The 226,875-nt window shown below is 62.8% G+C and carries 203 protein-coding genes, 3 tRNA genes, 1 rRNA gene and 5 pseudogenes (1 of these 212 only partly in view); 99 read left to right on the top strand and 113 right to left on the bottom strand.

Features of this window, described 5'->3' with window-relative positions; translation table 11 throughout:
- Positions 1-455, top strand: the 3' portion of a protein-coding gene (gene gabP, locus BN1188_RS04485; RefSeq protein ID WP_040260166.1) for a GABA permease. Its footprint begins 940 nt before the window's first position; the window shows 455 of its 1,395 coding nt (coding positions 941-1,395); the start codon falls outside the window, past its left edge; it ends in the stop codon at positions 453-455.
- A gap of 75 nt (positions 456-530) precedes the next feature.
- On the opposite strand, the gene BN1188_RS04480 is transcribed toward gabP, so the two are convergent.
- The 6 genes from BN1188_RS04480 to BN1188_RS04455 all read right to left on the bottom strand — a co-directional run bounded on the left by BN1188_RS04480 (position 531) and on the right by BN1188_RS04455 (position 5,212).
- The gene (locus tag BN1188_RS04480; protein ID WP_040260165.1) at positions 531-851 is read right to left on the bottom strand and encodes a hypothetical protein; all 321 of its coding nucleotides are present in this window, start codon (positions 849-851) and stop codon (positions 531-533) included.
- 103 nt (positions 852-954) lie between these two features.
- On the bottom strand, positions 955-1,398 hold the full coding sequence (locus tag BN1188_RS04475; RefSeq protein WP_040260164.1) for a hypothetical protein: 444 nt from the start codon (positions 1,396-1,398) through the stop codon (positions 955-957).
- A 96-nt stretch (positions 1,399-1,494) separates the two neighbouring features.
- Positions 1,495-1,570: transfer RNA gene (locus tag BN1188_RS04470), tRNA-Phe, on the bottom strand.
- A gap of 89 nt (positions 1,571-1,659) precedes the next feature.
- Positions 1,660-1,932 carry an oxidative damage protection protein gene (locus tag BN1188_RS04465; RefSeq protein ID WP_040260162.1) on the bottom strand — a complete coding sequence of 91 codons (273 nt, stop codon included), beginning with the start codon at positions 1,930-1,932 and terminating at the stop codon, positions 1,660-1,662.
- Entirely contained in the window at positions 1,929-2,996 is a 1,068-nt protein-coding gene (gene mutY, locus BN1188_RS04460; RefSeq protein ID WP_040260161.1) for an A/G-specific adenine glycosylase, read from the bottom strand. Before mutY ends, BN1188_RS04465 begins: the two co-directional genes overlap by 4 nt.
- A complete protein-coding gene (locus BN1188_RS04455) occupies positions 2,993-5,212 on the bottom strand; it encodes an AsmA family protein (protein ID WP_040260160.1) in 2,220 nt (739 codons plus the stop codon). Before BN1188_RS04455 ends, mutY begins: the two co-directional genes overlap by 4 nt.
- Before the next feature lie 354 nt (positions 5,213-5,566).
- On the opposite strand from BN1188_RS04455, the gene BN1188_RS04450 reads away from it, so the two are divergent.
- The 5 genes from BN1188_RS04450 (at position 5,567) to hisF (ending at position 10,333) form a co-directional block, all read left to right on the top strand.
- Positions 5,567-7,225 (top strand): OFA family MFS transporter, encoded by a 1,659-nt coding sequence (locus tag BN1188_RS04450; RefSeq protein WP_040260158.1) that lies wholly within the window; start codon positions 5,567-5,569, stop codon positions 7,223-7,225.
- A 150-nt stretch (positions 7,226-7,375) separates the two neighbouring features.
- Positions 7,376-7,969: an imidazoleglycerol-phosphate dehydratase HisB gene (gene hisB, locus BN1188_RS04445; protein ID WP_040260157.1), complete on the top strand. Its 594-nt coding sequence runs from the start codon at positions 7,376-7,378 to the stop codon at positions 7,967-7,969.
- Complete coding sequence (gene hisH, locus BN1188_RS04440; RefSeq protein WP_040260154.1) at positions 7,969-8,607, top strand: imidazole glycerol phosphate synthase subunit HisH; 639 nt, start codon at positions 7,969-7,971, stop codon at positions 8,605-8,607. Before hisB ends, hisH begins: the two co-directional genes overlap by 1 nt.
- A gap of 123 nt (positions 8,608-8,730) precedes the next feature.
- On the top strand, positions 8,731-9,468 hold the full coding sequence (gene hisA / locus BN1188_RS04435; RefSeq protein WP_040260153.1) for a 1-(5-phosphoribosyl)-5-[(5-phosphoribosylamino)methylideneamino]imidazole-4-carboxamide isomerase: 738 nt from the start codon (positions 8,731-8,733) through the stop codon (positions 9,466-9,468).
- A gap of 94 nt (positions 9,469-9,562) precedes the next feature.
- The gene (hisF, locus tag BN1188_RS04430) at positions 9,563-10,333 is read left to right on the top strand and encodes an imidazole glycerol phosphate synthase subunit HisF (protein WP_040260152.1); all 771 of its coding nucleotides are present in this window, start codon (positions 9,563-9,565) and stop codon (positions 10,331-10,333) included.
- A 139-nt stretch (positions 10,334-10,472) separates the two neighbouring features.
- On the opposite strand, the gene BN1188_RS04425 is transcribed toward hisF, so the two are convergent.
- From BN1188_RS04425 to gpmI, 4 genes are all read right to left on the bottom strand, one after another.
- Positions 10,473-11,240 carry a divergent polysaccharide deacetylase family protein gene (locus tag BN1188_RS04425; protein ID WP_040260151.1) on the bottom strand — a complete coding sequence of 256 codons (768 nt, stop codon included), beginning with the start codon at positions 11,238-11,240 and terminating at the stop codon, positions 10,473-10,475.
- A 1-nt stretch (position 11,241) separates the two neighbouring features.
- Positions 11,242-12,564, bottom strand: coding sequence for a S41 family peptidase (locus BN1188_RS04420; protein WP_040260149.1), 1,323 nt, complete (start codon positions 12,562-12,564; stop codon positions 11,242-11,244).
- A gap of 38 nt (positions 12,565-12,602) precedes the next feature.
- On the bottom strand, positions 12,603-13,871 hold the full coding sequence (locus BN1188_RS04415) for a murein hydrolase activator EnvC family protein (RefSeq protein WP_040260148.1): 1,269 nt from the start codon (positions 13,869-13,871) through the stop codon (positions 12,603-12,605).
- An 87-nt stretch (positions 13,872-13,958) separates the two neighbouring features.
- A complete protein-coding gene (gene gpmI, locus BN1188_RS04410; protein ID WP_040260147.1) occupies positions 13,959-15,494 on the bottom strand; it encodes a 2,3-bisphosphoglycerate-independent phosphoglycerate mutase in 1,536 nt (511 codons plus the stop codon).
- 192 nt (positions 15,495-15,686) lie between these two features.
- Here gpmI and BN1188_RS04405 point away from each other — a divergent pair, with 192 nt between their 5' ends.
- Genes BN1188_RS04405 through secB form a run of 3 tightly spaced genes read left to right on the top strand, consistent with a single transcriptional unit; the run spans position 15,687 to position 16,877 of the window.
- Positions 15,687-16,100, top strand: coding sequence for a rhodanese-like domain-containing protein (locus BN1188_RS04405; RefSeq protein ID WP_040260145.1), 414 nt, complete (start codon positions 15,687-15,689; stop codon positions 16,098-16,100).
- A 2-nt stretch (positions 16,101-16,102) separates the two neighbouring features.
- Positions 16,103-16,354: a glutaredoxin 3 gene (grxC, locus tag BN1188_RS04400; protein WP_040260144.1), complete on the top strand. Its 252-nt coding sequence runs from the start codon at positions 16,103-16,105 to the stop codon at positions 16,352-16,354.
- A 37-nt stretch (positions 16,355-16,391) separates the two neighbouring features.
- Entirely contained in the window at positions 16,392-16,877 is a 486-nt protein-coding gene (secB, locus tag BN1188_RS04395; protein ID WP_040260143.1) for a protein-export chaperone SecB, read from the top strand.
- Positions 16,878-16,954: 77 nt separating this feature from the next.
- Here the strand turns inward: secB and BN1188_RS04390 are convergent, their stop codons facing one another.
- The 3 genes and pseudogenes from BN1188_RS04390 to trmL all read right to left on the bottom strand — a co-directional run bounded on the left by BN1188_RS04390 (position 16,955) and on the right by trmL (position 18,150).
- Complete coding sequence (locus BN1188_RS04390; protein ID WP_040260142.1) at positions 16,955-17,269, bottom strand: helix-turn-helix domain-containing protein; 315 nt, start codon at positions 17,267-17,269, stop codon at positions 16,955-16,957.
- Positions 17,270-17,632: pseudogene (locus tag BN1188_RS04385) on the bottom strand (toxin). It lies immediately after the preceding gene.
- Positions 17,633-17,694: 62 nt separating this feature from the next.
- Positions 17,695-18,150: a tRNA (uridine(34)/cytosine(34)/5-carboxymethylaminomethyluridine(34)-2'-O)-methyltransferase TrmL gene (gene trmL / locus BN1188_RS04380; RefSeq protein WP_040260140.1), complete on the bottom strand. Its 456-nt coding sequence runs from the start codon at positions 18,148-18,150 to the stop codon at positions 17,695-17,697.
- On the opposite strand from trmL, the gene BN1188_RS04375 reads away from it, so the two are divergent.
- The gene (locus BN1188_RS04375; RefSeq protein WP_040260138.1) at positions 18,149-18,595 is read left to right on the top strand and encodes a hypothetical protein; all 447 of its coding nucleotides are present in this window, start codon (positions 18,149-18,151) and stop codon (positions 18,593-18,595) included. The two genes, trmL and BN1188_RS04375, sit on opposite strands and share 2 nt — an antisense overlap.
- 560 nt (positions 18,596-19,155) lie before the next feature.
- Here BN1188_RS04375 and ntrC read toward each other — a convergent pair.
- The 6 genes from ntrC to glnA form a co-directional block, all read right to left on the bottom strand.
- On the bottom strand, positions 19,156-20,592 hold the full coding sequence (gene ntrC, locus BN1188_RS04370; protein WP_040260137.1) for a nitrogen regulation protein NR(I): 1,437 nt from the start codon (positions 20,590-20,592) through the stop codon (positions 19,156-19,158).
- Positions 20,589-21,674: a nitrogen regulation protein NR(II) gene (gene glnL / locus BN1188_RS04365; protein ID WP_040260135.1), complete on the bottom strand. Its 1,086-nt coding sequence runs from the start codon at positions 21,672-21,674 to the stop codon at positions 20,589-20,591. The genes ntrC and glnL overlap by 4 nt, the downstream gene beginning before the upstream one ends.
- Positions 21,675-21,933: 259 nt before the next feature.
- Positions 21,934-22,560, bottom strand: coding sequence for a DUF4124 domain-containing protein (locus BN1188_RS04360; protein ID WP_187375310.1), 627 nt, complete (start codon positions 22,558-22,560; stop codon positions 21,934-21,936).
- Complete coding sequence (locus BN1188_RS04355; RefSeq protein WP_040260134.1) at positions 22,557-23,081, bottom strand: DUF4124 domain-containing protein; 525 nt, start codon at positions 23,079-23,081, stop codon at positions 22,557-22,559. The genes BN1188_RS04360 and BN1188_RS04355 overlap by 4 nt, the downstream gene beginning before the upstream one ends.
- 77 nt (positions 23,082-23,158) lie before the next feature.
- The gene (locus BN1188_RS04350) at positions 23,159-23,722 is read right to left on the bottom strand and encodes a chorismate mutase (protein ID WP_040260133.1); all 564 of its coding nucleotides are present in this window, start codon (positions 23,720-23,722) and stop codon (positions 23,159-23,161) included.
- A gap of 178 nt (positions 23,723-23,900) precedes the next feature.
- On the bottom strand, positions 23,901-25,307 hold the full coding sequence (gene glnA, locus BN1188_RS04345) for a glutamate--ammonia ligase (RefSeq protein WP_040260132.1): 1,407 nt from the start codon (positions 25,305-25,307) through the stop codon (positions 23,901-23,903).
- Positions 25,308-25,628: 321 nt separating this feature from the next.
- Here glnA and thiI point away from each other — a divergent pair, with 321 nt between their 5' ends.
- Together thiI and typA are read left to right on the top strand one after the other, a co-directional pair.
- Positions 25,629-27,083, top strand: a complete 1,455-nt coding sequence (gene thiI, locus BN1188_RS04340; protein ID WP_040260130.1) for a tRNA uracil 4-sulfurtransferase ThiI — start codon at positions 25,629-25,631, stop codon at positions 27,081-27,083.
- Positions 27,084-27,206: 123 nt separating this feature from the next.
- Positions 27,207-29,015, top strand: a complete 1,809-nt coding sequence (gene typA, locus BN1188_RS04335; protein WP_040260129.1) for a translational GTPase TypA — start codon at positions 27,207-27,209, stop codon at positions 29,013-29,015.
- Between the two features lie 57 nt (positions 29,016-29,072).
- On the opposite strand, the gene BN1188_RS04330 is transcribed toward typA, so the two are convergent.
- The 3 genes from BN1188_RS04330 to BN1188_RS04320 form a co-directional block, all read right to left on the bottom strand.
- Positions 29,073-29,933 carry an SPFH domain-containing protein gene (locus tag BN1188_RS04330; protein ID WP_040260127.1) on the bottom strand — a complete coding sequence of 287 codons (861 nt, stop codon included), beginning with the start codon at positions 29,931-29,933 and terminating at the stop codon, positions 29,073-29,075.
- A 27-nt stretch (positions 29,934-29,960) separates the two neighbouring features.
- Positions 29,961-30,410, bottom strand: coding sequence for an NfeD family protein (locus BN1188_RS04325; RefSeq protein ID WP_040260126.1), 450 nt, complete (start codon positions 30,408-30,410; stop codon positions 29,961-29,963).
- A gap of 87 nt (positions 30,411-30,497) precedes the next feature.
- Positions 30,498-30,902 carry a YkgJ family cysteine cluster protein gene (locus BN1188_RS04320; protein ID WP_040260532.1) on the bottom strand — a complete coding sequence of 135 codons (405 nt, stop codon included), beginning with the start codon at positions 30,900-30,902 and terminating at the stop codon, positions 30,498-30,500.
- A 170-nt stretch (positions 30,903-31,072) separates the two neighbouring features.
- Between BN1188_RS04320 and BN1188_RS04315 the strand changes: the two genes are divergently transcribed.
- Complete coding sequence (locus tag BN1188_RS04315) at positions 31,073-33,526, top strand: glycogen/starch/alpha-glucan phosphorylase (RefSeq protein WP_040260125.1); 2,454 nt, start codon at positions 31,073-31,075, stop codon at positions 33,524-33,526.
- A gap of 298 nt (positions 33,527-33,824) precedes the next feature.
- Positions 33,825-34,832 (top strand): class 1 fructose-bisphosphatase, encoded by a 1,008-nt coding sequence (locus BN1188_RS04310; protein ID WP_040260124.1) that lies wholly within the window; start codon positions 33,825-33,827, stop codon positions 34,830-34,832.
- 48 nt (positions 34,833-34,880) lie between these two features.
- Here BN1188_RS04310 and BN1188_RS04305 read toward each other — a convergent pair.
- Positions 34,881-35,114, bottom strand: a pseudogene (locus BN1188_RS04305) (phage tail tube assembly chaperone); the annotation flags it as partial.
- 243 nt (positions 35,115-35,357) lie between these two features.
- Here BN1188_RS04305 and BN1188_RS04300 point away from each other — a divergent pair.
- The gene (locus BN1188_RS04300) at positions 35,358-35,576 is read left to right on the top strand and encodes a hypothetical protein (protein WP_040260122.1); all 219 of its coding nucleotides are present in this window, start codon (positions 35,358-35,360) and stop codon (positions 35,574-35,576) included.
- Positions 35,577-35,638: 62 nt separating this feature from the next.
- On the top strand, positions 35,639-36,217 hold the full coding sequence (locus tag BN1188_RS04295) for a lipocalin family protein (RefSeq protein WP_052469151.1): 579 nt from the start codon (positions 35,639-35,641) through the stop codon (positions 36,215-36,217).
- Here BN1188_RS04295 and BN1188_RS04290 read toward each other — a convergent pair.
- The gene (locus BN1188_RS04290) at positions 36,214-37,575 is read right to left on the bottom strand and encodes a formimidoylglutamate deiminase (RefSeq protein ID WP_040260120.1); all 1,362 of its coding nucleotides are present in this window, start codon (positions 37,573-37,575) and stop codon (positions 36,214-36,216) included. The genes BN1188_RS04295 and BN1188_RS04290 overlap by 4 nt on opposite strands.
- Positions 37,576-37,677: 102 nt before the next feature.
- On the opposite strand from BN1188_RS04290, the gene hutC reads away from it, so the two are divergent.
- The 12 genes from hutC (at position 37,678) to mdoH (ending at position 52,228) form a co-directional block, all read left to right on the top strand.
- On the top strand, positions 37,678-38,427 hold the full coding sequence (gene hutC / locus BN1188_RS04285; protein ID WP_040260118.1) for a histidine utilization repressor: 750 nt from the start codon (positions 37,678-37,680) through the stop codon (positions 38,425-38,427).
- On the top strand, positions 38,424-38,978 hold the full coding sequence (locus BN1188_RS04280) for a HutD/Ves family protein (RefSeq protein WP_040260117.1): 555 nt from the start codon (positions 38,424-38,426) through the stop codon (positions 38,976-38,978). The genes hutC and BN1188_RS04280 overlap by 4 nt, the downstream gene beginning before the upstream one ends.
- A 202-nt stretch (positions 38,979-39,180) precedes the next feature.
- Positions 39,181-40,842 carry a urocanate hydratase gene (gene hutU / locus BN1188_RS04275; RefSeq protein WP_040260115.1) on the top strand — a complete coding sequence of 554 codons (1,662 nt, stop codon included), beginning with the start codon at positions 39,181-39,183 and terminating at the stop codon, positions 40,840-40,842.
- A gap of 52 nt (positions 40,843-40,894) precedes the next feature.
- Complete coding sequence (locus tag BN1188_RS04270; RefSeq protein WP_040260114.1) at positions 40,895-42,355, top strand: purine-cytosine permease family protein; 1,461 nt, start codon at positions 40,895-40,897, stop codon at positions 42,353-42,355.
- 58 nt (positions 42,356-42,413) lie between these two features.
- Positions 42,414-43,265 (top strand): ABC transporter permease, encoded by an 852-nt coding sequence (locus BN1188_RS04265; RefSeq protein ID WP_040260112.1) that lies wholly within the window; start codon positions 42,414-42,416, stop codon positions 43,263-43,265.
- Positions 43,262-44,074 carry a quaternary amine ABC transporter ATP-binding protein gene (locus BN1188_RS04260; RefSeq protein WP_052469150.1) on the top strand — a complete coding sequence of 271 codons (813 nt, stop codon included), beginning with the start codon at positions 43,262-43,264 and terminating at the stop codon, positions 44,072-44,074. Before BN1188_RS04265 ends, BN1188_RS04260 begins: the two co-directional genes overlap by 4 nt.
- An 18-nt stretch (positions 44,075-44,092) precedes the next feature.
- Positions 44,093-45,313, top strand: a complete 1,221-nt coding sequence (gene hutI / locus BN1188_RS04255) for an imidazolonepropionase (RefSeq protein ID WP_040260111.1) — start codon at positions 44,093-44,095, stop codon at positions 45,311-45,313.
- Positions 45,310-46,104: an N-formylglutamate deformylase gene (hutG, locus tag BN1188_RS04250; protein WP_040260110.1), complete on the top strand. Its 795-nt coding sequence runs from the start codon at positions 45,310-45,312 to the stop codon at positions 46,102-46,104. Before hutI ends, hutG begins: the two co-directional genes overlap by 4 nt.
- 143 nt (positions 46,105-46,247) lie before the next feature.
- Entirely contained in the window at positions 46,248-47,219 is a 972-nt protein-coding gene (gene pip / locus BN1188_RS04245) for a prolyl aminopeptidase (RefSeq protein ID WP_040260108.1), read from the top strand.
- Positions 47,216-47,653: a D-aminoacyl-tRNA deacylase gene (gene dtd / locus BN1188_RS04240; RefSeq protein ID WP_040260107.1), complete on the top strand. Its 438-nt coding sequence runs from the start codon at positions 47,216-47,218 to the stop codon at positions 47,651-47,653. Before pip ends, dtd begins: the two co-directional genes overlap by 4 nt.
- Positions 47,654-47,928: 275 nt before the next feature.
- Positions 47,929-49,668: a glucan biosynthesis protein G gene (locus BN1188_RS04235; protein WP_040260106.1), complete on the top strand. Its 1,740-nt coding sequence runs from the start codon at positions 47,929-47,931 to the stop codon at positions 49,666-49,668.
- Entirely contained in the window at positions 49,661-52,228 is a 2,568-nt protein-coding gene (gene mdoH, locus BN1188_RS04230) for a glucans biosynthesis glucosyltransferase MdoH (protein WP_040260105.1), read from the top strand. Before BN1188_RS04235 ends, mdoH begins: the two co-directional genes overlap by 8 nt.
- Positions 52,229-52,480: 252 nt before the next feature.
- On the opposite strand, the gene BN1188_RS04225 is transcribed toward mdoH, so the two are convergent.
- The 10 genes from BN1188_RS04225 to ubiE form a co-directional block, all read right to left on the bottom strand.
- Complete coding sequence (locus tag BN1188_RS04225) at positions 52,481-53,428, bottom strand: IS110 family transposase (protein WP_040260103.1); 948 nt, start codon at positions 53,426-53,428, stop codon at positions 52,481-52,483.
- A 264-nt stretch (positions 53,429-53,692) separates the two neighbouring features.
- Positions 53,693-54,400, bottom strand: coding sequence for a 16S rRNA (uracil(1498)-N(3))-methyltransferase (locus BN1188_RS04220; RefSeq protein ID WP_040260102.1), 708 nt, complete (start codon positions 54,398-54,400; stop codon positions 53,693-53,695).
- Entirely contained in the window at positions 54,397-55,185 is a 789-nt protein-coding gene (gene tatC / locus BN1188_RS04215) for a twin-arginine translocase subunit TatC (RefSeq protein WP_040260101.1), read from the bottom strand. The genes BN1188_RS04220 and tatC overlap by 4 nt, the downstream gene beginning before the upstream one ends.
- Entirely contained in the window at positions 55,182-55,628 is a 447-nt protein-coding gene (gene tatB / locus BN1188_RS04210) for a Sec-independent protein translocase protein TatB (protein ID WP_040260100.1), read from the bottom strand. The genes tatC and tatB overlap by 4 nt, the downstream gene beginning before the upstream one ends.
- Positions 55,629-55,631: 3 nt before the next feature.
- The gene (locus BN1188_RS04205; RefSeq protein ID WP_040260097.1) at positions 55,632-55,898 is read right to left on the bottom strand and encodes a twin-arginine translocase TatA/TatE family subunit; all 267 of its coding nucleotides are present in this window, start codon (positions 55,896-55,898) and stop codon (positions 55,632-55,634) included.
- Positions 55,899-55,917: 19 nt separating this feature from the next.
- The gene (locus tag BN1188_RS04200) at positions 55,918-56,253 is read right to left on the bottom strand and encodes a phosphoribosyl-ATP diphosphatase (protein WP_040260092.1); all 336 of its coding nucleotides are present in this window, start codon (positions 56,251-56,253) and stop codon (positions 55,918-55,920) included.
- Positions 56,246-56,644 (bottom strand): phosphoribosyl-AMP cyclohydrolase, encoded by a 399-nt coding sequence (hisI, locus tag BN1188_RS04195; RefSeq protein WP_040260091.1) that lies wholly within the window; start codon positions 56,642-56,644, stop codon positions 56,246-56,248. Before hisI ends, BN1188_RS04200 begins: the two co-directional genes overlap by 8 nt.
- Positions 56,645-56,694: 50 nt before the next feature.
- Entirely contained in the window at positions 56,695-58,305 is a 1,611-nt protein-coding gene (gene ubiB, locus BN1188_RS04190; RefSeq protein ID WP_040260089.1) for a ubiquinone biosynthesis regulatory protein kinase UbiB, read from the bottom strand.
- Positions 58,302-58,925, bottom strand: a complete 624-nt coding sequence (locus BN1188_RS04185; protein WP_040260088.1) for a ubiquinone biosynthesis accessory factor UbiJ — start codon at positions 58,923-58,925, stop codon at positions 58,302-58,304. Before BN1188_RS04185 ends, ubiB begins: the two co-directional genes overlap by 4 nt.
- Positions 58,925-59,695: a bifunctional demethylmenaquinone methyltransferase/2-methoxy-6-polyprenyl-1,4-benzoquinol methylase UbiE gene (gene ubiE, locus BN1188_RS04180; RefSeq protein ID WP_040260087.1), complete on the bottom strand. Its 771-nt coding sequence runs from the start codon at positions 59,693-59,695 to the stop codon at positions 58,925-58,927. The genes BN1188_RS04185 and ubiE overlap by 1 nt, the downstream gene beginning before the upstream one ends.
- Before the next feature lie 122 nt (positions 59,696-59,817).
- Here ubiE and BN1188_RS04175 point away from each other — a divergent pair, with 122 nt between their 5' ends.
- Together BN1188_RS04175 and BN1188_RS04170 are read left to right on the top strand one after the other, a co-directional pair.
- Positions 59,818-60,093: a polyhydroxyalkanoic acid system family protein gene (locus BN1188_RS04175; protein WP_040260086.1), complete on the top strand. Its 276-nt coding sequence runs from the start codon at positions 59,818-59,820 to the stop codon at positions 60,091-60,093.
- A 163-nt stretch (positions 60,094-60,256) separates the two neighbouring features.
- Complete coding sequence (locus BN1188_RS04170) at positions 60,257-60,886, top strand: phasin family protein (RefSeq protein ID WP_052469148.1); 630 nt, start codon at positions 60,257-60,259, stop codon at positions 60,884-60,886.
- Between the two features lie 115 nt (positions 60,887-61,001).
- Here BN1188_RS04170 and BN1188_RS04165 read toward each other — a convergent pair whose 3' ends face one another.
- The 6 genes from BN1188_RS04165 to BN1188_RS04140 all read right to left on the bottom strand — a co-directional run bounded on the left by BN1188_RS04165 (position 61,002) and on the right by BN1188_RS04140 (position 68,229).
- Positions 61,002-61,379 (bottom strand): gamma-butyrobetaine hydroxylase family protein, encoded by a 378-nt coding sequence (locus BN1188_RS04165; RefSeq protein WP_040260085.1) that lies wholly within the window; start codon positions 61,377-61,379, stop codon positions 61,002-61,004.
- A 69-nt stretch (positions 61,380-61,448) separates the two neighbouring features.
- The gene (gene hslU / locus BN1188_RS04160) at positions 61,449-62,786 is read right to left on the bottom strand and encodes an ATP-dependent protease ATPase subunit HslU (protein WP_040260527.1); all 1,338 of its coding nucleotides are present in this window, start codon (positions 62,784-62,786) and stop codon (positions 61,449-61,451) included.
- 22 nt (positions 62,787-62,808) lie between these two features.
- Positions 62,809-63,339 carry an ATP-dependent protease subunit HslV gene (gene hslV / locus BN1188_RS04155; protein ID WP_040260526.1) on the bottom strand — a complete coding sequence of 177 codons (531 nt, stop codon included), beginning with the start codon at positions 63,337-63,339 and terminating at the stop codon, positions 62,809-62,811.
- A gap of 152 nt (positions 63,340-63,491) precedes the next feature.
- Positions 63,492-64,172, bottom strand: coding sequence for an SPOR domain-containing protein (locus BN1188_RS04150; protein ID WP_040260084.1), 681 nt, complete (start codon positions 64,170-64,172; stop codon positions 63,492-63,494).
- A gap of 1 nt (position 64,173) precedes the next feature.
- Positions 64,174-65,910: an arginine--tRNA ligase gene (gene argS / locus BN1188_RS04145; protein WP_040260082.1), complete on the bottom strand. Its 1,737-nt coding sequence runs from the start codon at positions 65,908-65,910 to the stop codon at positions 64,174-64,176.
- Between the two features lie 99 nt (positions 65,911-66,009).
- Entirely contained in the window at positions 66,010-68,229 is a 2,220-nt protein-coding gene (locus BN1188_RS04140; protein ID WP_040260080.1) for a primosomal protein N', read from the bottom strand.
- A 173-nt stretch (positions 68,230-68,402) separates the two neighbouring features.
- Here BN1188_RS04140 and rpmE point away from each other — a divergent pair, with 173 nt between their 5' ends.
- The 3 genes from rpmE to BN1188_RS04125 all read left to right on the top strand — a co-directional run bounded on the left by rpmE (position 68,403) and on the right by BN1188_RS04125 (position 70,836).
- A complete protein-coding gene (gene rpmE / locus BN1188_RS04135; RefSeq protein ID WP_040260078.1) occupies positions 68,403-68,624 on the top strand; it encodes a 50S ribosomal protein L31 in 222 nt (73 codons plus the stop codon).
- A 59-nt stretch (positions 68,625-68,683) separates the two neighbouring features.
- Positions 68,684-69,478, top strand: coding sequence for a thermonuclease family protein (locus tag BN1188_RS04130; protein WP_232430895.1), 795 nt, complete (start codon positions 68,684-68,686; stop codon positions 69,476-69,478).
- Positions 69,479-69,567: 89 nt separating this feature from the next.
- The gene (locus tag BN1188_RS04125) at positions 69,568-70,836 is read left to right on the top strand and encodes a malic enzyme-like NAD(P)-binding protein (RefSeq protein ID WP_040260077.1); all 1,269 of its coding nucleotides are present in this window, start codon (positions 69,568-69,570) and stop codon (positions 70,834-70,836) included.
- A gap of 112 nt (positions 70,837-70,948) precedes the next feature.
- Here the strand turns inward: BN1188_RS04125 and BN1188_RS04120 are convergent, their stop codons facing one another.
- The gene (locus BN1188_RS04120) at positions 70,949-73,381 is read right to left on the bottom strand and encodes a penicillin-binding protein 1A (protein WP_408633577.1); all 2,433 of its coding nucleotides are present in this window, start codon (positions 73,379-73,381) and stop codon (positions 70,949-70,951) included.
- 182 nt (positions 73,382-73,563) lie between these two features.
- Between BN1188_RS04120 and BN1188_RS04115 the strand changes: the two genes are divergently transcribed.
- From BN1188_RS04115 to BN1188_RS04060, 12 genes are all read left to right on the top strand, one after another.
- A complete protein-coding gene (locus tag BN1188_RS04115; protein ID WP_040260074.1) occupies positions 73,564-74,628 on the top strand; it encodes a pilus assembly protein PilM in 1,065 nt (354 codons plus the stop codon).
- Positions 74,628-75,224: a PilN domain-containing protein gene (locus tag BN1188_RS04110; protein ID WP_040260073.1), complete on the top strand. Its 597-nt coding sequence runs from the start codon at positions 74,628-74,630 to the stop codon at positions 75,222-75,224. The genes BN1188_RS04115 and BN1188_RS04110 overlap by 1 nt, the downstream gene beginning before the upstream one ends.
- The gene (gene pilO / locus BN1188_RS04105) at positions 75,221-75,844 is read left to right on the top strand and encodes a type 4a pilus biogenesis protein PilO (protein WP_040260071.1); all 624 of its coding nucleotides are present in this window, start codon (positions 75,221-75,223) and stop codon (positions 75,842-75,844) included. Before BN1188_RS04110 ends, pilO begins: the two co-directional genes overlap by 4 nt.
- A complete protein-coding gene (locus BN1188_RS04100; RefSeq protein WP_040260069.1) occupies positions 75,841-76,368 on the top strand; it encodes a pilus assembly protein PilP in 528 nt (175 codons plus the stop codon). Before pilO ends, BN1188_RS04100 begins: the two co-directional genes overlap by 4 nt.
- 34 nt (positions 76,369-76,402) lie before the next feature.
- The gene (locus BN1188_RS04095; RefSeq protein WP_040260068.1) at positions 76,403-78,511 is read left to right on the top strand and encodes a type IV pilus secretin PilQ; all 2,109 of its coding nucleotides are present in this window, start codon (positions 76,403-76,405) and stop codon (positions 78,509-78,511) included.
- A 4-nt stretch (positions 78,512-78,515) separates the two neighbouring features.
- Positions 78,516-79,034 (top strand): shikimate kinase AroK, encoded by a 519-nt coding sequence (gene aroK / locus BN1188_RS04090; RefSeq protein WP_040260067.1) that lies wholly within the window; start codon positions 78,516-78,518, stop codon positions 79,032-79,034.
- A 49-nt stretch (positions 79,035-79,083) separates the two neighbouring features.
- Entirely contained in the window at positions 79,084-80,181 is a 1,098-nt protein-coding gene (gene aroB / locus BN1188_RS04085; RefSeq protein ID WP_040260065.1) for a 3-dehydroquinate synthase, read from the top strand.
- Between the two features lie 16 nt (positions 80,182-80,197).
- Positions 80,198-81,835 carry an AAA family ATPase gene (locus BN1188_RS04080; RefSeq protein WP_040260063.1) on the top strand — a complete coding sequence of 546 codons (1,638 nt, stop codon included), beginning with the start codon at positions 80,198-80,200 and terminating at the stop codon, positions 81,833-81,835.
- A gap of 361 nt (positions 81,836-82,196) precedes the next feature.
- Positions 82,197-86,645 carry a glutamate synthase large subunit gene (gene gltB / locus BN1188_RS04075; RefSeq protein ID WP_040260062.1) on the top strand — a complete coding sequence of 1,483 codons (4,449 nt, stop codon included), beginning with the start codon at positions 82,197-82,199 and terminating at the stop codon, positions 86,643-86,645.
- Between the two features lie 104 nt (positions 86,646-86,749).
- Positions 86,750-88,171 (top strand): FAD-dependent oxidoreductase, encoded by a 1,422-nt coding sequence (locus BN1188_RS04070; protein ID WP_040260061.1) that lies wholly within the window; start codon positions 86,750-86,752, stop codon positions 88,169-88,171.
- A gap of 97 nt (positions 88,172-88,268) precedes the next feature.
- Complete coding sequence (gene hemE, locus BN1188_RS04065) at positions 88,269-89,342, top strand: uroporphyrinogen decarboxylase (RefSeq protein ID WP_040260060.1); 1,074 nt, start codon at positions 88,269-88,271, stop codon at positions 89,340-89,342.
- Positions 89,343-89,412: 70 nt separating this feature from the next.
- Positions 89,413-89,802: a NirD/YgiW/YdeI family stress tolerance protein gene (locus BN1188_RS04060; RefSeq protein WP_040260059.1), complete on the top strand. Its 390-nt coding sequence runs from the start codon at positions 89,413-89,415 to the stop codon at positions 89,800-89,802.
- Between the two features lie 90 nt (positions 89,803-89,892).
- On the opposite strand, the gene BN1188_RS04055 is transcribed toward BN1188_RS04060, so the two are convergent.
- Complete coding sequence (locus BN1188_RS04055) at positions 89,893-91,107, bottom strand: MFS transporter (protein WP_408633568.1); 1,215 nt, start codon at positions 91,105-91,107, stop codon at positions 89,893-89,895.
- Between the two features lie 348 nt (positions 91,108-91,455).
- Here BN1188_RS04055 and BN1188_RS04050 point away from each other — a divergent pair, with 348 nt between their 5' ends.
- Positions 91,456-92,226: a ParA family protein gene (locus tag BN1188_RS04050; protein WP_040260057.1), complete on the top strand. Its 771-nt coding sequence runs from the start codon at positions 91,456-91,458 to the stop codon at positions 92,224-92,226.
- Positions 92,227-92,315: 89 nt separating this feature from the next.
- Here BN1188_RS04050 and BN1188_RS04045 read toward each other — a convergent pair whose 3' ends face one another.
- The 8 genes from BN1188_RS04045 to BN1188_RS04010 form a co-directional block, all read right to left on the bottom strand.
- A complete protein-coding gene (locus BN1188_RS04045; protein WP_267904425.1) occupies positions 92,316-93,491 on the bottom strand; it encodes a BaiN/RdsA family NAD(P)/FAD-dependent oxidoreductase in 1,176 nt (391 codons plus the stop codon).
- Entirely contained in the window at positions 93,488-94,825 is a 1,338-nt protein-coding gene (gene dbpA / locus BN1188_RS04040) for an ATP-dependent RNA helicase DbpA (protein WP_052469169.1), read from the bottom strand. Before dbpA ends, BN1188_RS04045 begins: the two co-directional genes overlap by 4 nt.
- Positions 94,826-94,923: 98 nt before the next feature.
- On the bottom strand, positions 94,924-96,351 hold the full coding sequence (gene mdtD / locus BN1188_RS04035; protein WP_040260054.1) for a multidrug transporter subunit MdtD: 1,428 nt from the start codon (positions 96,349-96,351) through the stop codon (positions 94,924-94,926).
- A 131-nt stretch (positions 96,352-96,482) separates the two neighbouring features.
- Positions 96,483-97,178, bottom strand: a complete 696-nt coding sequence (locus tag BN1188_RS04030) for an RraA family protein (protein ID WP_040260053.1) — start codon at positions 97,176-97,178, stop codon at positions 96,483-96,485.
- Positions 97,179-97,374: 196 nt separating this feature from the next.
- Positions 97,375-99,123: a molecular chaperone gene (locus BN1188_RS04025; protein WP_040260052.1), complete on the bottom strand. Its 1,749-nt coding sequence runs from the start codon at positions 99,121-99,123 to the stop codon at positions 97,375-97,377.
- 118 nt (positions 99,124-99,241) lie between these two features.
- Positions 99,242-100,108, bottom strand: a complete 867-nt coding sequence (gene asd / locus BN1188_RS04020) for an archaetidylserine decarboxylase (protein WP_040260051.1) — start codon at positions 100,106-100,108, stop codon at positions 99,242-99,244.
- A gap of 9 nt (positions 100,109-100,117) precedes the next feature.
- Complete coding sequence (locus BN1188_RS04015; protein ID WP_040260050.1) at positions 100,118-100,933, bottom strand: rhodanese-like domain-containing protein; 816 nt, start codon at positions 100,931-100,933, stop codon at positions 100,118-100,120.
- Positions 100,934-100,980: 47 nt separating this feature from the next.
- Positions 100,981-102,501 carry an HDOD domain-containing protein gene (locus tag BN1188_RS04010; RefSeq protein ID WP_040260049.1) on the bottom strand — a complete coding sequence of 507 codons (1,521 nt, stop codon included), beginning with the start codon at positions 102,499-102,501 and terminating at the stop codon, positions 100,981-100,983.
- Positions 102,502-102,774: 273 nt separating this feature from the next.
- Here BN1188_RS04010 and motA point away from each other — a divergent pair, with 273 nt between their 5' ends.
- Positions 102,775-103,626 (top strand): flagellar motor stator protein MotA, encoded by an 852-nt coding sequence (motA, locus tag BN1188_RS04005; protein WP_040260047.1) that lies wholly within the window; start codon positions 102,775-102,777, stop codon positions 103,624-103,626.
- 3 nt (positions 103,627-103,629) lie between these two features.
- Positions 103,630-104,694, top strand: a complete 1,065-nt coding sequence (gene motB / locus BN1188_RS04000; RefSeq protein WP_040260046.1) for a flagellar motor protein MotB — start codon at positions 103,630-103,632, stop codon at positions 104,692-104,694.
- Between the two features lie 57 nt (positions 104,695-104,751).
- Here the strand turns inward: motB and rsgA are convergent, their stop codons facing one another.
- Positions 104,752-105,783: a small ribosomal subunit biogenesis GTPase RsgA gene (rsgA, locus tag BN1188_RS03995; RefSeq protein WP_040260045.1), complete on the bottom strand. Its 1,032-nt coding sequence runs from the start codon at positions 105,781-105,783 to the stop codon at positions 104,752-104,754.
- 104 nt (positions 105,784-105,887) lie between these two features.
- Between rsgA and orn the strand changes: the two genes are divergently transcribed.
- The gene (gene orn, locus BN1188_RS03990) at positions 105,888-106,430 is read left to right on the top strand and encodes an oligoribonuclease (RefSeq protein WP_040260044.1); all 543 of its coding nucleotides are present in this window, start codon (positions 105,888-105,890) and stop codon (positions 106,428-106,430) included.
- Here orn and queG read toward each other — a convergent pair.
- Positions 106,427-107,500, bottom strand: coding sequence for a tRNA epoxyqueuosine(34) reductase QueG (queG, locus tag BN1188_RS03985; protein ID WP_040260043.1), 1,074 nt, complete (start codon positions 107,498-107,500; stop codon positions 106,427-106,429). The two genes, orn and queG, sit on opposite strands and share 4 nt — an antisense overlap.
- Before the next feature lie 64 nt (positions 107,501-107,564).
- Between queG and BN1188_RS03980 the strand changes: the two genes are divergently transcribed.
- The 13 genes and pseudogenes from BN1188_RS03980 to BN1188_RS22220 all read left to right on the top strand — a co-directional run bounded on the left by BN1188_RS03980 (position 107,565) and on the right by BN1188_RS22220 (position 122,473).
- A complete protein-coding gene (locus BN1188_RS03980; protein WP_040260523.1) occupies positions 107,565-109,064 on the top strand; it encodes a bifunctional ADP-dependent NAD(P)H-hydrate dehydratase/NAD(P)H-hydrate epimerase in 1,500 nt (499 codons plus the stop codon).
- Positions 109,052-109,522 (top strand): tRNA (adenosine(37)-N6)-threonylcarbamoyltransferase complex ATPase subunit type 1 TsaE, encoded by a 471-nt coding sequence (gene tsaE / locus BN1188_RS03975; RefSeq protein ID WP_040260042.1) that lies wholly within the window; start codon positions 109,052-109,054, stop codon positions 109,520-109,522. Before BN1188_RS03980 ends, tsaE begins: the two co-directional genes overlap by 13 nt.
- A gap of 15 nt (positions 109,523-109,537) precedes the next feature.
- Positions 109,538-110,950, top strand: a complete 1,413-nt coding sequence (locus BN1188_RS03970) for an N-acetylmuramoyl-L-alanine amidase (RefSeq protein ID WP_040260040.1) — start codon at positions 109,538-109,540, stop codon at positions 110,948-110,950.
- Complete coding sequence (gene mutL, locus BN1188_RS03965; RefSeq protein ID WP_040260039.1) at positions 110,947-112,860, top strand: DNA mismatch repair endonuclease MutL; 1,914 nt, start codon at positions 110,947-110,949, stop codon at positions 112,858-112,860. Before BN1188_RS03970 ends, mutL begins: the two co-directional genes overlap by 4 nt.
- A 1-nt stretch (position 112,861) precedes the next feature.
- Positions 112,862-113,833, top strand: coding sequence for a tRNA (adenosine(37)-N6)-dimethylallyltransferase MiaA (gene miaA / locus BN1188_RS03960; protein ID WP_040260037.1), 972 nt, complete (start codon positions 112,862-112,864; stop codon positions 113,831-113,833).
- Positions 113,834-113,921: 88 nt separating this feature from the next.
- Positions 113,922-114,182 carry an RNA chaperone Hfq gene (gene hfq, locus BN1188_RS03955; RefSeq protein WP_040260036.1) on the top strand — a complete coding sequence of 87 codons (261 nt, stop codon included), beginning with the start codon at positions 113,922-113,924 and terminating at the stop codon, positions 114,180-114,182.
- 12 nt (positions 114,183-114,194) lie between these two features.
- Complete coding sequence (gene hflX, locus BN1188_RS03950) at positions 114,195-115,496, top strand: ribosome rescue GTPase HflX (RefSeq protein ID WP_040260035.1); 1,302 nt, start codon at positions 114,195-114,197, stop codon at positions 115,494-115,496.
- Positions 115,497-115,592: 96 nt separating this feature from the next.
- Positions 115,593-116,750, top strand: a complete 1,158-nt coding sequence (gene hflK / locus BN1188_RS03945; RefSeq protein WP_040260034.1) for an FtsH protease activity modulator HflK — start codon at positions 115,593-115,595, stop codon at positions 116,748-116,750.
- Positions 116,750-117,619 (top strand): protease modulator HflC, encoded by an 870-nt coding sequence (gene hflC / locus BN1188_RS03940; RefSeq protein WP_040260033.1) that lies wholly within the window; start codon positions 116,750-116,752, stop codon positions 117,617-117,619. Before hflK ends, hflC begins: the two co-directional genes overlap by 1 nt.
- 250 nt (positions 117,620-117,869) lie before the next feature.
- Entirely contained in the window at positions 117,870-119,057 is a 1,188-nt protein-coding gene (locus tag BN1188_RS03935) for an ATP phosphoribosyltransferase regulatory subunit (protein WP_040260031.1), read from the top strand.
- Between the two features lie 52 nt (positions 119,058-119,109).
- Positions 119,110-120,402, top strand: coding sequence for an adenylosuccinate synthase (locus BN1188_RS03930; protein ID WP_040260030.1), 1,293 nt, complete (start codon positions 119,110-119,112; stop codon positions 120,400-120,402).
- Between the two features lie 472 nt (positions 120,403-120,874).
- Positions 120,875-121,615: pseudogene (locus BN1188_RS22225) on the top strand (HAMP domain-containing protein); the annotation flags it as partial.
- Positions 121,589-122,473, top strand: coding sequence for a methyl-accepting chemotaxis protein (locus BN1188_RS22220; RefSeq protein ID WP_408633576.1), 885 nt, complete (start codon positions 121,589-121,591; stop codon positions 122,471-122,473). The pseudogene BN1188_RS22225 and the gene BN1188_RS22220, both read left to right, overlap by 27 nt.
- 2 nt (positions 122,474-122,475) lie before the next feature.
- Here the strand turns inward: BN1188_RS22220 and BN1188_RS03920 are convergent, their stop codons facing one another.
- From BN1188_RS03920 to BN1188_RS03905, 4 genes are all read right to left on the bottom strand, one after another.
- Positions 122,476-124,050, bottom strand: coding sequence for an ABC transporter permease (locus BN1188_RS03920; RefSeq protein ID WP_040260028.1), 1,575 nt, complete (start codon positions 124,048-124,050; stop codon positions 122,476-122,478).
- Positions 124,050-125,060 carry an iron ABC transporter substrate-binding protein gene (locus tag BN1188_RS03915; protein ID WP_040260026.1) on the bottom strand — a complete coding sequence of 337 codons (1,011 nt, stop codon included), beginning with the start codon at positions 125,058-125,060 and terminating at the stop codon, positions 124,050-124,052. Before BN1188_RS03915 ends, BN1188_RS03920 begins: the two co-directional genes overlap by 1 nt.
- A 147-nt stretch (positions 125,061-125,207) precedes the next feature.
- A tRNA-Leu gene (locus BN1188_RS03910) sits at positions 125,208-125,294 on the bottom strand.
- A gap of 167 nt (positions 125,295-125,461) precedes the next feature.
- Positions 125,462-125,548 (bottom strand) — tRNA-Leu (locus BN1188_RS03905).
- Positions 125,549-125,726: 178 nt separating this feature from the next.
- Here BN1188_RS03905 and rnr point away from each other — a divergent pair.
- From rnr to BN1188_RS03865, 8 genes are all read left to right on the top strand, one after another.
- On the top strand, positions 125,727-128,303 hold the full coding sequence (rnr, locus tag BN1188_RS03900; protein WP_040260025.1) for a ribonuclease R: 2,577 nt from the start codon (positions 125,727-125,729) through the stop codon (positions 128,301-128,303).
- Positions 128,300-129,040 (top strand): 23S rRNA (guanosine(2251)-2'-O)-methyltransferase RlmB, encoded by a 741-nt coding sequence (rlmB, locus tag BN1188_RS03895; protein WP_040260024.1) that lies wholly within the window; start codon positions 128,300-128,302, stop codon positions 129,038-129,040. The genes rnr and rlmB overlap by 4 nt, the downstream gene beginning before the upstream one ends.
- A gap of 228 nt (positions 129,041-129,268) precedes the next feature.
- Positions 129,269-129,694, top strand: a complete 426-nt coding sequence (gene rpsF, locus BN1188_RS03890; protein WP_040260022.1) for a 30S ribosomal protein S6 — start codon at positions 129,269-129,271, stop codon at positions 129,692-129,694.
- A 28-nt stretch (positions 129,695-129,722) separates the two neighbouring features.
- Entirely contained in the window at positions 129,723-129,953 is a 231-nt protein-coding gene (rpsR, locus tag BN1188_RS03885) for a 30S ribosomal protein S18 (protein WP_040260021.1), read from the top strand.
- A 38-nt stretch (positions 129,954-129,991) separates the two neighbouring features.
- Positions 129,992-130,891 (top strand): hypothetical protein, encoded by a 900-nt coding sequence (locus BN1188_RS03880; protein ID WP_040260019.1) that lies wholly within the window; start codon positions 129,992-129,994, stop codon positions 130,889-130,891.
- 20 nt (positions 130,892-130,911) lie between these two features.
- Positions 130,912-131,358, top strand: a complete 447-nt coding sequence (gene rplI, locus BN1188_RS03875; protein WP_040260018.1) for a 50S ribosomal protein L9 — start codon at positions 130,912-130,914, stop codon at positions 131,356-131,358.
- Between the two features lie 108 nt (positions 131,359-131,466).
- Positions 131,467-132,861 (top strand): replicative DNA helicase, encoded by a 1,395-nt coding sequence (gene dnaB, locus BN1188_RS03870; RefSeq protein WP_040260017.1) that lies wholly within the window; start codon positions 131,467-131,469, stop codon positions 132,859-132,861.
- A 210-nt stretch (positions 132,862-133,071) separates the two neighbouring features.
- Positions 133,072-135,366, top strand: coding sequence for a YgiQ family radical SAM protein (locus tag BN1188_RS03865; protein WP_040260015.1), 2,295 nt, complete (start codon positions 133,072-133,074; stop codon positions 135,364-135,366).
- Here the strand turns inward: BN1188_RS03865 and BN1188_RS03860 are convergent.
- Entirely contained in the window at positions 135,363-139,517 is a 4,155-nt protein-coding gene (locus tag BN1188_RS03860) for a deaminase domain-containing protein (RefSeq protein ID WP_040260014.1), read from the bottom strand. The genes BN1188_RS03865 and BN1188_RS03860 overlap by 4 nt on opposite strands.
- Before the next feature lie 313 nt (positions 139,518-139,830).
- On the opposite strand from BN1188_RS03860, the gene azu reads away from it, so the two are divergent.
- Complete coding sequence (gene azu / locus BN1188_RS03855; protein ID WP_040260013.1) at positions 139,831-140,280, top strand: azurin; 450 nt, start codon at positions 139,831-139,833, stop codon at positions 140,278-140,280.
- A gap of 112 nt (positions 140,281-140,392) precedes the next feature.
- Here the strand turns inward: azu and pncB are convergent, their stop codons facing one another.
- A complete protein-coding gene (gene pncB / locus BN1188_RS03850; RefSeq protein ID WP_040260012.1) occupies positions 140,393-141,598 on the bottom strand; it encodes a nicotinate phosphoribosyltransferase in 1,206 nt (401 codons plus the stop codon).
- Between the two features lie 477 nt (positions 141,599-142,075).
- On the opposite strand from pncB, the gene BN1188_RS03845 reads away from it, so the two are divergent.
- From BN1188_RS03845 to BN1188_RS03820, 6 genes are all read left to right on the top strand, one after another.
- The gene (locus BN1188_RS03845; RefSeq protein ID WP_040260011.1) at positions 142,076-143,212 is read left to right on the top strand and encodes a branched-chain amino acid ABC transporter substrate-binding protein; all 1,137 of its coding nucleotides are present in this window, start codon (positions 142,076-142,078) and stop codon (positions 143,210-143,212) included.
- 140 nt (positions 143,213-143,352) lie between these two features.
- Positions 143,353-144,267 carry an ABC transporter permease subunit gene (locus tag BN1188_RS03840; RefSeq protein ID WP_040260522.1) on the top strand — a complete coding sequence of 305 codons (915 nt, stop codon included), beginning with the start codon at positions 143,353-143,355 and terminating at the stop codon, positions 144,265-144,267.
- A 2-nt stretch (positions 144,268-144,269) separates the two neighbouring features.
- Positions 144,270-145,553 carry a high-affinity branched-chain amino acid ABC transporter permease LivM gene (gene livM, locus BN1188_RS03835; RefSeq protein WP_040260009.1) on the top strand — a complete coding sequence of 428 codons (1,284 nt, stop codon included), beginning with the start codon at positions 144,270-144,272 and terminating at the stop codon, positions 145,551-145,553.
- The gene (locus tag BN1188_RS03830) at positions 145,550-146,425 is read left to right on the top strand and encodes an ATP-binding cassette domain-containing protein (RefSeq protein WP_040260008.1); all 876 of its coding nucleotides are present in this window, start codon (positions 145,550-145,552) and stop codon (positions 146,423-146,425) included. Before livM ends, BN1188_RS03830 begins: the two co-directional genes overlap by 4 nt.
- Positions 146,422-147,138 carry an ABC transporter ATP-binding protein gene (locus tag BN1188_RS03825; RefSeq protein WP_040260007.1) on the top strand — a complete coding sequence of 239 codons (717 nt, stop codon included), beginning with the start codon at positions 146,422-146,424 and terminating at the stop codon, positions 147,136-147,138. The genes BN1188_RS03830 and BN1188_RS03825 overlap by 4 nt, the downstream gene beginning before the upstream one ends.
- Positions 147,139-147,607: 469 nt before the next feature.
- Complete coding sequence (locus BN1188_RS03820; protein ID WP_040260006.1) at positions 147,608-148,369, top strand: SDR family oxidoreductase; 762 nt, start codon at positions 147,608-147,610, stop codon at positions 148,367-148,369.
- On the opposite strand, the gene BN1188_RS03815 is transcribed toward BN1188_RS03820, so the two are convergent.
- From BN1188_RS03815 to BN1188_RS03790, 6 genes are all read right to left on the bottom strand, one after another.
- Positions 148,366-149,469, bottom strand: a complete 1,104-nt coding sequence (locus BN1188_RS03815; RefSeq protein WP_040260005.1) for an AGE family epimerase/isomerase — start codon at positions 149,467-149,469, stop codon at positions 148,366-148,368. The two genes, BN1188_RS03820 and BN1188_RS03815, sit on opposite strands and share 4 nt — an antisense overlap.
- 90 nt (positions 149,470-149,559) lie before the next feature.
- On the bottom strand, positions 149,560-150,129 hold the full coding sequence (locus BN1188_RS03810) for a HupE/UreJ family protein (protein ID WP_040260004.1): 570 nt from the start codon (positions 150,127-150,129) through the stop codon (positions 149,560-149,562).
- A 16-nt stretch (positions 150,130-150,145) separates the two neighbouring features.
- The gene (gene ureG / locus BN1188_RS03805; RefSeq protein WP_040260003.1) at positions 150,146-150,760 is read right to left on the bottom strand and encodes an urease accessory protein UreG; all 615 of its coding nucleotides are present in this window, start codon (positions 150,758-150,760) and stop codon (positions 150,146-150,148) included.
- An 8-nt stretch (positions 150,761-150,768) separates the two neighbouring features.
- Positions 150,769-151,443, bottom strand: coding sequence for an urease accessory protein UreF (locus BN1188_RS03800; protein WP_040260002.1), 675 nt, complete (start codon positions 151,441-151,443; stop codon positions 150,769-150,771).
- Positions 151,440-151,940 (bottom strand): urease accessory protein UreE, encoded by a 501-nt coding sequence (gene ureE / locus BN1188_RS03795; RefSeq protein WP_040260001.1) that lies wholly within the window; start codon positions 151,938-151,940, stop codon positions 151,440-151,442. The genes BN1188_RS03800 and ureE overlap by 4 nt, the downstream gene beginning before the upstream one ends.
- Before the next feature lie 204 nt (positions 151,941-152,144).
- Entirely contained in the window at positions 152,145-152,537 is a 393-nt protein-coding gene (locus BN1188_RS03790; RefSeq protein ID WP_040260000.1) for a hypothetical protein, read from the bottom strand.
- 280 nt (positions 152,538-152,817) lie between these two features.
- On the opposite strand from BN1188_RS03790, the gene BN1188_RS03785 reads away from it, so the two are divergent.
- Positions 152,818-154,887, top strand: coding sequence for an AsmA family protein (locus tag BN1188_RS03785; protein ID WP_040259999.1), 2,070 nt, complete (start codon positions 152,818-152,820; stop codon positions 154,885-154,887).
- A 173-nt stretch (positions 154,888-155,060) separates the two neighbouring features.
- Here BN1188_RS03785 and BN1188_RS03780 read toward each other — a convergent pair whose 3' ends face one another.
- A complete protein-coding gene (locus BN1188_RS03780; protein WP_040259997.1) occupies positions 155,061-155,594 on the bottom strand; it encodes a ferritin-like domain-containing protein in 534 nt (177 codons plus the stop codon).
- A gap of 134 nt (positions 155,595-155,728) precedes the next feature.
- Positions 155,729-156,070 (bottom strand): osmotically-inducible lipoprotein OsmE, encoded by a 342-nt coding sequence (osmE, locus tag BN1188_RS03775; RefSeq protein WP_040259996.1) that lies wholly within the window; start codon positions 156,068-156,070, stop codon positions 155,729-155,731.
- Between the two features lie 175 nt (positions 156,071-156,245).
- Between osmE and BN1188_RS03770 the strand changes: the two genes are divergently transcribed.
- Positions 156,246-157,256: an AI-2E family transporter gene (locus tag BN1188_RS03770; protein WP_040260521.1), complete on the top strand. Its 1,011-nt coding sequence runs from the start codon at positions 156,246-156,248 to the stop codon at positions 157,254-157,256.
- 13 nt (positions 157,257-157,269) lie between these two features.
- Here the strand turns inward: BN1188_RS03770 and BN1188_RS03765 are convergent, their stop codons facing one another.
- A complete protein-coding gene (locus BN1188_RS03765; protein ID WP_040259995.1) occupies positions 157,270-158,535 on the bottom strand; it encodes an Hsp70 family protein in 1,266 nt (421 codons plus the stop codon).
- A gap of 223 nt (positions 158,536-158,758) precedes the next feature.
- Here BN1188_RS03765 and BN1188_RS03760 point away from each other — a divergent pair, with 223 nt between their 5' ends.
- Entirely contained in the window at positions 158,759-159,700 is a 942-nt protein-coding gene (locus tag BN1188_RS03760; protein WP_040259994.1) for a DnaJ C-terminal domain-containing protein, read from the top strand.
- Between the two features lie 94 nt (positions 159,701-159,794).
- Here BN1188_RS03760 and ureC read toward each other — a convergent pair whose 3' ends face one another.
- The 17 genes and pseudogenes from ureC to BN1188_RS03675 form a co-directional block, all read right to left on the bottom strand.
- Positions 159,795-161,495 carry an urease subunit alpha gene (gene ureC / locus BN1188_RS03755; protein WP_040259992.1) on the bottom strand — a complete coding sequence of 567 codons (1,701 nt, stop codon included), beginning with the start codon at positions 161,493-161,495 and terminating at the stop codon, positions 159,795-159,797.
- Positions 161,496-161,582: 87 nt separating this feature from the next.
- The gene (locus BN1188_RS03750; protein ID WP_040259991.1) at positions 161,583-161,888 is read right to left on the bottom strand and encodes an urease subunit beta; all 306 of its coding nucleotides are present in this window, start codon (positions 161,886-161,888) and stop codon (positions 161,583-161,585) included.
- Positions 161,885-162,421 carry a GNAT family N-acetyltransferase gene (locus BN1188_RS03745; RefSeq protein WP_040259989.1) on the bottom strand — a complete coding sequence of 179 codons (537 nt, stop codon included), beginning with the start codon at positions 162,419-162,421 and terminating at the stop codon, positions 161,885-161,887. Before BN1188_RS03745 ends, BN1188_RS03750 begins: the two co-directional genes overlap by 4 nt.
- Positions 162,422-162,424: 3 nt before the next feature.
- Positions 162,425-162,946 (bottom strand): GNAT family N-acetyltransferase, encoded by a 522-nt coding sequence (locus BN1188_RS03740; protein ID WP_040259988.1) that lies wholly within the window; start codon positions 162,944-162,946, stop codon positions 162,425-162,427.
- Positions 162,947-162,955: 9 nt separating this feature from the next.
- Positions 162,956-163,258 (bottom strand): urease subunit gamma, encoded by a 303-nt coding sequence (gene ureA / locus BN1188_RS03735; RefSeq protein WP_040259987.1) that lies wholly within the window; start codon positions 163,256-163,258, stop codon positions 162,956-162,958.
- 14 nt (positions 163,259-163,272) lie between these two features.
- Positions 163,273-164,112 carry an urease accessory protein UreD gene (locus tag BN1188_RS03730; RefSeq protein ID WP_040259985.1) on the bottom strand — a complete coding sequence of 280 codons (840 nt, stop codon included), beginning with the start codon at positions 164,110-164,112 and terminating at the stop codon, positions 163,273-163,275.
- Positions 164,113-164,122: 10 nt separating this feature from the next.
- Complete coding sequence (gene urtE / locus BN1188_RS03725; protein ID WP_040259984.1) at positions 164,123-164,821, bottom strand: urea ABC transporter ATP-binding subunit UrtE; 699 nt, start codon at positions 164,819-164,821, stop codon at positions 164,123-164,125.
- A 40-nt stretch (positions 164,822-164,861) separates the two neighbouring features.
- On the bottom strand, positions 164,862-165,728 hold the full coding sequence (gene urtD, locus BN1188_RS03720) for an urea ABC transporter ATP-binding protein UrtD (protein WP_040259983.1): 867 nt from the start codon (positions 165,726-165,728) through the stop codon (positions 164,862-164,864).
- Complete coding sequence (gene urtC, locus BN1188_RS03715) at positions 165,725-166,804, bottom strand: urea ABC transporter permease subunit UrtC (protein ID WP_040259981.1); 1,080 nt, start codon at positions 166,802-166,804, stop codon at positions 165,725-165,727. The genes urtD and urtC overlap by 4 nt, the downstream gene beginning before the upstream one ends.
- Positions 166,804-168,338, bottom strand: a pseudogene (gene urtB / locus BN1188_RS03710) (urea ABC transporter permease subunit UrtB). The gene urtC and the pseudogene urtB overlap by 1 nt, the downstream one beginning before the upstream one ends.
- A gap of 63 nt (positions 168,339-168,401) precedes the next feature.
- Positions 168,402-169,667: an urea ABC transporter substrate-binding protein gene (gene urtA / locus BN1188_RS03705; RefSeq protein ID WP_040259979.1), complete on the bottom strand. Its 1,266-nt coding sequence runs from the start codon at positions 169,665-169,667 to the stop codon at positions 168,402-168,404.
- Between the two features lie 288 nt (positions 169,668-169,955).
- Positions 169,956-171,320 (bottom strand): PepSY-associated TM helix domain-containing protein, encoded by a 1,365-nt coding sequence (locus tag BN1188_RS03700; RefSeq protein ID WP_040259977.1) that lies wholly within the window; start codon positions 171,318-171,320, stop codon positions 169,956-169,958.
- 114 nt (positions 171,321-171,434) lie between these two features.
- Complete coding sequence (locus tag BN1188_RS03695) at positions 171,435-171,845, bottom strand: DUF2946 domain-containing protein (RefSeq protein ID WP_040259974.1); 411 nt, start codon at positions 171,843-171,845, stop codon at positions 171,435-171,437.
- Complete coding sequence (locus tag BN1188_RS03690) at positions 171,846-172,328, bottom strand: copper chaperone PCu(A)C (protein WP_040259973.1); 483 nt, start codon at positions 172,326-172,328, stop codon at positions 171,846-171,848. It abuts the gene before it with no gap.
- A 72-nt stretch (positions 172,329-172,400) separates the two neighbouring features.
- Entirely contained in the window at positions 172,401-173,138 is a 738-nt protein-coding gene (locus BN1188_RS03685; RefSeq protein WP_040259972.1) for a cobalt-precorrin-6A reductase, read from the bottom strand.
- Positions 173,135-174,235 (bottom strand): cobalt-precorrin-5B (C(1))-methyltransferase, encoded by a 1,101-nt coding sequence (locus tag BN1188_RS03680; protein WP_040259971.1) that lies wholly within the window; start codon positions 174,233-174,235, stop codon positions 173,135-173,137. The genes BN1188_RS03685 and BN1188_RS03680 overlap by 4 nt, the downstream gene beginning before the upstream one ends.
- Positions 174,228-175,439: a bifunctional cobalt-precorrin-7 (C(5))-methyltransferase/cobalt-precorrin-6B (C(15))-methyltransferase gene (locus BN1188_RS03675; RefSeq protein ID WP_040259969.1), complete on the bottom strand. Its 1,212-nt coding sequence runs from the start codon at positions 175,437-175,439 to the stop codon at positions 174,228-174,230. The genes BN1188_RS03680 and BN1188_RS03675 overlap by 8 nt, the downstream gene beginning before the upstream one ends.
- A 113-nt stretch (positions 175,440-175,552) precedes the next feature.
- On the opposite strand from BN1188_RS03675, the gene cobG reads away from it, so the two are divergent.
- The 6 genes from cobG to BN1188_RS03645 all read left to right on the top strand — a co-directional run bounded on the left by cobG (position 175,553) and on the right by BN1188_RS03645 (position 181,428).
- Complete coding sequence (gene cobG / locus BN1188_RS03670; RefSeq protein ID WP_040259967.1) at positions 175,553-176,878, top strand: precorrin-3B synthase; 1,326 nt, start codon at positions 175,553-175,555, stop codon at positions 176,876-176,878.
- Positions 176,871-177,497 (top strand): precorrin-8X methylmutase, encoded by a 627-nt coding sequence (locus tag BN1188_RS03665; RefSeq protein WP_040259966.1) that lies wholly within the window; start codon positions 176,871-176,873, stop codon positions 177,495-177,497. The genes cobG and BN1188_RS03665 overlap by 8 nt, the downstream gene beginning before the upstream one ends.
- Positions 177,494-178,225: a precorrin-2 C(20)-methyltransferase gene (locus BN1188_RS03660; RefSeq protein ID WP_040259965.1), complete on the top strand. Its 732-nt coding sequence runs from the start codon at positions 177,494-177,496 to the stop codon at positions 178,223-178,225. Before BN1188_RS03665 ends, BN1188_RS03660 begins: the two co-directional genes overlap by 4 nt.
- Positions 178,222-179,931: a precorrin-3B C(17)-methyltransferase gene (gene cobJ, locus BN1188_RS03655; protein WP_040259964.1), complete on the top strand. Its 1,710-nt coding sequence runs from the start codon at positions 178,222-178,224 to the stop codon at positions 179,929-179,931. The genes BN1188_RS03660 and cobJ overlap by 4 nt, the downstream gene beginning before the upstream one ends.
- A 78-nt stretch (positions 179,932-180,009) precedes the next feature.
- Complete coding sequence (locus tag BN1188_RS03650) at positions 180,010-180,714, top strand: hypothetical protein (RefSeq protein WP_040259962.1); 705 nt, start codon at positions 180,010-180,012, stop codon at positions 180,712-180,714.
- 54 nt (positions 180,715-180,768) lie between these two features.
- The gene (locus BN1188_RS03645; protein ID WP_040259961.1) at positions 180,769-181,428 is read left to right on the top strand and encodes a hypothetical protein; all 660 of its coding nucleotides are present in this window, start codon (positions 180,769-180,771) and stop codon (positions 181,426-181,428) included.
- 5 nt (positions 181,429-181,433) lie between these two features.
- Here the strand turns inward: BN1188_RS03645 and BN1188_RS21560 are convergent.
- The 12 genes and pseudogenes from BN1188_RS21560 to BN1188_RS03590 form a co-directional block, all read right to left on the bottom strand.
- Positions 181,434-181,499, bottom strand: a pseudogene (locus tag BN1188_RS21560) (MarC family protein); the annotation flags it as partial.
- A gap of 63 nt (positions 181,500-181,562) precedes the next feature.
- Positions 181,563-184,343: a hybrid sensor histidine kinase/response regulator gene (locus BN1188_RS03640; RefSeq protein WP_040259960.1), complete on the bottom strand. Its 2,781-nt coding sequence runs from the start codon at positions 184,341-184,343 to the stop codon at positions 181,563-181,565.
- Between the two features lie 123 nt (positions 184,344-184,466).
- Entirely contained in the window at positions 184,467-185,756 is a 1,290-nt protein-coding gene (purD, locus tag BN1188_RS03635) for a phosphoribosylamine--glycine ligase (protein ID WP_040259959.1), read from the bottom strand.
- Positions 185,757-185,952: 196 nt separating this feature from the next.
- Positions 185,953-187,560 carry a bifunctional phosphoribosylaminoimidazolecarboxamide formyltransferase/IMP cyclohydrolase gene (gene purH / locus BN1188_RS03630; RefSeq protein WP_040259957.1) on the bottom strand — a complete coding sequence of 536 codons (1,608 nt, stop codon included), beginning with the start codon at positions 187,558-187,560 and terminating at the stop codon, positions 185,953-185,955.
- Positions 187,561-187,633: 73 nt separating this feature from the next.
- Positions 187,634-187,954 (bottom strand): DNA-binding transcriptional regulator Fis, encoded by a 321-nt coding sequence (fis, locus tag BN1188_RS03625; RefSeq protein ID WP_040259956.1) that lies wholly within the window; start codon positions 187,952-187,954, stop codon positions 187,634-187,636.
- Complete coding sequence (dusB, locus tag BN1188_RS03620; RefSeq protein ID WP_040259955.1) at positions 187,951-188,964, bottom strand: tRNA dihydrouridine synthase DusB; 1,014 nt, start codon at positions 188,962-188,964, stop codon at positions 187,951-187,953. The genes fis and dusB overlap by 4 nt, the downstream gene beginning before the upstream one ends.
- A gap of 153 nt (positions 188,965-189,117) precedes the next feature.
- Entirely contained in the window at positions 189,118-190,302 is a 1,185-nt protein-coding gene (locus BN1188_RS03615) for a DUF3426 domain-containing protein (RefSeq protein ID WP_040259953.1), read from the bottom strand.
- 50 nt (positions 190,303-190,352) lie between these two features.
- Positions 190,353-191,234 carry a 50S ribosomal protein L11 methyltransferase gene (prmA, locus tag BN1188_RS03610; RefSeq protein ID WP_040259952.1) on the bottom strand — a complete coding sequence of 294 codons (882 nt, stop codon included), beginning with the start codon at positions 191,232-191,234 and terminating at the stop codon, positions 190,353-190,355.
- A gap of 303 nt (positions 191,235-191,537) precedes the next feature.
- Positions 191,538-192,890 carry an acetyl-CoA carboxylase biotin carboxylase subunit gene (accC, locus tag BN1188_RS03605; RefSeq protein WP_040259951.1) on the bottom strand — a complete coding sequence of 451 codons (1,353 nt, stop codon included), beginning with the start codon at positions 192,888-192,890 and terminating at the stop codon, positions 191,538-191,540.
- Positions 192,891-192,907: 17 nt separating this feature from the next.
- Positions 192,908-193,366, bottom strand: coding sequence for an acetyl-CoA carboxylase biotin carboxyl carrier protein (accB, locus tag BN1188_RS03600; protein ID WP_040259949.1), 459 nt, complete (start codon positions 193,364-193,366; stop codon positions 192,908-192,910).
- A gap of 425 nt (positions 193,367-193,791) precedes the next feature.
- Positions 193,792-195,549 (bottom strand): protein-disulfide reductase DsbD, encoded by a 1,758-nt coding sequence (gene dsbD, locus BN1188_RS03595; protein ID WP_040259947.1) that lies wholly within the window; start codon positions 195,547-195,549, stop codon positions 193,792-193,794.
- A 77-nt stretch (positions 195,550-195,626) separates the two neighbouring features.
- Positions 195,627-197,258, bottom strand: a complete 1,632-nt coding sequence (locus BN1188_RS03590) for a diguanylate cyclase (protein ID WP_040259945.1) — start codon at positions 197,256-197,258, stop codon at positions 195,627-195,629.
- A gap of 269 nt (positions 197,259-197,527) precedes the next feature.
- On the opposite strand from BN1188_RS03590, the gene BN1188_RS03585 reads away from it, so the two are divergent.
- The 4 genes from BN1188_RS03585 to speA all read left to right on the top strand — a co-directional run bounded on the left by BN1188_RS03585 (position 197,528) and on the right by speA (position 201,698).
- Positions 197,528-198,607 (top strand): DUF2333 family protein, encoded by a 1,080-nt coding sequence (locus tag BN1188_RS03585; RefSeq protein WP_040259943.1) that lies wholly within the window; start codon positions 197,528-197,530, stop codon positions 198,605-198,607.
- Positions 198,604-199,152 carry an NUDIX hydrolase gene (locus BN1188_RS03580; protein WP_040259942.1) on the top strand — a complete coding sequence of 183 codons (549 nt, stop codon included), beginning with the start codon at positions 198,604-198,606 and terminating at the stop codon, positions 199,150-199,152. Before BN1188_RS03585 ends, BN1188_RS03580 begins: the two co-directional genes overlap by 4 nt.
- 141 nt (positions 199,153-199,293) lie before the next feature.
- On the top strand, positions 199,294-199,665 hold the full coding sequence (locus BN1188_RS03575; protein ID WP_040259940.1) for a translation initiation factor Sui1: 372 nt from the start codon (positions 199,294-199,296) through the stop codon (positions 199,663-199,665).
- A gap of 119 nt (positions 199,666-199,784) precedes the next feature.
- Positions 199,785-201,698: an arginine decarboxylase gene (gene speA, locus BN1188_RS03570; RefSeq protein ID WP_040259939.1), complete on the top strand. Its 1,914-nt coding sequence runs from the start codon at positions 199,785-199,787 to the stop codon at positions 201,696-201,698.
- On the opposite strand, the gene BN1188_RS03565 is transcribed toward speA, so the two are convergent.
- From BN1188_RS03565 to BN1188_RS03520, 10 genes are all read right to left on the bottom strand, one after another.
- Positions 201,683-203,032, bottom strand: coding sequence for an MATE family efflux transporter (locus BN1188_RS03565; RefSeq protein ID WP_040259938.1), 1,350 nt, complete (start codon positions 203,030-203,032; stop codon positions 201,683-201,685). The genes speA and BN1188_RS03565 overlap by 16 nt on opposite strands.
- 86 nt (positions 203,033-203,118) lie before the next feature.
- The gene (locus BN1188_RS03560) at positions 203,119-203,412 is read right to left on the bottom strand and encodes a hypothetical protein (RefSeq protein WP_040259936.1); all 294 of its coding nucleotides are present in this window, start codon (positions 203,410-203,412) and stop codon (positions 203,119-203,121) included.
- 105 nt (positions 203,413-203,517) lie between these two features.
- Positions 203,518-204,021, bottom strand: a complete 504-nt coding sequence (locus BN1188_RS03555) for a prepilin peptidase (protein ID WP_232430894.1) — start codon at positions 204,019-204,021, stop codon at positions 203,518-203,520.
- A gap of 105 nt (positions 204,022-204,126) precedes the next feature.
- The gene (locus BN1188_RS03550; RefSeq protein WP_040259933.1) at positions 204,127-204,684 is read right to left on the bottom strand and encodes a DUF4136 domain-containing protein; all 558 of its coding nucleotides are present in this window, start codon (positions 204,682-204,684) and stop codon (positions 204,127-204,129) included.
- 13 nt (positions 204,685-204,697) lie between these two features.
- Positions 204,698-205,300: a DUF4136 domain-containing protein gene (locus tag BN1188_RS03545; RefSeq protein ID WP_040259932.1), complete on the bottom strand. Its 603-nt coding sequence runs from the start codon at positions 205,298-205,300 to the stop codon at positions 204,698-204,700.
- Between the two features lie 18 nt (positions 205,301-205,318).
- Positions 205,319-206,068: a methyltransferase domain-containing protein gene (locus tag BN1188_RS03540; RefSeq protein ID WP_040259930.1), complete on the bottom strand. Its 750-nt coding sequence runs from the start codon at positions 206,066-206,068 to the stop codon at positions 205,319-205,321.
- Positions 206,065-206,370 carry a MazG-like family protein gene (locus tag BN1188_RS03535; RefSeq protein ID WP_040259929.1) on the bottom strand — a complete coding sequence of 102 codons (306 nt, stop codon included), beginning with the start codon at positions 206,368-206,370 and terminating at the stop codon, positions 206,065-206,067. The genes BN1188_RS03540 and BN1188_RS03535 overlap by 4 nt, the downstream gene beginning before the upstream one ends.
- Positions 206,371-206,416: 46 nt before the next feature.
- Entirely contained in the window at positions 206,417-207,001 is a 585-nt protein-coding gene (locus tag BN1188_RS03530) for a LysE family translocator (protein ID WP_040260520.1), read from the bottom strand.
- A 38-nt stretch (positions 207,002-207,039) separates the two neighbouring features.
- A complete protein-coding gene (locus BN1188_RS03525; protein ID WP_052469168.1) occupies positions 207,040-207,915 on the bottom strand; it encodes an AraC family transcriptional regulator in 876 nt (291 codons plus the stop codon).
- A 147-nt stretch (positions 207,916-208,062) separates the two neighbouring features.
- Entirely contained in the window at positions 208,063-209,088 is a 1,026-nt protein-coding gene (locus tag BN1188_RS03520) for a bile acid:sodium symporter family protein (RefSeq protein ID WP_040259928.1), read from the bottom strand.
- A gap of 80 nt (positions 209,089-209,168) precedes the next feature.
- Here BN1188_RS03520 and BN1188_RS03515 point away from each other — a divergent pair, with 80 nt between their 5' ends.
- The gene (locus BN1188_RS03515; protein WP_040259927.1) at positions 209,169-209,963 is read left to right on the top strand and encodes an AraC family transcriptional regulator; all 795 of its coding nucleotides are present in this window, start codon (positions 209,169-209,171) and stop codon (positions 209,961-209,963) included.
- 128 nt (positions 209,964-210,091) lie between these two features.
- Positions 210,092-210,985, top strand: coding sequence for a PA4780 family RIO1-like protein kinase (locus BN1188_RS03510; RefSeq protein ID WP_040259925.1), 894 nt, complete (start codon positions 210,092-210,094; stop codon positions 210,983-210,985).
- A 29-nt stretch (positions 210,986-211,014) separates the two neighbouring features.
- On the opposite strand, the gene cueR is transcribed toward BN1188_RS03510, so the two are convergent.
- Genes cueR through BN1188_RS03495 form a run of 3 tightly spaced genes read right to left on the bottom strand, consistent with a single transcriptional unit; the run spans position 211,015 to position 214,070 of the window.
- On the bottom strand, positions 211,015-211,410 hold the full coding sequence (gene cueR / locus BN1188_RS03505; protein WP_040260517.1) for a Cu(I)-responsive transcriptional regulator: 396 nt from the start codon (positions 211,408-211,410) through the stop codon (positions 211,015-211,017).
- Positions 211,411-211,428: 18 nt separating this feature from the next.
- Positions 211,429-213,624 carry a heavy metal translocating P-type ATPase gene (locus BN1188_RS03500; protein WP_040259924.1) on the bottom strand — a complete coding sequence of 732 codons (2,196 nt, stop codon included), beginning with the start codon at positions 213,622-213,624 and terminating at the stop codon, positions 211,429-211,431.
- 53 nt (positions 213,625-213,677) lie between these two features.
- Entirely contained in the window at positions 213,678-214,070 is a 393-nt protein-coding gene (locus BN1188_RS03495) for a hypothetical protein (RefSeq protein ID WP_052469145.1), read from the bottom strand.
- A 144-nt stretch (positions 214,071-214,214) separates the two neighbouring features.
- Here BN1188_RS03495 and BN1188_RS03490 point away from each other — a divergent pair, with 144 nt between their 5' ends.
- From BN1188_RS03490 to BN1188_RS03480, 3 genes are all read left to right on the top strand, one after another.
- On the top strand, positions 214,215-214,433 hold the full coding sequence (locus BN1188_RS03490; RefSeq protein WP_040259922.1) for a heavy-metal-associated domain-containing protein: 219 nt from the start codon (positions 214,215-214,217) through the stop codon (positions 214,431-214,433).
- A 75-nt stretch (positions 214,434-214,508) separates the two neighbouring features.
- Positions 214,509-215,684, top strand: coding sequence for a multidrug effflux MFS transporter (locus tag BN1188_RS03485; protein WP_040259921.1), 1,176 nt, complete (start codon positions 214,509-214,511; stop codon positions 215,682-215,684).
- Between the two features lie 293 nt (positions 215,685-215,977).
- Positions 215,978-216,718, top strand: coding sequence for an ArsR/SmtB family transcription factor (locus tag BN1188_RS03480; protein WP_040259920.1), 741 nt, complete (start codon positions 215,978-215,980; stop codon positions 216,716-216,718).
- 19 nt (positions 216,719-216,737) lie between these two features.
- Here BN1188_RS03480 and BN1188_RS03475 read toward each other — a convergent pair whose 3' ends face one another.
- The gene (locus BN1188_RS03475) at positions 216,738-217,688 is read right to left on the bottom strand and encodes an adenosine deaminase (protein WP_040259918.1); all 951 of its coding nucleotides are present in this window, start codon (positions 217,686-217,688) and stop codon (positions 216,738-216,740) included.
- A 135-nt stretch (positions 217,689-217,823) separates the two neighbouring features.
- On the opposite strand from BN1188_RS03475, the gene BN1188_RS03470 reads away from it, so the two are divergent.
- On the top strand, positions 217,824-218,915 hold the full coding sequence (locus BN1188_RS03470) for a calcium:cation antiporter (RefSeq protein ID WP_040259917.1): 1,092 nt from the start codon (positions 217,824-217,826) through the stop codon (positions 218,913-218,915).
- Between the two features lie 2 nt (positions 218,916-218,917).
- On the opposite strand, the gene BN1188_RS03465 is transcribed toward BN1188_RS03470, so the two are convergent.
- The 3 genes from BN1188_RS03465 to BN1188_RS03455 all read right to left on the bottom strand — a co-directional run bounded on the left by BN1188_RS03465 (position 218,918) and on the right by BN1188_RS03455 (position 221,788).
- Complete coding sequence (locus BN1188_RS03465; RefSeq protein WP_040259916.1) at positions 218,918-219,595, bottom strand: SDR family oxidoreductase; 678 nt, start codon at positions 219,593-219,595, stop codon at positions 218,918-218,920.
- 317 nt (positions 219,596-219,912) lie between these two features.
- Positions 219,913-220,500, bottom strand: coding sequence for an IMPACT family protein (locus BN1188_RS03460; protein WP_052469144.1), 588 nt, complete (start codon positions 220,498-220,500; stop codon positions 219,913-219,915).
- A gap of 373 nt (positions 220,501-220,873) precedes the next feature.
- Positions 220,874-221,788: a LysR family transcriptional regulator gene (locus tag BN1188_RS03455; RefSeq protein ID WP_040259915.1), complete on the bottom strand. Its 915-nt coding sequence runs from the start codon at positions 221,786-221,788 to the stop codon at positions 220,874-220,876.
- A 112-nt stretch (positions 221,789-221,900) separates the two neighbouring features.
- Here BN1188_RS03455 and BN1188_RS21470 point away from each other — a divergent pair, with 112 nt between their 5' ends.
- The 3 genes from BN1188_RS21470 (at position 221,901) to BN1188_RS03445 (ending at position 226,828) form a co-directional block, all read left to right on the top strand.
- A complete protein-coding gene (locus BN1188_RS21470) occupies positions 221,901-223,247 on the top strand; it encodes an omega-aminotransferase AptA (protein ID WP_040259914.1) in 1,347 nt (448 codons plus the stop codon).
- A 15-nt stretch (positions 223,248-223,262) separates the two neighbouring features.
- The gene (locus BN1188_RS21465; RefSeq protein ID WP_040259913.1) at positions 223,263-224,756 is read left to right on the top strand and encodes a CoA-acylating methylmalonate-semialdehyde dehydrogenase; all 1,494 of its coding nucleotides are present in this window, start codon (positions 223,263-223,265) and stop codon (positions 224,754-224,756) included.
- Between the two features lie 535 nt (positions 224,757-225,291).
- Positions 225,292-226,828: ribosomal RNA gene (locus BN1188_RS03445) — 16S ribosomal RNA — on the top strand.
- The last annotated feature ends 47 nt before the right edge of the window (positions 226,829-226,875 follow it).

Here is a 226,875-nt window from a genome sequence, read left to right as displayed (position 1 = left end):
CCTTGAGCAAGCGCGGCGATGCCCCCCAGGCCGCGCAGCGCACCTCCCGGGCCGGCACGCCCTACATGGCAGTGATCCTGTCCACCGCGGCCGCTTTCCTGGCGACCTTCGCCAATTACGTCGCCCCGGCTGCCGTGTTCGACTTCCTGTTGGCCAGCTCGGGTGCCATCGCCCTGTTGGTGTACCTGGTCATAGCCTTCTCGCAACTGCGCATGCGTCGCCAGGCTGAAGCCCGTGGCGAGCCGCTGACCTTCAAGATGTGGGCCTTCCCTGGGCTTACCTACCTGGTGATCCTGTTCATCATCGCCGTGCTGACCGTGATGTTCTTCCGTGAAGATCACCGCATGGAAATCTTTGCCACCGGCCTGTTGGCGATTGGTGTCGTGGCTGCTGGTTTGATCGTGGATCGTCGCCGCAAGGCCGCCGGCCATGGCAGGACCGTCCTGGGGAGCTAACCGCTCCGGCTACAAAGAAAAAGGCCGCTACCTGGACAGGTAGCGGCCTTTTTCTTTACTCACACAACGACCGCTTTACCAGCGAGGAGGGCCATCGAAGCGCCGGCCTTCCCCGTGGCGATCCCAGGGGCGATGCGGTGGCGGAGGCGCCGGCTGGTAATACACCGGTTGGGGAGCTGGTACATACATCACCGGTTGCGGCCGCGGTGCATAACGCGGCTCATGAGGGTGGTGGTGCCCATTGTTATCCCAATTGGTGGCGATGAGAGCGCCTACCGCAGCACCGGCGATCACCGGAACGACCAAGTCACGTTCGTCGGCGCTGGCGCTGCCAGCCGCTCCAGCGGCTACCAGGCAGGCGCTAAGCAGTGCGGCTTTGGTCAACTTCGCAAACATGGGTATCTCCTTCCAGCGCCGGTCAGGTGGCGCCATGGACGTATGAAACACCCTGGGCGTGTAAAGTGCTGTCTAGAGAAGGTAAAGGTTCGGTAAGCCGGTTTCAGGGCTGGTTGGCCACGTCGTCCGCCGCAGCCTGGTAGGCCTGCATGAACTCTGGACTCTCGATGCGGATCATGGCCTGGTCTTCATTCAGCCCATGGTGCTTTTCGTAGTAGGCCACCCAGAGCGAAACGACCAGGTCGGTAACGTCTTCCTCTGAATAGTTCTCCACCACAAGCGGCAGGGGCGACTCTTTGAAGAACGCGCGCGCGACGGCCTCGAGCCCCTCGGGTTCAGCTGCGGCCATGTCGTCGAAAAGGTCGTCGAAGGCGCCCAGTTCAAGCCCGTCCACGAAGAATTCTTCCATGCTGATGAATTCAGGGGAGAGCGCGTCCGGGTTGGTTTCGGTGGAGGCCGCGGCCTGGTTGTTGCGCAGGATGCGGTTCTGCCGAGCCTTGGCCGAGGCGCGCTTGTGTTTCTTCTGCTGCTTGCGAGGGGAGGACATGGGCGGGCTCCTGGCGAGGGTCGAACGAAGCGTTATGAGCGTAGCGCAGCCAATAAAAAACCCCTGAATCTTTCGATTCAGGGGTTTTGGTATTAGTGGTGCCCAGGGACGGAATCGAACCGCCGACACGGGGATTTTCAATCCCCTGCTCTACCAACTGAGCTACCTGGGCAACGGGGCGCATTAAACGGGTTTTTCAGGTTGGCGTCAAGCGCCGATTCAAAAAAATTTTAATCATTACCGTCGCTTACGCCAAAACCCTCATTCCGAGGGCGGCACGTAGCCTTCGGCCTGGGCGTAGTCCTCGCCGGAAAGGTACTTGTCCATCTCCGCCTGAAGGAACTTGCGGTCTTCGGCGTTCATCATGTTCAGGCGGCGTTCGTTGATCAGCAGCGTCTGGTGCTTCTGCCAGTCGGCCCAGGCCTTCTGCGAGACGTGCAGGTATATGTCCTCGCCCTTGGCGCCAGGGTAGGGCGGGCGCTCCAGGCCGGGAAGTTCCTCTTTGTATTTGCGGCACATCACGGTGCGGGTCATGGGGTGTCTCCTGCGTGCATGGCATCGGCCGCGCGCTCGAGCAGCGTTTTCACCGGGGCGGCAAGGCCCAGGCGCGGCGGGGTGGCGAGGTTATACCAGAGCCAGTCGGCCTCGGCCACGTGGCTGCCCTGGCTGCTGACGCGCACCAGCCAGGGCGCGATGCTCAGTTGGAAGTGACTGAAGGTATGGGTAATCCCGGCCAACGCCTGGCTGTCGAGCAGGCGCAGATCATGCTGGGCAACCAGGTGCTCGATATCGGCGAAGCTGTCCAGCTCCGGCAGGCTCCATAGCCCACCCCAAAGGCCTACGGACGGACGCCGGTAGAGCAGGATGTCGCCGGCCTCGTTGACCAGCAAGGGCATGAGGGTTTGCCGCTGTGGCAGCGCCTTGCGCGGCTTGGGGGCCGGGTAGCGGGTTTCCTCGCCCAAGAGATGGGCGCGGCAGTCGGCGCGCAGGGGGCATAGCAGGCAACTGGGGCGGCTGCGGGTGCACAAGGTGGCGCCCAGGTCCATCATCGCCTGGGTGTAGTGGTTCACTCGTACCTGAGGGGTATAGCGTTCGGCGGCTGCCCAGAGGGCATTGGCCACCTTGGGCTCGCCAGGATAGCCGGCCTGGGCGGTGTAGCGCGCCAGGACCCGCTTGACGTTGCCGTCCAGGATAGGCGCGCGCAGGCCCATGCTGATGCTGGCGATGGCGCCTGCGGTGGAACGGCCGATGCCCGGCAGGCTTTCCAGCAGGTCCGGGTCTTGGGGAAACTCACCGTCGTAGTCCGTCACGACGATTTTCGCCGCTTTTTGCAGATTGCGAGCACGGGTGTAATACCCTAGCCCGGTCCACAGGTGCAGCACCTCGTCCTCGGTGGCCTCGGCCAGATGTCGAACCGTCGGCAATGCGGCCATGAAACGGTCGAAGTAGTTCAGCACGGTGCTGACCTGGGTCTGTTGCAGCATGATCTCCGACACCCACACCCGATACGGGTTGATGTCTTGCTGCCAAGGCAGGTCATGGCGCCCGTGACGGTCGAACCAGGTCAGGACGGCATCGGAAAATTGCTCAGGGGTCATCGCTTGAGCAAGCCCTTGAGCGCATCTTTGAGCTCAGGGCTTACCTTGTCTCCCAATTTGTCTTCGATCTTTTCTTCGACCCGGTTGCGTACCGCCTGGACGGCGACCTGGCCGAGGCCGTCGCGGTCTACCCGGCAAGCCCGGGCACCCAGCTCGAGCGGGCCGCGGCAGCGTATCGGCAGTTCCAGGTTGGCGAAACGATCATTCACTTGGCAGGCCGGATCGGCCATGTTGCCGCTTTCACCTTCCACCACCACACCCACGCGATAGTCCATGCCAAGCACGCGCAGGTCGATATCACCATTGCCGCTCACCCGCAGGCCGGGAATGCTGGCCTTGAGGTCGGGGTTGCTGGCCAGGCCCTTGTGAATGCTCAGGGTGCCGTCCAACCGCTGGAAGGGCGTATCGCGGCCGCGTGGCTCGCTGGTGAGGGTCTTGCGGTTGAGCAAGGCGATGCCCTGGCACAATTGCTGCTCGAGGTTGGCATTGACCAGCACACCGTTGTCCAGGGCGAAGCGGCCATTGCCGTCCAGGCTTTCGACCAGGGCCTTCTGGCTGTTGCCGCTGCCGTTCAGGGTAGTGTTCAAGGTCAGCAAGCCGCGCACTGGCGGCTGGGCTGTATGTGCCGCGAGCACGGTTTCCACGGGTACCTGGTCAAGCTGGGCGGTCAGGTTGGCCCGGGGGGAATCAGCGCGCACGTCCAGGCTGCCATTGGCCTTGAAGCTGCCTTGCCCCACCTGACCACTGAGGTCGTCCAGCTTCAGCAGGCCGCCCTGGCCGCTCGCCGTCAGACGGGCATTGTCGATTGGCAGCTTTTGCAGAACGAGTTGGCCAAGGCTCAGTTCCGCTTGCAAGTCGATGCCGCGAAGTCGCTCGACCGGGAACAGCCGGTCGTCGCTCCAGGCCTGCCGGCCAGGCGCCTCTGGCAGGGGAGAATCGGCTTTGCCCATGGCCGCCGCCTCAGTGCCCTGGACCTCGGCCTGGCGGGCCGCGGTGGCGCCTCGCGCTTGCTCGCTCTCTCCCGGCAGGTAACGATCCAGGTCCAGTCGGTCTCCGCCAAGCTTGATCCGCACCGCCTGGGCGGCGATGTCTTCCAGGGCGATGCGGCCATTCAGGGTGCTGCCATCGAGCTTGATGGTCAGATCCTCCAGCGCCAGGGCGTTTCGATTGCCCTGCAGGCGGCTGACCACTTCAACCTGGGTCAGTGCGGTGGCATCGGCGGTAGCCGGTACCGGCTGGCCAATACCGGCCAGGAAGGCTCGCACGTCCAGCTGGGCGACCGACAGGGCACCGCTGAGCTGAGGCGTTGAATCCAGGTCTCGCAGATGGAGTTCACCCAGGGCGCGGAACTGGTTGGCGGAAAGCTTCAGGTTGTTCCAGTCGATGACCTGCGCCGCCAGGTCCGCCAGTAGCTGGCCCTGGGCCGAGAACGTCAGGGTTTGCCCTTGCAGGGGCGCGCCAGAAAGGTCGCCGCCCAGGCGCATGTCCTCGAATTGATAACGCTGCACCGATGGGTCGAAACGCAAGGTGCCCTTGAGTTCGGTACGTGCTCGCAGCTCGGGTTGATTGGTGCCCAGGAAGGCAGTCAGGGTAACGGGGACATCTGTACCGGTATGCACGGCGCCGGTGCTGAGCTGGATGCTTTCGGCAGTGAAACTGCGGCCGCTTTGCTCGTCTGTGTAGGTTACCCGCCCGTTGTTCAGGGTCAGGCTGTCGATATCCAGTTTCAGCTGGCGGCGAGGTTGCGAGGGAGCAGGCGCTTGCTCAGAGGCGCTTCCATTGTCAGCCGTGACAGGCGTGCCTTGGGCGGGCAGCGGTTTGCCGATGTCTTCCCAGTTGCCATGGCCTTGGGCGTCGCGGTCAAGGCTCAGTTCCAGGCCTTCGACCCGCACATCGCTCATCTGCACTTCACGACGCAACAAAGGCAAGACCCGTACCGACAGGCCCAGCAACTGGAGATTGGCGAAAGGCGCTTGCGGTTGCGCCAGCGTCGCCACGCTGGCGTCATGAAGTTCCAGGCCCAGCCAGGGGAACAGGCTCCAGCCGATATCACCGTTAAGGGTCAGTTCTATATGGGCCTTGTCGCGGACCAGGGCGCGGATCTGGTCTTTGTAGTCGTTGGGATCGAAAAAATGGGTCAGGGCGAAGCCTAGAGCCACGAGGATCAGCAACAACCCGAGAAGGCCCAGCCCCAGGATTTTGCCGAACGTTTTCATGGGCGGGTCCTTTAGTCCAAGTCGTAGTGGCGCGAGTATACCGGTTTGCCATCTCTGGCGCGGCTCCGACGAGGCGGCATGTAACCATTCCCTTACAGTCCGGCTCCCGGTTCTCCAGCAGGGCTGTGAACCAGGCCACGGGCCGACAAAACGGGGTGTCAGTTTGCTTCCACTGACATAAACAAGTGGTAATCTTCGCCCGTTTCAACTTTGTGCGGCAGTTTGTCGCGTTTTCCAGAGCGTTGCCGATAAGACGACCAGCGGCCATTGGAGCGCGAAGGTCGGGTAGCGATCCGGGCACCAGGTATGCACTGGTGTAACGGCCGCGTGCCAATCACAACTTAGGGGTAGTACATGACTCAACATTCGACTGGGGGGAACGCGGCCGAGCGGCCGGGCTTCCTGTCCAAGGAACGCATCATCGCCAAGCCAGGGTTCAACCGCTGGCTGGTACCACCGGCCGCGCTGGCCATCCACCTGTGCATCGGCATGGCCTACGGCTTCTCGGTGTTCTGGTTGCCGTTGTCCAAGGCCGTGGGCATCACTGCCGCGGCCGCCTGCCCAGCGGACATGGGCTTTTTCAGCCAGATCTTCGCCTCCGATTGCGACTGGCCGATCTCCATGCTTGGCTGGATCTACACGCTGTTCTTCATCTTCCTGGGCTGCTCCGCGGCCGTCTGGGGTGGCTGGCTCGAACACGCCGGCCCGCGCAAGGCTGGCGTGGTATCCGCGCTCTGCTGGTGTGGCGGCCTGGTGATCTCGGCTCTGGGTGTCTACACCCACCAGATCTGGCTGATGTGGATAGGTTCGGGTGTCATCGGTGGCATCGGCCTGGGCCTGGGTTATATCTCGCCCGTTTCGACGCTCATCAAGTGGTTCCCGGACAAGCGCGGCATGGCGACCGGCATGGCGATCATGGGCTTCGGTGGTGGCGCCATGGTGGGCGCGCCCCTAGCCACCGCGCTGATGTCGCATTTCGCCACGCCTACCAGCGTGGGCGTATGGCAGAGCTTCCTGGTGATGGCGGCCATCTACTTCGTGTTCATGATCGGTGGTGCCTTGAGCTACCGCGTGCCACCGACCGGCTGGAAACCTGAGGGCTGGACCGCGCCGGCGAAGAAAGCCGGTAACGGCATGATCACCGACCGCCATGTGCATGTGAGTGTGGCCTGGAAAACCCCGCAGTTCGCTCTGGTATGGCTGGTACTGTGCCTGAACGTATCGGCCGGTATCGGCATCCTCGGCATGGCCTCGCCGCTGCTGCAGGAAGTGTTCGCCGGCAAGCTGCTGGGCACCAACCAGTCCTTCAGTGAGCTCAATGCCGCGCAGCTGGCGCAGATCGCCGCCATCGCCGCTGGTTTCACCGGCCTGCTGAGCCTGTTCAACATTGGCGGCCGCTTCTTCTGGGCCTCGTTCTCCGACTACATTGGCCGCAAGTACACCTACTTCGTGTTCTTCACCCTGGGCGTGGCGCTCTATGCGCTGGTCCCGAACCTCGGCCACCTGGGTAACGTGGCGCTGTTCGTGGCCGCGTTCTGCGTGGTGCTGTCCATGTACGGCGGCGGCTTCGCCACTGTGCCCGCCTATCTGGCGGACCTGTTCGGCACGCAGATGGTGGGCGCCATCCATGGCCGCCTGCTGACCGCCTGGGCCGCGGCGGGCGTGCTCGGCCCGGTGCTAGTGAACTACCTGCGCGAATACCAGCTGAGCATCGGCGTGGAACGCGCTGCGGTGTATGACATCACCCTGTACATCCTGGCCGGCCTGCTGGTGCTGGGCTTCATCTGCAACGCGCTGATCCGCCCGGTAGCCGACAAGTACTTCATGACGCCGGAGCAGCTGGCCGCCGAGCGTGCCCTCAGCCACGACAAGACCGCCAACGGTTCCACCGTGCTGGAGTGGCGTGCCGCGCCCGGCAGCCTGCCGATGGTCATCGCTGCCTGGCTGGCCGTGGGCATTCCGCTGGCGTGGGGCGTGTTGATCACCCTGCAGAAGACCGCCGTGCTGTTCTGACAGGTTCGCCTGAGTCGAACACCAACCCCGCCCTGGGCCTGGCCCCGGGCGGGGTTTTTCGTTTCTTCGTCGCGCTCGGCTTCATGCGGTCGCCGGGATGGGCCTATAATGTCCGCCTTTTTCGCTGAATGATTGTTTGCGGAGCTGGTGATGATCGAACGTAAGGCGTTCGTCGAGCGCAACACCCTGGAAACCCAGATCAAAGCCTCGATCAACCTGGATGGCACTGGCAAGGCCCGATTCGATATCGGCGTGCCTTTCCTTGAGCACATGCTCGACCAGATCGCCCGTCACGGGCTGATCGACCTGGATATCGAATGCAAGGGCGACCTGGCCATCGACGACCACCATACCGTTGAGGATGTCGGCATTACCCTGGGCCAGGCGTTCGCTCGCGCCGTGGGCGACAAGAAAGGCATCCGTCGCTACGGCCACGCCTATGTACCTCTGGACGAAGCCCTGTCGCGCGTGGTGATCGACTTCTCCGGCCGGCCCGGCCTGCAGATGCACGTGCCCTATACCCGCGCCGTGGTCGGCCGCTTCGACGTGGACCTGTTCCAGGAGTTCTTCCAGGGCTTCGTCAACCACGCCCAGGTCACCCTACACATCGACAACCTGCGTGGGCACAACACTCATCATCAGATCGAAACCGTGTTCAAGGCCTTCGGCCGCGCGCTGCGCATGGCCGTGGAGGTCGACGAGCGCATGGCCGGGCAGATGCCTTCCACCAAGGGTGTACTCTGATGCAGACAGTAGCGGTGATCGACTACGGCATGGGCAACCTGCACTCGGTGGCCAAGGCCCTGGAACACGTCGGGGCGGGCAAGGTGCTGGTCACCAGCGACGCGGCGGTGATCCGCGAGGCGGACCGCGTGGTCTTCCCAGGCGTGGGCGCCATCCGTGACTGCATGGCGGAGATCCGCCGGCTCGGCTTCGACAGCCTGGTCAAGGAAGTCAGCAAGGATCGCCCCTTCCTGGGCATCTGCGTGGGCATGCAGGCGCTCATGGAGCGCAGCGAAGAGAACGACGGGGTGGACTGCATCGGCCTGTTCCCGGGCCAGGTACGCTTCTTCGGCAAGGACCTGCACGAGGCCGGCGAGCACCTGAAAGTGCCGCACATGGGCTGGAACGAGATCGAACTGCCGGTTGATCATCCTTTGTGGCACGACATTCCCAACCGCGCCCGCTTCTACTTCGTGCACAGCTATTACATCGAGGCTGGCAAGCCTTCCCAGGTCGTTGGCCGCGGCCACTATGGCAAGGACTTCGCCGCCGCCCTGGCCGAGGGCTCGCGCTTCGCGGTCCAGTTCCACCCTGAGAAAAGCCATACCCATGGCCTGCAGTTGCTGCAGAACTTCGTTGCCTGGGACGGGCGCTGGTAGAACCACAATCACAAGCTGTAAGCGGCAAGCCCTGTAAGCGCAGGGCTTGCCTGCGCTCGGGCTTCAAGGCGCACGCAAGCGTGGCGCCCACGGCTCAGTGTCAATTCCGAAGGATTCCAGAAAATGCTGATTATCCCTGCTATCGACTTGAAAGACGGCGCCTGCGTGCGCTTGCGCCAGGGGCGGATGGAAGATTCCACGGTGTTCTCCGACGACCCGGTGAGCATGGCCGCCAAGTGGGTGGACGGTGGTTGCCGCCGGCTGCACCTGGTGGACCTCAACGGCGCCTTCGAAGGCCAGCCGGTCAACGGTGAGGTAGTCACCGCCATCGCCAAGCGCTACCCCCAGCTGCCGATCCAGATCGGCGGCGGCATCCGCTCGCTGGAAACCATCGAGCACTACGTCAAGGCCGGCGTCAGCTATGTGATCATCGGTACCAAGGCGGTGAAGCAGCCTGAGTTCGTGACCGAGGCCTGCAAGGCCTTCCCAGGCAAGGTCATCGTCGGCCTGGATGCCAAGGACGGCTTCGTCGCCACCGACGGCTGGGCTGAAGTGAGCAGCGTGCAGGTCATCGACCTGGCCAGGCGCTTCGAAGCCGACGGCGTAGCCGCCATCGTCTACACCGATATCGCCAAGGACGGCATGATGCAAGGCTGCAACGTGCCTTTCACCAAGGCATTGGCCGAAGCGACGCGTATTCCGGTCATCGCATCGGGTGGCATCCACAACCTGGGGGATATCCAGGCGCTGCTGGACGCCAAGGCCCCCGGTATCGTCGGTGCCATCACCGGCCGCGCGATCTACGAAGGCACCCTGGATGTGGCCGAGGCTCAGGCGTTCTGCGATAACTACCAAGGCTAAGCGTCACTTACTCCTGTAGGCGCGGCGCTTGCGCTCGCTGTCAGGCCTGGCGCGGGCAAGCCTTGCGCCTACAGCTGAGACAAAGGAGGCCCCCATGGCCCTAGCAAAACGCATCATCCCTTGCCTGGACGTGGATAACGGTCGAGTGGTCAAGGGCGTCAAGTTCGAGAACATCCGCGACGCGGGCGACCCAGTGGAAATCGCCCGTCGCTACGATGAACAGGGCGCGGACGAAATCACCTTTCTGGACATCACCGCCAGCGTCGATGGCCGCGATACCACCCTGCACACAGTGGAGCGCATGGCCAGCCAGGTGTTCATCCCCCTGACCGTAGGCGGCGGCGTGCGTACCGTTCAGGATATCCGCAACCTGCTCAACGCCGGGGCGGACAAGGTCTCGATCAACACTGCGGCTGTCTTCAACCCCGAGTTCGTCGGCGAAGCCGCGGCACGTTTCGGATCTCAATGCATCGTAGTGGCGATCGATGCCAAGAAGGTCTCCGGGCCGGGCGAAACGCCCCGCTGGGAAATCTTCACGCACGGCGGGCGCAAGCCTACCGGCCTGGACGCGGTGGAATGGGCCATGAAGATGGAAGGCCTGGGCGCGGGGGAGATCCTGCTGACCAGCATGGACCAGGATGGCATGAAAAACGGCTTCGACCTGGGCGTTACCCGGGCCATCAGTGACGCCTTGGGCATCCCGGTCATTGCCAGTGGCGGTGTGGGCAACCTGCAGCACCTGGCCGACGGCATTACCGAGGGCCATGCCAGCGCCGTATTGGCCGCGAGCATCTTCCACTTCGGCGAATACACCGTGCCCGAGGCCAAGGCCTTCATGGCTGCCCAGGGAATCTGCGTTCGCTGACGTTCACGAGCTGCGCCCGTCTCCTGCATGTATTCTCGTGTAGGAGGGGGGGGGCGAAGCTCCCCGAATACTCGGCTTCGAAGGACTGTTCCCCAGCTGGCGCTGGGTCCCACGGGAGTTCCTGCAATCGTCCAGGGGGCTACAGGTCCTTGGAATAGACCCCGTCCTTGCCGTGGCCCGACATGGCGCGGTTGCTGCGTTCGCCGATCATCTGGCGAATGCTGATCATCTCGATACCGCGTGCCTTGAGGGTGGGCAAGGCATGCTCCAGCACATCCAGCGTCTGCGGGTAGGGGTGGCCGATCACCACCGCCGAGCCTTGCTTGTCAGCCAGCGCGACGGCGTGCTCCAGTTGCTGCGCGATCGCTTCCGGTGTGCGCACGTCATCCAGGAAGACATCCCGAGACACGCTGGCCAGGCCGATGGCCTGGGCCTGGGCAGCCGCCTGGGTCGCCGCGCTGGTACGGCTGTCCACCAGGAACAACCCACGCTGCTGGAGCTCCTTGGCCAGAAGCGCCATGGCGTCCGCCTGGGCGGTCATCCGGCTGCCTTCGTGGTTGTTCAGCCCGGCGGCGAAGGGTACTGCCTTGAAGGCCGCCGCCAGGCGTTCACGTAGCTGGTCCGCCGAGAGACCCGGTTGCCAGGCAAATGGGCCGCCTGCCGGGTCCATGGGCATGTGCACGATCACCGTCTTGCCGGCTTTGTGGGCCTGTCGCGCGAATTCGGCCGCATGGGGCGTATCAGGCATCACCGCCAGGGTGACGGGGCCAGGCAGGGCAAGCGCGCGGCTATCGCGAGAAGGCGTCTGCCCCAGGTCATCGATGATCAGGCTCAGATAGGCCGGGTTCGCCGTGGCCTGCCCTGTCCAGGGCAGGACAAGCAGGCAGGCCAGAAGCCAAGGCTTCATGTCAGTTGCCGCGGGTAACCTTCAGGCCCTTGAGCAGGTTCAGGGCCTGGCTGAGCTGGAAGTCATCGTCCTGAGGGCGCGCTTTCCTGTCCGCGGGGCTGCTCGGGGTCGGGCGATCGGCACCGCCGTTGCCATTGCCCAGATGACCTTGCAGGTCGGCTTCCTTGAAGCTTTCCGAATCCTGCTCGCGGGTGATCTTGGCGCGGCGCACTTCTACATCCGGCACGATACCCTGGGCCTGGATCGACCGCCCATTAGGCGTGAAGTAGAGCGCCGTGGTGAGTTTCAAGGCACGATCGTTGTTCAGGGGCAGCACGGTTTGCACCGAGCCCTTGCCAAAGCTGTCGGTGCCCATGAGCACGCCACGCTTCTGGTCCTGCAAGGCGCCAGCGACGATTTCCGAAGCCGAGGCACTGCCGCCGTTGATCAGTACCACCAGGGGCACGCCCTCGCTGGCATCGGCCGGGTCAGCGTTGAAGCGCAGCTCGGAATTGGCGATACGGCCCTTGGTATAGACGATCAGACCATGGGTAAGGAAATGATCCGCTACCTCCACGGCCGATTGCAGCACGCCGCCGGGGTTGTTGCGCAGGTCAAGGATCAGGCCGTTGAGCTTCTTGCCGTTGTCCTTGCGCAGCTTGGCCAGTGCCTTGCCCACCTCTTCGCCAGTCTTGACCTGGAACTGGGTGATCCGAATATAGCCGTAGCCGTCTTCGAGCAACTGCGCTTTCACGCTCTTGACCTGGATGATGGCGCGGGCAAGGGTAACGTCGAAGGGGTTGCCGCCATCACGCACCAGGGTCAGGGTGATCTTTTCCCCGACCTTGCCGCGCATCCTGTCCACCGCCTCGTTCATGCTCTGGCCGCGAGTGGGCTGGCCATTGATCTTGACGATCAGGTCACCAGCCTCGATGCCGGCCCGGCTGGCCGGGGTGTCGTCGATGGGCGAAACCACCTTGATGAAGTTGTCCTCGACGCCTACTTCGATCCCCAGACCGCCGAATTCGCCGCTGGTACTTTCCTGCAGCTCGGCGAAGTCTTCAGGGCCCAGGTAGGCCGAGTGCGGGTCGAGGTTGCTGAGCATGCCCTTGATGGCATTCTCCAGCAGGGTCTTGTCATCCACCGGCTCAACGTAGGCTGCCTTGATGCGGTCCATGACTTCGGCGAAGGTCCGCAGTTCGTCCAGCGGCAATGGCGCTTTCGCCGCGGGCACGGTAGCCGGGCTCGCGGCTGGCGTGCTGGCGGCCGGCTCGGCGGCGTTCGCCAGGGGCGCAGCCATTACCAGGGCAAAGGCCAGCATGGAAAGGCGGAAGGATTGCAGCATCTCGAACGAACTCCTGATCCTGTTTGAGCAGCGCCGCATCAACCGCGGCACCATTGTGCAGGGTCGGTGGCCCGACCTTGCTGGCGAATGGCGAAATAGAGCGCGGGCGTATCCTGGCCCCCGCTGGTGCCCACCGTGGAAATGGCTTCTCCAGCCTTGACCACGTCCCCGGCACTCTTGAGCAGCGTCTGGTTATGTCCGTACAGGCTCAGGTAGCCGTTCCCATGGTCGAGAATCACCAGCAGGCCAGCGCCACGCAGCCAGTCCGCGAATACCACACGACCGCCATGTACGGCATGCACCGCGCTTCCGGCGGCTGCCCCGATCATCACGCCGTCCCAGCGGGTGCGTTCATCATCGCGGGTTTCACCGAAGCGCGCCAACAATCGACCATCGACAGGCCATGGAAGTTTTCCACGAGCGGCGGCGAAAGCGCCGCCGAAGGTCTCGCCAGTGCGTACGCTGAGCTGCGGCTGGGCCTTGCGTGGCGGTGGTGGGGTATTGCTTGCCTGGGCGGCCTCACGCTGCTTGCGCTCTTCTTCCTGTTGCGCCAACAGTGCCTTGCGCCGGGCTTCCTCGGCCTCACGGGCCTGGCGGGCAAGGGTTTCCTCAATGGTGGCAAGTACCTTTTGCAGGTCTGCCTGATCTTGCTGGCGCTGCTGCAGCTTCTGGTCGCGGGCCTTGTAGTCATCGTTGAGCTTGGCCAGGGCCGCCTGACGGTCCTTGCGCACGCTGTCGAGCTGGGCCCGCTGCTCATCGAGGTTGCCTTGTTGCACCAGCAACTGGGCCTGTTGCAACTGGATGTTCTTCTCCACCTCGGCCAGCTGACGCAGGGTTTCGTTGAACGCCTTGAGCTGATCGAGCCGAGCCTTGCTCAAGTAGTCGTAATAGGTAAGCGTGCGCGTGAATTGCTCAGGGTTCTGCTGGTTGAGCAGCAGCTTGAGGTATTCCTGGCGGCCGCTTTGATAAGCGGCGCGTGCCTGGATGCCAATCAGCTTTTGCTGTTCAAGGCGCGAACTCTGGAGTTTTTTTTTCTGGGTTTCCAGCCGCTGGAGCTCGCTCTCGGTGTCCTTGAGCTGCTGCTGAAGCTGGTCTACCTGTTTCTGCAGCTTGCCCATCTCCACTTCAGTGCCGCGCAGGTCCTTCTGCACGTCGGCGCGCGCCTGCTGAAGCTGGGTCAGCACCTTTTTCAACTCGGCAATGTCTTGGCGGGTCGCTTCGATCTGCTGCTGCGTTTGGCTGCGGTCGTCGGCGTAGGCGGGAAGCGTCAGGGCGGCGAGGGCAAGAAAGGCAAGGGTGCGGAGCATTGGTGGAGGGTCACCGAAGAAAGAGGGGCCTAGTATGCCCGGCGAGGCTGGCAAGCAAAAGGGCGCGCCATGCGCGCCCTCGAATGATCAGGCCTCGACCAGGATGGAGGTGCCGGTCATTTCCTCGGGCTTTTCCAGGCCCAGCAGCTCGAGCATGGTAGGCGCCACGTCTGCCAGCACACCGCCCTCGCGCACCTTCAGCGGGCGTTTGCCCACATAAATGAAGGGTACTGGCTCGGTGGTGTGGGCCGTATGGGCCTGGCCGGTGGATTCGTCCTCCATCTGTTCCACGTTGCCGTGGTCAGCGGTGATCAACGCTTCGCCGCCGACTTTTTCCAGCGCCTGGGCGATACGGCCCACGCAGGTATCCAGGCATTCCACCGCCTTTACCGCCGCTTCGAAGATGCCGCTATGGCCGACCATGTCGCCGTTGGCGTAGTTGACCACGATCACGTCATAGCGCTGGTGCTCGATAGCGTCGACGATCCTGTCGGTCACTTCCGGCGCGCTCATTTCCGGCTGCAGGTCGTAGGTGGCGACCTTGGGCGAAGGAATGAGAATGCGCTCTTCGCCCTCGAAGGGTTCTTCACGGCCGCCGGAGAAGAAGAAGGTCACGTGGGCGTATTTTTCGGTTTCGGCGATCCGTAGCTGTGTCTTGCCATTCTTGGCCAGGTATTCGCCTAGCACGTTGTTCAGGCTGCTGGCGCCGAAGGCCGCGGGGGCGGGGATCTTGGCCGAATACTGAGTCAGCCCCACATATCCGGCCAGCTTGGGCTGGCGCTTGCGCTCGAAGTCGGCGAAATCGTTTTCCACGAAAACGCGGGACAGCTCGCGGGCGCGGTCGGCACGGAAGTTCATGAACACCACCGCGTCGCCATCTTCCACCCGCACAGGCTCGCCCACGGTGGTGGCCTTGACGAATTCGTCGCTCTCGCCGCGCTCGTAGGCGGCCAACAGGCCTTCCTGAGCCGTGGCGGCGTGATATTCGGCGGTGCCGTCGACGATCAGGTTGTAGGCAGCGCTGACCCGATCCCAGCGGTTGTCCCGGTCCATGGCGAAATAACGGCCGATCAGGCTGGCGAAGCGGCCCTTGCCCAAACGCTGGAAGGTGCTTTCCATCAGGGCAAGGGAGCTTTCAGCGCTCTTGGGCGGGGTGTCGCGGCCATCGAGGAAGGCGTGCAGGTAGATGCGCTCGGCGCCCTGGCGCGCCGCCAGCTCGACCATGGCCACGATATGGTCCTGGTGGCTATGCACACCGCCGTCGGAGAGCAGGCCCATGACGTGCACGGCCTTGCCCGCGGCGACGGCCTTGTCGACCGCCGCGCAGATGGTGGGGTTGTGGAAGAACTCGCCGTCCCGAATGGCCTTGGTGACCCGGGTGAAGTCTTGATACACCACACGACCGGCACCGAGGTTCATGTGGCCCACCTCGGAATTGCCCATCTGGCCGTCCGGCAGGCCCACGTCCATGCCGGAGCCGGAAATCAGCCCATGGGCATGGGTTTGCAACAGCCGGTCCAGATTGGGCTTTCTGGCGGAGAAGACGGCGTTGTATTCATGGCTATCGCTATGCCCGAATCCGTCCAGGATGATCAGGACCAGAGGTTTCGGCGTGGCTGTCATGGTTCCCACTCGCGGCTGTCAGAGGATAAAGGAAGTATCTTAGGTCAATTCGCCCCGCCTTGAATATCGAAGCGCGCTGCTGCAGACCTCGCAACCCTTGCCCGGTTCCATGAAACAGGCGCCCGGTGGGCTTTGGCCGCGCCCGACCGCTGTGTATACTGGCCGCCATTTTTCACGCTCTGGAAGCTGTCGATGGTCGCTCACTTGCTGGAATTCGCCACCAATCACTACCTGCTCGTTGGTCTTTTCATCATTCTGCTGGTACTGCTGCTGGTGCTTGAAAGCAGCCGGGGCGGGCGCAGCCTTAGCCCGCGTGAGCTCACCGCGCTGGTCAACGCCGACAAGGCCGTGGTCATCGACATCCGCGCCAAGAAGGATTTTGCCGGTGGTCACATCGTGGACGCCGTCAACATTCCCCAGGACAAGCTCCAGGCCCGCGCCGCGGAGCTGGACAAGCACAAGGGCAAGACCCTCATCATCGTAGACGCCATGGGCCAGCATGCCGGTGCGGTGTGCCGTGACCTGCTCAAGAGCGGCCACACCGCCGCCAGGTTGGCTGGCGGTGTGTCCAGCTGGCGCGCCGACAACCTCCCCTTGGTGAAGTGACCATGCCCCGGATCGTCGTTTATTCCAGTGACTGGTGCCCCTATTGCACCCGAGCCAAGGCCTTGCTGGCCAGCAAAGGTGTGGACTTCGAGGAAGTCCGCGTCGATGGCCAGCCCCAGCTGCGCGCCGAAATGACCAGGAAGGCGGGGCGTACCTCAGTGCCGCAGATCTGGATCGATGACCTGCACGTGGGCGGCTGCGACGATCTCTATGCGTTGGAGCGGGCAGGCAAGCTGGACCCGCTGCTGCGCTGAAAACCTACCCTACCGAATGCTACAGGAAGGACCTGCCATGACCGATCAAGCTACCAACAGCGCAGCCAACGAAGAAGCCGAAGGGCCTCAATTCTCTTTGCAGCGCATCTATGTTCGCGACCTGTCCTTCGAGGCGCCGAAAAGCCCCGCCATTTTCCGCCAGCAGTGGGAGCCCAGCGTTTCCCTGGACCTGAATACCCGGCAAAAGGCCCTGGACAGCGACTTCCATGAAGTGGTCCTGACCCTTTCGGTTACCGTGAAGAATGGCGAGGAAGTAGCCTTCATCGCTGAAGTGCAGCAGGCCGGCATCTTCATGATCAAGGGCCTCGACGCCGCTGCCATGAGCCATACCCTTGGCGCGTTCTGCCCCAACATCCTGTTCCCCTATGCCCGGGAAACCCTGGACAGCCTGGTAACCCGTGGCTCCTTCCCGGCTCTGATGCTGGCACCGGTCAACTTCGATGCCCTGTACGCCCAAGAGCTGCAGCGGATGCAGGAAGCTGGCGAAGCGCCTCAGGCTTGAGGACCAGCGAAACGCCCTTCGGGGCGTTTCCAGGGTATCAGTGGTTTATCACGAACAATCTGAAGACTACAAACAGGTTAAATAGCCTCCAAGCGCTGCAACATATCTGGATATTTCTCAACAAGTTTCAGAAGCATAGCAGCATGGGCGTTAGGCTTTGCCTTGTCTTGCTCCCAGTTTCTCAGGGTCGCCGGCTTCGTCCGGATATGTCTGGCGAATACTTCCTGTGACATGTGATGGCTTTCACGTATGGCTACGATCTCGGTCGAGCTGAGCTTGGGCGCATCGGCCATGATGACGTGGTGCTGGCGTAAAGTTATCTTGCCCTCACGATGTGCCCGCATCTCGCCAATCCCGTCCATCATTTCAGAAAAAAGATTACGTTCTTTCATCTACTTATCCTCACTGGCTAAGCCTTGATGCCTACATGAGACTTCTTGAGAAATGGCTTGCTTAAGCATTTTTTCCTGAGTTGGTGTTAGGTTTTCCAGCTCGTCTTTATCGTAAATAGCAAACATCCAGATCTGCATATCGGACTCGAGCCAATAGTAGATGACTCGAAGGCCACCACGTTTTCCTTTGCCACGGCGATCATCAGCCCAGCGGAGCTTCCTGAAGCCGCCGGTTCGAGGCATCAGGTCACCAGCCTTCGGATGGCGCTACATATACTGTTGAAGCTGCCGATATTCATCTTCGCGCAGGTAATGCATGACCGTTGCGGTGAAAGTAGACGTCTCGAAAAATATGGCTTCCATTGCCTGAACTATACGCAACCTGCTCACGCTTTTGAAGCCTGTGGGATGTGCTCTTGGGCGCGTTAAGCGAACCCCTGTTGCCGCCAGGCCTCGTATACCGCAATGGCGACGGTATTGGAAAGGTTGAGGCTACGGCTGTTGGGGCGCATGGGCAGGCGCAGTCGGTATTCGCTGGCAAAGCTGTCCAGTACATCCTGGGGCAGGCCGCGGCTTTCCGGGCCGAACAGAAAGGCGTCTCCAGGCTCGAAGCGTATGCCGTGGAAAGGCTGCGAGCCTTTGGTGGTGAAGGCGAACACCCGCGGCTGGCCGAGGCTGGCCAGGCAGCTGGCAAGGTCCGCATGGCGCTGTAGAGGCGCATACTCATGGTAATCCAGGCCGGCACGGCGCAGGCGCTTGTCGTCCAGTTCGAACCCCAGGGGCTCGATCAGGTGCAACTGGCAGCCACTATTGGCGCAGAGCCTGATAACGTTGCCCGTATTGGGTGGAATTTCCGGTTGAAACAGGATGACGTGAAACATGCGCGGCTCCGATACAAACGACGGGCAGCATTCTAACGCCGAAGCGCTGCCGCCACGATCCACCTTCTGGCCGCGCTTTCTCGGCGCACTGGCCCTGCTTGGCCTGCTGGTGGGCATGATGATCGGTAAGCTGGTAGACCCGGGGCGTAGCGTCTTCGATCGGGTGGAGCTGCTTGCCGGCGGTGAAATGAACCTCTGGTTCGACCACGCTCCTCAGGTACACGGGGAGATGGTGGACGGGACGGTGGCTATTCTTTTCGATGCCAGCGGGCCACAGTTGCAGGGCCAGCTGGAGCTGCAAGGCCGTCAGGCCAAGTGGACGTTGCGCCACACCGAGCAAGGGCTGCTACTGAGTATCATCGCGGCGCGCCAACTGAGGGCCAAGTGGGAAGGTGCCGAGGTGGACGGCCGCTGGAGGCTGCACGTCAGCCTCCAGGACGAATAAAAGAGGGAAGCCCCGGCCTGCCTGTACCAAGGTCCCCGAAAGGGGCGGGCTTCGGCATGGCGCCTGGCCCGGTGTAAAGAAGGAGCAGCAGCCTGCCTGTACCGCTGCCCCTGAAAAAAAGGCCCGTCTGCAACGGCGCCCTGGTGTAAAGAGGGGAACCCCGGCCTGCCTGTACCAAAGCCCCCGAAACCGTTGTAAGTGTCATTGCAGAGGGCGTGCCAGTTTTGTGATGAAAGCCCAGTCAGCCTGCTCCGGGCTTATAACTACATGATTTTAATGATTTATTTTCAATGGCGCGGGTTTGCGTCAAGCCTGGCGTCCGTTGCGGACGCTAGCGTGTCGCTCAGGAGGCGCGCCTTGCCGCGGTGCAAGAGGGCCGGACGTGCACAAATGAGAGGCTTGGGTAGCCAGTATCGAAGGTGCCGGATCGTGCAAGCGCGGCTTCTTCGGGTACGAGCTTCCCCATGGCATTACGATCAGGCAACTCGTTGTCGGCGATCGGGCTTGCACCAGGACAATGAAAAAGCCCCGCCGGAGCGGGGCTATCAATACGGGCCCGGTCAGGCCTCGTCGCTGTCGTCTTCCTCGCCTCCGTCGACCTTCATGCCCAGCTCCTTGATCTTGCGGGTGAGGGTATTACGCCCCCAGCCCAGCAATACCGCAGCGTCCCGACGGCGACCGGCGGTGTGCTTGAGCGCGGTTTCGATCATGATGCGTTCGAAGCTGGGCACCGCGCTGTCCAGTAGGCTGGATTGGCCGCGGGCCAGCGCCTGGTCTGCCCATTGGCGCAGGGCTTGTTCCCAGTTGGTCACAGGCGCGGCGTCCTGAGGCAGGCTCAGCAACTCAGGTGGCAGGTCCGAGATATGCACCTCACGGCCGGAGGCCATGACCGTGATCCAGCGGCAGGTGTTCTCCAGCTGGCGCACGTTGCCCGGCCAGGGCAGGTTCTTCAGGTACTCCTCCGTCTCGGCCTTGAGCAGCTTGGGCTCCACCGCCAGCTCTTGGGCGGCTCGGCTGAGGAAGTGGCGGGCCAGGGTAGGAATGTCTTCACGACGGTCCGACAGGCGCGGGATGTGAATGCGAATGACGTTGAGCCGGTGGAACAGGTCTTCCCGGAACTTGCCAGCGTGGACGAGGTTTTCCAGGTTCTGGTGGGTAGCGGCGATGATACGTACATCCACCTTCACTGGAATGTGCCCACCAACGCGGTAGAACTCGCCGTCGGCCAATACCCTGAGCAGCCGGGTCTGGGTGTCGGCGGGCATGTCGCCGATTTCGTCCAGGAAGAGGGTGCCTCCGTCGGCCTGCTCGAAGCGGCCGCGGCGTAGGTTGGCCGCGCCCGTGAAGGCGCCTTTCTCGTGCCCGAACAGCTCCGACTCCATCAGGTCTTTCGGAATCGCCGCCATGTTCAAGGCAATGAAAGGTGAAGCCGCCCGCGGGCTGTGGCGGTGCAGGGCATGGGCCACCAGCTCCTTGCCCGTGCCGGACTCGCCATTGATCAGCACGGTGATGTTGGAGTGGCTCAAACGCCCGATGGCCCTGAACACTTCCTGCATGGCGGGCGCTTCGCCAATGATCTCTGGCGTGCGGGTGAGGGTCGGGACGGCCTCCATGCCTTGCTGTTCCTGAGCATGCTGGTTGGCGCGCTTGACCAGCGACACCGCCTCGTCCACGTCGAATGGCTTGGGCAGGTACTCGAAGGCGCCGCCCTGATAGGACGCCACGGCGCTGTCCAGGTCCGAATGCGCGGTCATGATGATGACCGGCAGCCGGGGGTGCTGCTCGCGAATGCGGGCCAGCAAGTCCAGCCCGCTAGCGCCAGGCATGCGGATGTCCGAGATGATCACGTCCGGCTGCTGGCGAGCCAGGCGGTTCATGACCCCGTCGGCGCTATCGAAGCTCTGGGTCGTCATGCCCTCTTGCTGTAGCGCCTTTTCCAATACCCAGCGGATGGAACGGTCGTCATCGACGATCCATACAGTTTCACTACGGCTCATGACGAAGCGGCTCCTTGTTCCAGCGGCAGGAAGATCGAGAAGATGGTTTGGCCAGGGTGGCTATCGCATTCGATCAGCCCCTGGTGCTGGCTGATGATGTTCTGGGTAATGGCCAGGCCAAGGCCGGTTCCGTCCGGGCGGCCACTGACCATGGGATAGAAGATGGTTTCCTGAAGTTCGGGGGGGATACCTGGTCCGTTGTCGATGATTTCGATCTTGGCAACGAGTCTGTGACGGGTGTGGCCTATGGTGAATTGACGCATGGCACGGGTGCGTAGGGTAATGCGGCCGAGTCGCAGCTCCTTGTCTTCACTGATGGCCTGCATGGCGTTGCGTACGATATTGAGCACCGCCTGGATCATCTGTTCACGGTCGATGAGTACATCCGGGATGCTGGGGTCGTAGTCTCGCAACAGGGCGATGCCACCCTGGCTTTCCGCGTCCACCAGGCTGCTGACGCGTTCCAATACTTCATGGATGTTGGTCATGGCCAATGAAGGCAGCTTGTTGGAGCCGAGCATGCGGTCTACCAGGTTGCGCAGGCGATCGGCTTCTTCGATGATCACGTTGGTGTAATCGCGAAGGCTTTCTTCCGGCAGTTCCCTGGCCAGCAACTGCGCGGCGCCCCGGATGCCACCCAGGGGGTTCTTGATTTCATGGGCCAAGCCGCGCACCAGCATCTTGGTGGTTTCCTGCTTGGAGAGCTGGGCTTCTTCCTTGGTGATCCGCAGCAGGCGGTCACGGGGGTGGACTTCCAGCAACAGCAGGGTCTGGCCCTGGCTCAGGATAGGCGTCACCGCATAGTCGACGGTCAAGGTTTGCCCTGTCAGGGCAGTGAGCATGGCTTCGCGCTTGGTGAACGGGTGTGCATGCTCGACCGCCTGCCGCAGGGAATTGAGGGCTTCGGCGGACTCCGTGAACAATTCGCTGATGAACTGGCCGTGGCTGCGCTGGCCGCTGATTGCCAGCAGCATTTCAGCCGCGGGGTTCATGTATTCCAGGCGCAGTTCAGCGTTGAGAAGAATGGTGGCGGTTGTCAGGTTATCCAGTAACAGCCGGTGCAGCGCATCACTGATGGTCATGCGTATCCTTGACCTCTCTTGGCACGTCGCGACCCAAGGGCGCGGTCTAGGTGCGGGGCGGGCACGGCCTGCGCTCCACTGATGCAAGGAAAATGCAAAATTCAAACCAGGCGCCGAAAAGAAGCGCGGTGCCTGCGAAAAGCAGGCAGGCCTTCGCCAATTCAGCTGATTAATCTGCCGGGCTGCGCCACCTTGGTACATAAAAGGTAGCAAGGTGCATGGAGAGCACTATAAAGGTGCGCGTCTTGGAATGCCTGGTTCAGCTGCCTTCGCCATCGTCCGCTGGTTTGTCACTGAGTGGGCATTCTGGACGAACACCGTAGTCAGCTTCCTTGCAGGGCCTTACCCGACGTTTCTGTGCGAGAGACGCTCGCTTCATGTACACAGGTTGCGCCGGGGTGCGCTCGACCACCGTTCCTTGGGCGTCGAGAATTTCCGCTGACAGCTGGTGAGCGCCGCGATCTACGTTCCGCAATGGGACGACTGGGCTTGTACCGGGCTGCGAGGCGGGTTCGCCGTCCAGAATAACGCGGTAGGCATGCCCTTCGGCCAGTCCTGGGTCGCTGGTGAGCGTGACGATCATTTCTCCGCTGGCATGTACCACTGATGCCTCGGGCAACGGCACCAGGATGCGGAACATTTCATAGTGGACCATTCGGGCTGGTCGTATCGACCTGGCAGCACCCGGCGGGGCTGCGGTTGCGGAAGCGGCGGCCTTGGCAGGCGGTGGGCTTATGCGGTTGCCCTCCGGGACCTTTACCGGAGTCGCGCCCTTGCGGGGTTGGTCGGTATAGACCCGGTTTCCCTGGGCGTCCACATAGGTATATACCTGGCCCCAGGCCAGCCCGCTGAAGAAGATCAATGAAACCAAGGCCAGCGTTCTCACGGGGCGCTGACCCGCAGAACATGGATCGTTCGGGGGATGCTCGATTGCAACACCTCGGCCCCAGCGAGTACCTGGACGGCCAGGCTGTGCTGGCCTCGATCCACATTCACGAGTTGCAGGCGAGGAACATTGCCCGGGGTACCGTAGGCAACGCCGTCCAGTACGAGTTGCAGAAGGTGGCCAGCCGCCAGGCGCGGCTGGATGCTCACGCCAACGTCAAAAGTACCGTTGTTGGCGCGGATAGCGCCGTCGGCCGGGACGTCGGTCAGCTCCAGAACCGAATAGGCGGCGGGCGGCGCCGGATCGATGGCTGGCGCCTGAGTTGCGGGCGCTGGGGGAGGCGCGCCCTTGGGCATTGGCACGCTATTGAGCGGCGGCAGGTTGAGCGGCTGTGACGCCCGACCTGGAGGGGGCGGTTGCTCCGAATACACCGTATTGCCATTGGCATCGGTGTACTTGTAGATCTGCCCATGGGCCGAGGCGCAGGCGAGGGGCAAGCACAACAGTAAGGCGCGGCGCATGGCGACTACTCGGATTGACAGGATGACAGGCCCGGCGGCCCTGACAGCATAGCTTAGGCCGCCTCGTCCGAAAGGGGCTAGTGGACTGGCAGGCACAGCTCGCCGGTGGCGCGAATCAGGGCAAGACGGTGCAGGTCGTCACGCGCGCCCTGGTTGATCGCCTGGGCAATCCATTGCGGGCAGTCCGCGGTCGAGCGGTATGGGGCGAATGCGGCGAGCTGTTCCATCAGGGTGGTTTGAAGCTTGTCCAGCTGCGGGCGAATCTGCCCGACCAGATCAGGCCGTGGGCTGTGCGGAGCCTGTCCAGCTACGCGCCAGTCATTGAGCAGCCCATATTGCACCAGCTTGTTGGCTTCGATCTGGGCGGCGAAGAATTGCTCCACGAACGCAGGCTCGAGCTTGTATTGCGTAGCCTTGATGACAGCGCCGGCAATCACGTCCCGTTCCCGGGCACGGTCTTCCACGGCCTTGTGACTATCCCATTTGCTCAGGGCAACCTGATCGGCAATGTTCAATCGCTGCTCGATGCTGCCGAGCAAGGCTGGCAGTTCGGCAGGTGCTGAAGAGGCCGGAGCGGCCATTGCGCCGCTCAGATAAAGGCTGGTGCCCAAGGCGAGGCAGAAAGCGGAAAACTTTTGCATTGGCGGAACGCTCCCTTGTTGTTCGGAGCCTCGTTATGCCAGCAAAGCGGCCTTGGGGCCAGTGCGGGCCTCGTACCCCTGCGTTTTTTCGGAAAAACGATGGGTTGGCGTCGGGCGGCTGGATTCCTGGCCATGAAAAAGGCCTCCCGAAGGAGGCCTCTTGTGCGCGGCGCTTGGATCAGACGCTGTAGTACAGGTCGTATTCCAGTGGGTGCACGAAGGTACGGACCTTGATTTCTTCTTCGGACTTGAGCTCGATGTAGGCATCGATGAAGTCGTCGGAGAATACGCCGCCCTTGGTCAGGAAGGCACGACCCTTGTCCAGCTCTTCCAGGGCCTCCTTCAGGCTGCCGCAGACCTGCGGGATCTGCTTGGCTTCTTCCGGCGGCAGGTCATACAGGTTCTTGTCGGCGGCGTCGCCAGGATGGATCTTGTTCTGGATGCCGTCCAGGCCGGCCATCAGCAGCGCGGCGAAGGCCAGGTAAGGGTTGGCGGCCGGGTCCGGGAAGCGTGCTTCGATACGACGAGCCTTGGGGCTGGACACGTATGGAATGCGGATCGACGCAGAGCGGTTGCGAGCCGAGTAGGCCAGCATTACTGGTGCTTCGAAGCCGGGCACCAGCCGCTTGTAGGAGTTGGTCGACGGGTTGGTGAAGCCGTTCAGGGCCTTGCCATGCTTGATGATGCCCCCGATGAAGTACAGCGCGGTATCGGACAGGCCGGCATAGCCTTCACCCGCGAAGGTGTTCTTGCCTTCCTTGGAGATGGACATGTGCACGTGCATGCCCGAGCCGTTGTCGCCGTACAGGGGCTTGGGCATGAAGGTCGCGGTGCGGCCGTAGGCATCGGCCACGTTGTGAACGACGTACTTCAGGGTCTGGGTTTCGTCAGCCTTCTTCACCAGAGTGTTGAACTTGACGCCGATTTCGTTCTGGCCAGCGGTCGCCACTTCATGGTGGTGAACCTCGACGGTCAGGCCCATTTCCTCCAGCGCGTTGCACATGGCGGTACGGATTTCGTGGTCATGGTCGACCGGTGGAACCGGGAAGTAGCCGCCCTTGACGCCCGGACGGTGGCCTTTGTTGCCGCCTTCCACGTCCTGGTCGGTCATCCAGGAGGCCTGCTCCGAGAAGATCTTGAACATCGAGCCGGAGATGTCCGACTTGAACTTCACTTCATCGAAGATGAAGAACTCGGGCTCCGGGCCTACGAATACAGTGTCACCGATGCCGGTGGACTTGAGGTATTCCTCGGCGCGGTGGGCGATGGCGCGTGGGTCGCGATCGTAGCCCTGCATGGTCGACGGCTCGATGATGTCGCAGACCAGGATCAGGGTGGGCTCTTCGGTAAAGGGGTCCAGCACAGCGGTATCGTCATCGGGCAGCAGGATCATGTCCGACGCTTCGATGCCTTTCCAACCGGCGATGGAGGAGCCATCGAACATTTTGCCGTGTTCGAAGAAATCCTCGTCCAGGGCGTCGCGAGCCGGCATGGTGACGTGCTGCTGCTTGCCTTTGGTGTCAGTGAAGCGCAGATCAATCCACTTAACGTCATGATCTTTGATGAGTTGAACCGACTTCGACATGTTGTCCTCCGGGTGGATAGGAACGTGCTTTGCGCCCCTGGATACAGTGTTGCCGCCGCATACTCGGCCAAGGCAACCTGCCTCACAAGGGAGCAATTTGCATGCCAGTGCCCCGAGATGGGCACGGTGGCAAAAATCCTTGGGTTGGCGGCACTTACGGTAGCCTCTCAAGATTTCGATGCCCCTTAATGGGGCGAAGTGCCGGAAAAGTGTTCCAAATCAGTGCTTGTCTGGCTTTCGACAGATAGTTGGTCAAAGGTTGAGCAGTTTCCGCTATAATGCCGCCCCTTTTTTCCAGCTGGGCCATGGCGCGCGCTGTTCATGAAACTCATCGTCAAAGTCTTTCCCGAGATCACCATAAAAAGCCGGCCAGTGCGCAAGCAGTTCATTCGCCAGCTGGCCAAGAACATCCGTGTGGTGGTCCGGGATCTGGACCCGAATATCGCCGTGGCCGGGGTGTGGGATAACCTTGAGGTTCAGACGCAGATCACCGACGGCAAGGTCCTCAAGGAAATCATCGAGCGGCTGACCTGCACCCCGGGTATCGCGCATTTCCTGCAGGTGGATGAATACTCCCTTGGTGATTTCGACGACATCGTCGCCAAGTGCAAGACGCATTTCGGCCACCTGCTACCTGGCAAGCGCTTCGCCGTGCGCTGCAAGCGCGCCGGCAAGCATGTCTTCAGCTCCATGGATGTGGACCGCTACGTGGGCAGCCAACTGCGCCAGCAATGCGGCGCGGCCGGCATCGACCTCAAGCACCCCGAGGTAGAGGTGCGGATGGAAATCCGGGACCAGCGCCTGTTCGTCATCCACGGCCAGCACACAGGCCTTGGCGGCTACCCCCTGGGCGCGCTGGAGCAAACCCTGGTACTGATGTCCGGAGGATTCGATTCCACGGTCGCCGCCTACCAGATGATGCGCCGTGGCCTGATGACCCATTTCTGCTTCTTCAACCTCGGCGGGCGTGCCCATGAGCTCGGGGTGATGGAAGTTGCGCATTACTTGTGGAAGAAATACGGCAGCTCCCACCGCGTGCTGTTCATCAGTGTTCCCTTCGAAGAGGTGGTGGGAGAAATCCTGGCCAAGGTGGACAACAGCCAGATGGGCGTGATCCTCAAGCGCATGATGCTACGGGCGGCCAGCCAGATGGCCGAGCGCCTGGAGATCAACGCCTTGGTGACCGGCGAAGCCATTTCCCAGGTGTCCAGCCAGACCCTCACCAACCTCGCGGTGATCGATTCGGTCACCCCCACCCTGGTGTTGCGGCCATTGCTGGCTACCCACAAGCAGGACATCATCGACACGGCCACCGCCATCGGTACCGCGGATTTCGCCAAGCACATGCCTGAGTACTGTGGCGTGATTTCGGTAAACCCCACCACCAGCGCCCGCGGTTACCGCATCGAGCGCGAAGAACAGCGCTTCGATATGGCGGTACTGGAAAACGCCCTGGCCCGCGCGCGTCTGGTCTCTATCGACCATGTGATCGAAGAGCTGGGGCAGGCGGTTGAAGTAGAAGAGGTGAGCGAGGCCCTGGCCAGCCATGTGGTACTGGACATCCGCCACCCGGATGCGCAGGAAGACGAACCCCTTGCCGTCGAAGGGGTAGAGGTACGGGCCGTGCCCTTCTATGCACTGAACAGCCGGTTCAAGGACCTGGATCCTGCCCGGCAATACCTGTTGTATTGCGACAAAGGTGTCATGAGCAGGCTGCATGCTCATCACCTGCTAAGCGAGGGGCACGCCAATGTGCGCGTTTATCGTCCGGCATAAAGTCCCGGGGCTCAATGGCGGGAGCATCCGCCATCGCCCCCCCGACCGGCCAGTGTAATCGCGTCGTTTGACCGGCCGTCGCGTTTAGCCGGCCCCACCGAATTCATCATCGAGATATGCCCTGTGAGAGACAATCTTCGTAACATCGCCATCATCGCCCACGTTGACCATGGTAAAACCACCCTGGTCGACAAGCTCCTGAAGCTGTCCGGCACCCTGGACCGCAAAGAGCTGAACGACGAGCGCGTGATGGACAGCAACGACCAGGAAAAGGAACGCGGCATTACCATCCTGGCCAAGAACACTGCCATCAAGTGGAACGGCTACGACATCAACATCGTGGACACCCCCGGCCACGCCGACTTCGGCGGCGAGGTAGAGCGCGTGATGTCCATGGTGGACTCGGTGCTGCTGCTGGTCGACGCCCAGGACGGCCCAATGCCGCAAACCCGTTTCGTGACCCAGAAAGCCTTCAAGGCCGGCCTGCGTCCGATCGTGGTCATCAACAAGGTCGACCGCCCAGGCGCCGACCCGGACAAAGTGCTGGGCCTGGTCTTCGACCTGTTCGACAACCTGGGCGCCACTGAAGACCAGCTGGACTTCCCGGTCATCTACGCCAGCGCATTGAACGGTATCGCGGGTAACGACCCGTCCGAAATGGCCGACAACATGGACCCGCTGTTCCAGGCCATCCTGGATCACGTACCGGCTCCGAAGGTCGACGCCGAAGGCCCCTTCCAGATGCAGATCTCGGCACTGGACTACAACAGCTTCCTGGGCGTGATCGGCATTGGCCGTATCACCCGTGGCCGTATCAAGGCCAACAGCCCTGTGGTCGCCATCGACGCCGAAGGCAAGAAGCGCAACGGCCGCATCCTCAAGCTGATGGGTCACCACGGTCTGCAGCGCGTCGAGGTTCCAGAAGCCGAAGCGGGCGACATCGTCTGCATCAGCGGCATGGACCAGTTGTTCATTTCCGATACCCTCTGCGATCCGCAGAACGTGGAAGCCTTGCCTGCGCTGAGCGTGGACGAGCCGACCGTCAGCATGACCTTCCAGGTCAATGACTCGCCGTTCTGCGGCAAGGAAGGCAAGTTCGTCACCAGCCGTAACATCAAGGAGCGTCTGGAAAAGGAACTGCTGCACAACGTTGCCCTGCGCGTCGAGGAAACCGACAGCGCCGACAAGTTCAAGGTCTCCGGCCGTGGCGAGCTGCACCTCTCGGTACTGATCGAAACCATGCGTCGCGAAGGCTTCGAACTGGCCATCTCACGCCCTGAAGTGGTCATCAAGGAAGTGGACGGCGAGAAGCAGGAGCCCTACGAAGCCGTTACCATCGACATCGAAGAACAGCACCAGGGTGCGGTGATGGAGCAGATGGGCCTGCGCAAGGGCGACCTGAGCAACATGGTCCCGGATGGCAAGGGGCGTATTCGCCTGGAATACACCATTCCGGCACGCGGCCTGATCGGCTTCCGTAACGCCTTCCTGACCATGACCTCCGGCAGCGGCATCCTCACCGGCACCTTCAGCCACTATGGCCCGATCAAGGCAGGTGAAGTGAGCCACCGCCAGAACGGTGTACTGGTGTCCATGGCTACCGGCAAGGCACTGACCTACTCGCTGGAAACCCTGCAGGACCGCGGCAAGCTGTTCCTCGAGCCAGGGCAGGAAATCTACGAAGGCCAGCTGTGCGGTATCAACAGCCGTGACAATGACCTGGTGATCAACCCCACCAAGGGCAAGAAGCTCGACAACATGCGTGCTTCGGGCAAGGACGAAACCATCGCCCTGGTTCCGCCGATCAAGTTCACCCTTGAACAGGCCCTGGAGTTCATCGATGACGACGAGCTGGTAGAAGTGACTCCGAAGTCGATTCGCCTGCGCAAGAAAGTGCTGAACGAGAACGAGCGTAAGCGCGCTTCCAAGTAAGCCCTGCGGTTGAAAAACCTGCCCCCGCAAGGTGGCAGGTTTTTTTATGCCCGCGAATCAGGCCCGCTTCGCGCGCCCCATCAGCCCGCCGATGGTGTCCTGGATATCCGCTGGCAGCACGATGGTCTTCGCATTGGCGCTGGTGGCCAGCTTTTCCATGGCGCCGATGTACTTTTCGCCCAGCAGATACACCATGGGGCCGGTGTCGGTGCCGATGGCTGCTTTCACCCGTTCAATGGCCTGGGCTGACGCGTTGGCCAGGGTCACTTGTGCGTCCCCGTCACGCTTGGCCGATTCCAACCTGGCCTCGGCTTCGAGGATGGCCGCGGTTTTCGCGCCCTCGGCACGGGTGACCGTGGCTTTGCGCTCCCGCTCGGCGGCGGCTTGCAGCTCCATGGCACGCTGCATGGATTCCGAAGGTTTGATGTCCTGGATTTCCACGGAGCGGATGGTGATGCCCCAGTCGATGGTCTGCTCGGCCATGGCTTCGCGCAACAGCGCCTTGATCTTGTCCCGGGAGGACAGCGCTTCGTCCAGGTCCATGCCGCCGATGATGGAGCGCAGGCTGGTCATGGTCAGGCTGCGTACCGCCTGGTCGTAGTCCTCGATGCCATAGGCGGCCTTGGTGGGGTCGGTGATCTTGGCGAAGCACAGGGCGTTGGCCAGGAGAACGGCGTTGTCTCGAGTGATGACTTCCTGCTGCTGCACGTCGAGGATCAGATCCTTGGTGCTCATCTTGTAGCCAACCGTATCCATGTAGGGAATGAGGAAGTTCAGGCCCGGCTTGAGGGTGACGCGATAGCGCCCCAGCCGCTCCACGATCCATTCCTGTCCTTGGGGCACCAGCCGCACGCCCTTGGCGATGGTGACCACGATGAAGATCAAGACTATGAGGGGGATGACGAGGGTGGCGCTCATGGGAACTCCTTGCTCCGTAGACGAATATCAACTTGAAGAGGCGGGGCCGACGCGTACCAGGTTGCCTTCCACCGCCGTTACCCGCACCCGGTCACCGGCCTCGATGCGGGTATCGGCGACACATGGCCATTCCTCGGCGCCCAGCAGGGGTTTCTGGAAGCGGACCTTGCCGCGCTGGAATGGGGTGACCTCGCTGGTCAGCAGGCCTACCTCGCCCAGGGCGTCGGCAGCGGACCATTGCGGGCCGCCCTGGACGTTGGCGCGCAGGACCTTGAACCACAGCAGGGTGAGCAGCACCGATGCCGCCCCCCAGGCCAGCAACTGCGGACCAAGGCCGAGGCCAGGCAGCGTCCAGACCAGCGCGGCCACGAGGAGCGCGGCGATCCCGAACCACAGGATGAAAAACGAAGCGACCAGCAGCTCGAGCAGAACCAGCACCGTCCCGCCTACTGCCCAATACCACCACTGAATGTCCATGCCAGTGCTCACAACCCAAAGAGAGCCTCATAGTGAAGCCTTCCCATCGTTTTGGGTAGGGTTGACGGATTTCAGGGTATTAGCGGATCAGCGGCCAAGAGGTTTGGGCTTGTAGGCACAGTAGCCTGGGCGCGGGCCGATCCGGGGATGGTTGCGACAGGTGTCCGGGCGCTTGTCGTAGATGGTGCACAGGCGGCTCTTGCGATCCAGGTACAGGCAGTCGTCATTGCTCATGCGCGCCAGGGTGAAGATCCCGCTCTTCTGGTTGAAGCGCTCGACGATGCCCTCCTTCTGCAAGCGCTTGGCGACGTTCTTCGCGGGCTCGTCCTTTTCGAACTCGTCCACTACACCGATGCGAATCAGGTCCTTGATGCGCACCTCCACCGGCAGGGTGCAGCAACTGGAATTGCAGCCGCCGCACATGTGGCTGGCGTACTTCTGCCAGGTTTCCAGGCGGTCGAGCTCGGCGGCGGCGATCAGGGTCGGTTTCATGGTGGTGTATCTGGAGTCGGGCGCGCGATCATACCCGTCCCCGGCACCGAAGCAATGGCCGTTCATGCCTTTTCTCGCTGTTCTTTCTCGAACCAGCCCTACCACCCTCTGTCGAACCGTCTAGGCTCATAGCACTTGTGCAGAAATCTTTACGCCATTGAGGGCTGCAAATGTCTCAGGAACCGCTCACCCGAAAAGTCAAAGTCGATGTGGACGAATTTCGTGCCGCTGTACTCGCTAAACTGACCTACGCGGTTGGCAAAGACCCAGAGCATGCGTTCGACCATGACTGGTTCGAAGCCATCGCGCTGGCTGCCCGGGATCACATGGTCGATCACTGGATGGGCCACACCCGGCAGATCTACCGAAGCCAGCAGAAACGGGTCTATTACCTTTCTCTCGAATTTCTGATCGGCCGCCTGCTGGTCGACAGCCTGAGCAACATGGGCATCCTTGACGTCGCTCGGGAAGCCCTGGACGGCCTTGGCGTTGACCTGGAAAAGATCCGCTTGCTCGAGCCGGATGCTGCCCTGGGTAACGGAGGCCTGGGCCGGCTGGCGGCCTGCTTCATGGAAAGCATGTCTACCCTGGGTGTCGCTGCGCATGGCTACGGCATTCGCTATGAGCACGGGCTTTTCCGCCAAGCCATCATCGACGGCTGGCAGCAGGAGCAAACCGAGAACTGGCTGGATTTCGGCAACCCTTGGGAATTCGAACGCCCGGAAGTCATTTATCCGATCAGCTTTGGCGGTCACGTCGAAGCTACCGTGGAAAGCGATGGCAGCGCGCGCCAGGTGTGGCGACCCGCTGAAACCGTGCGGGCGGTGGCCTACGATACCCCGGTGGTAGGCTGGCGTGGGGCGAGCGTGAACACCCTGCGACTGTGGCGCGCCCGGGCCATGGAAGACCTGCATCTGGAGCGTTTCAACGCCGGTGACCACTTGGGCGCAGTAGCGGACGTGGCCCGCGCGGAGAGCATCTCCCGTGTGCTGTACCCGGCCGACAGCACCGAGGCCGGGCAGGAACTGCGGCTGCGTCAGGAATACTTCTTCGTTTCCGCCTCGCTGCAAGACTTGCTGCGCCGGCATATCAACATGCACGAGCAGGTCAGCACCCTGGGCCAGCATGCCTCGATCCAGATGAACGACACCCATCCGTCCATCGCCGTGGCCGAGCTGATGCGCCTGCTGGTGGACATTCACCAGCTTCCCTGGGACGAAGCCTGGAAAGTCACTGTCGAAACCCTGTCCTACACCAACCACACGCTCTTGCCGGAGGCCCTGGAAACCTGGCCCGTGGGCCTGATGGAGCGGATGCTGCCACGGCACATGCAGATCATCTACCTGATCAACGCCCAGCACATCGATGGGCTGCGCGAGAAAGGCCTGCATGATATCGACCTGTTGCGGACGATTTCCCTGATCGAAGAAGGCCATGGTCGGCGGGTGCGCATGGGCAACCTGGCCTTCCTGGGCTCGCACAGCGTCAATGGCGTATCCGCGTTGCACACCGATCTCATGCGCAGCACCGTGTTCTCGGACCTGAACAAGCTTTACCCGGACCGTATCAACAACAAGACCAACGGCATTACCTTCCGCCGCTGGTTGTTCCAGTCCAACCCCAAGCTCACGTCCATGCTGGTGGACAAGCTGGGGGCAGAAGTGCTCGATAAGCCTGAAACCATGCTCAAGGGCCTGGAGGCCTTCGCCGACGATGCAGCCTTCCAGCGTCGCTTTGCAGAGCAGCGCCTCCATAGCAAGGAAGCCCTGGCACGTATCATCCAGGACCGTTTGGGCGTTTCAGTGGACCCTAAAGCCCTGTTCGACATTCAGGTCAAGCGCATCCACGAGTACAAGCGTCAGCTGCTCAACCTGCTACATACCGTGGCGCTGTACCAGGCCATCCGCGCGACGCCTGAAAAGCCCTGGGTGCCGCGGGTGAAGATCTTCGCGGGCAAGGCGGCGGCCAGTTATCACCAGGCCAAGCTGATCATCAAGCTGGCCAACGATATCGCGCGCACCGTCAACAATGACCCGACCGTGCGCGGCTTGCTCAAGGTCGCGTTCCTGCCCAACTACAATGTGAGCCTGGCCGAGAGCATCATTCCGGCGGCTGACCTTTCCGAGCAGATTTCCACCGCCGGCTACGAGGCTTCGGGCACCAGCAACATGAAGTTCGGCCTCAATGGCGCCCTGACCATCGGTACGCTCGATGGCGCGAACGTGGAAATGCGCGATCATGTGGGCGAGGAGCACATGTTTATCTTCGGCCTCAAGGCCGACGAGGTGGAAGCTCGCAAGCACGGCGGGGACTACAGCGCGTACCCTGAAGTAGCCAGTTCGCATCGTCTGAACGATGTGCTGCAAGCCATTCGCGGTGGGGTGTTCTCGCCCGACGACCCGTCTCGCTATACCGGCCTGATAGACGGGCTGCAGAGCTATGACCATTTCCTGGTGTGCGCAGACTTCGAGTCCTACTGGGCCGCGCAGATGAAGGTCGAAGAAATGTGGCGCCATCCTAAACAATGGTGGCGCTCGGCGATCCTCAACACCGCCCGCATGGGCTGGTTCTCCTCGGACCGTACTATCCGGGAATACGCCACGGAGATCTGGAAAGCATTGTAGGGGCAGGGGGGCTATCGCCTCCTTTCCATGCCTGCACCTGTAGGAAGCAGCGAAGCTGCCGAATGTTCTTACATCCGAATATTCGGCAGCTTCGCTGCTTCCTACAGGCATTCTTGCCATCACGTCATACCTGCTTCGGGAACTGAACTCGCTGTCACGCCTGGGGTCTGAGGGCAGTCGCGCCGGTGGCGAGCGGGGCCGATACGGACGTAGTTATATTCCGTACATAGCTCTGGTTTGCATTCGCCCTGTAAACTGCGCGGGTTTTGACCCCCCTCCCTGGACCCGGAGCTTTTCCATGTCGCCCGTTACCCTGAGTCGCTACCTGATCGAGCAGACGCGCAGCAACAACACCCCTGCCGACCTGCGCTTCCTTATCGAGGTTGTCGCCCGTGCGTGCAAGGCCATTGCTCACCAGGTGCAGAAAGGCGCCCTTGGTGGCGTTCTGGGCAGCATGGGAACCGAAAACGTACAAGGCGAAGTTCAGAAGAAGCTGGACGTGCTTTCCAACGAAATCCTGCTGGAAGCCAACGAGTGGGGCGGCCACCTGGCCGGCATGGCTTCCGAGGAAATGGACAACGCCTACCAGATTCCGGGCAAGTACCCCAAGGGCGCTTACCTGTTGGTCTTCGACCCACTGGATGGCTCCTCCAACATCGACGTCAACGTCTCCGTAGGCACCATCTTCTCGGTGCTGCGCTGTCCTGACCAATACCTCAGCCAGAACGACTCCCTCAGTGAGCAGGCCTTCCTGCAGCCAGGCACCAAGCAGGTTGCGGCCGGCTATGCGATCTATGGTCCGCAGACCATGCTGGTGCTCACCCTGGGCAACGGGGTGATCGGCTTCACCCTGGACCGCGAGCTGGGCAGCTTCGTGCTTACCCACGAGAACATCCAGGTGCCCCAGAGCACGGCCGAGTTCGCCATCAACATGTCCAACCAGCGCCACTGGGAGGCCCCGGTCAAGCGCTACGTGGACGAACTGCTGGCCGGCAAGGAAGGCCCCCTGGGCAAGAACTACAACATGCGCTGGATCGCCTCCATGGTGGCCGATGTGCATCGCATCCTGACCCGTGGCGGTATCTTCATGTACCCACGCGATGCCCGTGAGCCGTCCAAGCCGGGCAAGCTGCGCCTGATGTACGAAGCCAACCCCATGTCCTTCCTGATCGAGCAGGCCGGCGGCGCGTCCACCGATGGCCAGCAGCGCATCCTGGACATCCAGCCCGAAGGCTTGCACCAGCGGGTGGCGGTGTTCCTGGGCTCGAAGGAAGAAGTCGAGCGCGTGACCGGTTACCACCAGTAACCCACCCAGGCCGGGCGCCCCGCCTTTGGATGCAGGGCGCCTCGCTTGTCAGATACGGAAACTCCCCACCAATTGCTTGAGCCGGCTCACCTGACTCTCCAGCTCCGAGCACGCTCGTAGCGTCGATTGCAGGTTGTCCACGCCTTCCTGGTTCAGCGTGTTGATTTCGCTGATGTCCTGGTTGATCGCCTCGACCACGGCCGTCTGCTCCTCGGTAGCGGTGGCTACGGACTGGTTCATGCCATCGATTTCACCAATCCGCTGGGTCACGCTGTTCAGGCGATCCCCCACCTGGTGCGGCTGGCCTGCTGGTCGGAATTGACCATGGAGGCGTTGGAGGTTCTGCACCACCCGTTCGGTGACCTTTGAGCATGCTTTGCGCCGCGCCGCCGAAAACTTCAGCGGCAAGATGGCGGATATCCGAAACTGCCGTCTTGTCGATATCCACAAGCGGCATGCGTCGAGGAACCAGTCACCTTGCAACGCCGTCCAACCGCGATCCGCTGGCCAACGACAGGATGCTTCATGACTGAACAGGATTTGCCCGAGAAGATCGGGCGCGCCATCGACCGCCGCCTGGCGGCCATTACCCGGGCGAACAAAGGGCCCGAAACCGTGCTGATGACGGGCATGGCGCTGGGCTACATGGCAGCGCTTTCCGATACGGGCGTCATCGACCCGGACTTGCGCCTGGCTCTGGAGCGCAAGGTGCAGGCATTGGAGCCCTCGGAAGAACTGGAGTAAGCATGGCGTGGTCAGGCGCCCGGGCGTTGTGACCGTGCACAGACCCAAGGGAGTAGCAGAGCATGGCGATATTCAGGAAAAACACCCGGCGGCTGGCGATCGCCGTGGCCGTGGGCGCGGTATGCGCAGGCCTGCTGGCGGCCTGCAGCAACGCGGGTACCGGGGAAGTGGCACCCAAGACAGTAGGAAAGGTTGACCTCAAGCGTTACCAGGGCACCTGGTATGAGCTGGCACGGCTGCCCATGTTCTTCCAACGTAATTGCACGCAGTCCGAAGCTCATTACGCCCTCAAGCCGGACGGCAGCGTAGCGGTGCTCAATCGATGCAAGACCGCCGATGGCGAATGGGAAGAAGCCAGCGGCACCGCTACCCAGCAAGTGCCTGGGCAATCCGACAAGCTCTGGGTGGTCTTCGATAACTGGTTTTCCCGCCTGGCCCCCGGCTTGGCCAAGGGCAACTACTGGATCATCGACCTGGACAGCGACTACAAGCAGGTCGTGGTCGGCGCGCCGGACCGCAAATACCTCTGGCTGCTGTCGCGTACCCCCACCGTCAGCGAGGAGGTGAAGCAGCGAATGCTGGCCAGGGCACGTCAGCAGGGCTTCGACACCTCGCGCCTGATCTGGCGCGCGCCGGACTAACCCAGCAAGGTCCGCAGCGTCTGGGCGAAGGCCGCGGCGCTGCTGGCCTCATCCGGGTGATGCCCGTCGCGGATCACCCAGCGGCCGCTTACCATGACGTCACGCACCTGACGATCCCCGCCAGCGAACAACCAGCGTCCCAGTAGGGCGTCATCGCTGGCAGTCGCCAAGTAGGGATCGTTCGCGTCCAGCCGCAGCCAGTCAGCGCGCGCGCCCACTTCGAGCCGGCCCACTGCCTGGCCCAACGCCTGAGCACCGCCTCTCAGAGCACCTTGGTAGAGCGTATCGGCTATTTGCGGGCGCGGGCCATGCAGGCGGTTGCGTCGTTGGTAGCGCAGGCGCTGGCCGTATTCCAGCCAGCGCAACTCTTCCACCACACTAAGGGATACGTGACTGTCCGAGCCGATACCCCAATGGCCTCGGGCCGCGAAATAGTCCACGGCTGGGAAAATCCCATCACCCAGGTTCGCCTCTGTCGTCAGGCACAAGCCGGCCACGGCGCCGCTGCTGGCCATGCGACCTAGTTCGCTGGGGTCGGCATGGGTGGCGTGGACCAGGCACCAGCGCTTATCCACAGGTACGTGGTCGAACAGCCACTGCAACGGGCGGGCGCCACTCCAGGCCAGGCAATCGTCCACTTCCTTTTGCTGCTCGGCGATATGGATATGGACAGGCGCAGTCGCGTCGCTCTCGGCCAGCACGGTGTCGATCTGCTCGGGTGTCACCGCGCGCAGGGAGTGGAAGCACAGGCCAAGGCGCTGCAGGGGCTGCCCCTGCAGCTGGGTGGCCAGACGCTGCTGCAGCTCAAGGTAGCTGTCGGTGCTGTGAATGAACCGTTTCTGGCCAGGCGCGGTGGCCTGGCCGCCAAAGCCACCATGGCTGTAGAGCACTGGAAGCAGGGTAAGGCCTATCCCCGCGCTGGCGGCGGCGCGGCTGATACCCATGGCCAGTGTGCTGGAGTCGGCGTAGGGCGAGCCATCCGGGGCATGATGCAGGTAATGGAATTCTGCCACCGAGGTATAGCCTGCCTTGAGCATTTCGATATACAGCTGGCGGGCGATGGTTTCCAACTGCTCCGGCGTGATCTTGCCGACCAGCCGGTACATCAGTTCCCGCCAGGTCCAGAAGCTGTCGTTGGGATTGCCGGCCACTTCCGCCAGTCCAGCCATGGCGCGCTGGAAGGCATGGGAATGCAGATTAGGCATGCCCGGGAGCACGGCCCCCTCCAGCACTTGCGCGCCTTCGCCGGTGGCATCTGGCTGTACCTGAACAAGGTTGCCCAGTGAATCGACTTCAAGACGTACCTGCTTTGCCCAACCGTCGGGCAGCAGGGCGCGTTCCGCTAGATAAGCCGGCATGAGGAATCTTCCAGAATCAAAGTTGTATATACATATACAGCTGTTTGCGTGCTGGGTAAACTCCGGCAAGCTATACCTCACCCTTTCATGCAGGAAACTTCCGTGCCGACGCCGCCCGTTGCTTCTTCCCTGGCCGACCAACTGGGCGAAAGCCCCGCGCCGCTCTATGCGCGGGTCAAGCAGATGATTGCCCTGCAAATCCAGAATGGCAGCTGGCCGCCCCATTATCGAGTGCCTTCGGAAAGCGAACTGGTCAACGAACTGGGGTTCAGTCGCATGACGATCAATCGCGCCCTGCGCGAGTTGACCGCCGAAGGTTTGCTGGTGCGCATGCAGGGCGTAGGCACCTTCGTGGCTGAGCCCAAGACGCAGTCCGCACTGTTCGAAGTACATAACATTGCCGATGAAATCGCCGCGCGGGGGCACCGGCACCGCTGCCAGGTGATCAAGCTGGAGGAAGAAACCGCTGGCGCCACCCGCGCCGTGGCATTGGATGTGCGCGAAGGCCAGCGCATTTTCCATTCGATCATTGTGCATTACGAGGACGATGTTCCTGTGCAGATCGAGGATCGCTACGTCAATGCCCAGGTCGCGCCGGACTATTTCAAGCAAGATTTTTCCAAGGAAACGCCCTATGCCTACCTCGACCGCGTCGCGCCCTTGACCGAGGGCGAGCACGTGGTGGAAGCCATTCTCGCCGACAAACAGGCCTGCCAGTGGTTGCAGATCGACCCCAGCGAGCCGTGCCTGCTGATTCGCCGACGCACCTGGTCGGGTCGGGAGGCCGTCACCGCGGCGCGCTTGATCCATCCGGGGTCGCGGCATCGGCTGGAAGGGCGCTTTAGCAAATGAGGCATCTAAAGGCCGCTGATTACCTACGCACTCCCTGGAAGAACGGCGGTGGCAGCACGTTGGAGGTATGTCGAGACCAAGGCACCGGCCTGGATGGCTTCGGCTGGCGCCTTTCCATCGCGGACATCGCCGAGGGCGGGCCTTTCTCCACCTTCGCAGGTTATGAGCGAGTGATCACTGTCCTCGAAGGGGCGGGTATGGTGCTGGAAGTGGATACGGTGTCCAGCGGGCCTTTACGCGCCTATCAGCCATTCGCGTTCTCTGGTGCCAGCCAGGTGACCTGCAGCCTGATCGATGGGCCTGTCCGGGATTTCAACCTGATCTACGCGCCTGAACGCTACCAGGCCCAGCTTCGCTGGCTCAATCCAGCGGCTTTTGAAAACCTGGCCGAGTCCGCAAGCACCCGCGTGCTTTTCGCGGCCGAGGCCGACGTGCAGGTTGAAACCAACGGTAACACGCTGATCCTGGCTCGCCATGACTGCCTGCTCCTCGATCATGCACAGGTTCGATTCAGCGGACATTGCGCCCTGATTGAGCTACTCCCACGCTGAACCCTCCTTTCTTTGATGTGCGCCGTTCAAGGGCGCGATCCTTATCGATTGCGCCCTGGTGGCGCGTTTTTCCTGGTTGACTACCAGTGCTCTGCCCTGAATACAGGAAAACGAACTCTGGCCCCTCGATTGCATATGCTTGTACATACAAGTAAATATGTGTGCGGACGAAACAGCCCGCCATCCTTGAGGACCTCTGCCCATGACCCTGTTCCGTGACGTACAGATTCGCGCTCCCCGTGGCACACAACTGACCGCCAAGAGCTGGCTCACCGAAGCGCCGCTGCGCATGCTGATGAACAACCTGGACCCCGAGGTTGCGGAAAACCCCAACGAACTGGTGGTGTATGGCGGTATCGGCCGAGCCGCGCGCAACTGGGAATGCTACGACCGCATCGTTGAAAGCCTGACCAGGCTGGAAGCCGATGAAACCCTGTTGGTGCAATCGGGCAAGCCGGTGGGCGTGTTCAAGACTCACGCGAATGCGCCCCGGGTATTGATCGCCAACTCCAACCTGGTGCCCCACTGGGCGAACTGGGAGCACTTCAACGAGCTGGATGCCAAGGGCCTGGCCATGTACGGCCAGATGACGGCTGGCAGCTGGATCTACATTGGCAGCCAGGGCATTGTTCAGGGGACCTATGAAACCTTCGTCGAAGCCGGGCGCCAGCACTACAACGGCAACCTGACCGGCAAATGGGTGCTTACCGCTGGCCTGGGCGGCATGGGGGGGGCCCAACCCTTGGCCGCAACCCTTGCGGGTGCCTGTTCACTGAACGTCGAATGCCAGCAAAGCCGCATCGACTTCCGGCTCAAGACCCGCTACGTCGATGAGCAGGCCGATGACCTGGACGATGCCTTGGCGCGCATCGAGCGCTATACGGGCGAAGGCAAGGCGGTGTCCGTAGCCCTCTGTGGAAACGCCGCGGAGATTTTGCCGGAGCTGGTTCGCCGCGGCGTGCGGCCAGATATGGTCACCGACCAGACCAGCGCCCACGACCCCCTCAACGGCTACTTGCCCAAGGGTTGGAGCTGGGAAGAATACCGCCGCCGCGCCCAGCAGGAGCCGGCAGTGGTGGTCAAGGCTGCCCGCCAGTCCATGGCCGAACATGTCCAGGCCATGCTGGCCTTCCAGCAGATGGGCGTGCCGACCTTCGACTATGGCAACAACATTCGCCAGATGGCCAAGGAAGAGGGGGTTGCGAACGCCTTCGACTTCCCCGGCTTCGTCCCGGCCTATATCCGTCCGCTGTTCTGCCGTGGGGTAGGGCCGTTCCGCTGGGCCGCGCTCTCGGGCGACCCGGAGGACATCTACAAGACCGATGCCAAGGTCAAGGCGCTGATTCCCGACGACGCCCACCTGCACAATTGGCTAGACATGGCGCGTGAGCGCATCAGTTTCCAAGGGCTGCCCGCGCGGATTTGCTGGGTTGGCCTGGGCCAGCGGGCCAAGCTAGGCCTGGCCTTCAATGAAATGGTACGCAGCGGTGAACTGTCCGCGCCCGTGGTCATCGGCCGGGACCATCTGGATTCCGGCTCCGTGGCCAGCCCCAACCGGGAAACCGAAGCCATGCGCGACGGTTCGGACGCTGTGTCCGATTGGCCCTTGCTCAATGCGCTGTTGAACACGGCCAGCGGTGCCACCTGGGTTTCGTTGCACCATGGCGGCGGCGTGGGCATGGGCTTCTCCCAGCATTCGGGCATGGTGATCGTATGCGACGGCACCGACGAAGCCGCCGAGCGCATCGCGCGCGTGCTGCACAACGACCCGGCCACTGGCGTCATGCGCCATGCCGACGCTGGCTACCCGATCGCCATCGAGTGCGCCCGCGAGCAGGGACTGAACCTGCCGATGATCGACTGACCCCCCAAGCCCCTGGCAAAGGGCTGGGGGCCTCTTGCACCGGAGACTTGGCATGGCGGTAGACGCGCGTGAGGCTATAGGCAAACCGTTGATCGAACGACGCTCCATCGACTACATCCCGGACCGAGAGCGACACGGCCGCCTGGGCAGCCAGTTCACGCTCTGGCTCAGCGCCAACTTGCAGATCACCGCCATTGTTACCGGTGCGCTGGCGGTCGTGCTGGGCGGCGATGTCGTCTGGTCATTGGTCGGGTTGCTCTTGGGGCAACTGCTCGGGGGTGCGGTGATGGCTCTTCATGCCGCCCAGGGTCCTCGCCTCGGCCTGCCGCAGATGATCTCCAGTCGGGTGCAGTTCGGCGTCTATGGGGCGGTGATCCCGTTGGTGCTGGTATGCCTGATGTACATTGGCTTTTCCGCCAGCGGCTCGGTGCTGGCCGGGCAAGCGGTGGCGCAATTGGCGGGCGTCGCGGATTGGCAAGGCATCTGCCTCTTCGCCGCGGTCATCGTTTGCTTAACCCTGTTCGGCTACCGGATGATTCACCTGGTAGGGCGCGTGGCCAGTGTGCTCGGCGTGCTGGCATTCGCCTATATGTTCCAGGCGCTTCTGGCGGGCAATGACATCAGCGCGTTGTTGGCCAACCAGCACTTTTCACTGAGCAGTTTCCTCTTGGCCGTATCGCTGTCCGCTTCCTGGCAGATCGCCTTCGGGCCTTATGTGGCCGACTACTCACGCTACCTGCCACGCAGTACACCGGCCGCGGGGACCTTCTGGGCGGTAGGCTTGGGGTCGGTGATCGGGGCCCAGGCGGCCATGGTCTTCGGCGTCTTCGCGGCGGCCTTGGCGGGCAAGGGCTTCGCTCATCATGAAGTGGCCTTCATCGTGGGACTGGGCGGCACGGGCGCCGTGGCCGCAGCGCTTTATTTCAGCATCGCCTTCGGCAAGCTCACCATCACCGTTCTCAACGCCTACGGCAGCTTCATGTCCCTGGCCACCATCGTCTCCGGGCTGGGCGGCCAACGCCGCATCGGCAGCGGCACACGGTTAGCGTGCATCCTGGGCATGGTGGCGGTATCCACTACGCTGGCACTGCTGGGCAAGGATGCTTTCCTCAAGGATTTCTCGGCCTTCATTCTGTTCCTGCTGGCGTTCTTTACCCCCTGGAGTGCCATCAACCTGGTGGACTATTACTGCATCAGCAAGGAGCGCTACGACCTGCCCGCCCTGAACGACCCCAACGGGCGTTACGGTGCCTGGAATGGCGTAGGCATCGCGACCTATGTACTGGGCGTGCTGGCGCAGATGCCTTTCATCTCTACGCACTTTTATACCGGCCCCCTGGTAGAGCCTTTGGGCGACACGGACATCTCCTGGATCATCGGCCTGATACTGCCCGCGTTGGTGTACTACTGGGCCGCGCGCCGGTGGCCCCGGCCAGTGCCGGCGCAATTGATCCTGCCGGTGGAGGAAGTGCTCGAAGCCGGCACTTCATTTGGCCAGGCAAGGGCGGTATGAGCCGCTGCGTTCCAAAGGTTGTCCTAGGCTGTGGATAATCTTCTGACGAGCACCGCCCATGTTCCCCGAGAGCCTTACCTTTTCCATCGCAGAGGTGGTCAACGCCTGGGTCGACCAACTGGTTGGTCGATATGGCACAGCCTTGCGACACCTTTCGGACAGCTTGCTGACGTTGCTCGTCGGCTTGGAGAACCTGCTACGGGCCACGCCCTGGTGGTTGCTGCTGATCATAGTGGCGGCCCTGGCCTGGCATGCCAGCCGCCGTTGGTATGTAGCGCTGTTGATGGCAGGCCTGCTCTTTCTGGTCGGCGCCGTGGGACTGTGGGACAAACTTCTGCAGACCCTGGCCCTGGTGCTGGTGGCCACTTCGCTGGCCGTGCTCATGGGCGTGCCCTTGGGCATGCTCGCGGCGCGCTGCCCGCGCCTGCGCGCGGTGCTGTTGCCGGTGCTGGACGTGATGCAGACCTTACCCAGCTTCGTTTACCTGATCCCGGTGCTGATGCTGTTCGGCCTGGGCAAGGTACCGGCGATCTTCGCCACTGTGGTATATGCCATCGCGCCGGTGATCCGCCTGACCGACCTGGGTATCCGGCAGGTGGAGCGGGAGGTGATGGAAGCCGTGCAAGCCTTCGGCGCCAGCCCCTGGCAGCAGTTGGTCGGCGTGCAGCTGCCCCTGGCGTTGCCCAGCATCATGGCGGGCGTCAACCAGACCATCATGATGGCGTTGTCCATGGTGGTGATCGCTTCGATGATCGGCGCCCGGGGGCTGGGCGAGAACGTACTTGCCGGAATCCAGACCCTCAACGTGGGCAAGGGCCTGGAGGCTGGGCTGGCCATCGTTGCCTTGGCGATCGTCATCGATCGGATCACCCAGGCCTATGGCCGACCGCGCCGCAAGGGGGCCAAATGAGCGCCATTGAATTACGCGGAGTCACCAAGGTGTTCGGGCGCCGTAGCGCGCAGGCATTGGCCTTGCTGGACCAGGGCGCGGACAAGGCGCGCATCCTCGCCGAAACCGATTGCGTGCTAGGCGTGGCGAACGTCTCGCTCACCATCGAGGCTGGCGAAGTGTTCGTGATCATGGGGTTGTCCGGATCGGGCAAGTCAACCCTGGTGCGGCACTTCAATCGGCTCGTCGACCCCAGCCGCGGCGAAATTTTCGTCGGCGGTCAGGACATCCTGGCCTTCGGGCGCGGCCGCCTGCGTGATTTTCGCCGGCATGAGGTCAGCATGGTGTTTCAGGGGTTCGGCTTGCTGCCCCACAAGACAGTGCTGGATAACGTCGCCTATGGGCTACGCCTGCGTGGGGAGGGCAGCAGGGCGAGCCGCGAGCGGGCCAGCCACTGGGTGACCCAGGTGGGCCTGGACGGCTATGCGGAGCATTTTCCCGAGCAGTTGTCTGGCGGCATGCGCCAGCGGGTAGGCCTGGCCCGGGCGCTCGCCTGCGATACCCCCATCGTGCTGCTGGACGAAGCCTTCAGTGCCCTTGATCCGCTGATTCGCGCCGACCTTCAGGATCAGCTGCGCCAGCTCCAGGCGCGCCTGCGCAAGACCATCGTGTTCATCACTCATGACCTGGACGAAGCGCTGCGCCTGGGCGACCGGATCGCCATCCTGCGGGACGGCCGGCTGGTACAGGTGGGCACGCCCCAACACATTCTTCAACACCCGGCCGACGACTATGTGAAGCGATTCGTCCAGCGCCGGGCCGGAACTTGAATAGCGGAGCTTTCAATCATGCCAACGCTCTGGCACAACTGCCACTTGGCCACCATGGCTCAAGGAGGCTATTCCCTCATCGAGGACGGCGCCCTGCTGACTGAGGACGGGCTGATCCTGTGGGTAGGGCCCCGCGCAGAGGCGCCAGCCCAACCGGGCCTGCATCAGGTGGATTTGCAAGGCCGCTGGGTCACCCCTGGCCTGATCGACTGTCATACTCATCTTGTCTACGGCGGCAACCGCAGCGCGGAATTCGAGCAACGCCTGGAGGGCGTGAGCTATGCCCAGATCGCAGCCGCGGGCGGAGGCATCGCCAATACCGTGAACGCCACCCGCGCCGCCAGTGAAGATGAATTGTTCAGCAGCGCTCGGCGGCGCCTGGCCTGCCTGCTGCGCGAAGGGGTGACCACGGTCGAGATCAAGTCCGGCTACGGACTGGACCTGCCCAGCGAGCGCAAGATGCTGCGGGTCATTCGGCGCTTGGGTGCCGAACTGCCGGTGACCGTGAAAGCTACCTGCCTGGCCGCTCATGCGGTGCCGGTGGAATACAAGAACGATGCGCAAGGCTACATCGATTTTGTTTGCGATCGGCTGCTGCCCGCCCTGGCCCAGGAAGGTCTGGTAGACGCCGTCGATGCCTTCTGCGAGTACCTGGCGTTTTCCCCCGCGCAAGTGGAACAAGTATTCCGCGTCGCCGCTGGCCTCGGCCTGCCAGTGAAGCTGCATGCCGAGCAGTTGTCCTCGCTGGGTGGCGCCAGCCTGGCGGCGCGCTACCGGGCACTGTCAGCCGATCATCTGGAGTTCATGACCGAGGCGGACGTGGCGGCCATGGCCGCGGCAGGAACCGTGGCGGTGCTGCTGCCGGGCGCTTTCTATTTCCTGCGGGAAACCCGCCTGCCGCCTATGCAGGCCCTGTTCGACCAAGGCGTAGCCATCGCCATCTCCAGCGACAGTAATCCGGGCACCTCACCGGCATTGTCCCTGCGCTTGATGATGAACATGGCCTGTACGCTGTTCCGGCTTACCCCGGAACAAGCCCTGGCCGGGGTGACCCTCAATGCGGCCAAGGCGCTGGGGCTAGGGGCCAGCCATGGCTCGCTCGAGGCTGGAAAGGTGGCCGACTTCGTGGCCTGGGCCATCGATCGCCCCGCCGACTTGGCCTATTGGCTAGGCGCAGACCTGGATAAACGCATCATCCGCCAAGGCGCGGAGTCGACCTTCAGTCAGGAGCGCATATGAACGACAGTTACACCTTCGAAGCGGGCAGCGTGCCACTGCTGATCAGCGTGCCTCACGCTGGCTTGCGCCTGACCCCGGCGGTGGAGGAGGGCCTGGTCGAGGCGGCCCGTAGCCTGCCGGATACGGACTGGCACATCCCGCGTCTTTACGATTTCGCTCAAAGCCTTGGGGCAAGCCTGCTGGTAGGGCAGTACTCGCGTTTCGTCATCGACCTCAACCGCCCCGACGATGACCAGCCTTTATATGCCGGTGCCACCACGGGCCTCTATCCAGATACGCTCTTCGATGGCACGCCGCTCTACCAGACGGGCCGGACACCCTCGATCCAAGAGCGTGCGCGTTACCTGGAGCAGGTCTGGCGCCCCTATCATGCCTGTATCGCCCGGGAGTTGGCGCGGCTGCGCCAGGTCCATGGCTATGCATTGCTGTGGGACGCCCATTCCATCTGTTCGCGAGTGCCGCGCCTGTTCGAGGGCAAGCTGCCTGACTTCAACCTGGGCACCTTCGACAATGCCAGCTGCTCACCCGAGCTGTCGGTGCGCCTGGGCCAGGTCTGCGCCCAGGCCGAGGGCTACAGCCATGTGCTCAACGGTCGGTTCAAGGGCGGCCATATCACTCGCCATTACGGCAATCCGGCGCAGCATGTGCATGCTGTGCAGCTTGAGCTGGCGCAGGCGACCTACATGAATGAGCAGCCGCCGTTCCAATACCGTCCGGACCTGGCCGAGCGTACCCAGGTCGTGCTGCGCCAGCTCCTTGAAACGGCTTTGGCATGGGGTGAGAAGGCTTGACGGCTTGGTCCGACCCTATAGGAGCCAGCGCCAGCCAGCGAAAGGTTTCCGTGGCTTCACCACCGCAGCGTTTAAACCAGCACATGGCGACGATTCGGGTTTATGATGACTCACGGCTGAACCAACCCTAGACGGAGCGCCTGATGCTGACCCTGTATCCGCAGATCAAACCCTATGCACGGCACGATCTGGCCGTGGATGAGCCGCATGTGCTGTACGTGGACGAAAGTGGTTCGCCTGAAGGTCTGCCAGTGCTGTTCATTCATGGCGGGCCTGGCGCCGGATGCGATGCAGCCAGCCGTTGCTACTTCGACCCCACGCTGTATCGCATCGTCACTTTCGATCAGCGCGGTTGCGGTCGCTCGACGCCGCACGCGAGCCTGGAAAACAACACTACCTGGGACCTGGTGCGCGACATCGAGCGCATTCGCGAACACCTGGGCATCGACAAATGGGTACTGTTCGGTGGCTCCTGGGGCTCGACCCTGGCGCTGGCCTATGCGCAATCCCATCCCGAGCGCGTGCACGGGCTGATCCTGCGGGGCATCTTCCTGTGCCGGCCACAGGAATTCCAGTGGTTCTACCAGAGCGGCGCCAATCGCCTCTTCCCTGATTACTGGCAGGATTACCTCGCGCCCATTCCCCATGAAGAGCGCGACGACCTGCTCAAGGCTTTCCACAAGCGGCTCACCGGGTCTGACCAGATCGCCCAGATGCACGCCGCCAAGGCCTGGTCCATCTGGGAGGGGCGTACGGCTACCCTGCGGCCCAATCCACTGGTGGTCGACCGTTTCTCCGAACCCCAGCGGGCATTGTCCATCGCGCGTATCGAAACCCATTATTTCATCAACAACGCGTTCCTCGAACCCGACCAGTTGATCCGTGACGTGCACAAGATCGCCCATCTGCCAGCCGTGATCATCCATGGTCGCTACGACGTCATCTGCCCGCTGGACAATGCCTGGGAACTGCACCAGGCCTGGCCGAACAGCGAGCTGAAGGTGATCCGTGACGCGGGTCATGCCGGCTCCGAGCCGGGAATCATCGATGCGTTGGTACGGGCCGCGGACCAAATGGCCCGTCGGCTACTCGACCTGCCTCTCGAAGAAGCATGAAGGGGCTGTTGCAGCGCGCCGCCGAGGCGCGCGTGGTAATCGCCGGCGAGACCGTGGGTGCCATCGGCCCGGGATTGCTGGTGCTGGTGGGCGTCGAGCCGATGGACACCCAGGCCCAGGCCGACAAGCTGTTGCACAAGCTCCTCAACTACAGGGTGTTCGCCGACAGCGAAGGGCGCATGAATCGCTCACTCAAGGATACCGGCGGCGGCCTGTTGCTGGTGTCCCAGTTCACCCTGGCGGCTGACACCCGCAGCGGCATGCGCCCGAGCTTTTCCAGCGCGGCGCCACCGGACCTTGCCCGGGCCCTGTTCGACTACCTCCTCGAGCGCGCGCGCGCGGAGCATGGCCAGGTGCAGAGCGGACGTTTCGGCGCGGACATGCAGGTACACCTGGTCAATGATGGGCCTGTAACCTTCCAGTTGCAGGTCTGAAACAGGGCCTGGCCAAGCGAAACGTTGAAAAAGCCATGGAAAATCCGATTTTGTAGTAGAAAATCTTTCCTTGGCCTGATGCGTTGTGTCGCGGCCTGCTAGATAATCGCGCGCCGAGGGGGCCTGTGTCCTGACCCCGGTTTTGTTCTAAGTTGAGCGCTGGTCGACTGCGCTCAGGGAATCATCAAGCCCTTTTGCAGTCGGAACAGTGCTCGCCAACCCGGCAAACGCAGCTGGCCGTTGGTTCAATGATCTGTTTTCGGCGAGGATAGCTCGTGATTGTTAGTCCGTGTAACAAACCAAGAACAACCGGCAAACGCTTGCGCCAGGCACTGGCTGCGGGTTCCGCGCTGTTCTGCCTGCTTGGCGCAGGGCAGCTGTGGGCCTTCAGCCTGGACGACGTAGCCGCCAGGGCCAAGGATCTTGCCGGACAGAAATACGAAGCTCCGAAAAGCAACCTGCCCCCCCTGTTCCGCGACATGAAGTTCGCGGACTATCAGAAGATCCATTTCCGCACCGACAAGGCCCAGTGGGCCGACGAAAAGACGCCCTTCAAGCTGTCGTTCTATCACCAGGGCATGCATTTCGACACGCCTGTGAAGATCAACGAAGTCACGTCCACCACCGTGGAAGAGATCAAGTACGACCCCAGCCGTTTCGATTACGGTGACGTGCAGTTCGATCCCAAGGCGACGGAAAACCTTGGCTGGGCCGGCTTCCGCGTGCTCTACCCGATCAACAAGGCTGACAAGCAGGACGAAGTCATGACCCTGCTGGGCGCCAGCTACTTCCGCGTGATCGGAAAGGCGCAGACCTACGGCCTTTCCGCCCGTGGCCTGGCCATCGACACCGCATTGCCTTCCGGCGAGGAGTTTCCGCGTTTCACCGAGTTCTGGGTAGAGAAGCCGAATCCGGAAGACAAGCAACTGATCATCTATGCGCTGCTCGACTCCCCTCGGGCCACCGGTGCCTACCGCATGGTACTGCGGCCCGGTAGTGACAGCGTGGTGGACGTCCAATCGCGGGTCTATATGCGCGACCATGTGAGCCGCCTGGGCATCGCCCCGCTCACCAGCATGTACCTTTTTGGCGCCAACCAGCCCTCCCGTGTGCTGAACTATCGCCACGAGCTGCATGACTCCAATGGCCTTTCGATCCATGCCGGCAATGGCGAGTGGATCTGGCGTCCGCTGAACAACCCCAAGCGCCTGGCCGTCAGCAGCTTCACCGTAGAGAACCCGCAGGGCTTCGGCTTGCTGCAGCGTGGCCGTGAATTCAGCCGTTTCGAAGACCTGGACGACCGTTACGATCGTCGCCCGAGCGCCTGGATCGAACCGCGCGGTGACTGGGGCAAGGGCACCATCGACCTGGTGGAGATCCCCACCGCCGATGAAACCAATGACAACATCGTTGCGTTCTGGAATCCGGAAAAGCTGCCGGAGGCAGGCCAGCCCTTGGAGCACAACTACCGCATTCACTGGACCACCGACGAGGCCGAGCTCCATTCCTCCGACATCGCCTGGGTCAAGCAGACCTTGCGCTCCACCGGTGATGTGAAGCAGTCCAACCTGGTGCGCCAGCCGGATGGCACCGTGGCCTTCCTGATCGACTTCGAAGGGCCGAAGCTCAAGTCCCTGCTGGACGACGCCGGCGTGCGTAGCCAGGTAAGCGTGGGCGACAACGCGGATCTGGTCGAGAACAGCGTTCGCTACAACCCTGAAATCCAGGGCTGGCGCCTGACGCTGCGCCTCAAGGTCAAGGATGGCAGCAGGCCTGTCGAAATGCGCGCGGCCCTGGTTCAGGACGTGCTGCCGATTGACCCGCCCAAGCCGGCCGCGGAGCCGAAAGCCGAGGAAGCCAGTCACGGCCACAAGAAAGGCGCCAAGCATGACAAGGCCGCCGAAAAGCCTGCCACGCCCGCCGAGGCTCCGGCCGAAACGCCGCCTTCCGAACCGGTCAAGACTGAAGAAGTATTGACTGAAACCTGGAGCTACCAGTTGCCCGCCGATGAGTAAGCCAGCCGAACGGCCAGAGACCCTCAACGAGTATCTGGCACACCTGCCCCTGAGCGAGGCGCAGCGCGCCGAGCTCTCGCAGTGCACGTCCTTCACCGAGCTGCACCAGCGCCTTTCCCGGTCCGAAGCGACCGGGGAAGATCCTCAGGTGTCGGTGGGGCCTCGCCTGACACTCGACTCCGCCGCTGAATTCGAGGCCCATGAGATGCTCAGCCTCGACGGCGCCGGTCGTGTGCGCTTGAAGGCTACGCCTGTGATCCACCGTACCCGGATGGTGCCCGAGCCGTGGCGCACCAATGTGATCGCGCGGGGCTGGCGCCGCCTGCTGGGCAAGAGCCCGAAGCCGGAGCCGACCAGCGACAAACGCGACCTGCCCAAGGCTCGCTGGCGCACCGTGGGGTCCATCCGCCGCTACATCCTGTTGCTGTTGATGCTGGGCCAGACGATCGTGGCCGGCTATTACATGAAAGGTATCCTGCCCTACCAGGGCTGGGCGCTTGTGGACTTGCAGGAGGTGGCTCACCAGCCCTTGCTGCAAACGGCCCAGCAGGTACTGCCTTATGCCTTGCAAACCACCATCCTGATCCTGTTCGGCATCCTGTTCTGCTGGGTTTCGGCGGGGTTCTGGACCGCCCTGATGGGCTTCCTGGAACTGCTGACCGGGCGCGACAAGTACCGCATTTCCGGGGCCAGCGCCGGTAACGAGCCGATCGAGCCCGGCGCGCGCACCGCGTTGGTAATGCCGATCTGCAATGAAGACGTTCCCCGGGTGTTCGCCGGGTTGCGGGCAACCTTCGAGTCCGTAGCCGCTACCGGTGACCTGGACCGCTTCGACTTCTTCATCCTCAGCGATACCTATGACACCGACATCGCCGTGGCCGAGCAACAGGCCTGGCTGGACGTCTGCCGTGAAACCAAGGGTTTCGGGAAGATCTTCTATCGACGCCGTCGTCGGCGGGTCAAGCGCAAGAGTGGCAACCTGGACGATTTCTGCCGTCGCTGGGGCAGTGACTACCGCTACATGGTGGTACTGGACGCCGACAGCGTCATGAGCGGTGAATGCCTCACGTCCCTGGTGCGCCTGATGGAAGCCACCCCGGATGCCGGTATCATCCAGACTGCGCCCAAGGCGTCGGGCATGGACACGCTCTATGCGCGCCTGCAGCAGTTCGCTACCCGGGTGTATGGCCCGCTGTTCACGGCAGGCCTGCATTTCTGGCAGCTCGGCGAATCCCACTATTGGGGACATAACGCGATCATCCGCATGAAGCCCTTCATCGAGCACTGCGCCCTGGCGCCGCTGCCGGGCAAGGGCGCGTTCGCCGGCGCGATTCTGTCTCACGACTTCGTCGAGGCCGCGCTCATGCGTCGCGCGGGCTGGGGGGTCTGGATTGCCTATGACCTGCCGGGCAGTTATGAAGAGTTGCCGCCGAACCTGCTCGATGAGCTCAAGCGTGACCGCCGCTGGTGCCACGGCAACCTGATGAACTTCCGGCTGTTCCTGGTCAAGGGCATGCATCCGGTGCATCGCGCGGTATTCCTGACCGGGGTGATGTCCTACCTGTCGGCACCGCTGTGGTTCTTCTTCCTGGTCCTGTCCACGGCCTTGCTGGCGGTCAACACCCTGATGGAGCCGACGTACTTCCTCGAGCCTCGCCAGTTGTATCCGCTCTGGCCGCAGTGGCATCCGGAGAAGGCCATCGCATTGTTCTCCACTACCATCGTGCTGCTGTTCCTGCCCAAGCTCCTGAGCATCATCCTGATCTGGGCGAAGGGCGCGAAGGAATACGGCGGGCGCATTCGTGTCACCCTTTCCATGCTCATCGAGATGTTGTTCTCCATGTTGCTGGCGCCGGTGCGCATGATTTTCCACACGCGTTTCGTGCTGGCCGCCTTCCTGGGCTGGGCCGCGACCTGGAACTCACCGCAGCGCGACGACGACTCGACCCCATGGAGCGAGGCCGTACGTCGCCATGGGCCGCAGACCTTGCTGGGCCTGCTCTGGGCATTGCTGGTGGCGGCGCTCAACCCGAGCTTCCTCTGGTGGCTGGCGCCGATCGTGGTGTCGCTAATGCTGTCGATTCCGGTATCGGTAATCTCCAGTCGCACCAACCTGGGCCTGCGCGCCAAGCAGGACAAGCTGTTCCTGATCCCGGAAGAGTACGATCCGCCCCAGGAGCTGGTGTCGACCGACGCCTATACGGAGAACAACCGCGAGCACGCCATGCTCGATGGCTTCGTTCGCGCGGTGGTGGACCCCCGCCAGAACGCATTGGCTTGCGCGCTGGCCACCGCCCGTCATGGCCAGGCCCGGCCTATCGAGGACATGCGTGAAGCCATGGTCGACAAGGCGCTGCTCGGCGGTCCACAGGCGCTGCAAGGCAACGCGCGGCTCTACCTGCTAAGCGACCCCGAGGCCTTGGGCCGCTTGCATAAGCAGATATGGGATTCACAGAATGAAGCCTGGCTATCGGCCTGGCGTGCCTCCCAGGCCGCGGACCCCCATGCCCCGGCGCTGCCGTTGCAGCCCGCCGTGGTAGGGAACCTGGCCAGCGTTTAGCAACGAGTAGCCGGTAGAAGCCGGCTTCGCCTACCGCTGTAGGCAGGCGAAGCTCCCGAATGCGGTGTAATGCCTGTTCGCGAGCTTCGCCTGCGGCTCGCCCGGCTCCTACAGGAGGTTGCTACCTGTGTAGGAAGCAACTGTCTTGAACTGTTTTTTCGAGGCGCCCCTAGCAGGGGATTTTCAGGCATGGCTACACAGCAGTGATCCTCATAGGCTCACTGCTGCCGTTCCTTTAGTAGCACCGCAGCGTTAGCCCATGGTCGCTACGGGTAGCCCACGGTTGATCATTGGCGTGCGGTCACGCACCATCGCATTCAACCTTACGATCAATACGCGCATGCAGGCCACAATGGCGACTTTGGGTGCCTTACCACGCGCAATCAGACCTTCATAGCGCGCCTTGAAATCAGGATTGAACCTGACCAGGCACCAGCTAGACATGTACACCAGACGCCGGACCTGTTGCCGCCCGCCCCAGATCTGTCTGCGGCCACTCTTCGTGCCACTGTCGTTGTTGTAGGGAGCCAGGCCCACCAGTGCCGTGATCTGGCGCCGGTTCAAGGTACCCAGCTCAGGTAGATAGGCCATCAGCCCGGCAGTCGTGATCAGTCCTACACCCTTGACCATCCTCATCAATGCTACCGTTCGGCTGTCCAAAGTCTTCAACGCCTGCTCGATGCATTGCTCGAGTGCCTTGATACGCGTGTTGAGGTAGGCAATATGGTCGGTGTAGTTGGCACGCACTACGTCATGCGAGGCCATTTTCAACCGACGCTTGTCATCGTCGCGCTGCTGCACGAATCGGTCGCGCTGTTTGACCAGAGCGGCCAGTTCATCGCGTTGATTACTGGGTTTGACTGCTGGATACGTGTCCAGCTTCTGGGCGAACTGGGCCAGCATAAGGACGTCAATCTTATCCGTTTTGGCCTTGCGGCCCATGGCCAGGGCGAATTGCCGGGCACGTCGAGGGTTGATGCAGCTGGCCTGAAAGCCTGCCCTTGCAAGAAGCGAAACGGCGCGCTTTTCATAACCGCCGGTGGCTTCGAGCAAAACCCGACCTACCCCTAGGCCGCGCAGGCGATCGATGGCAATCGCAATACCTTCAGGCGTATTGTCCACTTGGAAGGTCGAGTCTTGGGGCCAAAGGCCGATATCAAGGGTGGCCTTGGAAACGTCGATACCTGCGCAGGAAATCATGGCGAACTCCTCTTACACTCAGGGTTGAGAGCGCTTTGACGGAGCCCACGCTTGTATGGTGCGAACAGGGGTTCTTACAACTGTTCGGGCGTAAGTCAAAGCGGAGAGGTGGTGGCGGCACTTGCTTCCTAACGTGCGTAGAGGCACCGGGGACGAACGGCCGGCCACCACCGCTCTCACCTCAAAGTCTAAGAGGTTTTAAAGACACAAGGGGGCGAAGCTCCCGAATGCGGTGTAACGGCCGTTCGCGAGCTTCGCTGGCGCCTACAGGAGCCGTGATAGCAGCGCGGTCACAGCGGTTTCCACCCTGAGAATCCGCTCACCCATCTGAACCGGTGCCAGGCCGGCCAGCTTGAGCAATTCCACCTCATAGGGTATCCATCCGCCCTCAGGCCCGATGGCCAGAGTAATCGGGCCGTCGATGGCGCGTGGGCAATCGGGAAAGGGACCAGGATGAGCGACCAGGCCCAGGGTGCCAGCGGCAATGGCACCGAGGCGGTCCTCCACGAAAGGCTTGAAGCGTTTCTCGATCACCACTTCGGGCAGGCGGGTATCCCGCGCCTGCTCCAGCCCAAGCACCAGTTGTTCGCGAATGGCTTCTGGCTGCAGGAACGGCGTTTGCCAGAAGCTCTTTTCCACACGGTAACTGTTTACCAGGATCAGCCGAGGTACGCCCAAGGTGGCTATGGTCTGAAAGACACGGCGCAGCATCTTCGGCCTGGGAAGGGCCAGCACCAGGGTGAGGGGAAGCTTGGCTGGCGGTGGCCTGTCGAAGCTGACCCGCAATTGGGCGTGCCGGCTATCCAGGATCTCGATGCGACCTTCGCCCATCAGGCCATCCACACGGCCGACCCGCAGGGTGTCACCAACCTCGGCCCGATGCACTTCGCGCATATGGGTCAGGCGACGACCGCTCAGTTGAACGAGGCTTTCGCCAACGAAGTCGGCGGGCTCGAGCAGTAGCAGGTTCATGGGCGTGTAGCAGGCGGCTGGTCGTTCCCTCGCTCGGTTTCGCTCGCCTGTTCGCTGCGCTTGCGTATGAGGCCCCCGAACAGTACACCGACCTCGAACAGCAGCCACATGGGCACCGCCAACAGGGTTTGCGAGAAGATATCGGGGGGCGTCAGGACCATCCCGACCACGAAGCAGCCGATGATCACGTACGGCCGGGCTTTCTTCAGCGCCTTGATGTCGACCACGCCGATCCACACCAGCAGCACCACGGCCACAGGGATCTCGAATGCGACGCCAAAGGCGAAGAACAGCGTCATGACGAAGTCCAGGTAGCTGGTGATGTCCGTCATCATGGCCACGCCGTCGGGCGTGGCCGCGGCGAAGAACTTGAACATCAGCGGGAAGACAACGAAATAGGCGAAGGCCATGCCCGCATAGAACAGCAGGATGCTTGAGACCAGCAGGGGAATGGCGATGCGTTTTTCATGACGATACAGGCCCGGCGCGACGAACCCCCAGACCTGGTGCAGGATCAGCGGTATCGCCAGGAAAAGCGATACCGTCATGGTCAGCTTGAAGGGCGTCAGGAAGGGCGAAGCCACATCCGTGGCGATCATGGTCGCCCCGGGCGGCAGGTACGCCCGCAATGGAGCCGAAACCAGGGTGTAGATCTGCTGAGCGAAGGAGAAAAGCCCAGCGAACACCACAAAGACCACGGCCACGCAGCGCAGCAATCGGGTACGCAGTTCGGTCAGGTGTGACACCAGCGGCATCGGCTGGTCGTCTTCGGGTATTTCGCTCATGGGGCTGGGGTCGAATCCTGGGGCGTTCGCGGCGCGGCGGCCGGCTCGGTCACGGGGTTGGGCGAAGCGGCCGGGGTTGCCGCAGGCGCGCGCTCCACGCTGGTCACGGGAGCAATCGCAGGCGTGCCTGGGTTATCGCCGACGGGCGGGGCCGTCGGCGGGGCTGGATGAATGGTCGGTGCCGCCTGGTTGCCGCCAGCCGGGTCCATCAGCCTGCGAGCCTCCTGTTCAAGCGAAAGGATATGCTCGTTGTGCAACTGGCGACGGATCTCATCCGCGCCCAGCTCCCGCTCGATCTCGGTCTTGATGCTATTGAAGCTGCGCTTGAGCCGGCCTATCCACAGGCCAGCGGTGCGCGCGGCCCCAGGCAGGCGCTCGGGGCCCAAGACCAGGAGTGCTACCAGGCCCACCAGCAGCAGCTCGCTGAAGCTGATCCCGAACATGGCTCAGTCCCGAGCGGCGTCTTTGCGCACCGGCTCTTCCACGCGGGTGTGTTGCCCGTCGATGGGCGGAGGCGGGGTGATCGGCGAGGTGGCTTGCGGGTGCACCGGCTGCTGGGGTTCGCTGGGCTTGTCGTCGTCGTTCATGGCCTTGCGAAAGCCCTTGATGGATTCACCCACATCGGTGCCGAGGTTCTTCAGCTTCTTGGTGCCAAAGACCAGCACGACCACGATGAGAATGACGATCCAGTGTTTCCAGTCAAAGATACCCATGGCAGCTCCGTAGAGATTGTCAGGCTTGCGGCTGGCGAGCCGCTTTTTCCGCGTGGCCGGACAGGCCGAAGCGGCGTTCGAGTTCATCCAGTACCGCCTGGGGGTGCTGGCCGAGCGCGGCGAGCATTACCAGGCTATGGAACCACAGATCCGCTGTCTCGTAGATGACATCACTGCAATCGCCGCTGCGCTCGGCATCCTTGGCGGCCAGTATGGTTTCCACGGATTCTTCCCCGACCTTCTCGAGGATCTTGTTCAGCCCTTTGTGATAAAGGCTGGCTACGTAGGAGCTGTCGGCCGAAGCGCCCTTGCGCTCCTCCAGCACCTCAGCCACGCGGGCGAGGGTGTCATTCATGCTTATGCCCTTGATAGATGGCGTGTGGATCTTTCAATACCGGCTCTACGGTAACCCAGGCGCCGTTCTCGAATACCCGGTAGAAGCAGCTTTCCCGGCCGGTATGACAGGCGATGCCGCCCAGTTGCTCTACCGCCATGACGATGACATCGGCGTCGCAGTCCAGGCGCAGCTGATGCACCTTCTGTACATGGCCGGACTCCTCGCCCTTGCGCCACAGACGGTTGCGTGAGCGCGACCAATAGATGGCACGCTGTTCGCTGGCGGTGAGCGCCAAGGCCTCGCGGTTCATCCAGGCCATCATTAGCACTCTTCCACTTTTGTGATCCTGGGCAATGGCCGGTACCAGGCCATCGCTGTTCCAGTTGATCTCGTCCAGCCAGTCTTTCATTGTTCGCTCCACTGCTATCGCCCTAGTGTGCCAGCCCCCGCTGCCAGTGGCTATCCGCGCGCCACCAGATACACACCCGACACCAGCATCACCCAGGCAGGCCAGCCTTCCATGCTGTTCAAGGCGCTGGCGGTAGTGGCCAGCACTGCCCCAGCGGCCAGCAGTATGCCGCCGACCACCCGCAAGGCTACCCGCTCGCTGGTGCGGCGCCAGGGTGGCGGTGGATCGCGCCGATGGGGTTGCGACATGCGTTCGAGGAGGTCCCGGGTCATGTTGGCCAGATGCGGCAGTTGTTCCAATTGGGCATGGGCGTTGCGCAGGACGGTACGCGGGCTCATGCGCTCGCGCATCCAGCGCTCGAGGAATGGCTGGGCTGTGGTCCAGAGGTCCAGGTCCGGGTACAACTGGCGGCCCAGGCCCTCGATGTTCAACAGTGTTTTCTGCAAAAGCACCAGTTGCGGCTGGACTTCCATGTTGAAACGGCGGGCCGTCTGGAACAGGCGCATCAGAACCTGGCCGAAGGAAATATCTTTCAGGGGTTTCTCGAAGATCGGCTCGCATACCGTACGAATGGCCGCTTCGAATTCATTGAGCTTGGTCTCGGCCGGCACCCAGCCCGAGTCGATGTGAAGCTGGGCCACCCGGCGGTAATCCCGCTTGAAGAAGGCGAACAGGTTGCGCGCCAGGTAGTCCTGGTCTTCGGGGGTCAGGCTGCCCACGATCCCGCAATCGATGGCGATGTAGCGAGGGTCCCACGGAGTTACCGTACTGACGAAGATGTTGCCCGGATGCATGTCGGCATGAAAGAAGCTGTCCCGGAAAACCTGGGTGAAAAAGATTTCAACGCCGCGCTCGGCCAGCAGCTTCATGTCGGTGCGCTGGTCCGCCAGGGTATCCAGGTCGTTCACCTGGATGCCGTAGATGCGCTCCATCACCAGCACCTTGGGCCGGCACCAGTCCCAGTAGATCTGAGGCACATAGAGTAGCGTCGAATCCTCGAAGTTGCGTCGTAGCTGGCTGGCGTTGGCTGCCTCGCGCAAAAGATCCAGCTCGTCGTAGATGGTCTTCTCGTAGTCCGCGACCACATCCACCGGGTGCAGCAGTCGCGCGTCGGCCGAAACCCGCTCGGCGGCGCGAGCCAGGATGAACAGCCAGGCAATATCCTGGCTGATGATCGGGCGCAATCCAGGACGGACCACCTTGACCACCACTTCCTCGCCGGTCTTGAGCCGGGCCGCGTGTACCTGCGCCACCGACGCGGAAGCCAGGGGTTCGACGTCGAAGCGGCTGAATATCGTACTGATCCTGGCGCCCAACTGGGACTCGATCAGTTGCATGGACTTCTGCGGATCGAACGGTGGCACGCGGTCTTGCAGCAGCATCAGTTCGTCGGCGATGTCTTCGGGCAACAGGTCGCGACGGGTAGAAAGAATCTGGCCGAACTTGATGAAGATCGGGCCCAGGTCCTGGAGGGCCAGGCGCAGGCAGGCTCCTCGGCTGAGCTGGCGATTGCTGCGGGGGAACCAGCGCCAGGGCATGCCGAAGCGCAGGATGCGCAGCCACCAGGGCAGGGGCAGTGCAAGGATGAGGTCATCGAGGCGGAAACGAATGGCAACGCGCAGGATGCGGAACAAACGACGTACGGCGGCGAGCAGCTTCATGCGTTTTCGCTGGCTTCAAGGGTTCGGAGCAGGCGGTCGAAGCGCGCCTGCAGGCGGTCGGTGTCGAGCTTGAGCTGGTCCAGCTCGCGCAGGCGCGCCTCGGCTTCACGCTTTCCGACCAGGGTTCGGGTTTCTTCGTTCAAGTAATCGCTAAGAGTGGCCAGCAACCGCTCGCCGCCTTCGCCAGCCCAGCGGGCCCGCAGGCGCAGGTGTCCGGCGAGCAATGCGGTGGGAACAGGCCCGAGCCAGCGGGAAAGTTCGTATTCCCAGTCCAGGTCCAGGTCCTGGAGCACCGCGGCCAGAGCCATCAGGGGCGCGCTATCGCCGTCGAGGGTGACGTCGGGCCTGTGGAGTACCCGGGTCTTGTCCTTGCGCACGGCCAGTTGCAGCAAGATGCCGAGCGGGGCGCGCAGGGTGCAGGCAGCCGGCGCTTCCCAATGACGGGCCAGGGTCAGGCCGGCGGGTCCGGGAATGATGAATACGCGCTGGGCAGGCTGCCGGCAGTCCACCAGGACCACCTGGCCGGACAGCCTGGCCAGGCGGGGTAAAGCGGTACTGTCCAGGCGCAGGGTGGCATTGAGCCCAGCCTCGACCCCGGCCAGCAAGGCATCGCTGAGCATCAGGGCTTGATGCCCCGGTGCAGAGCCACTATCCCCGAGGTCATGTTGTGGTAGGTGACCCGGTCGAAGCCGGCGTCGATCATCATGGCCTTGAGGGTTTCCTGGTCCGGGTGCATGCGGATCGATTCGGCCAGGTAGCGGTAGCTTTCGGCGTCGTTGGCGATCAGCTTGCCCATCAGCGGCATGAAGGCAAAGGAATAGGCGTCGTAGGCCTTGGACATGACCTTGTTGGTGGGCTTGGAAAACTCCAGCACCAACAGCCGCCCACCGGGCTTGAGCACGCGCAGCATGGAACGCAGGGCGTCTTCCTTGTGGGTGACGTTGCGCAGGCCGAAGGCGATGGTCACGCAGTCGAAATGGTTGTCCGGGAAGGGGAGCTTTTCAGCATCGGCCTGCACGAACTGCACGTTGCCGGCCACGCCCAGGTCCAGCAGGCGATCGCGCCCGACCTTGAGCATGGAAGCGTTGATATCGGCCAGCACCACTTCGCCAGTAGGCCCGACCAGCTGCGAGAACTTGCGCGTCAGGTCGCCGGTACCGCCGGCGATGTCCAGCACACGATTGCCCATGCGCACGCCGGACAACTCTATGGTGAAGCGCTTCCACAGCCGATGCATGCCGCCGGAGAGCAGGTCGTTCATTACGTCGTACTTGGCCGCGACCGAATGGAACACCTGCGCGACCTTCTCTGCCTTCTGGCTTTCGGGCACGTTCTGGTAGCCGAAGTGCGTGGTAGGTTCGCCGTCGCTGCCTTTGCGTTGATCGTTCATATCGCTGTCACCGGAAAAATTACTGGCCATTCTAATAGGCGCGCGTGGCATTTGTCTTGGCGGATGGCCGTTGTCGCGATCCGCGTTAATATGGCGGCCATTTTTCGATGAAGAGGTCTTCGATGAGCCAGATCCGGGTTGAGCGCGCGCACCAGTTGGGTAAAGAGGCAGCAAGGGAAAAGGCCGAGCGGCTGGTGGACAAGCTCGTCAGCAAATATGACATGAGCGCCCAATGGAATGGCGACGTGGTAGAGCTCAAGCGCAGTGGCGTCACTGGCCAGGTGGAAGTGGCCGAAGACAAGGTCGTAGTGGAAATGAAGCTGGGCATGATGCTGTCGATGATGGCCCCGATGATCGAATCGGAAATCAATCGCGCCCTGGACAAGGCGCTGGCCTGACAGGCGCTGGCTGGCAGTAGCTGGCCGCGACAGGCGCGAACACCGGCACCATGGCAGCGCTGGCCGAAAATCGGCTTCGCTTGTCGCGGAACAAATGCGATGCAAATCCGACCAATGCCTGAGCTGGTGGAATACACCGCCCGCTGGCATTGAGGAGTGCATCATGGCGAGCAAGAAGAAAGTGGACAAAGAAACCGCTTCCTGGATGGGCGGTATCGAAAAATATTCACGACAGATCTGGCTGGCTGGCCTGGGTGCTTACGCCCGTGGCGCGGCTGACGGCCACAAGCAATTCGAGGCGCTGGTCAAGGAAGGCGAGAAAGCCGAAAAGCTGGCCCGCGGCGAGATCGACAAGCAGATCGACCAGCAGGTGGAAACGGCCAAGGCCGTGGCTGGAACCAAGGCGAGCAGCCTGAAGGAAAAGAGCCTGGGCAAGTGGGGCGAACTCGAGGAAGCCTTCGACACTCGTCTGGACAGCGCTGTTTCGCGTCTTGGCCTGCCCACACGGGAAGAAATCGCCTCCCTGCAGCAGAAGGTGGATCTGGTGATGAGCCAGTTGCAACGGCTTACGGGCGCCTCGGCAGCGCAACCTGAAGCGGCCACGCCGAGCCAGGTGAGCAAAGCCGTCAAGGCGCCCCGGCGCGCTGCAAAGATCACTGAAGGCGCATCGCCGGAATCGGCTGTGGCTACCAAGCCCACCACTTCCACGCGGATCACCGCAGCCAAAAGCGGTGCCGCCACCAAGGCAGCGAAGCCCAAGGCGGTGAAGGCGCCCGTCAGCGACGCCCTATAACCTGGCCCTTCGCGGTGGGAAGCAGCGAAGCTGCCGAATCCGGCCTGTTATCCAGGTTTCGCTAGCTGCCGCTAGCTCCCACCGTCGGAAGCAGCGAAGCTGCCGAGCCCGCCAGTCAGGGTACGAATTTGACGACCGATTCCACCGGGTCTCGTGACTTACCTGCCGCATGCAAGGCCTGCAGATACTCTTCCCAGAGGCTGTCCCGGCGTGTGGCCAGCTCATAGAGGTAGTCCCAACTGTAGAGGCCGCTGTCGTGGCCATCGTCGAAGGTCAGCTTCAGCGCATACTGCCCAGCCGGCTCCAGTCCCACCAAGGCGACGTGCAACTTGCCGTATTGCAGCACCGGGTTGCCGTGGCCCTGGACCTCCGCCGAGGGCGAGTGCACCCGCAGGAATTCGGCAGGCAATGCATAGACCTCATCCGGACCGTAGGTCAGGGTGAGGGTTTTCGACGCCTTGTGCAGGTTGATGGCAGTCGGTATTCGACTCATCGGCTCGGCCCCTGAGGCAAATAGCGGCGCACGCCATGGCATGCGCCGCGATCGGACGGTACCCTCCGGTCAGAGGATGTAGCGAGACAGGTCTTCGTTTTCGGCCAACTCGCCCAGGTGGCTGTTGACGTAGGCGGCATCGATGAGAATGGGCGCGCCATTCTGCGAACCAGCCAGGTCACCGGCGCTGAACGATACTTCCTCGAGCAGGCGTTCGAGCAAGGTATGCAAGCGGCGAGCACCAATATTCTCGGTTTTCTCGTTCACCTGCCAGGCGATCTCGGCCAGGCGCTTGATGCCGTCCGGCTGGAACTCCACCCCGAGCCCCTCGGTTTTCAACAGCTCACGGTATTGCTCTGTCAGGGAGGCATGAGGCTCGCTGAGAATGCGCTCGAAATCGCCCGGCGTGAGCGCTTTCAATTCCACCCGGATGGGCAGGCGGCCCTGAAGCTCCGGAACCAGGTCGCTCGGCTTGCTCAAGTGGAAGGCGCCCGAGGCAATGAACAGGATATGGTCCGTCTTGACCATGCCCAACTTGGTGTTCACGGTGCAGCCTTCGATCAGGGGCAGCAGGTCGCGCTGCACGCCCTCGCGGGAAACATCGGCGCCACCTACGTTGCCTCGCTTGGCAACCTTGTCGATCTCGTCAATGAAGACGATACCGTTCTGCTCGACCGCTTCGAGCGCCTGGGCCTTGAGTTCCTCTTCATTGACCAGGCGGCTGGCTTCCTCGTCACGTACCAGCTTGAGCGCTTCCTTGACCTTCAGCTTGCGCGCCTTGCGACGCCCCTTGCCCATATTGGCGAACAGGCTCTGCAGCTGGTTGGTCATTTCCTCCATTCCTGGCGGGGCGGAAATATCGACTCCCACGGCATCGGCGACTTCGATCTCGATTTCCTTGTCGTCGAGTTGGCCTTCACGCAGCCGCTTGCGGAACAGCTGGCGGGTGTTGGAATCCGCGCTAGGCGCCGGGTCTTCGTTGAAGCCTACGCGCGCCGGTGGCAGCAGCGCATCGAGGATGCGGTCCTCGGCGGCATCTTCGGCACGATGACGCACTTTGATCATTTCCTGCTCGCGCAGCATCTTCATCGCCGCATCGGCGAGGTCACGGATGATGGACTCGACATCGCGGCCCACATAGCCGACCTCGGTGAACTTGGTCGCTTCAACCTTGAGGAAGGGCGCGTTGGCGAGCTTGGCCAGGCGCCGGGCGATCTCGGTCTTGCCTACGCCGGTGGGGCCGATCATCAGGATGTTCTTGGGAGTGACTTCGGCGCGCAGTTCGGCGGGTAGTTGCATGCGCCGCCAGCGATTGCGCAAGGCGATGGCGACAGCGCGCTTGGCGTCATCCTGGCCGATGATGTGGCGGTTGAGTTCGTGGACGATCTCGCGGGGGGTCATGGACATGGCGTTAACGGCCTCGGGCATGTCACTGCGCGAGGTCCTGCTCCTCGATGGTCAGGTGATGATTGGTGAAAACGCAGATGTCCGCGGCGATATTCAAGGCGGACTCGGCGATTTCCCGTGCCGACAGATCGGTCTTGTTCAGCAGGGCGCGGGCCGCGGCCTGGGCGAATGCCCCGCCGGAGCCCATGGCGATCAACCCGTCCTCGGGCTCCACCACGTCGCCATTGCCGGTGATGATCAGGGACGCGTCCTTGTTGGCGACGGCCAGCATGGCCTCGAGCCGGCTCAAGGAGCGGTCGGTGCGCCAATCCTTGGCCAGCTCGACAGCGGCGCGTACCAGATGGCCCTGGTGTTTTTCCAATTGAGCTTCGAAGCGCTCGAAAAGCGTGAAGGCATCGGCCGTGGCGCCAGCGAAGCCAGCGATCACCTGGCCGTGATACAGGCGGCGTACCTTGCGCGCATTGCCTTTCATCACGGTATTGCCCAGGGAAACCTGGCCGTCCCCGCCCATGACGACTTTGCCGTGGCGGCGGACTGATACGATGGTGGTCAAGGGAAGGTCCTCAGGCTGCGGGGCGAAACTGCCCAATGCAGCATGATGTGGGGATAGCGGCGGGGAATTTCAACCGGGGCTGCAACACCCCGGCCAGGGCGCCCTAGGCAGGCGCGTCCTTGCAGGCTCGCTCGCTTGCTACGCCGGAGCGGCTAACGCGTTTGCCGTTGCTGCAGCAACAGGTTGTTGAAGCCGCTGCCGGCCAGCATCTTCTGCGCGGCGGTGAGCTGTTCCCGGTTGCTGAACGGCCCGACCAGCACACGGTACCAGGTTTCCTCCTTCACCATCCCCGACTCGACCTGCACGGCCTGGCCGAGCAGGATGATCTGGGCGCGTACCTTGTCAGCGTCCGTCTGCTTGCGGAACGAGCCGGCCTGCAGATAGTACTGGGTAGTGGCGGCCGGCTTGATGACCGGTGGCGGCGGTGGCGGCACCTGGCCGGACAACGCTGCCTGGGCACGGGCCGTATCGATCTTGGCGGCCTCGGCCGGGGTGACCGGCTGGGCAGGCACGGGTGGCGTTTTCTCCGGTACAGCCTCGGGCGGCACTATGACCTCGGATTCGGGCAGCAAGGTGTAGAAGTCATACTTGGGCTTGATCTTCTCGGGGCTGGGCGGTGTTTTTTCCGCCTCGGCTGCCTTGCTCGCCGTCTTCTGCTCCTCCGGCTTGGTCCGCTTGACGTCGTTATGGCCCGGTTCGAGCTTCATCAGGAAAACGATGAACGCGCCTACCGACAGCCCGATGGCCAGCCACAGCCAGCCCGGAATGGGCTTCTTGGCCGGCGGGGCATTGCGGCTGGCGCCACGCTTGGGTGCAGGTTTCTTCGCCGCCACCTTACATACGCTCCAAGGTTTCCAGGCCCAGCAGCTCCAGGCCCTGTTTCAAGGTCAGGCCGGTCAATGCCGCCAGGCGCAACCGGCTTTGCTGTTGCTCGGGGGTCTGGGCCGCGAGAATCGGGCAGTTCTCATAGAAGCTGGAGAACAGCCCTGCCACGTCGTAGAGGTAGCTACACAGCACATGAGGCGTGCCCTTTTCGGCCACCGTGTTGAGCACTTCGCCGAACTGGGCCAGCCTGGCGGCCAGGTCCTGCTCATGGGCGGCCTCCAGCCGGATATGCCCGTCGGCCTCCTCATAGCCCTTGCCCAGCTTGCGGAACACCCCTGCCACCCGGGTGTAGGCATACAGCAAGTAAGGCGCGGTATTGCCTTCGAAATTGAGCATCAGGTCGAAGTTGAAGCTGTAGTCGCTGGTCCGATGCTTGGACAGGTCCGCGTATTTGACGGCGCCGATGCCGACCACTCGCGCGATCTCGCGCAGGCGGCTGTCTTCCAGGTCAGGGTTTTTCTCCTTGACCAAGGCATAGGCCCGCTGCTCGGCTTCGTCGAGCAGGTCGATCAGTTTCACGGTGCCGCCGTCACGCGTCTTGAAAGGCCGCCCGTCCGCGCCGTTCATGGTGCCGAAGCCCATGTGCTCGGTCGCCATGCCATTGGTGATGAAGCCGGCGCGTCGGGCAACTTCGAACACCTGCTGGAAATGCAGAGCCTGACGTTGATCGACGAAGTACAGGGCCCGGTCCGCCTTGAGCACATTGCTGCGGTAGCGCACCGCGGCCAGGTCCGTGGTGGCGTATAGGTAGCCCCCGCCGGCCTTCTGCACGATCACAGGCAACGGGTTGCCTTCGGCGGTCTTGAATTCCTCCAGGAACACGCACTGGGCCCCCTCGCTTTCCACCAGCAGGCCCTTGGCGCGCAGGTCGGCGACTACGCTGGGAAGGTCCTCGTTATAGGCGCTTTCGCCCATGACGTCGTTTGGGGTCAGCCGAACGTTGAGACGCTCGTAGGTTTTCTGGCAATGGGAAAGCGAGATTTCATTGAAACGCTTCCACAGGCTCAGGCAGTCCGGGTCGCCGGCCTGCAGCTTCACTACCAGGCTGCGGGCGCGTTCGGCGAATTCGGCCGATTCGTCGAAACGCTTCTTGGCGGCGCGGTAGAAGTTTTCCAGGTCCGACAGTTGGTCGCTGTCAGCGGGATTTTCCTCCAGGTAGGCCAGCAGCATGCCGAACTGGGTACCCCAGTCGCCCACGTGGTTCTGGCGGATCACGGTATCGCCCAGGAACTCCAGGACATTGGCCACGGCGTCGCCAATGATGGTCGAGCGCAGGTGCCCCACGTGCATTTCCTTGGCCAGGTTCGGCGCGGACAGGTCCACCACCACGCGCTGGGCGGGGCTGCCCTTGCGTACTCCGAGCTTGCGGTCGGCCAGCGCGCTGTCGAGTCGCGCGGCCAGCGCCTCGGTGTTCTGGAAGAAATTGATGAAGCCAGGGCCGGCGATTTCCGCCTTGCTCAACTGAGGGTCGGCAGGCAGGGCGGCGATGATCTTTTCCGCCAGGTCGCGCGGCTTCAGACCAGCGGGCTTGGCCAGCATCATGGCGATGTTGCTGGCGAAATCCCCGTGGCTCTTGTCCCGGCTGTTCTCGACCTGGATCGCCGGGGTCAGCCCGGCAGGCAGCACGCCGTCCTCGACGAGGCGGGTGAGGGCATGTTGGATCAGCAGGCGAATGGTGTCTTTCATGATCGTCTCGTGTGCCGCGAAGCGGCGGCGCGGCAAGCGCGGGTTGAAAAACTGGGCATTATCCGTTCATGGGCCGGGCTTGCCAACCTTCGCGGCGGCTCAATAGAGGTCGATGGGGTCAACATCCAGGGCCCAGCGCACCTGGCGGCCGCCGGGCAACCGCTCCAGTTGCAGCACCCACAGGCTGAGCAAGCGGTGCAAGGGCGCCCGGGCATTGGCTTGCAACAACAGCTGAGCCCGGTAACGGCCGGCGCGCCTTTCCATGGGGGCTGGAACCGGGCCCAGCAGTTCGACCGCGCCGACGCCCAGGCTGTCACGCAGCCGCTCGGCTTCGATGCAAGCCTGGTCCAGAAAGGCCTCGGCCTGCCCTGGTCTGTGAGCTTCGGCACGCAGTAGCGCCAGGTGGCAGAACGGCGGCAATCCAGCGCTGCGACGTTCGCTCAGGGCCTGGGCTGCGAAAGCGGCATACCCCTCTTCGGTCAATTGCACCAGCAACGGGTGATCGGCCATATGGCTCTGGATGATGGTGCGCCCCGGCTCTTCAGCACGCCCGGCGCGCCCGGCGACCTGTACGATCAACTGGGCCATGCGCTCGGCGGCGCGGAAATCGGCGGAGAAGAGACCGCCGTCGGCGTCCAGGATGGCGACCAGGGTGACCCGGGGGAAATGATGTCCTTTTGCGAGCATCTGGGTGCCAACCAGAATGCACGGCTCGCCGCGCTGCACGCGAGCGAACAACTGCGCCATGGCATCCTTGCGCGAGGTGCTGTCGCGATCTACCCGCAATACCGGCACATCCGGAAACAGGGTTCTCAAGCGGTCCTCGGCCCGCTCGGTTCCGGCGCCGACGGGACGCAGATCCACCGAGTGGCAGGTCGGGCATTGCCGCGGGCGTGGCGCCGCGTGGCCGCAGTGGTGGCAGCGCAGCTCTCCGGAGCGCAGATGCACAGTCATGCGCGCATCGCAACGCGGGCATTCCGACAGCCAACTGCATTCATGGCACAGCAGGGTTGGGGCATAGCCGCGCCGGTTGAGGAACACGAGCACCTGTTGGCCCAGGGCGAGCACCTGGCCGATGGCTTGCTGCAAGGGTGGGCTCATGCCGCTGTCGAGGGGGCGGCTTTTCACATCCAGGCGCAAGTAGCGCGGCGGGCTGGCGCCGCCGGCCCGTTGCTCCATGCGTAGCAGCCCATAGCGACCAGCATGGGCGTTGTGCAGACTTTCCAGCGAAGGCGTGGCCGAGCCGAGCACCACAGGGATGTTTTCCTGGCGAGCACGTACCACCGCCAGGTCCCGGGCGTGATAACGCAGACCTTCCTGCTGTTTATAGGAAGCATCGTGTTCCTCATCGATGATGATCAGCCCCGGATGGCGCATGGGCGTGAACAAGGCCGAGCGGGTGCCAATAATGATGTCGGCGTCACCGTCGCGGGCCGCCAGCCAGGCATCGAGGCGGTCACGGTCATTCACTGCCGAATGCACCAGCGCGATCCGGGCGTTGAATCGCTGTTCGAAGCGCAACAGGGTTTGTGGCCCCAGGTTGATCTCCGGGATCAGCACCAGTGCCTGCCTGCCTGCCTTGAGCGCCTGGTGAATCAATTGAAGATAGACCTCGGTCTTGCCGCTGCCGGTGACGCCAGCCAGAAGAAAGGCATGAAACTCGCCAAATCCGGCCCGCACCGCTTCGAAAGCACCGCGCTGCTCCGAATTGAGTGGCAGTTCCGGCTGCGCCAGCCAATGGGCATGCCGCTGGGCAGGGGCCTGGCTGCGTACCTCGACCCGCGCCAGGCCCTTGCCCAGCAGTGCATCGAGGCTGTCCTTGGCAAGGCCGAGCCGAGGCAGCAACGAGTGAGGGACTCCATGAGGGTGCTGTGCGAGCGCCTTGAAGGCTTCTCTTTGTCGAGGCGCGCGCGCCAGGCGCGGATCAGTGGCCCTTGCGCCCTCGGTTATGCTCCAGAAACGCTCCTGGCGGGCCTCTGCCGGTTCGCCTTGGCGCAGCAGCGTGGGCAATGCCCAGGACAGGGTATCCCCCAGGCTGTGCTGATAGTACTGGGATGTCCACAGGCACAGGCCCCAGAGGCTTTCAGGTATCGGTGGATTGTCATCGAGCAGGGCGCTGGCAGCTTTGAGCTTGTCCCTGGGTACGTCGGAATGCTCCGCTACTTCCACCAGCACCCCGATGATTTCGCGGCGGCCGAAGGGCACCCGCAAGCGCATGCCCGGAAGCCATGCCGCTGGCGTGGGCCCGGCTGGCGCGCGATAGTCGAACAGGCGGCGCAGCGGAGAAGGCAGGGCAAGGCGCAGGATGACGTCGGGCACGAAGGGCTTCCAGGGCAGCGGGCAAAGCGAGCGGCAAGCCTAACACCCCGGCGGCGACTACCGGTAGCGGCTGCGCTTGCGTCCCCGGCGCGCTCTGGTAATATGCCGGACCCCAGTTCGTGCGGTATCCGGCAATGGTGCCGGGTGGCGGCGCGACCACAGAGGAATACCCCATGAAGCCTGAAATCCATCCGAAATACGAAGCCATCGACGCTACCTGCAGCTGCGGTAACGTCATCAAGACCCGTTCTACCCTGGCCCAGCCCCTGAGCCTGGACGTGTGCAACGAGTGCCACCCGTTCTACACCGGCAAGCAGAAGATGCTGGATACCGGCGGCCGTGTCGACCGCTTCAAGCAGCGCTTCGGCGTGTTTGGCGCCGCGAAGAGCAACTGAGGCTCCGCGCGTTGGCAAGCCTTCGAGGCTTGGCCAGGCTGATCAAAAAAGCGTCCCTCGTGGGCGCTTTTTTATTGCCCGCGTTTTTCCTCGGCCAGGTGCGGGCCGAATGTCCCCTACCGGCGACGCTGCCGCTGGCTCAGGTTGCGCGGGTGGTCGATGGCGATACTCTGCGCTTGGCGGATGGGCGAAGCGTGCGACTGATTGGTATCAATACGCCCGAAATGGGACACAGAGGACGTGCGGATGAGCCGGGCGCCAAGGCGGCCCGCGATCGCCTGCAGGCACTGGTGAAAGAGAACGGCGGCAAGGTCGCGATCCGACCGGGCGCTGAACCCCATGACCGTCACGGCCGAACCCTGGCTCATGTGTATACGCCCCAGGGCCGGAATATCGAAGCCATTCTGCTGGGCGAAGGGCTTGGCTTTCAAGTGGTGGTGCCGCCGAACGATGCCTTGTGGGCGTGCCATGCGGCCGCTGAACGTAGCGCGCGGCAGGTGGGCCTGGGGGTGTGGCGCGGGTTCAGCCCGCGACCGGTAGCGAGCCTCGAGCAGGCGGGCTTTGCCATCGTCAGCGGGAGGATTCAGAGAATCGACCGTAACCGCGGTGGCACCTGGATCGACCTTGAGGGCGGTCTGGTATTGCAGGTGCGGCAGGCGGACGCGCATCTGTTCGAAGGCAGCCTGCGAAGCTTGCGGACAGGGCAGGCTGTCGAGGCGCGAGGCTGGATCGTCGACCGGCGCCGTCGGTCGGACCAGGCCTCCGGGCAAGCTCCCTGGCTGCTCCGCCTGACATCACCCACCATGCTCGAACTGTTGTCATCTGCGGCCAAAGTCGTACCTTCTAACCCTTGACAGCGGGTGACTGGGCAGTCTTGTCGCGACTATCCTTTGTGCGTATCCTCGGCGCTCCGAAAAGTTCAACAGTCAAGCGGAACGCCACCATGTCAGATCTGAAAACTGCCGCTCTCGAATACCATGCCCAACCTCGTCCGGGGAAACTGAGCGTCGAACTCACCAAGGCGACCGCTACCGCGCGCGACCTGTCCCTGGCCTACAGCCCGGGCGTCGCCGAGCCTGTGCGTGAAATCGGCCGTGACCCTGAACTGGCATACAAGTACACCGGCAAGGGCAACCTGGTGGCAGTGATCTCTGACGGTACCGCCATTCTCGGCCTGGGTAACCTGGGCCCTCTGGCGTCCAAGCCGGTCATGGAAGGCAAGGGCGTTCTGTTCAAGCGTTTCGCTGGCGTGGATGTGTTCGACATCGAAGTGGATGCGGAAAGCCCGCAAGCGTTCATCGACACGGTCAAGCGTATTTCGATCACCTTCGGTGGCATCAATCTGGAAGACATCAAGGCGCCTGAATGCTTCGAGATCGAGCGTGCCCTGATCGAGCAATGCGACATCCCGGTTTTCCATGACGACCAGCACGGTACCGCCATCGTGACCGCGGCGGGCATGCTCAACGCGCTGGAAATCGCCGGCAAGCAGCTCGAGGAAGCCAAGATCGTCTGCCTGGGCGCCGGTGCCGCGGCCATTTCCTGCATGAAGCTGCTGATCAGCATGGGCGCGAAGGTCGAGAACATCTACATGATCGATCGCGTCGGTGTCATCCACGCTGGTCGCGACGACCTGAACCAGTACAAGGCTGTCTTTGCTCACGAAACCGACAAGCGCACCCTGGCCGATGCCCTGGACGGCGCTGACGTCTTCGTCGGGCTCTCGGGGCCGAACCTGCTCAGTCCCGAGGGTCTCAAGAGCATGGCGGCCAACCCGATCGTGTTCGCTTGCTCGAACCCCGATCCGGAAATCTCCCCGGAGCTGGCCCATGCCACCAGGGATGACGTCATCATGGCGACTGGCCGTTCGGACTACCCGAACCAGGTCAACAACGTGCTGGGCTTCCCCTTCATCTTCCGTGGCGCGCTGGACGTGCGCGCCAAGCGCATCAACGAGGAAATGAAGATCGCCGCCGCCTACGCCCTGCGTGATCTGGCCAAGCTGCCGGTGCCGAAGGAAGTCTGCGAGGCTTACAACGTAGACAGCCTGAGCTTCGGCCGTGAGTACATCATTCCCAAGCCTCTGGATGTCCGCTTGATCGAAGTGGTATCCGATGCGGTAGCCAAGGCGGCCATCGAGACCGGCGTGGCGACCCTGCCGTACCCGGCCAACTACCCGCTCAAGAGCGTGGATGACGTATTCAAGGGTTGATGACCCTGCAATGAAGAACCGGCCTGATGGCCGGTTTTTTAATGCCTGAAATATGAACATTCGCCAGCTGGGACTGGCGCCCGACCGGGCCACAGGGCCCGGCGGTACCCTGTCAGAACAGGTCCATGGGCGCTGCTTCGTCCGCTGGCAACGGGCTGCCAGGTGCGCCGTTGCCCAGTTCGTTGACTGAAGGCGGGGTGTCCTCGCTCTTGAACAGTTCGAAGTAGGCATTGGGCGTGGCCGGAGTGGCCGCGCGGCCGCTGACAGGGTCGACCCGCAGGCTGACGATGCCTTCCGGCTCAGGCTGGGTATGCGGCGGCTTGTCCTTGAGCGCGGCGCCCATGTAGTTCATCCAGATGGGCAGGGCCACCGTGCCGCCGAACTCCTTGTGGCCCAGGGTTTCAGGCTGGTCGAAGCCCGTCCAGACCGTGGTCATGTAGTCAGCGTTGTAGCCGGAGAACCAGGCGTCCTTCGAATCGTTGGTGGTACCCGTCTTGCCTGCGATGTCTGGACGGTTCATGGCCAGGGCACGGCGTCCGGTGCCTTTCTTGATGACGTCCTGCAGCATGCTGGTAAGGATGTAGGTTGTACGGCCATCGACGATACGGGGCGCATATTGAGGTGTCGTTGCCTCTGGTGCCCTGGTTCCGGTTTGGGCGTCGTTGCTCGTGGCCTCGGTGACGACGGGCGCTGGCGGCTCGCTGGCCTCTTCGGCCTTGGTAGGCACCACGGCCGGGTTGGCGGTGAACAGAACATCACCGTTACGGCTCTCGATCTTCTGGATCAAGTATGGGCTGACCTTGAACCCGCCATTGGCGAAGGTGCTCCAGCCCGTGGCGATTTCCATCGGAGTCAGGGTTGCGGTGCCGAGGGCCAGGGAGAGGTTGCGCGGCAAGTCCTGGCGATTGAAGCCGAAGCGGGTGATGTAGTCGATGGTATGGTCGACGCCCAGGCTCTGGAGCACCCTGATCGAGACCAGGTTGCGGGACTTGTACAGGGCTTCGCGCAGGCGTATCGGGCCAAGGAACGTATTGGTGTCGTTCTTCGGCCGCCAGACCTTGTCGAGGAATTCGTCCACGAACACGATCGGGGCATCATTGACCAGGCTGGCGGGGGTGTAGCCATTATCCAGGGCGGCACTATAGATGAAGGGCTTGAAGCTTGAGCCCGGCTGCCGCTTCGCCTGGGTGGCACGGTTGTAGTTGCTCTGCTCGAAGGCGAAGCCACCGACCAGCGCCCTGATGGCGCCGTCATGCGGGTCCAGGGAAACGAGCGCGCTCTGGGCGGTGGGCACCTGGCTGAACCTGAGGCTGCCATCGTCCTGGCGCTGGACGCGGATCAGGTCGCCGACCTGGGCGACATCCGCCGGCTGGCTCGGCGCGCGGCCCTGACTGTTGGTATTGAGGAATGGTCGCGCCCACTTCATGCTGTCCCAACTCACGGGCTCTTGCTTGTCGTCCCGGGTCAGTACCGTCAGGCCGGCCTTGTCCACATGGGTGACGATCGCCGGCTCCAGCGAGTTGAGCGGGCGCTGGCGCGTCAGCTCGGCGAGCCAGGCTTCGCGGGTCTTGCCAGGCAGTCGGGACTCGGGCCCGCGATAGCCATGGCGCTGGTCATAGGTGAGCAGGCCCTCGAGAACGGCCTTGTTGGCGTGTTCCTGCAGGTTGCTCGGCACCGTGGTGGTGACCCGGAAGCCCTCGGTATAGGCCGCGCTGCCGAACCGCCCGACCATTTCGGCGCGGGCCATCTCGGCGATGTAGGGCGCATTCACCTCAGGGGTGGGGACGTGGTAACTGGCGTTGATGGGCTCGGCCAGGGCGGTGTCATAGCTGGCCTGGTCGATCTTGCCCAGCTTGTACATGCGGCCCAGGATCCAGTCCCGACGCTCCTTGGCGCGTGCCGGGTTGGCCAGGGGGTTGAAGCGTGAGGGAGCCTTCGGCAGGCCGGCGATCATCGCCATCTGGGCCAGGCTGCAGTCCCGGATGGACTTGCCGTAGTACACCTGCGCCGCGGCCTCGATGCCGTAGGCCCGGTTGCCCAGGTAGATCTTGTTCACGTACAGCTCGAGGATCTCGTCCTTGGTCAGCTCGCGTTCGATCTGCAAGGCCAGCAGAATTTCGTTGGTCTTGCGCGAGAAGCTGCGCTCGCTGGTCAGGAAGTAGTTCTTCGCCACCTGCATGGTGATGGTGCTGCCGCCGGTCTGGATGTGGCCGCTACGCAGCAGTTGGCTGGCGGCGCGGACCAGGCTGGAAGGGTCCACTCCGTAATGGTTCTCGAAGTTGTCGTCCTCGGCGGACAGCAGGGCCTGGATGAAATGAGGCGGGATGTCGGAAAACTTGATCGGAGACCGGCGCATCTCGCCAAATTCTGCTATCAATTTGCCGTCGCTGCTGTAAACCCGAAGAGGAATTTGCAACTGAACGCTTTTCAGAGCCTCCACGGACGGCAGGCCGGGGCTAAGATACAGATATGCGCCGCTCAGGCCGAGCAGAAGCCCGCATACCACGGCGAGGAAGGTCCAGCAGAAAAACTTGAGCAGGCGGATCAAGGCTTTCGGATTTCCATTGAGAATTGGGGCTTGGCGGCAAGCATGGGCCAAGGCAAAAAAACGCTCGGCATTATAAGCAATTTGGGGTGGAGCGTCATTTGCGCTTCTGTCAAGACTGCTATTAAATGCCGGGTACCATAAACGGTCCGTAAGTCGCGGATAGTGCTAGGGAATTGGCAGTGCTAGGACTCTTCAGCAAGAAAGCGAGCTCGCTTCTGGGGATCGACATCAGCTCCACTTCGGTCAAGCTGTTGGAGCTGAGCCGGGTAGGTGATCGTTTCAAGGTGGAGTCCTACGCAGTCGAGCCCCTGCCCGTCAATGCGGTGGTCGAGAAGAACATTGCCGAGCTCGAGGGTGTGGGCAACGCCCTGCTGCGCGTCGTGGCCAAGGCGCGCACGCCTACTCGCGGCGTGGCGCTGGCGGTTTCCGGCTCGGCGGTCATCACCAAGTCCATCGAAATGGACGCGGGCATGACCGATGATGAAATGGAGAACCAGCTCAAGCTGGAGGCCGACCAGTACATTCCTTACCCCCTCGAGGAAGTCGCCATCGACTTCGAGGTGCAAGGCCCCTCCGCGCGCAATCCTGAACGAGTCGAAGTATTGCTGGCCGCCTGCCGCAAGGAAAACGTCGAAGTTCGCGAAGCGGCCCTGGCCGTGGCCGGCCTGAGCGCCCGGGTAGTCGATGTCGAAGCCTATGCCTTGGAACGAGCGTTCGGTCTGCTGGCGCCGCAACTGCGGGATGCCGAGCGGCCACTGACCGTGGCGGTGGTGGATGTAGGCGCCACCTTGACTACCTTGAGCGTGTTGCATGGTGGCCGCATTATCTATACCCGCGAGCAGCTGTTCGGCGGGCGCCAGCTCACGGAGGAAATCCAGCGCCGCTATGGGCTCAGCGTGGAGGAGGCCGGCCTGGCCAAGAAGCAGGGCGGGTTGCCGGACGACTACGTGGCCGAGGTGCTGCAACCCTTCCGCGAAGCGGTTGTGCAGCAGGTGTCACGCTCGTTACAGTTCTTTTTTGCAGCAGGGCAGTTCCATCAGGTTGACTATATCGTGCTTGCCGGGGGCACGGCTTCCCTGGCAGGCCTGGATCAACTCATCCAGCAACGCATCGGCACGCCTACGCTGGTGGCCAACCCCTTCGCGGACATGGCCCTGAACAGCAAGGTCAATGCCGGTGCCCTGGCCAGTGACGCCCCGGCGCTGATGATCGCTTGCGGGCTGGCGCTCAGGAGCTTCGACTGATGGCACGCATCAACCTGTTGCCCTGGCGGGAGCAGTTGCGCGAAGAGCGCAAGAAGCAATTCTTCATGCTGCTGGCGGCGGTGGTGCTGTTCAGCGGCGGAGTCATTTTCCTGGCCAGCCAGTATATTTCCGGGCAGATCGACCGCCAGACCGCCCGCAACAACTATCTGCAAACCCAGAATGCCAACCTTGAACAACGGATCAAGGCCATCAGCGAGCTCAAGACCCGCCGCAAGCAGCTGCTGGCGCGCATGCGCATCATTCAGGACCTGCAAGGCAACCGGCCGATCATAGGGCGCATCTTCGATCAGCTGGTTCGCACCTTGCCGGACGGGGTCTATTTCACCGAGGTGAAGATGGTCGACAAGCAGATCAACATCTCCGGGGCCGCCGAATCCAACAATCGGGTATCGGACCTGATGCGAAACCTCGATGCCTCGCCCTGGCTCGAATCGCCCACCCTTACCGAAGTCAAGGCCAAGACCGACGACGCCAGCGACGAGAGCGCCGCGGCCGACATCGGCACCGACCAGGCCAACCTGTTCCAGCTGTCCGTACGGCAAACCGCGCCGGCGGTGGAGGAGGTCGATAAATGAAGGGGGCAGCCTGGCTGGACAGCCTGAAGAAAGTCGAGCTGAGCGAGCTCGATGTCAACAACATGGGCAGCTGGCCCGGCCCGGTGAAGGTCATCGCGGCCATTCTGCTGGCCTTGCTTCTGCTCGGGCTGGGTTATTACTTCCGCCTACAGGATCTGGAAGCGGACCTGGACGCCCATATCGCCCAAGAGGAAACGCTACGCCAGCAGTACGCGACCAAGGCTTTCCAGGCAGCGAACCTGGAAGCCTACACGGCCCAGATGAAGGAAATGGAAACGTCATTCGGTGCCATGCTGCGTCAGCTTCCCAGCGATACCGAGGTGCCTGGCCTGCTGGAAGACATCACTCGCACCGGCCTGGGTGCCGGGCTGGAATTCCAGGAAATCAAGCTGTTGCCGGAAACGGCCCAGCAGTTCTACATCGAGCTGCCTATCCAGATCACCGTCACCGGCAATTACCATGACCTGGCGACCTTCGTCAGCGGAGTGGCAAGCCTGCCCCGGATCGTCACCCTGCATGACTTCGACGTGAAGCCCGCCAACCAGGGCAATGCCTCGCAGCTGCGCATGCAGATCCTGGCCAAGACCTACCGTTACAACGACAAGGGGCTGCCACAATGAAGGCCTGGGCCAAGGCGGGCCTGCTGTTGGTCATCACCGTGCTTTCCGCTTGTGGCGGCTCGGACGATTTTTCCGATATAGATGCGTTTCTCAAGGAAGTGAACGAGAAGCCCAAGGGCACCATCGAGCCCATCCCGCGTTTTCAGGCGTACCAGGCCTTCACCTATCAGGCGTCGGACCTGCGCAGCCCCTTCCAGCCACCCATCCGTGTGGAACAGGCGAATCGGCCCAAGGGGTCGAAGGATATTCATCCTGATCCGAATCGGGTGAAGCAGTTCCTGGAGGGCTTCAATATCGAGGATTTCGAAATGGTCGGCACCCTGGCCAATGCCGGTGGGCGTTTTGCCTTGATGAAAGGCGGCGGAGGCGTGCATCGGGTGAAGGTAGGCGACTACATTGGCCAGAACGATGGCAAGATCATCGCTATCAGCGACACAGAAGTCGATGTGGTGGAACTCGTTCCGGACGGCGAAGGGGGGTGGCTCGAACGGCCACGCGCCATTTTGCTCAAGGAACCCTCCTGACGGGTCGGTACAGCATGCTCAGTGGAAAACAACGATGAACAGGATCCTCTCCGCCCTAGGCGCCGCGCTGGTCGCGATGCTGGTGTCGCCAGCCCTGCTGGCGGCCACCCTGAAGTCGGTCGATGTAGCCGCGTTGCCGGGTGATCGCGTGGAGCTGAAGCTGTCCTTCGACAGCCCGGTAACCGCGCCACGCGGCTATACCACCGAAGATCCGGCCCGCATCGCCCTGGACTTTCCCGGCGTGGTGACCCAGGTCGCCAACCGTAGCCGCGACCTGGGCGTGGGCAACGCACGCACCCTGGCCTTGATCGAAGCCAAGGACCGTACGCGCCTGATCGTCAACCTGGCCACCCTGGTGCCCTACAGTACCCGGGTCGAAGGCAACAATGTCTTCGTGCTCATCGGTCCGGGCGCCAATGCCGTCCAGGCCTCCACCGGCACAGCCCCCAAAGCAGCGTCCGCGCCAGCCGCCGCATCCCGGACGACAACGGCCGCCGCGCCCCGGGCCCCGGTCGTGGGTATTCCAGGCAGAGCCATCCGCAATGTGGACTTCCAGCGCGGCGCGCTTGGCGAGGGCAACGTGGTCATCGACCTGAGCGACCCGTCGATCAGCCCTGATGTAAAGGAACAGGGCGGCCGGATCATAGTCACATTCGCCCGTACCGCCTTGCCGGATCCACTCAGGCTGCGCCTGGACGTCAAGGACTTCGCCACACCGGTGCAGTTCGTCAGTTCCACCCAGGCAGGCGAGGCCTCCACGGTTTCAATAGAGGCGTCCGGAGCGTTCGACTATTCGGCCTTCCAGACCGAGAACCGGTTGACCATCAGCGTCCGGCCGCTCACCAACGAAGACGTGCAGCGTCGCAACGCCGACCGCAATGTATACACCGGCGAGAAGCTCTCGCTGAATTTCCAGGACATCGATGTCCGGTCGGTGCTCCAGCTGATCGCCGATTTCACCAACCTCAACCTGGTTGCCAGTGATACCGTTCAAGGCGGCATTACCCTGCGGCTGCAGAATGTCCCGTGGGACCAGGCCCTGGACCTGGTGCTCAAGACCAAGGGGCTGGACAAGCGCAAGGTGGGCAACGTGCTGCTGGTGGCGCCAGCGGACGAGATCGCCGCCCGCGAACGCCAGGAACTTGAATCCCAGAAGCAGCTGCAGGAACTCGCCCCGCTGCGTCGGGACCTGATCCAGGTGAACTATGCCAAGGCCGCCGACATCGCCAAGCTGTTTCAGTCTGTGACCGGCTCCAAGGACAATACCGACGCGCGCGGGTCCATCACCGTGGACGACCGCACCAACAGCATCATCGCCTACCAGACTCAGGAAAGCCTCGATGAGCTGCGTCGCATCGTGGCCCAGCTGGATATCCCCGTGCGGCAGGTGATGATCGAAGCACGCATCGTCGAGGCCACCGTCGGCTACGACAAGTCCCTGGGGGTACGCTGGGGTGGCACTTCCACCGGCCATGGCAATACCACCATCTACGGCCTGGATAACAATGGCGACGAGTCGGGCAATACAGGCACCGATACCGGCACCAACGTACCCTTCGTGGACATGGGCGCCACTGACGCCACGTCAGGTATCGGCCTGGGCTTCGTTACCAACAATACCTTGATCGACCTCGAGCTCAGCGCAATGGAGGCAACCGGCAATGGCGAGGTAGTGTCCCAGCCCAAGGTAGTCACTTCCGACAAGGAAACGGCCAAGATCCTCAAGGGGCAGGAAATTCCCTACCAGGAATCCAGTTCCAGCGGCGCGACCACGGTTTCCTTCAAGGAAGCGTCGCTGTCCCTGGAGGTCACGCCGCAAATCACTCCAGACAACCGCATCATCATGGAGGTGAAGGTGACCAAGGACGCCCCTGACTACCTGAACGAGGTACTGGGCGTACCGCCTATCGACAAGAACGAAGTCAACGCCAAGGTATTGGTGAATGACGGCGAGACCATCGTCATCGGTGGAGTGTTCTCCAATACCCAGAACAAGACCACGCAGAAAGTCCCCTTCCTGGGCGATGTGCCGTACATAGGCCGGCTATTCCGCAGCGATACGGTCTCGGAAGAAAAATCCGAGCTGCTGGTATTCCTGACTCCGCGTATCATGAACAACCAGGCGATTGCTGTGAGTCATTGATTCTGTGCGAAATCTGATACTCGTTGGGCCGATGGGCGCGGGAAAGAGCACCATCGGCCGTTTGCTGGCCAAAGAGTTGCGTTTGCCGTTCCGGGATTCCGACAAGGAAATCGAGACTCGCTGTGGGGCGAACATCCCGTGGATCTTCGACCGTGAGGGCGAGGCGGGCTTTCGCGAGCGCGAACATGCCATGCTGGGCGAGCTTTGCGCCTACGATGGCGTGGTCCTGGCCACGGGCGGCGGCGCGGTGATGCGCGACACCAATCGGCGGATCCTGCGCGCCGGGGGGCGTGTGGTGTATCTTCACGCCTCGGTCGAGCAGCAGGTGGGCCGTACCGCCCGTGACCGCAACCGGCCATTGCTGCGTACGCCGAACCCGGAGGCTACCCTGCGCGCTCTCCTGGAGATCCGGGATCCCCTCTACCGGGAGATCGCCGACCTGGTGGTGGAAACGGATGAGCGTCCACCCCGCATGGTCGTTCTCGACATTCTCGAGCGCTTGCGTCAACTGCCACCCAGATGACGCGCGCCGCTATCACGACCCATGGCTACAGAACCGGACTTGCAAAGCGATGCGAACACTCAAGGTCGAACTGGCTGAACGCAGCTACCCGATTCATATTGGCGAAAACCTGCTGGGCAACCCGGAGCTGATCCAGCCCCACCTGGCCGGACGACAGGTAGCGGTGGTGACCAATGAAACGGTCGCTCCCTTGTACCTTGAACAGCTCTGCAAGGGGTTGGAAGGGCGTTCGATACGACCTGTCATCCTTCCGGACGGCGAGGCGTTCAAGAACTGGGAAACCTTGCAGCTCATCTTCGACGGCCTTCTGGAAAGCCGTCACGACCGTCGCACCACCATCGTCGCCCTTGGTGGCGGCGTGGTGGGGGACATGGCCGGGTTCGCCGCGGCCTGCTATCAGCGGGGCGTGGACTTCATCCAGGTACCGACCACCCTGCTGTCCCAGGTCGACTCTTCCGTAGGCGGCAAGACCGGCATCAATCACCCCCTGGGCAAAAACATGATCGGAGCCTTCTACCAGCCCAAGGCCGTGCTCATCGATACCGCCACGCTGCGCTCGCTACCGCCACGGGAGCTGTCGGCCGGCCTGGCCGAAGTGATCAAGTACGGGCTGATCTGCGACGAACCTTTCCTTGCCTGGCTCGAAGACAACATCCACGCCTTGCGCAGCCTGGACCAGGCCGCGCTCACCGAAGCCATCAGCCGCTCCTGCGCCGCCAAGGCGGTGGTGGTCAATGCCGATGAGCGGGAAGCTGGCGTCCGCGCCACTCTGAACCTCGGCCATACGTTCGGCCACGCCATCGAGACCCAGATGGGGTATGGTGTGTGGCTGCATGGAGAAGCCGTGGCCGCCGGTACGGCCATGGCGCTGGAAATGTCCATGCGCCTGGGCTGGCTTGATCGCGCGGCGCGCGACCGCGGCATTGCCCTGCTGGTACGCGCGGGATTGCCGGTTGTCCCGCCCGCCGAGATGGGGCCGGATGATTTCATGCGCCACATGGCCGTGGACAAGAAAGTGCTCGATGGCCGCATGCGCCTGGTCCTGCTCAGTCGCCTGGGCGAGGCGGTAGTGACCGATGAATACGCACCCGAGATACTCCAGGCCACGCTGACGTCGGATTACGGCGCCATCGTGGATCAGCTTTGAGGTTAACGAGAGTTCGATGACAAGTCTGCATGCCGATGAGGCCTTCCTCGGCCACTATCAACTGGACCATGACCCCTTTGCCGCTCGCGTGCCAGGGTTCAAGTTCTTCCCGGCGCAACGCAAGCCGGTACTGGGCCAACTGCATCACCTGGCGCGTTACAGCCAGCTGATGCTGGTAGTGACCGGGCCCCATGGTAGCGGCAAGACCTTGCTGCGCCAGGCGCTGGTGGCCAGTACCAACAAGCAGTCGGTGATGAGCGTGGTGGTGTCGGCGCGCGGGGCTGGCGATGCCGCCGGCGTGCTCGGGCAGATCGCGCCCGCTGTGGGCGCCGCCGATACCGAGATCGGCAGCCTCCTGCATCGGGTGATCCAGCTCGGGTTGACCGGCCAGGAAGTGTATTTGCTGGTCGACGACGCGGAACAACTGGACGAGTCGGCGCTCGAAGCCCTGCTGGAACTGTCGGCGGGAATGCCGGAAGGGCGGCCGCATGTGTTCCTCTTCGGAGAGCCTTCGCTGCTGTCGACCCTGGAGCAGCTCGAATGGGGCCCGGAGCGCTACCATGTCATCGAGTTGCAGCCCTATACCCTGGAAGAAACGCGCGAATACCTGACCCAGCGCCTGGAGGGCGCCGGCCAGGGAATCGCATTGTTCAGCAACGAGCAGATCGCGGACATTCACGAAACGTCCGGCGGCTGGCCTGGCCCTATCAACCAGGTCGCCCGAGACTCGATGATCGAGGCGATGATCGCCAGTCGTTCCGCGGTCAAGCGACCATCCATAGGACTTAAAATGCCTAAGAAATACCTGTTGGCCCTTTCCGCCGTCGTGGTGATCATTGTCGCCGCTGCCGGCCTGTTGTCTGGGCACAACAAAGCGCCAGCCCCTGCTGGCGAGCAGGCGCAACTGCCCTTGGGCCAGGGTGAGCCTGGCAGCGCGCAACCTAACCAGGACGGTAACCCGTCGATCGAGTTCGCTGGCAACTCCAAGCCGCTGCCTCTGAACGGCCAACCTGTGATGCGCGAGCCTCTGGCCTCCGCCGCCGGCGCGGAAGACGATGACGGCGCGCCAGCAGCCGATGCGGGTACGCCCAGCCAGCCCCCAATGGTCACTACCAGCGCGCCGCCTGTCGGCATGCCGGCCGGCCCGGCTGTGACCCCGCCCGCGGTCGCCTCCGCAACGCCAGTGCAACCGATGGAGCCGGCACCAAGCAAGCCTGCGCCGGCGGCCAAGCCCACGCCTGTGCCGCAAGTCGCGGTAGCCAAGCCTGCGCCGGCGGCCAAGCCCACGCCTGTGCCGCAAGTCGCGGTAGCCAAGCCTGCGCCGGTTCCTGCCAAGCCGGCGGACAAGCCGGTAAGCAAGGCGACAGGCGGCAACTGGTATACGGCCCAGGCGCCCAGCAGCTACGTGGTACAGATCTTCGGCACCAGCTCCGAGAGCGCGGCGCAGTCCTACGTGCGCGAGCAGGGCGGGGAATACCGGTATTTCAAGAAAACCTTGCAGGGCAAGCCGCTTTTCGTCGTGACCTACGGCAGTTTCCCGAACCGTGCCGCCGCGGTTGCCGCCATCAAGAACTTGCCAGCAAAGGTCCAGGCTGGTAAACCTTGGCCTAGAACTGTCGCCAGCGTCCAACAAGAGCTGACTTCAGCCCACTGAAGGCCGGTGGCCCCACCCTCGCCACCACCAGACGTCCCCCGAGTCGATTGCACAAGCCCGCCGCGCATTGCGCGGCGGGCTTTCGTGTCCCTCCAAAGTGCCCGCGAGCCAAAAGCTTGTCGCGACGGCCAATAATCATTGACTCGAGCAGCTTGCTTACCTCATAAAGCTGCTAAAAGCGTTCAAATTTGCGACATCAAAATACATTGTTCGGTCGTTTATATTTGTGGCCCGCAGCCCTGCTGTGTACAATGACTGCCCTTTTGCCCCCGCAAAGCTGGCGTTCGTTCGGCGTGGATGGTAAGTGGTTGAATTAAAGAGCATTTGCTTCCATGAGAAGCAAGCCTGGTGAGAAGTGTCTATGAAAACAGGTCTGTACCATCCCGAAGAATTCAAGGACAACTGTGGCTTTGGCCTGATTGCCCATATGACGGGCGAGCCGAGCCACAACCTGTTGCAAACGGCCATCGAGGCCTTGACCTGCATGACCCATCGCGGCGGCATCAATGCCGATGGCAAGACTGGCGATGGCTGCGGGCTGTTGATGCAAAAACCGGATCAGTTCCTGCGCGCCATCGCCGAGGAGCACTTCCAGCGTGAGCTGCCCCGCCAATATGCAGTGGGCATGGTGTTCCTGAACCAGGACGACGCTCGCGCCGAAGCTGCCCGTGAGAACATGAACCGGGAAATCCTCGCCGCGGGCCTGCAGTTGGTCGGTTGGCGGCAAGTACCGATCAACACTAGCGTGCTCGGCCGGCTGGCCTTGGAGCGGCTACCGAAGATCGAGCAGGTATTTGTCGGTGGGGAAGGCCTGAGCGATCAGGAGTTCGCCATCAAGCTGTTCAGCGCGCGTCGTCGTTCCTCTGTCGCCAATGCCGAGGATACAGACCATTACATTTGCAGCTTCTCCCACAAGACCATCATCTATAAGGGCCTGATGATGCCCGCCGACCTGGCGGCGTTCTATCCGGACCTGGGCGATGAGCGCCTGAAAACGGCGATCTGCGTGTTCCACCAGCGCTTCTCCACCAATACCCTGCCCAAGTGGCCATTAGCACAGCCGTTCCGGTTCCTGGCGCACAATGGTGAAATCAACACCATCACAGGTAACCGCAACTGGGCCCAGGCCCGTCGCACCAAGTTCGCCAACGAGCTGATCCCTGACCTTGAAGAGCTGGGGCCGCTGGTCAACCGCGTAGGTTCGGACTCTTCCAGCATGGATAACATGCTCGAGCTGATGGTCACTGGCGGCATCGACCTGTTCCGTGGCGTACGCATGCTGATTCCGCCAGCGTGGCAGAACGTGGAAACCATGGACCCGGACCTGCGGGCCTTCTACGAATTCAACTCCATGCACATGGAGCCTTGGGATGGCCCCGCTGGTGTGGTCATGACCGAAGGCCGCCACGCAGTGTGCCTGCTCGACCGCAACGGCTTGCGGCCTGCGCGCTGGGTCACCACCCGTAACGGCTATATCACCTTGGCCTCTGAAATCGGCGTGTGGAACTACAAGCCTGAAGACGTCATCGCCAAGGGCCGGGTAGGGCCGGGCCAGATCTTCGCCGTGGACACCGAGACCGGGCAGATTCTGGATACCAACGCCATCGACGATCGGCTCAAGTCCCGCCACCCGTACAAGCAGTGGCTGCGCCGGCATGCGCTGCGCATCCAGGCGAAGATGGACGACCACGACCACGGCTCGGACTTCTACGATGTCGATCGCCTGAAACAGTACATGAAGATGTACCAGGTCACCTTCGAAGAGCGCGACCAGGTGCTGCGCCCGCTGGGCGAGCAGGGCTACGAGGCGGTCGGTTCCATGGGTGACGATACGCCCATGGCGGTACTGTCCCAGCGTGTCCGCACCCCCTACGACTATTTCCGCCAGCAGTTCGCCCAGGTCACCAACCCGCCGATCGACCCACTGCGCGAAGCCATCGTCATGTCCCTGGAGATCTGCCTCGGCGCCGAGCGCAATATCTTCCAGGAGTCCCCGGAGCATGCGTCCCGGGTGATCCTGAGCTCGCCAGTGATCTCCCCGGCCAAGTGGCGCGCCCTGATGAACCTGGAGCGGGAAGGTTTCGGCCGCCAGCTCATCGACCTCAACTACGATGAGCAGGTAGGCCTGCAAGCCGCCATCGTCAATATCGCCGATCAGGCCGAGGAGGCCGTACGCGCTGGCAAGACCCAGATCGTGCTCAGCGACCGCGCCATCGCACCGGGCCGCCTGCCCGCTCACGCGGCCATGGCGGTGGGCGCCGTTCATCACCGGCTGGTGGAGAAAGGCCTGCGCTGCGACAGCAACATCCTGGTGGAAACCGCCACGGCACGCGACCCGCATCATTTCGCGGTGCTGATCGGCTTCGGCGCCTCGGCGGTCTACCCCTTCCTGGCCTACGAGGTGCTCGGCGACCTGATTCGTACCGGCGAAGTGCTGGGCGATCTGTTCGAGGTGTTCAAGAACTACCGCAAGGGCATTACCAAGGGCCTGCTGAAGATCCTCTCCAAGATGGGGATTTCCACCATTGCCTCCTACCGCGGCGCCCAGCTGTTCGAAGCCATCGGCCTGGCCGACGAAGTCACCGGTCTGTGCTTCCGTGGCGTGGCCAGCCGCCTGCAAGGGGCTCGTTTCAGCGACCTGGAAGCCGAACAGAAGGCCCTGGCGGTGGAAGCCTGGAGCCCTCGCAAGCCCATCCAGCAAGGCGGCCTGCTCAAGTTCGTCTACGGCGGCGAATACCATGCGTATAACCCGGACGTGGTCAACTCGCTGCAAGCCGCCGTGCAGCAGGGCGACTACGCCAAATTCAAGGAGTACACCGCGCTGGTGGACAACCGTCCGGTGTCCATGTTGCGTGACCTGCTCAAGGTGCGCGAAACCCATCAACCGCTGGACCTGGCCGAGGTCGAACCTCTAAGTGCCATTCTTCAGCGCTTCGACTCTGCCGGTATCTCGCTGGGCGCCCTTTCCCCGGAAGCCCACGAAGCCCTGGCCGAGGCCATGAACCGCTTGGGCGCGCGCTCCAATTCCGGCGAGGGCGGCGAAGATCCCTCCCGCTACGGCACCATCCGCAGCTCCAAGATCAAGCAGGTGGCTACCGGCCGTTTCGGGGTCACGCCAGAATATCTGGTCAATGCCGAGGTGTTGCAGATCAAGGTGGCTCAGGGGGCCAAGCCCGGCGAGGGTGGCCAGTTGCCGGGCGGCAAGGTCAACGGCTTGATCGCCAAGCTGCGTTATGCGGTGCCGGGCGTCACGCTGATTTCCCCACCGCCGCACCATGACATCTACTCGATCGAAGACCTCTCGCAGCTGATCTTCGACCTCAAGCAGGTCAACCCCCAGGCACTGGTATCGGTCAAGCTGGTCTCCGAGGCTGGGGTGGGCACCATTGCCGCTGGCGTTGCCAAGGCCTACGCCGACCTGATCACCATCTCCGGCTACGATGGCGGCACCGGTGCATCGCCGTTGACTTCCATCAAGTACGCAGGAAGCCCCTGGGAACTGGGTCTGGCCGAGACACACCAGACGCTTCGCGGCAACGATCTGCGCGGCAAGGTGCGGGTGCAGACCGACGGTGGCCTGAAAACCGGCCTGGATGTCATCAAGGCGGCCATCCTGGGCGCCGAAAGCTTCGGCTTTGGTACCGCGCCCATGATCGCGCTTGGCTGCAAGTACCTGCGCATCTGCCATCTGAACAACTGCGCCACCGGCGTGGCCACCCAGAATGAAAAGCTGCGCAAGGACCACTACATCGGTACCGTGGACATGGTGGTGAACTTCTTCACCTTCGTGGCCGAGGAGACCCGTGAATGGCTGGCGCGCCTGGGTGTGCGCAGCCTTGGTGAGCTGATCGGGCGTACCGACCTGCTGGAAGTGCTGCCGGGCGAAACCGCCAAGCAGGCGCACCTGGACCTGACTCCGCTGTTGGGCAGTTCCCATGTACCGGCGGATAAGCCGCAATTCTGCGAGGCCGAGCGTAACCCGCCATTCGACAAGGGGTTGGTGGCCGAGAAGATGGTCGAGCTGTCCCTGGCAGGCATCGAAGCCCGCACCGGCGGCGATTACAGCCTGGATCTGTGCAACTGCGACCGCTCCATCGGCGCGCGGGTTTCCGGGGAGATCGCCAAGCGCTACGGCAACCAGGGCATGGCTGACGCGCCCGTCACCTTCCGCTTCAAGGGGACTGCCGGGCAAAGCTTCGGCGTATGGAACGCCGGCGGCCTGAACATGTACCTGGAAGGTGACGCCAACGACTACGTGGGTAAAGGGATGACCGGTGGCAAACTGGTGATCGTGGCGCCCAAAGGCAGCCCCTTCAAGAGCCAGGACAGCGCCATTATCGGCAATACCTGCCTGTATGGCGCTACCGGTGGCAAGCTGTTCGCCGCCGGCACGGCCGGCGAACGGTTCGCGGTGCGCAACTCCGGCGCCCATACCGTGGTGGAAGGCACCGGCGATCACTGCTGCGAGTACATGACCGGCGGCTTCGTCTGCGTACTGGGCAAGACCGGTTATAACTTCGGCTCGGGCATGACCGGGGGCTTCGCCTACGTACTGGACCAGGACAACACCTTCGTGGACCGGGTGAACCACGAGTTGGTCGAGATACAGCGCATCAGCGGCGAAGCGATGGAAGCGTATCGCAGTCATCTGGAAAGCGTGCTGGCCGAGTACGTGGCCGAGACCGACAGCGAGTGGGGGCGCAACCTCTGGGAAAACCTGGATGACTACGTGCGCCGCTTCTGGCTGGTCAAGCCCAAGGCAGCCAGCCTCAAGTCGCTGCTGTCCAGCACCATTGCCAACCCCCAATAAGCCCTGGCGGGCAGCTTCAAGCGATAAGCTCAGGCTGCCCGTGGTAACCCAGAATTTGCTTGCAGCTTGAAGCTCGATGCTTTGAGCTGCGCCGAGAGGCGACCATGTCCGAACGCTTGAGTAACGACTTTCAATTCATAGATGTAGGCCGTAAAGACCCGAAGAAGAAAACCCTGCGCGTGCGGAAAAAGGGCTTCGTGGAAATCTACGAGCCCCTTAAGCCCCAGCAGGCGGGAGAACAGTCCCACCGCTGTCTGGGCTGCGGCAACCCCTATTGCGAATGGAAGTGCCCGGTGCACAACTTCATTCCCAACTGGCTGAAGCTGGTGTCCGAAGGCAACATCCTGGCGGCGGCCGAGCTGTCGCACCAGACCAACACCCTGCCGGAAGTCTGCGGACGCGTCTGCCCCCAGGATCGCCTGTGCGAGGGGGCCTGTACCCTGAACGACGGCTTCGGCGCGGTCACCATCGGCTCGGTGGAGAAATACATCGCCGATACCGCCTTCGCCATGGGCTGGCGGCCAGATATGTCCAAGGTCAAGCCGACCGGCAAGCGCGTGGCGATCATCGGCGCCGGTCCGGCCGGGCTTGGCTGTGCCGATGTGCTGGTGCGCGGCGGCGTCACCCCGGTGGTTTTCGACCGCAACCCGGAAATCGGCGGCCTGCTGACCTTCGGCATTCCAGAGTTCAAGCTCGAGAAAACCGTGCTGAGCAACCGCCGGGAGATCTTCACCGGCATGGGGATCGAATTCCGCCTCAATACCGAGGTAGGCAGGGACATCACCATGGAGCAACTGCTGGCCGAATACGATGCCGTCTTCATGGGCATGGGGACCTACACCTACATGAAGGGTGGTTTCCCTGGTGAAGACCTGCCGGGTGTGCACGACGCGCTGGATTTCCTTATTGCCAACGTGAACCGTAACCTGGGCTTCGAGAAATCACCGGAGGACTTCATTGACATGAAGGGCAAGCGGGTGGTGGTGCTTGGTGGTGGCGACACCGCCATGGACTGCAACCGTACCTCCATTCGCCAGGGGGCCAAGAGCGTTACTTGCGCCTACCGCCGTGACGAAGCGAACATGCCCGGTTCGCGCCGCGAAGTGAAGAACGCCAAGGAAGAAGGGGTCAAATTCCTCTACAACCGTCAGCCCATCGCCATCGTTGGCGAGGAAAAAGTCGAAGGCGTCAAGGTGGTGGAAACCCGCCTGGGCGAGCCGGATGCCCGTGGCCGGCGCAGCCCGGAGCCCATTCCAGGCTCGGAAGAGATCTTGCCGGCCGACGCGGTGGTCATCGCCTTCGGTTTCCGCCCAAGCCCAGCCGACTGGTTCGAGCAGCACCAGATCCAGTTGGACAGCCAGGGACGGGTGATCGCGCCAGCTTCCGGGGGCCAGTACCGGCACCAGACCAGCAATCCGAAGATCTTTGCCGGGGGCGACATGGTGCGCGGTTCCGACCTGGTGGTGACCGCCATCTACGAAGGGCGGACCGCGGCCGAGGGCATCATGGATTACCTGCAGGTGTAAACCTTAATCGAGGCGATTGATAAAAGGCACGGCGCAACGCCGTGCCTTTTGCGCTGGCGTCTGAGAAAATGCCCGCACTTTTTTCGCGGATGCCCCCATGACTGCCTTGAAGAACGACCGTTTCCTGCGCGCCCTGCTCAAGCAACCGGTGGATGTCACCCCTGTGTGGATGATGCGCCAGGCCGGCCGCTACCTGCCCGAGTATCGGGCGAGCCGGGCCAAGGCGGGGGATTTCATGAGCCTGTGCATGAACCCGGCGTTCGCCTGTGAAGTCACCCTGCAGCCGCTGGATCGTTATCCGTTGCTGGATGCGGCCATCCTCTTCTCGGACATCCTGACCATTCCCGATGCCATGGGCCAGGGCCTGTACTTTGAAACCGGCGAAGGCCCACGCTTTCGCAAGGTCATCGACACGGTAGCCGATATCGACGCCTTGCCCATCCCGGACCCTCAGCAGGACCTGGGCTATGTGATGGATGCGGTCAGCACCATCCGCCGCGAGCTCAATGGTCGCGTACCCCTGATCGGTTTCTCCGGCAGTCCATGGACTCTGGCCACCTATATGGTCGAAGGCGGGTCTTCGAAAGACTTCCGCAAAACCAAGGCCATGCTCTACGACCAACCGGAGGCCATGCACCGCTTGCTCGACAAGCTGGCCCAGTCGGTAACCGCTTACCTCAATGGGCAGATTCGCGCTGGGGCCCAGGCAGTGCAGATCTTCGATACCTGGGGCGGCAACCTGTCCTCGGCGGCTTACCAGACATTCTCGCTTGCCTACATGAAGCAGATCGTCAGCGGGCTCATTCGCGAGCACGAAGGCCGCAAGGTCCCGGTGATCCTCTTTACCAAGAACGGCGGCCTTTGGCTGGAATCCATCGCGGATGCAGGCGCCGATGCCCTGGGGCTGGACTGGACGTGCGACATTGGTGAAGCTCGCCGGCGCGTCGGTACCCAGGTGGCGCTGCAAGGCAATATGGACCCCAGCGTGCTTTACGCCAAGCCCGCGGCGATCCGTGCCGAGGTGGCGCGCATCCTGGCCAGCTACGGGCATGGTACGGGGCACGTGTTCAACCTGGGTCACGGCATCACTCCTGAAGTCGACCCGGCCCATGCCGGGGCGTTCATCGAGGCAGTGCATGAGCTGTCTGCTGTCTATCACGCGCAGCCGTGATCTGAGTTAAGGTTGGATTCATCAACCCTCGCTAGGCTGTATTCATCAAGACAGCCACGAGGGTACTCCGATGAAACTGCGTTATCTTTCGATCTGCCTGCTGCCCCTGCTGGGCGTTAACGGCTACAGCCAAGCCGCCGGGTTTATTGGCCCAGGCGGCCAGGCCGCGAATACCGGCGCCACAGCCGCTACCGCGGTGGAAACGGTCAAGGCCGCTTTGAGCGCTGCCGAAGACACCCCCGTTGTGTTGGAGGGGCGTATCGTCAAGAAACTGGCCGTCGCTGGAAAAGACAACCGCTACGAGTTCACCGATGGCAAAGACAGTATCCAGCTGGATATCGACAGCGACAAATGGCCAGCGGACATCAATGACCAGCAGCGCGTACGCCTGTTTGGCGAAGTCGACCTTGACCACGGCAAGCAGGAAGTGGACGTAGACCTGATTCAGCTCCTGAAATAATCCCCACGCCCCGGCAGGAGCCAGTGAAGCTTGCGAAACGACAATGCAACCACTGCAAGTCGCTGGCCCCTACCGGTTGATCTACCTGGATCATGCAGGCTTCCGGTTCGCTGGTAGCAGCGCAAGCCGCGCCAGCTTCACCGCTACGGCCAGAGCCATGACCAGCAAGGCGCTGATGAACGCGCCGATGCCATGCCAGCCTCCATAGTGCCAGGCCACCCCGCCCAGGGTTCCGGCCAGGCTCGACCCCAGGTAGTAGCTGAACAAGTAAAGGGAGGACGCTTGCCCTTTGGCCTGGGTCGCGCGCCGGCCTATCCAGCTGCTGGCTACGGAATGAGCGCCGAAGAAGCCGAAAGTGAACACCAGCATTCCCAGCAGGATCGCGCTCAGAGGCGCCAGCATGGTTAGCATCAACCCCGCCAGCATGACGGTGATAGCGACCCAGAACATCCGCCGCCGACCAAACTTGTCCGCCAGGGCGCCTACCTGGGCCGAGCTGTAGATACCGGCCAGATAGACAACGGATAGCAGACCCACTGACGCCTGGCTCAAGTCGTAGGGCGAGGCCAGCAGACGGTAGCCAATATAGTTGAAAAGAGTGACGAAGCCGCCCATCAGCAGGAAGGCCTCCAGGAACAGCCACGGCAGGCCCGCGTCCCGGAAGTGAATGACGAAACCCTCCAGCAGGCTACGTGGGTGAAGGGTCCGGCTGCGGAAATTACGTGAAGGCGGCAGTATCTTCAGAAATACCACGGCGGCCCCAAGGGCCAGTCCGCCGACTACCAGGGTTGCGGTGTGCCAGCTGACATAGTCGATGAGCACTCCAAGAATCAGCCGGCCGGACATGCCGCCAATGGCGTTGCCGCTGATGTACAGGCCCATGGCCAGGCCAATGTGGTCCGGGTGAATCTCTTCGCTGAGGTAGGTCATGGCTACCGCCGCAACCCCGCTCAGTGAAAGCCCCAGCAGAGCGCGGGTCAACAGGATGGTCGGCCAATTGGGCATCAGCGCGCTGGCCAGCGTGCATAAGGCCGCGCTGAACAGAGCTGTCACCATCACCGGCTTGCGGCCTATGCGGTCGGAGACCGGGCCGGTAATCAGCAGACCGATGGCCAGCATCGCGGTAGAAACCGACAGCACCAGGCTGCTCTCGGCGGCATTGATGGAAAACTCCCCGGAAAGCAGGGGCATCATCGGCTGCACACAGTACAGCAAGGCAAAGGTCGCGAAGCCGCCACAGAACAGCGCCGCTACGGTGCGCATGAACAGTGGCGTGCCTTTTTCGATCCATTGCGCGGTTGTCACAGGCGCGGGATTGGCCGAATTCGACGGACAACTGGGAGCCTCGACCCTTTTCAACAGGGGCCTCGCAAGTCAAGAAGGAGAGAATCGAGAATATAGCCGGCTGAACAGGACTTCCAATATATTGTTCAACCTGTTTGATAGCCTGGACATATCAAGATGGAGCTACGCCACTTGCGTTACTTCATTGCCGTCGCAGGAGCGAGGCTGGACGGTTGTTCCGCGACGAGGCCCGATAAATGCTGGCTCAGGCAGACAAGGCTGCCGTTATGCCAGGTAAAAGGTGGTTAAAGTCGCTTAGACCCTGTACATATCTAGCTTGGATAAATCAAAGGCAAACAGGAGGATGCGATGCGACGGGTGGTGTTCAACCAGAAGGGCGGTGTAGGGAAATCCAGCATCGCTTGTAACCTGGCAGCGGTCAGTGCGAATGCGGGTTACCGCACGTTGTTGATCGACCTGGACGCGCAGGCGAACGCTACTCAATACCTGACAGGGCTCGCTGGAGAGGAGGTGCCTCCCGGCATAGCTACCTTCTTCCGAAATACCCTGGCATCCGGCCCCTTTGCGAAGAAGAACGAGGTGGATATCTACGAGACCGAGTTCGATAACCTCCATCTGGTCACCGCCACGGCCGAGCTGGCGGACCTGCAACCCAAGCTGGAAGCCAAGTTCAAGATCAACAAGCTGCGCAAGTTACTGGACAGTCTGGAGGACGAGTACGAGCGGATCTACGTGGACACGCCACCGGCCCTTAATTTCTATGCTGTTTCGGCCATGATCGCAGCCGACCGCGTATTGATTCCCTTCGATTGCGACAGCTTCTCCCGCCAGGCCTTGTACACCGTGCTCAAGGAGATAAGCGATCTGCGCGACGAGCACAATGAAGACCTGTCCATCGAAGGTATCGTGGTCAACCAGTTCCAGCCCAGGGCGGCCTTGCCGCAGAAGATGCTTGAAGAGCTGCTGGCCGAAGGGCTGCCCGTGTTGCCGGTGTACCTGAACAGCTCTGTGCGCATGCGCGAATCCCACGAAGCGAACAAGCCGCTGATTCACTTTGACTCGCGCCATAAGTTGACCCAGCAGTTCGTGGAGCTGCATGACTTGCTCGAAGGGCACTGACAGAAACAGGAACCAACGACTGCTCATGCATTGTTGAGCTTCCTGGCTCCTGCCTGCAGGGCATCACTTCGATAGGCGAAGGCGGCGGCTCAACAGACCTCGCCCGCCGCATGGCCCGACGCCCAGGCCCACTGGAAGTTGAATCCGCCCAGGTGGCCGGTGACATCCAGCACCTCGCCGATGAAATACAGGCCCGGGCTTTTCAAGGACTCCATGGTCTTGGAGGAGACTTCCCGCGTATCCACGCCGCCAAGCGTCACTTCAGCGGTGCGATAGCCTTCGGTTCCCGCGGGAACGACCTGCCAGTCACTCAAGCGGGCTGCGACCTCCTGCAGCTGCATCGGGGTGTATTGCTTCATGGGCTTGGACTCGAACCCATGGTCGCAGAGCAACTGCGCCATCTTGCGCGTGAACACTTCCCCCAAGAGGGTGCGCAATTCAGCATTAGGGCGCTCGGCCTGCTGGGCTGCGAGCCAGGCCAGGGCGTCATGGTCAGGTAGCAGGTTGATCGAAACGCTGTCTCCCGGCGTCCAGAACGACGAGACCTGAAGAATGGCCGGCCCGCTGAGACCCCGGTGGGTGAACAACAGGTTCTCCCGGAAGCTGTGGCCGTTGCAGCTGGCGATGCAATCGACGGAGGTGCCCGATAGCGCGTTGCACAGCTCTTTCAAGTGGTCGGTAATGGTAAAGGGCACCAGCCCGGCCCGGGTGGGCAGCACCTGGTGCCCGAACTGCCGCGCCAGTTGATAGCCGAAGCCGGTGGCGCCCAAGGTCGGGATGGACAGCCCGCCCGTGGCCACGACCAGCGAAGCGCAATCGAGCGTACCGCTGCTGGTCAGCAGGCGGTAGCCGGCTGCGTTCGCGATGACTTCCTGGACGCTGGTATTCAGGCGAACCTCAGCCCCGGTGCGCTCACATTCGGCCAGCAGCAACCCGAGGATATCGCTGGCCTTGTTGTCGCAGAACAGCTGGCCGAGCTTCTTCTCGTGGTAAGGCACGCCATAGCCCGCTACCAGGCCGATGAAGTCCCATTGGGTGTAACGGGCCAGGGCCGACTTGCAGAAGTGAGGGTTCTGGGAAAGGAAATTCGCCGGCTCGGTATACATATTGGTGAAGTTGCAGCGGCCGCCACCGGACATGAGGATCTTCTTGCCCGCCTTGTTGGCGTGGTCGATGACCAGCACCCGACGGCCTCGCGCGGCGGCCGTGGCCGCGCACATCAGGCCAGCGGCGCCCGCGCCAATGATGATGACATCCAGGCTCACAACAGGCGCACCCGCAAGGAACGGCCTTTGATCTTGCCTTTGCCGAGGCGATCCAGGGCCTGCTTGGCCACGCCTCGCTCAACCGCGACGAGGGCCTGGTAATCGAAGATGGCGATCTTGCCCACCTGGGCGCCGGGCAGGCCGGCATCGCCTGTGAGCGCGCCCAGGATGTCTCCAGGCCGCAGCTTGTCCTTGCGTCCGGCGGCGATACACAGAGTAGCCATGGGTGGGACCAGCGGGCCGTCTCCCCGGTGTTTCAGCTCTTCGAGGGGGCGCCAGTTCACCTCGGCCTTCTGCAACGCTTCGATGGCCTGGGCCCGGTGGGCTTCGGCCGGCGCTACCAGGCTTACGGCAGTGCCACTTTCGCCCGCTCGGCCGGTGCGGCCGATACGGTGAATATGAATCTCCGGGTCTCGTGCCAGTTCCACATTGATCACCAGGTCCAGGCCTTCGATGTCGATACCACGCGCCGCCACATCCGTGGCGACCAGTACCGTGGTGGAACGGTTGGCGAAGAGGGCCAATACCTGGTCACGGTCGCGCTGCTCCATGTCGCCATGCAAGGCACTGGCGCTGACGCCTTTGCTGGCCAGCAGATCGGTCAGCTCCTGGCATTGCTGCCGAGTGAAGCAGAAGGCGATGCAGGACTGCGGCCGGAAATGCCCGAGCACCTTGAGCACCGTGCTCAGCCGTTGCTCGGCATCGACTTCGTAGAAACGCTGTTCGATCTTGCGATCATCGTGCAGCGCCGCCACCTTGACCGTGCGTGGGTTGCGCAGGAAGCGCGCGGCCAAGGCTTCGATGCCAGCGGGGTAGGTGGCGGAGAACAGCAAGGTCTGTCGACGGCTCGGGGTTTGCTCGATGATCGCGGCGATGACGTCCACGAAGCCCATGTCCAGCATCCGGTCGGCTTCGTCCAGCACCAGGGTGTTCAACCCATTGAGCGACAGGGTGCCCTTGTCCAGATGCTGCTGTACCCGGCCGGGGGTGCCGACGATGATGTGAGCGCCATGTTCAAGGGAGCCGACCTGGGGGCCGAAGGGTACACCACCGCACAGGGTCAGCACCTTGATGTTGTCCTCGGCGCGAGCCAGCCTGCGGATCTCCTTGGCCACCTGGTCGGCCAGCTCGCGGGTAGGGCAGAGTACCAGGGCCTGGCAGCCGAAGAAGCGCGGGTTGATTGGATTGAGTAGACCGATGCCGAAGGCGGCGGTCTTGCCACTCCCGGTGCTGGCCTGGGCGATCAGGTCTTGCCCCGCCAGAATGGCCGGCAGGCTCTGGGCCTGGATGGGGGTCATCTGGGTGTAGCCCAGCGATGCAAGGTTGCTGAGCATCGCTGGGGACAATGACAGGGTTTCGAAAGCGGTGGCGGTCACGGGAGAAGCCTGCAGGAAAAAATGGCGCGCAGTTTACCAGCCCACGGGCAAACCCCCTATGCGTCCGGGCCAGGGGGCGGACGAACAGCGCGTCGACCTACCTCTGGTGACAGTTGGACGAAAATCGTGGCCGCGAACATTGCCATCAGGCCGATGGTCAGGAAGGTGAGGTGGAAGGCGCCCAGGATGTTTTCCACGCCTTCCTTACCGATGGACGCCTCGAAACCTCCAAGCAAGGCCCCGGCGCAGGCCACCCCCAGGCTCATGGAAAGCTGTGCGACCACCGAGAGCAGGCTGTTGCCGCTGCTCGCTTCCTGATCGCCCAGGTCAATGAGCGTTACCGTGTTCATGGCGGTGAATTGCATGGAGTTGATGGCCCCCAGCACCGCCAGCTGGGCCAACAACAAGGGGTAGGGCGTGTCAGCGGTAACCAGCCCCAGGCTGGCAAGCATGGCGCCCAGGGCTAGGGTATTGCCGGTCAGCAGCTTGCGGTAACCGAACCGCTCGATCAATGGGCGAGCCAGAGACTTGGCTACCATGGCGGCAGCGGCCAGAGGAATCATGCTCATGCCGGCCAGGGAAGGTGAATACCCCATGCCGACTTGCAATAACAAGGGCACCAGGAAGGGCAGCGCGCCGGAACCAAGGCGGGCGAACAGGTTGCCAAGGATACCCACCGCGAAGCTGCGGGTGCGGAACAGGCTGGCCGCGAACAGCGGCTCATCCATGTGCACGGCCCGCAGCCAATAGGCGGCCAGGCACGCCATGCCGGCGAACAGCAGCAACATGACCCGCAGGTGAGGCAGATGCAGTTCGCCCAGGCCTTCCATGGCAATGGTGATCAGCACCATGGCAGCGCCGAACAGGCCGAAGCCCAGGCTATCGAAGCGAGTTCGCTCGCCGCCGGGCAGTTCGGGCAGCAATCGCTTGACGGCCAGAACGCCCAGGATCCCCACAGGCAGGTTGATCAGAAAGATCCAATGCCACGTCAGGTATTCCACCATCCAGCCGCCCAGGGTAGGGCCGATCAGCGGACCCACCAGGCCTGGCACTGTAATGAAGCTGAGTATTCGCACCAGCTCGGAGCGCGGATAGGCACGCAACACCACCAAGCGCCCGACAGGTAGCAGCAGTGCGCCACCCAGGCCCTGAAGGATTCGTGCCGCCACTAGCATCGGCAAGGTCATGGAAATGGCGCACAAGAGCGAGCCGAAGGTGAACAGGCCGATGGCGCAGGTGAATACCCGCTTGATGCCGAAGCGGTCCGCTACCCAGCCGGAGGCCGGAATGAGCAGTGCGACCGTGAGCATGTAGGCGATGACGACCGACTGCATGCGCAGAGGATCCTCGGCCAGGTCGCGGGCCATGGCAGGCAGGGCAGTGTTGAGGATGGTGCCGTCCAGGGACTGCATGAAGAAAGCGATGGCTACCACCCAGGGAATCCAGCGAGCGGTAGCGGGGTCCAGCGTGGCGTGGGTAGGCATGGCACCTCTTGCGTGTTGGAGGCAGCGGAACTGCCGAATTCGGCATCCTCACATGGCTCTTTGAGCTAGCCAAGGACTGGAAAAGCGGGCCGATTCGCCAGCTTCACTGGCTCCTACCGTGCGCACGCCCGCTAGATCGGACAGCCTTTGGCGCGAAGGATTGCATCGAAACGGTTCGGGTCAAGGGTGCCGTTGGCGATGCCTTCGAGTGTAGCGCGTTCACGGGCCAGCAGGTCATTGCACCGCTGGACCAGCTCAGGCAGCTCGGCCCGGGCCGCTGCCACCACGCCATCACCGTCACCGATCATCAGGTCGCCAGGCATCACCAGCATGCCCGCGCAGGAGATCGGCACGTTGATTTCACCGCCGCCATCGGTGCTTGGGCCGCGATGCACGGCCCCGATGGCATAGACCGGCAGCTCGCCGCTTTGCCATTCATCCAGGTCGCGCAGGGCGCCGTTGATTACCACGCCAGCGATACCGGCCTTGAGCGCCATGGCGCGCATGATGCCGCCGAACACGGCGCGGGTCAGGTCTGCGCTACCGTCGATGACCAGCACATCACCAGGGCGGGCCATTTGCATGGCCTTGAGGATCATCAGGTTATCACCTGGACGTACCCGCACCGTAAGCGCGCTTCCGAGCATCGGTTTGTTGCCGTGGAAGGCCTTGAGGCCCAACCCACCGACATTACGACCCAGGCAGTCGCTCACGGCGGCGGCGGGGATCTTGCTGAATTCGCTGAGCCATTTCGGGTCGAGCGGCTCGACGTTGGGGTTGATCATGTAGCCGGCGGGCCACTTGCCTGAGGATACGACATCAAACATGGATAAAGCCTCGGTAAAACCTGGTGAAACCTCGGCGCCGGCCTTTGCCGGCGTGACGGGGAACGCTTCTCTTGGGTAAACAAGCTTAGGCCCGGCCTGCGCTGCACCGCAAGCGGCACCGGGTCGATGGCTTAACCATGGCTGAATCGTTTTTCTGAAAACCCGGCGGACGCCTGGTTGGGGGCAGGGAACAGGCCTAGAGGTCTCGCCAAAGCGAGTCGAAGTCTTCCTCGCGCCCTGGCGTGTCACTTACCGCGTGCCTGCTGATCACAGGCGCAGCCTGTTCGGCAAAGCGATATTCGAACTGGTTGAAGCTACCCGTGGTAGCGAGCCGTTTCAGCAGGCCGGCACGGTGCTCCTCGCCATTGGTATTGAGCACCACCTTGTGGCCTTCCTGGAAAGGCAGGCGCGGCGCCAGCAGGGTAGCCGGAATGTCGATAGCCCGGATTTCCGGCAATACCAGGCCTCGCAGGTATTCACTCTGAGGTTCATCACCGCGGATCAGCTGCAGCCCGCACGGCTGGGCATGGGGGGCGATCAGCTCGATGCCCATCTGGGTGCCGCCGTCACGGACCTGGCGAATCCAGCGCACCACAGCCACGCTCCAGCCTTGGGAGGGCGTGTCCTGGATACCGACCAGCTCGCCAGCCTGTAGCTGGGAGGGCACTTCCCGCCGCCAAGCCAGGCAGTAGCCGCCGGGGCTGTGATTGACGATCTGCAGGCTGTAGGTTGGGAACTCGCGTGGTGCCGGGTTCCTGGCCTGGTCCGGTTGGTATTCGATTTCCTCCAGGGCCGGGGCCTCCACTACGGGGCCCCATACCCCGTGCTTGCCCAATGCGCTGAACTGGGCGGACGTGCTGCTGCCCGGCAGGCCCAGCTGCTCGCCAAAGCTTCGCTCGCCACCGAGGTAATAATGCATGGCGCTCATGCCAATGCACACGGTCAGGTTGCCCTGGCCAGGGGTGCGCTGGAAGGTGCGCTCGGCCACATTCCCCCAGGCCGCCGCTACGTGTTGCAGAACATCGGTACTGAAGCCTGCCGGCATGGGCAGGCGGGCCAACGGCCGTTGCTCGGCAGGCAACGCCAGGTATTCCTTTATGGCATGGGCCAGGAGGGTGGTGTCCAGGCCTAGCAACTCGTCCAGCTGTCGCTCTTCAAACAGCGTCTTGTAGCGGGGCGGGCCGTCCGTGGCCGGAGCAACCGCGAACAGGCTACTGGCCGCCAGGGCAGGCTGCATGCGGGCGAACTGCGCCCAGCTCTCAAGCATCTCGGCCAGGCGCATGATGGCGCTCTGACGCATCTGGTTGCAGCGAGAGCTACCCAACAACAGCGCCGCCACATAGCTCTGCTCTGGCGTGAGGGCCTTTACGCCATGGGCGAGGCCATCGGCTACCGAGGTTTGCTGGACCTTATGATCGCAGGCCACCAGGTAGAGATGATGCAGCTCCAGCCAAAGCCCCTCGGGAACCGGACAATACAGCAAGGCTGTGCGAACCAGTGGGCCGTATAGGCAGTGAATGGCGCGCTGTACGGAAATAGCCAGGGCCGTGGACTGTTCGCGCCCGGCCGAAGCCACCCGCACCACGATGATCTTGTAGCCTGCTGCCAGATGGTTCTGCAGGGCCTGGCACAGGTTGGCCACCTTGCGCGCACGCTCGTCCAGCACGATGGCCTGGTTGAGGAAATGCCGTTCCAGCTGCTTGCACACGTAATAGACTTCAGGGCGCAACAGCTCCAGCATCTGCAAGCGGTTTTCGTTGGGTGTCACCAGCTGATTGAGCTCGGTCAGCCCCTGATAGAGCAGCCTGGCGGTTTCTCCGATATTGGCCTTGGGCAATTCGGAAATCCATTCTTTCAGGTCGCGCGGGTTCGCCTCGCAGAACGACAGCGTATTCTGCGAGGGTGTAGGTGCGCGTAGCGAAAGATGAGGGCTGGGGCGCGGCATCCAGGATTCCTGATCGTCCTAATTGGCCAGGGGCATCAGTTGGCCCCGTAGCCTTTTTGGGGGGCTTGTCTATCGGACTCTAACAGCATCCCGATTACGTCGCACCCAAGGTAAACAATCAGGAAACCGTGACGGGCATGCCCAGGGCCTGCCCCATGCGTACCGGCGAGACCGCCGCCAGGTGATGGCCCCAGGTGACCTGGTCCGGCCCGAACAGCATGATCACAGTGGAGCCCAGCTTGAACCGGCCCATTTCCTGGCCTTTTTCCAAGTGGATCGGAGCACGTGCGGCTTCATCGTAGCGCCAGCTTTTAAGCGCGCGCTTCGGCGGTGTCACCAGGCCAGCCCAGACCGTTTCGATGGAAGCGACGATCATGGCGCCCACCAGTACCATGGCCATGGGGCCGCGCTCGGTGTCGAACAGGCATACCACCCGCTCATTGCGCGCGAACAGCTCGGGTACGTTTTCGGCGGTGGTCTGGTTTACAGAAAAGATGCGCCCCGGGACGTAGATCATTTCCCGCAGGGTACCTGCCAGAGGCATGTGGACGCGGTGGTAATCCCGAGGAGAAAGGTAGACGGTGGCGAACTGACCGCCCATGAAGGCCGACGCATGAGCCGGGTCACCGCCAAGCAGCTCCAGCACGCTGAAGCTATGTCCCTTGGCCTGGAAGACCCGCCCGTGCTCGATCGCGCCCATCTGGCTGATGGCGCCGTCGGCCGGAGAAAGGATGGCGCCGGGGGTAGGGTCCAAGGGGCGGGCGTCCGGTTTCAAGGCGCGTGTGAAGAACGCATTGAAGTTTTCGTAGGCGCTGAGGTCTTCGACCTGGGCTTCGCTCATGTCCACGTTGAAGCGGCGGGCGAACCAGCCGGTGAAGGCGTTCTTCAGCCAGCGGGCACGGCATTCGGCGACGCAGCCGGCCAGGCGCGAGACCAGGTGGTGGGGCAGCAGGTACTGGGACAGGATAAACAGCCGATCTTTCATAGGGAGCCCTTAAACTTCGATAGGGGTGTCGGGGTGGTTGCCCCATTCGCCCCAGGATCCGGCATAGGCCTTGACTCGGGGATAGCCGAGGGCCTTGGCGACCAGATAGGTAAAGCCCGACCGATGGTGGGTCTGGCAGTGAGTGACGATTTCCTTGTCTGGAGTGATGCCAAGCTCGCCGAGCCGCTCGCGCAGGTCCGGGCGCAAGCGTAGCTGGCGCTGCGGGTCCATGCCGGCCGTCCACTCGAAATTGACCGCGCCGGGGATGTGTCCGCCTCGGGCGGCCACTATTTTTTCGCCGCGGTATTCCAGGGGGCCGCGCGCGTCCCAGATGGCCAGGTCCGCGGCACCAAGGCGCTTGCGCAGGTATTCGAGCGTGGCAGTGGGCGCTTCCTGAAGTTCGAGACGGGGTTGCCCGGTCAGGGGCGCCGGTACCTCGGTGCTCAAGGGAAGGCCTTCGGCCTCCCATGCCAGCACACCACCATTGAGGTAGTGGTAGCGGCCATGCCCGATCACATCCAGTAGCCAGATGAATCGACCGGCCCAGCCACCGCCCTCGTCGTCATAGACCACGTAGGTCACCTCCGGGCCATGTCCAAGCTCGGCGAACAGCTGCGTGAGGCTGTCGATATCGGGCAGCAGCCCAGGGGCAGGGGGCTTGCCCAGTTGAGTGCGGGTTGGGGCGACGAAGCGCGCGCCGGGAATGTGCCCGGCGGCATAGCGGGCCGGGCTGGTGAGGTCGACTATCACCAGGCCTGTGGCGTCGAGGCGCGCGGCCAGCTCGGCGGGTTCGATGACCAGGCCTAGGCCGGAAAAGTCTGCCATTCAAGCGTACCCTCGGGTTGAGTCAGGCGGCGATTGTAGCGCAACGTTCAACGACTGCGTTGGCTGAACACCGATAACGCACGCTCGATGCACTGGGCTGTCTTGGTGAAGGCCTGGACGCTTGTCTCGGCCATGGGCAGCCCGCCCTGGTCTGCCAGAAGAAGCATCAGGACGCGGTCCTGGCTGGTGATCGAGCGCAACAACAAGTGCTCGCCTCGGAACATGACCCGCAGGCTTGCGGGTATCAGGCGGGAGAGCGAAACGTTGTTCTCTGGCGTCAGGCGCAACTGCCCTGGTCGTTCGACCAGGCGTTGCAGCAGCGGGGCGTGGTTCAATGCCATGCTCAGCTCGCTGCCCGCCTTGGGCAGCCCGACGATTTGATGGACACGCAGGTTGGCCTGCGCCTTATCGACCATCAGCAAGGCGATCCGCCGCATGCCGCAGGCTTCCAGCGCTTGCATGGCCACCCCGGTCAGGTGCAAGGCGTTGTTGAAAGGGCTGGGCTCGCTGATCAGGGTGGTGCAGAGTTGTCGCCAATGGGCGATGGCTTCGGCGCTTGGGCCCGCCGCCGGCATCAGGCCCGGATGCAGGCGCCGCTCGGTAAGCGGCCAGGGCAGCGTCGCCGCCGGGTGCCAGACTCCCGGCGCGGCGTGTATCCGCGCGCTTTGCACCGCCTGCAGGTGGGTCTGCTGCTGGACCTGTTCCAGCGGCGCCTGGGTGTAGAGCGCGAGCAACTGCTGCCAGCGCAGCACATGGGGCACGCCCCAGCCTTGCTCGCTAGCCAGCGCCAGGCCATTGGCTAACAGTATGGTGGTGGCGGGCTGGTTGAACCAGCGATACAGGTCCGGGTTGGCATCCAGCTGCCGCTGCTGGCCAAGTGGGTCATCCTCATGCCGTGCGATAAGCATGGCCTTGGCCAGCGAACGGCGTTCCTCGGTCAGGGCGCGATAACCCTGGCGCACCCACGCTGGCAGACGCCAGTACTCGGCCAGGGCCATGCACAGTTCCAGTACGCGCACGCCGAACAGTTCCCGTTCCACCCGTGCCGCATTCTCGCCCTTGTGCAGAACGCGCAGGTCCCATTCCTCGAACAGCTTCGGTTCTGCCATTGCCAAGGGCCACAGGGGCGCCAGGAAAAGAAGGCTGCCCCAATGGATTTCCTGCCACAAGCGGGCCAGGCGGGCGGCGAAGAAACCGCTGGCCTGCTGGCTGGCGTGCTGGCTGACCAACTGCAACTGGCGCAGGGGCATTGGTATGGCGTCGGGCTCCAGGGCCGGAACCCGAGCCAGCAGTTCGCCGGTGCGGGCCAGGCCGAGGCGGTTGATGGCGATTTCCAGGCTCTCGGCCGGTTCGGCCAGGGTGCCCCCGGCCAGGAGGTTGGCTTCCCGGATCACATTCAATACGAGCGCGGGGCTATGCTGCATGGAGTCGGCGATGTCACGCAGCGAGCTGCGGCTGTCGTTCAGCACACGGCATACCTGTTCATGACTGGCCTTGGGGACCGGAATGCGCACATTGCCCAGGGTTTTGATCCAGGCTTCGATATTCTGCTGTCGGACTGCTGACATAAGGCTCGGCGCTCGCTCGAACGGTTTTCAGGTTTATACGCCAAGGTGGCCCGATATGCCCAAGGGGCGTCAAGAAGCTGCACGCAAGGCCGATCTAGACAATATGAACGTCGCTTCCTTGCCTGCTTCCTCTGGTGCGGCGCTGGCTAACGGACTTTTCGTACACAACCCAACGAATCGTCACTATAGTCTGGCGCAGTTCTGCCGATAGGTAGAAGCAGAGATTGAAACGGCCCCGTGCCAGTTTTCCCACGTTTCGAAGTGTCCTGACCTATGGCTAAAATTATCGGCATCATCGTCGTATTCGCGAGCGTACTCGGTGGATACGTTCTTTCCCGCGGCCAGATCGCGGCCCTGATCCAGCCTTTCGAGGTATTGATCATTGGCGGTGCCTGCCTTGGCGCATTCCTTCAGGCCAACCCTGGCTCCGCCACCATGACCGTCTTCAAGAAGTCCTTGAAGATGTTCAAGTCGCGGTTCACCCACGCCTTCTATCTGGAAGTGCTTGGCCTGGTCTACGAAATCCTCAACAAGAGCCGTCGTGAAGGCATGATGGCCATCGAGAGCGATATCGAAGATGCCGCCGCGAGCCCGATCTTCGCCAAGTACCCTGCCGTGCTCAATGATGCCCGGATGACAGCGTTCATCTGCGACTACCTGCGCATCATGTCTTCCGGCAACATGGCGCCCCACGAACTGGAAGGCCTGTTCGACATGGAACTGCTGAGCATGAAGGAAGAGCTCGAGCACCCCTCCCATGCCGTACAGGGCGTTGCCGACGGTTTGCCCGGCATGGGTATCGTTGCGGCGGTACTGGGTATCGTAATTACCATGGCCTCGCTGGGAAGCGGCGACAAGGCTGCCATCGGGGCTCACGTGGGCGCGGCGCTGGTAGGTACCTTCCTCGGTATTCTCGCGGCCTACGGCTTCTTCGGCCCATTGGCCACCTGCCTTGGCCATGATGCCAAGGAAGAAATGAACGTGTTCGAGGCCATCAAGGCCTCGCTGGTGGCCTCGGCCTCTGGCATGCCGCCTACCCTGGCGGTGGAATTCGGACGCAAGGTGCTGTACCCGGCCCACCGTCCGAGCTTCGCTGAGCTGGAACAAGCAGTACGCGGTCGCTAAGCCATGGAAAATAATCAGCCGATCATCGTCAAGCGCGTAAAGCGCTTTGGCGGCGGGCACCACGGGGGTGCCTGGAAAATTGCCTTCGCCGACTTCGCAACCGCGATGATGGCTTTCTTCCTGGTGCTGTGGCTGCTGTCCAACGCCACGCCCGAGCAGAAGCTTGCCATCGCTGGTTACTTCAAGGACCCGATCGGCTTTACTGAAAGTGGCTCACCCTATGTGATCGACCTTGGTGGGTCGCCACAGTTGGCACCGGACCACACCCTCAACCCGGAAGCCAAGGTGGCACCGCCCAAGCCGGAGGCGGAGAACCAGGTCACTCCGGACGAGGCGCAGAACATCGCTGAGAAGGTGGAAAAGGACCGTCTCGAACTCCTGTTGCAGGAATTGCAGAACAAGGTGGACGAGAACCCTCAATTGCAGAAGTTCAAGGACCAGATACTGTTCGAAATCACCCAGGATGGCCTGCGCATCCAGATCATGGACGCGGAGAACCGACCGATGTTCGACCTGGGTAGCGCGCGCCTGAAGCCTTACTTCGAGGACATTCTTCTGGCGATGGCCGATACCATCAAGGAAGTGCCGAACAAGGTCAGCATCAGCGGCCACACGGACGCCAAGCCCTACGCGGCAAGCGCGGACTTCGGCAACTGGGAATTGTCGGCCAACCGTGCAAACGCGGCGCGCCGCGCCCTGGTGGCGGGCAGCTACCCGGAAACGCAGATCGCGCGAGTGGTAGGCTACGGTTCATCCTCGCTGTTCGATCGCAAGAGTCCGCTGAATCCGGTCAACCGTCGTATCGATATCATCGTACTGACCAAGAAGGCCCAGCGCGATATCGAAGGTGAGCAGCCAGAGGAGCCGGCGGCCCCGCCAGCCGCGCCCAGCGCGCCGGCGCCAGCACCCGCGACCCCTGGGGCGGCTGCCCCGGCAGCAGCGGGCGCCGGCGCCAGCAGCCTGGCCGAGCAGAACCCGACGGTGCAACCACGGGAGCTGCGTGAAAAACTGAACATCTTCGACAGCGGTGCCTTGAAGATGGAGGCCCCGGCTGGCAAGCAGTTGTAAGCCTTGTGGAACAGCGAAGCTGGGCCTTCCCTGGCCGAGCCTCCTGACCGGCTGCGCTCAATATCGGTCGTCAGGCAAGCCGGCGACAATGGCCCGGTAGCTGTGCATCCGCTGAGGGTGGATGCGGCCGTCCTCCAGTGCCTGGAGCAGCGCGCAGCCAGGCTCGCGGTCATGCTTGCAGTCGCGGAAGCGGCAGCGCCCCAGCAGGTCGGCGAATTCAATGAAGCCGGCCTCCACGTCCTGCCGGCTCACATGGACCAGGCCAAACTCGCGGATACCGGGCGAGTCGATCAGGTCGCCGCCCTGGGGGAAGTGGAACAGCTTGGCCGTGGTGGTGGTATGGGTGCCCTGCCCGGACCAGTCCGATAGCGCGCCTACCCTGGCCTGGGCATCAGGCAGCAGGGCATTGACCAGCGAAGACTTGCCTACGCCGGACTGCCCGACGAACACGCTGGTATGGCCCTTGAGCCGTTCCTTGAGCTGTTGCATGCCATCGCCCTGATGAGCCGACACTTCCAATAACGGGTAGCCCAGCTGGCGATAGGCCTCGAGCAGGTCGTTGAGGCGTGCTTCGTTGCCTGCGTCGATCAGGTCAGCCTTGTTGAGCAGCAGAAGTGGGCGAATCCCTGCGTGCTCCGCAGCCACCAGGTAGCGGTCGATCAGGTTGGCCTGGGGCTCCGGCGCGGGCGCGAAGACGATCACGATCAAATCGACGTTCGCCGCCACCGGCTTGAGTTGGCCGCGTGCATCCGGACGGCACAGCTCAGTGGTGCGTGGCAGTTGCGCCACGATCACGCCGATGCCTTGGTTGCCCGCTCGCCATACCACTCGGTCGCCGGTTACCAGGGCGGGAAGATTGGCGCGCAGATGGCAACGGAACACTTCACCCGCATGCTCGCCCTGCTGGGCTTCGACCTCTACCTGTACGCCATAGTGGGCAATGATCAGCCCGGTTTCTTCAGGGCCCAGGTCACCGCCTTCCAGCACTTGCTCGGCTTGGGACTCGCGCTTGGCAGCACGGGCGGCGCGTTCATTCTGGATTTTATCGATGCGCCAGGCCTGGCGACGGTTGAGCTGGCGTTTGGCCATGGAGGTACCGGAAAAGAGGGCGCGCGGTTGCGGGCGATGGGTCGAGCCGCGAGTCTAGCATGCGCCGGTAAGCTACACTTGGCAGTCTTGTCGAGGAGGTTTCAATGCTCAACCCCACCAACCTGATCTGGATCGATCTGGAAATGACCGGCCTGGATCCGGATACCGATGTCATCATCGAAATGGCGACCATCGTCACCGATAGCGAACTCAATACCCTGGCCGAAGGCCCGGTCATCGCCATCCACCACAGCGACGAAGTACTGGCTCGAATGGACGAATGGAACACCCGCCAGCATGGCGGCTCCGGCCTGACCCAGCGTGTGCGCGACAGCAAGGTTTCAATGGCCGAGGCCGAACGGCAGACCCTCGATTTTCTTCAGCAGTGGGTGCCCAAGGGCAAGTCGCCCATCTGTGGCAACAGCATCTGCCAGGATCGGCGCTTCCTCTACCGCCATATGCCGGAACTGGAAAGTTACTTCCACTACCGCAATCTGGACGTCTCCACGCTCAAGATTCTTGCTGGCCTGTGGGCGCCGCAGGTGCGCGACAGCCTGAAGAAGGGTGGCAGTCATTTGGCCCTGGATGACATTCGCGACTCCATCGCCGAGCTGCAGCACTATCGCGAGCACTTCATCAAGGCCTAGCTCGCGACCGGTTCGCCATGGCGCGCCAATGCCCAGGCCACGTGCTCGCGCACCAATGGCGATGGGTCCGCCTGGCGCGCCCGCAGCGCCTCCACCACGGCGATGGTGGTCGGCGCATTGCCCAACCCCACCGCCAGGTTGCGTAGCCAGCGCTCGTAACCGGCCCGGCGCAACGGGGAGCCTTCAGTCTGGCTGAGGAACTGTTGCTCGTCCCAGCGGAACAGGGCGGCCAGCTCAGCGTTGTCCAGGCCGTGCCGAGGGCTGAAGTCCGCCTCGCCCGTGGGGCGGGCGAAACGGTTCCACGGACAAACCAGCTGGCAGTCGTCGCAGCCAAATACCCGATTGCCGATCAGCGGGCGCAACGCCTCGGGGATCGAGCCTTTGTATTCGATGGTCAGGTAGGAAATGCAACGTCGGGCGTCGAGCTGATAGGGTCCCACGAAGGCGTTGGTAGGACAGATGTCCAGGCAGGCACGACATTTGCCGCAGTGCTCGCTGGCCTGTGGAGGATCTACCGGCAAGGGTAGGTCAATGAAGAGCTCACCCAAGAAAAAATAGCTGCCCGCCTTGCGGTTGAGCACCAGCGTGTTCTTGCCGATCCAGCCCAGGCCAGCCTGTTCGGCAATGGCTTTTTCCAGCACAGGGGCGCTGTCTACGAAGGCACGGTAACCGAAGGGGCCAATGCTGGTCTGAATCCGCTCCGCCAACTGTTGCAGGCGTTTACGCACCACCTTGTGGTAATCACGGCCCAGCGCGTAGCGGGAGATATAGGCTTTGTCCGGCTGGGCCAGCCGCTCGGCCATACCTGTATCGCCTGGCAGGTAATCCATGCGTACCGACACCACCCGCAGCGTACCCGGTACCAGTTCGTCGGGGCGCCAGCGCTTGCTGCCGTGAGCCTGCATGTAGTCCATTTCGCCATGGTGGCCAGCCTCCAGCCAGCGCTGCAGGTGCTGTTCATGCTCGCCCAGGGCCAGGCCACTGATGCCTACCTGCTGGAAGCCCAGTTCGCGGCCCCAGGTCTTGATGGACGAGGCGAGTTCTTCAAGGTCGAGTGCAACAGCGGACATGGACAGGGAAACCAAGGCATTGATAGGTATAATTCTGCCAGACATCCACACCCAGGGTCGCATGATGCCCTTATCCCACACCGTCTTACCCGACGTACTGCATAGCGCCGCCCAGGTTCGAGACCTGGATGCGCGCCTGATCGCCGCCGGCACTCCGGGGCTGGCCCTGATGGAGCGTGCCGCCGATGCCTGCTGGCAAGCCCTGCGTGAGCGCTGGCCGGATGCGAACGAAGTGACCGTACTGGCCGGCAACGGCAACAATGGCGGGGATGGTTTTCTCATTGCCGCGCTGGCCCGGCAGGCGGGTTGGCCGGTCACGCTCTATACCCTCACCGGGGCTGACGAACCTCGGGGCGACGCCGCCGCCGCGCTGGCTCGGGCGCGGGAGGCTGGCGTCGGTGCCCGGCCCTGGAAACCAGGCGCCCGCTTGGCCGGTGTGATCGTGGATGCGTTGCTGGGCACAGGCCTGAGCCGCGAGGTCAGCGGCATGCATCGGCAGGCCATCGAGGCGATCAACACCTGTGGCCTGCCGGTGCTGGCGGTGGACATTCCCTCCGGGCTGAACGCCGACACCGGGCATGTCATGGGTTGTGCGGTGCAGGCTGATCTCACCCTGACCTTCATTGGCCTCAAGCTCGGTTTGTTCACTGGCGAAGCGGCGGCGCATGTAGGCCAATTGTTATTCGCGAGCCTGGGGGCTGACAGCGCCTCCGGAGGCGAGGCCGCGGGCCAGGCGACTCTGCTGCGGCCAGGCAATCTGCCACAGCCCGAGCCGCGTCGGGCGACGGCTCACAAAGGTCAGTTCGGCCGGGTATTGGTGGTCGGAGGTGAGCATGGCACCGGAGGCGCGGCGCTCATGGCGGCTGAAGCCGCGCTACGTAGCGGCGCCGGCATGGTCTCCCTGGCTACCCGTGCCGAGCATGTGGCGCCAGCACTGACGCGTTTACCGGAAGTGATGACCACGGCCGTGGCTTCGGCCAATCAGCTTCCGGCGCTGCTGTCCGCGGCCAGCGTATTGGTGGCTGGCCCCGGGCTTGGTACCGGGGCTTGGGGGCGGAGCCTGCTGTCGGTAGTGGCGGGCCAGCCCAAGGCTCAGGTGTGGGACGCTGACGCGCTCAACCTGTTGGCGGAAAAAGCGGTTCAATTGCCACCAGGGGCTGTGCTTACGCCGCACCCTGGCGAAGCCGCGCGCCTGCTGGGCCTGTCCGTGAAGGAGGTGCAGGCGGACCGGCCGGGGGCTGTTCGCGCGCTCGCCAGGACCTATCAGGCGGTTTGCGTGCTCAAGGGCGCTGGCAGCCTGATCGCCGCGCCAGAAGGTCGGCTGGCGGTCTGTAACCATGGCCATCCTGCCATGGCCACCGCCGGCCTGGGGGATGTACTGTCCGGCCTGATAGGCGCCTTGCTGGCCCAGCATATGCCAGCCTTCGAGGCGGCCTGTCTGGGGGTATGGCTACATGCCCGGGCAGGTGAGGTTGAAGGCGCGCGAGGGCGCGGCCTGGCCGCTGTGGACCTGATTCCCACCATTCGTCGGTTGCTCGAGGAGGTAGCCCCATGCAAAGCCTGACGCTCTTCATGCCGGACGAAACAGCGATGACGGCGCTCGGTAGCAGGCTTGCCCAGGTGACCGGCGGCCGGGGCACCCTGTTTCTGGAAGGCGACCTGGGCGCGGGTAAAACCACGCTCTCACGCGGCATCGTGCGTGGTTTCGGCCACGCCGGGCCGGTAAAAAGCCCTACCTTCACCCTGGTCGAGCCCTACGAACTCGAAGGGGTGTCGCTCTACCATTTCGACCTTTACCGTCTGGCCGACCCGGAAGAGCTGGAATTCATGGGCATCCGCGATTATTTCCAGGGCGAGGCGCTGTGCCTGGTGGAATGGCCTGCCAAAGGACAAGGCGTTTTGCCAAAGCCTGACCTGACCATTACCATAAGCGCCCAAGAGCAGGGGCGCCGCCTTGAATTGCGCGCCGGCAGCTCAAGTGGCGAATCGTGGTTAGGCGCCCTGGCGCCGGTTATTGAATGAAGAGGTGGGGAGCATATGCGCATTCGCGCGCTGGTCGCGGTCGTGGGACTTTGGCTTACGGTATTCGCGGTCGACGCAATGGCCGTCACGCAAGTCAAGAGCATGCGGCTGTGGCGCGCCCCCGATAATACCCGGCTGGTCTTCGATCTTTCGGGGCCAGTGGAGCACAGCGTGTTCACCCTGACCGCGCCCGATCGTCTGGTGATCGATATCAATGGCGCTGCCCTGGACGCGCCATTGAAAGTCTCCACGGCCAATACGCCAATCACCAGCGTGCGCACGGCCCAGCGCACCCCCACCGACCTGCGGGTGGTGGTGGACCTGAAAAAGCCGCTGACGCCCAAGAGCTTCACCCTGGCGCCCAATCAGCAATATGGCAACCGCCTGGTGGTGGACCTCTACGACCAGCCTTCGGACGCCGAACCGCCCGCGCCGCCGCCTACCATCGCCACCACGCCCGCGCTGCCGGTAACACCGGCCAAACCCGAGATCAAGCTGGCGCCGGTGCCCAACGGCAAGCGTGACATCATCATCGCCATCGACGCCGGTCATGGCGGGGAAGACCCAGGCGCGTCCGGCTCCAAGGGCGAGCATGAAAAAGACGTGGTGCTGCAGATCGCCAAGGAGCTGCAGCGGCAGATCAACCAAGAGAAAGGCTTCCGCGCTGAGCTGACCCGTACCGGCGATTACTTCATTCCGTTGCGCCAGCGCACGGAGATTGCCCGCAAGAAAGGGGCGGACCTGTTCATTTCCATTCACGCCGACGCCGCGCCCTCGACAGCTGCCTATGGCGCGTCGGTATTCGCCTTGTCCGAGCGTGGCGCCACTTCCGAGACAGCGCGCTGGCTGGCCGACAGTGAAAACCGCTCCGACCTGATCGGGGGCGCGGGCAACGTCAGCCTCGACGACAAAGACCGGATGCTCGCCGGGGTATTGCTGGACCTGTCCATGACTGCCTCCCTGAGTTCAAGCCTCAACGTGGGCCAGAAGGTGCTCAGCAATATCGGCCGGGTCACCACCTTGCACAAGAGCCGGGTAGAGCAGGCCGCATTCATGGTGCTCAAGTCGCCTGACATCCCGTCCATCCTGGTGGAAACCGGCTTCATTTCCAATGCCGGCGAATCGAGCAAGCTGCGCTCCACGTCTCACCAGCAAGCGCTGGCGCGTTCCATTCGTGCCGGGGTACGGCAATTCTTCGAGCAAAATCCGCCGCCGGGTACCTACATCGCCTGGCTGCGAGATTCGGGCAAGCTGGCGCGTTCGGAAAGCCAGCATACGGTCCGCAGCGGCGAAACCCTGCCGATGATCGCGACCCGCTACCAGGTGTCGGTAAGCGCGCTGCGCAGCGCCAATGACTTGAAAAGCGATGCCCTGAAAATAGGTCAGTTGCTGACCATTCCCTCGGCTGCCTTGGCGGCGCAACCATGACCGAGGCCGCGCGCATCGAGCTGCTCAGTCCTCGCCTGGCCAACCAGATCGCCGCTGGCGAGGTGGTGGAACGGCCGGCTTCGGTCATCAAGGAACTGCTGGAAAACAGCCTGGATTCCGGAGCCCGGCGTATCGATGTGGAAGTCGAGCAAGGCGGTGTGAAGCTGCTCAAGGTGCGCGACGACGGTTCGGGCATCCGTAGCGAAGACCTGCCCCTGGCCCTGGCGCGTCATGCCACCAGCAAGATTCGCGACCTGGAAGACCTGGAGCGGGTCATGAGCCTGGGCTTTCGCGGCGAGGCCCTTGCCTCCATCAGCTCCGTGGCGCGCCTGGTGCTGACCTCGCGCACGGCAGATGCCAGCGAGGCCTGGCAAGTGGAAACCGAAGGTCGTGACATGGCCCCGCGGGTTCAGCCGGCCGCCCATCCGGTGGGCACCTCGGTGGAAGTGCGCGACCTGTTTTTCAACACGCCGGCCCGGCGCAAGTTTCTCAAGAGCGAGAAAACCGAGTTCGACCACCTTCAGGAAGTCATCCGCCGTCTTGCGCTGGCCCGGTTCGACGTCGCTTTCCATCTGCGCCACAACGGCAAAAGCGTGCTGAGCCTGCACGAAGCCCACGACGAGTCCATGCGTGCCCGTCGGGTTGGCGTCATCTGCGGGCCGGGCTTCCTCGAGCAGGCACTGCCGGTGGAAGTGGAGCGCAGCGGCCTTCGCCTGTGGGGGTGGGTGGGGCTGCCGACCTTCTCGCGCAGCCAGGCTGACATGCAGTATTTCTTCGTCAATGGGCGGGCGGTACGCGACAAGCTGGTCGCCCACGCCGTTCGCCAGGCGTACCGGGATGTACTGTTCAACGGACGCCACCCTACCTTTGTGCTGTTCCTGGAAGTCGACCCCGCGGTGGTGGATGTGAACGTGCACCCCACCAAGCATGAGGTGCGCTTCCGCGATGGGCGCATGGTGCATGACTTCCTCTATGGCACTCTGCACCGGGGCCTGGCCGAGGTACGGCCGCAAGACCAGCTTGCCGCGCCCGTGGCCGTGACCCCAATGGCGCGCCCGTCCGGCGCGGTGGCCGGTGAATTCGGCCCCCAGGGCGAAATAGCCCTGGCGGCTCGTCCGGCCTCGGTCCAGCAGGAAGTTTTCCAGTCCCGGTCGTACCTTGGCACTGCGTCGGGCACCGGTGGCAATGGCAACTACTCCGGCAGCGTCGAGCGTCGTGCCGCCGCCGTGCCGCTGGCAGAGGCGGGGGGCGTCTACCGGGCCTTCTTCGCCCCCTTGCCCGAGGCGGCATCCACCGGCGCGACGCTGCCCGCCGAGGAGGGCGAGATTCCACCCCTGGGTTTTGCCCTGGCGCAACTCAAGGGGATCTACATCCTGGCTGAAAATGCCCATGGGCTGGTGCTGGTCGACATGCATGCCGCCCATGAGCGCATCATGTACGAACGCCTCAAGGTCGCCATGGCCAGCGAAGGGCTCAGCGGGCAACCGCTGCTGGTACCGGAGGCCCTGGCGCTGAGCCAGCGCGAAGCCGATTGCGCCGAAGAGCATGCCCAGTGGTTTTCCCGCCTGGGGTTCGAGTTGCAGCGCCTAGGCCCGGAAACCCTGGCGATCCGTCAGATTCCGGCCTTGCTCAAGCAGGCGGAGGCCAACCGCCTGGTGGCCGACGTGCTGGCTGACCTGATGGAATACGGCACCAGCGATCGCATCCAGGCGCACTTGAACGAGCTGCTCGGCACCATGGCCTGCCACGGCGCGGTGCGCGCCAATCGCCGCCTGGCGATCGCCGAGATGAACGCCTTGCTGCGTGACATGGAAACCACCGAGCGCAGCGGGCAATGCAATCATGGCCGGCCCACCTGGACCCAACTGGGCGTGGATGAACTCGACAAACTGTTCCTGCGGGGGCGCTGACATGAATAGCCTGCCCCCGGCCATCTTCCTGATGGGGCCGACGGCTTCCGGCAAGACAGACCTGGCCCTTGAACTGGCGCGAGTACTGCCTTGCGATCTGATCAGCGTCGATTCGGCACTGGTCTACCGAGGCATGGACATCGGTACGGCCAAGCCGTCGAAGGCGGTGCTGGAAGCCTTCCCTCACCAGCTGGTAGACATTCTCGACCCCGCCGACAGCTACTCGGCCGCGGACTTTCGCCGCGACGCGCTTCAGGCCATGGCGCAAAGCACCGCCCGCGGCCGCATCCCGCTGTTGGTAGGTGGGACCATGCTGTATTTTCGGGCGCTGCTCGATGGCCTGGCAGACATGCCCAGCGCCGATCCCGCCGTGCGCCAGGCCTTGGAAGCACAGCTTGCCAGCGAGGGGCTGGGCGCCTTGCATGCCGAGCTGGCGCAAGTCGATCCAGTGTCCGCAGCGCGCATCCATCCCAATGATCCCCAGCGCATCATCCGTGCCCTGGAAGTCTACCGGGCCGGGGGCGTCAGCATGACCGACCTGCGCGCGCGGCAAATTGCGGAAAAGGGCCTCGCAGGCGCATCGGCGCAGCCGCAATTGCCCTATACTGTCGCCAGCCTGGCCATCGCGCCGGCGCAGCGATCGCTGTTGCATTCGCGTATCGCCCAGCGCTTTGAACAAATGCTTGAACAGGGCTTCGTGGACGAGGTCAGACGATTGCGTGACAGGGAAGACTTGCATCCCGGCCTCCCCTCGATCAGGGCGGTAGGGTACCGGCAAGTGTGGGAGCATCTGGATGGCGGGCTTACCGCCGCTGAAATGAAAGAGCGCGGCATCATCGCGACTCGCCAGCTGGCCAAGCGGCAGTTCACCTGGTTGCGCGGCTGGCAGGACCTCCACTGGCTCGACAGCCTGGCTCGCGACAATCTGACGCAGTCCTTGAAATACCTTGGCTCGATCTCCATATTGAGCTGAGTCTTGCGTTGCCGTCTATCCTTGGGGGAAAGCCGGTCAGCTACTATTTTTAGCAGTTTTATTATTGATCCTTAAAGGAGTGCGGCACATGTCAAAAGGGCATTCGCTACAAGACCCTTACCTGAACACTTTGCGTAAAGAAAAAGTCGCGGTTTCGATCTATCTGGTCAACGGTATCAAATTGCAGGGCACCATCGAATCCTTCGACCAGTTCGTGATCCTGCTCAAGAACACCGTCAGCCAGATGGTCTACAAACACGCTATCTCTACCGTCGTTCCTGTACGCGCCATTCGCCTGCCTAGTGCTGGCGATGCCGAGCACAACGACGCCGAGCCTGGAAACGCCTGATAGGAGCCTGCTTTGTTCTTCGAGCGCCATGGTGGTGGTGAACGAGCCATTCTCGTTCATCTGGATGGACAAGACCCTGAGGCGCGCGAAGACCCGCAGGAGTTTCAGGAGCTGGCGACCTCGGCCGGCGCCCAGACGGTCGCTTTCATCAGCGTTTCCCGACATCAGCCGACCGCCAAGTACCTGATCGGTACCGGCAAGGTCGAAGAGCTTCGCGACCAGGTGAAAACCGGCGAAGCCGACCTGGTGATCTTCAATCACACCCTCACGCCCAGCCAGGAGCGCAACCTCGAGCGCGCCTTCGAATGCCGCGTGCTCGACCGCACGGGGCTGATCCTCGACATCTTCGCCCAACGCGCCCGTACCCATGAAGGCAAGCTCCAGGTGGAGCTGGCCCAGTTGGAGCACATGAGCACGCGACTGGTGCGGGGCTGGACGCACCTGGAGCGGCAGAAAGGGGGTATCGGCCTGCGCGGACCGGGTGAAACCCAGCTGGAAACCGACCGCCGCCTGCTGCGTGTACGCCTTCGCCAGATCAAGGCACGACTGGAGAAGGTCCGCAGCCAACGCGAGCAGGCCCGGCGTGGCCGCAAGCGCGCCGACATTCCCTCGGTATCCCTGGTGGGCTACACCAACGCCGGCAAGTCCACCTTGTTCAACGCGATCACCGCGTCCGACGTCTACGCAGCCGACCAGCTGTTCGCTACCCTCGACCCGACGCTACGCCGGCTGGAGCTTGGGGATATCGGGCCGATCGTGCTGGCCGATACCGTGGGCTTCATTCGTCACCTTCCGCACAAGCTGGTAGAGGCCTTTCGCGCTACCCTGGAAGAGTCGGCCAGCTCCGACCTGCTGCTGCATGTCATCGACGCCCACGAGCCGGAACGCATGGCCCAGGTGGAGCAGGTGATGGCAGTGCTGACCGAGATCGGCGCCGAGGGCTTGCCGATCCTGGAGGTCTATAACAAGCTCGACCTGCTTGAAGGCGTGGAGCCGCATATCCAGCGCGGCGAGGATGACAAGCCGCAGCGCGTCTGGGTGTCGGCCCGGGAAGGGCTGGGCCTGGAACTGGTTGGCAAGGCGGTGGCCGAGCTGCTCGGCGAAGATCTTTTCGTGGCGACGCTGCGCTTGCCGCAGGGGCTGGGGCGCTTGCGCGCTCAGTTGTTCTCCGCGAACGCGGTGCAGGGTGAAACTCATGATGAAAGCGGCGCGAGCCTGCTGGAAGTTCGCTTGCCTCGAGTAGAACTCAACCGACTGGTCAGTCGGGAAGGCCTGGTGCCAGAAGAGTTCATTCGAGAACACACTTTGCAATAAAAGCTTTCCGGGTTGGTTTGGTCGGGAAGGGCGGCATTCTGTAGCATTGGCCGACGCGCCGTGGGCGCGTCTTAGCTTTATCTGATGGAGAGCGCTATGGCTTGGAATGAGCCGGGTGGCAACTCGAACAACCAGGATCCGTGGGGCGGCCGCCGTGGTGGCGATCGCAAGGGGCCACCGGATCTGGACGAAGCCTTCCGCAAGCTGCAAGAAAGCCTCAATGGCCTGTTCGGTGGCGGCAAGCGCCGCGGCGGCGAGCCTGCGGGTTCCAAGGGCGGCGGGCTGGGCTTGCTGGGCATCGGCCTTGCCGTGCTGGCCGCCATCTGGCTGTACAGCGCGGTCTATGTGGTTGACGAACAGGAGCAGGCGGTCATCCTGCGTTTCGGTAAATACCACGAAACCGTAGGGCCGGGCCTGAACATCTATTTCCCGCCCTTCGACCGCAAGTTCCTCGAGAACGTGACTCGCGAACGAGCGTACAGCAAGCAGGGCCAGATGCTCACCGAGGACGAGAACATCGTCGAAGTGCCGCTCACCGTCCAGTACAAGATCACCAACCTCAAGGACTTCGTGCTCAACGTGGATCAGCCGGAGATCAGCCTCCAGCACGCCACCGACAGCGCGCTGCGCCATGTGGTGGGCTCCACCGCCATGGACCAGGTGCTCACCGAGGGCCGGGTGCAGATGGCCGGGGAAATCAAGGAGCGCCTGCAGCGCTTCCTCGACACCTATGGCACCGGCATCAGCGTGACCCAGGTCAACGTGCAGAGCGCCGCCGCGCCTCGCGAGGTGCAGGAAGCCTTCGACGACGTGATCCGGGCCCGCGAGGACGAACAGCGTGCCCGCAACCAGGCGGAAACCTACGCCAATGGCGTGGTGCCCGAGGCCCGTGGCCAGGCACAGCGAATCATCGAGGACGCCAACGGCTACCGGGATGAAGTCGTTTCCCGCGCCAAGGGTGAGGCGGACCGCTTCAGCAAGCTGCTGGCCGAGTACCGCAAGGCGCCGGACGTCACGCGCGAGCGTCTGTACCTAGAAACCATGCAGGAGGTGTACAGCAACACCAGCAAGGTACTGGTTTCCGGCAAGGGGCAGAACAACATGCTCTACTTGCCGCTGGACAAGCTGATGGACAAGAGCCGGTCGGCATCGCCAGCGCAGCCTTCGGCGGCGCCAGCGTCGGACGCCGCCGGTCGCAGCGCGGCGGACCTGCAACAGCAGCAGCGTGAATTGCGTACGAGGGAGAGCCGCTGATGAGCAACAGATCTGTAATCGCGCTCGTGATCGGCGTGGTGGTCGCTGTGGTCTTGTGGAACAGCTTCTATATCGTCTCGCAAACCGAGCGTGCCGTGCTGCTGCGGTTCGGTCGTGTGGTGGACGCGAATGTGCAGCCTGGCCTGCACATGAAGGTTCCCTACATGAACCAGGTCCGCCGCTTCGATGCCCGGCTGATGACCCTGGATGCGCCTACCCAGCGCTTCCTCACCCTGGAAAAGAAAGCCGTGATGGTGGATGCCTACGCCAAGTGGCGAGTCAAGGACGCGGATCGCTTCTACACCTCCACCGCCGGCATGAAGGCCACGGCTGACGAGCGCCTGGCGCGTCGCCTGGAATCGGGCCTGCGGGACCAGTTCGGCAAGCGTACCCTGCATGAAGTGGTGTCCGGGGAGCGCGACGCGCTCATGGCCGACATCACCGCCTCGCTCAACCGCATGGCGGATCAGGAACTGGGTATCGAAGTGGTGGATGTGCGGGTCAAGGCCATCGACCTGCCCAAGGAAGTCAACCGCAGCGTGTTCGAGCGCATGAGCACCGAGCGTGAACGCGAAGCCCGCGAGCACCGCGCCAAGGGTAACGAGCTGGCCGAGGGCATTCGTGCCGACGCTGATCGCCAGCGGCGTGTGCTGCTGGCCGAGGCGTATCGCGAATCCGAGGAAGTACGCGGTGACGGCGACGCTCAAGCGGCGGCCATCTATGCCAAGGCCTACAGCCAGGACCCGGAATTCTATGGGTTCTATCGCAGCCTGCAGGCATACAAGGAAGGCTTCTCCAGCAAGGGCGACGTGATGGTGCTCGACCCTTCCAGCGAGTTCTTCCGCTACATGGAACGCGTCAAGCCGTGAGCTGAGCCCCGCTGGGCAGGTCATTGCCTGGCGGGGTGAACCTCGCGTCAATCCGGTGTATGATGCGGCAGCCGGGAAATTCCCGGCTTTTTTGCGTCTGCGAGGTCGCTGACCGGCAGGCCACAAGGTTTTTCGAGGACACTGCCCCGTGGCGCCCCATGCGCTATGGTTTTCGCGCCTGCGCGGCAGTATCTGCTTCACTCAAAGGCGGGCCGCGAGGCGCGCCGCCCGGAACAAAGGGGAAGGGGTAATGGCGACGGTAGACCGCTGGCTGCTGCCAGATGGTATCGAGGAAGTATTGCCACCTGAGGCCACGCGCATCGAGGTTGCGCGGCGTCAGGTACTGGATCTGTTCCAGCGCTGGGGCTACGAATTCGTCGTAACGCCGCATATCGAGTACCTGGAATCGCTCCTGGTGGGAGCTTCCCAGGACCTGGACCTGCGTACTTTCAAGGTTGTCGATCCGTTGTCCGGACGCCAGATGGGCTTCCGTGCCGACATCACCCCCCAGGTCGCCCGTATCGACGCTCATTCGTTGCAGCGCGAAGGGCCGAGTCGCCTTTGCTATGCCGGTAGTGTCCTGCATGCCAATCCCCGCGCGCTCTCCACGTCGCGCAGCCCTATCCAGCTGGGCGCGGAGCTTTACGGCGATGCCAGCATTGGCAGCGACCTGGAAGTGATCAGCCTGATGCTGGCCATGCTCGAGCTTTGGCAAGTGTCTCAGGTTCACATGGATCTCGGTCACGTCGGTATCTACCGAGGGCTGGCCCGTGCCGCGGGATTGTCCGGCGATACCGAGCAACGCCTGTTCGATGCTCTGCAGCGCAAGGCCACCGACGAGGTGTTCGAGCTCACCGCAGGCGTGAGCGCAGGCCCGGCCCGGATGCTTCGTGCGCTGGTCAACCTTTCCGGCGACCGCTCCGTGCTGGGGCAGGCTCGGGAAATACTCGGTGGCGCCCCCGCGCCCGTCCTGGCCGCGCTGGATGAGCTGCTGGAACTGGCCGAGCGCCTGTCCGCGCGCTTCCCAGGCTTGCCCATGTACTTCGACCTGGGCGAATTGCGTGGCTACCACTACCACACCGGCGTGGTATTCGCCGCCTTCGTTCCAGGTGTGGGCCAGTCGATCGCCCAGGGCGGCCGCTATGATGACTTCGGCGCCGATTTCGGTCGCGCGCGTCCGGCCACCGGCTTCTCTACCGACCTGAAGACCCTCGTGACCCTGGGCCAGGCGGAAGTGGAGCTGCCCAGTGGCGGCATCTGGATGCCGGACAGCACCGATGCCGCGCTCTGGCAGCTGGCCTGCCGGTTACGTGGTGAAGGCCAGCGCGTGGTCCAGGCCTTGCCTGGCCAGGCGAGCGCGGCGGCAGCCGAGGCGGGCTGCGATCGCCAACTCATTCTGCAGGGCGGTAGCTGGCAAGTGGCACCGCTGATTTCCTGAGTTCACGCCGGCTTAGGCCGGCACCAAGTTTGCGCCAATGAGGACAAGTGTTATGGGTAAGAATGTCGTGGTCCTGGGCACCCAGTGGGGTGATGAGGGCAAAGGCAAGATCGTCGATCTGCTCACCGAACATGCCGCCGCGGTCGTCCGTTACCAGGGTGGCCACAATGCTGGTCACACGCTGGTGATCAACGGCGAGAAGACCGTGCTGCACCTGATACCCTCGGGCATCCTGCGCGAAGGCGTCAAATGCCTGATCGGCAACGGCGTGGTCGTTGCCCCTGATGCCTTGATGCGTGAAATCATCAAGCTGGAAGAAAAGGGCGTTCCAGTGCGTGATCGCCTGCGCATCAGCCCGGCCTGTCCGCTGATCCTGTCCTATCACGTGGCGCTGGACCAGGCCCGTGAGAAAGCCCGTGGTGAACAGAAGATCGGCACCACCGGCCGCGGCATTGGCCCAGCCTACGAAGACAAGGTGGCGCGTCGTGGCCTGCGGGTCGGCGACCTGTTCCACCGTGAGCGTTTCGCCGCCAAGCTGGGCGAATTGCTGGACTACCACAACTTTGTGCTGGTCAATTACTACAAGGAACCGGCCATCGATTTCCAGAAGACCCTGGATGAGTGCATGGCCTATGCCGACCAGCTCGAGCCGATGATGCAGGACGTTACCGCCGAGCTGCACGCCCTGCGCAAGGCAGACAAGGACATCATGTTCGAAGGGGCCCAGGGTTCGCTGCTGGACATCGACCATGGCACCTACCCCTACGTGACCAGCTCGAACACCACCGCCGGAGGCATCGCCACCGGTTCCGGTTTCGGCCCGATGTACCTAGACTACATCCTGGGGATCACCAAGGCGTACACCACTCGCGTGGGTTCCGGGCCGTTCCCCACCGAACTGTTCGACGAGGTTGGCGCTCACCTGGCCAAGCAGGGTCACGAGTTTGGTGCCACTACCGGGCGCGCTCGCCGTTGTGGCTGGTTCGATGCCGTCATCCTGCGTCGCGCCATCGAGATCAACAGCATCTCCGGGCTATGCCTGACCAAGCTCGATGTACTCGACGGCCTGGAAACCATCCGGATCTGTGTGGGTTACGAGAACGCCGACGGCGCCGTCATCGATGCACCAACCGATGCTGACAGCTACCTTGGGCTCAAGCCAGTCTACGAAGATGTTCCGGGCTGGACTGAATCTACGGTTGGCGCCAAGACCCTCGAAGAACTGCCTGCCAATGCTCGTGCCTATATCAAGCGCGTCGAGGCGTTGGTGGGGGCCCCGATCGACATTATCTCGACGGGTCCGGATCGCAACGAAACCATCGTGCTGCGTCACCCCTTCGCCTGAAACCATCGTGCTTGACGCAAAGGGCCCTTTACCGGGCCCTTTTTCGTTTTTGTCCGCTGTCCGGCACGGGCTTTGCTGGAAAGATCGAATAACACAGGTGCCAGAGTTTTAATGGCGCGCTATTCGAGGACTTCCCGTGTCTGCCATCCTTTCGCTCTTACGCAGCCGTTTGCTGCGTCCCGTCTTTATTGCACTCGGCATAGCGCTTCTGGTGCAAGTGTTGGTCGCCGTGGCCCTGACACGGAGCACGGTGACTGCCCTGGAGGCAGACCTGGGCGCGCGCCTGGGTGCTGACGGGAAGCGTCTCGGCGATGAACTGGAGCAGGCTGAGCAGGACCTTGGCACCAGCCTGGATAAACTCTCTGCGAGCACGCGCCAGCGCCTGGCCGCCGGGCTATCCAGTCGGCTCGGCGATGAGCAGAAGCAGGTGCGGGCGAGCCTGGAACAAAGCCTCAGGGAATCAGCCAATGACATGGCCGAGCTGTTGGCCTCGGTGGCGCCGCGGGCCATCTGGGACAATGATATTCCTACCCTTTCAGAATTCGCCCGCCGTGCCCAGCGTAATCCCGCGGTGCTCTTCGTCATCTACGACGATGCCAGCGGTCAGCACTTGACCCGCTACCTGAATCGGGACAACCCGATCAACCAGGCGCTGATTGCCAAGGGGCAGGGCGAACGCCCGCTGGAGAAGGTTCTGGACGCGGCACGCAATGATCCCGCCGTGTATTACGTGGAGGCCTCCATCGCGCCCAATGGCGCCGAGATCGGCAAGGTCCGCATGGGGGTGTCCACCGCCGGGGTAGACGCGCAACTGGTCGCCCTGGACAAACGCTTCAAGGACCTGATCGCCAGCGGCGACCAGCTGGTGGGGGACAGCGTCGCCGCAGCGGCGACTGAGAGTTCCAAGGTTCTGCGCGACCGTTTGCAAAGCGCACAGGGCGCTGCCCAGGCCATGCAGGCCAATACGCACCAGGCGGTCAGCGAGGCCGCTGGGGTGCTGCGCTGGCGGATCGGCCTTGGACTGACAGTGGTGGCACTGGGCGTTCTGCTCGTGCTGGCGGTGGTGCTCGGGCATAGGGTAGTGAGCAAGCTACGATTGCTGATCGCCGCTTTGGATGATCTTGCGGCCGGGGAAGGCGACCTGACCAAACGGGTTGCCTTGGACAGCAAGGATGAAATCGGCGATATGGCCGGTGCGGTCAACCGTTTCGTCGCCAAGTTGCAACCTATCGTGCGCGAGGCTGGGGAAGTGGCCCAGCGTACGGGACAGGAAATCGGTGCCATGACCCAACGAAGCCAAGGGGCTGATGCCGCGGCCGAGCGCCAGCGCGATGAGGTGGCAGCCAGCCTGCAGGCCTTGACGCGCATGGCTGATGAAGCCGAGGCCGAGAGCGTGGCCATGCAGGCCGCGTTGCGCCAGGTCGCTGAGATTCGTCAGGCTACCGAGGCCAATACCAGGGCCTCCGCCCAGGTAGGGCACCTGATCGAGACGCTGGCCGGGCAAGTGCAGGCCGGTGCTGAAGTCATCGAGCGGCTGGCTGAGCAAAGCCAGCAAATCGAAGTCGTGCTTACGGTGATCCATGGCATCGCCGAGCAAACGAACCTGTTGGCGCTCAATGCGGCCATCGAAGCGGCGCGGGCAAGCGAAACCGGGCGCGGCTTCGCCGTGGTGGCGGACGAAGTGCGAGCGTTGGCCAGCAAGACGCAAAGTTCGACGGGAGACATCCAGGCGCACATTGGCGCGCTGCAGGCGGGCGCCCGCGAGGCGGTGACTGCCATCGGCCAGGCCGGTCGGCAAGCCAGCGAAGGGCTGTTGGTGCTACGCGACGCCGCTCAGTTGCAGCAGCGGGTGCAGGCCTCGGTAGAGCAGGTGCATGCTGCCATCGACCTGGCCACCCGCGCGGCCCAGCATCAGGCTCAGGGGGCCCAGGCAGTGAAAGGGCGGGTGGAAGTCATCCACGCCCAGGCGGAAGAATCCGCCCAGGTGGTTCTGGAAACGACGGCCAGCAGTAAGGTGCTCGATCACCTAGCCGGGCAATTGCGTCGCAGCCTGGGGCAGTTCCGCGCCTAGCCCTAGCCGCGCTTGAGGTACATGCGCGTCGTCAGCAGGTAGACCGGCAGGCCGGACACCAGGATGAGCAGCGCGGCGAAGGGCGCGGCGGCGGCGAATTCCATGTTGGAGGTATGTGACCATACCTCCGTTGCCAGGGTGGTAGTTCCGGTGGGGCTGAGCAGCAGTGTGGCAGTCAGCTCTTTCATGGCATCTAGGAATACCAGCGCAAAGGCGGCCGCCAAGGCCGGGAAAATGATTGGCAAGGTTACTTTGCAGAATGCCGCCAACGCGCCGACGCCCAGCGTGCGAGCGGCTTCCTCCAGCTGGGGCGCGGCCTTGGTCAGGGCCGTACGTACGGGGCCTTGGGCCAGGGGCAGGAAGAGCAGGGCGTAAGCGATGATCAATAGCAGCGTGGTCTGGTAGAGCGCGGGCACGAAGTGCAGCGCGAAGTAGACCAGGGTCAGGGCAATTACCAGCCCCGGCAGGGCATGCAGCAAGTACGGCAGGCGCTCAGCCCAGAGTGCCAGGGGGCCGCGATAGCGCACAACCAGCAGCCCCACGGGCAACGCCAGCGCCAGGCACACGGCGGCGCCGGCCAGGGAGAGCCCCAGTGAGGACAACATGGCCTTGCCGATGGCAAGCGCCGGGAAGGCCGCCGAGGTGCCCTGTACCAACCAGTAGCCCAGCATCGCCAAGGGGACGCCGCTACCGAGAATGGCCAGGGCCAGGCAAAAACCTTGAGCCAGAGGAATGCACCAGGCGGGCAGGCGCAGCGGCGCGGCGCGGCGAGCTACGCCCTGGCCGGTCCGAACATGGCGCGCACGGCCACGTGCCTTCAATTCAAGCCAGAGAAAGCCCATGCATAGCACCAGCAGCACGGCCGACAGCATGGCTGCATTGGCATTGCTGAATTCAAGCTCGAATTGCTGGTAAATGGCCGTTGTGAAAGTGCGCACATTAAGGATCGCCAGGGCGCCGAATTCCACCAGCATATGGAGGGCGATCAACAGGCTGCCGGCGAGGATGGCTGGCCACAACAGCGGCAAGGTCACTCGGAAGAACAGCTGTCTGCGCGTGGCCCCGAGCAGTCGCCCGGACTCTTCCAGGGAATGGTCGAGGTTGCGCAGGGTGGCCGCCACGGGCAAGAACACCAGAGGGTATTTGGACAGGCTCATTACCAAAATGGCACCGCCCAGGCCCTCGAACCCCGAGCTCAGCGAAACCCAGGTGAAGCTGGAAACGAACGACGGCACCGCAAAGGGTAGGCAGAGGATTACCCCCCATGCGCGGCGACCCCAGAGGTTGGTGCGTTCCAGCAGCCATGCGAGCAACGTACCCGCTATCGCGCATGCCGCTGTCACCCCGGCCAGTAACACGAGGGTATTGACCAGCAGGTTGTAGACATACGGCCGCAGCAGCAAGCGGCTGATGTCGTGCCAGCCAGCCTCGGCGGTGCGGATGCTGACATAGGCCAGCGGTAGCAGGCTCAGCCCTACCAGCAGGAGCACCGGTGCCACCAGCCAGGCGGAAGGCCTTTTTATCGGGATGTTTCGCCCAGCCTGGGTTGGCGAGGGAAGCGGTGCCTGAGCGGTCATCAGTTCAGGCCAACATCGCGTTCGAGATCCAGGGCTTCTTCAGCATTGCCGATCTGCGCTGGCGTGATATCCGGCGCCTCCAGCTCTTCGAAGGGCTTGAGGCCCTGGTCGGAAACCATGCCCTTGCGCAGCGGGTATTCAGCCTGTGCCCGGGTAATGACCCGCTGGCCTTCCTCGCTGGTCATCCAGGCCAGCAGTTGCTGGGCTTGCTGGGGATGCTTGCTGGCCTTGACCACCGCCGCGCTGGAAATGCTGACCAGGGCGCCCGGGTCTTTGTTCTTGAAGTAGTACAGGCGCGATTTCAGGTCGCCCTTTTCTTTCTTCAAAGCGTACCAGTAATAGTTGTTCACCAGCACAGCGGCGATTTCGCCATTTTCGACGGCCTTGATAGCCACCATGTTGTTGGCGTAGGTCTTGCCATAGGCCTTCAGGCCGGTCAGCCACTCTTCGGCGGCGTCTTCGCCCTTGAGCCGCAACACGGCCACGGCTTGTTCCTGGAAGGCGCCGCTGGTGGGAACGAAGCCGATCTTGCCGTTCCATTGGGGCTGGGCGAAATCCATGACCGTAGGCGGAAGGTCCTTTTCATCGACCAGGCTGGGGTTGTAGGCCACGACCCGTACCCGCGCGGTGATGCCGATCCAGGTGCCATCCTGGGCCACATATTCCGCTGGCAGGGCGTCCAGGGTCGCCTTGTCGGTCGCGGCCAGGAAGCCTTTTTCGCCCAGGGCATTGAGCGGCGGCGACTCTTCGCTGTAGATCACGTCAGCGGGCGAGCGATCGCCTTCCTCCATGATCTGGCTAGCCAGCTGGTTGCTGCTGCCCTTGCGCACATTCACATGGATGCCGGTGCTGGCTTCGAAGGCCTTGGCAATGGCCTCGCCCAGTTCTTTATGCTGGCCGTTGTACAGCGTCAGGGTAGGGGTATCCGCGGCTTGGGCAGTGCCCAGGCATAGGGCCAGCGCCAGGGTTGGCAAGGCACAAAGACGCAGGAAAGCAATGCGCATTGACATCCGGGCATATCTCCTCGTTACGAAAATGATGGCGAGTATAAAGGAGATCGCTTCTCAGATGCGGATATGAGGGGGCTTGCCGTTTCCTGTGCCCACAAAAAAGCCCGCATCTGGGCGGGCTTTTTTTACAGCGATAACGCTTGAATATGGTGCCCAGGAGAAGACTCGAACTTCCACGGCCGTAAAGCCACCAACACCTGAAGCTGGCGTGTCTACCAATTTCACCACCTGGGCATATCGAGGACTGGCGTCTTCGATGGCGCGCACTATACGGCAGCACCAATGCACTGTAAAGCCCTAATTGGAAAGAAAGGCAGCAGGCCAGTTTTGGCTCTAACGCAAAAGCCCGCTTTCGCGGGCTTTTGGAATCACGAGGACTCAGGTAGGCTCGTGTTTGAATATGGTGCCCAGAAGAAGACTCGAACTTCCACGGCCGTAAGGCCACCAACACCTGAAGCTGGCGTGTCTACCAATTTCACCATCTGGGCATATCGACCACTTGCGTCGTCGATGGCGCGCACTATACGGTCGTCACCATAAGGTGTAAACCCCTGAAAGCAAAAAAATTCCGGTTCGTCATCGGTTGATTGCCAAAGGCTGGAATTTCCGGTTTTCCCGGGGGTATGCCAAACTAACTTGCATATCACACAAGGTGAACACTCTCTAATGGCCGATTGGCAGTCCCTCGATCCCGAGGCCGCTCGTGAAGCGGAAAAATACGAAAACCCCATCCCTAGCCGTGAACTGATTCTGCACCACCTCGGCGAACGCGGTTCCCCTGCGAGCCGCGAGGAGCTGGTGGAGGAATTCGGCCTGGAGACTGACGACCAGATTGAAGCCCTGCGCCGCCGGTTGCGTGCCATGGAACGCGACGCCCAGCTTATCTATACGCGGCGGGGCACCTACGCGCCGGTGGACAAGCTGGACCTGATCGCCGGCCGGGTCAGTGGTCACCGCGACGGTTTCGGCTTCCTCATCCCCGATGACGGCAGCGACGATCTTTTCCTGAGTCCGGCGCAGATGCGTCTGGTCTTCGATGGCGATCGTGCCTTGGCTCGGGTTTCCGGCCTGGATCGCCGTGGCCGCCGCGAAGGCGCCCTGGTCGAAGTAGTCAGCCGTGCCCATGAAACCATCGTAGGCCGCTACTTCGAGGAAGGCGGCATCGGCTTCGTCCAGGCCGACAACCCCAAGGTCCAGCAGGAAGTGCTGGTGACCCCGGGCCGCAATGGCGGTGCCCGTATCGGCCAGTTCGTGGAAATCAGGATCACCCACTGGCCTACCGCACGCTTCCAGCCCCAGGGCGACGTGGTAGAGGTGCTCGGCAACTACATGGCCCCCGGCATGGAAATCGACGTGGCACTGCGCAGCTACGACATTCCCCATGTATGGCCGGAAGCAGTGGAGAAGGAAGCCGCGCGGCTCAAGCCGGAGGTGGAAGAGAAGCACAAGGCCAACCGGGTGGACTTGCGCCACCTGCCTTTCGTGACCATCGACGGTGAAGATGCCCGCGATTTCGACGATGCGGTGTATTGCGAGCCGAAAGGTCGCATCAAGATGTTTTCCGGGGGCTGGCGGCTGTATGTGGCCATTGCCGATGTGTCCAGCTATGTGAAGATCGGTTCGGCGCTGGATGACGAGGCCCAGGTGCGGGGCAACTCGGTGTATTTCCCGGAGCGAGTGATCCCCATGCTGCCCGAGGAGTTGTCCAACGGGCTGTGTTCCTTGAACCCTCACGTCGACCGCCTGGCCATGGTCTGCGAAATGACCATCTCCAAGTCAGGACAGATGGTCGACTACAAGTTTTACGAGGCGGTGATCCACTCACATGCGCGCCTGACCTACAACAAGGTCAGCACCATGCTGGAACACTCGCGTACCGCCGAGGCCAAGGCCCTGCGCGGTGAGTACGGCGAAGTGCTGCCGCACCTCAAGCAGCTGTATGCGCTTTACCAGGTGTTACTGGCGGGCCGTCATGCCCGTGGCGCCATCGACTTCGAAACCCAGGAAACCCGTATCATCTTCGGTAGCGAGCGCAAGATCGCCGAAATTCGCCCGACGACTCGCAACGATGCCCACAAGCTGATCGAGGAGTGCATGCTGGCGGCCAACGTGGCCACCGCCGAGTTTCTGCAAAAGCATGAGATTCCTGCGCTTTATCGCGTTCACGACGGCCCGCCGCCAGAGCGCCTGGAGAAGCTGCGTACCTTCCTAGGTGAGCTGGGGCTGTCCCTGCATAAAGGCAAGGACGGCCCATCGCCCAAGGACTACCAGGCTTTGCTCGAAGGCATCAAGGATCGTCCGGACTTCCAGCTTATCCAGACGGTGATGCTGCGCTCCTTGAGCCAGGCGGTGTATACGTCCGAGAACCAAGGCCACTTCGGCTTGAATTACCCGGCCTATACCCACTTCACCTCGCCGATTCGCCGCTATCCGGACCTGCTCGTGCATCGGGCCATCCGCAGCGTGATCCGCTCCAAGCGTGAAACGCCCCATGTGGTGCGCGCTGGCGCGGCGCCTATGCCCAAGGCTCGCATCTACCCTTATGACGAGGCCGCGCTGGACCAGCTCGGCGAACAATGCTCGATGACCGAGCGCCGGGCCGATGAGGCCACCCGCGACGTGGTCAACTGGCTCAAGTGCGAGTTCATGAAAGACCGGGTAGGCGAGGTATTCCCGGGTGTGATCACGGCCACGACCGGCTTCGGCATCTTCGTGGAACTGACCGATATCTACATCGAAGGCCTGGTGCACGTCACCGCGCTGCCCGGTGATTACTACCACTACGATCAGGTCCATCATCGGCTCACCGGCGAGCGTACCGGCCGTAGCTTCCGCCTGGGCGACAGCGTGCAGGTCCGGGTCATGCGCGTTGACCTGGATGAGCGCAAGATCGACTTCGAGCTGGCAGACAAGCAGGCCGAGAAGACTGGCGCCCGCGCCGGTGGCAGCGCTGGTCGCAGGGCAGCCAAGGCCGGCGCCGAGCCGGCACCCGCCAGCGTGCCGGTGGCTGAACCCGCGCAGCCGCGCAAGCGCAAGGCTGGCAAGGATCCTGCCGTGGACGATGCCTACCGCGCCTCCCATGCGGCGGCCAACAATGCGGAAGTACGCAAAAGCCGGGAAATGAAGAAAGCGCTGATGAGCGAGGCGCGACACAGCCCGGCGAAGTCGGGCGCCGACAAGCCCACCAAGCATCGCAAGGGGCCTTCCAAGGCAGGCTCGCGCAAGACCAAGGCCAAATCATGAGTCAGTTGGAAAAGATCTACGGTGTTCATGCCGTGGAAGCGTTGTTGCGGCATCACCCGCGTCGGGTCAAGCAGATCTGGCTGTCGGAGGGGCGCAGTGAACCGCGCCTGCAAACCCTGCTCGAGCTGGCTAGCCAGCACCGGGTAGCGGTGGGTGCCGCAGAGCGCAAGGAGCTCGACGCCTGGGTCGAAGGTGTGCACCAGGGGGTGGTGGCGGAAGTGAGTCCTAGCCAGGTCTGGGGCGAAGCCATGCTTGACGAGCTGCTCGACCGTCACGAGGGTCATCCGCTGCTGCTGGTACTCGATGGCGTCACCGACCCGCATAACCTCGGCGCCTGCCTGCGCACCGCGGATGCCGCGGGCGCGCTGGCCGTGATCATCCCCAAGGACAAGGCCGCCACCCTGACTCCGGTGGTGCGCAAAGTGGCCTGCGGCGCCGCCGAGGTGATTCCGTTGGTGGCGGTGACCAACCTGGCCCGCAGCCTGGAGAAACTCCAGCAGCGCGGCTTGTGGATCGTCGGCACCGCTGGCGAGGCGGAGAAAGAGATCTACCAGCAGGACCTCACCGGCCCGCTGGTGCTGGTAATGGGCGCCGAGGGCAAGGGCATGCGCCGCTTGACCCGCGAGCATTGCGATCACCTGGTGAAGCTGCCCATGGCCGGCAGTGTCAGCAGTCTCAATGTATCGGTAGCCACGGGTGTCTGCCTGTTTGAAGCCGTGCGCCAGCGCAAGGGCTGATTGGCTCAAGCGAATCGGTCGTCCGTTGGCGCTGGGTGTGGAAGGCATGCCCAATCGTCGGCTGGTCAAATATTCGCCAATTGCCTTGCGCTCATTCAGGCCCTTCTCTACAATTGCGCCCCTTGCCCGGACGGCAGGTTCTCGATGCCCGTCCAGGCAATGCACCCGTAATTATTCACTCCTTGTCTGACCGGTTTCCCGGCAGGCTACAACCCGTAAGGAGCATTCATGCGTCATTACGAAATCATCTTCCTGGTCCACCCGGATCAGAGCGAGCAAGTCGGCGGCATGGTCGAGCGTTACACCAAGCTGATCGAAGAAGACGGTGGCAAGATCCACCGCCTGGAAGACTGGGGCCGTCGCCAGCTGGCCTACGCCATCAACAACGTTCACAAGGCTCACTACGTGATGCTGAACGTGGAGTGCACCGGCAAGGCCCTGGCCGAGCTGGAAGACAGCTTCCGTTACAACGATGCCGTTATCCGTAACCTTGTCATCCGTCGCGACGAAGCTGTCACCGGCCCGTCCGAAATGCTCAAGGCTGAAGAAAACCGCAGCGAGCGCCGTGAGCGTCGTGACCGTCCTGAGCAAGCTGAAAGCGCCGACGGCGAAGACAGCGACAACAGCGACAGCAGCGATAACGCTGACGAGTAATCCACGGATCTTTAGAGGAGCCTGTTAAATGGCACGTTTCTTCCGTCGTCGTAAATTCTGCCGCTTCACCGCAGAAAACGTAAAAGAGATCGACTACAAAGATCTCAACACCCTGAAAGCTTACGTCTCCGAAACCGGCAAGATCGTTCCTAGCCGTATCACGGGTACCAAGGCTCGTTATCAGCGTCAGCTGGCCACCGCTATCAAGCGCGCCCGCTTCCTGGCCCTGCTGCCTTACACCGACAGCCACGGCCGCTGATACCGGGCTTCGTCGACTGGCAGTAAAGGATAGAGCGCATGCGTGCCTTGGCTGATTTCATCATGCGGGGTCGTATGCAGGCCGCCCTGGTGGTGGCTGGATGTGCGGCATTGCCGCTGTTGTTCTGGATGAGTGCCGCTGCGGGTTGCCTTGTGCTCCTGCGACGGGGGCTGAACGACGCCATGGGCGTCCTGGCCTGGGGAGTACTGCCGGCGTTGGTCTGGTGGTATTTCGGCGAACCGCGCACCTTGATGGTGTTGCTGGGCTCGCTGGGGCTCGCGGCGCTTTTGCGCGCGGGCTGGCCCTGGAGCAGGGTGCTGTTGGCGAGCGTGGCCCTGGGTGTGGTGTACGGCGTGGTACTGGGCGTCGCCTTTGGCGAGGCGCTGAACCAGCTGGCGGTGGCGATGAACAAACATCTGCCCAACCTGCTCGGGGATATCTACCAGCGGCTTTCGCTGGAAGAGCAAGCCCACCTGGAGGCGCTGATAGCGCCGGTGCTCATCGGTTTGATAGCAGCCCTGCTGCAGGCCGTCAGCCTGTTGGCCCTGATGCTGGGGCGTTACTGGCAGGCCGTGTTGTTCAACCCCGGCGGTTTCGGGCGTGAGTTTCGCGCCGCGCGAATCCCCGGTGCCGTGGCGCTGGCGCTGCTGGCGTGCATGTTGGTGGGGCCGCACTTCGGCCCCCAGGTGGCGATGTTGACGCCCATCTGCAGCGTGCCGCTGATGTTCGCCGGTTTCGCCCTGGTGCATGGGCTGGCCGCTCGCGGCAAGCTCGGGCGCTTCTGGCTGGTGGGGTTGTACGTCACGTTCCTGCTGTTCATACAGCTGGCCTATCCGTTGCTCGTGGTCATGGCCATGGTCGACAGCCTGATTGATTTTCGCGGCCGCCTGGCCCCTGAAAAGGGAAGCGACCAGGGTTCCGCGAACGGTGAAGGTTAAAGTTAAGAGGTTAATACCAAATGGAACTGATCCTGCTGGAAAAAATCGCCAACCTGGGCAACCTGGGCGACAAGGTAAACGTAAAGGCTGGTTACGGTCGTAACTACCTGCTCCCGCAAGGCAAGGCTACCGCCGCGACCGAAGCCAACCTGGCTGCGTTCGAAGCCCGCCGCGCCGAGCTGGAAAAAGCAGCTGCCGACAAGAAAGCTTCCGCTGAAAGCCGCGCCGCTCAACTGGCCGAGCTGGAAGTCACCATCACCGCCACCGCTGGCGATGAAGGCAAGCTGTTCGGTTCGATCGGTACTCACGACATCGCTGACGCCCTGACCGCCTCCGGCGTGGAAGTGGCCAAGTCCGAAGTTCGTCTGCCGAACGGCACCATCCGTAACGTCGGTGAATACGATGTTGCCGTGCACCTGCACAGCGACGTCGAAGCTACCGTTCGCGTTGTGGTGGTAGCTGCCTAAGCGACTGGCTGGCCTTGCGCCAGCCGTCCGCTCGATAGGGGGCACGGCCCTGCCTTGGCAGGTCGTGCCCTTTGTCTTTAATCCGTGACACTACAGATTCCAGTGGTTATGAACGAGATTTCAACGCCCGAGCAATACGACCTGCAAACCGCCGCGCTCAAGGTGCCGCCTCATTCCATCGAGGCTGAACAAGCCGTGCTCGGTGGCTTGATGCTGGACAACAATGCCTGGGAGCGCGTGCTGGACCAGGTTTCGGATGGTGACTTCTATCGCCATGACCACCGCCTGATCTTCCGCGCCATCGCCCGACTGGCTGACCAGAACCTTCCGTTCGACGTAGTTACCCTGCACGAGCAGCTGGACAAGGAAGGGCAGAGCAGCCAAGTGGGTGGCCTTGCCTATCTTGGCGAACTGGCCAAGAACATCCCCTCGGTGGCCAATATCAAGGCGTACGCGCAGATCGTGCGTGAGCGTGCCACCCTGCGCCAGTTGATCAGCATCAGCAATGATATCGCCGACAGCGCCTTCAACCCGCAAGGCCGCAATGCCTCCGAGATTCTCGACGAGGCCGAACGGCAGATCTTCCAGATCGCTGAAGCGCGCCCCAAGACCGGCGGCCCGGTAGGCGTCAATGACCTCTTGACTAAAGCCATCGACCGTATCGATACCCTGTTCAATACAGACCAGGCGATCACTGGATTGTCTACCGGCTATGCGGACCTGGACGACAAGACCAGTGGCCTGCAACCGGCGGACCTGGTGATCGTGGCGGGGCGTCCGTCCATGGGCAAGACGACCTTCGCCATGAACCTGGTGGAGAACGCAGTTCTGCGCAGCGACAAGGTTGTGCTGGTGTACTCCCTGGAAATGCCAGGAGACTCGCTGGTGATGCGTATGCTTTCGTCCCTGGGTCGCATCGACCAGACCAAGGTTCGTACCGGCCGCCTGGACGACGATGATTGGCCTCGGCTGACCTCGGCGGTGAACCTGCTCAACGACCGCAAGCTGTTCATCGACGACACGGCGGGCATCAGCCCCTCGGAAATGCGCGCCCGCACCCGGCGCATCGTGCGTGAGCATGGCGAAATCGCCATGATCATGATCGACTACCTGCAGCTGATGCAGATCCCGGGTTCCAGCGGCGACAACCGCACCAACGAGATTTCCGAAATCTCGCGCTCGCTCAAGGCCCTGGCCAAGGAATTCAACTGCCCGGTCATCGCCTTGTCGCAGCTCAACCGCTCGCTGGAGCAGCGCCCGAACAAGCGACCGGTGAACTCCGACCTGCGTGAATCCGGCGCCATCGAGCAGGACGCCGACGTGATCATGTTCGTGTATCGGGATGAGGTTTATCATCCGGAAACCGAGCACAAGGGCATTGCCGAGATCATCATCGGCAAGCAGCGTAACGGCCCGATTGGTACGGTTCGCCTTGCCTTCATCGGAAAGTACACGAGGTTCGAGAACCTGGCTCCGGGCAGCTACCAGTTCGACGACGAGTAACCGGCCATGGTGGGAGCTAGCGCAAGCTAGCGAACAGTTGGCGGCAGTGAGCTTCAATGTGCTGGGCGGGGCTATTCGCCAGCTTCGCTGTCTCCCACAGCGCCCAGCCCGCTAAATCCGACAAAGACCGTCGGGTTTGATCATTTTTTGTGCTATTCTCCGCGCCCGCGAATTCACGCGGATCAATTTGTCATAACATCGGTCATCGCCATGCACGCAGCCAAGCCGTTATTCGACTATCCAAAGTACTGGGCCGAATGCTTCGGACCAGCGCCTTTCCTGCCCATGAGCCGGGAAGAAATGGATCAGCTGGGTTGGGACTCCTGCGACATCATCATTGTCACGGGCGATGCCTATGTAGACCATCCTTCCTTTGGCATGGCGATCATCGGCCGGTTGCTCGAAGCCCAGGGCTTCCGCGTGGGTATCATTGCCCAGCCGGACTGGACCTCCAAAGACGACTTCATGAAGCTGGGCGAGCCGAACCTGTTCTTCGGCGTGGCCGCCGGCAACATGGACTCGATGATCAACCGTTACACCGCGGACAAGAAGGTCCGCTCGGACGACGCCTATACCCCTGGCGGGCTGACCGGCAAGCGGCCGGACCGTGCCAGTCTGGTGTACAGCCAGCGCTGCAAGGAAGCCTACCGCCATGTGCCGATCGTCCTGGGCGGCATCGAGGCCTCGCTGCGGCGGATCGCCCACTATGACTACTGGCAGGACAAGGTTCGCCATTCCATCCTGATAGACGCCTGTGCCGACATTCTGCTCTACGGCAACGCCGAGCGCGCGGTGGTCGAAGTGGCGCAACGGCTGGCCGCGGGCGAGCCCGTGGACAGCATCACGGATATTCGTGGTACTGCATTCATTCGCCGAGATACGCCTCAGGGCTGGTTCGAAGTGGATTCCACCCGTATCGACCGCCCAGGCAAGATCGACAAGATCATCAACCCCTATGTGAACACGCAGGATACCCAGGCCTGTGCCATCGAGCAGGCCAAAGGCCCGGAGGAAGATCCGGCCGAGGCCAAGGTGGTGCAGATCCTCGAAAGCCCACGCATGACCCGGGACAAGACGGTGATTCGCCTGCCCTCGTTCGAGAAGGTGCGCAACGATCCGGTGCTCTATGCCCATGCCAACCGCGTGTTGCACCTGGAGACCAACCCAGGCAATGCCCGCGCCTTGGTACAGAAGCACGGCGATGTGGATGTGTGGTTCAACCCACCGCCCATTCCCATGACCACCGAGGAAATGGACTACGTGTTCGGCATGCCGTATGCGCGCGTGCCGCACCCGGTCTATGGCAAGGAACGTATCCCGGCCTACGAGATGATTCGTTTCTCGGTGAACATCATGCGAGGCTGCTTTGGCGGCTGCACCTTCTGCTCGATCACCGAGCACGAAGGTCGGATCATCCAGAACCGTTCCGAAGAGTCGATCATTCGGGAAATCGAAGAGATCCGCGACAAGGTACCCGGCTTCACCGGGGTCATTTCCGACCTGGGCGGCCCTACTGCCAATATGTACCGGATTGCCTGCAAGAGCCCCGAAATCGAGTCGGCCTGCCGCAAGCCGTCATGCGTGTTCCCCGGGATCTGCCCGAACCTGAACACCGACCACTCGGCCTTGATCCAGCTCTACCGCAGCGCGCGGGCGCTGCCGGGTGTGAAAAAGATCCTCATTGCGTCGGGCTTGCGTTACGACCTGGCGGTAGAGTCGCCGGAGTATGTCCGGGAGCTGGTTACCCACCATGTGGGCGGGTACTTGAAGATCGCCCCGGAGCATACCGAGGAAGGGCCGCTCAACCAGATGATGAAGCCGGGGATCGGCACTTATGACCGCTTCAAGCGGATGTTCGAGAAGTATTCGAAGGAGGCGGGCAAGGAGCAGTACCTGATCCCGTACTTCATCGCGGCGCACCCGGGCACCACCGACGAAGACATGATGAACCTGGCGCTCTGGCTCAAGGGCAACGGCTTCCGGGCCGACCAGGTTCAGGCGTTCTATCCCTCACCCATGGCATCGGCCACGGCCATGTACCATTCCGGCAAGAACCCCTTGCGCAAGGTGACCTACAAGAGCCCGGGAGTGACCATCGTCAAGAGCGAGGCTCAGCGACGCCTGCACAAGGCCTTCCTGCGCTACCACGACCCCAAGGGCTGGCCCATGCTGCGCGAAGCCCTGGAGCGCATGGGGCGCGCGGACCTGATCGGCCCTGGGAAGCATCAGCTGATCCCGGCGCACCAGCCTGAAACGGATACCTACGTCAGTGCCCGGCGCAAGAATTCCACCCCGGCGGGAAGCCACAAGGTAGGGCGGGAACAGCGTATTCTCACCCAGCACACTGGCTTGCCCCCGCGCGGTAGCGACGGCAGCAAGCCTTGGGACAAGCGCGAAGAAGCCAAGGCCGCTGCCCAAGCACGCCGAGACCAGGCTGCCCGGGCCAGCAAGGGCAGCAATGCCAAGGGCAAGCGCAAGCCTCGGCAGCCTGTTCTGCCGCGCTAAGTGCCGCCCCCGCTCGCCTCTCCAGCGGAGGAGGCGGGCCGGGGGCCCTCGTAGACCTGGAAGCGTCCTTCTGGAAATCGATCACGGTACTGGTTGATCAGGCTGGTGCAGCTGTCACAGGTTGGAAAGCGGGTGAACAGGTTTGCCTCGGCAATCTCCCCTATCGGTAGCGGCCTACGTTCCAGATAAGCGAAGATGTTCCGTTCCGAATCAAGTCGGCGGTCGTTGATGTCACCTGAGTTCAGGTTGTCGGGCCGGGAGAGGTCTGGCAGATGCAGCAGGGCTTCCTCGCCCGGCTGGCCACCTTCGCCACGACAGTTGATATAGCGCGTCCCATCCTCGGCGATCCAGGTTCGGTCATCGCTGGCCCCGGCTGCCATGCGTTCACGCAAGCGCCTGGCCAACGGAAGGTCCCTGCGCTGCGAGGCTGCTCCGGATGCGCTGTAGTACACCTCCTCTGGACGTCCGTCTCGGTAGGTGACGAACAGGAATGCAATGTTCTTTCCTTTAGGCGCAAGGCCATCGACCGCGCTGTGCTCCAGCACGGTCTCGGCATTGAGAATGCCGGGTGTGTCGGCCAGCCAGCTAAGGTGAGTGGCGATTCGTTCGCGCACGGCGAGGGAGGTTTGCGCGGTCAATGGATGCGTGTAATCGGAGGCCACGAACCTGCGGGTCTGCTGGACGAAGCCGCGCCTGGGGTAGGTAGCGAACAAGGCAGCTTGAGCGGGGGTGGTCTGCAGACGGAAGCGGCGGGTCATCAATTGCTCGACTTCAATGCCTCCTGCTGCCATGGCGTCTTCGATCTGACGCAGTTGCTGCTCTACTACGGCAGAACCTCGTTGGCGGATGTGCCAATTCGCGTCCCAACAGCCGTTGAAGAGGTACTTGAGCTCCTCCTCCAGGCTCATGTCTTCTTGCTCAAGAGTGGCCTGCTCGGACAGCTTGGTCAGCACAATGGTATCGTCGTCAGCCGATACCAAACCGTGGTAGTAAATGCCATCGTCTACGCAGGTCACCAGATGGCGTTGTCCATCTTGGGCCTGCAACTCCACGCCCGAAAGAAGGCGCCGGTCGGCCACGTCGGCGACCAGGCCGTCCAGCACTTCGATGCGCTTGAATAGCGCATTGCCAGTCACGATGCGGGCTCGAAGTTGATCCTGATAGCGGGCCCACCCCAGCCGCTCGACAACCCGATCGGCATCAGGACCGCCCTGCATGAGCCGTCGCCGGTCAACGAAGCGGCCCTCATCGTCAGGAATGATCTTGCGCTGATCAAACCAATCCACAGCGCCCCCGGCTATTTCATGGCTAGCGGTCAGCTCGGTATAACCTTGTGTGCGCCTTTCTCTTGTCGCCGTGCATGCCAGGGGTGGCAGGACGCGCCGCGCACGACACCGCGGATGCTCCAGTTCGGGGCGGGCGAAGGGTGGTTCAGCCTGTTCGAAGCGCGCTGGTCGCAAATCCGTTCCCGTGTGTAGTCGATAGTAACGCCCTGAACACTCCAGCCACGTTTCCTCGCCCCAGCCAATCCAGCGCTTTGGTAGAGACGGGGCAGGGTCGGGAATGTAATGGCGGGCGTCCAGCGTGATGACCGGAAGCTCAAGGGGCAGGCGACCCAGGCGACCGGTATCGTCGATCACGTCCAGGATCGGGCCGTAGGACAAAAGCGTTTGGTTGTCTACCAGGCGCGGCGCTATCAACCTTCCGGCCTCGAAGCCTTCGGCCGTCGCAGCGACGGGTAGGTCATTGGCCAAGCGCTTGAGGTAGAGGGGCGATTGCGAAAACGGGCGTAGCCCAGAGTCAGGCACGCCGCGTGTGGCAGGTGAAAGTGTCGGCAATTGCGGGGCTAGCTGACGCAGTGTCGCCCCATGGATCCTGCGAAGCGGCACCATCAGGTTAAGCCCCGCGTTTGCGGGCTCATCGGCTATCCCACTGAATAGAAGAGTGTCGAAGGCATCTCTGCCCGCGCTACGCAAGCGCGGCGTGAGGGAGCGTAAGGCCGCGCCATGCCGCCCCTGGCGCAGTGCCAAGGTGACGAAGCGAACGCCTAGTGCGCTCAGGCGCCCATAGGTTCCTAGGGTCAAGGCATCGGCGACGGCACTGAACAGGCCCAATACCACGAGCCAGCTTCGTTTTTCATCCAGGCCTTGGCGTATCGTTTCAGCAGCGCTCCAGAACGGCACCAGGGTTTTCAGCTCGGTGGGCAACCCGCTGGGCGCCTCCTCCTCGTCGCCGCGAGCTGGGATGCGTAGGCTTTCCAGGTGAGCAGCGATGGTTTTTGCGCAGTGATGAGCGATCAGGCGATTACTGCGAAACAGGCGCAAGCCTGGGTCGCGGCCCGGAGGAATGGATACCACGGGGACGAGCCAGCCAAGGCAGTGCTCGCCCGCGTCTGGCAAGCTTCCCGAGGTGAAGGCGCTGGCATCGAACGGTAGCGATCTAGCCTCCTCGCGATCTCCCGGCATGGGCGGGGGAGCCTGGACGTCGGCGTGCAGCCGACACCAGCCGGCCGAAGGAATCAACTCGTAGTACCAAGTGCCCAAGGGCGTATCCACATGGACCACGAAGCCATAGGGCGCGATCAGAATTGCACCCGACAAGGTGCGCTGCGCCAGTTGGCACAGGACGACCTTGTGCTCATCCAGGCGAAGCTGATCGCCCACAGGAAGGTCCCCTAGCAACCGCTGCGCTAGGGTATTGATCGCCACGGCGATGTCTCGCTTCCATTCATCGAACGCCTGTTCGAAGCCGGTCGCCAGATTGGGGATATTTACTGCATTGCAGGCCGGCTCATGCAAGCGCCCGTCATGGCCACGTATCAGGGCCGGCAATAGGGCAGGGTCTGGCCAAGCGGCCAGCCCACTGGCCAAGGCGGTCTGAGCGGATACGCCACCGTGGGCGAGCAGGCTTTGGTATAGCCGCTGCCTGGTGTCAACGAAACGCATCTCCGGCGCAATCTGCCGCGCCTCGAGCTCCGCCAATACCATTGCTCTCTTTTCAGGCATCGGGCGAGATAACGCTGATCGTGCACGCTCAAGGGCGTCGCAGTGACTGAGGTATCTGTGAAGCGCCCGTAACGGGCTTTGCCGCGACGGGAGTTTGGTGATTCGCTGCCAGGCGGTGTTCCAGTGGTCCAGGGGCGATGCGAGAGCCGCGGCCAAGGCCTGAGAGGTCGCGACAGCCGGAGAGTGTCCGCTGATCTGTGCGGGCAAGGCCAGGGCTTCACTGACAGATAAGAACCCACTGCCACCAGGGGTGATGGTCTCGGCCAGATTGGCGCCTTGGCAGAGCGATATCCAGGTGAAGCTGCTGGCCCAAGCCAGGTCAGGTGGCAGTCCGAGCAGGTTCAGGATAGGAGGGGTGCTATCAGCCAGCAGGTAGCGCACCAGGCCAAAGCACCTCGGCGGGCAGCCAGGTAGCTTGGGCATGAAATGGCGACCCATGGCCATCAGTAGATCACTGACCGCCGCACCGCTGTAAGCGCTGGCATAAAAGTCGAAACCGCAGGCGTCTGCGTCGGGGTCCAGTGCCCACGGCAGCACCAGTGTCAGTAATGCCAGGTCTTGCAGTTGAACCCTGGGCCCCCTGGCAGGGCCGGACCAGCGCAGGCACGCGTGCAGCTCATCGAGTACCGCCTGGATGGCGGGTTTAGCGAGGGCGCGGGCCAGGACAGTGGCGGGATAGCTGTCGATGTCCAGATCCGCCCGAGCGCCGGCTTGACGCAGTAATCGGGAAACAGCGCCAATCGGGCTCTGCAGCATGGAAAGGGCCTTGAGGCGACGTAACTCCGCGGGTTGCAGGAGCTGGCCAAGGCTCTCCCGCGCGCCGTGGAGCTGCTGGCGCAGGCGACGCTCGCGTTCGAGCCGAAGCGCCCGCAGGAGTGGCGCGACCTTTGTGAAGCCGGGGCCTTGCGGCTGGATTCCCAGGTAACGACGTAGCAACCTGGACAAGGCCATGTCCTGTCGGGTAACGCGTGGCCGCCCCTGTCCGTCCAGCTCGAAGGTCGTGACCACCGCCTGTTCTTGACGCAGCTGCTGAACGCTGAGCTGGTTGCGAGTGGCCAAGTGATGGATTGCCGCTTCCAGTTCCAGCAACGGCTGGTCGCGCCAGTGGGAAAACAGCGTGATAAGGCGCAGGCGTGGTCGGTTCATGCTCAGGCTCCCTAGGATGGAGCCTGCATTGAACCGGCAACGACGGTGCTAAGGTGCTACATAAATGGTCAGGGTGCGAAAGCCGTTTGCAGGGCAGGCGAAGCTAGCGTTGCCAGGCGCAGCCCGTTTGTGGGGTAGCGCCGCTGGCGCCACAGGCATAGGCCGCTAGAAGACTGTTGAAAAAACTATTGAGGCGCATGGATCTCTCCTTCCGTAATGTTGTGAAGGCTACGCCCGGCAGGCAAGATGAGCTCGTTGAATCTGTCCATGGGCGCGATAGGCAAACTGTCGGCCCATCATCCGGAGTGTTCCCATGTTGTTCAAAACTGTAGTTGCCAGCCTGCTGGCGGTGTTGGCCGCGCCTGTCCTGGCGGCCTCCTGCGAGGCCACGGTGGACTCCACCGACCAGATGATGTTCGACCAGAAAGAAATGACCGTGAGCAAAAGCTGCAAGACCTTCACGCTTACGCTGACCCACTCGGGCAGCCTTCCGGTGCAGGTAATGGGGCATAACTGGGTCTTGAGCAAGACCGCCGACATGCGCGACGTGGCTGGTGACGGGATGAGCGCCGGCATTGATGAGGGTTACCTCAAGCCAGACGATGAACGCATCATTGCCCATACCCGCCTGATCGGCGCTGGTGATCGAGACACCATCACCTTCGATGCTTCGAAGCTGAGCCCAGGCGAGAGCTACAGCTTCTTTTGCAGCTTCCCTGGGCATACCGCGATGATGCAGGGGGTGTTCAGGGTCGTGGATTGAATGCCAGCGATCATGTTGGCCTACCTCCGGTAGCGAGCTCGCGAATGGGCCCTGGCGCCAGTCGCGAGCTTAAGCCACGGCTACGCTTGTCCATTACCCGTTGCGCTGGTGCCTACACCTTGAATACGTGGCGTAGGTAGGACACGAAATTCGGGTCACGACATTGGGTCTTGGCAGCCTCGTCGGAGATTTTCGCCACGGGTTGCCCATTGCAGCTGGTCATCTTCAGCACCATGCTCATGGGCGTGACCCCGGGGATGTCGCAGGTCAGGTTGGTGCCAATGCCGAAGCTGACATTGATACGCCCCCGCAGCACCCGATACAGCTCCAGGGCACGGGGGAGATTGAGGCTGTCCGAGAACACCAGGGTCTTGGTCATGGGGTCGATCCCAAGCTTACGGTAATGAGCGATGGCCTTTTCAGCCCAGATCACAGGGTCTCCGGAATCATGGCGCAGACCATCGAACAGCTTGGCGAAATACAGATCGAAATCGCGCAGGAAGGCATCCATGGTAATGGTGTCGGTCAGGGCGATGCCTAGCAGGCCGCGATATTCCCTGACCCAGCAATCGAGCGCGGCGATCTGGCTGTCGATCAGCCGGGGGCCGAGTTGCTGATGAGCCATGACCCACTCATGGGCCATGGTACCCAAAGGCTTGAGATCGTATTTTCGCGCCAGGTGCACATTGCTTGTACCGACGAAGCGCGCGGGAAAGTCGGCCTTGAGCACTCGTACGATTTCTTCCTGCACAGCGTAGGAGAAGCGGCGGCGAGTACCGAAGTCGGCAACTTGCAGGCCCGCCAGTTCGTCTTCGCTGGCATTGGCACGCAGCCAGTCGAACTTGCGGTAGAGCTGGTCGCGTGCTTGCCCCAAGGAAACGTCGGCATGCAGGTTGCGATTGCGTACTTCGCTGACAAGCGCCAGTAGCGGTACTTCGAAAAGAATGACATGGAGCCATGGGCCCTTCAGACGGATATAGAGCTCATCGTTTTCTATGCCCATCTGTACATAACGCAGGTTGAACCGGAACAGGCCGAGGAAACGCAGGAAATCCGGTTTCATGAAACTGACGTTTTCCAGGAAGGCCATGTCCTCATCCGTCAGCCCCAACTCGCACAAGCACTCAAGCTCTCGGCGCAGTTCGCCAAGCCAGGGCCTGAGGTCTTCCCCATTGCGGCAGCGGAACTCCCACTCCACATCGGTATTGGGATAGTTGTGCAGTACCGCCTGCATCATCGACAGCTTGTAGAGGTCCGTGTCCAGCAGTGACTGGATCACGCGCTCGTCGCGAGGCGATGCCAGGGATGAATCGATCATGTAGAGCTCCAGGTCAACCAGTGCCGTTCTGACAACGACCGGGGAGAAAAGTAAGGAAAGCAACACCGGTTCTGTCAAATAGTGGCGCAGCATCTGGCCCGATGACAGGGCAAGCCCATTCGAACGCACCACGCTACGCGGTGACGCATGTGGTGCGCGTCGTAGCGGGCGCGCACCGCTGTTGTGCACTTCCGTTACGTTCATTGTTACGGGGCGGTTGCCCTGAGCAGTCGGTCATGGTTGCCCGTTTCGCTCATGCGGGTTGCTCCTTTTTAAGTTTCAAGTATTACCTAACCCGCGTTAGAGGGTTGCACGTCCCGCACTGTCGCTTCGCTTTTGCCGGGTGATCATATGAGGATCGATAGGGGAATCACGTCGCTCAATTTGGTGGCACGCCGCTTGCTCTAAGCTTGGAGCTAAAAGAGCAGTACACAGATATCGCTGTGCCAAACCAAAAAAGCTCAGGAGCACCACCTCATGTCGCAGACGTTCTTCAAGAAAGGCTTTCTGGCCCTGGCGGTTTCTACTGCCATGGGCGTCGCTTGCTATGCCCAGGCTGACGTCAAGATCGGCGTGGCCGGCCCGATGACCGGCGCCAACGCTTCGTTCGGCGAGCAGTACATGAAGGGCGCTCAGGCCGCGGCCGACGCGATCAACGCTGCCGGGGGCGTCAATGGCGAGAAGATCGTGCTGGTGGCTGGGGACGATGCCTGTGAACCCAAGCAGGCGGTGGCAGTAGCCAACCGTTTGGTGGATCAGGACAAGGTCGTCGGAGTAGTAGGGCATTTCTGTTCATCCAACACCATTCCCGCCTCGGAAGTGTATGACGAGGCCGGCGTTATCTCGATCACCCCTGGCTCCACCAACCCGGCGGTGACCGAGCGCGGGCTCAAGACCGTACTGCGCATGTGTGGCCGTGACGACCAGCAAGGTATCGTGGCCGGTGACTATATCGTCGACATGCTCAAGGCCAAGAAGGTCGCGGTCATCAACGACAAGGACACCTACGGCAAGGGCCTGGCTGATGCGACTTCCGCTCAGCTGAAAAAGCGCGGCGTGACCCCCGTGCTGGAAGAGGGCCTCACCCGGGGCGAGAAAGATTTCAGCGCCCTGGTGACCAAGATCCGCAGCACCGGCGCCGAGGTGGTGTTCTTCGGCGGGCTGCACCCGGAAGCCGGCCCATTGGTACGCCAGATGCGCGAGCAAGGCCTGAAGGATGTGAAGTTCGTGTCCGATGACGGCATCGTCACCGACGAGCTGGTGACTACCGCTGGCGGCGCTCAGTACGTGGATGGCGTCTACATGACCTTTGGTGCGGACCCGCGTCTGCTGCCTGATTCCAAGGCCGTGGTCGACCAGTTCCGCAAGGGTGGCTACGAGCCGGAAGGCTACACCCTGTATGCCTATGCTTCGCTCCAGGCCATCGCAGCCGGCCTCAATGGCGCCAAGAAAAACGAGGGCGAAGCCGCTGCCGAGTGGCTCAAGGCCAACCCGGTCAAGACCGTGATGGGTGAGAAAACCTGGGACAGCAAAGGCGACCTGAAAGTCTCCGACTACGTTGTGTACCAGTGGGGCCCGGACGGCAAGTACAAGCAGCTCGAAAAACAAAAATAAGCCTGGCAGCGGGGGCCCTGAGCTAACCCGGGAAGCCCCCGCTCTGCATCACTTGCCTGCGCGACACGACCGGCCTGCCTGACCGAGCCCTCCTGCCCGGCGGAATGGCTGGTGCTCCCACACGTTCACGAGAGTGCATGATGGACGGTATCTTCCTGCAACAAATGGTCAACGGGCTGACCCTGGGTTCAGTCTACGGGCTGATCGCTATCGGCTATACGATGGTCTACGGCATCATCGGGATGATCAACTTCGCCCATGGCGATGTGTACATGGTGTCCTGCTACCTTGCGGCTATCGGCCTGGCGGTACTGTCCTTCTTCGGCATCGAGTCTTTCCCTTTCCTGATTCTGGGCACCCTGGTCTTCACCATCGTGGTGACCGGGGCGTACGGTTTCGTCATCGAGCGCGTGGCCTACAAGCCTTTGCGTAACTCCACCCGCCTGGCCCCGCTGATCAGTGCCATCGGCATATCCCTGATCCTGCAGAACTACGTACAGCTCAGCCAGGGCTCGCGGCAACAGGGGGTGCCAACCCTGCTCGAGGGCGGCTGGCGCCTGCATGTCGGTAGCGGGTTCGTGCAGCTGAGCTACACCAAGGCCTTCATCATCGTGGCCGCCTTCATCGGCATGGCCGTGCTGACCTACATCATCAAGTACACCAAGCTGGGCCGCATGTGCCGGGCCACCCAGCAGGACCGCAAGATGGCCTCCATCCTGGGCATCAACACGGACCGGGTGATTTCCTATGTCTTCATCATAGGCGCGGCCATGGCGGCCTTGGCGGGCGTGCTGGTGACCATGAACTACGGCACCTTCGACTTCTACGCCGGCTTCATCATCGGCATCAAGGCCTTCACCGCGGCGGTGCTCGGCGGTATCGGTTCCCTGCCTGGCGCCATGTTGGGCGGGCTGATCCTGGGCGTGGCGGAGTCGCAGTTCTCCGGCCTGGTCAATTCCGACTACAAGGATGTCTTCAGCTTCGCCCTGCTGGTGCTGATCCTGATCTTCCGTCCCCAAGGCCTGCTCGGTCGCCCACTCGTGGCGAAGGTGTGACCATGTTTTCTGCAATCGCTAAACCGATGAACCTCAAGAAGTGTCTGATCGATACTATCGTGGCCGGACTGCTGGCGCTGATCGTCTTCGGCCCCATAGTGGGGATCGTCCTGGACGGTTACGGCTTCAACCTGCAGCCCCAGCGCACCGCGATCCTGGTGGGCGTGGTAATGGCCGGCCGCTTTCTGCTCAGTGTGTTCCTGCAGTCCTCTCAAGGCCGACGGATGCTGGACGGCTTCGATGGCGCAGACGGTGGTGTCCACGTACTTGCACCGGATTATAAATCACGCCTGCGCTGGATCATTCCGCTGCTGATCGTGATCGCGCTGGTGTTCCCCGTCTTCGCCAACAAGTACATGCTCACCGTGGTGATTCTGGGCCTGATCTATGTGCTGTTGGGACTGGGACTGAACATCGTGGTAGGGCTGGCCGGGCTGCTGGACCTGGGTTATGTAGCCTTCTATGCCATAGGCGCGTACGGCCTGGCCCTGGGCTACCAGTACCTGGGCCTAGGGTTCTGGTCTGCCTTGCCCCTAGCCGCCATCGCCGCGGCCCTGGCAGGCTGTATCCTGGGTTTCCCGGTGCTGCGCATGCACGGTGACTACCTGGCTATCGTGACCCTGGGTTTCGGTGAAATCATCCGCCTGGTGCTCAACAACTGGCTGTCCTTCACCGGAGGGCCCAACGGGGTGCCCGTCCCTTCTCCCACGATCTTCGGCCTGGAGTTCGGCCGCCGAGCCAAGGATGGCGGCGTGCCCATCCATGAATACTTCGGCTTCGCCTACAACCCGGACCTGAAATTCCTCTTCATCTACGCCGTGCTGTTCATCGTGGTAATGCTGGTGCTCTATATCAAGCACCGACTGACCCGCATGCCGATAGGGCGGGCATGGGAAGCCCTGCGTGAAGATGAAATCGCCTGTCGCGCCATGGGCCTGAACCATGTGCTGGTCAAGCTTTCAGCCTTTACCCTGGGTGCTTCCACCGCGGGCCTGGCAGGGGTGTTCTTCGCCAGCTACCAGGGCTTCGTGAACCCCACCTCCTTCACCTTCTTCGAGTCGGCGCTGATCCTGGCGATCGTGGTACTTGGTGGCATGGGCTCGACGGTGGGCGTGGTAATCGCCGCCTTCGTGCTGACGGTAACGCCGGAACTGCTACGCAGCTTCGCTGAATACCGGGTGCTGCTGTTCGGCATCCTGATGGTATTGATGATGATCTGGCGGCCACGTGGCCTTATCCGAATCAGCCGCACTGGGGTGGCGCCGCGTAAAGGAGTCGCACCATGAGCGACGACATCATTCTCTCTGTAGAACACCTGATGATGCAGTTCGGCGGCATCAAGGCGCTCAGCGATGTGAACCTGCAGGTTCGAAGAAACTCCATCTTCGCCCTGATCGGCCCCAATGGGGCTGGCAAAACCACGGTGTTCAATTGCCTCACCGGTTTCTACAAAGCCAGCGGCGGCCGCATCCAGCTCAATGCCCGTCATGGCAGCGTGGAAGTGATCAAGTTGCTGGGCGAGTCCTTCAAGGCCTCGGACTTCGTTGCCCCGAGCCGCTTCTGCAGTCGGCTCTATTACAAGATGTTCGGCGGCACCCATCTGGTGAACAGAGCAGGCCTGGCGCGCACCTTCCAGAACATTCGGCTGTTCAAGGAAATGTCAGTGGTGGAAAACCTGCTGGTGGCGCAGCACATGTGGGTGAACCGCAACCTGCTGGCGGGTATCTTCAATACTCCTGGCTACCGTCGAGCCGAAGCCAAAGCCATGGACACGGCCTTCTACTGGCTGGAAGTGGTGGACCTGGTGGACTGCGCCAACCGGTTGGCCGGCGAGCTTTCCTATGGGCAGCAGCGCCGCCTGGAGATCGCCAGGGCCATGTGCACCCGCCCGCAGGTTATCTGCCTGGACGAACCGGCCGCGGGCCTCAACCCGCAGGAAACCGAGGCCCTGAGCGGCATGATTCGCCATTTGCGTGACCATCACGACATGACCGTGGTGTTGATTGAGCATGACATGGGCATGGTGATGAGCATTTCCGATGACATCGTGGTACTGGACCACGGCAACGTGATCGCCGCGGGCAAGCCTGAGCAGATTCGCAACGACCCCAAGGTGATCGCTGCCTACCTCGGCGCGGATGAGGAGGAACTCGCATGACCGCGCCTATTCTGGAGCTCAAGGGCATCGACGTTTACTACGGGCCTATCCAGGCTTTGAAGGACGTTTCCTTGCATATCGACCCGGGGGAAACCGTGAGCCTGATCGGCGCCAACGGCGCCGGCAAGTCCACCTTGTTGATGTCCATCTTCGGGCAGCCACGGGTTGCCAAAGGACAGATTCTGTACCAGGGCACGGATATCAGTCAGAAATCGTCCTATTACATTGCCTCCAATGGTATCGCGCAGTCCCCGGAGGGGCGTCGGGTGTTCCCTGACATGTCCGTGGAGGAAAATCTGATGATGGGTACCATCCCCATTGGCGACAAGCATGCTGACGAAGATATGCAGCGGATGTTCGCGCTCTTCCCACGGCTCAAGGAACGCCGTAACCAGCGCGCGATGACCATGTCAGGGGGCGAGCAGCAGATGCTTGCCATCGCCCGGGCGCTGATGAGCAGGCCGCGCCTGTTGCTACTGGACGAACCCTCCCTGGGCCTGGCGCCCATTGTGGTCAAGCAGATCTTCGCGACTCTGCGGGAGCTGGCACAGGAAGGCATGACGATCTTCTTGGTAGAGCAGAATGCCAACCATGCGTTGAAGCTTTCAGACCGTGCCTATGTCATGGTCAACGGGCAAATCCGCATGAGTGGAACCGGCCAGGAACTGCTGGCCAACGACGAAGTACGCGACGCCTATCTGGGCGGCCACTGATCAGCAGGCGCGGAGTATCCAGCCGGTCGGAAATGTGGAAAACATTTTCGAACCGGTTGTGGAAGGTGACATATAGCCGCAAGTCATTGTACTTATCCCCATTCGCGATTAACCCCCAGCTTGAGTGGATCAGCCTGTGTATAAGTTGGTGGCACAATGATGCATCCCGCGCGCTGCAAGGGCTCTAGCCTGGCGATCAAATTTTGATCAGGTATTCTGGACTTGCCGGGGCAGGTAAATGTCAAGTCTTGACAGCCTAGCGCCAAACCACTAAAGGGCTGTGGATAAGTCTGTGCGAAACCTTTGGAAACGCTGCATTGGATAGCGCCAACACAAGGTATGGCGTATTGCTCGGCGCCGCTTGGTTCAGCCTTGCCTGGTTTTGGCATAAATTCCCGTTCCGTGATTGTGTGTGTCCTACAGGGCGGGCATGCTCCATCTTTCTCTTAACTATCCACAGGAGTAGCGCATGACCTCCACTGTCTTCATTACCGGTGCCACTTCGGGTTTCGGCGAAGCCTGCGCGCGACGCTTCGCCGAGGCCGGTTGGTCGTTGATCATCACGGGCCGTCGCGAAGAACGCCTCAATGCTCTGGCCGAGGAGCTGCGCGCAAAGGTGGATGTGCTTGCCCTGGCCGTGGACGTGCGTGATCGCAAGGCCATGGAAGCGGCGATCGGAGGGCTGCCTGAGCGGTTCGCCAGCATTACCGCCCTGGTCAACAATGCGGGCCTGGCCTTGGGTACCGATCCGGCGCCCAAGTGCGACCTGGATGACTGGGACACCATGGTCGATACCAATATCAAGGGCCTGCTGTATACCACCCGGTTGCTGCTGCCGAAGCTGATCGCGCATGGCAAGGGTGCCGGTATCGTGAACCTGGGGTCCGTGGCCGGTAGCTATCCCTATCCAGGCAGCCATGTGTACGGCGGAACCAAGGCGTTCGTTAAACAGTTTTCCTTGAACCTGCGCAACGATCTCCAGGGCACCGGCGTGCGCGTGACGGACCTGGAACCCGGCATGTGTGAAAGCGAGTTCTCCCTGGTGCGCTTCGGTGGAGACAAGGCGCGCTATGACGCCACCTATGCCGGCGCAGACCCGATCCAGCCCCAAGACATCGCCGATACCATCTTCTGGATTCTCACCCAGCCCGCCCACATCAACATCAACCGCCTGGAACTGATGCCAATCAACCAGTCATGGGCGGGCTTCGCGGTCCACCGCCAGGGCTAAGCCTCGAGGGCCTCGGCAAGCGCCGCGAAGCAGGTGTAGAGGTGGTAAGGCGTGGTGGATGGCATATCGTGCCGGCTCACCTGGCCCTTGGCATCGCGGCATTCATACCAGCCGCTGGGCCGCAGGAACGCGGCCTGGAAGCGACGCAGCCCAGCCGTCAGGTCGGCGGCGCGCTCAGGCAGTAGGCTGAGCGCGCGCAGATGTTCGGCCTGGGCCCAGATCCGTCGCGTGCCATCGACTACCTGGCCGTCCGGGGCCAGGGAAGCGCATACCGCGCCCTCGCTCAAACCCTGCTGTTCGGAGCGTGCCAGCGCCTGGGCCATGTCCGCGGTCAAGGCATGCCCGCTCAGCAGGGCTGAAGACGCCAACAGGTAGTACCACTCGAACTGATGGCCTGGCTCGTACCAGTTCTCCGAGGCGTCTCGAGGCTTTTCCAGCAATACGCCATGAGCGGCATCGAAGAAGTGCTCATGCATGCCGTCGCACAACGTTCGCAAAGCCGCTTCGGTGGAAGGCTCGGGGCGCGTTTCGAAAGTGGCGAGAAAGGCTTCGGCCAGGTGCATCAAAGGGTTTTGCAAGGGGCCCTGGCCCAGGCACGCCCAGTCCCGGCCAAGGCGTGCTTCATAGAGCCCGCGAGGGCAGGCAAAGCGCGCTACCGCCGCCAGGGCGGCCCGCAGTCCCGGCTCGGCACTGGCCGACTGGCGCAGATAGTGAGCGCAGGCGAACAGAATGAAGGCATGGGTGTAGAGGTCTTTTTCCGTGTCCAGCGGAGCGCCCTGTGCATCCACACTGTAATACCAGCCTCCGTGCTGCGGATCGGCGAAATATCTGTTCAACGAGGCGAACAGTGTGGCCGCTCGCGTCGACGCGCCGGGCCTGTCACCCAGGCAGGTAAAGACGAATAGCTGCCGGGCACAGGCCATGGCCCGGTAGCGTTGGACAGGCAGCGGCCGATGCTGGTCATCCAGCGCTTCGTAGGGCAATCCCAGCGCGGGGTTCCAGCCAGGCCCTTCCCACAGGGGCACGATGCCGTCGAGGAAGTGGCGCCACACCGTGGCGTAGGTTTCGGCGAGCTCAGAATTCAAGCGGGACGCGGGCATGGACGGCTTCATGGGGCGAGAAAAATGGCCGCCACTCTAGCAGAAAACCGCTGAGCTGACCTGGCCCGCAGGGCTGTGGCGGCTAGCCTCTCAGGCCATCAGAAGGTACCCCCCGGCGATGGCCGCGCCTACTCCTGCCAGACGCACCAAGGGCGCGACTGCCTGCGGCAACCAGCGGACCAGGGCGTAGCCGAAGGCGTGGAGCAAGGCCGTAGCCGCGATGAAACCGACGGCATAAGACCAGGCGCTGGCCATGGCCGGCAATTCCAGCCCGTGGGCCATGCCGTGGCAGAGTGCGAAAGCGGCGGTAATCAGGATCGCCGGCGCAAGCGCCGGGCGCAGCGCCAGGGCAACCGCCAGCCCCAGGGCCAGCACCGAGGCGGCAATGCCCGTTTCCAGACCGGGCAGGGCGATGCCGGCAAAGCCCAGGCCACCGCCGACCAACATGGCCATCAGGAAGGTGCAAGGAAGGGCCCAGCGGGCGCTGCCAGCCTGTTGGGCGGCCCAGAGGCCGACAGCGATCATGGCCAGCAGATGGTCCAGCCCGCCTAACGGGTGGCTGGCGCCAGCCAGTAGCCCTCCACTGTGTCCAGGATGGGCGAAGGCCCAGACAGGCATGCCCATCAGCACAAGGGAGGCGAGCAATTTCAAGCGGGTCATAGGCTTTCCTTAGGGTTCAGGCTGCGGTAAGCAGGCCTTGGCGTTCGATGAAGGCAATGATCTGGTCCAGCCCATGCCCGGTTTTCTGGTTGCTGAAAACAAAAGGCTTCTCCCCACGCATCTTGCGCGTATCGCGGTCCATGCTTTCCAGAGAGGCTCCGACCTGCTCGGCCAGGTCGATCTTGTTGATTACCAGCAGGTCGGACTTGCAAATCCCCGGGCCGCCCTTGCGCGGGAGCTTATCCCCAGCCGAGACATCGATCACATACAGCGTGAGGTCAGACAGTTCTGGACTGAAGGTAGCCGATAGGTTGTCGCCTCCGGATTCCACCAGGATGAGGTCGAGGCCAGGAAAACGACGATTGAGCTGATCCACAGCTTCCAGGTTGATCGAGGCGTCTTCCCGGATGGCGGTATGAGGGCAGCCTCCGGTTTCCACGCCGATGATCCGCTCCGGTGCCAAGGCCTGGTTGCGTACCAGGAAGTCGGCGTCTTCCCGGGTGTAGATGTCATTGGTGACTACCGCCAGGTTATAGCGCTCGCGCAGCGCCAGGCACAAGGCGAGGGTAAGGGCTGTCTTGCCGGAGCCGACAGGGCCGCCGATACCGACTCTCAGGGGTTGGCTGTTCATGGGTTCTCCTAGGATCGAAACAGACGGCTGTACTGCCGCTCGTGGGCCATGCTGGCCAGGGCCAGGCCGAACGGCGCGCCGCCAACCTGGCCTGGGTCGATGTCGCAGGCGATGCGCTGGGCGCTGTCGAGTGCCGGCAGCAGATCACTGGTCAGCCGTTGCGCGGCCTGTTGGCCAAGGGGCAAGGTTTTCATCAATACGGCCAACTGGTTTTCCAGCCAGCTCCACAGCCAGGCGGTAAGCGCGTCGGAGGGGCTGATGCGCCAGGCCCGGGCTGTCAGCGCCCAGCCCAGGGCCAGGTGTGGTTCATCGATTGCCAGCAGGAACGCCCGAGCGGGACAGTCCAGCTCTTCCAGCCCCAGCAGCAGCTGTTTAAGGGAGTAGCCCATCTGTCGGCTCTCGAGCTGGAATTCACGGGTTTCCCGGCTGGCGCGGTGCGCTTCCCAATGGTCACGCAGGACGTGCCAGTCTTCAGCCGCGGCGGCATTGCAATGGGCCAGAAGCAAGGGCGCCTCGAAGCGAGCCAGGTTGAGCTCGAGCTGATCCGTCAACCATACCGCCGCACTGCCCTGGCTACAGACCCAACCGGCTTCCACCGCCATCTCCAGGCCTTGGGAATAGCTATAGCCGCCAATAGGCAGCTGGGGGCTGGCCAGGCGCAGCAAGGCCCAGGCAGGGCTCACCGCCTGGCGCCAAACTGGTGCAGGCGAGGCGCATAGTTGAATGCTTCCTCACCGTGGTGTGAATGGTGATGGCCGCCGCCGTAGGCCCCGTGCTCCGGCTGGAAGGGCGCTTCGATCGCGCTCACGCTGGCGCCCAGTTGTTCGAGCATGGCCTGGAGCACGTGGTCCTCGAGCAGGCGCAACCAGCCTTCGCCTACCTGCAAGGCAACATGGCGGTTGCCCAGGTGATAGGCGGCACGGGTCAGCTCGAGAGCCGAGCCGCAGGTTACATGCAGCAGCCGCTCTGATCGTGCGCATACCTTCACTACGCGACCGTCTTCGGCCAGCAGGAAATCTTCATCGCGCAAGGGAGGCTGACCGCGTTCAAGGAACAGGCCGACGTCCTCGCCAGCGGCGCTATAGCAGCGCAGGCGGCTTTTACTGCGTGCCTCAAAGGTCAGATGAAGCTCTGCATCCCAAGTGGGACGCGGGTCCAGACGGTGATGAATGACAAGCATCGATAGGCTTCCAGCTCAGGACTGGAAGCAAGCCAGAGCAAGGGGCTTGCCAACTTGAACGCGCAGTGGAAAACCAGGGAGCGGTTGGGTCTAGGATGGAGCGGGGCGGGGTTCAAAATAGGGCGTTGGGGCGAGGCGTGCACAATTGAAGTGCAAGTGGCACCCGAGCCCGCCGGAAGCGGGCCTATCGGGACTACTTAGCGGTCAGGCCACAGTGTTCAGACTGCGGTCAGCGCCATCCTGGGCAACGGTGTTCAGATTGCGGTCGGCGCCATCCTGGGCGACGGTGTTCAGATTACGGTCGGCGCCATCCTGGGCAACGGTGTTCAGATTACGATCAGCGCCATCCTGGGCGATGGTGTTCAGACTGCGGTCAGCACCATCCTGGGCGATGGTGTTCAGACTGCGGTCAGCACCATCCTGGGCAACGCTGTTCAGGTTACGGTCGGCGCCATCCTGGGCGACAGTGAAGCGGTGGCTTGCAGTGACGGCGGCGGTGGGCTTGGCCTGGGTCGCCAGATCCTGATCCGTTACGGGCAAGGCAAAGGCACTGAAGGTGGCGAGGGACAGCGCGGCGGCGAAGAGTTGGCGTTTCATGAGAGGCTCCTTGAAGGGATGGAAATCTGTCTACGGGGCCCATGCTACGCGCTGTATCCCGAGGCGGAAGTCGATCCTCTGCATGATGAAAATCGATCAGAGTGATGATGGAAAACTCCATGCCGGTCAGGGAGTTAGATTTAACTGCCAGTAGTAGAAGCTGGGTATCGGCCGCAAGCCGAACGGGAGAGGGAAACCTCAGCCGTCTCGTTGCAGTCACACCTTTTGACTATCGATCGCGCATTCACGCCCTGGGATAGTCGCTGTATGGAGAGCCCGCATGTCTCGCCCGCTTCGCATTACCGCCTGGATTCTCGGCATATTGCTGGCCTTGATTGTTGTCCTGGTCGTGGTCATCGCCACCTTTGACTGGAATCGGGTCAAGCCCACCCTTAATGAAAAGGTGTCCGAGGCATTGCATCGCCCGTTCGCGATCAATGGCAACCTGGCGGTGGCTTGGGCTCGTCAGCCGGACGAAGGCGGCTGGCATGCCTGGGTGCCCTGGCCACATCTCATTGCCGACGACATCACCCTAGGTAATCCGGCGTGGTCCAAAGAACCGCAGATGGCTAGCCTCAAGCGCGTAGAGTTCCGCCTTTCACCGCTGCCGCTGCTGGCGCAACACATCGTGATCCCTCGTATCAACCTGACCGAGCCCAGTGCTGACCTACAGCGCCTGAAAGACGGTCGCGCCAACTGGGATTTCGACTTGGGGCCCAAGGATGACACCGCCGAGCCGTCGAGCTGGGTGCTGGATATCGGCGCGATCGGGTTCGACAAAGGGCGGGTTGGTTTCAACGATGCAACCCTGGATACCCAGGTACAGGTCCTGATCGACCCGCTTGGTCAGCCCATTCCCTTCAAGGCCCTGGCTGGGCAAAGCGAGGCGGCCAAGGCACTGGACGAGGCCGGTAACAGCGCCCAGGATTACGCTTTCGGTTTCAAGGCCGACGGGCGATACAAGGGCCTGCCCGTTCGCGGAACGGGCAAGATAGGCGGCTTGTTGGCGCTGCAGGACGCTCGGCAACCCTTCCCGGTGCAGGTCGACGCCAGTGCCGGCGCTACCCATGCGTCCGTGGTCGGTACCTTGACCGATCCCCGCAACCTGGGCGCCCTGGACCTGCACCTGAAGCTTTCCGGCACCAGCCTGGGCAACCTTTATCCGCTGACGGGCGTCACCTTGCCCGACTCGCCGCCCTACAGTACAGACGGCCATCTGGTTGCCCGGTTGCATGAGCCCTCGGGGGCAAGCTTTCACTATGACAACTTCAATGGCCGCATCGGTGACAGCGATATCCATGGCGACCTGGCCTTCGTTGCCAGCCAGCCGCGGCCAAAGCTGAGCGGCAAGCTTGTTTCCAACCAGTTGCTGTTCAGTGACCTGGCGCCCTTGATCGGTGCTGACTCCAACGCCGAGCAAAAAGCCCGGGGCGCGGACAGCCAACAGCCAACTGGCAAGGTATTGCCGGTAGAAGCGTTCAAGACGGACCGCTGGCGCGCAATGGATGCCGACGTCGAGTTCACTGGCAAGCGAATCGTGAAGGCCGAAAGCTTGCCCGTGTCGGATCTCTATACCCATGTGGTGCTCGACAATGGTCGCCTGCATCTGGATCCGCTGCGTTTCGGCGTCGCTGGCGGTCAGCTTGATTCCAACATTCGCCTCAATGGCCAGGTCGAGCCTTTGCAAGGCCAGGCGCGGCTTAGCGCACGTGGTTTCAAGCTCAAGCAGCTGTTCCCCACGTTCGAGCCCATGCGCACCAGCTTTGGCGAGCTCAATGGCGATGCGCAACTGGCCGGCACGGGCAATTCCGTCGCCGCCTTGCTGGGCACTGCCAACGGCAACCTCAAGATGCTGGTCAATGACGGGGCGGTCAGCCGCGACCTGATGGAAATTGCCGGGCTGAACGTGGGCAATTATGTGATGGGCAAGATCTTCGGCGACAAGGAAGTGAGGATCAACTGCGCGGCGGCAGACATCGGCATAAAAGACGGGCTGGCTAGTACCAACCTGTTCGTGTTCGATACGGAAAACGCGGTCATCTACATCGACGGTGATGCCAACTTCAAGACCGAGCGCATGGACTTCAAGATTACACCGGAATCAAAAGGCTTCCGCCTGTTCTCGCTGCGTTCGCCGCTTTACGTACGTGGGACCTTCGGCAGCCCCAGCGCGGGGGTGCAGGCCGTGCCCCTGTTGTTGCGTGGTGCTGGCATGGTCGCATTGGGCGCTGTGGTCGCACCAGCTGCCGGCCTGCTCGCCTTGGTCGCCCCGAGCGGAGAGGAACCCAACCAGTGTCGGCCGTTGCTGGAGCAGATGAAGCAAGGCAAGGTGCCGGCGACCGTAAGGTAGCGGTGCAGGAGCATGTGGGAGGTAGCGAAGCTGCCGAATGAGGGACCTATTCAGGGCCATTCCCCAGCTGGCGCTGGGTCCCACAGAAGCTCGGGAAGTAGCGAAGCTGCCGAATGGCAGGCTTTCCAAGCCGGCTTCGGCAGACCAGCCTTCCAGCGAAGGCTGTCTCCGGATCAGGTCAGGTCGCCGAGGATATCCGCCATGTCGTCGGCGTGCTCTTCTTCCTGCGCCAGGATGTCTTCGAAGATGCGCCGGGTGGTTGGATCTTTCTCGCCGATGTACTGCACGATCTCCCGGTAGGCATCGATTGCGATCCGCTCGGCCACCAGGTCTTCGTAGACCATTTCCTTCAGGTTGGCGCCGGCCTTGTACTCGGCATGGGACAAGGCGGACAAGCGGTCCGGATTGAATTCGGGTTCGCCACCCAGTTGCACGATACGTTCAGCCAGGCGGTCGGCATGCTCGGCTTCCTGCTGGGCGTGTTCCAGGAACTCATCCGCCGCCACGCTGGCCTTAAGGCCGGTAGCCATGAAGTAGTGACGTTTGTAGCGCAGTGTGCAGACCAGCTCGGTGGCCAGAGACTCGTTGAGCAAGCGAATGATCTCTTCCCGGTCAGCGGTATAGCCCTCGGTCACCGCGCCGTTATCCACGTTCTGGCGGGCGCGTTCTCGAAGCACGGTCTTGTCGGTCAATTGAAGGTTGAGCATGAGGGTTCTCCAGGGTTCACGGTGATCCGGCTCGCTCTATAGTTGGCGCCAGGCGCCAGGCGGGCTCGGTGAGAAGCAGGCGGCGGCCTGGGCATGGCCCAGCCGACGCCGCCTCGAGGCAACAGCCGGGCGTGTCATTTGGCCTGTTCGTTCTGCTTGCGCTGTTCGCAGGTCATGAAGCCTTTAGTGTCCACCAGGCCGGCGCTGTTGAAGCTCACATAATAGGCCTGCTGAGCACCGTCACGGTTGAGGATGTAGTTGTTGCAGGTGCCGTTGGCCGAGCCGGCGGTACCTTCGACGACAGTCGAGGGCGGGCCGGCAATGGTGCGCACTTGCTGCATCGTCATGCCTTTTTCAACTTGCTTGACCAGTGGCTCGTTGCGGTACGTCACGAAATCCACCGGGTTTTCCGGGGTAGTCTGGCAACCGGCAAGCACAGCGAGCACGCATGCAGCGGTCAGGGTTTGCTTGAACATGGTATCGCTCCAGGGAAAGCCGAACTGGCTACGGTTTTGGAGCTTCGCTTGTGTGCAAGAGTTCGACTTTCCGATGCAAATGGCGGCCCTTGTACAACCGCCTCGGTTCGGGCTGGTGGCCGACGCGGTTCACTGGCAGACTGCCCTTCCTCCCGGGTGGTTTGTTCGAGGCCGTATGCCCACGTTTTCTTCTCGTCACGCATTGATTGCCAGCTGGGTGCTGGTTATCGGCGGCTTGCTGATGGTTCTGCCGCTGCGCCTGTTGCCGAGCCTGCTCGCGGGCCTGCTGGTGTTCGAACTGGTGAACATGCTCACCCCACAGCTGCAACGACTGATCGCCGGGCCGCGGGCGCGCTGGGTGGCGGTGGCCCTGCTGGGCACCCTGGTGGTCAGCGCGTTGGCGCTGATTTTCTTTGGCGCGTTCAGCCTGGTCTTGCATGAGGTTGAAAACCCTGGCGCGAGCCTGGACAAGTTCATGACCGTGGTAGACCGTGCCCGGGGGCAGCTGCCTCCGGCGATCGACGCCTACCTGCCCACCAGCGCGGCTGAGTTCCGGGTGGCCATCGGCGCCTGGCTAGGCAAGCATGTCAGCGACCTGCAACTGATGGGCAAGGATGCGGTGCACACCTTCGTGACCTTGCTGATCGGCATGGTGCTCGGCGCCATCATTGCACTGCAACGCGCGTCGGACGAGACTGCTCGCCAGCCCTTGGCCGCGGCGCTCTATCAGCGTCTGACCCTATTGGTGCAAGCGTTCCGCAATATCGTGTTCGCCCAGATCAAGATTTCCCTGCTCAACACTGCCTTTACCGGGGTTTTCCTGGCCGTGGTGCTGCCGCTGCTGGGGATAAAGCTGCCGCTGACCAAGACCTTGATCGTGTTGACCTTCCTGCTGGGCCTGTTGCCGGTGATCGGCAACCTTATGTCCAACACGCTGATCACCATCGTTGGTCTGTCATTGTCAGTCTGGGTCGCCGTGGGGGCCCTGGGTTACCTGATTCTTATCCACAAGGTGGAATACTTCCTCAATGCCCGTATCGTGGGCGGGCAGATTAGCGCCAAATCCTGGGAACTGCTGCTGGCCATGCTGGTGTTCGAGGCAGCGTTCGGCCTGCCCGGCGTAGTCGCCGGGCCGATCTACTATGCGTATCTGAAAAGCGAACTGCGTGAGGCAGGGCTGGTGTAGGTTGTGCCTGCCGTTATCCGTAGCGGCGCCATGCCTCGATCGCCAACCCGCTTCCAATGCTACCGAAGCGATTGCCCTCAACGTGGCGAGCATTGGGCAGCATGGCCGCCACGCTGTCCCGAAGAGCGGGAATGCCGCTGGAGCCGCCGGTGAAGAACACTGTATCGACCTGATCTTCACGAATGCCGGCGCGTGCCAAGGTTTCGTTGACACTGGCATGTACCCGCTGCAGCAAGCCTTCGATGGCGCTTTCGAATAACGCGCGGGTCAGGTCCACGCTCAGGCCGGGCTCGATACGATCCAGGTTCAACAGGCGGGTTGGCGCATCGGTCAGCTGGATCTTGGTTTCCTCGACTTCCATGGCCAGCCAGTGGCCGGCCCGCTGCTCGATCAGGCGGAACAGCCTGTCGATGCCGAGGGTGTCTTCTATGTCGTAGCGCATATTGGCCAAGGCCAGCTGAGATTTTTGCGAGTACACCGAGTTGATCGTGTGCCAGGTCGCCAGGCTCAGGTGATAGCTGGTGGGCATCAGCGCCTGGCTTTTCATCCGGCTGCCGTAGCCAAACAGCGGCATGACGCCTTGCAGGCTCAGGTGTTTGTCAAAGTCGGTACCGCCCACGTGCACGCCGCCAGTGGCCAGGATGTCCTGCTCTCGCTCGGTGAGGGCGCGACGCTCCGGTGCCAGGCGTACCAGGGAAAAGTCGGAAGTACCGCCGCCGATGTCGACGATCAGAACCAGCTCTTCCCGCTCGATGCCTGCCTCGTAGTCGAACGCGGCGGCAATGGGCTCGTACTGGAAGGAGACGTCCTTGAACCCAAGCTTGCGCGCTACCGCCGCGAGCGTGTCTTCGGCTTCCTGGTCCGCGATGGCATCATCGTCCACGAAGAAGACGGGCCGGCCTAGCACCACTTGGTCGAAATCACGGCCGCCCGCGTTCTCGGCCCGCTGTTTGAGCTGGGCGATGAACAGGCCCAGCAGGTCCTTGAATGGCAGGGCGCTGCCAAGCACGCTGGTATCGTGTTTGATCAGGCGGGAACCGAGCAGGCTTTTCAGGGATCGCATCAGGCGTCCCTCGTAGCCGTCCAGATATTCTTTCAAGGCAAGGCGGCCATAGACGGGCCGGCGCTCTTCGGCATTGAAGAACACCACCGAGGGCAGGGTGATCTTGCCATCCTCCAGCGGCAGCAGGGTTTGCTCGCCGGGGCGGTACCAGCCTACGGTGGAATTGGACGTACCGAAGTCGATGCCGCAGGCGCGAGCGAAGGGAGCGGTGGTCATGTATCGGCCCTGGAGAAAAAACGGCCGCGCAGTGTATGTCAGGGCGCGACCGAACCGAAGAGCAGGGTGACGGATTTTTCCACCGCCTCACTTGAAAGCATGCCTGTGGCCCCAATCTAGAAGGCATTACCACGCGAACATTTGCTCCTGGCTGCGTCATGACAGACAGTGTCTTCATACAGGGGCGGCCTCGCGTTTTTCTCTTTTCAGGTGGTACCTACAGATGGATTTCAAAGACTACTACAAGGTGCTTGGGGTAGAGCCAGGGGCGGACGAAAAGATCATAAAGGCCGCTTACCGCAAGCTTGCCCGCAAGTACCACCCCGATGTGAGCAAGGAGCCGAACGCAGAAGCCCAGTTCAAGGAGGCTTCGGAGGCCTACGATGTGCTGAGCAACCCCGAGAAGCGCGCCGAGTACGATGAGCTGCGCAAGTACGGCGTGCATGGGCGTCCCTTCCAGGCGCCGCCGGGTTATGGCGGTGGCGGCTTTGGCCAGGAAAACGGAGATTTTTCGGACTTCTTCAGCGCCATCTTCGGCAACCAGAGTCGCGCCGGCAATCCCTTCGGCAGTGCGCGCGGGTCAGCGCGCAATACGAGCCGGCGCGGCAAGGACGTGGAGCTGGAACTGGCGCTGTTCCTTGAGGAGCTCCTTTCAGGCGACTCCAAGCAAGTCAGCTTCCGTGTACCTCAGTACAACGCTGCCGGGCATCCCACGGGCAACGCAACCAAAACCCTGAATGTGCGGATTCCGGCCGGGGTAACCGATGGCGAGCGGGTGCGCCTCAAGGGCCAAGGCGGCCCCGGCCACGCCGGCGGCGAACCTGGGGACCTGTACATGACCATCCGCTTCGCGCCGCACCCTCGCTTCACGGTCGAAGGCCATGACCTGGTGGTGGAAGTGCCGGTGGCCCCTTGGGAGCTGGCACTGGGAGCGAAGGTACAGGTGCCGACCCTCGGCGGGCGAATCAACCTTACCGTTCGCCCGGACAGCCAGAACGGCCAACGCCTGCGGGTGAAGGACAATGGCTTGCCGATCAAGGGCGGCGGCCGGGGAGACCTGTTGGTAATGCTCAAGGTGGTGATGCCGCCGAGCAACGATGCCACCCGGGAACTCTGGGACAAGCTGGCCCACCGGGCAGCCTTCGACCCGCGCGCTGGCCTGTAAGCCGGCCTTGGCCGCGATCAGGTCTGACACTTCATCACACCCGGTTACACCACGTCATACCCGGTCGCCACCAAGGCGGGCTGCTACGGGGCCACTAGAACAGGAAATACCGCTGCGCCATGGGCAGTTCATCGGCGGGTTCGCACCATAGCAGCACGCCGTCGGCCTTGACCTGGTAGGTCTGGGGGTCGACGTCGATCACAGGCTGGTAGCTATTGTGTATCAGGTCCGCCTTGGTGACGCCGCGGCAGCCTTTGACCACCCCTATGGCTTTCTTCAGGCCCAGCCGTTCAGGTACGCCAGCGGCCAGCGCAGCCTGGCTGATGAAGGTCAGGCTGGTGGCATGGCGCGCGCCACCATAGCTGGCGAACATGGGGCGGTAATGCACTGGCTGCGGCGTGGGAATGGAGGCATTGGCATCACCCATCAGGCTCGCGGCAATGGCGCCTCCCTTGAGAATCAGGCTGGGCTTGACTCCGAAGAATGCCGGACGCCATAGCACCAGATCCGCCAGCTTGCCCACTTCGATGGAGCCCACTTCGTGGCTGATGCCGTGGGTGATGGCCGGGTTGATGGTGTATTTGGCTATGTAGCGGCGCGCACGGAAATTGTCGTTGCGGTCGCTGTCTTCCGGCAGCGGGCCGCGTTGCCTGCGCATCTTGTCAGCGGTTTGCCAGGTGCGGGTGATCACCTCCCCAACTCGCCCCATGGCCTGGCTGTCGGAGCTGATCATCGAAAAAGCGCCCAGGTCATGGAGAATGTCTTCGGCGGCGATGGTTTCCCGGCGAATGCGGCTTTCGGCGAAGGCCACGTCCTCGGCGATGCTCGGGTCCAGGTGATGGCACACCATCAGCATGTCGAGGTGTTCGTCGATGGTGTTGCGCGTGAAAGGCCGGGTCGGGTTGGTGGAACTGGGCAAGACATTGGGTAGCCCGCACGCCTTGATGATGTCGGGCGCATGGCCGCCCCCGGCACCTTCGGTGTGGTAGGTATGGATGGTGCGGCCTTTGAACGCGCCCAGGGTGGTTTCCACGAAGCCGGATTCATTCAAGGTATCGGTATGGATCGCCACCTGCACGTCGTACTGGTCGGCCACGGCAAGGCAGTTGTCGATGGCCGCTGGCGTGGTACCCCAGTCTTCATGCAGTTTCAGGCCGATCGCCCCGGCTTCTACCTGCTCGATCAAAGGGCCAGGCAAGCTGGCGTTGCCCTTGCCGGTGAAGCCCAAGTTCATGGGAAAGGCGTCCGCAGCCTGGAGCATCCGCGCCATATGCCAAGGGCCCGGCGTGCAGGTGGTGGCATTGGTGCCGGTCGCCGGACCGGTGCCGCCACCGATCATGGTGGTCACCCCGCTCATCAGGGCTTCCTCGATCTGTTGCGGGCAGATGAAATGGATGTGGGTATCGATCCCGCCCGCGGTGAGAATCATGCCTTCCCCGGCGATCACTTCGGTACTGGCGCCCAAGGCGATGGTAACCCCCGGCTGGATATCCGGGTTGCCGGCCTTGCCGATAGCGGCAATGCGGCCGTTCTTCAGCGCAACGTCCGCCTTGACGATGCCCCAGTGGTCCAGCACCAGGGCATTGGTGATCACCGTGTCAGCCACCTCGGCTGCCAGAAGCTGCCCCTGGCCCATGCCATCGCGAATGACCTTGCCCCCGCCGAACTTCACTTCCTCGCCATAGACGGTAAAGTCCTTTTCGACCTCGATCCACAGCTCGGTATCAGCCAGGCGCACCCGGTCGCCCACGGTGGGGCCGAACATGTCGGCATAGGCCTGTTTGCTTATCTTCATCATCGCTCCTTGGAGGCGACCTTCGGGCCGCAAGCCTCAAGCCTCAAGCTTCAGGTTTTAACAAGTTCGTCGCTTGCAGCTTGCCGCTCAAAGGTCGCCCATTACCCGTGCGGCAAAGCCGTATACCCGGCGCAGGCCAGCCAACTCCACCAGCTCGACTTCCCGGCTTTGCCCAGGTTCGAAACGTACAGCGGTGCCGGCGGGGATGTTCAGGCGCATGCCGCGGCTGGCATCACGGTCGAAAGCCAGCGCGTCGTTGGTTTCGAAGAAGTGGAAATGCGAGCCTACCTGAATGGGACGGTCGCCTTGGTTGGCGACTCGCAAGCTGAGGGTGCGACGGCCCACATTGAGTTCAATCTCGCCCGCCTCGATGCGGTATTGGCCAGGAATCATGAGCGTGGTCCTTGCAGGAGCTTGAAATAGAGCGAAGTGGGGCGGTAGGTGCCGTCCGGAGAACAGGCGTAGTCGGGGATCTGGCCAGCGCGCTGGTAGCCGAGCCCCTGATAGAAGTCCTCGGCTGGCGAGCCGGTTTCGGTATCGAGGAACAGCAGTCCCCGCTTGAGGTGGCGAGCCTCGCTTTCCAGCGCGGTCATCAATTGGCTGCCCAGGCCATGGCGCCGGCAATCGGTGCGCACCAGCAGTTTCTGGACTTCGGCACGATTGCGCCCGTTGGGTTTCTGGCACAGCGCCAGCTGGACGCTGGCGACCACTGCTTCGTTCTTCACCACCACCCAGAGCAAGCGGTCACCCTGGCTGATCTCGACAGACAGCGAATTGAAGTAATCCGTGGCCGCCGCGCTGTCCAGGTCGTTCAGGAAACCGATAGAGGCACCGTCGGCTACGGCGTCGAGCAGCAGCTCCACCAGGCCGGGGCGGTAATGGGCAAAACTCTCGAGCGTGACGCGGCGCAGCTGGGCAGGGTTCATGGCTTACTCCTGAGGCGGGCAGGCACCTGGATTGAGAATGCATTGCATGAAGGTCAGGTCCAGCCAGCGGCCAAACTTCACGCCGACCTGTGGCATCTGGCCGGTAACCTGGAAGCCATGACGCTGGTGCAAACGTATCGAGGACTGGTTGCCGCTTTCGATCGCGGCGACCACCACATGCTTGCCGCAGGCCCGGGCGCGCTCGAGCAAGGGAGCGAGTAGCTTCGCCCCGAGCCCGAGGCCGCGCTGGCCGTCGCGCACATACACCGAGTTTTCCACCGTGTGGCGGAAGCCTTCGAATGGCCGCCAGTCACCGAAGGACGCGTAGCCCAATACCTGGCCTTCGCTGACCGCGACGAGGATCGGATAACGCTGCTGTTGGCGTAGGTCGTACCAGGCCTGGCGGTTGGCCAGGTCCACGGATTGTTCGTTCCAGATCGCCGTGGTATTGGCTACCGCGTCGTTGTAGATCTCGAGGATGCCAGGCAGGTCCGCTGGCGAGGCATCGCGAATTTCAATGGTCATTGTCGGCTCTCAGGCGATCGGCTGATGCACGGTGACCAGCTTGGTCCCGTCGGGGAAGGTGGCTTCGACCTGGATTTCCGGAATCATCTCGGCAATGCCCTCGATCACTTGGTCTCGGGTCAGCAGCGTGGTACCGAAGTGCATCAGGTCGGCCACGGTCCGGCCATCGCGCGCGCCCTCGAGCAAGGCGGCGCTGATGTAGGCGATGGCCTCGGGGTAATTCAGCTTCAGGCCGCGGGCCAGGCGCCGTTCGGCTACCAGGCCCGCAGTGAAGATAAGCAGTTTGTCTTTCTCTCGGGGCGTCAGGTCCATGAGCGTTACCTCGGTCAGGTGGTCCAGATCCGCGGAGGAACCGCGTCCCGGCCTAGAAGTTGTGGGCGCAGCAGGCGCCAGAGGCGGATCAGCCAGTCGCGTGCATCCAGGGCCTCGCCGGTCAGGCAGCGGGCGATGACCAGCCCGGGCAGTTGGGTAAGATCACCCTGACCTTGGCAAGGTAACGCGCGACAGGCTTCCAGGCAGGCCGGGTCGGCCTGGCCGGTGATGATCAGGGTGGCGAACACGGGCTGCCCGCGCAAGCCTATGGGGGAGTGGAGCAGGCGATCGCCCCCCGGCAGGCGCTGGCGTTCGTGCCAGATAAGCTCGCCGTCGCGGCGAATATCCAGCGCCGCCTGGAAATAGCCCGAGGTGAAGGCTTCGCCACTGGCAGGCCGTCCCAGTGCGACCACGTCCCAGTAGCACAGGCGGGCATCCCCGTGCAGGTCGATGCGGGCATCCAGGTGCGCCTGGGCGCCGCTGAACACCAGGGTTTCCTGCGGCAGCCACTCCAGGGTAGCGCCTGGCGCCACGCTCAGCTCGAGGCTTTGCCGCGCTGGCACCTCGGCACGGTACCACTTGGCCGCTCCTGGGCTGGTGAGCTGTGCCCAGGCGCCCGGACCGGCCTGGGCCGCCAGGGTCAGACGGTCGCCGCCAGCGATGCCGGCCGGGGGGTGAATGATGATGTGCTGGCACACCTCGGGCCCCTCGGGGTAGAGGTGTTTCTGCACCCGCAGGGGGCCAAGGTGACGGCGCCGCGTAGGCCGTGTGGTATCGCCGACCCGGGCGTAGGCCAGGTCGAGTTCGGCGTTCCACTGGGGAACGAACAGGCTGGGATTGGCAGGCAGGTTCATGGGCGCGGGCTTAGATCGTCACCAAACCGCGAACGCCATTGGCTTCCATCTCCGACCCGCGGCCCTGGGCCACGATCTCGCCTCGGGACATGACAAGGTACTGATCTGCCAGCTCGGCGGCGAAATCATAGAACTGCTCCACCAGCAGAATGGCCATGTCGCCTCGTGCGGCCAGCCGCCGGATGACCGCGCCGATTTCCTTGATGACCGAGGGCTGAATGCCTTCGGTAGGCTCATCGAGAATAAGCAGGCGCGGCTGGCTGGCCAGGGCGCGGCCGATGGCCAGCTGCTGTTGCTGGCCGCCAGACAGGTCGCCACCACGGCGGTGCTTCATGTCCAGCAATACCGGGAAGAGTTCGTAAATGAAGGCCGGAACTTGCCGCGCCTGGCCTGCCGGGAAGCGGGACAGCCCCATCAGTAGGTTTTCCTCCACGGTCAGGCGCGGGAAGATCTCCCGGCCCTGGGGTACGTAGGCGATGCCGGCTTGCACTCGCTGGTGCGGCTTGAAGGGGGTAATGGCCTGGCCCTCCCAGTGCACGCTGCCTTCCTTGGCCGGTAGCAGGCCCATCAGGCAGCGCAGCAGGGTGGTCTTGCCCACGCCATTGCGGCCCAGCAGGCAGGTGACCTCGCCGATGCGCGCCTGGAATGACAGCCCGCGCAGGATATGACTGCCGCCGTAATACTGGTGAAGCTCGGAAACTTGCAGCATGGGTTGTCCTTATGGATGAACCGGCAGTTGACTGGCGCGATCAACGCCCCAGGTACACCTCGATCACGCGCTCATCAGCCTGCACCTCTTCCAGGGTGCCCTCGGCCAGTACGCTGCCCTGGTGAAGCACAGTGACCTGGTCAGCGATGCTACCCACGAAGCCCATGTCATGCTCGACCACCATCAGAGAACGTTGGCCGGCCAAGCCCTTGAACAGTTCGGCGGTGAATTCGGTTTCGGCATCGGTCATGCCCGCCACTGGTTCGTCGAGCAACAGCAGTTGTGGGTCCTGCATCAGTAGCATGCCGATTTCCAGGAACTGCTTCTGCCCATGGGATAGCAATCCGGCGGGCCGGTTGACCGAGGCGGTCAGGCGGATCATTTGCAGCGTATGTTCGATCTGGTCCCGTTGCTCGCCGCTGAGCCGCGCGCGCAGGCTTGCCCAGACAGACTTATGGGTTTTCTGCGCCAGCTCCAGGTTCTCGAATACGGTCAAGGCTTCGAACACGGTCGGCTTCTGGAACTTGCGGCCTATGCCGGCCTGGGCGATCTGTACCTCGCTCAGGCGGGTCAGGTCCAGGGTTTCTCCGAACCAGGCCCGCCCCGCCGTGGGGCGGGTCTTGCCTGTGATCACATCCATCAAGGTGGTCTTGCCCGCTCCGTTGGGGCCGATGATGCAACGTAGCTCGCCGACTCCAATGTACAGGTTCAGGCTATTGAGCGCCTTGAAGCCATCGAAGCTGACGCTGATGTCTTCCAGGGTAAGGATGGTGCCGTGCCGGGTATCCAGGCCGGTAGCCGCGGCAGCGCCCAGACCCAGGGCGTCGCGGCTGGTGCCGGCATCGCGGTTGGGGTGCGGGTCCAGGGCAGGCTCAAGCATGAAGGCTGGGGTGGGAAGGGTTCTCATGCGTCACCTCGCTTTCTGAGCAGGCCGATCACGCCCTTGGGCAAGTAAAGGGTGACAAGGATGAACAGGGCGCCCAGGAAGAACAGCCAGTATTCGGGAAAGGCCACGGTGAACCAGCTCTTCATGCCATTGACCAGGCCTGCGCCCAGCAGGGGGCCGATCAGGCTGCCGCGCCCGCCCAGGGCTACCCAGACCGCCGCCTCGATGGAGTTGGTGGGTGACATCTCGCTCGGGTTGATGATGCCTACCTGAGGCACGTAGAGGGCGCCGGCCAGGCCGCACAGCACTGCGCTCAATACCCAGACGAACAGCTTGAAGCCGCGTGGGTCGTAACCGCAGAACATCAGGCGGTTCTCCGCGTCCCTCAGCGCGGTAAGCACCCGGCCGAACTTGCTGCGTGCCAGGCGCCAGCCCAGCCATAGGCTGGCCAGCAGCAGCGCCACGGTCAGCAGGAACAGCACTGCCCGAGTGCCCTGGCTGGTAATGGAGAAACCCAGCAAGGTGCGGAAGTTGGTAAAGCCGTTGTTGCCGCCGAAGCCGGTTTCGTTGCGGAAGAACAGAAGCATGCCGGCGAACGTCAGGGCCTGGGTCATGATGGAGAAATACACACCCTTGATCCGCGAGCGGAACGCGAAGAAGCCGAACACCAGCGCCAGCAAGCCGGGCGCCAGCACCACCAGGCACAAGGCCCAGAGGAAGTGCTCGGTGCCTGCCCAATACCAGGGCAGCTCGCTCCAGGAAAGGAATGTCATGAAGGCCGGCAGGCCATCGCCGGCGGCTTGGCGCATCAGGTACATGCCCATGGCGTAGCCGCCCAGGGCAAAGAACAGCCCATGCCCCAGGGAAAGCAGCCCGGCGTAGCCCCAGACCAGGTCCAGGGCAAGGGCGACTATGGCATAGCACAGGATCTTGCCCACCAGGGTCAAGGTATAGGCCGATACCTGCAGAGGGTGGGCCTCCGGCAACAGAGACAAGAGGGGCAGCGCCAGCAATACCAGCAGCAGCGAGACGCCGACGGCCCAGGACACGCGTGGCCCGGCCTTGCGGGCCACGGCGAGCATCAGAGGTTGGTTCATCAGTCGATCACCCGGCCCTTGAGTGCGAACAGCCCTTGTGGGCGTTTCTGAATAAACAGAATGATCAGCGCCAGGATGAGAATCTTGCCTAGCACCGCGCCGATCTGGGGTTCCAGCACTTTGTTGGCGATACCCAGGCCGAAGGCCGCGCAAATGCTCCCGGCCAGTTGTCCGACCCCGCCGAGCACCACCACCAGGAACGAATCGATGATGTAGCTCTGGCCCAGGTCGGGCCCGACGTTGCCAATCTGGCTCAGGGCGACGCCGCCCAGACCGGCGATTCCGGAGCCCAGGCCGAAGGCGAGCATGTCTACCCGGCCGGTCGGTACGCCGCAACAGGCGGCCATGGCCCGGTTCTGAGTCACGGCGCGTACGTTCAGGCCAAGGCGAGTCTTGTTCAGCAGCAGCCAGGTCAGGCCCACCACGAACAGCGAGAAGCCGATGATGACCAGACGGTTGTAAGGCAGTACCAGGTTGGGCAGTACCTGAACCCCCCCGGAGAGCCATCCGGGGTTGGCCACCTCGACGTTCTGCGCGCCGAACAGCACGCGAATCAGTTGGATGAGGATCAGGCTGATGCCCCAGGTCGCCAGCAGGGTTTCCAGCGGCCGACCATAGAGGTGGCGAATCACGGTGCGTTCCAGAGCCATGCCGATGGCGGCGGTGACCAGGAAGGCCACCGGCAGGGCCAGCAAGGGATACCAGGCCAAAGCGGCCGGGGCGTGATGCTGGAACAGCGTCTGCACGCCATAGGTGGTATAGGCGCCGAGCATCAGCATTTCGCCATGGGCCATGTTGATCACGCCTAGCAGGCCGAAAGTGATTGCCAGGCCGAGGGCGGCCAGGAGCAGGATCGAGCCCAGGGACAGGCCGCTGAACGCCTGCCCCAGCAGTTCGCCGATCCGTAATTGCCGTTCCACTTGCACCAGGCCGGTCTGAGCAGCGGTACGTACACCGGGGTCGGCTTCTGCGCCAGGCTCCAGCAGGCCTTGCAAGCGGCCTCGGGCGGCGGGGTCGCCACTGTCACCCAGCAGCCGTACGGCTTGCAGGCGAACCTGAGCATCCGGGTCGGTCAGTTGCAGGTTCGCCAGCGCCAGGCCGAGGGCCGCCTTCACAGGTGCGGAGGGCTCGCCTTCGTATTGGTGCCGCAGCGCGTCCAGCTGGGCAGGCAATGCGCTGCGCTGCAGTTGCTGGGCTGCGGCCAGGCGCTGATCGTCATCGGCGGACAATAGCTGGTGGCTGGCCAGGGCATTGTTCAGCAGCCCACGCAGACGGTTGTGGGGGTCGGGGTGTCTATGCCTTCCAGCGTTCCCTGATTGTCAATGAAGGGGTGCTTGTCGCTATCGGCGGCCAGGCGGCCATCCTGCAGCGCCTGCAACAGCGGCAAGCGCCCGGGTACGGGTTGGGCGGCCCAGGTTTCCAGCAGCCTGGCCTGGCCTGAAGTGTCGGCGCCAACGAAATCACCCGCATCGCTGCCCAGGGCGGGCAACGGCAGCAGCGTGGCGAGCAGCAACAGCACGGGGTAGATACGCATCAGGCTTTTCCTTGTGCCACGGCGCCTGCAGGGAGGCAGGGCCGTGGCGCCTTAGGCTGTGGATCAGTTGCTCTTGACGGGGTGGTCCGGCTTCTTGTCGTTGCCCGGAATATAAGGGCTCCAAGGCTGGGCGCGAATGGGCTCCTTGGTCTGCCACACCACGTTGAACTGACCATTGTCCTGGATCTCGCCGATCATCACGGGCTTGTGCAGGTGGTGGTTGGTCTTGTCCATGGTCAGGGTAAAGCCGGACGGCGCCTTGAAGGTTTGCCCGGCCATGGCTTCGCGAACCTTGTCTACATCCGTGGACTTGGCTTTTTCCGCTGCCTGCGCCCACATGTGGATGCCGACGTAGGTGGCCTCCATGGGGTCGTTGGTGACCACGGTATCGGCGTTGGGCAGGTTGTGGGCCTTGGCATAGGCTTTCCAGTCGGCCACGAACTTCTTGTTCACATCGTTCTCGACGGATTCGAAGTAGTTCCAGGCGGCAAGGTTGCCTACCAAGGGCTTGGTATCGATGCCGCGAAGTTCCTCTTCGCCCACGGAGAAGGCCACCACAGGGACTTCCGTGGCTTCGAGCCCCTGGTTGGCCAACTCTTTGTAGAAGGGAACGTTGGAGTCGCCGTTGACCGTAGAAATCACCGCGGTCTTGCCGCCGGCGGCGAACTTCTTGATATTGGCCACGATGGTTTGATAGTCGCTATGACCGAAGGGGGTGTACACCTCCTCGATGTCCTTGTCGGCGACGCCCTTGGAATGCAGGAAGGCCCGCAGGATCTTGTTGGTGGTGCGCGGATAGACATAGTCCGTGCCCAGCAGGAAGAAGCGCTTGGCCGCGCCGCCGTCTTCGCTCATCAGGTATTCCACGGCGGGAATCGCTTGCTGGTTGGGCGCCGCCCCGGTGTAGAACACGTTGGGGCTCATCTCCTCGCCTTCGTACTGGACGGGATAGAACAACAGGCCATTGAGCTCTTCGAACACCGGCAGCACCGATTTGCGCGATACCGAGGTCCAGCAGCCGAAGACCACCGCTACCTTGTCCTGGGTAAGCAGTTGCCGACCCTTCTCGGCGAACAGCGGCCAGTTGGAAGCCGGATCCACTACCACCGGCTCAAGCTGCTTGCCGTTCACCCCGCCGGCCTTGTTTATCTCATCGATGGTCATCAAGGCCATGTCTTTGAGCGAGGTTTCGGAAATCGCCATGGTCCCCGACAGCGAATGCAGAATGCCAACCTTGATGGTTTCCGCGGCCTGGACAGTCCAGGTCAAGCCCATCGCGGCTACGGAAGCCGAGAGGGTAAAAGCCTTTAGCAAACTGCGGCGCTTCATGTGCTATCTCCAGTGCTCTGGTCTTTTGGTTTTAGGCGTAGCGTGCTCCTGAACGGGTCTTTGCAAGGCGTGTGCCTGACAGGTGAAACGGCCCAGGGATGTGGAGGTTGACAGGTCGCCGAGCGCGGCCAGTGCGCCAGGGTGGGGCCCAGGGCTGGGCATGGTGCGACGCTGTGCGCCTTTGTAGTGCCGAACGCAGAGAACGTCAGGAGAATGTGAGCCCGTTGGCGAACGGACCGATCCATTCGCCAACTGGGGCTGTTTTACGCATGGCCTACAGCGCCTGGTTCAAGCCGCCGCGACAGGTTTGCGCCACCAACGCAGCACGGCATATTCCAGCACCGCGACCAGGAGCAGCGAGGCGCCGACCAGGGGGAACAGGACGCCAATCACGGCCATGACCGCCACGGCGGTTTTCCACAGCGGAAGATCATGACGCAGGGGTGGCGCGCCTAGCCCTCTGGCGGGCCGACGTTTCCACCAGATCACCAGGCCGCTGACCGACCCTAGCAGCACCATCACGCAGATCAGCAGCACCACCAACTGATTGGCCAGGCCGAACATCTTGCCTTCGTGCAGCATCACCGAGAGCTCGGTGGCCCGGGCGACAGGGCCATACTGGGCGTAGCGCACGTCCGCCAGGACACGGCCGGTGTACTGGTCAATGTGCAGGGTGGCATCGTTACGCGGGTCATCGGCGAACACCGCCACGGTATAGACACCGGTATCGGTTTTTGGAAAGGTCACGCTATAGCCGGGATGCACGCCGGCCCGCTCGGCCGTGTCCACCACTGTCTGCAGGCTCACCTGTGGCGCCGCCGGCCCGCCGGCTGGCGCGCCATGGCCCATGTGCTCGGCGTGGGCGCCGCCGCTCATTGGCATGGGCATGGTTTCCACCGCCCAGGGAACGGTCTGCCGCTCAGCCTGGTTCAGGTTGCGCGCCTTCACATCTGACAATGGCACCTCGCTGAACATGCCGGTCGGAAAGCGGTTCCACAGCTCGGCGTACTGCTTGCCCCAGATACCGGTCCAGGTCATCCCGGTCAGCAACATGAACAGCAGGCCCAGCGAGCCCCAGAAGCCGACCACGGCATGCAGGTCGCGCCAGAACAGACGCCCACGGCTGGCCAGGCGGGGCCAGAGCACACCGCCTGCGCCTTTGCCTCGCGGCCACCAGAGGTAAAGCCCGGAGATGACCAGCACCACGCCCCATCCGGCCGCCAATTCCACGATGGCGTCGCCCACCTTGCCCATCAGCAGTTCCCCGTGCAGAGCACGGGCCATGGCTTGCAGGTTGTAGAAGGCATCCTGGGTGCCCAGCAACGCTCCGCTGTAGGGGTCGAGGAACAGGCTCAGGCTGCGGCCGTCCTGGGCGAGGATGAACTGAGCGCTGCTGTCGGCCGTGGCCGGCGGCAGGTATTGATCGATGCTGGCATGCGGATAGGCATCCCGAACCTGGGCCAGCAAGGCGTCGGCCGGCAAGGGCTGAGCCTGGGCCTGCACGCGCATCAGTTGCGGGTAAAGCAGAGGGTCCAGTTGTGGCTTGAACAGATAGATGATGCCAGTGACGGCCAGAATGATCATTACCGGGGCTACCAGCAGGCCGGCATAGAAATGCCAGCGCCAGGCCAGGTTATAGAAAGAAACACGCATGGCGAACTCCACGAGATAAGCGATCAGCCGTGCGGCCCACAGCGGCTGCCGGAACCGTGGGCAGGAGCCCGCGTTTACCTGGCGCCGCGAATGGGCGGATGCACGTGTTGAAGGTCAGGCAAGTGGAACGGCGGGTGGCGCGCGAGTACGGGCGCCGGGGAAGACAGGGCGCAGGCCATGCCCCTGGCGCACCTGGACCAACAGCCGCAGCGTCCCGGCCGGCACGGTATGGGTGCTGAAACCAAGGGTCTGGGGCAGGGCAGGGCAATGGCAGAACAGGCTGCAATAGCCGCAGCGCTCCCACAGGCCATGGAGCTTGGTGTCCGCTCCGGAACTGGCGGATACCTGGCAATGGTCTTGGGCCACGATCATGCCGGAATGCTCGGTCATGTCGACGCCTGGCATCCTGGCTGGATGATTCATGGGCATGGCCTGGGACACCAGGGGGCCGATGAAGATCATCAGCATGGCGAACAGGCTGACCCACAGCCCCGCGCCGTGCGACCGTTGCCTGCGCAGGCGCACCTAGCGCGAGCCGTTATCGCTGGGAGGCGTGGCCAGCACCTGTACTTGAACCTGCAGGTCGCCAGCGTGCTGGAAGCGAAGAGTGAGCGGGAAACTGTCGCCCTCCACCAAATGAGAGCGGCTCTGCAGGCCCAGCAGCATCACATGGTTACCCATGGGGGCGAAGCGAGCCTGGCCACTGGCCGGGACGATCACGCTGTCCACCTGCTGCATTTTCATCATGCCATCGGCCCCCACATGCTGGTGCATCTGCGCCTCGGTGGCCATCGGCGTTTCCACGCCTACCAGGCGGTCATCTGCGGAGCCCTGGTTGCGCAGGGTGAAATAGACGGCCGCCGTCGGTGCGTTGGGGGGCAGTTGCTGGGACCAGGGCATCACCACCTGAAGCGTCCCGGCCTGGTAGTCTCCAGCTTGGGTCAAGGGAGCAAGGAAAGATGAGACCAGGCCACAAAGGAGGGGCAGTGCGCGCCAGAGCGAGGGCATGGAGTCGGGTCCGTGAGCAGGAAAGTGAGGGGTATTTAGCCAGAACCGCGATGGATCTACAAAATCCGGATGCTATCTGTCGATAAGCGCTCCCAGCTCGGCCAACGCAGCCAGCAAGGCAGCGGTGACATCGAACTCACGGTCTGCCTTCGGCAATTCGGGCCGGGCCAGCATCAACACAGGGAGGCCAAGCTCGCGGGCGACCTGCAGCTTGGGTTCGGTGGCGCCGCTGCCGCTGTTCTTGCTCACCAGCACATCGAAGCCCTGCGCCTGGAAGAGCGCGCGCTCGTCCTCCAGAACGAAAGGCCCGCGGGCGCCGATCACCCGGCAACGCTCGTTGCCCGGATGGGGGTCTAGGCAACGCAGGGTCCAGTACTGCTCAGCAGGAATCTCCCCTAGGTGCGCCAGCGGCTCCCTTCCCAGCGTAAAGAAAGGCCGCGCGAAACCGCCAAGGGCCGCGGTCAGTTCGTTCCAGCCGCTCACCGCGCGCCAATGGTCGCCAGCTTGCGGCTGCCAGCCGGGCCGGCGTAGCGCCCAGCAGGGCACGCGGGTAGCCGCACAGGCCTCGACCGCATTGCGGCTCATTTGCGCCGCATAGGGATGGGTCGCATCCACTACCAGGGTAATGGCCTCCTGGCGCATAAAACCGGCCAAGCCTTCGGCACCGCCATAGCCGCCCACCCTGACCGCGCAGTGCAGGTCAGTGGGGATCCGTCCCAGGCCGGCAAGGCTATACAAATGTCCAGGCCCCAGCCGCCTGGCGATATGCAGGCTTTCACTGACCCCTCCCAGCAGAAGCACTCGCATCACCACGGCCCTCCGGCGCGGCCGACTACGCCTCCCTGGCGGTCGATGGCGATGACCTCCACCGACAGCTCCGCTGGCACCATGCGCCCGGCGAAGGCCTGGGCATGGCTACAGACCACATCGCCCAGCGGCACGCCGTCGGCATGGGCCAGTGCCAGCGCCTGCTGGCTGGTGTTGGCGTTGCGCATGGCCGCCTGCAACGCCGGCGTGGCGCCATGCTCTGCCGCCCACCGGGCCAACTGTGGCAAGTCGATGGACGAATGGCGGCTGTGCAGGTCCATGTGCCCGGCGGCGAGCTTGCTTATCTTGCCGAAGCCGCCGCACAGGCTCAGCCGCGCCATGGGCACCTTGCGCAGATGCTTGAGTACTGCGCCGGCGAAATCCCCCATCTCGATCAAGGCGATGTCCGGAAGCCCGTAGAGACGGCGGATGGTGTCCTCGCTGGCATTGCCGGTGCAGGCCGCGATGTGGGTATAGCCATTGGTGTGGGCCACGTCGATACCCTGATGAATCGAGGCGATATAGGCCGCGCAGGAGAAGGGCCGAACGATGCCGCTCGTGCCCAGGATAGAGAGCCCGCCAAGGATGCCAAGCCGGGGATTCATGGTCTTGAGGGCCAGGGCCGCGCCGTCCCGTACACCAATGGTCACCTCGAAGCCGCCTGCGTAGCCCTCGTTGGCCGCCAGGCTAGCCAGATGCTCGGCCATCATCTGCCGGGGAACCGGGTTGATCGCCGGCTCGCCCACCGCCAGCACCAGACCCGGGCGGGTCACGGTCCCCACGCCTTCCCCGGCCATGAAGACCACGCCAGGGGTGTCGATCAGGCGCACCCGGGCATGAACCAGGGCGCCATGGGTAACATCCGGATCATCTCCGGCGTCCTTGAGGGTGCCTGCCTCGCCAGCGCCGTCGCCGCTTCGGCGGCAGTACTCCAGGCGCAGGCTGACCACGCGCCCCTTCGGAAGGGTGACCGACACCGCGTCATGGCTGGCCCCGGTGAGCAACAGGGTGGCGGCCGCCAGAGTGGTGGCGGTGGCGCAGGTGCCGGTGGTCAGGCCGCTGCGTAGCGGCCTGGGCTGTTCGGCGGTTTCTTCACGCATGGCCGGGCTTGATCGCGTCGAGCAGGGTGATGGGCAATGCCTGCCGCCAGGTCTGGAAGTTGCCCAGTGGGCGCGCATGGGCAACCTGGACGCGGAGCAGCTCGCCGCCATGTTGCGCTTGCCAATTGAACAGGGCCATTTCGCTTTCCAGGGTCACGGCATTGGCAACCAGTCTGCCGCCTGGCTTGAGCGCCGCCCAGCAGCGTTCCAGCACGCCTTCGACGGTGACGCCGCCGCCGATGAAGATCGCGTCTGGCTCAGGCAGCCCTTGCAGCGCATCTGGCGCCCGGCCGGGCACGAGGCGTAGGCCAGGGACACCCAAGGTATCGCGGTTGCGCTCGATCAACCCTTGGCGGCCGCTGTCCGCTTCGATGGCAATGGCCTGGCAGCGCGGATGCGCCCGCATCCACTCGATGCCGATGGAGCCGCAGCCCGCGCCTACATCCCAGAGCAACTGGCCCGGCCGAGGCGCCAGGCGGCCCAGGGTCAGGGCGCGCACGTCACGCTTGGTCAACTGGCCGTCGTGAGCGAAGGCGTCGTCCGGCAAGCCGGGCGCCGAGGCCAGGCCTGAGGCGCCTGGGGCTGCCCGCAGGTCGAGGCCGATCAGGTTCAGATCGGCTGCTACATGGTTCGGCCAGGCGTCGGCCCTGGCCTGTTCATGGCGTTCGCCGGGGCCGCCAAGGTGTTCCAGTACATGCATCTGGCTGGGGCCAAAGCCGGCGGCTACCAAATGTGCGGCCAGCAGCCTCGGGGTGTGACCGTCGTTGCTCAGTACAAGCAGGCGCTGGCCATCGCAAAGGTAGCCATTGAGCAAGGCCAGGGGACGCGCGACCAGCGACAGCACCTCCGTTTCCGCCAAAGCCCATCCCAGACGCGCAGCGGCCAGGGTCACCGAAGACGGCGCGGGTAGCACTCGGAATTCGCTGGCCGGAATCTGCCGGGCCAGGCTGGCGCCGACGCCGTGGAACATGGGATCGCCGCTGGCGAGTACACACAGGGACTGGCCGCGCCGCTCCAGCACCGGGGCCAGGCTGAAAGGGCGAGGCCACAGCAGGCGTTCGGCGCTCAGGCAGGGCGGCAGCAGTGCAAGTTGACGCGGCGCGCCTATGATCAGCCTGGTATCCAGTAGTGCGCGCCGGGCCTGTTTGCCCAGGCCCGGGTAGCCGTCTTCGCCGATACCGACGATGGTCAGCCAGGGCAACATGAAGGTTCCTCACGATCATCCGACGGGCAGGATTTTCATGCCCTCGGTCAAAGCAGGCATAATACCGCGCACTTCTGCTCAGAAGTGCCTTTTGACGATTGCCGGGTGATCTTTTGAACGAGCCATTGCCGGCCCCGCCGCCTGCTTCCTTGCCACGCGCCTCGGCCTGCCCGGGGTTGCTGCGTATAGTCGCGGCCCGTGATGGCGGCCTGTGCCGCGTGAAGCTTGCCGGCGGGGCGCTGAGCGCCGCGGCTGCCACCCAGGTAGCCGAGGCCGCCCTGCGCCATGGCAGTGGCATGGTGGAACTGACCAACCGTGCCAACCTGCAATTGCGCGGTATCGCCCCCGCGGCTGAAGGCCCGCTGGTCGCCGGCCTCATGGCGGCAGGGCTTGGGCCGGCGACCCCGGCAGCCGACGATGTACGCAACCTGATGCTAAGCCCCATGGCGGGGCTTGACCCAAACGCGGCCCTGGATCCCCGGCCTTTGGCGAAGGCCTTGCTCGATGCGCTGGAACAGCAACCGCGCTATCACCGACTTTCCCCGAAGTTCGCCATGCAAGTGGACGCAGGGGAGAGGCTCGCCGAGCGGCGCCATGCCCATGACGTCTGGTTGTCACCGCTCTGGTTCGATGGCCGCCTGTACATGGGGCTAGGGCTGGCCAGTGCGATTGCTGGCACTTGCCCGGTGGCCGCTGTGCCAGCCGAGCATGCGGCGGCCCTGGTGTTGAGCGTGCTGGATCGCTTTCTTGCCCTGGCTGGGCCAGTTCCGGGGCGCATGCGAGAGCTGCTGCAAACCGTCCCGGTTTCTGCGTTGCTCGAGGGGCTGGATGTTCCCCTGCGGCGGGAGGGCCTCGTCCCGGTGAGGGCGCGGTCACGGCCCTCGCCCCTGGGGCTGCATGCTCAACAGCAACCTGATCGCGTGGCGGTCGGGGTCGCTCCGCCGCTGGGGCGCCTGACTGCCGTCAGGTTGCTGGGCCTGGCGCGTCTTGCCCAGGCCGAAGGCAGCGGCGAGCTTCGACTTACGCCCTGGCAAGGGCTATTGATACCTGGAGTCGCCCAGGCCCGCGCTATAGCGGTTAAGGCCCAGGCACACGAGCTTGGCCTGCTGGCCGATCCTGGCGAGCCCCTGGCCAGCCTGGTGGCGTGCACCGGCTCGGTCGGCTGCGCCAAAGGCCTGGCCGACACCAAGGCCGATGCCCTGGCCTTGGCCGCTGCGCTGGGCCGGCCGCTGCCGGTACACCTGAGCGGCTGCGGCCGGTCCTGCGCACAGGCCAGCGTCGCGCCGGCCACCCTGTTGGCAGTGCGGCCCGGCCATTACGATCTTTTTTTCCGCGACCCCGCGGGGTCAGGCTTTGGCCGACCCGTCGGACGCGACCTTACTTTGCACGAGGCAGCGGCTCAGTTGGCCGCCTGCCCACGGAGCGCATTCGATGATTGATTACATACGCGATGGCCAGGCGATCTACCGCCAGTCGTTCGCGACCATCCGCGCCGAGGCGGACCTGAGCCAGGTTCCGCCGGACCTGGAAAAGCTGGCGGTGCGAGTGATTCATGCCTGCGGCATGGTGGACGTAGTGCAAGACCTGCAATTCTCGCCCGGGGCGGGCACGGCTGGTCGCCGTGCCTTGGCCACCGGGGCGCCTATCCTGTGCGATGCCCACATGGTCGCCGAGGGCGTGACCCGGGCACGCTTGCCGGCGAACAACGCGGTGATCTGCACCCTCAAGGACGAACGAGTGCCAGGCCTGGCCCAGCGCCAGGGCAACACGCGCTCGGCGGTCGCCCTGGAGTTGTGGCGACCGCACCTGGAGGGCAGCGTGGTGGTGATCGGCAATGCGCCCACCGCATTGTTCTACCTGTTGGAGATGCTCGATGCCGGGGCACCACGGCCGGCCTTGATCCTTGGCTTCCCGGTGGGTTTCGTGGGCGCGGCCGAATCCAAGGCCATGCTGGCGGCCGATAGCCGTGGAGTGCCCTTCGTGGTCGTCAATGGCCGTCGGGGTGGTAGCGCCATGGCGGCGGCCGCGGTCAATGCCCTTGCCACGGAGGTGGAATGATGGCCGCCGGACGCCTGTTCGGCCTGGGCGTGGGCCCGGGGGATCCTGAGCTGATCACGGTGAAGGCTCTGCGCCTGTTGCGGGAAGCGCCAGTAGTGGCCTATTTCGTGGCCAAGGGCAAGAAAGGCAATGCCTTCGGTATCATCGAGGCCCACTTGCAGTCTGCTCAGACGCTGCTGCCCCTGGTCTACCCGGTCACGACCGAAGCCCTGCCGGCGCCCTTGTCCTATGAGCAGGTGATCGCCGACTTCTACGACCAGGCCAGCATGGAGGTGGCGGCCCATCTGGAAGCGGGCCGGGATGTGGCGGTCATCTGCGAAGGCGACCCCATGTTCTACGGGTCGTATATGTACCTCCATGACCGTCTGGCGCAACGCTACCCGACGGAAGTGATTCCGGGCGTGTGTTCCATGCTCGGTGGGGCCGCCGTGCTTGGCGCGCCCCTGGTGTACCGCAACCAGAGTCTTTCCGTACTGTCCGGTGTGCTGCCGGCCGAAGAACTCAAGCGCCGCCTGGCTGACGCCGAGGCAGCCGTGATCATGAAACTGGGGCGCAACCTGCCCAAGGTTCGCCAGGTACTGTGCGAGCTGGGCCTGGATGAACGTGCCCTCTATGTGGAGCGAGCCACCATGGCCAACCAGAAGATCGTGCCCCTGGTCGAGGTAGACCCCATGTCATCGCCCTATTTTTCCCTGATCGTGGTCCCGGGCCAACGGTGGCACGGATGAGTCCGGTGTATCCGGTGATCCTGGTGCTCGGCGCTTCGGCCCTGCCAACGGCCAGGCGAATCCAGCACTGTCTTCCCGATGCCCAGGTCTGGGGCCTGGCCGGCAGGGCCGATGGCGCGGACCGTACCTACCACGGCTTCGGCGACACTCTGCGTGGCCTGTATCAGGAGGGGCATCCGATCATCGCATTGTGCGCGGCGGGTATCATCATTCGTGGCCTGGCTCCGGTTTTGGAGGAAAAAGGCCTGGAACCGGCCGTACTGGCAGTGGCCGAGGACGGCAGCGCGGTAGTGCCATTGCTAGGCGGTCTCGGTGGGGTCAACGGGATGGCCCGGACCATCGGCCTGGCCCTGGAGGTAGCACCAGCCATTACCACCAGCGGGGAATTGCGGTTTGGCACCTGCCTGCTCAGCCCTCCCGAAGGCTATGTATTGGCGGACCTGGAGCAGGGCAAGCACTTCGTGGCTGACATGCTGGCTGGCCGTTCGCTGCGCATCGAGGGCGCCGCGCCCTGGCTGGCCGAGGCCAACCTGCCGCTGGCCGTTGATGCCGACCTGGCGGTACGGGTAAGCCCCCACCAGGCGAAGGCTGAAGGCGAGCTGCTGATCCATCCACGCAGCGTGGCGGTAGCGGTGGGCGCGGCTGGCGAAGACTTGCCCGCCCGGGTGCTGGAGGCCCTGGCCGCCGCCGCGCTGGCGCCAGCAGCCCTTGCTGTGCTACTGGCGCCGCGGCGGGCGATGGCCTCGCCTGCATTCGCGGCCGCGGCCAGGACCCTGGGTGTTCAGTTGCGCTTCTGCGAGCTGGACGACCCCCAGGCCGCGCTGTTGCAGGCCTTGCCTGAGGCTGATCACCTGCAACGAGACGGTATCGGCCTAGCAGTCAGTGACAGCCCACTCCGGGCCGATGAGCTGGGGCTGCGTCGCGGGCGGCTTGCAGTGGTGGGGCTTGGCCCGGGCGCTCGCGCCCTGATGGTACCGGCGGTGCAAGCTGAGCTCACGTGTGCCCAGGATATATTGGGCTATGAAACCTACGTCAACATGGCCGGGCCTTTCCGCCCGGAACAGCGGCTGCACTGCACTGACAATCGAGAAGAGCTCCAGCGCGCCCGGCATGCCTTCGAGCTGGCCAGCCAGGGGCGTGATGTGGTGGTGGTGTCTTCTGGGGACCCCGGCGTGTTTGCCATGGCTTCAGCGGTGTTCGAAGCGCTTGACGGCAGCGACGACCCCGCCTGGCATGGGGTAGATCTGGCCATCCTGCCGGGCGTTTCCGCTTCCCTGGCTGCCGCGGCCCGGGCTGGGGCGCCGCTGGGCCATGACTTCTGCGTGATATCGCTCTCCGACAACCTCAAGCCATGGTCGACCATCGAGGCCCGCCTGGACCTGGCCGGCCAGGCCGACCTGGCCATGGCCTTCTATAACCCTATATCACGCTCACGGCCTTGGCAGCTGGGCCAGGCCCTGGATATCGTACGGCGACACCGCGGGCCGGATACACCGGTGGTACTGGGGCGCGACATCGCCCGCCCAGCGGAGCGGCTGCGCGTGGTGACCTTGGGCGAGCTTACCCCGGAGATGGTCGACATGCGCACCATGGTGCTGGTGGGGTCGTCGACGACTCGCACGATCGCTCGGGAAGGCGAGCAACCCTGGGTTTACACACCCCGCTGGTACCCACGGGCGCCTGGGGCGGAAGCGGTTCTGACCTGACTTGATGGCTACCCGGCCTTAGGGTACGCCTCGCTGGCTCCATGACGGAGCCAGCGGCATACCAAAAGGACAGGGATCATGAAGATCGATACCAAGGACATCAGCCTGCAACAGGCTGTCGTCATGGGCAGCAACTTGCTCGGCTTCGGCAAGGGACTCGCGGCTCAAGAGCGAGAAGATGTCCGCAATACCCTTCAGTTGGCAACGCTGGTGGCCAACAAAAGCTTCGACAAGAAGACCCAGGCCGAAGCCTGGTTCAACCGACTCTTGTCAGTGATGGCCGACACTGGCTGGTTGACACTGACCGCCCGCTACGGCGCATGTAACGAAAGCTCACAAACGGTCAAGCTCCATAACGTCTTGCTCAACGTGCTGGAAACCGCCGTCAGGCATGCCGTGGCCAGTACCCAGGCAGGCGCTGTGTTGAGCGCGCTGGCGGGTGAAACCCTCGCCAGGTTGCCTCGCCAGGGCGACGCCATCGAGCTTTACAAGAACAGCTCACGCACGGACACCGGCGCGATCATGGGTGTAGCCTCCTGTGCCAGGGACCCGGAGGGCGAGATCATCCTGGCCATGAGCGTGGTGGATGCCGCCACCGAACACCATGACCATGACATGCTGCTGTTGGACTGGAGCAGCGATAAGGCCCGGCTGCATCAGGCGTCCATGGTGTTGACCATGGCGCCTGCCATGTTCGCTCGCAGCCGCGAGGGGGTTGCCCAGGCCCTTGGACATCGCGCCGAGGAAAACATAAAGACCTACTTGGATCTGCTCAAGGCCTAGGACGCCGGCCAGGGTCGCGATCGACCCTGGGCCATCGATGACAGGAGGTCGATCATGCTCAATGATTCGGCGGTGCTTGGCCCGGGCCTATTGTCCTTCGGCACGGACATCAGTGAGCGCGAGCGGATGTCGGTGATTCATGCCTTGCGCTTCGCCCAGCAGGCGGCCTGGGATGCTTACCCAGGTAATCCCGCCGGCGACTGGTTCGATCATTTCTGCCGGCAATTACGCTGGCTGGGCTGGGATGCGCAGCCGCCGCAGCCCTATACCCCTTCGCGCAGCCGCCAGCGACTGTTCGATACTGCCGTGGAAGCCCTGGCCCTCAATGGCCCGCGGTTTCAGCAGGTGGCCGCCATGGGCATTCAGGCTCTATTGCAAGATCGGCCTGGGCTGTTGCTCTTCGAACGCTACGCCCGCCGCCATCATCACGGGATGTTCCAGATCATGCCGTGCGCGCGTGCGCGATTGAACAACGGTACCCCGGTGCTGGACATGCTGCTCTACCACGAAGAGCTCGACCTGCGTGAGGCCAGCCCGGGGTGCTTCACTCGAAAGGCGCCGCCACCCTTGATCAATTGCCGGCTCAGTGTCGTGCGTTTTGGTATCCGCGCGTTCGAGACTACCTGGCTGCCGAAGATCGAAGCGCGCTTCGCCAAGCCCTGGGAGGACGAGCGCTACATGCGCCTGCTGGTGGATCAGCCGGGCAAGAGGTAGCCGCGTACATCTTGCTGCACATTGTCGGTCTGCACCGCCGACTTCCCCTGAGCCATGCCCAGCACGGAGATGTGGGTGGCTTCGGCGAAGTCTACCAGCGCGGGCCAGGCTGCGGCATGGCCTGGCTCGCGGGATCAGCTAGGCTCGACTTCGCTGCGATTGCTGTCTCGCTGGGCTACCCAGTGGTCGATCAGTTCACGCAGCTGGGACATTTCGATCGGCTTGGCCATGTGCCCGTCCATGCCGGCCATGCGCGCGCGCTCCTTGTGTTCGCTCAGGATGTGAGCGGTCAGGGCCACCACCGGAGTGCGTCGGCGGCGAGCGCCGAGTTCCCAGGCCCGCAGTTGCTGGGTAGCGGTGAAGCCATCGAGGATCGGCATTTCACAGTCCATCAGCACCAGGTCGTAGCGCTGCGCCTTCATGGCCCGCAAGGCTTCTTCGCCATTGCTCGCCGTATCCGGGTGCAGGTTGAGCTTGCCCAGCATGCCGCGGATCACCTTGGTGGAAATACTGTTGTCTTCGGCCACCAGTATGCGGAAATCAGCAGGCACGGCAGGCGGCTCCCAGCTAGCCTGGGCACCTGGTAACAACGGTGGCCTGGCTTCAGCCTGGGCGCGGTGAGCCAGTTCATCGGCCAGGGTCGTGCGTAGCGCATAACCGGCCACAGGCTTGGCCAGGATGCGCTTGATCCCGGCGTTGCGGGCGATCACCTTGCTGGGGGCATTGCTGATACCGGTGAGCATGATGATCAGGATGTCGTGGTTCAGGCTTGGGTCTTCCTTGATCTTGGCGGCAAGCTGCATGCCCGTCATGCCCGGCATGTTCTGGTCCAGCAAGACAACGTCGAAATAGTCGCGCAGGTGAGCCTTGGTCCTGAGCAGCGCCAGGGCTTCCTTGCCAGAAGAGGCGGCGCTCACGTTCAGGCCCCAGGCGCTGCACTGCTGTACCAGCACCTTGCGACAGGTATCGTTGTCGTCGACTACCAGCACGCGAGCGTCCCTGAGGCTGCTGTCCAGGTCCTGGATGTTCTGCTCCATACGTTGCGGGTCCAGCGGTACGGTCAGCCAGAAGGTATTGCCCTGTTCGGCGCCGCTCTTGATGCCAAACTCGCCGCCCATCAGGGTGATCAACTGCCGGGCGATCAGCAATCCCAGGTGCCCGCTGGCTGGCTTGTTGGTCGTCAGCAAATCCTGGCTGCGCAACTCGCCATGCAGCAGGACATCGCGCTCCGGCGCTGGCAAGGCTTCGCCGCTGTCCTGCACGGCGATGCGCAGGCGGGGCGGGCCGCTGCGTTGGTCCAGGGCGGCTGCAAGCAATACCTCGCCGCCGGCCGCTTTCTTCAGGGCGTTGTCCAGCATGGCCAGCAGCGCCTGGCGCAAGCGCATCGGGTCGCCGCTGATGACCCTGGGCACCTGCGGCTGGGTGAAGCTGATCAGCTCCACGTTCTGCTGTTCGGCTCGGGCCCGATAGATGTTCAGGCACTCCTCGATCAATGCGTTGAGATCGAACTGCACATCATCGAGCTCGATCTGCCCGGATTCGATCTTGGAAATGTCGAGGATCTCGTTGATCAGGGTCAGCAGCTCGTTGCCAGCGCTATGGATGGTCTGGACATAGTCGCGCTGCTTGACCGACAAAGGAGTGCCCAGCAGCAGCTCCGTCATGCCGAGCACGCCGTTCATCGGAGTGCGAATTTCATGGCTGAGCTTGGCCAGGAATTCGGCCTTGGCATTGGTTTCCGCGGTGCTGGCAGCCAGGTCGCGGCTTGCGCTGTAGCGGTCTTCGCTGATGCGGCGCAGGCGCGTGGTCAGTGCCAGGTTAAGGATGGCTCCCCCGCAGACCGCGCACCCCAGCATGCCGAAGATCAGCCACTGGACCGGGGTTCGGGTAAGCACCAGCAGTGCCGGCAGCACCACCAGGAAACCGAAGCTGCACAGCGACATGGCCAGGGTGAACAGCCGGGCGGGCGCGTAGCCTCGGTACCAGTGACTGGCTGACACCAACAGCATGCACAGGCAGGTTACCGCCACGGCGGCGTAGGCGACCAGATTCAAGGGCAGGGTGTCGACGAACAGCAACAACAGGCCGCATAGCGCAATCAAACCGATCAGGCTGATCACCATGCGTTGCAGGCGAGGGGAGGGCCTGGCCGCGAAAAAGCGCAGCGTATACACCAGGGCGAATTCCGCGCCCAGGAGCATGGCGAAATAGGCGGCGGGCGTGCGTGCCGGGCTCCATGGAATAGGCCAGGGGCTGCCCAGATTCACCAGAATCATCGCGCTCGCCAGGATCATGGCCTGGCAGGCGCCCAGCCACAGGCTACTGGCCGAATGGCTCAGTGCATAACGAGCGAAATTGTGCAGGATGAGCATGATCATGCAGCCAAGCAGCAAGCCGAACAGTAGCGTCTGCCCCTGTCTGGAAGCTACCTGGATGGCGGGTTCCAGGCTTACGCCGGGGCGAACCTGATGCTCGGAAACCAGGCGTAGGTAGAGGTCTACCGGAGCCTGGCTCAGCGGTATGGGTAGCAGCAGGTCACCACTGCGTGGCGGCGGCACGCTGCCTGGACCGTCGTAGCCGGTACGGGTGTGCAGAAGTTGCTGGTCGTCGGTGAAAACGAAGAGGTCGAACTTGGACAAGTCCGGCGCGAACAGGCGGATAACCTGTTCATGGGCTGAAGGCATCAGCTTGTAATGCAGCCAGAGGGCACTGTGCGCGGGGGCGGCATTGAGTTCGTGCAGCTCGACGGGCGCGAACTGGCTTTGGTAGCGCTCGGAGCGAACGTCGCTGACCTGCAGGCCGGCCTGGTCGTCGACCAGTACCGACCAGCCACTGCCCTGGTCGGCAAAAGCAGGCCGCAGGCAAACGAACAGCAGCCCGACGATAATGAGTAAGGCAGTCCTGAGCCGGTGCACGGGGAAGTCCCTGTCCTGGATAAGCATGGACTGAGTATAACCGCCCCAGCGCCGGACAGGTTGGCGGGGTGTCGGATAGCGGGCCTGCCCCCGGCGCTTGCGCGCAAGGGGCGGCACTGTCGGTCAGCCTTCTGCGCGCTCGCGGGCAATGGCGCGATAGCCGATGTCATGGCGGTAGAAGCCGCCTTTCCAGTCGATCTTCGCAGCCAGTTCGTAGGCCTGGCGCTGCGCTGCTCCCACGGATTCGCCCAAAGCGGTGGCGCAGAGCACCCGGCCGCCAGCAGTGATCACCTGGCCGTCGACCAGCGCGGTACCGGCATGGAACACCTTGCCAGGAAGCGCAGCCGCCGCGTCCAGGCCCTGGATCACATCACCCTTGGCATAGTCGCCCGGGTAGCCGCCCGCCGCGAGCACGACGCCCAGGCTAGGCCGCGGATCCCACTGGGCTTCGATCTTGTTCAGTGCCTTGGCCAGGGCGGCCTCCACCAGCAGAACCAGGCTGGACTGCAAGCGCAGCATGACCGGCTGGGTTTCAGGGTCGCCGAAGCGGCAATTGAACTCGATCACCTTAGGGTTGCCCTGGCTGTCGATCATCAGCCCCGCGTAAAGGAAGCCCGTATAGGTATTACCCTCGGCGGCCATGCCCCGTACCGTTGGCCAGATCACCTGCTCCATCACCCGCTGGTGCACCTCGTCGGTGACCACGGGTGCAGGCGAATAGGCACCCATGCCACCCGTGTTCGGGCCGCTATCGCCATCGCCTACCCGCTTGTGGTCCTGACTGGTGGCCATCGGCAGCACGTTCTGGCCGTCCACCATCACGATGAAGCTGGCTTCCTCGCCCTCGAGGAATTCTTCGATCACCACCCGCGACCCGGCGTTGCCGAAGGCATTGCCGGCGAGCATGTCACGCACGGCGGCTTCGGCTTCTTCCAGGGTCATGGCCACGATCACGCCTTTACCCGCGGCCAGGCCGTCGGCCTTGATCACGATGGGCGCGCCTTGCTTTTGCAGGTAGGCCAGGGCCGGTTCGATCTCGGTGAAGTTCTGGTAGGCGGCGGTGGGGATGGCGTGGCGAGCGAGGAAGTCCTTGGTGAACGCCTTGGAGCCTTCCAGCTGGGCCGCGCCTGCGGTAGGCCCGAAACAGTCCAGGCCGCGCTCGCGGAACAGGTCCACCACGCCGGCGACCAGAGGGGCTTCCGGGCCGACGATGGTCAGTTGCACGTTCTGCGCGGCGAAGTCCGCCAGTTGCTCGAGGTCCAATACGTCGATGGCGACGTTCTCGCATTTGGCCTCGGTCGCGGTACCGGCATTGCCGGGCGCCACGAATACCTTTTGCACGCGTGGGTCCTGGGCTACTTTCCAGGCCAGGGCATGCTCACGCCCGCCGCTGCCGATGATCAAAACCTTCATGTCAAAACCTCGAATTCGAACGTCGGTGCCTTTCAGGCTTGCGGGCCCTGCCCGCGCCTACAGGCGACTCCGTGAAGGGCGCGATGCCGTGGGCAGATGCAGGGCCGCGGGCTGTCACGAAAGCGCAGTGCCTGATGGCAACGAGCATTTCGCAACAGCGCGCCAACGCCGCAGATGCCCGCGTCAGCGCGGCCGTTTAGTGACGGAAATGGCGCATGCCAGTGAATACCATTGCAATCCCCGCTTCATCAGCGGCCGCGATCACCTCGGCATCACGCATTGAGCCACCAGGTTGGATGACGGCCCGAATCCCCGCCTTGGCGGCATTGTCGATACCGTCCCGGAAGGGGAAGAAGGCGTCGGACGCCATGACGGCCCCTTCCACCGCCAACCCGGCATGCTCGGCCTTGATGGCGGCGATACGGGCCGAATTCACCCGGCTCATCTGACCGGCGCCAACGCCAACGGTCTGGCGATTACGCGCATAGACGATGGCATTGGATTTCACGAACTTAGCCACTTTCCAGGCGAAGATCAGATCATGCACTTCCTGCTCGGTAGGGGCGCGGCGAGTGACGATCTTCAAGTCGTCGGCGCTGATCATGCCGTTGTCGCGGCTCTGCACCAGCAGGCCACCGTTGACGCGCTTGAAGTCCCAGGCAGCGGCGCGCTCGGCCGGCCATTGGCCGCAGGCCAGCAGACGCACGTTCGCCTTGGCAGCCACCACGGCACGGGCTTCGGCGCTCACGCTTGGCGCAATGATGACTTCGACGAACTGACGCTCGACGATGGCCTTGGCGGTTTCGCCATCGAGCTCGCGGTTGAAGGCGATGATGCCGCCGAACGCCGACTCGCTGTCAGTAGCGTACGCCAGCTCGTAGGCCTGTCGAATGCCGCCTTCGGCATCCGGGCAGACTGCCACGCCACAGGGGTTGGCATGCTTGACGATCACGCACGCCGGCTTGGTGAAGCTCTTGACGCACTCCAGGGCAGCATCGGTATCAGCGACGTTGTTGTAGGACAGTTCCTTGCCCTGCAACTGCACAGCGGTGGCGATGCTGGCCTCGGCGGGCTTGGCTTCGACGTAGAAAGCCGCGCTCTGGTGCGGGTTCTCTCCGTAGCGCATGCCCTGGGCCTTGATGAACTGACTGTTGAAGGTGCGTGGGAAACTGTCGCGGGCCTCGGTGGACAAGGTCTCGACGGTTTGATCGATACCGCCGAAATAGTTGGCGATCATGCCGTCATAAGCCGCGGTGTGCTCGAAGGCCTTGAGCATCAGGTCGAAGCGCTGGGTGTAGGTCAGGCCACCCGCCTTGAGTCCATCGATGACCGAGGCATAGTCGCTGGCGTTGACCACAATGGCCACATGCTTGTGATTCTTGGCAGCGGAGCGAACCATGGTCGGGCCGCCGATGTCGATGTTCTCGATGGCCGTTGCCAGGTCGCAGCCGGGCTTGGCAACGGTCGCTTCGAAGGGATACAGATTGACCGCCACCAGGTCGATGGCGCGAATGTCATGCTCGGCCATGACGGCGTCGTCCACACCACGGCGCCCCAGGATCCCACCGTGGATCTTCGGGTGCAGGGTCTTTACCCGGCCGTCCATCATTTCCGGGAAGCCGGTGTAGTCAGCTACCTCGACAGCGGCCACGCCGTTGTCACGCAGCAGCTTGAACGTGCCGCCGGTGGAAAGGATTTCCACGCCCAGGGCTTCCAGGTCACGGGCAAACTCCAGGATGCCGGTCTTGTCGGACACGCTGATCAGGGCACGGCGGATCGGCAGGCGGGTGGTCTGGTCGGTCATTTCGGTTTCCATTCAGAGCGGTGAGCAAAAAAGGCGAGCTGCAAGCAGTCGCCTTTTCGGAATTTCGGTAGCCTCAGAGCAGATCGTACTGCTTGAGCTTCTTGCGCAGGGTGCCCCGGTTCAGCCCCAGCATCTCGCTGGCCTTGGTCTGGTTGCCCTTGACGTAGTTCATGACGGTTTCCAGCAGCGGGGCCTCGACTTCGGACAGTACAAGGTTGTACACGTCCGTGACAGAGGCGCCTTCGAGGTGGGCGAAGTAATTATGCAGCGCCTTCTCGACACTCCCGCGTAGTGTCTGGCCCTCTTCGGAAGGGGCGTTCAGGTGCTGCTTGAGGTTGGCGTTGTCGCTCACGGGCGTTGTTCCACTCACTAATGTCTCGGTCATCATCGTCATGCGGCCACCTCTTCTCCGTCCTTTGTGACAAGGCTCTCGTAGCGTTCGCGGAAGAACTCGCGAACCTTGGCGCACTGCGCTGCCGTATCTTCCAAACAATTGAAGCTGCCGCGGAATTCCCGGGCGCCCGGCAGTGTCGCCAGGTACCAGCCCACATGCTTGCGGGCGATCCGAACGCCCATCACATCGCCATAGAACGCATGCAGGGCGGCCAGATGTTCCAGCAGGATTCGTTCCACTTCCTCCAGCCCCGGCGCCGGCAGAAGCTCGCCGGTGCGCAGATAGTGCTCGATCTCCCGGAAGATCCAGGGTCGCCCCTGGGCGGCGCGGCCGATCAGCAGGCCGTCGGCGCCGGTATGGCGAAGCACCTGAAGCGCCTTGCCGGGAGAGGTGACGTCACCATTGGCGAAAACCGGAATCGACACCGCCTGCTTGATGGCAGCGATGGTGTCGTACTCGGCCTCGCCGGTGTACAGGTCAGCCCGGGTCCGGCCGTGGACCGCCAGGGCGCTGATACCCGAGCCCTCGGCGATCCTGGCCACAGCCAGGCCATTGCGGTTCTCGCGGTCCCAACCGGTGCGTATCTTCAGGGTGACCGGTACATCCACCGCGGCCACCACGGCCTGCAGGATTTCCGCCACCAGCTTCTCGTCGCGCAACAGGGCCGAACCCGCCGCCTTGTTGCATACCTTTTTCGCCGGGCAACCCATGTTGATATCGATGATCTGGGCCCCTGCCTCCACGTTGGCCTTCGCCGCGGCGGCCAGCATCTGGGCATCGCCACCGGCGATCTGTACCGAGCGGGGCTCGGGATCGCCGTCATGGATGCGCCGCAAGCGTGACTTGCGACTGTTCCACAAGGACATGTCCGCGGTGACCATCTCGGAAACCACGAGCCCCGCACCCAGGCGCCGGCAAAGCTGGCGAAAGGGTTGGTCGGTCACGCCCGCCATGGGCGCGAGAACCAAGCCGTTGCTGAGTGTATAGGGGCCGATGCGTACCGCCGACATAGGTGGGTTACCCGTGATGAGGCCGGATTCGTACGAAGCCTGGAGTTCGAAAAAGGGATCGCATGATACTCGCTCTGGATGACCGGATAAAGGTCAAACTGGATAAAATCTGAACAGCTCCAGGCTTCGAGCGGAGCGATCGGATAACCGGTTTCACTCCGGTGAATGAAAGGACAAACTGTAGTTCACAGCGCGCTTGCCCGGGTCGAGAATATCGAGAGCGATGTGGATCGGAATCTGTGGCGGCATTTCGCTTTGCCCCGCCAGGTCTCCGCTGAGGTATTCCGACGGCTTGAAGCGCCGACTGGCGATCAGCTTGTTGTTGATATCGGCGAAGCGCAGCTCCAGAAGTGGAAACGGCTGGCTGAAGGGCGCGCGGTTATAGATGATCGCATCCACCACCAACGCCCCGGCAAAGGTCGGGTGGCTGCGCACCACCAGGTTGCTGCTGCGGATCAGATGGATGTCTACTCGCGACGGTACGGTGCATCCCAGGGCGGGACACAGGCTGACGAACCAGGGGCGGTAGCTTTCCTGTCGGGCAAGCTCATCGAAATGGAACACCACATACTGGGCGACCAGCGCAACGGCTGCCAGCAAGGCAAGACCACTCCAGATCAGGCGCTGGCCCCAGGATGCGCGGGGCTTTTCCCATTCCAGACGCAGAGGGTCTTCCTGAAGGTCGAGCAGAGGCTCCTCGCGCAGGCGGGGTTCGCTGCGGGCACGCTCTTGATCGAGGGGCGCGGCTTGAATCGCTTCCATGCCCGAGACCGGGGCCTCGCGCAGCGCGGCCAACCGGCCTGGGTCCACCTGGCTCTGCGCGCGGGACGGCAGCGGCGAGAAGGGCGCTTGCGGCGGGTCTTCATCGTCATCCAAGGCCTCGCTCGGTGAACCGAGGCGCGGCTCGTGCCGATCTTCATGTTCGGCACCGAGCGTGTCTATTTCATCGTGCTCGTCGGGGCTGCCAAAGGGTTCGTCGAGCCAGTCGTCGCCGTGGTCCCGCTGCGCGCTGAACGCTCGCTCCGGCGCATTGGTTGTCGACGATGAAGCCGGACGGCGCTCCAGCCGCGCCAGTTCGCGATCCAGGTCCAGTTCTTCGAACTGCGCCTGCTCACGCTGCCAGGCGTCCGGATCGGGCAGGCTCGGGGCCTTCAATGGCGTCGTAAGCGACGGCGTGCCGCCTTGCCCGGTGCTTTGCTCGAGCAACTGGCGGGCCGCATTGAACACCTGCTTGCAGGCGCCGCAACGCACGGCACCGCGCGCCACGCTGAGCTGGTTGTGGCTCACCTTGAAGCTGGTGTGGCAATGGGGGCACTGGGTAACGAAGCTTTGGGTCATGCGCGGGTCCGGTTCCAGGCGTCCATCTTAAGCATCGGCAGCGGCGCGGGCTATGCCCTGCGGCGCCCGCTGATCCTGACCCAGCCATCGCGTTCGACGATAGGGTCGAGCTCGAAGGCACCGGCGTAAGCGGCAGCGACCTCATCGCCTTGTTCGGCCAGTATGCCGGAAAGAGCGAACAGCCCGCCGGGGCGGACCAGGCTGGCCAGTCGTGGCGCCAGGTTGACCAGGGGGCCGGCGAGGATATTGGCAACCAGCACGTCTGCCGGCTCTTCGGGCAAGGCCTCGGGCAGGTACAAGGCCAGGCGGTTTTCGGCAATGCCATTGCGCCCGGCGTTATCGCGCGAGGCTTCCAACGCTTGCACGTCGATATCCGTACCCACTGCCGACTCCGCTCCCAGCAGCAGGGCCGCGATGGCCAGGATGCCTGAGCCGCAGCCGAAATCCAGTACACGCTGGTTGGTCAGCGCCTGGCCATCGAGCCATTCCAGGCACAGCGCCGTGGTAGGGTGGGTGCCGGTGCCGAAAGCCAGTCCTGGATCGAGCAGCAGGTTCACCGCGTCGGCCTCGGGCGCGGCGTGCCAACTGGGCACTATCCACAGGCGCTGGCCGAAGCGCATGGGCTGGAAGTTGTCCATCCAGCTGCGCTCCCAGTCCTGGTCCTCGATGACCTCCGCCTGATGCTCGGGCAAGGTGTCGCTGGTCAGCAGGCGCAGGTGGGCAAAAACCGCGTCAGGGTCGGTATCGGCTTCGAACAGCGCCAGCAGGTGGGTATGGGTCCACAGCGGGGTGGTGTTCAGGTCCGGCTCGAAAATCGGCTGGTCCTCGGCGTCCATGAAGGTGACCGAAACGGCGCCGATGTCCAGCAGCGCATCTTCGTAGGTTTCAGCCTGTTCAGGGCCGATGGCCAGGCGAACTTGAAGCCAGGGCATGTTCTGTTCCTTTGGGGCGTGTCACGCCGGGGCGTGGGGCGTGTAAAGCGGGGCAGTGTACTTCACCGGGCCGGTGTTGGGATATCCAACGAAGCCGAGCGGCCTTATTCCGGCACAGGGCTGAGCGTCCAGGGGAGGGGCGTACGCTTGCCAAGTTGAAAGGCGAGCGGCCGGGTTGGCAAAGTTCCTAAAGTCGAGCGCTTCCTGGCGGAGTGCGAAGCGGAAGAGACCATTGCCCTCCCGCTTCACCTGATCATTTGTGAGGTGCTTGGCCTGCGCCCGAACATGGGGCAGGCCAAGGGATCACTTGGCCTTTTCCTCGGCCAGCTTGTGCTCGAGGTAGTGAATGTTCACGCCCCCCTTGCAGAAGCTTTCATCGCGGGTGAGGTCGCGATGCAGCGGGATGTTGGTCTTGATGCCATCCACCACGATTTCGTCCAGGGCATTGCGCATGCGCGCCATGGCTTCGTCGCGATCCTTGCCGTAGGTGATGAGCTTGCCGATCAACGAGTCGTAGTTCGGCGGTACGGCATAGCCGCTGTACAGGTGAGAATCCACCCGCACGCCATTGCCACCTGGGGCGTGGAAGTGCTTGACCGTGCCCGGGCTTGGAATGAAGGTGCGCGGATCTTCGGCGTTGATCCGGCATTCCAGCGAGTGGCCGCGGATGACCACGTCGTCCTGGGTGAAGGACAGTTTATTGCCAGCGGCGATGCTGAGCATTTCCTTCACGATATCGATACCCGTCACCATTTCGGAAACGGGGTGCTCGACCTGGACCCGGGTGTTCATCTCGATGAAGTAGAACCGGCCGTCCTCGTACAGGAATTCGAAGGTACCGGCACCGCGGTAACCGATCTCGATGCATGCATCCACGCAGCGCGCCAGAACTTCCTGGCGAGCCTTTTCATCGATGCCCGGTGCCGGTGCTTCTTCCAGTACCTTCTGGTGGCGGCGCTGCAGCGAACAATCGCGATCCCCTAGGTGCACGGCGTTACCCTGGCCATCGGAGAGCACCTGCACTTCCACGTGGCGGGGGTTGGTGAGGAACTTCTCCAGGTACACCATGGGGTTGCCGAAGGCCGAGGCGGCCTCGGTACGGGTGAGCTTGGCCGAGGAGATAAGGTCCTCTTCCTTGTACACCACGCGCATGCCTCGACCACCGCCGCCACCGGCAGCCTTGATGATCACCGGGTAGCCTACCTCGCGGCCGATGCGCAGGGCTTCGGCTTCGTCTTCCGGCAGAGGACCGTCCGAGCCCGGTACCGTAGGCACGCCAGCGCGCTTCATGGCGTCCTTGGCCGATACCTTGTCGCCCATCAGGCGAATGGTGTCGGCTTTCGGGCCAATGAAGGCAAAGCCGGATTTTTCAACCTGCTCGGCGAAGTCAGCGTTCTCGGCCAGGAAGCCATACCCTGGGTGAATGGCGGTAGCGCCCGTCACCTCGGCAGCGGCGATGATCGCCGGGATGTGCAGGTAAGACTTGGCCGCGGGTGCCGGCCCGATGCAGACCGATTCGTCGGCCAGGCCCAGGTGCATCAGCTCACGGTCGGCGGTCGAATACACCGCGACGGTCTTGATCCCGAGCTCCTTGCAGGCGCGCAGGATCCGCAAGGCGATCTCGCCGCGGTTGGCGATCAGTACTTTTTCCAACATCGGAGACTCTCCGCGGTTCAAACGATGGTGAACAACGGCTGGTCGAACTCAACCGGCTGCCCGTCTTCCACCAGAATGGACTCGATCACACCGCTGGTTTCGGCTTCGATGTGGTTCATCATCTTCATGGCTTCGACGATGCAGAGGGTGTCGCCCTTCTTCACGGTCTGGCCGACTTCAGCGAAGTTCGGCGAAGTCGGCGATGGCTTGCGGTAGAAGGTGCCGACCATGGGCGAGCGCGCAACCGTACCGTTGAGCTTGGGCGCGGCGGGCGCTTCCGCTGCGGGTGCAGCGGCAGCTGCGGCAGGGGCTGGTGCCGGGGCCGGAGCAGCGGCGGGAGCAGCATAGAACTGTTGCGCAGGCGCTTTGCTGTGACGGCTGATCCGAACGGACTCCTCGCCTTCCTTGATTTCCAGCTCGTCGATACCGGACTCTTCCAGCAGCTCGATCAGTTTCTTGACTTTACGAATATCCATGAACTTCAACTCCCGCATGGGTCAGGGGTTTTAAGGCAAAAGGGTCAGGCGGGCCGAACGGCTCGAAGCCGAGGCGGCACAGGTGACGCTAAGGTGCGCAAGCCCCCGCGCACGCAGTACAGGGGGCGGGGCGATAACGTATGTCCTTGATCGCGCATCGATATACGGCGCATCAGGGTGTGGGATGCTCCGCGACCTTGCCGCGTCACGTTCCAGGCTGAACTTGACGCTTGCATGGGCGAAAGCTGTACGGAGCGAGCAACCGGCATGGGCGCCGTTGGCCGACCCTTTTTCAGGTTCTTGTTGTGACATGGGGGGCGACTATGCCCAAGTGTACAAGCGCTGTCCAGTTTGGCGACGCTGCCAGCACGTTGGGCGAGAATGTCGGCAACTATCTGACCGCTTCGGTTGTTTTGGTCATCGCCTCATGGCTTTTTACCCGGCAAGCGGCCAAGGAAGCCCTCAAGATCGACTTCACCTACTATCCGAGAAACCTTGTCTTCGCTACCGGAGGCGTCGAAGAACTGGATCACCGGGGGGCCGAATAGCCCGTACTCGTCCAGCAGGGCACGCTGCTCTGGAGTACCGGCGGTAATGTCGAAGCGAAGCTTGCGATAAGTGGCCAACTGCGCGATGGCTGGCGGCTGGTTCAGTACCTCCCGCTCTATCACCTTGCAACTGATGCACCAATCGGCATACCAGTCCAGGATCACTGGCTGGCCGGCCTGCGCGGCATCGGCAAGGGCTCGCTTGAGTTCCGTCACCTGGCGCACCGTTTGCCAGTCATCGGTCTGAAGCGCAACCGGAGCCGTCGCGGTGCGCTCCAGCGGTCGCAAGGGGTTGCCCGCGCCGGCAAAGGCACCGGCCCAGCACGCCAGCCCATAGCTCAGGCAGAGCAAGCCGGCGACCTGGCTCAGGCGCTCGCGCGGCGTCTTGCTGGGTGAGAGGTCCACCGCGCCAAGGAACAGCCCGGCCCCTACAGCCAGGATGCCAACCAGCAGCAGAGTGAGCGTCGGCGGCAACACTCGGCTCAGTAACGCGATGGCCAACCCTAGCAGAAGCACGCCAATCGCATTCTTGACCGTTACCAGCCAGGGTCCGCTACGAGGCAGCCAGGCCGCGCCTCCGGTGCCTACCACTACCAGGGGAGCGCCCATGCCCAGGCCAAGAGCGAGTAGTTTCAAGCCACCGCCAAGTGCGTCCCCGCTGGCGCTGATATAGAGCAAGGCGCCCGCCAGGGGCGCTGATACGCAAGGCGAAACCAGCAGGCTGGAAAGCACTCCAAGTGCCGCTGCCCCGAGCAGCGAGCCGCCCTGGGCACGGCTGGCGAGGCGATCCAGGCGTTCGGACAGCGCACCAGGAAGCTTGAGCTCGAAGGCGCCGAACATGGCCAGGGCGAATACCGCGAAGAACAAGGCGAAGGGCCCCAGCACCCAGGCCGACTGCAGGCGAGCCTGCAGGTTGAGGCTGGCGCCGAACAACCCCATCAGCGCCCCCAGCACCGCGAAACAGGCCGCCATGGGAATGACGTACGCCAGGGACAGGCTCAGCCCGCGCCAGCCGCCGACCTGGCCGCGCAGTACCACGCCTGACAGGATCGGTAGCATCGGCAGCACGCAAGGCGTGAAGGTCAGGCCCAATCCCGCCAGGAAGAACAGCGCCAGATCCCGCCAGCGCCATCCGCTGGCAGGTGCGGTTTCAGCAGAGGCAGCTTGCGCGCCGGGCAAGGCCGGGATAGCCAGTCGCTCGGTTTCTGGGGGGTAGCAAAGCCCTTTGTCGGCACAGCCTTGATAGGTCACCACCAGGGTGAATGCCTGGTCGGTCTGTGACGGACGTGGGAGCTCTACGTCGAGGATGTTGTGATACACCTCCACATCGCCGAAGTATTCGTCATGCTTGCGTTCACCAGCGGGCAGGTCTGGCGGGCCCAGAGGAATGCCGGCGGGCTCGGTATGGAATTGCAGCCGCTGGCGATAGAGGTAGTAACCCTCGGCGGCCACGAAGCGCAGGCGGATCTTGTCTGGCGAGCCTTCCAACTGGCTCAAGCGAAAGGCTTCGCGCACGGGCAGAAATTGCCCACTGGTGGCGGCGCCTCCGAGTACGGTGCTTGGACGGTCATCGAGAAGCCCCGCAGAGGCGGGTAGGGCGAAAACCAACAGTAGGGTCAGGATCAACTGGCGCATGGGTGTCTCGTTACAACGGATCGACCGCCCATCATAACCATCGGTGGCGCCCCCGCCGACCCGCCTGAGGATGAAACTCAGAAAAGGTCGGGCTCAGGTGCCTGAACGATGCGGTTGCGCCCGGCCTGCTTGGCAAGGTACAGCGCTGCATCGGCGCGGGAGGTGAGCGTATGCGCTCGCATGCCCGCCCCGAGCCTGGCCACGCCTGCGCTGAAAGTGCAGCCGAAGGGCACGGGATGGGCCGGATGGCGAATGGCGGCGAAGCGCGCGCGGATGTCTTCCAGCACCTGGACGGCGGCTTCGGCCGTAGTATCCGGCAATACAATGGCGAACTCTTCGCCACCGTACCGGCCGATAAGGTCGCTGCGGCGCAACCGCTGCTTCAGGAACAGCGAAAGGCTCTTGATCACCCGGTCCCCCATGGGATGGCCGAAGCGGTCATTAATGCGCTTGAAGTGATCAAGATCCAGCATGGCGAAGGTCAGGGCGCCGCCGTCACGCTGGGCGCGTAGGCAACAGTCCTCGAGTTCGCGCAGGATATGGGTGTGGTTGTACAGGCCAGTGAGGCCATCGCGGACCATCCGGCTGCGCAGGCTGCGGGCCCGCTTGGCTCGATTGCGCACCAGGGTTACCAGCTGGCGTGAGCGCACCGGCTTGGTAAGGAAGTCGTCACCGGCCTCGCTCAGGGCATCGAGCTGCTTGTCGACGTTTCCTTCGGCGGATAGGTAGAGAATGGGTACGCTGACGTAGCGCTCGTTCTGGCGGATGGTGCGAGCCAGTTCGGTACCCGTGCAGCCGGGCATGTACATGTCGAGAATGATCAGCTCGGGTTGGAAGTCGGCCAGCTCGGCCATGGTCCGGAGCGGGTCGCTCAGGCAACGGGTAACCATGCCCACACTGCTGAGCATGCGCTCGGTATGCATGGCCTGGGCCCGGGAATCGTCGATGATCAGTACCCGGATGGGCTGCCAGGGTTCGTCATTGAGCAAAGGCTCCAGGGTTTCGAGTACTGTCCAGGCTTCCAGCGGACCGGCGAGGAACGCCTTGGCGCCAGCCTGGACCGCAGCCAGGCGCGTGGGCGTATCGGCTTCGCCTCGACTGTGCATGATCAGCGGTGTGCCGTCGCCCAGGCCCGCGCGCAGAGACTGTGCAAGCAGCAGGCCTGTGCCCGCGCCATGGAAGTCCACGTCGATGATGATGGCTGCCGGCGGGTATTCCGCCATTGCGGAATGCAGCGCGGCGACATCGGCCATGGGCTCGGCGGCACAGCCGAAGCACTCCAATTGGCGCGCCAGTTCCCGGCTCGCCTGGACATCGCTGAGCAGCAGCGCGACCGAATGCCTAGGCGTAGGCAGGCAAGCCAGCTCTTCGGGACGATCACGGCTACGTAATCCGCTACTGGCCAGTTGCCGCATCACGGCATTCATCCGTCCCAGCGTGGGGCTGTCCAGGCGGCCTTCATGGAAAGTAAGGGAACCGAGCGCCGCCCGGGCCTGCTGTGCCAGTTCAAGGTGTTCCCGGTCTTGATAGCGCTCGGCGAAACGTTGCCAGCGCAGCAAGGTATCGTCCATGCGTTCCTGTACGCTGCCTGTCCATGGCTGATACTGGACGCGCTGCCATAATTCCAGGACATCGCGTGCCTGGTGCACGACACGTTGCGCGAAATGCAGGCGTACCTGCTGCTCGCTGGCCTCGTCTGACGGGTTCATGTACGGGGATTCAATAAGATAGTGGCTCTATGCTAGCAGTGATTGACCGTCCGTAATGTGCACTACGTCGTAAAACCGCCGCCATTGATATGACGAATCAGGGGCGCGAATTGTCCGGTCCAGGGCGTACCTAGCGTCGCGGCACTGGCCCGGGTCCTTTATAGTGATTGGTGCCGGGGCGAGGGTGCCGCTGGTGGGTAGGCCTGACCGGGCACGTTAGCGAGCCGGCGCGGTCGAACCGATGACTCGAAAGTTGAAAGGACAGCCCCATGCTCGACTGGAAAAAACGCACCGACACCCCTGGAACGTCTGGAGCGGCGCCTGCCGATACCGGTGCCGCACCGGCCAGGCGGGGCTACTGGAAGAGCTTGCTGCTGAGCCGTGCCTTGATTTCGGTGGTTGCCATCTACCTGTTGGTGACCCTCGTGCTCGGCATCTATTGGAGCCGTGAGCCAGACCTGTTCTCGGTACAGCAGAACGCCCAGGCCGCGGTCCAGCGGGACGGGCGCCAGATGGTGGTTGGCTACACTACGGTCGAAACCCTCAAGCGGGTGGCCAGCACATTGCTGGATAAGCCCGGCGGCTACCTCTCCAACGATCGCTTCCCGCCCGGGCTGTGGCTGGATAACACGCCTAGCTGGGAATACGGCGTGCTGGTGCAGGTACGCGACCTGAGCCGCGCCTTGCGCAAGGACTTTGCCCGGTCCCAGTCACAGTCCACTGAGGACGGTGACCTGGCTCGCGCCGAGCCGCGCTTCAACTTCGATAACAAGTCCTGGGTACTGCCTTCGAGCGAGTCGGAGTTTCAAGAAGGGCTCAAGTCGCTGAGCAACTACCAGCGCCGCCTGACCGATCCCAACCCAGGCGCGTTCTTCTATGCGCGGGCGGACAACCTGAACAACTGGCTGGGCGACGTGTCCACGCGCCTGGGCTCCCTGTCGCAGCGGTTGTCGGCCAGCGTTGGCCGGGTCAAGCTGGACACCACCGTGAAAACCGAAACCTTCTCCCCAGGCAGCGCACCGCAGCTGGAAGAGCAGTTTGTGGAGACGCCTTGGTTGCAGATCGACAACGTCTTCTATGAGGCGCGCGGTGAAGCCTGGGCCTTGTCCCACCTGCTGCGGGCCATCGAGGTGGACTTCGCAGACGTGCTGGCAAAGAAAAATGCCACGGTCAGTGTGCGGCAAATCATTCGCGAACTGGAAGCCTCCCAGGAGCCGTTGTGGAGCCCTGTGGTACTCAATGGCAGCGGTTTCGGTGTGTTCGCCAACCATTCGCTGGTAATGGCCAACTACATTTCCCGTGCCAATGCCGCCGTGCTGGACCTGCGTCAGCTGTTGTCCCAGGGATGAGCCAAGGGCCTTTCTCGGCAGCCGAGGCGGCGCATCGGGCCGCTTCGGATCGCGAATCCATCGCCTGGGTCGACGAGCATGATCGCCTGCTGGGCGCGCTGCCTCGGGCTACCTTGCGTGAGCGTGGGCTGATCGGGCGCGGAACCTTCATCTTCGTGTTCGACAGCCAGGGGCGCCTCTGCGTACAGCAGCGCACGCTAAGCAAGGCCGTCTACCCAGGCCATTGGGACGCGGCGGCGGGTGGCATGGTCCAGGCGCACGAGAGCTACAGCCTGTCGGCCCAACGGGAGCTCGAGGAGGAGTTGGGCGTGAGCGGTGTCGAGCTGCGCGAACATGGGCGCTTTCTATTCGACGCACCGGGCAATCGCCTCTGGTGCGGTGTGTTTTCCGCCGTTTATGATGGCCCACTGCGTCTGCAGCCCGAAGAGATCGCCCAGGTCTGTTTCCTTACGCCTGAAGCGGTGGCGGCGCGCTATAAGGCGGAGCCCTGGTGCCCCGATTCGGTTGAAGCCTTGAGGCGCTATTTCCCGCGTTTCCTGCGTTGATCCGTTGGCGTCCAGCGGCGCGGTCGTGCATCGTTGGCCTGTGATCGAGATTTTCTGCGAAATGGCCTTGCGCGACCCTTAGCATGTCATGGTTTTGCCGTTAAACTGCGCGGCCTTTTCGCTCTCCCCAGAGGCTTGCCCATGGCCAAGAAAGCTTCTTCCTTTGCCTCCCTTGGCGGTCTGGTGTATTCCACCGACAGTGGTCGGCATTGCCCTGACTGCGGCAAGCCAGTTGCCGAGTGCGTGTGTGGCCAGGCTGTGCTGCCCGCGGGTGACGGCGTGGCCAGGGTCCGCCGGGAAAGCAAGGGGCGGGGAGGCAAGACCGTGACTACCGTCACAGGCGTGCCGCTGCCCCTGGACGACCTCAAGGCCCTGGCAACCGAGCTCAAGCGTCGCTGCGGCACGGGCGGTGCCTTGAAAGACGGCGTGATTGAAATCCAGGGTGATCACGTCGAGCTGCTGCTTGGCGAACTGACCCGGCGGGGATTCAAAGTCAAGAAGTCCGGCGGCTGACCGGCTTCTTTCTAAACTCGGCGCTGGTGACGGGGTCTACCCGCCAGGTGCCGCTACCACTTTTTTCCATTAACCGGCGGGGCTGACTCCGCTGGGTGGGCCTATCACAGGGGACCTCGATGTCCGTACGACGCACTCGCAAAGACGATGGCAGCCAATGGACCGTTGCGGACAGCCGCGGCGTTTATGGAATCAGGCATTGGGGCGCGGGGTATTTCGCCATCAATGAAGCCGGCCGCGTGGAGGTTCGCCCCAACGGCCCGGACAGCGCGCCTATCGACTTGTACGAGCAGGTGCAGCAATTGCGCAAGAGCGGCCTTTCGCTGCCCTTGCTCGTGCGTTTCCCGGATATCCTGCAGCATCGTGTGCGTCAGCTGACCGGCGCCTTCGACGCCAACATCGCCCGCCTCGAATACCAGAATCGCTACACCGCCCTGTACCCGATCAAGGTGAACCAGCAGGAGGCGGTGGTGGAAAACATCATCGCCACCAAGAACGTATCCATCGGCCTGGAGGCCGGTTCCAAGCCCGAGCTGATGGCTGTCCTGGCTTTGGCGCCGAAGGGCGGCACCATCGTCTGCAATGGCTACAAGGACCGCGAGTTCATTCGCCTGGCCCTCATCGGCCAGAAGCTGGGCCACAACGTCTTTATCGTCATCGAGAAGGAATCCGAGGTCCAGCTGGTGATCGAGGAGGCCGCCGAGGTCAAGGTCAAGCCGCAGATCGGCCTGCGGGTACGCTTGTCGTCCCTGGCATCGAGCAAGTGGGCTGATACAGGGGGCGAAAAGTCCAAGTTCGGCTTGTCCGCCGCGCAATTGATTTCGGTGGTCGAGCGTTTCCGCGAGGCTGGCCTGGAGCAGGGCATCCGCCTGCTGCACTTCCACATGGGGTCGCAGATCGCCAACCTGGCGGACTACCAGCACGGCTTCAAGGAAGCCATCCGCTACTACGGCGAATTGCGCAACCTGGGATTGCCGGTGGACCACATCGACGTGGGCGGCGGCTTGGGTGTGGACTACGACGGTACCCATTCGCGCAATGCCAGTTCCATCAACTATGACATGGACGACTACGCTGGCGTGGTGGTGGGTATGCTCAAGGAATTCTGCAATGCGCAGAACCTGCCGCACCCGCATATCTTCTCGGAAAGCGGCCGTTCCCTGACCGCCCACCATGCCATGCTGGTGGTACAGGTGACCGACGTGGAGCGGCACAACGACGAGATCCCTGAGCTGCCGGACCGCGACAGCCTGCCGGAAACCCTGCAGTGGCTGGCCGACCTGCTCGGGCCCACGGACCCGGAAATGGTCACCGAGATCTACTGGCGCGCCACTCACTATATCGGCGACATCGCCAGCCAGTACGCTGATGGCAAGGTCACCCTGGCGCAGAAGGCCTTGGCCGAGCAGTGCTACTTCGCGGTGTGCCGCAAGCTGCACAATGCCTTGAAGGCCCGCCAGCGCAGCCACCGCGCCATCCTCGACGAACTCAACGACAAGCTGGCCGACAAGTACATCTGCAATTTCTCGGTGTTCCAGAGCCTTCCCGATACCTGGGCCATTGGCCAGGTGCTGCCGATCCTGCCGCTGCAACGCCTGGACGAAGAGCCTGTGCGTCGCGCGGTGCTGCAAGACCTGACCTGCGACTCCGACGGTAAGATCAAGCAGTACGTAGACGAGCAGAGCATCGAAACCAGCCTGCCGGTGCATCCGGTGGCGCGTGGCGAGGACTACATGCTCGGCGTGTTCCTGGTGGGCGCCTACCAGGAAATTCTCGGCGACATGCATAACCTGTTCGGTGACACGGACTCGGTGAACATCTACCAGACCGAAAGCGGAAGCGTGTACCACGCCGGCATCGAAACCCACGACACTATCGAGGACATGCTGCGCTATGTTCACCTCTCGCCCGAGGAGCTGATGACGCACTACCGGGACAAGGTCGCCAGTGCAAAGATCTCGCCACGTGAGCGCACCACCTTCCTCGACGCGCTGCGTCTGGGGTTGACCCGCTCTTCCTACCTGGCCTCCTGACCGAACCAGCGGTCGCGGCGCGCCAGTCGTACGGCGATGGCGCCCAGGGTCAATGCCCTGAGCGCCATGAACCACAAGAAGCTCAGCCACAGGCCATGGTTGCCCCAACCACGGCTGAGCCAGGCCAGGGGCAGTGCCAGCGCCAGGCTCAGCAGCATGGCGTTGCGCATGTCCCGAGCCCGGGTGGCGCCGATGAACAGCCCGTCCAGCAGATAGCTCCAGACCGCAATCAAGGGTAATACCGCCAGGTATGGAAGGAAGGCGGCGGCTGTCGCTCCTACGCTGGGAATGTCCGTCTGCAGCTCGATGAACAGCTCGCCAAAAACGCCAAAGAACAGCACGAAAGCCAGGCTCGCCAGCAGCGACCAACCTGCGGCTACCACCAGGCAGCGGCGTAGGGCCAGGCGATCCCGCGCGCCCAGGGCATGACCGCACAGGGCTTCCACGGCATGGGCCAGGCCGTCCAGCGCATGGGCGGTGAGCAACAGCCCGTTGAGCAGCAAGGCATTGGCGGCGACCGTGGCATCACCCAGGCGAGTGCCCTGTACAGTGATCAGGAAGAACACCGCTTGCAGCGCCAGGCTGCGCAGGAAGATGTCTCGGTTCACGCTAAGCAAAGGGCGCCAGTCGGCCCAGCGGCCCAGGCGCGCCCATGGAATGCGTCCGGGATGAGCCTTCAGCGCCGGCCTTGCCAAGGCCAGACCCAGGCAAAGGGAGAGCCATTCGGCGATGACCGAAGCCCTGGCCGAACCCAGCACGCCCCAGTCCAGCCCCAGCACGAACCAGAGGTTGAGCAGGATATTCACGGCATTGGTGAGCAATAACATGGCCAGTGGCGCGCGGGCGTTCTGCACGCCGAGAAACCAGCCAACCAGTGCGAAGCTGCCCAGCGCGGCCGGCAAGCCCAGCAAGCGGGTGTGGAAGAAGGCGAGCGTGCTGCTTTCCAGTTCGGCGCTGGGTTGCATCCAGCCCAATGCCAAGCGGCTGAACGGCATTGCGATAAGCCATGCCAACAGGCCGAATCCCAGGGCCAGCAGCAGCCCTTGAGCCAGCACCTGGCGCAGGCCATCGCCGTCGCCGCGTCCAGCCGCCTGAGCGGTGAACCCCGTCGCCCCCATGCGCAGGAAGCCCAAGGCCCAGGCAAGCAGGCTGTACAGGCTGGCACCTACCGCTACGGCGCCCAGTTGATGGGCGCGAGGCAAGTGTCCAATGACGGCGCTGTCGACCAAGGCTACCAGCGGCACCGACACATTGGAGAGGATCATCGGGGCGGCCAGCGCCCACACCCGACGGTGGGTTGGGCGGTCATGCCAGTCTTGTAGCCAGGGGGTCATGGTGAATCCAGCGTGGCAGGCATCCGGTGAGAGGAGCGCTACCTTAGCCCAACTCTACGATGGGTGTGCAGCCCGCCCGCGGCGTTTCAATGAATGATCCAGCTCAAGAGCCAAAGGCCCAGCAGTGCCCAGATGACGCCCAGTACAATGGAAGCTCGCATGAACGCCCTGACCGCCGCGTACAGCAGAAGCAGGCCCACCACCAGTGCGAGGATGCTGATCAGGGAAGTGTCCATGCCCAGGGTGCGCGACAAGCCCTCGACGAAATTGCCCCCAGCGTCGGCCAAGGTCCCGAATAGCCAATCCAGGCCGTCGACGATAAAACGGATCACCGCGCCGAGCGCCTGGCCCAGCCATTCGAAAAAGCCTTCTACCTGCATGGTGTCATCCCAGTGGCCGGCGTGCGCCGGGTACGTGGCTTTGGTCAGCCAGGCGAGGCGGTGGTTCCCCTGCCGCCTCGCTTTCCTGCCGGCGCCCCGGCAGTGTCAGCGCACCCAGGTCAAGGCTGCAAGGAACCCCATGAGCAGAAAGGGCGCCAGGGGCGGGGCCAAGGTAGGATCGGGGGCCAGGTTGGCCAGGCGCAGCCGGATCTTCCTGTCCAGGTGAGCCCATACTCGTTGCCCCAGCATGAGCCAGAGCACGCCGACGACCAGGGCGGTACCCAGGGTACCGAGCCAGTGCATCCGGTCCGTAGCCAGGGCCAGGGTCCCGAGCAGCTTGACTTCCGCTTCGGTGAGCCGGCCCAGCGAGTAGGCCGGCAGTGTCAGCAGCATGCTCAGGGCCAGAGCGAAGGCGCCTTCGCTGGCGCTTGCACCCAGCCAGGTATGGCCGGTAGTGAAGAGGTAACAGAGGGCGAAGCAGCCACCTCCTAGGGTGAGACTGTCCGCAATTTGCCGTTGCCGCAGATGTTGCTCGGCACAGAGGGTGAACCAGATCAGTAATACCAGGCATTGCATCCGTAGAGCTCTTCCCTTCAGCGCCACTTCCATGCCGGAAATCCTTCCGGCAGCCCGCACTTCTTCTGCAAGTCCAGCCCCAATCCTGAGCTACGTCAAGCTGGCCTATGCTATGGAGGCAGGCCCAGGGTGAAAGGTTCAGCGTGGTGGATATTGCTCCAACAAGCGGTATACCGCCTGGCGCAGGGCCTGGGCACGCTCAGCCGGCGCTGCTCCCTGATCAGCCATTATGCGCTCCTCGCTGGCGCGCCAGACCAGCTTGCCGTCGCGGCCGTCGAGCAGGTCAAGCTGCAGAGTGGCGACGCGGTAGTCCAGGCTACGGGTTTCGTTCCAGCCCGGGCCCATCCAGGGACCGCCCCAACCTGGGGCCCAGGGGCCGCCATAGCTGGTAGTGATCTGCTCGCGGCGGTTGTCCACGATCAGCCAGGCCTGCACTTTCAGATCCGCAGCGCCGCCCTTGGCCGGGCGCAGGCCGCGCTGGTCCAGGGCATCGGCCACCGCCTGGCGCAGACGCTGCTCGGTCAGGTCGCTGCGGATGCGAGGATCGTCCGGGCGATACTGTAGTGCCGGCTCTTGCCAGCTCCAGCTGCGGTAGGCAGCAAAGTCGCGACCAGCGTCGAAGTCGCGGTTGACGTTGCTGCTTTGGCAACCGGCCAGCGCAAGGGCCAGGCAACCGATGAGTAGGCGTGCACGCATGGGGACCTCCTGATCAATGTGGGGGGTAGGTAGCCAGGGCGTTATCAAGGGCCGCGCGCAAAGCATCCGCCTGTTCACCCTGGCTGCCTTGGGCGCTGGTGTCAGCCGCGGCGGCCCATACCTCCTGGCCCGTAGCGGCATCGAACAGGTGCAGCCGTACAACCAGCACCTGTACTTCGTAGGTGCGCACCATGGGTGGACCTGCGTAGTAGCCATAAGGCCCATAAGGCCGATAGCCGGGCCCATGATAGGGGTCGTAGCTGTCCTGGACCTGCCGCAGGCGGCGTTCAGTGCGCAGTTCAGCAGCCACGCGCAGGTCTGGCGCGGTGGAGCGGGCAGGGCGCAGGCCCCGTTGGTCCATGCCCGCGCTCACCGCTTCGGCGATGGTTTCAGGCGGCAAGGCGGCGGTGCCTGCGGGCAACTGTCCATTTACCCAGGCCCAGCTGCGGTAGCGCCCGTAATCCCTCGGGGCTGCCGGGTAGGCGCTCATGTCGATGCCCTGGCTGGCCGAGGCAGGCGCGGGTGGCAAGGGCAGTGAGCTGGCCACATAAGGGTTGGGACCCTGGCAACCGACCAGGGCAAGGCAACACAGAACAGCGTGGAGGCGGCCTCCCATCATATTCTCCAGGTGCCCCTAGCGGGGCCGGCAGATCCAATGCAGATAGCGGCCCAGCCCGGCGAAGGCCGGATGGCGCCGGTATTCGAGTTCCATCGCGACTAGATCCTCAATCCGCGCCTTGGACTGGAATTCCACAGGCATGTAGTCATGGAATACACGTACCCCGCTGCGGCTTTCGACCTGCCAGTGATGGCTGAGTTGCCCTTCCAGCTCCCGTGGGTCGAGCGGCGTCTGCGGCGTGAGGCTTTGCTTTTCCCCCGCCAGGCGCTGACTGCGGAGCTTGCGCAGGTGCCCCTTGAGGAGGTTCCGGTACACCAGGGCGTCACGATTGTAGAAGGCCAGCGACAGCCAGCCTCCGGGCGCTACCCAGCGCGCCAGCGCGGGGAAGATCGCGGCGGGTTCGGCCAGCCACTCCAGTACCGCATGGCAGATGACCAGGTCGTAGGGCTCGCCTGGCGTTTCGCTGAGTTCCTGCCAGCTGGCTTGGATAAAGCTGCCGGCCAAGCCGGCTTCAGCGAAACGTTCCTGGGCAGCGGCAAGCATCGGGGCGGCGGGCTCGGCAAGGGTTACCTCATGGCCCTGGGCGGCTAACCAGGCGCCCATGTGGCCAAGCCCGGCGCCTACGTCCAGCACCCGGAGCGGGCGCGCGGGCAAGGCTTCCTGAAGGTCGGCCTGGAGCACCGCAAGACGTATCGCACCCTTGGCGCCCCCGTAGATCTTGTTGGCGAAGCGCGCCGCCAGGGCATCGAAATGACGATCTTTCATCGGGCGAAGCGCCGTTCGCTATCAGCCAGCTTGGCGCTGACCACGGTGTTCATGTCCAGGCCCAGCTCGCTGCAAAGCAACAGCAGGTACAGCACTACATCGCCGATTTCCTGGCCCGCATGGGCCAATTTCTCAGGCGCGAGCTGGCGCGATTCGGCTTCGGTCAGCCATTGGAAGATTTCCACCAACTCGGCCATTTCCACGCTGGCCGCCATGGCCAGGTTCTTGGGGCTGTGGTAACGCTGCCAATCATTGTTGTCGCGGATGCGGTGCAGTCGCTCGGTCAGTTCTTGCAGATTCATGGGCCTCTCCTAGAGGCCCATAGCTTCGGCGGGCGCAGGCGGGGAATCAAGGGTGCAGCAGGGCGCCGGCCGATGAAATCACCAGCAGCAGGGCCAGAACCCGGTTGAACCAGCGCATCTGCCGCGGGCGGTCGAGCCAGCGGGCGGCACCTCGGCCCAGCAGTGCCCAGGCCCCCAGGCACGGCAAGGCTACCAGGAAAAACGCCAGGGTTAGCTGGCCCAAGGGTTGCCCTTCGGCCATGAACACACTGATTACCGCCAGCGCCATGATCCAGGACTTGGGGTTGACCCACTGCAGCAATACCGCGCCAAGCCAGCCCATGGGGCGGTCGGCCTTGGCCGGGTTCTTTTCGATTGGCGTCACCGGCGCGGTGAAGATCCGCCAGGCCAGCCAGAGCATCCAGCCCAGGCCCAGCACGGTCAGGGCTGGGCGCAGCCCGGGAATGAGCAGCAAGGCGCTGCCAGCGCCGGTCCCGACTGCCCATACCAGCAGGGCCGCGCCGGCACCGGCGCCGAAGATAATGGGCACGCACGGGCGCCACCCTCGCTGGGCGCTGGTACTGAGCACGATAAGGTTGGTGGGGCCGGGGGTGATGGAGGCGACGAAGGCGAACAGAACGAATGCAAACATGGGCTGACCCTTGGCTGAAGGCTGGGCGTCCATTGTGTTCAGGCCTGTCCGAGAGGGTCTTGAAGGCTTGTGCAAGGCTGCGGCACTCCACCATTCGCCTGTTGGCGATAGGCGCCCGGGCTGATGCCGTAGGCCCGGCGAAACCATCGCCCGAGGTGGCTCTGGTCGGCGAAGCCCAGGTCATGGGCAACGTGCAGAGGTGGGATGCCCAAGGCCAGCAATTGGCGGGCCCGGCTGAGCCGCAACTGAATCAGCCAGGCGTGGGGCGCCAGACCGTAGGCTGCCTTGAATGCACGGGTCAAGCGGAAGCGGTCCGTGTCACAAGCCTGTGCCAGGGTTTCCAGGCCTACATCCTGGTGCAGATGCGCTACCAGGAAGTCCCGGGCACGGCGAGCGATCAACGGGGCGCGAGGGTCGGCTTCCTGCGGGCGGTGCCAACGCAGATGATGGCTCAAGCGGGCAAGCAGCCCATCGAGGGCCATGTCGCGCACCAGCTGCACTTCGTGCTGGTGCAGGGCATTGAACGCCAGCAGCGTCGCCCTGGCCAGTTCGGGATCATCGTTGAGCACTGTGCCTATTCCAGGCAAGGGCCTGCCTGGGCCGTCGCGGTAAAGACCTGCCAGGGCCTGCTCCAGCCAGTCGGGCTGCAAGTAAAGCATGCGGTAGGTAAAACCGTCCGGGCTAGGGGCGTCGCCGTCGTGGATATCTCCAGGCTCGAGCATGAATACCTTGCCCGGAGTGCTGTCATGACGGACGCGGCGGCTATTGAAGCGTTGCACACCCTGCTCGGTGATGCCGATCAGATAGGTGTCATGCCAATGCGGATCATAGGCATGGGCATGCCCCTGAAAATGCGCATGCAGGGTTTCGATGCCGGTATGAGGGTCTCGCAGCAGGTGTATCCAGTTATTCATGATGGACATGACATTCGGCGGCTGGAGACAGTAATCCATGGCCAGGCCCTCCGCGCTAGAACGTTTGTGCACAGAGGGTGACCATTACGCCCCAAAAAGCTGCGGACGTACAACCCTGCCGGGCTGCCGGTGCCGTTGGTCGCGTCCTCAGGGCGTAGGCGCGGCGACTTGGGGTTGTGCCATGCGAGCGGCGGCGCGCTGGTTGTAATGCTCGGCCATGATCGAGCACACCACCAATTGCAGGGGGTGGTAGATCATGATCGGGAGCAGGATCAGGCCAAGGGCGGGATGCTGGCCGAAGATCAGCGCGGCCATGGGCGCCCCAGCCGCCAGGGATTTCTTGCTCGCGCAGAATACACCGGCCACTTCGTCACCATGATCGAAGCCTGCCCAGCGGGTAATCCGGGTGGTAAGCAGCAGGACCACTGCCAGGAGCAAGGCGCTGCCCAGAAACGCGGCGAGCAGCACGTTGCCACTTTGCTGTTCCCAGAGACCGGATTGCATGGAGTTACAGAACGCGGCATAGACCAGCAACAGGATGACGCTCTTGTCCAGGATGTTGGTGTAGCGCTTGTGTCGAGCGAAGAAGGAACCGACCCAACGGCGGGCTACTTGCCCGAGCACCAGTGGGGCAAGAAGCATCAGGCTCAGGTTAAGCAGGGTAGGGCCCAGGTCGATGCCCCCCTGTCCGGTGCCCACCACCAGGCTCACCAGCCAGGGGGTGATGAAGATGCCGAGCACGCTTGACAGGCTGGCATTGAGAATAGCCCCGGGTACGTTGCCTTTGGCGCTCCCGGTAAGGGCGACGGAGGAGGAAATGGTCGACGGCAGGGCGCAGAGGTAAAGGAACCCTAGCATCAGCATGGGGGAAAGGGCACCGGCGCCCAGGTAGCGCGCTACCAGCCAGAGCAGTGGGAAAAGAACGAAGGTAGTGCCTTGCACCATCAGGTGCAGGCGCCAGTTGCGCAATCCTCGGCCGATCTGTTCAGCGGACAGGTTGGCGCCATGCAGAAAGAACACCAGGAACACACCGATATTGATGACGCTGTCCAGGTGCAGCGGGCCACCGCTGGCGCCATAGCGAGGAAACTGCCAAGCCAGGATAGTGGCCAGGACCATCCCGCACAGGAACCAATCGGTAACAAGTTTTCTGACATGTTTGAGAACAGGCATAAGACCACAGGCCGTGACGACTTCGAGGCATCCACGTTAACCTGTGCGCTTCCAACCGTCTTGCGACAAAAAGGCAGCTGATGACGCCAAACGGACAGCGACCGCCGGCCCGTTCCATCCCAGCCCTGAAGGCGTTGCCTCGTCCGGTCTATGCCCGCGCCGAACAGTTGGGCGTCGGTTCCTGGACGCCCCGGCATAGCCACCCTTGGGTGCAGTTTTCCTACGCCATCAGTGGCGTGCTTTCCGTGCATACCGACCAGGGCAGTTATTTCGCCCCACCTCAATGGGGCGTATGGATTCCCGCTGGCGTGGAGCACTGGGTTCATACCAGCACCCAGGCACAGATGCGCAGCCTGTATGTGGACCCAAACGTAGCCGGGCCTTCGGCCACGCTATGTCGCGTGCTGGAGGTCACTGCGCTGACACGTGAACTGATCCTGGCGTTTTCTGCCTTCGAGCCGGAGTACCCGCTGGGCGATAGCGCCGAAGCTCGACTCACCGCGGTGCTGCTGGATCAACTGCTTGGGCTGTCGGAAGTGGCATTTTCCGTACCCTTGCCTCGCCATTCGGGGCTGTTGGCGCTGTGCGAAGCGTTGATCGCTCAGCCGGATCTTGCCCAGGGCTTGACGGAATGGGCCCGGTCACTGAACGTGTCGGAAAAGACCCTGGCGCGGCTCTTCACCCGGGAGACCGGAATGACCTTCCGCAAATGGCGCCAGCGCGTTCGCTTGCTAGCTTCGCTGAGCGCGTTGCAGGAGGGAAGCAGCGTTACCCAGGCGGCCCTGGCCAGCGGCTATGATTCAACTTCTGCCTTCATTGCCGCATTCAAGCGACTGTTCGCGAGCACGCCTGGAGAGGTGTTTCAGGCACGCTAAGCCCCGTTTTAGGATTAAATCCGGCCAGGCGTTTGCATTCGTCACGCTGCTGGGCGAGCATCCGGCGCGGGAACTCCACGTTCGCCCAATCCTCTGCTGTTCGGTTAATAAGGACCCTTGAGCAACCGATGAAGACGCCAAAACGCCTTGAGCCCCTGATCGAAGATGGTCTGGTCGACGAAGTGCTTCGCCCGCTGATGAGCGGCAAGGAAGCGGCGGTGTACGTGGTGCGGTGCGGCACCCAATTGCGCTGCGCCAAGGTTTACAAGGAAGCGAACAAGCGTAGCTTCCGCCAGGCGGCGGAATACCAGGAAGGCCGCAAGACCCGCAACAGCCGGCAGGCGCGGGCAATGGCCAAGGGCACCCGCTACGGGCGCAAGGAAGCCGAGGAAGCCTGGCAGAACGCGGAGGTCAGTGCCCTGTTCCGCTTGGCCAGCGCCGGCGTACGGGTACCTCAACCCTTTGATTTCGTCGACGGCGTATTGCTCATGGAAATGGTCGACGATGGCCAGGGCGGCGCCGCTCCGCGCTTGAACGACGTAGAGCTCGATGCCGCGCAGGCGCGCGAATACCATGCCTTCGTCATTCGTCAGATCGTGCTGATGCTATGCGCGGGGCTGGTCCATGGAGACCTCTCGGAATTCAACGTGCTCCTGGGGCCGGACGGGCCGGTGATCATCGATCTGCCGCAGGCGGTGGACGCGGCCGCCAATAACCATGCGTTCAGCATGCTTGAGCGCGATGTGAACAACATGGCCCAGTATTTCGGCCGCTTCGCGCCGGAACTCAAGGGCACCCGCTACGCCAAGGAAATGTGGGAACTGTACAAGGCTGGAAAGCTCACGGCCGAGACGGCGCTCAGCGGCACCTACAAGGAGGCCGAAGTCGCGGCCGACGTGGGCGGGGTCATGCGGGAAATCGAGGCCGCCAAGCGCGAAGAGGCCAGGCGCCAGGCTCTGCGTGCACAACAGGATAATCCTTCCGACTCCCCTGAGGAGCCTACCCCCCCCTGGCTGCGCTGATTGCCCCGAACATGCCCGTGACCTGCAGCTCAAGGCTTGGCCGAGGCCAGTTCATCCAGAATGGCGCACTCAGGCGCAGCGTTGCCCTGGCAGTGGTCTACAAGCCGTTGCAGGCTTTCACGTAGAGCAAGCAACCGCTCGATGCGCTCGTCCAATGCCTGTACATGCTGACGCGCCAGGGCCTGAACGTCGGCGCTGGCCCGGTCAGGGTCGCGCCTGAGCGCCAGTAGTTCTCTGACCTCCTCCAGGCTGAAGCCCAGGTCACGAGCACGCTTGATGAAGCCGAGCGTCTCAAGCGCGTCTTCCCCATACAGACGGTAGCCGCTGCTGCTCCGCACAGCCGGAGGCAGCAGGCCCGTTTGCTCATAATGACGAATCATCTTGGGCGTCAGCCCGCTACGGTCGGCGGCTTGGCCGATGTTCATCGGGGAGGCTGGCATGGGTTACTCCAAAGGGTCGAAATCAGGGGCCCAGCGGGCTAGCAGCAAGGCGTTGGTGACCACGCAGACGCTGGACACAGCCATGGCAGCGCCGGCGAACATCGGGCTGAGCATTCCGGAAACGGCCAAAGGCAGCCCTACCAGGTTATAAGCGAAGGCCCAGAACAGGTTCTGGTGGATCTTGCGGCGTATCCTGCTGGCCAGCGCAAGGCTGGCGGGCACTAGCCTAAGGTCGGCACGCGCCAGGACCATGGTTCCAGCCTGGGCGGCGACATCACTCGCCCCGCCCATGGCAATGCCAATGCCGGCGGCGGCGAGGGCAGGCGCATCGTTGATGCCGTCGCCGACCATCGCCACCGGCGCCTGGGCAGACAACGCGGCGACCCGCTGGGCCTTGTCGCCTGGCAGCAGGCGCGCTTGTACTTCCGTGATGCCTACCGCGCTGGCGACTTGCGCCGCGCTGCCAGCGTTGTCGCCGGTAAGCAAATGGCAGGTTATCCCTTTTTGTTGCAGTAACCGGACCGCGGCGGCCGCCTCGGGGCGAACCTGGTCGGCGAAAGCCAGGACGCCCAGCACGCCGCGGACAGGGGCGAGCTGGACCAGCCAGGAAAATGTTCGCCCCTGAGCTTCCCAGGCTTGGGCGACGGCGTTCAGTTCCCGGGTTTCCAGGCCGTGCTCCTGGAGCAGCCGACTATTGCCCAGTAACAGGCACCGGCCTTCGACCTCACCGGCGATGCCGCGCCCTGGCAGCACTGATAGCCGCATCGCCGCAGGGAGACCAATCCCCTCTCTGGCGCAGGCGCGACCAAGGGCATGTGCCAGTGGATGCTGGCTCCCTGCGCCCAGCGCGGCGGCATCGGCCAATACCAGGGCCCGCTCGCCACCCAGTGGAAGTATTTCAACCAGCTCAGGTGTTCCCCGGGTCAGGGTGCCAGTCTTATCGAAGATCACATGGCCGAGCCGGTGGGCGATCTCAATGCCTCGGATGTCCTTGATCAGCACTCCATGGCGAGCCGCGATACCTGTCCCGGCCAGGATCGCTGCGGGGGTGGCCAGGCCCAGGGCGCAGGGACAGGCAATCACCAGGACGCTGACAGCGGTGACCAATGCCTGCTCCAGCGAACCTTGCAGCCAATACCAGCCCAGGCCGGTCGCCAGCGCCAGCAGTAGAATGAAGGGGACGAAGAACTCACTGATGCGATCGACTGCATGCTGAACCGGAGCCTTGGCGGCCTGTGCTGTCTCCACAAGACGAATGATGCCTTCCAGAAGTGTCTGGGTATCCGTCGCGGTGATTTCCACGACCAAAGCGGTTTCGCCATTGAGCGTGCCACCGCTGACCTTGTCTCCGGTGCCTTTGGCGACTGGAAGCGATTCGCCGGTCAGCAGCGACTCATCCAGATGACTTTCGCCTTCCAGGATCCGACCGTCAGCGGCGACTCGCTCGCCTGGACGGACTTGCAGAAGGTCCCCGACTTTCAAATACGCGACAGGCACCTCACGCGCGATTCCATTTTCCAGACGTTGCGCGGTAAGTGGCCGAAGGGCTTCCAAGGCACGAATGGCACCGGCAGCCTGGCGCTTGGCCCGTCCTTCCATGGCTTTGCCCAGTAATACAAGGGCGATCACTACCGCGGACGTCTCGAAATACAGATGAGGTGAGTGGCCAGGCTCGGACCCTAGCCAAAGAAACAGGCTCAGCCCAAAGGCCGCGCTGGTGCCAACCGCTACCAGCAGGTCCATGTTGGCGGCGCGGGCCCGCAGGGCTTTCCAGGCCGCGACATAGAAGCGAGCACCTGCCAGGCATTGAACAGGCGTAGCCAGGACGAACTGCGCCCAGGCTGGCAAAGCCCATTGCACGCCGAAAGGTGAAAGCAGCATGGGGAGTACCAAGGGCGCTGCGAAAATGAACGCCAGGCCGAGCCAGGCGTGTTCGCGAAGGCGGGCCCGCTGTTCGGCGCGTGACTGCGCCAGCGGATCTCCGGTCAGCCGGGCCTGATAGCCCGCCTTTTCCACCGCCTCTATCAACTGTGCCGCCGATAGCCCCGCTCGCGCCTGGACCTGAGCGCGCTCGCTGGCCAGGTTTACCCTTGCCTGCGCCACCCCCGGGACCTTGCCCAGGGCGCGCTCCACACGTCCGGCACAGCTGGCGCAAGTCATGCCATCGACAGAAAGCTCAAAGGTTGCCGGTGTTGCCATGGTTCATGCCTCCTTGGGAAGCATGAAGCCTCAAGCTTGACCCTATGGCAAGGTCAAGGGGCGTAGTCCAGAGGAGCCGGCTTGAGATACAAGCCCTGTGCCCCTGTAGCGATACGGTACTTGAGGATGTCGCCGGCCTGGAGCGTGAGAGTGGCGGAGCGTTGCTCGCCCACGATCCCCGGGTTGCAGCCTGGGGCCTGGCCCGGGAGGATCTGCAGGCGGACGACCAGAGGGCCGGGCGGCAGGTTGTAGGACACGCTCTGTTCCGGGAACAGCCTGCCTACAAGCTGGTCTTGCATGTAAAGGCCGATTTCGCAGGGCGTACCTACTTCAAGCCGCTCCCGGGAGATAATCAGCACGCCGTACCCTTGAGGGCCTTGGGCCAATGCAGGCGCCACGGGCAGGATACCGAGCAGGGCGAGAGCGAGTAACAGCGGCCGGCGCATGGCGGCTTCTCCTGGGCAATGACAACTTGCTGCAAGCTTGGCGGAGGCGTGGAGGAATTACCAGCCCGGCAGGTGAACGAAAAACTTGACCTTGCCGTTGTGGCAAGGTGAATGCTTGGTCAGCTCTTTTCAGGAGATTTTCATATGCAATATTTCAGTGTTCAGGGCATGACCTGCCAGCATTGTGTAGGCGCTGTCGGTCAAGCCATTCGCGAACTGGATGCCGATGCCCGGGTAGAAGTCGACTTGCCCGGCCAGCGCGTAGGCATAGACAGCGCATTGCCGGTTGAGCGTCTGTTACGGGCAATCCAGGATAGCGGCTACAGTGCTCAGCCGGCGGGAGAACCCAAGCCACTGGGCTGATGACGGAGGGGATTTTCGGAAAATTCTGGCGGCGGCGCGCTACACTACGAAGCCAAGCTTGCTATCGATTTTCTCATGAACCTTAGAATCATCTTGATCCTTGGCGCGCTCAGCGCCTTTGGCCCGCTGGCCATCGACTTCTATCTCCCAGGCTTTTCCGCCATGGCTGCAGCGTTCGGTACGGACGAAAACCGCATCCAGAGCACCTTGGCGGCCTATTTCCTGGGGCTTTCCTTCGGCCAGCTTATCTATGGCCCCATTGCCGACAGGTTCGGCCGACGGCTTCCGCTGCTGGTAGGGGTCGGGGTGTTCACCCTGGCTTCATTGGGCTGTGCCCTGGCGCCTTCACTGGAGGCCCTGGTGATGCTGCGCTTCCTCCAGGCTTTGGGTGGGTGCGCCGGTATGGTGCTTTCGCGAGCGATCGTAACCGACAGCTGCGACACCGTAGGTGCGGCCAAGGTGTTTTCCCAACTGATGCTGGTCATGGGGCTGGCGCCCATCCTCGCGCCGGTATTGGGTGGTTTCCTGGTAAATACCACCGGGTGGCAATCCATTTTCCTGGTGCTGACGCTGTTCAGCGCCTGTTGCGGCCTGGCTGTTTACCTTGGCCTGCCAGAGAGCCTGCCTGCCGATCGGCCGCGCCTGCCGCTCAGTGGGGCTTTGACCCAGTACGGTAAGTTGCTGCGCGAGGGTCGCTTCGTGGGGCATGCGTTGACCGGCGGTGTGGCAATGGCAGGGATGTTCGCCTATATCGCCGGTTCGCCTTTCGTGGTGATCAAGCTCTACGGCGTCCCGGCTGAGCATTTCGGCTGGGTCTTCGGCGCCAACGCCGCGGGGTTCATCCTGGTGGCTCAGGTCAACGCGCGCCTGCTGAGCCGGGTAGGCCCGCAAAACCTGTTGCGACGGATGGTCTGGGTTTACCTCGCCGCCGCGGTTGTGCTGCTGGCGGTCACTGCCCTGCAACCCGCGCACCTGTGGCCGCTGCTGATTCCGCTGTTCGTGTGCATCGCCAGCCTTGGCGCGATCATCCCCAACGCCTCGGCCTGCGCCATGGCTGGGCAGGGGCCACGCGCCGGTAGCGCTTCGGCAATGCTGGGCTTTCTTCAGTTCGTGATCGCGGCGGTTTCCTCCAGCCTGGTAGGGGCCCTGGCCAACGGCACCGCAGTGCCCATGAGCGTGGTCATTGCCGGTTGCGCCGCGTTGAGCGTGGCGGCGGCGTTGTTTACCCAGCGCCTAGGTGGCCCGCGCTAGGCTTGGTCATGCCGTCAAGGCCGACCTTGCATGTAAGGCTTTTTACCAGACGTAGTCAGGCTTTTCCCTAACCAATATCACTCCGGCGCTCGTTAGTCCCCGTTTCATCTGGAACTGACCAGCGCTCTCACTTCTCCTTCCGGGTTCCAGCGTGACGCTGTTCGGGCCAACCATGGTGTGCCGGCCTGGCACTGGCTTCCCTCGGCAATTTCTCCCCTTACCGCCGTGCTTATAATGACGTGGATTCGCTAACGCCCGGCCGTCATCGGCCCACTTACAGGGAGTAGATGAACATGGAGTACGTACCTCGTATCAGCCGAATCGCCACGCTCCTGGCAGATCCCAAGCGAAGTGCCATGTTGTGGGCCTTGATCGACGGCGCCACTCGTGGCGCCGATGAACTGGCCAGCCTGGCGGGTCTGACTCCCTCTTCAGCCAGCGCGCATCTATCGAAGCTGTCCGCGGCGGGCTTGCTCAAGCGTGAGGCCAGAGGGCGGAAGCGGTTTTTCCGCCTGGCGGCGCCGGAAGTGGGCATGGCCGTCGAGGCACTGGCTTGCGTACCCGGCCCGGTCAAGGTTGCCGAGGCATCCGCCATTCACCGCTGGGCATTGCCCGAGGGGCCGCAGCGCAAGGCCAGGGTATGCAAGGATCATCTTGGCGGTGAAGTGGCAAGCGACCTGTACCGTCGTTTCATCGACGTAGGCTGGATGGAAGCACTCGACACCGGTGCGATGCTTACGCCTTGTGGCGTGCTGGGCCTTGCCCGCAGCGGTATTTATGTCCAGGCCTTCGTGCAACGCGGGTGCCTGACCGTTACTCGCTGCTGCGACTGGTGCGATGGCCAGCCCCATCTGGGTGGGGCTTTGGGGGCCAGCCTGCTGCAGCTGTTCTTCCAGAAAGGCTGGGTGAAACGGCTCGATGACAGCAACGCGCTGCGACTTACCCGTAGTGGCCAGCGGGAGATCGGCCGGCTCGGCACCGCGGCGTCAGAAAGCGACGAGGGCCGTTGCCCCGGTGGCTCTCCGGCCCGGTGAACGGGCCGGGTACCTTGACCTACTTCACCAGGCGGGCGTCGAGACTGTTCTGGGCAAGGCGGCGGGCTTGATCCTCCGTCATGCCCAGATGGGTATGCAGGGCATGGAAGTTCTCGGTCACATAACCGCCGAAATAAGCAGGGTCATCTGAGTTGACGGTCACTTTCACTCCGCGCTCCAGCATGTCGAGAATGTTGTGCTCGGCCATGTCATCGAAAACGCAAAGCTTGGTATTGGACAGCGGGCAAACCGTGAGCGGAATCTGCTCGTCGATGATGCGGTGCATGAGGCGCTCGTCCTCGATGGCGCGAACCCCATGGTCGATACGCTGGATCTTCAGCAGGTCCAGCGCTTCCCAGATGTATTCAGGCGGCCCTTCCTCGCCAGCGTGAGCGACGGTGAGAAAACCTTCGCTCCGGGCTCGGTCGAACACCCGCTTGAACTTGCTCGGCGGATGTCCCATCTCGGAGCTGTCCAGGCCCACGGCCACAAAGGCGTCCCGGTAGGGCAGCGCCTGGTCCAGGGTCCGCTCGGCTGCTTCTTCGCTCAGATGGCGCAGGAAACTCAGGATCAGCCCGCTGCTGACCCCAAGCTTCGCCTGGCCATCCTTGAGCGCGCTGGTGATGCCGTTGAGGACCACTTCGAAGGCGATGCCGCGATCGGTGTGGGTTTGCGGGTCGAAGAACGGTTCGGTATGGATAACGTTCTGTGCCTTGCAGCGCTCCAGGTAGGCCCAGGTCAGGTCGTAGAAGTCCTGCTCGGTACGCAGCACATTGGCGCCCTGGTAGTAGAGGTCCAGAAACTCCTGAAGGTTGTTGAAGGCATAGGCGGCGCGCAGTGCGTCGACATCCGCCCAAGGAAGAGCGATGCGATTGCGTTCGGCCAGGGCGAAGAGCAACTCCGGCTCCAGGGAGCCTTCCAGATGCAGGTGCAATTCGGCCTTGGGAAGGGCATTGAGCCAGTCGTACATGGGGAAATCTCTCAAATCAGCGTAGGGCATTTTACCCCGGACCTGCCGCGGGCGCACGGTCGCGAATGTCGCGGCGAAACCATCGGGGCGTTGGCGGAGTCAGTACTACTCACCCCCGCCGTGAGAAAGAGGCGCATGATCAAGCGGATAGTCGAAGAAAAGTACCTGTTACTGGCTCTGGTGGCGGCCATCGCGGCTTACCCTCTGGAACCGCTGATGGTACATGGCGGGCAGGCCAGGGCGATGATCTGCGCTGTTCTGTTGGTAGTGGCCATTATCCTGGCCTCGATGCGGGTAGCTCATCACGCCGAGCTGCTGGCGGAAAAGGTCGGCGACCCCTACGGCACCATGATCCTCACCTTGTCCGCTGTGCTGGTGGAGGTGGTCATCCTTGCCATCATGATCAGTAACGCCCCTTCACCGACCCTGGTCCGGGACACGATCTACTCGGCGGTAATGCTGGACATCAACGGGATTCTTGGCCTGGCGGCGCTGATGGGGGGGCTCAAGCATGGCGAGCAGAGCTACAACGACGACTCGGCGCGCACCTATAGCGTGATGATTCTCACCGCAATGGGCGTGTCGATGGTGGTTCCCGAGTTCATTCCCGAAGGGCGCTGGGCTCTGTACTCGGCATTCACCATAGGCGCGATGCTGGTGTTGTACAGTCTTTTCCTGCGCATGCAGGTCGGGCCGCACAGCTATTTCTTCAGCTACAGCTACCCGGAGAAGAAGCGTCGCAGCGAGCCTAGCGAGGCCCACGAAGCACCAGTGAGTACGACGCTGTCCATCGGCGTGCTGGTATTTGGCGTGGTGGTGATCGGAGCCCTGGCTGAAGTCATGTCCAAGGCCATGGATGTTGGCCTGGAGGGTAGCGGCGCCCCGCCGGTGCTGTCCGCCATCCTGGTAGCGGCCATCTCCGCCTCGCCGGAAATCCTCACGGCCTTGCGCGCCGCCTTGGCGAACCGAATGCAGTCTGTGGTGAACATTGCCCTGGGGGCTTCGCTGTCGACGGTCATCCTGACTGTTCCGGTAATGGAAGCCATGGCCATCTACATGGGGCAGCCCCTGCAGATGGCCATGACCCCCGTGCAAACGGTCATGGCCGTGATTACGCTATTGGTGTGCGCGATCAATCTCAACGACGGGCAAACCAACGCGATCGAAGGCATGACGCACTTTGTACTGTTCGCTACCTTCATCATGCTTTCCCTGCTAGGGCTGTAGCCTTACCAGGGCAACTGGCGGCCGCGGTAGTCGATGAAGTGCAAGCCGCCGCGGCCCGCGAACTCATTCACTTGGCGTACCATTCCCTGCGCGCTCGTGACCACATCGATTTCGGCATTCGGGCCGCCCATGTCGGTGCGCACCCAGCCAGGGTGCATGCACAGGATGGTCGGTCGTGGCTGGGGCAGTGTCGAGGCGAAGGTATTGACCATGGAGTTGAGCGCAGCTTTGCTCGCTTTATAGAGAGGAATCTCAGGAGCGTCTGGCGAAGCCACGGTGCCCAGTGTCGAACTCATGAATGCCAGCACGCCCGTGTTTTCCTGCACCAGGCTGACCAACCGCTGTGCGAGGCGAATCGGCGACAGCACGTTGGTAGTAAAGAGTTGGCCGATATCCTCGGCGGTTGCCGCGTCCAGATCCCGGGTAGGGCCCATCACGCCAGCATTCACGAACACGAGGTCGAATCGCTGACCAGCCAACTGCCCAGCCAGGGCCTCGATGCTACCCAGATCATTCATCTCAAGGGCGTAAAGAGTGCTGGCAGCCTGCTTCAGCGCTACGGGGGACTCGCCTCGTGTGGTGGCTGCTACCTGCCAACCCTCTTGATTGAGCTGTTGGACCAGTCCAAGCCCCAGCCCCCGGTTAGCGCCGATCACCAATGCTCGTTTAGTGGTTGTCATCGAGAGGCTCCTCTGTGAATGCCAATGACAGTCTACCGAACCGGAAAGGACATGCCATTGAGCCTGGTCAGAAAATGATCAGTCGCTTCCAGGCCGCGCGCCAATTGGGCTGGGCCGCTTCGCCCACGGGTTATCCACAGGCCCGCTCACACAAAATGTGTGAAACCCAAGGGCGCATTTGACGCCATGCCCTGCGGATAAGTCCTAGCGAGGACTGGTTAAAATTTGATCAGTGGCATGCAGGCCGTGCGATTGCTGGGCCCCAGGCATATGCCCAAAGCTTATCCACAAGCAGGCACACACCGAATGTGCACAATTCAAGCGGCCAGTAGAGTGATTCGCCCTCGACTCAACTGTGCAAGCTGCTCGGCGAGTTGACTGAAACCGGATGGAGGCAGGGCCAGTTCCAGGTCCACGCCATTGGCATCGAAGCGCTCGCCAATGATTTCTCCGCCGGCCTCGGCCACGCGCAGGCGCACCAGGGCCAGTTCATTGAACGCACAATTACATCGGGCCGGCGTCCGCACTACGAGGGGAAGCCTGGGTGCCTGTTGCAGGCACTTGTTGGCGCACCCTCCGTAGGCCCGTGCCAGCCCGCCAGTGCCTAGCTGGATGCCGCCGTACCAGCGCGTAACGATGACCATGACCCGATCGTACCCTTGGGTTTCGATCGCGGCCAGAATGGGCCGCCCCGCCGTTCCGCCGGGCTCGCCATCATCGCTGCTGCGATATTGCACACCCAGCTTCCACGCCCAGCAGTTGTGGGTCGCCTGGAGATCCGCATGGGCGCGCAGGAAGGCTTGGGCTTGATCCGGGCTATCAATGGGGCCCGCAATGGCGCGGAACCGGCTTTTGCGGATTTCCTCGCTGAACACCCAAAGCGCTTCCAATGTGGAAAGGCTCACCGGGCGTCCTCCGCAGTGGCGGCTGGGGCGATACCGCAGCCAGTCTTCATGATACGAGCCAGATTGTCCGCCACTGTGCCGAAATCGGTGTGAGTCGATCGGCCTTTACCTATGCCTCGGTAGATCCGGCTGGCTGGTTCATCTTCGACAGTCCGAAGAGTGGACCTTTTAGCTTTTTGACGAATGCGGTCGGCAGTTTTGCCGTTCGGCTGGGCGCAGTGGATGGAGGCGGGCAAGGGCATGGATTTTCCGAGATGGTCGATGCGGCACAGGGCTGCGTTGATGGCGTACACGTGAGTAACAAACAAGCCTGTGTGTACTTTGGCTAGGTGCGTGTACTCGTCGGTTCAGGGCCGAAGAGGGTCGTAAGCGTTCAACGAGTCGCGGCCAATTGTTCGAGGAAACTTTCGAGCACCAGATGCGGACGTCGGCCCTTGCGGGTGACCCACGATAGACTCAGATCATAGAAGCGTTGGCGCGCTTTTAGGGCACGCAGGCGGCCTTCCTGCACCCAGGTATGAGCATAATGATCAGGCAAGTAGCCGATATATCGGCCCGTGAGTATGAGGAAGGCCATACCTTCCCGGTCCGAGGCGCTGGCACTGCACTTGAGCGCTTGATAGTGGGCCTGGATCTCTCCCGGCAGGCGGAAGGTTGGCGCTATGGCTTCCTGAGCATTGAGTCTGTGGTCGTCAAGGGTGGCATCATCGACGTAGAACAGTGGATGGCCGACCGCGCAGTACAGTGAAGAGCGCTCGCTGTATAGCGGCTGATATTCCAGCCCGGGCAGGGCGCTGGCTTGGGGCACCACACCCACATGCAGGCTCCCGTCGAGCACGCCCTGTTCCACCTGGCTGGGCGCGATCATCCGGATATTGACCCGTACCTCAGGCCCGCGCTCCTTGAGTTGAGCCAGGGCGTGGGTAATGCGCATATGGGGGAGGGTGACGAGATTGTCCGTCAGTCCGATATTCAACTCGCCCCGCAGATGCTGGTGCAGCCCGTTGACTTCCGTACGAAAATCTTCCAGTGCTCCGAGCAACTGCAGCGCGGATTGATAGACCTGGCGACCTTCTTCCGTCAAGGAAAAGCCGGCCCGGCCTCGTTGGCAGAGCCGCAGGCCCAGGCGCTGTTCCAGATCACTCATTTGCTGGCTGATCGCGGAGCGGCCTATGCCAAGGACGTTCTCGGCTGCGGAAAAGCCGCCGCACTCCACGACGCTGCGAAAGATGCGCAACAACCGGATATCGAAATCGCTGACTTGGGCAACGGGGTCACGGCGGCTCATTGTTTAGCGGCGCTCTTCTTGAAGATAGGAAAAACCAGGTTTTACCGACTTTATCCCCATGCGAACTTAGCGGCAATCCAGCAACCCCGCTGTCATACAAGAGAGGCTTCAGATGAACATGCCGGAGAATGCACCTGTGGGACTGGCGAGCCAGCTCAAACTGGACGCGCATTGGATGCCCTATACGGCCAATCGGAATTTCCAGCGCGACCCACGGCTGATCGTGGCGGCCCAGGGGCGTTACCTGACCGACGACCGTGGGCGTCAGGTGTATGACAGCCTGTCCGGATTGTGGACCTGCGGCGCCGGCCACACGCGCAAGGAAATCCAGGAAGCAGTGGCACGCCAGCTAGGCGTGCTGGACTATTCTCCGGCGTTCCAATATGGCCATCCGCTGTCTTTTCAGTTGGCAGAAAAAATCATCGAGTTGACCCCGGGCGATCTCAATCACGTGTTCTACACGAACTCGGGTTCCGAGTGCGCCGATACAGCCGTGAAGATGGTACGTGCTTACTGGCGCCTCAAGGGGCAGGCCACCAAGACCAAGCTCATCGGCCGGGCCCGCGGCTATCACGGAGTGAACATCGCCGGTACCAGCCTCGGCGGCGTGAACGGCAATCGAAAGCTGTTCGGTCAGTTGCTCGACGTCGATCATCTGCCTCATACACTGCTGGCGGCCAATGCCTATTCCCGCGGCCTGCCTGAAGAAGGGGGCGTGGCGCTGGCTGATGATCTGCTTCGGCTGATCGAGCTTCATGACGCGTCCAACATCGGCGCGGTCATCGTTGAACCCATGGCCGGTTCGGCCGGCGTGCTGCCTCCGCCGAAGGGGTATCTCAAACGCCTGCGCGAGATCTGTGACCAGCACAACATTCTGCTGATCTTCGACGAAGTGATTACTGGTTTCGGGCGTACTGGCAGCCTGTTCGGGGCGACAACCTTCGATGTAGTCCCTGATCTGATGTGTGTCGCCAAGCAGCTCACCAATGGTGCGATTCCCATGGGGGCAGTGATCGCGCGTAGCGAGATCTACCAGACCTTCATGGCGCAGCCGACCCCTGAGTACGCCGTGGAGTTTCCCCATGGCTATACCTATTCGGCACATCCGGTGGCCTGTGCCGCGGGCATTGCCGCCCTGGATCTCTTGCTCCAGGAAAACCTGGTGCAAAGCGCCGCGCAACTGTCGCCGGCTTTCGAGGCAGCGTTGCATGGGCTCAAGGGCGCTCCCCATATCGTGGACCTGCGTAACTTTGGCCTGGCGGGTGCGATTCAGCTGGCGCCACGTGACGGGGATGCCATCGTCAGGCCTTTCGAAGCCGCCATGAAGCTGTGGCAGAAAGGGTTCTATGTGCGGTACGGCGGCGACACGCTGCAGTTTGGCCCTAGCTTCAACGCCACCCCCGAAGAAATGGACCGTTTGTTCGACGCCGTCGGCGAAGTCCTTAACCAGATCAACTGATAATTGGAGCATGCAATGGGCAGCATTCAACACCTGATCAATGGAGACCTGGTTACGGCGGGCGACCGTACCGCCGATGTCTTCAACCCCTCCACGGGCGAAGTGACAGGGCGCGTGCAACTGGCTGACGTGGCTACGGTGCAGCGGGCCATAGAGGCGGCCAAGGCGGCCTTCCCGGCGTGGCGGCGTACCCCGGCGGCCAAGCGCGCCCAGGTGATGTTCCGCTTCAAGCAGTTGCTGGAACAGAATGAAAGCAAGATTGCCGAGCTGATCAGCCGGGAGCACGGCAAGACCCTGGAGGATGCGGCGGGTGAACTCAAGCGCGGAATCGAGAACGTCGAGTTCGCCTGTGCCGCCCCCGAGTTGCTCAAAGGTGAATACAGCCGCAACGTCGGCCCGAACATCGACGGGTGGTCAGACTTCCAGCCGCTAGGCATCGTCGCCGGGATCACGCCCTTCAATTTTCCGGCCATGGTGCCATTGTGGATGTACCCGCTGGCCATCGTTTGCGGAAACTGCTTCATCCTCAAACCGTCGGAGCGGGACCCAAGCTCGACCTTGTTCATCGCCCAGCTGCTGCAGGAAGCGGGGTTGCCGGCCGGCGTGATGAGTGTGGTGCACGGCGACAAGGTGGCGGTGGATGCCTTGATCGAGGCGCCAGACGTAAAGGCGATCAGCTTCGTAGGGTCTACGCCCATTGCTGAATACATCTACAGGGAAGGCGCCGCGCGCGGCAAGCGGGTACAGGCCCTGGGTGGCGCCAAGAACCATGCGGTGCTGATGCCCGACGCTGACCTGGACAATGCGGTCAGCGCGCTCATGGGCGCGGCCTATGGTTCCTGTGGCGAGCGCTGCATGGCGATCTCCGTCGCCGTCTGCGTGGGCGACCAGGTGGCCGATGCCCTGGTGGCTCGCCTCACGCCGCAGATCCAGGATCTGAAGATCGGCGCCGGCACCAGCTGCGGCCTGGACATGGGGCCTCTGGTTACAGCTCAGCACCGTGACAAGGTACGCGGCTACGTCGATGATGGTGTGGCTGCGGGGGCGCAGTTGGTAGTCGACGGTCGCAAGCTGAGCGTCAGCGGAAACGAGAACGGGTTTTTCCTGGGGGGATGCCTGTTCGACCGGGTCACGCCGGACATGCGCATCTATAAAGAAGAGATCTTCGGCCCGGTGCTGTGTGTCGTTCGAGTGAACAGCCTGGAAGACGCCATGCAGTTGATCAACGCGCATGAGTACGGCAACGGGACCTGCATCTTCACTCGTGACGGCGAGGCGGCCAGGTTGTTCTGTGACGAGATCGAAGTCGGCATGGTCGGGGTCAACGTACCCCTGCCGGTGCCGGTGGCTTACCACAGCTTCGGAGGCTGGAAGCGCTCACTGTTCGGCGACTTGCATGCCTATGGGCCTGATGGGGTGCGCTTCTATACTCGGCGCAAGGCTATTACCCAGCGTTGGCCTCAACGGGCGAGTCACGAGGCGTCTCAGTTCGCCTTCCCGAGCCTTTAAAGCATCGCTGGCAATGGCCCTTAATATTAGTGAAACAAAAGTGTTGACGGCCTTTCGAAACCCCTTATAATGCGCCCCACTTCCAGCGACAACGGAACGGCAAACTTCTTGAGAATCAACGAGTTAGCGGTTCGGGTAAGCAGGAAGTGGCTTCGGTCTCCGGGTCGGATGCGGTGAAAAAGGTGGTTGACAGCAGGTTGTAGTGCTGTAGAATTCGCCTCCCGCTTCGAGAGGTAAGTGAAGCGGTCAAGTGTTTGAAGTTGAACGAGAAATTCTGAAAACTTCCGAAATAAACGCTTGACACGATGTGAGGTTAGCGTAGAATGCGCGCCTCGGTTGAAGCGAACGGCTCAACCAACCGCTCTTTAACAAATGAATCAAGCAATTCGTGTGGGTGCTTGTGAGTTGGACTGATTGTCACAATGATTATCAGCATCACAAATACTCAGACGAGAATTCGAATGAGTGGCTTCCTTCGGGAAGCATTGCGATTGCTGAGCCAAGTTTAGGGTTTTCTCAAAACCCAAGCAGTATTGAACTGAAGAGTTTGATCATGGCTCAGATTGAACGCTGGCGGCAGGCCTAACACATGCAAGTCGAGCGGATGAAGGGAGCTTGCTCCCTGATTCAGCGGCGGACGGGTGAGTAATGCCTAGGAATCTGCCTATTAGTGGGGGACAACGTTTCGAAAGGAACGCTAATACCGCATACGTCCTACGGGAGAAAGCAGGGGACCTTCGGGCCTTGCGCTAATAGATGAGCCTAGGTCGGATTAGCTAGTTGGTGAGGTAATGGCTCACCAAGGCGACGATCCGTAACTGGTCTGAGAGGATGATCAGTCACACTGGAACTGAGACACGGTCCAGACTCCTACGGGAGGCAGCAGTGGGGAATATTGGACAATGGGCGAAAGCCTGATCCAGCCATGCCGCGTGTGTGAAGAAGGTCTTCGGATTGTAAAGCACTTTAAGTTGGGAGGAAGGGTCGTTGCCTAATACGTGACGGTTTTGACGTTACCGACAGAATAAGCACCGGCTAACTCTGTGCCAGCAGCCGCGGTAATACAGAGGGTGCAAGCGTTAATCGGAATTACTGGGCGTAAAGCGCGCGTAGGTGGTTTGTTAAGTTGGATGTGAAATCCCCGGGCTCAACCTGGGAACTGCATCCAAAACTGGCAAGCTAGAGTACGGTAGAGGGTGGTGGAATTTCCTGTGTAGCGGTGAAATGCGTAGATATAGGAAGGAACATCAGTGGCGAAGGCGACCACCTGGACTGATACTGACACTGAGGTGCGAAAGCGTGGGGAGCAAACAGGATTAGATACCCTGGTAGTCCACGCCGTAAACGATGTCAACTAGCCGTTGGGATCCTTGAGATCTTAGTGGCGCAGCTAACGCATTAAGTTGACCGCCTGGGGAGTACGGCCGCAAGGTTAAAACTCAAATGAATTGACGGGGGCCCGCACAAGCGGTGGAGCATGTGGTTTAATTCGAAGCAACGCGAAGAACCTTACCAGGCCTTGACATCCAGTGAACTTTCCAGAGATGGATTGGTGCCTTCGGGAACACTGAGACAGGTGCTGCATGGCTGTCGTCAGCTCGTGTCGTGAGATGTTGGGTTAAGTCCCGTAACGAGCGCAACCCTTGTCCTTAGTTACCAGCACGTTAAGGTGGGCACTCTAAGGAGACTGCCGGTGACAAACCGGAGGAAGGTGGGGATGACGTCAAGTCATCATGGCCCTTACGGCCTGGGCTACACACGTGCTACAATGGTCGGTACAGAGGGTTGCCAAGCCGCGAGGTGGAGCTAATCTCACAAAACCGATCGTAGTCCGGATCGCAGTCTGCAACTCGACTGCGTGAAGTCGGAATCGCTAGTAATCGCGAATCAGAACGTCGCGGTGAATACGTTCCCGGGCCTTGTACACACCGCCCGTCACACCATGGGAGTGGGTTGCACCAGAAGTAGCTAGTCTAACCTTCGGGAGGACGGTTACCACGGTGTGATTCATGACTGGGGTGAAGTCGTAACAAGGTAGCCGTAGGGGAACCTGCGGCTGGATCACCTCCTTAATCGACGACACAGCCGCCCATAAGCTCCCACACGAATTGCTTGATTC

Source organism: Pseudomonas massiliensis (genome assembly GCF_000826105.1).
In the GTDB taxonomy this organism is placed as follows: Bacteria; Pseudomonadota; Gammaproteobacteria; order Pseudomonadales; family Pseudomonadaceae; genus Aquipseudomonas; species Aquipseudomonas massiliensis.
Note: the sequence above shows the minus strand (reverse complement) of the source record. Positions and strands in the feature narration are given on the sequence as shown.

Excerpts from the sequence above, each read along its gene's own strand:
- osmE (WP_040259996.1), bottom strand. The coding sequence starts at position 156,070 with ATGTTCAAGCAAACCCTGACCGCTGCATGCGTGCTCGCTGTGCTTGCC.
- BN1188_RS03615 (WP_040259953.1), bottom strand. The coding sequence starts at position 190,302 with ATGACCCAAAGCTTCGTTACCCAGTGCCCCCATTGCCACACCAGCTTC.
- BN1188_RS04025 (WP_040260052.1), bottom strand. The coding sequence starts at position 99,123 with ATGCCGCGCCCCAGCCCTCATCTTTCGCTACGCGCACCTACACCCTCG.
- BN1188_RS03495 (WP_052469145.1), bottom strand. The coding sequence starts at position 214,070 with ATGCGCCGGCCGCTGTTACTCGCTCTCGCCCTGCTCGGTATCCTGCCC.
- prmA (WP_040259952.1), bottom strand. The coding sequence starts at position 191,234 with ATGCCCTGGCTTCAAGTTCGCCTGGCCATCGGCCCTGAACAGGCTGAA.
- rsgA (WP_040260045.1), bottom strand. The coding sequence starts at position 105,783 with ATGGCCAAACGCCAGCTCAACCGTCGCCAGGCCTGGCGCATCGATAAA.
- BN1188_RS03865 (WP_040260015.1), top strand. The coding sequence starts at position 133,072 with ATGCACGCAGCCAAGCCGTTATTCGACTATCCAAAGTACTGGGCCGAA.
- BN1188_RS03515 (WP_040259927.1), top strand. The coding sequence starts at position 209,169 with ATGACGCCAAACGGACAGCGACCGCCGGCCCGTTCCATCCCAGCCCTG.
- BN1188_RS04030 (WP_040260053.1), bottom strand. The coding sequence starts at position 97,178 with ATGTTTGATGTCGTATCCTCAGGCAAGTGGCCCGCCGGCTACATGATC.
- hisH (WP_040260154.1), top strand. The coding sequence starts at position 7,969 with ATGCAGACAGTAGCGGTGATCGACTACGGCATGGGCAACCTGCACTCG.
- BN1188_RS03920 (WP_040260028.1), bottom strand. The coding sequence starts at position 124,050 with ATGACCGCTCAGGCACCGCTTCCCTCGCCAACCCAGGCTGGGCGAAAC.
- ureG (WP_040260003.1), bottom strand. The coding sequence starts at position 150,760 with ATGAACAGCCAACCCCTGAGAGTCGGTATCGGCGGCCCTGTCGGCTCC.
- BN1188_RS03455 (WP_040259915.1), bottom strand. The coding sequence starts at position 221,788 with ATGAGCCGCCGTGACCCCGTTGCCCAAGTCAGCGATTTCGATATCCGG.
- rnr (WP_040260025.1), top strand. The coding sequence starts at position 125,727 with ATGGCCGATTGGCAGTCCCTCGATCCCGAGGCCGCTCGTGAAGCGGAA.
- BN1188_RS03770 (WP_040260521.1), top strand. The coding sequence starts at position 156,246 with ATGCCCACGTTTTCTTCTCGTCACGCATTGATTGCCAGCTGGGTGCTG.
- hflC (WP_040260033.1), top strand. The coding sequence starts at position 116,750 with ATGAGCAACAGATCTGTAATCGCGCTCGTGATCGGCGTGGTGGTCGCT.
- ureE (WP_040260001.1), bottom strand. The coding sequence starts at position 151,940 with ATGCTTGTCATTCATCACCGTCTGGACCCGCGTCCCACTTGGGATGCA.
- BN1188_RS03480 (WP_040259920.1), top strand. The coding sequence starts at position 215,978 with ATGGAGTACGTACCTCGTATCAGCCGAATCGCCACGCTCCTGGCAGAT.
- pncB (WP_040260012.1), bottom strand. The coding sequence starts at position 141,598 with ATGATCGATTCATCCCTGGCATCGCCTCGCGACGAGCGCGTGATCCAG.
- urtE (WP_040259984.1), bottom strand. The coding sequence starts at position 164,821 with ATGCTGCAAGTTTCCGAGCTTCACCAGTATTACGGCGGCAGTCATATC.
- tatC (WP_040260101.1), bottom strand. The coding sequence starts at position 55,185 with ATGAGCGAAATACCCGAAGACGACCAGCCGATGCCGCTGGTGTCACAC.
- orn (WP_040260044.1), top strand. The coding sequence starts at position 105,888 with ATGCTCAACCCCACCAACCTGATCTGGATCGATCTGGAAATGACCGGC.
- BN1188_RS03475 (WP_040259918.1), bottom strand. The coding sequence starts at position 217,688 with ATGTACGACTGGCTCAATGCCCTTCCCAAGGCCGAATTGCACCTGCAT.
- dnaB (WP_040260017.1), top strand. The coding sequence starts at position 131,467 with ATGAACGAGATTTCAACGCCCGAGCAATACGACCTGCAAACCGCCGCG.
- trmL (WP_040260140.1), bottom strand. The coding sequence starts at position 18,150 with ATGTTTCACGTCATCCTGTTTCAACCGGAAATTCCACCCAATACGGGC.
- urtA (WP_040259979.1), bottom strand. The coding sequence starts at position 169,667 with ATGAAGCGCCGCAGTTTGCTAAAGGCTTTTACCCTCTCGGCTTCCGTA.
- BN1188_RS03470 (WP_040259917.1), top strand. The coding sequence starts at position 217,824 with ATGATCAAGCGGATAGTCGAAGAAAAGTACCTGTTACTGGCTCTGGTG.
- BN1188_RS04095 (WP_040260068.1), top strand. The coding sequence starts at position 76,403 with ATGAACAGGATCCTCTCCGCCCTAGGCGCCGCGCTGGTCGCGATGCTG.
- BN1188_RS03810 (WP_040260004.1), bottom strand. The coding sequence starts at position 150,129 with ATGACCCGCTTGAAATTGCTCGCCTCCCTTGTGCTGATGGGCATGCCT.
- tsaE (WP_040260042.1), top strand. The coding sequence starts at position 109,052 with ATGCAAAGCCTGACGCTCTTCATGCCGGACGAAACAGCGATGACGGCG.
- hflK (WP_040260034.1), top strand. The coding sequence starts at position 115,593 with ATGGCTTGGAATGAGCCGGGTGGCAACTCGAACAACCAGGATCCGTGG.
- hisA (WP_040260153.1), top strand. The coding sequence starts at position 8,731 with ATGCTGATTATCCCTGCTATCGACTTGAAAGACGGCGCCTGCGTGCGC.
- BN1188_RS04280 (WP_040260117.1), top strand. The coding sequence starts at position 38,424 with ATGAGGCATCTAAAGGCCGCTGATTACCTACGCACTCCCTGGAAGAAC.
- BN1188_RS03560 (WP_040259936.1), bottom strand. The coding sequence starts at position 203,412 with ATGCAGGTAGAAGGCTTTTTCGAATGGCTGGGCCAGGCGCTCGGCGCG.
- rpmE (WP_040260078.1), top strand. The coding sequence starts at position 68,403 with ATGAAGCCTGAAATCCATCCGAAATACGAAGCCATCGACGCTACCTGC.
- azu (WP_040260013.1), top strand. The coding sequence starts at position 139,831 with ATGTTGTTCAAAACTGTAGTTGCCAGCCTGCTGGCGGTGTTGGCCGCG.
- motB (WP_040260046.1), top strand. The coding sequence starts at position 103,630 with ATGGAAAATAATCAGCCGATCATCGTCAAGCGCGTAAAGCGCTTTGGC.
- BN1188_RS04205 (WP_040260097.1), bottom strand. The coding sequence starts at position 55,898 with ATGGGTATCTTTGACTGGAAACACTGGATCGTCATTCTCATCGTGGTC.
- BN1188_RS04480 (WP_040260165.1), bottom strand. The coding sequence starts at position 851 with ATGTTTGCGAAGTTGACCAAAGCCGCACTGCTTAGCGCCTGCCTGGTA.
- BN1188_RS04175 (WP_040260086.1), top strand. The coding sequence starts at position 59,818 with ATGAGCCAGATCCGGGTTGAGCGCGCGCACCAGTTGGGTAAAGAGGCA.
- BN1188_RS04165 (WP_040260085.1), bottom strand. The coding sequence starts at position 61,379 with ATGAGTCGAATACCGACTGCCATCAACCTGCACAAGGCGTCGAAAACC.
- BN1188_RS04290 (WP_040260120.1), bottom strand. The coding sequence starts at position 37,575 with ATGCCGGCTTATCTAGCGGAACGCGCCCTGCTGCCCGACGGTTGGGCA.
- BN1188_RS04225 (WP_040260103.1), bottom strand. The coding sequence starts at position 53,428 with ATGATTTCCTGCGCAGGTATCGACGTTTCCAAGGCCACCCTTGATATC.
- accC (WP_040259951.1), bottom strand. The coding sequence starts at position 192,890 with ATGTTGGAAAAAGTACTGATCGCCAACCGCGGCGAGATCGCCTTGCGG.
- BN1188_RS03745 (WP_040259989.1), bottom strand. The coding sequence starts at position 162,421 with ATGAACCCTGCCCAGCTGCGCCGCGTCACGCTCGAGAGTTTTGCCCAT.
- glnL (WP_040260135.1), bottom strand. The coding sequence starts at position 21,674 with ATGACCATCAGTGATGCGCTGCACCGGCTGTTACTGGATAACCTGACA.
- BN1188_RS03525 (WP_052469168.1), bottom strand. The coding sequence starts at position 207,915 with ATGAATAACTGGATACACCTGCTGCGAGACCCTCATACCGGCATCGAA.
- BN1188_RS04170 (WP_052469148.1), top strand. The coding sequence starts at position 60,257 with ATGGCGAGCAAGAAGAAAGTGGACAAAGAAACCGCTTCCTGGATGGGC.
- BN1188_RS03730 (WP_040259985.1), bottom strand. The coding sequence starts at position 164,112 with ATGAACCTGCCTGCCAATCCCAGCCTGTTCGTTCCCCAGTGGAACGCC.
- speA (WP_040259939.1), top strand. The coding sequence starts at position 199,785 with ATGTCCGTACGACGCACTCGCAAAGACGATGGCAGCCAATGGACCGTT.
- BN1188_RS03535 (WP_040259929.1), bottom strand. The coding sequence starts at position 206,370 with ATGAATCTGCAAGAACTGACCGAGCGACTGCACCGCATCCGCGACAAC.
- BN1188_RS03590 (WP_040259945.1), bottom strand. The coding sequence starts at position 197,258 with ATGAACCCGTCAGACGAGGCCAGCGAGCAGCAGGTACGCCTGCATTTC.
- BN1188_RS03970 (WP_040260040.1), top strand. The coding sequence starts at position 109,538 with ATGCGCATTCGCGCGCTGGTCGCGGTCGTGGGACTTTGGCTTACGGTA.
- mutL (WP_040260039.1), top strand. The coding sequence starts at position 110,947 with ATGACCGAGGCCGCGCGCATCGAGCTGCTCAGTCCTCGCCTGGCCAAC.
- BN1188_RS04220 (WP_040260102.1), bottom strand. The coding sequence starts at position 54,400 with ATGAACCTGCTACTGCTCGAGCCCGCCGACTTCGTTGGCGAAAGCCTC.
- BN1188_RS03935 (WP_040260031.1), top strand. The coding sequence starts at position 117,870 with ATGGCGACGGTAGACCGCTGGCTGCTGCCAGATGGTATCGAGGAAGTA.
- gltB (WP_040260062.1), top strand. The coding sequence starts at position 82,197 with ATGAAAACAGGTCTGTACCATCCCGAAGAATTCAAGGACAACTGTGGC.
- BN1188_RS03575 (WP_040259940.1), top strand. The coding sequence starts at position 199,294 with ATGGCCAAGAAAGCTTCTTCCTTTGCCTCCCTTGGCGGTCTGGTGTAT.
- secB (WP_040260143.1), top strand. The coding sequence starts at position 16,392 with ATGACCGATCAAGCTACCAACAGCGCAGCCAACGAAGAAGCCGAAGGG.
- BN1188_RS03740 (WP_040259988.1), bottom strand. The coding sequence starts at position 162,946 with ATGACCATTGAAATTCGCGATGCCTCGCCAGCGGACCTGCCTGGCATC.
- urtD (WP_040259983.1), bottom strand. The coding sequence starts at position 165,728 with ATGAGAACCCTTCCCACCCCAGCCTTCATGCTTGAGCCTGCCCTGGAC.
- BN1188_RS03650 (WP_040259962.1), top strand. The coding sequence starts at position 180,010 with ATGAAGATCGATACCAAGGACATCAGCCTGCAACAGGCTGTCGTCATG.
- BN1188_RS03580 (WP_040259942.1), top strand. The coding sequence starts at position 198,604 with ATGAGCCAAGGGCCTTTCTCGGCAGCCGAGGCGGCGCATCGGGCCGCT.
- BN1188_RS03980 (WP_040260523.1), top strand. The coding sequence starts at position 107,565 with ATGCCCTTATCCCACACCGTCTTACCCGACGTACTGCATAGCGCCGCC.
- BN1188_RS03700 (WP_040259977.1), bottom strand. The coding sequence starts at position 171,320 with ATGCGTGTTTCTTTCTATAACCTGGCCTGGCGCTGGCATTTCTATGCC.
- rpsR (WP_040260021.1), top strand. The coding sequence starts at position 129,723 with ATGGCACGTTTCTTCCGTCGTCGTAAATTCTGCCGCTTCACCGCAGAA.
- BN1188_RS03660 (WP_040259965.1), top strand. The coding sequence starts at position 177,494 with ATGATGGCCGCCGGACGCCTGTTCGGCCTGGGCGTGGGCCCGGGGGAT.
- BN1188_RS04350 (WP_040260133.1), bottom strand. The coding sequence starts at position 23,722 with ATGCAAAAGTTTTCCGCTTTCTGCCTCGCCTTGGGCACCAGCCTTTAT.
- hemE (WP_040260060.1), top strand. The coding sequence starts at position 88,269 with ATGACTGCCTTGAAGAACGACCGTTTCCTGCGCGCCCTGCTCAAGCAA.
- BN1188_RS04455 (WP_040260160.1), bottom strand. The coding sequence starts at position 5,212 with ATGAAAACGTTCGGCAAAATCCTGGGGCTGGGCCTTCTCGGGTTGTTG.
- BN1188_RS04260 (WP_052469150.1), top strand. The coding sequence starts at position 43,262 with ATGAGCGCCATTGAATTACGCGGAGTCACCAAGGTGTTCGGGCGCCGT.
- BN1188_RS03530 (WP_040260520.1), bottom strand. The coding sequence starts at position 207,001 with ATGTTTGCATTCGTTCTGTTCGCCTTCGTCGCCTCCATCACCCCCGGC.
- thiI (WP_040260130.1), top strand. The coding sequence starts at position 25,629 with ATGAAACTCATCGTCAAAGTCTTTCCCGAGATCACCATAAAAAGCCGG.
- BN1188_RS03860 (WP_040260014.1), bottom strand. The coding sequence starts at position 139,517 with ATGAACCGACCACGCCTGCGCCTTATCACGCTGTTTTCCCACTGGCGC.
- BN1188_RS04355 (WP_040260134.1), bottom strand. The coding sequence starts at position 23,081 with ATGCGCCGCGCCTTACTGTTGTGCTTGCCCCTCGCCTGCGCCTCGGCC.
- BN1188_RS04015 (WP_040260050.1), bottom strand. The coding sequence starts at position 100,933 with ATGGCAGACTTTTCCGGCCTAGGCCTGGTCATCGAACCCGCCGAGCTG.
- mdoH (WP_040260105.1), top strand. The coding sequence starts at position 49,661 with ATGAGTAAGCCAGCCGAACGGCCAGAGACCCTCAACGAGTATCTGGCA.
- gpmI (WP_040260147.1), bottom strand. The coding sequence starts at position 15,494 with ATGACAGCCACGCCGAAACCTCTGGTCCTGATCATCCTGGACGGATTC.
- BN1188_RS03840 (WP_040260522.1), top strand. The coding sequence starts at position 143,353 with ATGGACGGTATCTTCCTGCAACAAATGGTCAACGGGCTGACCCTGGGT.
- BN1188_RS04390 (WP_040260142.1), bottom strand. The coding sequence starts at position 17,269 with ATGAAAGAACGTAATCTTTTTTCTGAAATGATGGACGGGATTGGCGAG.
- BN1188_RS04310 (WP_040260124.1), top strand. The coding sequence starts at position 33,825 with ATGTCGCCCGTTACCCTGAGTCGCTACCTGATCGAGCAGACGCGCAGC.
- ubiE (WP_040260087.1), bottom strand. The coding sequence starts at position 59,695 with ATGAACGATCAACGCAAAGGCAGCGACGGCGAACCTACCACGCACTTC.
- cueR (WP_040260517.1), bottom strand. The coding sequence starts at position 211,410 with ATGAACATCGGCCAAGCCGCCGACCGTAGCGGGCTGACGCCCAAGATG.
- hutI (WP_040260111.1), top strand. The coding sequence starts at position 44,093 with ATGCCAACGCTCTGGCACAACTGCCACTTGGCCACCATGGCTCAAGGA.
- BN1188_RS04320 (WP_040260532.1), bottom strand. The coding sequence starts at position 30,902 with ATGAAACCGACCCTGATCGCCGCCGCCGAGCTCGACCGCCTGGAAACC.
- BN1188_RS04125 (WP_040260077.1), top strand. The coding sequence starts at position 69,568 with ATGTCAGATCTGAAAACTGCCGCTCTCGAATACCATGCCCAACCTCGT.
- fis (WP_040259956.1), bottom strand. The coding sequence starts at position 187,954 with ATGACGATGATGACCGAGACATTAGTGAGTGGAACAACGCCCGTGAGC.
- hfq (WP_040260036.1), top strand. The coding sequence starts at position 113,922 with ATGTCAAAAGGGCATTCGCTACAAGACCCTTACCTGAACACTTTGCGT.
- ureA (WP_040259987.1), bottom strand. The coding sequence starts at position 163,258 with ATGGACCTGACGCCCCGAGAGAAAGACAAACTGCTTATCTTCACTGCG.
- livM (WP_040260009.1), top strand. The coding sequence starts at position 144,270 with ATGTTTTCTGCAATCGCTAAACCGATGAACCTCAAGAAGTGTCTGATC.
- motA (WP_040260047.1), top strand. The coding sequence starts at position 102,775 with ATGGCTAAAATTATCGGCATCATCGTCGTATTCGCGAGCGTACTCGGT.
- grxC (WP_040260144.1), top strand. The coding sequence starts at position 16,103 with ATGCCCCGGATCGTCGTTTATTCCAGTGACTGGTGCCCCTATTGCACC.
- ntrC (WP_040260137.1), bottom strand. The coding sequence starts at position 20,592 with ATGAGCCGTAGTGAAACTGTATGGATCGTCGATGACGACCGTTCCATC.
- BN1188_RS04330 (WP_040260127.1), bottom strand. The coding sequence starts at position 29,933 with ATGAGCGCCACCCTCGTCATCCCCCTCATAGTCTTGATCTTCATCGTG.
- pip (WP_040260108.1), top strand. The coding sequence starts at position 46,248 with ATGCTGACCCTGTATCCGCAGATCAAACCCTATGCACGGCACGATCTG.
- ureC (WP_040259992.1), bottom strand. The coding sequence starts at position 161,495 with ATGAAGATAAGCAAACAGGCCTATGCCGACATGTTCGGCCCCACCGTG.
- BN1188_RS03645 (WP_040259961.1), top strand. The coding sequence starts at position 180,769 with ATGCTCAATGATTCGGCGGTGCTTGGCCCGGGCCTATTGTCCTTCGGC.
- BN1188_RS03780 (WP_040259997.1), bottom strand. The coding sequence starts at position 155,594 with ATGCTCAACCTTCAATTGACCGACAAGACCGTGCTTCGAGAACGCGCC.
- BN1188_RS03465 (WP_040259916.1), bottom strand. The coding sequence starts at position 219,595 with ATGACAACCACTAAACGAGCATTGGTGATCGGCGCTAACCGGGGGCTG.
- mdtD (WP_040260054.1), bottom strand. The coding sequence starts at position 96,351 with ATGCCTACCCACGCCACGCTGGACCCCGCTACCGCTCGCTGGATTCCC.
- BN1188_RS03555 (WP_232430894.1), bottom strand. The coding sequence starts at position 204,021 with ATGGAAGTGGCGCTGAAGGGAAGAGCTCTACGGATGCAATGCCTGGTA.
- BN1188_RS03815 (WP_040260005.1), bottom strand. The coding sequence starts at position 149,469 with ATGCCCGCGTCCCGCTTGAATTCTGAGCTCGCCGAAACCTACGCCACG.
- purD (WP_040259959.1), bottom strand. The coding sequence starts at position 185,756 with ATGAAGGTTTTGATCATCGGCAGCGGCGGGCGTGAGCATGCCCTGGCC.
- BN1188_RS03790 (WP_040260000.1), bottom strand. The coding sequence starts at position 152,537 with ATGAAACGCCAACTCTTCGCCGCCGCGCTGTCCCTCGCCACCTTCAGT.
- BN1188_RS03485 (WP_040259921.1), top strand. The coding sequence starts at position 214,509 with ATGAACCTTAGAATCATCTTGATCCTTGGCGCGCTCAGCGCCTTTGGC.
- BN1188_RS04475 (WP_040260164.1), bottom strand. The coding sequence starts at position 1,398 with ATGTCCTCCCCTCGCAAGCAGCAGAAGAAACACAAGCGCGCCTCGGCC.
- BN1188_RS04050 (WP_040260057.1), top strand. The coding sequence starts at position 91,456 with ATGCGACGGGTGGTGTTCAACCAGAAGGGCGGTGTAGGGAAATCCAGC.
- urtC (WP_040259981.1), bottom strand. The coding sequence starts at position 166,804 with ATGAACCAACCTCTGATGCTCGCCGTGGCCCGCAAGGCCGGGCCACGC.
- BN1188_RS04465 (WP_040260162.1), bottom strand. The coding sequence starts at position 1,932 with ATGACCCGCACCGTGATGTGCCGCAAATACAAAGAGGAACTTCCCGGC.
- hutG (WP_040260110.1), top strand. The coding sequence starts at position 45,310 with ATGAACGACAGTTACACCTTCGAAGCGGGCAGCGTGCCACTGCTGATC.
- rlmB (WP_040260024.1), top strand. The coding sequence starts at position 128,300 with ATGAGTCAGTTGGAAAAGATCTACGGTGTTCATGCCGTGGAAGCGTTG.
- BN1188_RS21470 (WP_040259914.1), top strand. The coding sequence starts at position 221,901 with ATGAACATGCCGGAGAATGCACCTGTGGGACTGGCGAGCCAGCTCAAA.
- argS (WP_040260082.1), bottom strand. The coding sequence starts at position 65,910 with ATGAAAGACACCATTCGCCTGCTGATCCAACATGCCCTCACCCGCCTC.
- BN1188_RS03785 (WP_040259999.1), top strand. The coding sequence starts at position 152,818 with ATGTCTCGCCCGCTTCGCATTACCGCCTGGATTCTCGGCATATTGCTG.
- BN1188_RS04415 (WP_040260148.1), bottom strand. The coding sequence starts at position 13,871 with ATGCTCCGCACCCTTGCCTTTCTTGCCCTCGCCGCCCTGACGCTTCCC.
- hisF (WP_040260152.1), top strand. The coding sequence starts at position 9,563 with ATGGCCCTAGCAAAACGCATCATCCCTTGCCTGGACGTGGATAACGGT.
- BN1188_RS04200 (WP_040260092.1), bottom strand. The coding sequence starts at position 56,253 with ATGAATGACACCCTCGCCCGCGTGGCTGAGGTGCTGGAGGAGCGCAAG.
- BN1188_RS04425 (WP_040260151.1), bottom strand. The coding sequence starts at position 11,240 with ATGAAGCCTTGGCTTCTGGCCTGCCTGCTTGTCCTGCCCTGGACAGGG.
- BN1188_RS03565 (WP_040259938.1), bottom strand. The coding sequence starts at position 203,032 with ATGACCCCCTGGCTACAAGACTGGCATGACCGCCCAACCCACCGTCGG.
- mutY (WP_040260161.1), bottom strand. The coding sequence starts at position 2,996 with ATGACCCCTGAGCAATTTTCCGATGCCGTCCTGACCTGGTTCGACCGT.
- BN1188_RS03845 (WP_040260011.1), top strand. The coding sequence starts at position 142,076 with ATGTCGCAGACGTTCTTCAAGAAAGGCTTTCTGGCCCTGGCGGTTTCT.
- BN1188_RS04450 (WP_040260158.1), top strand. The coding sequence starts at position 5,567 with ATGACTCAACATTCGACTGGGGGGAACGCGGCCGAGCGGCCGGGCTTC.
- BN1188_RS04295 (WP_052469151.1), top strand. The coding sequence starts at position 35,639 with ATGGCGATATTCAGGAAAAACACCCGGCGGCTGGCGATCGCCGTGGCC.
- BN1188_RS03765 (WP_040259995.1), bottom strand. The coding sequence starts at position 158,535 with ATGACCACCGCTCCCTTCGCTCGCGCCTGCGGCATCGACTTCGGTACG.
- BN1188_RS03690 (WP_040259973.1), bottom strand. The coding sequence starts at position 172,328 with ATGCCCTCGCTCTGGCGCGCACTGCCCCTCCTTTGTGGCCTGGTCTCA.
- miaA (WP_040260037.1), top strand. The coding sequence starts at position 112,862 with ATGAATAGCCTGCCCCCGGCCATCTTCCTGATGGGGCCGACGGCTTCC.
- BN1188_RS04110 (WP_040260073.1), top strand. The coding sequence starts at position 74,628 with ATGGCACGCATCAACCTGTTGCCCTGGCGGGAGCAGTTGCGCGAAGAG.
- BN1188_RS03510 (WP_040259925.1), top strand. The coding sequence starts at position 210,092 with ATGAAGACGCCAAAACGCCTTGAGCCCCTGATCGAAGATGGTCTGGTC.
- ubiB (WP_040260089.1), bottom strand. The coding sequence starts at position 58,305 with ATGAAGCTGCTCGCCGCCGTACGTCGTTTGTTCCGCATCCTGCGCGTT.
- BN1188_RS04070 (WP_040260061.1), top strand. The coding sequence starts at position 86,750 with ATGTCCGAACGCTTGAGTAACGACTTTCAATTCATAGATGTAGGCCGT.
- BN1188_RS03750 (WP_040259991.1), bottom strand. The coding sequence starts at position 161,888 with ATGATTCCTGGCCAATACCGCATCGAGGCGGGCGAGATTGAACTCAAT.
- BN1188_RS04325 (WP_040260126.1), bottom strand. The coding sequence starts at position 30,410 with ATGGACATTCAGTGGTGGTATTGGGCAGTAGGCGGGACGGTGCTGGTT.
- purH (WP_040259957.1), bottom strand. The coding sequence starts at position 187,560 with ATGACCGACCAGACCACCCGCCTGCCGATCCGCCGTGCCCTGATCAGC.
- BN1188_RS04420 (WP_040260149.1), bottom strand. The coding sequence starts at position 12,564 with ATGCTGCAATCCTTCCGCCTTTCCATGCTGGCCTTTGCCCTGGTAATG.
- BN1188_RS21465 (WP_040259913.1), top strand. The coding sequence starts at position 223,263 with ATGGGCAGCATTCAACACCTGATCAATGGAGACCTGGTTACGGCGGGC.
- pilO (WP_040260071.1), top strand. The coding sequence starts at position 75,221 with ATGAAGGGGGCAGCCTGGCTGGACAGCCTGAAGAAAGTCGAGCTGAGC.
- hslU (WP_040260527.1), bottom strand. The coding sequence starts at position 62,786 with ATGTCCATGACCCCCCGCGAGATCGTCCACGAACTCAACCGCCACATC.
- BN1188_RS04080 (WP_040260063.1), top strand. The coding sequence starts at position 80,198 with ATGACAAGTCTGCATGCCGATGAGGCCTTCCTCGGCCACTATCAACTG.
- BN1188_RS04265 (WP_040260112.1), top strand. The coding sequence starts at position 42,414 with ATGTTCCCCGAGAGCCTTACCTTTTCCATCGCAGAGGTGGTCAACGCC.
- BN1188_RS04060 (WP_040260059.1), top strand. The coding sequence starts at position 89,413 with ATGAAACTGCGTTATCTTTCGATCTGCCTGCTGCCCCTGCTGGGCGTT.
- hutU (WP_040260115.1), top strand. The coding sequence starts at position 39,181 with ATGACCCTGTTCCGTGACGTACAGATTCGCGCTCCCCGTGGCACACAA.
- BN1188_RS04270 (WP_040260114.1), top strand. The coding sequence starts at position 40,895 with ATGGCGGTAGACGCGCGTGAGGCTATAGGCAAACCGTTGATCGAACGA.
- rplI (WP_040260018.1), top strand. The coding sequence starts at position 130,912 with ATGGAACTGATCCTGCTGGAAAAAATCGCCAACCTGGGCAACCTGGGC.
- BN1188_RS04100 (WP_040260069.1), top strand. The coding sequence starts at position 75,841 with ATGAAGGCCTGGGCCAAGGCGGGCCTGCTGTTGGTCATCACCGTGCTT.
- BN1188_RS04375 (WP_040260138.1), top strand. The coding sequence starts at position 18,149 with ATGCGCGGCTCCGATACAAACGACGGGCAGCATTCTAACGCCGAAGCG.
- BN1188_RS04315 (WP_040260125.1), top strand. The coding sequence starts at position 31,073 with ATGTCTCAGGAACCGCTCACCCGAAAAGTCAAAGTCGATGTGGACGAA.
- BN1188_RS03825 (WP_040260007.1), top strand. The coding sequence starts at position 146,422 with ATGACCGCGCCTATTCTGGAGCTCAAGGGCATCGACGTTTACTACGGG.
- BN1188_RS03880 (WP_040260019.1), top strand. The coding sequence starts at position 129,992 with ATGCGTGCCTTGGCTGATTTCATCATGCGGGGTCGTATGCAGGCCGCC.
- asd (WP_040260051.1), bottom strand. The coding sequence starts at position 100,108 with ATGAAAGATCGGCTGTTTATCCTGTCCCAGTACCTGCTGCCCCACCAC.
- dsbD (WP_040259947.1), bottom strand. The coding sequence starts at position 195,549 with ATGCGCCAGTTGATCCTGACCCTACTGTTGGTTTTCGCCCTACCCGCC.
- hisB (WP_040260157.1), top strand. The coding sequence starts at position 7,376 with ATGATCGAACGTAAGGCGTTCGTCGAGCGCAACACCCTGGAAACCCAG.
- aroB (WP_040260065.1), top strand. The coding sequence starts at position 79,084 with ATGCGAACACTCAAGGTCGAACTGGCTGAACGCAGCTACCCGATTCAT.
- BN1188_RS03930 (WP_040260030.1), top strand. The coding sequence starts at position 119,110 with ATGGGTAAGAATGTCGTGGTCCTGGGCACCCAGTGGGGTGATGAGGGC.
- BN1188_RS03675 (WP_040259969.1), bottom strand. The coding sequence starts at position 175,439 with ATGTTGCCCTGGCTGACCATCGTCGGTATCGGCGAAGACGGCTACCCG.
- BN1188_RS03490 (WP_040259922.1), top strand. The coding sequence starts at position 214,215 with ATGCAATATTTCAGTGTTCAGGGCATGACCTGCCAGCATTGTGTAGGC.
- cobJ (WP_040259964.1), top strand. The coding sequence starts at position 178,222 with ATGAGTCCGGTGTATCCGGTGATCCTGGTGCTCGGCGCTTCGGCCCTG.
- BN1188_RS03585 (WP_040259943.1), top strand. The coding sequence starts at position 197,528 with ATGCTCGACTGGAAAAAACGCACCGACACCCCTGGAACGTCTGGAGCG.
- BN1188_RS03820 (WP_040260006.1), top strand. The coding sequence starts at position 147,608 with ATGACCTCCACTGTCTTCATTACCGGTGCCACTTCGGGTTTCGGCGAA.
- BN1188_RS03665 (WP_040259966.1), top strand. The coding sequence starts at position 176,871 with ATGATTGATTACATACGCGATGGCCAGGCGATCTACCGCCAGTCGTTC.
- rpsF (WP_040260022.1), top strand. The coding sequence starts at position 129,269 with ATGCGTCATTACGAAATCATCTTCCTGGTCCACCCGGATCAGAGCGAG.
- BN1188_RS03550 (WP_040259933.1), bottom strand. The coding sequence starts at position 204,684 with ATGCGTGCACGCCTACTCATCGGTTGCCTGGCCCTTGCGCTGGCCGGT.
- BN1188_RS22220 (WP_408633576.1), top strand. The coding sequence starts at position 121,589 with ATGGCCGGTGCGGTCAACCGTTTCGTCGCCAAGTTGCAACCTATCGTG.
- BN1188_RS03760 (WP_040259994.1), top strand. The coding sequence starts at position 158,759 with ATGGATTTCAAAGACTACTACAAGGTGCTTGGGGTAGAGCCAGGGGCG.
- BN1188_RS03915 (WP_040260026.1), bottom strand. The coding sequence starts at position 125,060 with ATGTCAATGCGCATTGCTTTCCTGCGTCTTTGTGCCTTGCCAACCCTG.
- dbpA (WP_052469169.1), bottom strand. The coding sequence starts at position 94,825 with ATGCTCAGCAACCTTGCATCGCTGGGCTACACCCAGATGACCCCCATC.
- glnA (WP_040260132.1), bottom strand. The coding sequence starts at position 25,307 with ATGTCGAAGTCGGTTCAACTCATCAAAGATCATGACGTTAAGTGGATT.
- BN1188_RS04300 (WP_040260122.1), top strand. The coding sequence starts at position 35,358 with ATGACTGAACAGGATTTGCCCGAGAAGATCGGGCGCGCCATCGACCGC.
- BN1188_RS03540 (WP_040259930.1), bottom strand. The coding sequence starts at position 206,068 with ATGAAAGATCGTCATTTCGATGCCCTGGCGGCGCGCTTCGCCAACAAG.
- queG (WP_040260043.1), bottom strand. The coding sequence starts at position 107,500 with ATGTCCGCTGTTGCACTCGACCTTGAAGAACTCGCCTCGTCCATCAAG.
- BN1188_RS03520 (WP_040259928.1), bottom strand. The coding sequence starts at position 209,088 with ATGCCTGTTCTCAAACATGTCAGAAAACTTGTTACCGATTGGTTCCTG.
- tatB (WP_040260100.1), bottom strand. The coding sequence starts at position 55,628 with ATGTTCGGGATCAGCTTCAGCGAGCTGCTGCTGGTGGGCCTGGTAGCA.
- BN1188_RS03830 (WP_040260008.1), top strand. The coding sequence starts at position 145,550 with ATGAGCGACGACATCATTCTCTCTGTAGAACACCTGATGATGCAGTTC.
- BN1188_RS04010 (WP_040260049.1), bottom strand. The coding sequence starts at position 102,501 with ATGTCAGCAGTCCGACAGCAGAATATCGAAGCCTGGATCAAAACCCTG.
- dtd (WP_040260107.1), top strand. The coding sequence starts at position 47,216 with ATGAAGGGGCTGTTGCAGCGCGCCGCCGAGGCGCGCGTGGTAATCGCC.
- BN1188_RS04405 (WP_040260145.1), top strand. The coding sequence starts at position 15,687 with ATGGTCGCTCACTTGCTGGAATTCGCCACCAATCACTACCTGCTCGTT.
- BN1188_RS03545 (WP_040259932.1), bottom strand. The coding sequence starts at position 205,300 with ATGGGAGGCCGCCTCCACGCTGTTCTGTGTTGCCTTGCCCTGGTCGGT.
- dusB (WP_040259955.1), bottom strand. The coding sequence starts at position 188,964 with ATGTCGGCGGTACGCATCGGCCCCTATACACTCAGCAACGGCTTGGTT.
- hisI (WP_040260091.1), bottom strand. The coding sequence starts at position 56,644 with ATGAAAGACTGGCTGGACGAGATCAACTGGAACAGCGATGGCCTGGTA.
- BN1188_RS03680 (WP_040259971.1), bottom strand. The coding sequence starts at position 174,235 with ATGCGTGAAGAAACCGCCGAACAGCCCAGGCCGCTACGCAGCGGCCTG.
- accB (WP_040259949.1), bottom strand. The coding sequence starts at position 193,366 with ATGGATATTCGTAAAGTCAAGAAACTGATCGAGCTGCTGGAAGAGTCC.
- BN1188_RS04185 (WP_040260088.1), bottom strand. The coding sequence starts at position 58,925 with ATGCTCAGCGATGCCTTGCTGGCCGGGGTCGAGGCTGGGCTCAATGCC.
- BN1188_RS03500 (WP_040259924.1), bottom strand. The coding sequence starts at position 213,624 with ATGGCAACACCGGCAACCTTTGAGCTTTCTGTCGATGGCATGACTTGC.